192 protein-coding genes, 2 tRNA genes and 3 rRNA genes (2 of these 197 only partly in view) are annotated in these 227,074 nt (G+C 73.3%); 114 read left to right on the top strand and 83 right to left on the bottom strand.

Going from position 1 to position 227,074, the window contains the following annotated elements; translation table 11 throughout:
* On the top strand, window positions 1-484 hold the 3' portion of the coding sequence (locus tag AC0VX4_RS03225; RefSeq protein ID WP_081091294.1) for an alpha/beta fold hydrolase. The gene continues 353 nt to the left of window position 1, outside the view; 484 of the gene's 837 nt are visible here — the last part of the coding sequence; its start codon lies beyond the left edge, outside the window; it ends in the stop codon at window positions 482-484.
* A 33-nt stretch (window positions 485-517) separates the two neighbouring features.
* Here the strand turns inward: AC0VX4_RS03225 and AC0VX4_RS03230 are convergent, their stop codons facing one another.
* Complete coding sequence (locus AC0VX4_RS03230) at window positions 518-1,009, bottom strand: MarR family winged helix-turn-helix transcriptional regulator (protein WP_060775255.1); 492 nt, start codon at window positions 1,007-1,009, stop codon at window positions 518-520.
* A 111-nt stretch (window positions 1,010-1,120) separates the two neighbouring features.
* Between AC0VX4_RS03230 and AC0VX4_RS03235 the strand changes: the two genes are divergently transcribed.
* Together AC0VX4_RS03235 and AC0VX4_RS03240 are read left to right on the top strand one after the other, a co-directional pair.
* Window positions 1,121-1,540 (top strand): organic hydroperoxide resistance protein, encoded by a 420-nt coding sequence (locus AC0VX4_RS03235; RefSeq protein WP_002855232.1) that lies wholly within the window; start codon window positions 1,121-1,123, stop codon window positions 1,538-1,540.
* Window positions 1,540-1,965, top strand: a complete 426-nt coding sequence (locus tag AC0VX4_RS03240; protein WP_002855230.1) for a DoxX family protein — start codon at window positions 1,540-1,542, stop codon at window positions 1,963-1,965. The genes AC0VX4_RS03235 and AC0VX4_RS03240 overlap by 1 nt, the downstream gene beginning before the upstream one ends.
* A 62-nt stretch (window positions 1,966-2,027) precedes the next feature.
* Here AC0VX4_RS03240 and AC0VX4_RS03245 read toward each other — a convergent pair whose 3' ends face one another.
* From AC0VX4_RS03245 to AC0VX4_RS03255, 3 genes are all read right to left on the bottom strand, one after another.
* Window positions 2,028-3,212 carry a M20 metallopeptidase family protein gene (locus AC0VX4_RS03245; RefSeq protein WP_060775256.1) on the bottom strand — a complete coding sequence of 395 codons (1,185 nt, stop codon included), beginning with the start codon at window positions 3,210-3,212 and terminating at the stop codon, window positions 2,028-2,030.
* A gap of 29 nt (window positions 3,213-3,241) precedes the next feature.
* Window positions 3,242-4,813, bottom strand: a complete 1,572-nt coding sequence (locus AC0VX4_RS03250; protein WP_081091295.1) for an AbgT family transporter — start codon at window positions 4,811-4,813, stop codon at window positions 3,242-3,244.
* Between the two features lie 125 nt (window positions 4,814-4,938).
* Window positions 4,939-6,453 (bottom strand): acetyl-CoA hydrolase/transferase family protein, encoded by a 1,515-nt coding sequence (locus AC0VX4_RS03255; RefSeq protein WP_475464581.1) that lies wholly within the window; start codon window positions 6,451-6,453, stop codon window positions 4,939-4,941.
* A gap of 187 nt (window positions 6,454-6,640) precedes the next feature.
* On the opposite strand from AC0VX4_RS03255, the gene AC0VX4_RS03260 reads away from it, so the two are divergent.
* From AC0VX4_RS03260 to AC0VX4_RS03270, 3 genes are read left to right on the top strand one after another with little or no spacing between them, the layout of a single operon-like run.
* Window positions 6,641-7,651 (top strand): NADP-dependent oxidoreductase, encoded by a 1,011-nt coding sequence (locus tag AC0VX4_RS03260; protein ID WP_136940301.1) that lies wholly within the window; start codon window positions 6,641-6,643, stop codon window positions 7,649-7,651.
* 58 nt (window positions 7,652-7,709) lie between these two features.
* Complete coding sequence (locus AC0VX4_RS03265) at window positions 7,710-9,077, top strand: DUF4921 family protein (protein ID WP_227449254.1); 1,368 nt, start codon at window positions 7,710-7,712, stop codon at window positions 9,075-9,077.
* Between the two features lie 10 nt (window positions 9,078-9,087).
* A complete protein-coding gene (locus AC0VX4_RS03270; RefSeq protein ID WP_136940299.1) occupies window positions 9,088-10,740 on the top strand; it encodes an ABC1 kinase family protein in 1,653 nt (550 codons plus the stop codon).
* A 28-nt stretch (window positions 10,741-10,768) separates the two neighbouring features.
* Here the strand turns inward: AC0VX4_RS03270 and AC0VX4_RS03275 are convergent, their stop codons facing one another.
* Window positions 10,769-11,899: a saccharopine dehydrogenase family protein gene (locus AC0VX4_RS03275; protein WP_044659981.1), complete on the bottom strand. Its 1,131-nt coding sequence runs from the start codon at window positions 11,897-11,899 to the stop codon at window positions 10,769-10,771.
* Between the two features lie 143 nt (window positions 11,900-12,042).
* Here AC0VX4_RS03275 and AC0VX4_RS03280 point away from each other — a divergent pair, with 143 nt between their 5' ends.
* Entirely contained in the window at window positions 12,043-13,032 is a 990-nt protein-coding gene (locus tag AC0VX4_RS03280) for a cation diffusion facilitator family transporter (RefSeq protein ID WP_020626298.1), read from the top strand.
* A 27-nt stretch (window positions 13,033-13,059) separates the two neighbouring features.
* On the opposite strand, the gene arfB is transcribed toward AC0VX4_RS03280, so the two are convergent.
* The 3 genes from arfB to AC0VX4_RS03295 all read right to left on the bottom strand — a co-directional run bounded on the left by arfB (window position 13,060) and on the right by AC0VX4_RS03295 (window position 16,833).
* Window positions 13,060-13,515, bottom strand: coding sequence for an alternative ribosome rescue aminoacyl-tRNA hydrolase ArfB (arfB, locus tag AC0VX4_RS03285; protein WP_036316421.1), 456 nt, complete (start codon window positions 13,513-13,515; stop codon window positions 13,060-13,062).
* Window positions 13,508-14,953, bottom strand: a complete 1,446-nt coding sequence (locus AC0VX4_RS03290) for an MFS transporter (protein ID WP_136940298.1) — start codon at window positions 14,951-14,953, stop codon at window positions 13,508-13,510. Before AC0VX4_RS03290 ends, arfB begins: the two co-directional genes overlap by 8 nt.
* Window positions 14,954-15,090: 137 nt before the next feature.
* Window positions 15,091-16,833 carry a bifunctional 3'-5' exonuclease/DNA polymerase gene (locus AC0VX4_RS03295; RefSeq protein ID WP_136940297.1) on the bottom strand — a complete coding sequence of 581 codons (1,743 nt, stop codon included), beginning with the start codon at window positions 16,831-16,833 and terminating at the stop codon, window positions 15,091-15,093.
* 239 nt (window positions 16,834-17,072) lie between these two features.
* Here AC0VX4_RS03295 and AC0VX4_RS03300 point away from each other — a divergent pair, with 239 nt between their 5' ends.
* Complete coding sequence (locus AC0VX4_RS03300; RefSeq protein ID WP_136940296.1) at window positions 17,073-18,554, top strand: sugar porter family MFS transporter; 1,482 nt, start codon at window positions 17,073-17,075, stop codon at window positions 18,552-18,554.
* A 73-nt stretch (window positions 18,555-18,627) separates the two neighbouring features.
* Here the strand turns inward: AC0VX4_RS03300 and AC0VX4_RS03305 are convergent, their stop codons facing one another.
* Window positions 18,628-19,929, bottom strand: coding sequence for a dicarboxylate/amino acid:cation symporter (locus AC0VX4_RS03305; protein ID WP_036334394.1), 1,302 nt, complete (start codon window positions 19,927-19,929; stop codon window positions 18,628-18,630).
* Window positions 19,930-20,157: 228 nt separating this feature from the next.
* Here AC0VX4_RS03305 and AC0VX4_RS03310 point away from each other — a divergent pair, with 228 nt between their 5' ends.
* From AC0VX4_RS03310 to AC0VX4_RS03325, 4 genes are read left to right on the top strand one after another with little or no spacing between them, the layout of a single operon-like run.
* The gene (locus AC0VX4_RS03310; protein ID WP_475464582.1) at window positions 20,158-20,799 is read left to right on the top strand and encodes an ABC transporter permease; all 642 of its coding nucleotides are present in this window, start codon (window positions 20,158-20,160) and stop codon (window positions 20,797-20,799) included.
* Window positions 20,796-21,803 carry an ABC transporter ATP-binding protein gene (locus AC0VX4_RS03315; protein WP_002855195.1) on the top strand — a complete coding sequence of 336 codons (1,008 nt, stop codon included), beginning with the start codon at window positions 20,796-20,798 and terminating at the stop codon, window positions 21,801-21,803. The genes AC0VX4_RS03310 and AC0VX4_RS03315 overlap by 4 nt, the downstream gene beginning before the upstream one ends.
* Window positions 21,800-22,552, top strand: coding sequence for an ABC transporter permease (locus AC0VX4_RS03320; protein WP_002855193.1), 753 nt, complete (start codon window positions 21,800-21,802; stop codon window positions 22,550-22,552). Before AC0VX4_RS03315 ends, AC0VX4_RS03320 begins: the two co-directional genes overlap by 4 nt.
* Window positions 22,549-23,556 (top strand): glycine betaine ABC transporter substrate-binding protein, encoded by a 1,008-nt coding sequence (locus tag AC0VX4_RS03325; protein WP_136940294.1) that lies wholly within the window; start codon window positions 22,549-22,551, stop codon window positions 23,554-23,556. The genes AC0VX4_RS03320 and AC0VX4_RS03325 overlap by 4 nt, the downstream gene beginning before the upstream one ends.
* Before the next feature lie 74 nt (window positions 23,557-23,630).
* Here the strand turns inward: AC0VX4_RS03325 and AC0VX4_RS03330 are convergent, their stop codons facing one another.
* The 5 genes from AC0VX4_RS03330 to AC0VX4_RS03350 form a co-directional block, all read right to left on the bottom strand.
* Window positions 23,631-25,268, bottom strand: coding sequence for an alkaline phosphatase D family protein (locus AC0VX4_RS03330; RefSeq protein WP_002855189.1), 1,638 nt, complete (start codon window positions 25,266-25,268; stop codon window positions 23,631-23,633).
* Window positions 25,269-25,378: 110 nt separating this feature from the next.
* Complete coding sequence (locus AC0VX4_RS03335; protein ID WP_002855188.1) at window positions 25,379-26,551, bottom strand: cysteine desulfurase family protein; 1,173 nt, start codon at window positions 26,549-26,551, stop codon at window positions 25,379-25,381.
* Window positions 26,548-27,468, bottom strand: a complete 921-nt coding sequence (nadC, locus tag AC0VX4_RS03340; RefSeq protein WP_002855186.1) for a carboxylating nicotinate-nucleotide diphosphorylase — start codon at window positions 27,466-27,468, stop codon at window positions 26,548-26,550. Before nadC ends, AC0VX4_RS03335 begins: the two co-directional genes overlap by 4 nt.
* Entirely contained in the window at window positions 27,465-28,793 is a 1,329-nt protein-coding gene (gene nadA, locus AC0VX4_RS03345; protein ID WP_002855184.1) for a quinolinate synthase NadA, read from the bottom strand. Before nadA ends, nadC begins: the two co-directional genes overlap by 4 nt.
* Before the next feature lie 27 nt (window positions 28,794-28,820).
* Window positions 28,821-29,555, bottom strand: a complete 735-nt coding sequence (locus AC0VX4_RS03350; protein ID WP_002855183.1) for an NUDIX hydrolase — start codon at window positions 29,553-29,555, stop codon at window positions 28,821-28,823.
* A gap of 126 nt (window positions 29,556-29,681) precedes the next feature.
* Here AC0VX4_RS03350 and AC0VX4_RS03355 point away from each other — a divergent pair, with 126 nt between their 5' ends.
* The gene (locus AC0VX4_RS03355; protein WP_002855182.1) at window positions 29,682-30,515 is read left to right on the top strand and encodes an alpha/beta fold hydrolase; all 834 of its coding nucleotides are present in this window, start codon (window positions 29,682-29,684) and stop codon (window positions 30,513-30,515) included.
* A 126-nt stretch (window positions 30,516-30,641) separates the two neighbouring features.
* Here the strand turns inward: AC0VX4_RS03355 and AC0VX4_RS03360 are convergent, their stop codons facing one another.
* The gene (locus AC0VX4_RS03360) at window positions 30,642-31,595 is read right to left on the bottom strand and encodes a DUF808 domain-containing protein (RefSeq protein ID WP_002855181.1); all 954 of its coding nucleotides are present in this window, start codon (window positions 31,593-31,595) and stop codon (window positions 30,642-30,644) included.
* 146 nt (window positions 31,596-31,741) lie between these two features.
* The gene (locus AC0VX4_RS03365) at window positions 31,742-32,260 is read right to left on the bottom strand and encodes a ferritin (protein ID WP_002855180.1); all 519 of its coding nucleotides are present in this window, start codon (window positions 32,258-32,260) and stop codon (window positions 31,742-31,744) included.
* Window positions 32,261-32,390: 130 nt separating this feature from the next.
* Between AC0VX4_RS03365 and AC0VX4_RS03370 the strand changes: the two genes are divergently transcribed.
* Window positions 32,391-32,930, top strand: coding sequence for a PACE efflux transporter (locus AC0VX4_RS03370; RefSeq protein WP_002855179.1), 540 nt, complete (start codon window positions 32,391-32,393; stop codon window positions 32,928-32,930).
* Window positions 32,931-32,954: 24 nt separating this feature from the next.
* Here the strand turns inward: AC0VX4_RS03370 and AC0VX4_RS03375 are convergent, their stop codons facing one another.
* Window positions 32,955-33,857: a patatin-like phospholipase family protein gene (locus AC0VX4_RS03375; protein WP_002855178.1), complete on the bottom strand. Its 903-nt coding sequence runs from the start codon at window positions 33,855-33,857 to the stop codon at window positions 32,955-32,957.
* Between the two features lie 81 nt (window positions 33,858-33,938).
* On the opposite strand from AC0VX4_RS03375, the gene tpx reads away from it, so the two are divergent.
* Complete coding sequence (gene tpx / locus AC0VX4_RS03380; protein WP_002855177.1) at window positions 33,939-34,439, top strand: thiol peroxidase; 501 nt, start codon at window positions 33,939-33,941, stop codon at window positions 34,437-34,439.
* Between the two features lie 2 nt (window positions 34,440-34,441).
* Window positions 34,442-35,623 (top strand): S1C family serine protease, encoded by a 1,182-nt coding sequence (locus AC0VX4_RS03385; protein WP_475464583.1) that lies wholly within the window; start codon window positions 34,442-34,444, stop codon window positions 35,621-35,623.
* 15 nt (window positions 35,624-35,638) lie between these two features.
* Here the strand turns inward: AC0VX4_RS03385 and zupT are convergent, their stop codons facing one another.
* Window positions 35,639-36,427: a zinc transporter ZupT gene (gene zupT / locus AC0VX4_RS03390; protein ID WP_475464584.1), complete on the bottom strand. Its 789-nt coding sequence runs from the start codon at window positions 36,425-36,427 to the stop codon at window positions 35,639-35,641.
* Between the two features lie 65 nt (window positions 36,428-36,492).
* Here zupT and AC0VX4_RS03395 point away from each other — a divergent pair, with 65 nt between their 5' ends.
* From AC0VX4_RS03395 to AC0VX4_RS03440, 10 genes are all read left to right on the top strand, one after another.
* Complete coding sequence (locus AC0VX4_RS03395) at window positions 36,493-37,971, top strand: phytoene desaturase family protein (RefSeq protein WP_475464585.1); 1,479 nt, start codon at window positions 36,493-36,495, stop codon at window positions 37,969-37,971.
* 234 nt (window positions 37,972-38,205) lie between these two features.
* On the top strand, window positions 38,206-40,065 hold the full coding sequence (locus tag AC0VX4_RS03400) for an ABC transporter family substrate-binding protein (protein WP_216879825.1): 1,860 nt from the start codon (window positions 38,206-38,208) through the stop codon (window positions 40,063-40,065).
* Between the two features lie 162 nt (window positions 40,066-40,227).
* Window positions 40,228-41,748: an ABC transporter permease gene (locus AC0VX4_RS03405; RefSeq protein WP_002855168.1), complete on the top strand. Its 1,521-nt coding sequence runs from the start codon at window positions 40,228-40,230 to the stop codon at window positions 41,746-41,748.
* A gap of 5 nt (window positions 41,749-41,753) precedes the next feature.
* Complete coding sequence (locus AC0VX4_RS03410) at window positions 41,754-42,902, top strand: ABC transporter permease (RefSeq protein WP_475464586.1); 1,149 nt, start codon at window positions 41,754-41,756, stop codon at window positions 42,900-42,902.
* A complete protein-coding gene (locus AC0VX4_RS03415) occupies window positions 42,902-44,782 on the top strand; it encodes an ABC transporter ATP-binding protein (RefSeq protein ID WP_002855165.1) in 1,881 nt (626 codons plus the stop codon). The genes AC0VX4_RS03410 and AC0VX4_RS03415 overlap by 1 nt, the downstream gene beginning before the upstream one ends.
* A 114-nt stretch (window positions 44,783-44,896) precedes the next feature.
* A complete protein-coding gene (typA, locus tag AC0VX4_RS03420) occupies window positions 44,897-46,807 on the top strand; it encodes a translational GTPase TypA (protein ID WP_002855163.1) in 1,911 nt (636 codons plus the stop codon).
* Window positions 46,800-47,366, top strand: a complete 567-nt coding sequence (locus AC0VX4_RS03425; protein ID WP_475464587.1) for a hypothetical protein — start codon at window positions 46,800-46,802, stop codon at window positions 47,364-47,366. The genes typA and AC0VX4_RS03425 overlap by 8 nt, the downstream gene beginning before the upstream one ends.
* Window positions 47,363-47,689, top strand: a complete 327-nt coding sequence (gene fdxA / locus AC0VX4_RS03430; protein ID WP_002855160.1) for a ferredoxin — start codon at window positions 47,363-47,365, stop codon at window positions 47,687-47,689. Before AC0VX4_RS03425 ends, fdxA begins: the two co-directional genes overlap by 4 nt.
* Before the next feature lie 6 nt (window positions 47,690-47,695).
* Complete coding sequence (gene dapC, locus AC0VX4_RS03435; RefSeq protein WP_475464588.1) at window positions 47,696-48,847, top strand: succinyldiaminopimelate transaminase; 1,152 nt, start codon at window positions 47,696-47,698, stop codon at window positions 48,845-48,847.
* A gap of 148 nt (window positions 48,848-48,995) precedes the next feature.
* Window positions 48,996-50,282 (top strand): citrate synthase, encoded by a 1,287-nt coding sequence (locus AC0VX4_RS03440; RefSeq protein WP_002855158.1) that lies wholly within the window; start codon window positions 48,996-48,998, stop codon window positions 50,280-50,282.
* Window positions 50,283-50,378: 96 nt separating this feature from the next.
* Here AC0VX4_RS03440 and AC0VX4_RS03445 read toward each other — a convergent pair whose 3' ends face one another.
* Together AC0VX4_RS03445 and dapD are read right to left on the bottom strand one after the other, a co-directional pair.
* Window positions 50,379-50,936, bottom strand: coding sequence for an endonuclease domain-containing protein (locus AC0VX4_RS03445; protein ID WP_475464589.1), 558 nt, complete (start codon window positions 50,934-50,936; stop codon window positions 50,379-50,381).
* A 442-nt stretch (window positions 50,937-51,378) separates the two neighbouring features.
* On the bottom strand, window positions 51,379-52,344 hold the full coding sequence (gene dapD, locus AC0VX4_RS03450; protein WP_475464590.1) for a 2,3,4,5-tetrahydropyridine-2,6-dicarboxylate N-succinyltransferase: 966 nt from the start codon (window positions 52,342-52,344) through the stop codon (window positions 51,379-51,381).
* Between the two features lie 69 nt (window positions 52,345-52,413).
* Here dapD and dapE point away from each other — a divergent pair, with 69 nt between their 5' ends.
* Window positions 52,414-53,550 carry a succinyl-diaminopimelate desuccinylase gene (gene dapE, locus AC0VX4_RS03455; protein WP_475464591.1) on the top strand — a complete coding sequence of 379 codons (1,137 nt, stop codon included), beginning with the start codon at window positions 52,414-52,416 and terminating at the stop codon, window positions 53,548-53,550.
* 40 nt (window positions 53,551-53,590) lie between these two features.
* On the opposite strand, the gene AC0VX4_RS03460 is transcribed toward dapE, so the two are convergent.
* From AC0VX4_RS03460 to AC0VX4_RS03475, 4 genes are all read right to left on the bottom strand, one after another.
* The gene (locus AC0VX4_RS03460; RefSeq protein ID WP_475464592.1) at window positions 53,591-54,478 is read right to left on the bottom strand and encodes an amino acid ABC transporter permease; all 888 of its coding nucleotides are present in this window, start codon (window positions 54,476-54,478) and stop codon (window positions 53,591-53,593) included.
* Entirely contained in the window at window positions 54,475-55,155 is a 681-nt protein-coding gene (locus AC0VX4_RS03465; protein WP_036339190.1) for an amino acid ABC transporter permease, read from the bottom strand. Before AC0VX4_RS03465 ends, AC0VX4_RS03460 begins: the two co-directional genes overlap by 4 nt.
* Window positions 55,156-55,260: 105 nt before the next feature.
* Window positions 55,261-56,154: a glutamate ABC transporter substrate-binding protein gene (locus tag AC0VX4_RS03470; RefSeq protein ID WP_475464593.1), complete on the bottom strand. Its 894-nt coding sequence runs from the start codon at window positions 56,152-56,154 to the stop codon at window positions 55,261-55,263.
* A gap of 47 nt (window positions 56,155-56,201) precedes the next feature.
* Window positions 56,202-56,936 carry an amino acid ABC transporter ATP-binding protein gene (locus AC0VX4_RS03475; protein ID WP_098471790.1) on the bottom strand — a complete coding sequence of 245 codons (735 nt, stop codon included), beginning with the start codon at window positions 56,934-56,936 and terminating at the stop codon, window positions 56,202-56,204.
* Window positions 56,937-57,114: 178 nt separating this feature from the next.
* Between AC0VX4_RS03475 and AC0VX4_RS03480 the strand changes: the two genes are divergently transcribed.
* The 3 genes from AC0VX4_RS03480 to AC0VX4_RS03490 all read left to right on the top strand — a co-directional run bounded on the left by AC0VX4_RS03480 (window position 57,115) and on the right by AC0VX4_RS03490 (window position 58,610).
* Window positions 57,115-57,918, top strand: coding sequence for an LOG family protein (locus AC0VX4_RS03480; protein ID WP_475464594.1), 804 nt, complete (start codon window positions 57,115-57,117; stop codon window positions 57,916-57,918).
* The gene (locus AC0VX4_RS03485) at window positions 57,915-58,259 is read left to right on the top strand and encodes a cell division protein DivIVA (protein WP_475464595.1); all 345 of its coding nucleotides are present in this window, start codon (window positions 57,915-57,917) and stop codon (window positions 58,257-58,259) included. The genes AC0VX4_RS03480 and AC0VX4_RS03485 overlap by 4 nt, the downstream gene beginning before the upstream one ends.
* A gap of 180 nt (window positions 58,260-58,439) precedes the next feature.
* Entirely contained in the window at window positions 58,440-58,610 is a 171-nt protein-coding gene (locus AC0VX4_RS03490; protein WP_002855133.1) for a DUF3117 domain-containing protein, read from the top strand.
* A 78-nt stretch (window positions 58,611-58,688) separates the two neighbouring features.
* Here AC0VX4_RS03490 and AC0VX4_RS03495 read toward each other — a convergent pair whose 3' ends face one another.
* Window positions 58,689-59,339 (bottom strand): O-methyltransferase, encoded by a 651-nt coding sequence (locus tag AC0VX4_RS03495; protein WP_036316483.1) that lies wholly within the window; start codon window positions 59,337-59,339, stop codon window positions 58,689-58,691.
* A gap of 196 nt (window positions 59,340-59,535) precedes the next feature.
* Between AC0VX4_RS03495 and AC0VX4_RS03500 the strand changes: the two genes are divergently transcribed.
* The gene (locus tag AC0VX4_RS03500) at window positions 59,536-60,408 is read left to right on the top strand and encodes an anti-sigma factor family protein (protein WP_049158827.1); all 873 of its coding nucleotides are present in this window, start codon (window positions 59,536-59,538) and stop codon (window positions 60,406-60,408) included.
* 60 nt (window positions 60,409-60,468) lie between these two features.
* Window positions 60,469-61,080: a twin-arginine translocase TatA/TatE family subunit gene (locus tag AC0VX4_RS03505; RefSeq protein ID WP_002854736.1), complete on the top strand. Its 612-nt coding sequence runs from the start codon at window positions 60,469-60,471 to the stop codon at window positions 61,078-61,080.
* A gap of 48 nt (window positions 61,081-61,128) precedes the next feature.
* Here AC0VX4_RS03505 and AC0VX4_RS03510 read toward each other — a convergent pair whose 3' ends face one another.
* Genes AC0VX4_RS03510 through AC0VX4_RS03520 form a run of 3 tightly spaced genes read right to left on the bottom strand, consistent with a single transcriptional unit; the run spans window position 61,129 to window position 64,389 of the window.
* Window positions 61,129-62,277 carry an Mrp/NBP35 family ATP-binding protein gene (locus AC0VX4_RS03510; protein ID WP_002854735.1) on the bottom strand — a complete coding sequence of 383 codons (1,149 nt, stop codon included), beginning with the start codon at window positions 62,275-62,277 and terminating at the stop codon, window positions 61,129-61,131.
* Complete coding sequence (locus AC0VX4_RS03515; protein WP_002854733.1) at window positions 62,274-63,080, bottom strand: DUF1003 domain-containing protein; 807 nt, start codon at window positions 63,078-63,080, stop codon at window positions 62,274-62,276. Before AC0VX4_RS03515 ends, AC0VX4_RS03510 begins: the two co-directional genes overlap by 4 nt.
* Window positions 63,081-63,120: 40 nt before the next feature.
* The gene (locus AC0VX4_RS03520; protein ID WP_002854731.1) at window positions 63,121-64,389 is read right to left on the bottom strand and encodes a magnesium transporter MgtE N-terminal domain-containing protein; all 1,269 of its coding nucleotides are present in this window, start codon (window positions 64,387-64,389) and stop codon (window positions 63,121-63,123) included.
* Window positions 64,390-64,481: 92 nt separating this feature from the next.
* Between AC0VX4_RS03520 and AC0VX4_RS03525 the strand changes: the two genes are divergently transcribed.
* Window positions 64,482-65,258, top strand: a complete 777-nt coding sequence (locus AC0VX4_RS03525) for a YflT domain-containing protein (protein ID WP_002854729.1) — start codon at window positions 64,482-64,484, stop codon at window positions 65,256-65,258.
* 6 nt (window positions 65,259-65,264) lie between these two features.
* Here the strand turns inward: AC0VX4_RS03525 and AC0VX4_RS03530 are convergent, their stop codons facing one another.
* Window positions 65,265-67,070: a pyruvate kinase gene (locus AC0VX4_RS03530; protein ID WP_475464596.1), complete on the bottom strand. Its 1,806-nt coding sequence runs from the start codon at window positions 67,068-67,070 to the stop codon at window positions 65,265-65,267.
* A 33-nt stretch (window positions 67,071-67,103) separates the two neighbouring features.
* Window positions 67,104-68,702 (bottom strand): aminopeptidase P family protein, encoded by a 1,599-nt coding sequence (locus AC0VX4_RS03535; protein WP_002854725.1) that lies wholly within the window; start codon window positions 68,700-68,702, stop codon window positions 67,104-67,106.
* A gap of 65 nt (window positions 68,703-68,767) precedes the next feature.
* Here AC0VX4_RS03535 and AC0VX4_RS03540 point away from each other — a divergent pair, with 65 nt between their 5' ends.
* A complete protein-coding gene (locus AC0VX4_RS03540; RefSeq protein ID WP_002854723.1) occupies window positions 68,768-69,628 on the top strand; it encodes a PHP domain-containing protein in 861 nt (286 codons plus the stop codon).
* Between the two features lie 118 nt (window positions 69,629-69,746).
* Here the strand turns inward: AC0VX4_RS03540 and AC0VX4_RS03545 are convergent, their stop codons facing one another.
* From AC0VX4_RS03545 to AC0VX4_RS03565, 5 genes are all read right to left on the bottom strand, one after another.
* Window positions 69,747-71,600, bottom strand: a complete 1,854-nt coding sequence (locus AC0VX4_RS03545; protein WP_144824835.1) for a DEAD/DEAH box helicase — start codon at window positions 71,598-71,600, stop codon at window positions 69,747-69,749.
* Window positions 71,601-71,851: 251 nt separating this feature from the next.
* Window positions 71,852-73,417, bottom strand: a complete 1,566-nt coding sequence (locus AC0VX4_RS03550) for an RNB domain-containing ribonuclease (protein WP_002854969.1) — start codon at window positions 73,415-73,417, stop codon at window positions 71,852-71,854.
* A gap of 69 nt (window positions 73,418-73,486) precedes the next feature.
* Window positions 73,487-73,711: a DUF3107 domain-containing protein gene (locus tag AC0VX4_RS03555; RefSeq protein ID WP_002854967.1), complete on the bottom strand. Its 225-nt coding sequence runs from the start codon at window positions 73,709-73,711 to the stop codon at window positions 73,487-73,489.
* A gap of 120 nt (window positions 73,712-73,831) precedes the next feature.
* Window positions 73,832-74,488, bottom strand: coding sequence for a TetR/AcrR family transcriptional regulator (locus tag AC0VX4_RS03560; protein ID WP_145032898.1), 657 nt, complete (start codon window positions 74,486-74,488; stop codon window positions 73,832-73,834).
* A 25-nt stretch (window positions 74,489-74,513) separates the two neighbouring features.
* Window positions 74,514-75,866 (bottom strand): glutamyl-tRNA reductase, encoded by a 1,353-nt coding sequence (locus tag AC0VX4_RS03565; RefSeq protein WP_002854963.1) that lies wholly within the window; start codon window positions 75,864-75,866, stop codon window positions 74,514-74,516.
* Between the two features lie 137 nt (window positions 75,867-76,003).
* Here AC0VX4_RS03565 and hemE point away from each other — a divergent pair, with 137 nt between their 5' ends.
* From hemE to AC0VX4_RS03595, 6 genes are read left to right on the top strand one after another with little or no spacing between them, the layout of a single operon-like run.
* The gene (gene hemE, locus AC0VX4_RS03570; protein WP_002854961.1) at window positions 76,004-77,227 is read left to right on the top strand and encodes a uroporphyrinogen decarboxylase; all 1,224 of its coding nucleotides are present in this window, start codon (window positions 76,004-76,006) and stop codon (window positions 77,225-77,227) included.
* Window positions 77,224-78,732 (top strand): protoporphyrinogen/coproporphyrinogen oxidase, encoded by a 1,509-nt coding sequence (locus AC0VX4_RS03575; protein WP_002854959.1) that lies wholly within the window; start codon window positions 77,224-77,226, stop codon window positions 78,730-78,732. The genes hemE and AC0VX4_RS03575 overlap by 4 nt, the downstream gene beginning before the upstream one ends.
* A gap of 50 nt (window positions 78,733-78,782) precedes the next feature.
* A complete protein-coding gene (hemQ, locus tag AC0VX4_RS03580) occupies window positions 78,783-79,499 on the top strand; it encodes a hydrogen peroxide-dependent heme synthase (protein ID WP_002854958.1) in 717 nt (238 codons plus the stop codon).
* Window positions 79,499-80,848, top strand: a complete 1,350-nt coding sequence (locus tag AC0VX4_RS03585; protein ID WP_002854955.1) for a ferrochelatase — start codon at window positions 79,499-79,501, stop codon at window positions 80,846-80,848. The genes hemQ and AC0VX4_RS03585 overlap by 1 nt, the downstream gene beginning before the upstream one ends.
* A gap of 4 nt (window positions 80,849-80,852) precedes the next feature.
* A complete protein-coding gene (hemC, locus tag AC0VX4_RS03590; RefSeq protein ID WP_002854953.1) occupies window positions 80,853-81,986 on the top strand; it encodes a hydroxymethylbilane synthase in 1,134 nt (377 codons plus the stop codon).
* A gap of 1 nt (window position 81,987) precedes the next feature.
* Window positions 81,988-82,827: a uroporphyrinogen-III synthase gene (locus AC0VX4_RS03595; RefSeq protein ID WP_002854951.1), complete on the top strand. Its 840-nt coding sequence runs from the start codon at window positions 81,988-81,990 to the stop codon at window positions 82,825-82,827.
* 27 nt (window positions 82,828-82,854) lie between these two features.
* On the opposite strand, the gene AC0VX4_RS03600 is transcribed toward AC0VX4_RS03595, so the two are convergent.
* From AC0VX4_RS03600 to AC0VX4_RS03615, 4 genes are all read right to left on the bottom strand, one after another.
* Window positions 82,855-83,136 carry a hypothetical protein gene (locus AC0VX4_RS03600; protein WP_002854949.1) on the bottom strand — a complete coding sequence of 94 codons (282 nt, stop codon included), beginning with the start codon at window positions 83,134-83,136 and terminating at the stop codon, window positions 82,855-82,857.
* 99 nt (window positions 83,137-83,235) lie between these two features.
* Entirely contained in the window at window positions 83,236-84,318 is a 1,083-nt protein-coding gene (locus AC0VX4_RS03605) for an NYN domain-containing protein (protein WP_145032895.1), read from the bottom strand.
* A gap of 91 nt (window positions 84,319-84,409) precedes the next feature.
* The gene (locus tag AC0VX4_RS03610) at window positions 84,410-85,801 is read right to left on the bottom strand and encodes an aldehyde dehydrogenase family protein (RefSeq protein WP_002854945.1); all 1,392 of its coding nucleotides are present in this window, start codon (window positions 85,799-85,801) and stop codon (window positions 84,410-84,412) included.
* Between the two features lie 57 nt (window positions 85,802-85,858).
* Window positions 85,859-86,287: an organic hydroperoxide resistance protein gene (locus AC0VX4_RS03615; protein WP_002854944.1), complete on the bottom strand. Its 429-nt coding sequence runs from the start codon at window positions 86,285-86,287 to the stop codon at window positions 85,859-85,861.
* Between the two features lie 203 nt (window positions 86,288-86,490).
* On the opposite strand from AC0VX4_RS03615, the gene hemB reads away from it, so the two are divergent.
* Together hemB and hemL are read left to right on the top strand one after the other, a co-directional pair.
* Window positions 86,491-87,477: a porphobilinogen synthase gene (hemB, locus tag AC0VX4_RS03620; protein ID WP_002854942.1), complete on the top strand. Its 987-nt coding sequence runs from the start codon at window positions 86,491-86,493 to the stop codon at window positions 87,475-87,477.
* Entirely contained in the window at window positions 87,474-88,799 is a 1,326-nt protein-coding gene (gene hemL / locus AC0VX4_RS03625; protein WP_002854940.1) for a glutamate-1-semialdehyde 2,1-aminomutase, read from the top strand. The genes hemB and hemL overlap by 4 nt, the downstream gene beginning before the upstream one ends.
* A gap of 28 nt (window positions 88,800-88,827) precedes the next feature.
* Here the strand turns inward: hemL and AC0VX4_RS03630 are convergent, their stop codons facing one another.
* Entirely contained in the window at window positions 88,828-89,514 is a 687-nt protein-coding gene (locus tag AC0VX4_RS03630; protein WP_002854938.1) for a 3'-5' exonuclease, read from the bottom strand.
* Between the two features lie 44 nt (window positions 89,515-89,558).
* Here AC0VX4_RS03630 and AC0VX4_RS03635 point away from each other — a divergent pair, with 44 nt between their 5' ends.
* Genes AC0VX4_RS03635 through AC0VX4_RS03645 form a run of 3 tightly spaced genes read left to right on the top strand, consistent with a single transcriptional unit; the run spans window position 89,559 to window position 96,924 of the window.
* The gene (locus tag AC0VX4_RS03635) at window positions 89,559-89,969 is read left to right on the top strand and encodes an MGMT family protein (protein WP_002854936.1); all 411 of its coding nucleotides are present in this window, start codon (window positions 89,559-89,561) and stop codon (window positions 89,967-89,969) included.
* Window positions 89,966-93,406 carry an ATP-dependent helicase gene (locus AC0VX4_RS03640; protein WP_060774609.1) on the top strand — a complete coding sequence of 1,147 codons (3,441 nt, stop codon included), beginning with the start codon at window positions 89,966-89,968 and terminating at the stop codon, window positions 93,404-93,406. Before AC0VX4_RS03635 ends, AC0VX4_RS03640 begins: the two co-directional genes overlap by 4 nt.
* Window positions 93,394-96,924: an ATP-dependent helicase gene (locus tag AC0VX4_RS03645; RefSeq protein ID WP_475464597.1), complete on the top strand. Its 3,531-nt coding sequence runs from the start codon at window positions 93,394-93,396 to the stop codon at window positions 96,922-96,924. Before AC0VX4_RS03640 ends, AC0VX4_RS03645 begins: the two co-directional genes overlap by 13 nt.
* Here AC0VX4_RS03645 and AC0VX4_RS03650 read toward each other — a convergent pair.
* Window positions 96,899-98,005, bottom strand: coding sequence for a phosphotransferase (locus tag AC0VX4_RS03650; protein WP_002854927.1), 1,107 nt, complete (start codon window positions 98,003-98,005; stop codon window positions 96,899-96,901). The genes AC0VX4_RS03645 and AC0VX4_RS03650 overlap by 26 nt on opposite strands.
* 72 nt (window positions 98,006-98,077) lie before the next feature.
* Between AC0VX4_RS03650 and nudC the strand changes: the two genes are divergently transcribed.
* A complete protein-coding gene (gene nudC, locus AC0VX4_RS03655; protein WP_136940973.1) occupies window positions 98,078-99,067 on the top strand; it encodes an NAD(+) diphosphatase in 990 nt (329 codons plus the stop codon).
* Between the two features lie 15 nt (window positions 99,068-99,082).
* Window positions 99,083-101,212 (top strand): ATP-dependent DNA helicase UvrD2, encoded by a 2,130-nt coding sequence (locus AC0VX4_RS03660; RefSeq protein ID WP_002854920.1) that lies wholly within the window; start codon window positions 99,083-99,085, stop codon window positions 101,210-101,212.
* A gap of 42 nt (window positions 101,213-101,254) precedes the next feature.
* Here the strand turns inward: AC0VX4_RS03660 and AC0VX4_RS03665 are convergent, their stop codons facing one another.
* Entirely contained in the window at window positions 101,255-101,983 is a 729-nt protein-coding gene (locus AC0VX4_RS03665; RefSeq protein WP_002854918.1) for a ThiF family adenylyltransferase, read from the bottom strand.
* A gap of 97 nt (window positions 101,984-102,080) precedes the next feature.
* Between AC0VX4_RS03665 and AC0VX4_RS03670 the strand changes: the two genes are divergently transcribed.
* Window positions 102,081-102,752 carry a M48 metallopeptidase family protein gene (locus AC0VX4_RS03670; protein ID WP_002854916.1) on the top strand — a complete coding sequence of 224 codons (672 nt, stop codon included), beginning with the start codon at window positions 102,081-102,083 and terminating at the stop codon, window positions 102,750-102,752.
* Between the two features lie 64 nt (window positions 102,753-102,816).
* Here the strand turns inward: AC0VX4_RS03670 and AC0VX4_RS03675 are convergent, their stop codons facing one another.
* Window positions 102,817-104,217: a zinc-dependent metalloprotease gene (locus AC0VX4_RS03675; RefSeq protein ID WP_002854914.1), complete on the bottom strand. Its 1,401-nt coding sequence runs from the start codon at window positions 104,215-104,217 to the stop codon at window positions 102,817-102,819.
* A gap of 196 nt (window positions 104,218-104,413) precedes the next feature.
* Here AC0VX4_RS03675 and AC0VX4_RS03680 point away from each other — a divergent pair, with 196 nt between their 5' ends.
* The 3 genes from AC0VX4_RS03680 (at window position 104,414) to AC0VX4_RS03690 (ending at window position 108,904) form a co-directional block, all read left to right on the top strand.
* Window positions 104,414-105,484 carry a YlbL family protein gene (locus AC0VX4_RS03680; RefSeq protein WP_232502377.1) on the top strand — a complete coding sequence of 357 codons (1,071 nt, stop codon included), beginning with the start codon at window positions 104,414-104,416 and terminating at the stop codon, window positions 105,482-105,484.
* Window positions 105,485-105,594: 110 nt separating this feature from the next.
* Complete coding sequence (locus AC0VX4_RS03685) at window positions 105,595-108,654, top strand: UPF0182 family membrane protein (RefSeq protein WP_475464598.1); 3,060 nt, start codon at window positions 105,595-105,597, stop codon at window positions 108,652-108,654.
* Window positions 108,655-108,830: 176 nt separating this feature from the next.
* Window positions 108,831-108,904 (top strand) — tRNA-Met (locus AC0VX4_RS03690).
* A 125-nt stretch (window positions 108,905-109,029) separates the two neighbouring features.
* Here AC0VX4_RS03690 and AC0VX4_RS03695 read toward each other — a convergent pair.
* The 3 genes from AC0VX4_RS03695 to AC0VX4_RS03705 all read right to left on the bottom strand — a co-directional run bounded on the left by AC0VX4_RS03695 (window position 109,030) and on the right by AC0VX4_RS03705 (window position 113,677).
* Window positions 109,030-110,430, bottom strand: a complete 1,401-nt coding sequence (locus AC0VX4_RS03695; RefSeq protein WP_475464599.1) for a sodium/glutamate symporter — start codon at window positions 110,428-110,430, stop codon at window positions 109,030-109,032.
* 179 nt (window positions 110,431-110,609) lie between these two features.
* Entirely contained in the window at window positions 110,610-111,428 is an 819-nt protein-coding gene (locus AC0VX4_RS03700; protein WP_049161342.1) for a PspA/IM30 family protein, read from the bottom strand.
* A 116-nt stretch (window positions 111,429-111,544) separates the two neighbouring features.
* Window positions 111,545-113,677 carry a TPM domain-containing protein gene (locus tag AC0VX4_RS03705; RefSeq protein ID WP_363739228.1) on the bottom strand — a complete coding sequence of 711 codons (2,133 nt, stop codon included), beginning with the start codon at window positions 113,675-113,677 and terminating at the stop codon, window positions 111,545-111,547.
* A 258-nt stretch (window positions 113,678-113,935) separates the two neighbouring features.
* Here AC0VX4_RS03705 and AC0VX4_RS03710 point away from each other — a divergent pair, with 258 nt between their 5' ends.
* A complete protein-coding gene (locus tag AC0VX4_RS03710) occupies window positions 113,936-115,216 on the top strand; it encodes a S1C family serine protease (RefSeq protein WP_475464600.1) in 1,281 nt (426 codons plus the stop codon).
* A complete protein-coding gene (locus tag AC0VX4_RS03715; protein ID WP_206396233.1) occupies window positions 115,213-115,992 on the top strand; it encodes a PIG-L deacetylase family protein in 780 nt (259 codons plus the stop codon). The genes AC0VX4_RS03710 and AC0VX4_RS03715 overlap by 4 nt, the downstream gene beginning before the upstream one ends.
* Window positions 115,993-116,054: 62 nt before the next feature.
* Here the strand turns inward: AC0VX4_RS03715 and AC0VX4_RS03720 are convergent, their stop codons facing one another.
* The 5 genes from AC0VX4_RS03720 to folP are packed head-to-tail and all read right to left on the bottom strand — an operon-like array spanning window position 116,055 to window position 120,829.
* On the bottom strand, window positions 116,055-117,488 hold the full coding sequence (locus AC0VX4_RS03720) for an anti-sigma factor (RefSeq protein ID WP_475464601.1): 1,434 nt from the start codon (window positions 117,486-117,488) through the stop codon (window positions 116,055-116,057).
* A gap of 7 nt (window positions 117,489-117,495) precedes the next feature.
* Window positions 117,496-118,056, bottom strand: coding sequence for a tRNA (cytidine(34)-2'-O)-methyltransferase (locus AC0VX4_RS03725; protein WP_475464602.1), 561 nt, complete (start codon window positions 118,054-118,056; stop codon window positions 117,496-117,498).
* A 39-nt stretch (window positions 118,057-118,095) separates the two neighbouring features.
* Window positions 118,096-119,052, bottom strand: a complete 957-nt coding sequence (locus tag AC0VX4_RS03730; RefSeq protein ID WP_475464603.1) for a J domain-containing protein — start codon at window positions 119,050-119,052, stop codon at window positions 118,096-118,098.
* Window positions 119,049-119,840, bottom strand: a complete 792-nt coding sequence (locus AC0VX4_RS03735) for a pyrimidine reductase family protein (RefSeq protein ID WP_475464604.1) — start codon at window positions 119,838-119,840, stop codon at window positions 119,049-119,051. Before AC0VX4_RS03735 ends, AC0VX4_RS03730 begins: the two co-directional genes overlap by 4 nt.
* Window positions 119,837-120,829, bottom strand: coding sequence for a dihydropteroate synthase (folP, locus tag AC0VX4_RS03740; protein WP_230278117.1), 993 nt, complete (start codon window positions 120,827-120,829; stop codon window positions 119,837-119,839). The genes AC0VX4_RS03735 and folP overlap by 4 nt, the downstream gene beginning before the upstream one ends.
* Before the next feature lie 65 nt (window positions 120,830-120,894).
* Between folP and AC0VX4_RS03745 the strand changes: the two genes are divergently transcribed.
* The 12 genes from AC0VX4_RS03745 to secA all read left to right on the top strand — a co-directional run bounded on the left by AC0VX4_RS03745 (window position 120,895) and on the right by secA (window position 136,005).
* The gene (locus AC0VX4_RS03745) at window positions 120,895-122,253 is read left to right on the top strand and encodes a TrkH family potassium uptake protein (protein ID WP_227449234.1); all 1,359 of its coding nucleotides are present in this window, start codon (window positions 120,895-120,897) and stop codon (window positions 122,251-122,253) included.
* Complete coding sequence (locus tag AC0VX4_RS03750; protein ID WP_475464605.1) at window positions 122,246-122,935, top strand: potassium channel family protein; 690 nt, start codon at window positions 122,246-122,248, stop codon at window positions 122,933-122,935. The genes AC0VX4_RS03745 and AC0VX4_RS03750 overlap by 8 nt, the downstream gene beginning before the upstream one ends.
* A gap of 37 nt (window positions 122,936-122,972) precedes the next feature.
* The gene (locus tag AC0VX4_RS03755) at window positions 122,973-124,175 is read left to right on the top strand and encodes a cysteine desulfurase family protein (RefSeq protein ID WP_475464606.1); all 1,203 of its coding nucleotides are present in this window, start codon (window positions 122,973-122,975) and stop codon (window positions 124,173-124,175) included.
* 39 nt (window positions 124,176-124,214) lie between these two features.
* On the top strand, window positions 124,215-125,351 hold the full coding sequence (gene mnmA / locus AC0VX4_RS03760; RefSeq protein ID WP_041105223.1) for a tRNA 2-thiouridine(34) synthase MnmA: 1,137 nt from the start codon (window positions 124,215-124,217) through the stop codon (window positions 125,349-125,351).
* A gap of 9 nt (window positions 125,352-125,360) precedes the next feature.
* Entirely contained in the window at window positions 125,361-125,750 is a 390-nt protein-coding gene (locus AC0VX4_RS03765) for a chorismate mutase (RefSeq protein ID WP_475464607.1), read from the top strand.
* The gene (locus AC0VX4_RS03770) at window positions 125,743-126,858 is read left to right on the top strand and encodes a hypothetical protein (protein ID WP_475464608.1); all 1,116 of its coding nucleotides are present in this window, start codon (window positions 125,743-125,745) and stop codon (window positions 126,856-126,858) included. The genes AC0VX4_RS03765 and AC0VX4_RS03770 overlap by 8 nt, the downstream gene beginning before the upstream one ends.
* Window positions 126,859-127,009: 151 nt before the next feature.
* Window positions 127,010-127,690, top strand: a complete 681-nt coding sequence (mtrA, locus tag AC0VX4_RS03775) for an MtrAB system response regulator MtrA (RefSeq protein ID WP_049158902.1) — start codon at window positions 127,010-127,012, stop codon at window positions 127,688-127,690.
* Window positions 127,691-127,694: 4 nt separating this feature from the next.
* The gene (mtrB, locus tag AC0VX4_RS03780; RefSeq protein ID WP_002854874.1) at window positions 127,695-129,620 is read left to right on the top strand and encodes an MtrAB system histidine kinase MtrB; all 1,926 of its coding nucleotides are present in this window, start codon (window positions 127,695-127,697) and stop codon (window positions 129,618-129,620) included.
* Window positions 129,617-131,362 carry an LpqB family beta-propeller domain-containing protein gene (locus AC0VX4_RS03785; protein ID WP_475464609.1) on the top strand — a complete coding sequence of 582 codons (1,746 nt, stop codon included), beginning with the start codon at window positions 129,617-129,619 and terminating at the stop codon, window positions 131,360-131,362. Before mtrB ends, AC0VX4_RS03785 begins: the two co-directional genes overlap by 4 nt.
* Before the next feature lie 108 nt (window positions 131,363-131,470).
* A complete protein-coding gene (locus AC0VX4_RS03790) occupies window positions 131,471-132,268 on the top strand; it encodes a ComF family protein (protein ID WP_363739247.1) in 798 nt (265 codons plus the stop codon).
* Window positions 132,269-132,417: 149 nt separating this feature from the next.
* Window positions 132,418-133,095, top strand: coding sequence for a ribosome hibernation-promoting factor, HPF/YfiA family (gene hpf, locus AC0VX4_RS03795; protein ID WP_002854870.1), 678 nt, complete (start codon window positions 132,418-132,420; stop codon window positions 133,093-133,095).
* Between the two features lie 174 nt (window positions 133,096-133,269).
* Window positions 133,270-136,005, top strand: a complete 2,736-nt coding sequence (gene secA / locus AC0VX4_RS03800) for a preprotein translocase subunit SecA (protein WP_145032872.1) — start codon at window positions 133,270-133,272, stop codon at window positions 136,003-136,005.
* An 87-nt stretch (window positions 136,006-136,092) separates the two neighbouring features.
* On the opposite strand, the gene AC0VX4_RS03805 is transcribed toward secA, so the two are convergent.
* Entirely contained in the window at window positions 136,093-136,605 is a 513-nt protein-coding gene (locus AC0VX4_RS03805; protein WP_036334342.1) for an Rv3235 family protein, read from the bottom strand.
* Between the two features lie 50 nt (window positions 136,606-136,655).
* Window positions 136,656-137,408, bottom strand: a complete 753-nt coding sequence (locus AC0VX4_RS03810) for a LysM peptidoglycan-binding domain-containing protein (protein ID WP_002854864.1) — start codon at window positions 137,406-137,408, stop codon at window positions 136,656-136,658.
* Window positions 137,409-137,563: 155 nt separating this feature from the next.
* Between AC0VX4_RS03810 and AC0VX4_RS03815 the strand changes: the two genes are divergently transcribed.
* Window positions 137,564-138,121 carry a hypothetical protein gene (locus tag AC0VX4_RS03815; protein ID WP_049159968.1) on the top strand — a complete coding sequence of 186 codons (558 nt, stop codon included), beginning with the start codon at window positions 137,564-137,566 and terminating at the stop codon, window positions 138,119-138,121.
* Between the two features lie 15 nt (window positions 138,122-138,136).
* Here the strand turns inward: AC0VX4_RS03815 and AC0VX4_RS03820 are convergent, their stop codons facing one another.
* Window positions 138,137-138,361 (bottom strand): helix-turn-helix domain-containing protein, encoded by a 225-nt coding sequence (locus tag AC0VX4_RS03820; protein ID WP_002854861.1) that lies wholly within the window; start codon window positions 138,359-138,361, stop codon window positions 138,137-138,139.
* Window positions 138,362-138,586: 225 nt separating this feature from the next.
* Here AC0VX4_RS03820 and AC0VX4_RS03825 point away from each other — a divergent pair, with 225 nt between their 5' ends.
* Genes AC0VX4_RS03825 through AC0VX4_RS03835 form a run of 3 tightly spaced genes read left to right on the top strand, consistent with a single transcriptional unit; the run spans window position 138,587 to window position 142,298 of the window.
* Window positions 138,587-139,234: an SAF domain-containing protein gene (locus AC0VX4_RS03825; protein WP_002854857.1), complete on the top strand. Its 648-nt coding sequence runs from the start codon at window positions 138,587-138,589 to the stop codon at window positions 139,232-139,234.
* A 2-nt stretch (window positions 139,235-139,236) separates the two neighbouring features.
* On the top strand, window positions 139,237-140,820 hold the full coding sequence (locus tag AC0VX4_RS03830; RefSeq protein WP_475464610.1) for an ATPase: 1,584 nt from the start codon (window positions 139,237-139,239) through the stop codon (window positions 140,818-140,820).
* Window positions 140,790-142,298 carry a sensor histidine kinase gene (locus AC0VX4_RS03835; protein WP_144824859.1) on the top strand — a complete coding sequence of 503 codons (1,509 nt, stop codon included), beginning with the start codon at window positions 140,790-140,792 and terminating at the stop codon, window positions 142,296-142,298. Before AC0VX4_RS03830 ends, AC0VX4_RS03835 begins: the two co-directional genes overlap by 31 nt.
* A gap of 62 nt (window positions 142,299-142,360) precedes the next feature.
* Here AC0VX4_RS03835 and AC0VX4_RS03840 read toward each other — a convergent pair whose 3' ends face one another.
* Window positions 142,361-142,609: a WhiB family transcriptional regulator gene (locus AC0VX4_RS03840; RefSeq protein WP_002854852.1), complete on the bottom strand. Its 249-nt coding sequence runs from the start codon at window positions 142,607-142,609 to the stop codon at window positions 142,361-142,363.
* Window positions 142,610-142,975: 366 nt separating this feature from the next.
* Here AC0VX4_RS03840 and AC0VX4_RS03845 point away from each other — a divergent pair, with 366 nt between their 5' ends.
* Window positions 142,976-143,452: a hypothetical protein gene (locus AC0VX4_RS03845; RefSeq protein WP_065573425.1), complete on the top strand. Its 477-nt coding sequence runs from the start codon at window positions 142,976-142,978 to the stop codon at window positions 143,450-143,452.
* 65 nt (window positions 143,453-143,517) lie between these two features.
* Here the strand turns inward: AC0VX4_RS03845 and AC0VX4_RS03850 are convergent, their stop codons facing one another.
* Window positions 143,518-143,889 (bottom strand): DUF1844 domain-containing protein, encoded by a 372-nt coding sequence (locus tag AC0VX4_RS03850; RefSeq protein ID WP_049158429.1) that lies wholly within the window; start codon window positions 143,887-143,889, stop codon window positions 143,518-143,520.
* Window positions 143,890-144,069: 180 nt separating this feature from the next.
* Here AC0VX4_RS03850 and infC point away from each other — a divergent pair, with 180 nt between their 5' ends.
* From infC to AC0VX4_RS03870, 4 genes are all read left to right on the top strand, one after another.
* Window positions 144,070-145,209: a translation initiation factor IF-3 gene (gene infC / locus AC0VX4_RS03855; RefSeq protein ID WP_239668437.1), complete on the top strand. Its 1,140-nt coding sequence runs from the start codon at window positions 144,070-144,072 to the stop codon at window positions 145,207-145,209.
* A gap of 104 nt (window positions 145,210-145,313) precedes the next feature.
* A complete protein-coding gene (gene rpmI, locus AC0VX4_RS03860) occupies window positions 145,314-145,508 on the top strand; it encodes a 50S ribosomal protein L35 (RefSeq protein ID WP_002853699.1) in 195 nt (64 codons plus the stop codon).
* A gap of 89 nt (window positions 145,509-145,597) precedes the next feature.
* A complete protein-coding gene (gene rplT / locus AC0VX4_RS03865; protein WP_002853696.1) occupies window positions 145,598-145,984 on the top strand; it encodes a 50S ribosomal protein L20 in 387 nt (128 codons plus the stop codon).
* A gap of 136 nt (window positions 145,985-146,120) precedes the next feature.
* Window positions 146,121-147,017, top strand: coding sequence for a TrmH family RNA methyltransferase (locus AC0VX4_RS03870; RefSeq protein ID WP_060775405.1), 897 nt, complete (start codon window positions 146,121-146,123; stop codon window positions 147,015-147,017).
* Between the two features lie 112 nt (window positions 147,018-147,129).
* On the opposite strand, the gene AC0VX4_RS03875 is transcribed toward AC0VX4_RS03870, so the two are convergent.
* Both AC0VX4_RS03875 and AC0VX4_RS03880 read right to left on the bottom strand, forming a co-directional pair.
* A complete protein-coding gene (locus AC0VX4_RS03875) occupies window positions 147,130-147,402 on the bottom strand; it encodes a GlsB/YeaQ/YmgE family stress response membrane protein (RefSeq protein WP_012750963.1) in 273 nt (90 codons plus the stop codon).
* Window positions 147,403-147,544: 142 nt separating this feature from the next.
* Entirely contained in the window at window positions 147,545-148,867 is a 1,323-nt protein-coding gene (locus AC0VX4_RS03880) for an MFS transporter (RefSeq protein ID WP_144824860.1), read from the bottom strand.
* 56 nt (window positions 148,868-148,923) lie between these two features.
* Here AC0VX4_RS03880 and AC0VX4_RS03885 point away from each other — a divergent pair, with 56 nt between their 5' ends.
* Window positions 148,924-149,436, top strand: a complete 513-nt coding sequence (locus AC0VX4_RS03885) for a (deoxy)nucleoside triphosphate pyrophosphohydrolase (RefSeq protein WP_144824861.1) — start codon at window positions 148,924-148,926, stop codon at window positions 149,434-149,436.
* 33 nt (window positions 149,437-149,469) lie between these two features.
* On the opposite strand, the gene AC0VX4_RS03890 is transcribed toward AC0VX4_RS03885, so the two are convergent.
* Window positions 149,470-150,543 (bottom strand): Rv2578c family radical SAM protein, encoded by a 1,074-nt coding sequence (locus AC0VX4_RS03890; protein ID WP_144824862.1) that lies wholly within the window; start codon window positions 150,541-150,543, stop codon window positions 149,470-149,472.
* Window positions 150,544-150,635: 92 nt separating this feature from the next.
* Here AC0VX4_RS03890 and AC0VX4_RS03895 point away from each other — a divergent pair, with 92 nt between their 5' ends.
* Window positions 150,636-151,298, top strand: a complete 663-nt coding sequence (locus tag AC0VX4_RS03895; RefSeq protein WP_475464611.1) for a pyroglutamyl-peptidase I — start codon at window positions 150,636-150,638, stop codon at window positions 151,296-151,298.
* A gap of 42 nt (window positions 151,299-151,340) precedes the next feature.
* Here AC0VX4_RS03895 and AC0VX4_RS03900 read toward each other — a convergent pair whose 3' ends face one another.
* Window positions 151,341-151,790 carry a hypothetical protein gene (locus AC0VX4_RS03900; RefSeq protein ID WP_475464612.1) on the bottom strand — a complete coding sequence of 150 codons (450 nt, stop codon included), beginning with the start codon at window positions 151,788-151,790 and terminating at the stop codon, window positions 151,341-151,343.
* A complete protein-coding gene (locus AC0VX4_RS03905; protein ID WP_049158435.1) occupies window positions 151,787-152,194 on the bottom strand; it encodes a CHY zinc finger protein in 408 nt (135 codons plus the stop codon). The genes AC0VX4_RS03900 and AC0VX4_RS03905 overlap by 4 nt, the downstream gene beginning before the upstream one ends.
* An 86-nt stretch (window positions 152,195-152,280) precedes the next feature.
* Between AC0VX4_RS03905 and pheS the strand changes: the two genes are divergently transcribed.
* Genes pheS through AC0VX4_RS03920 form a run of 3 tightly spaced genes read left to right on the top strand, consistent with a single transcriptional unit; the run spans window position 152,281 to window position 156,569 of the window.
* Entirely contained in the window at window positions 152,281-153,363 is a 1,083-nt protein-coding gene (gene pheS / locus AC0VX4_RS03910; RefSeq protein ID WP_012750956.1) for a phenylalanine--tRNA ligase subunit alpha, read from the top strand.
* A gap of 3 nt (window positions 153,364-153,366) precedes the next feature.
* Complete coding sequence (gene pheT, locus AC0VX4_RS03915) at window positions 153,367-155,946, top strand: phenylalanine--tRNA ligase subunit beta (protein WP_098470564.1); 2,580 nt, start codon at window positions 153,367-153,369, stop codon at window positions 155,944-155,946.
* Window positions 155,947-155,948: 2 nt separating this feature from the next.
* Window positions 155,949-156,569 (top strand): 4'-phosphopantetheinyl transferase family protein, encoded by a 621-nt coding sequence (locus AC0VX4_RS03920; RefSeq protein ID WP_475464613.1) that lies wholly within the window; start codon window positions 155,949-155,951, stop codon window positions 156,567-156,569.
* Between the two features lie 18 nt (window positions 156,570-156,587).
* On the opposite strand, the gene AC0VX4_RS03925 is transcribed toward AC0VX4_RS03920, so the two are convergent.
* From AC0VX4_RS03925 to AC0VX4_RS03935, 3 genes are all read right to left on the bottom strand, one after another.
* Complete coding sequence (locus AC0VX4_RS03925) at window positions 156,588-157,928, bottom strand: M1 family metallopeptidase (protein ID WP_136940995.1); 1,341 nt, start codon at window positions 157,926-157,928, stop codon at window positions 156,588-156,590.
* Window positions 157,925-161,929 (bottom strand): Pls/PosA family non-ribosomal peptide synthetase, encoded by a 4,005-nt coding sequence (locus AC0VX4_RS03930; RefSeq protein ID WP_145033643.1) that lies wholly within the window; start codon window positions 161,927-161,929, stop codon window positions 157,925-157,927. Before AC0VX4_RS03930 ends, AC0VX4_RS03925 begins: the two co-directional genes overlap by 4 nt.
* Window positions 161,930-162,050: 121 nt before the next feature.
* Window positions 162,051-163,052: a quinone oxidoreductase family protein gene (locus AC0VX4_RS03935; RefSeq protein WP_002853672.1), complete on the bottom strand. Its 1,002-nt coding sequence runs from the start codon at window positions 163,050-163,052 to the stop codon at window positions 162,051-162,053.
* A gap of 102 nt (window positions 163,053-163,154) precedes the next feature.
* Between AC0VX4_RS03935 and argC the strand changes: the two genes are divergently transcribed.
* Genes argC through argR form a run of 6 tightly spaced genes read left to right on the top strand, consistent with a single transcriptional unit; the run spans window position 163,155 to window position 169,077 of the window.
* On the top strand, window positions 163,155-164,195 hold the full coding sequence (gene argC / locus AC0VX4_RS03940; RefSeq protein ID WP_475464614.1) for an N-acetyl-gamma-glutamyl-phosphate reductase: 1,041 nt from the start codon (window positions 163,155-163,157) through the stop codon (window positions 164,193-164,195).
* Entirely contained in the window at window positions 164,192-165,352 is a 1,161-nt protein-coding gene (gene argJ / locus AC0VX4_RS03945; RefSeq protein ID WP_002853669.1) for a bifunctional glutamate N-acetyltransferase/amino-acid acetyltransferase ArgJ, read from the top strand. Before argC ends, argJ begins: the two co-directional genes overlap by 4 nt.
* A gap of 11 nt (window positions 165,353-165,363) precedes the next feature.
* Window positions 165,364-166,350, top strand: a complete 987-nt coding sequence (argB, locus tag AC0VX4_RS03950; protein ID WP_169577993.1) for an acetylglutamate kinase — start codon at window positions 165,364-165,366, stop codon at window positions 166,348-166,350.
* Window positions 166,347-167,633 (top strand): acetylornithine transaminase, encoded by a 1,287-nt coding sequence (locus AC0VX4_RS03955; protein ID WP_475464615.1) that lies wholly within the window; start codon window positions 166,347-166,349, stop codon window positions 167,631-167,633. Before argB ends, AC0VX4_RS03955 begins: the two co-directional genes overlap by 4 nt.
* Window positions 167,630-168,589: an ornithine carbamoyltransferase gene (gene argF, locus AC0VX4_RS03960; RefSeq protein WP_206480893.1), complete on the top strand. Its 960-nt coding sequence runs from the start codon at window positions 167,630-167,632 to the stop codon at window positions 168,587-168,589. The genes AC0VX4_RS03955 and argF overlap by 4 nt, the downstream gene beginning before the upstream one ends.
* Window positions 168,589-169,077, top strand: coding sequence for an arginine repressor (argR, locus tag AC0VX4_RS03965; RefSeq protein ID WP_206480894.1), 489 nt, complete (start codon window positions 168,589-168,591; stop codon window positions 169,075-169,077). Before argF ends, argR begins: the two co-directional genes overlap by 1 nt.
* A gap of 115 nt (window positions 169,078-169,192) precedes the next feature.
* Here the strand turns inward: argR and rpf are convergent, their stop codons facing one another.
* Complete coding sequence (gene rpf / locus AC0VX4_RS03970) at window positions 169,193-170,125, bottom strand: resuscitation-promoting factor Rpf (RefSeq protein ID WP_206480895.1); 933 nt, start codon at window positions 170,123-170,125, stop codon at window positions 169,193-169,195.
* Between the two features lie 622 nt (window positions 170,126-170,747).
* Here rpf and AC0VX4_RS03975 point away from each other — a divergent pair.
* The 15 genes from AC0VX4_RS03975 (at window position 170,748) to AC0VX4_RS04045 (ending at window position 193,128) form a co-directional block, all read left to right on the top strand.
* Window positions 170,748-171,989 (top strand): argininosuccinate synthase, encoded by a 1,242-nt coding sequence (locus AC0VX4_RS03975; RefSeq protein ID WP_060775414.1) that lies wholly within the window; start codon window positions 170,748-170,750, stop codon window positions 171,987-171,989.
* An 85-nt stretch (window positions 171,990-172,074) separates the two neighbouring features.
* On the top strand, window positions 172,075-173,535 hold the full coding sequence (gene argH, locus AC0VX4_RS03980) for an argininosuccinate lyase (protein WP_060775415.1): 1,461 nt from the start codon (window positions 172,075-172,077) through the stop codon (window positions 173,533-173,535).
* A gap of 167 nt (window positions 173,536-173,702) precedes the next feature.
* A complete protein-coding gene (locus tag AC0VX4_RS03985; protein WP_126860039.1) occupies window positions 173,703-175,991 on the top strand; it encodes a HelD family protein in 2,289 nt (762 codons plus the stop codon).
* Window positions 175,992-176,060: 69 nt separating this feature from the next.
* The gene (gene tyrS, locus AC0VX4_RS03990) at window positions 176,061-177,404 is read left to right on the top strand and encodes a tyrosine--tRNA ligase (protein WP_060973656.1); all 1,344 of its coding nucleotides are present in this window, start codon (window positions 176,061-176,063) and stop codon (window positions 177,402-177,404) included.
* Window positions 177,405-178,188: 784 nt separating this feature from the next.
* Window positions 178,189-179,711 (top strand): 16S ribosomal RNA (locus AC0VX4_RS03995).
* Between the two features lie 436 nt (window positions 179,712-180,147).
* A 23S ribosomal RNA gene (locus AC0VX4_RS04000) occupies window positions 180,148-183,239 on the top strand.
* Between the two features lie 190 nt (window positions 183,240-183,429).
* Window positions 183,430-183,546, top strand: a 5S ribosomal RNA gene (rrf, locus tag AC0VX4_RS04005).
* Together the 16S, 23S and 5S rRNA genes form the textbook arrangement of a ribosomal RNA operon.
* Before the next feature lie 595 nt (window positions 183,547-184,141).
* A complete protein-coding gene (locus AC0VX4_RS04010; RefSeq protein ID WP_475464616.1) occupies window positions 184,142-185,044 on the top strand; it encodes a hypothetical protein in 903 nt (300 codons plus the stop codon).
* On the top strand, window positions 185,041-185,871 hold the full coding sequence (locus AC0VX4_RS04015; protein ID WP_475464617.1) for an HAD-IIA family hydrolase: 831 nt from the start codon (window positions 185,041-185,043) through the stop codon (window positions 185,869-185,871). Before AC0VX4_RS04010 ends, AC0VX4_RS04015 begins: the two co-directional genes overlap by 4 nt.
* Window positions 185,864-186,706, top strand: coding sequence for a TlyA family RNA methyltransferase (locus tag AC0VX4_RS04020; RefSeq protein ID WP_475464618.1), 843 nt, complete (start codon window positions 185,864-185,866; stop codon window positions 186,704-186,706). Before AC0VX4_RS04015 ends, AC0VX4_RS04020 begins: the two co-directional genes overlap by 8 nt.
* 113 nt (window positions 186,707-186,819) lie before the next feature.
* Complete coding sequence (locus AC0VX4_RS04025; protein ID WP_475464619.1) at window positions 186,820-187,908, top strand: NAD kinase; 1,089 nt, start codon at window positions 186,820-186,822, stop codon at window positions 187,906-187,908.
* Window positions 187,905-189,647 carry a DNA repair protein RecN gene (recN, locus tag AC0VX4_RS04030; RefSeq protein WP_475464620.1) on the top strand — a complete coding sequence of 581 codons (1,743 nt, stop codon included), beginning with the start codon at window positions 187,905-187,907 and terminating at the stop codon, window positions 189,645-189,647. Before AC0VX4_RS04025 ends, recN begins: the two co-directional genes overlap by 4 nt.
* A 41-nt stretch (window positions 189,648-189,688) precedes the next feature.
* Window positions 189,689-190,396 (top strand): NUDIX domain-containing protein, encoded by a 708-nt coding sequence (locus AC0VX4_RS04035; RefSeq protein WP_041102685.1) that lies wholly within the window; start codon window positions 189,689-189,691, stop codon window positions 190,394-190,396.
* Entirely contained in the window at window positions 190,393-191,409 is a 1,017-nt protein-coding gene (gene xerD / locus AC0VX4_RS04040; RefSeq protein WP_475464621.1) for a site-specific tyrosine recombinase XerD, read from the top strand. Before AC0VX4_RS04035 ends, xerD begins: the two co-directional genes overlap by 4 nt.
* 9 nt (window positions 191,410-191,418) lie before the next feature.
* A complete protein-coding gene (locus tag AC0VX4_RS04045; protein ID WP_406906610.1) occupies window positions 191,419-193,128 on the top strand; it encodes a CTP synthase in 1,710 nt (569 codons plus the stop codon).
* Between the two features lie 255 nt (window positions 193,129-193,383).
* On the opposite strand, the gene AC0VX4_RS04050 is transcribed toward AC0VX4_RS04045, so the two are convergent.
* The 4 genes from AC0VX4_RS04050 to AC0VX4_RS04065 are packed head-to-tail and all read right to left on the bottom strand — an operon-like array spanning window position 193,384 to window position 197,736.
* On the bottom strand, window positions 193,384-194,529 hold the full coding sequence (locus AC0VX4_RS04050; protein ID WP_002857407.1) for a bifunctional 2-methylcitrate synthase/citrate synthase: 1,146 nt from the start codon (window positions 194,527-194,529) through the stop codon (window positions 193,384-193,386).
* Window positions 194,530-194,585: 56 nt separating this feature from the next.
* Window positions 194,586-195,524, bottom strand: a complete 939-nt coding sequence (gene prpB / locus AC0VX4_RS04055; protein WP_144823904.1) for a methylisocitrate lyase — start codon at window positions 195,522-195,524, stop codon at window positions 194,586-194,588.
* Window positions 195,524-197,050: an MmgE/PrpD family protein gene (locus AC0VX4_RS04060; protein WP_002857411.1), complete on the bottom strand. Its 1,527-nt coding sequence runs from the start codon at window positions 197,048-197,050 to the stop codon at window positions 195,524-195,526. Before AC0VX4_RS04060 ends, prpB begins: the two co-directional genes overlap by 1 nt.
* Window positions 197,047-197,736 (bottom strand): GntR family transcriptional regulator, encoded by a 690-nt coding sequence (locus AC0VX4_RS04065; protein WP_144823905.1) that lies wholly within the window; start codon window positions 197,734-197,736, stop codon window positions 197,047-197,049. The genes AC0VX4_RS04060 and AC0VX4_RS04065 overlap by 4 nt, the downstream gene beginning before the upstream one ends.
* A gap of 216 nt (window positions 197,737-197,952) precedes the next feature.
* Between AC0VX4_RS04065 and AC0VX4_RS04070 the strand changes: the two genes are divergently transcribed.
* Complete coding sequence (locus AC0VX4_RS04070) at window positions 197,953-199,908, top strand: AMP-binding protein (protein WP_475464622.1); 1,956 nt, start codon at window positions 197,953-197,955, stop codon at window positions 199,906-199,908.
* A 7-nt stretch (window positions 199,909-199,915) separates the two neighbouring features.
* Here AC0VX4_RS04070 and AC0VX4_RS04075 read toward each other — a convergent pair whose 3' ends face one another.
* Window positions 199,916-200,632, bottom strand: coding sequence for a response regulator (locus AC0VX4_RS04075; protein ID WP_065573199.1), 717 nt, complete (start codon window positions 200,630-200,632; stop codon window positions 199,916-199,918).
* On the bottom strand, window positions 200,629-202,251 hold the full coding sequence (locus AC0VX4_RS04080; protein WP_145031512.1) for a sensor histidine kinase: 1,623 nt from the start codon (window positions 202,249-202,251) through the stop codon (window positions 200,629-200,631). The genes AC0VX4_RS04075 and AC0VX4_RS04080 overlap by 4 nt, the downstream gene beginning before the upstream one ends.
* Before the next feature lie 187 nt (window positions 202,252-202,438).
* Between AC0VX4_RS04080 and AC0VX4_RS04085 the strand changes: the two genes are divergently transcribed.
* From AC0VX4_RS04085 to AC0VX4_RS04115, 7 genes are all read left to right on the top strand, one after another.
* Complete coding sequence (locus tag AC0VX4_RS04085) at window positions 202,439-203,854, top strand: cation:dicarboxylate symporter family transporter (RefSeq protein WP_145031514.1); 1,416 nt, start codon at window positions 202,439-202,441, stop codon at window positions 203,852-203,854.
* A 241-nt stretch (window positions 203,855-204,095) separates the two neighbouring features.
* Entirely contained in the window at window positions 204,096-204,956 is an 861-nt protein-coding gene (locus AC0VX4_RS04090) for a ParA family protein (RefSeq protein ID WP_036315755.1), read from the top strand.
* A 222-nt stretch (window positions 204,957-205,178) separates the two neighbouring features.
* On the top strand, window positions 205,179-206,135 hold the full coding sequence (locus AC0VX4_RS04095; protein WP_002857422.1) for a pseudouridine synthase: 957 nt from the start codon (window positions 205,179-205,181) through the stop codon (window positions 206,133-206,135).
* On the top strand, window positions 206,132-207,292 hold the full coding sequence (locus tag AC0VX4_RS04100) for a prephenate dehydrogenase (protein ID WP_020628100.1): 1,161 nt from the start codon (window positions 206,132-206,134) through the stop codon (window positions 207,290-207,292). Before AC0VX4_RS04095 ends, AC0VX4_RS04100 begins: the two co-directional genes overlap by 4 nt.
* 1 nt (window position 207,293) lies before the next feature.
* Window positions 207,294-208,025, top strand: a complete 732-nt coding sequence (gene cmk / locus AC0VX4_RS04105) for a (d)CMP kinase (protein WP_002857424.1) — start codon at window positions 207,294-207,296, stop codon at window positions 208,023-208,025.
* Window positions 208,022-209,560 carry a ribosome biogenesis GTPase Der gene (gene der, locus AC0VX4_RS04110; RefSeq protein ID WP_095347576.1) on the top strand — a complete coding sequence of 513 codons (1,539 nt, stop codon included), beginning with the start codon at window positions 208,022-208,024 and terminating at the stop codon, window positions 209,558-209,560. Before cmk ends, der begins: the two co-directional genes overlap by 4 nt.
* Window positions 209,561-209,664: 104 nt before the next feature.
* The gene (locus AC0VX4_RS04115; protein WP_475464623.1) at window positions 209,665-210,144 is read left to right on the top strand and encodes a hypothetical protein; all 480 of its coding nucleotides are present in this window, start codon (window positions 209,665-209,667) and stop codon (window positions 210,142-210,144) included.
* 291 nt (window positions 210,145-210,435) lie between these two features.
* On the opposite strand, the gene AC0VX4_RS04120 is transcribed toward AC0VX4_RS04115, so the two are convergent.
* A complete protein-coding gene (locus AC0VX4_RS04120; protein ID WP_475464573.1) occupies window positions 210,436-211,446 on the bottom strand; it encodes an IS481 family transposase in 1,011 nt (336 codons plus the stop codon).
* A gap of 202 nt (window positions 211,447-211,648) precedes the next feature.
* On the opposite strand from AC0VX4_RS04120, the gene AC0VX4_RS04125 reads away from it, so the two are divergent.
* Window positions 211,649-211,725 (top strand) — tRNA-Pro (locus AC0VX4_RS04125).
* Between the two features lie 322 nt (window positions 211,726-212,047).
* Here the strand turns inward: AC0VX4_RS04125 and AC0VX4_RS04130 are convergent.
* Entirely contained in the window at window positions 212,048-212,446 is a 399-nt protein-coding gene (locus tag AC0VX4_RS04130) for a tyrosine-type recombinase/integrase (RefSeq protein WP_475464624.1), read from the bottom strand.
* A 55-nt stretch (window positions 212,447-212,501) separates the two neighbouring features.
* Here AC0VX4_RS04130 and AC0VX4_RS04135 point away from each other — a divergent pair, with 55 nt between their 5' ends.
* Window positions 212,502-213,866: a hypothetical protein gene (locus AC0VX4_RS04135; RefSeq protein ID WP_475464625.1), complete on the top strand. Its 1,365-nt coding sequence runs from the start codon at window positions 212,502-212,504 to the stop codon at window positions 213,864-213,866.
* A gap of 78 nt (window positions 213,867-213,944) precedes the next feature.
* Here the strand turns inward: AC0VX4_RS04135 and AC0VX4_RS04140 are convergent, their stop codons facing one another.
* Window positions 213,945-215,090: a DUF4062 domain-containing protein gene (locus tag AC0VX4_RS04140; RefSeq protein WP_475464626.1), complete on the bottom strand. Its 1,146-nt coding sequence runs from the start codon at window positions 215,088-215,090 to the stop codon at window positions 213,945-213,947.
* Between the two features lie 233 nt (window positions 215,091-215,323).
* On the opposite strand from AC0VX4_RS04140, the gene AC0VX4_RS04145 reads away from it, so the two are divergent.
* Window positions 215,324-215,677: a sulfate permease gene (locus tag AC0VX4_RS04145; RefSeq protein WP_475464627.1), complete on the top strand. Its 354-nt coding sequence runs from the start codon at window positions 215,324-215,326 to the stop codon at window positions 215,675-215,677.
* Between the two features lie 16 nt (window positions 215,678-215,693).
* A complete protein-coding gene (locus tag AC0VX4_RS04150; protein WP_475464673.1) occupies window positions 215,694-215,945 on the top strand; it encodes a hypothetical protein in 252 nt (83 codons plus the stop codon).
* On the opposite strand, the gene AC0VX4_RS04155 is transcribed toward AC0VX4_RS04150, so the two are convergent.
* The 8 genes from AC0VX4_RS04155 to AC0VX4_RS04190 all read right to left on the bottom strand — a co-directional run bounded on the left by AC0VX4_RS04155 (window position 215,922) and on the right by AC0VX4_RS04190 (window position 223,909).
* A protein-coding gene (locus tag AC0VX4_RS04155) for an IS3 family transposase (protein ID WP_475464628.1) occupies window positions 215,922-217,072 on the bottom strand; the annotation gives its coding sequence in 2 pieces (ribosomal slippage) (window positions 215,922-216,802 and window positions 216,802-217,072; 1,152 coding nt in all). The genes AC0VX4_RS04150 and AC0VX4_RS04155 overlap by 24 nt on opposite strands.
* 215 nt (window positions 217,073-217,287) lie before the next feature.
* Window positions 217,288-218,256 carry an HNH endonuclease gene (locus AC0VX4_RS04160; protein ID WP_475464629.1) on the bottom strand — a complete coding sequence of 323 codons (969 nt, stop codon included), beginning with the start codon at window positions 218,254-218,256 and terminating at the stop codon, window positions 217,288-217,290.
* A 71-nt stretch (window positions 218,257-218,327) separates the two neighbouring features.
* Entirely contained in the window at window positions 218,328-219,041 is a 714-nt protein-coding gene (locus tag AC0VX4_RS04165) for a hypothetical protein (protein ID WP_475464630.1), read from the bottom strand.
* A gap of 61 nt (window positions 219,042-219,102) precedes the next feature.
* The gene (locus AC0VX4_RS04170) at window positions 219,103-220,113 is read right to left on the bottom strand and encodes a hypothetical protein (protein ID WP_475464631.1); all 1,011 of its coding nucleotides are present in this window, start codon (window positions 220,111-220,113) and stop codon (window positions 219,103-219,105) included.
* Window positions 220,114-220,156: 43 nt separating this feature from the next.
* Window positions 220,157-221,224, bottom strand: a complete 1,068-nt coding sequence (locus AC0VX4_RS04175; RefSeq protein WP_475464632.1) for a hypothetical protein — start codon at window positions 221,222-221,224, stop codon at window positions 220,157-220,159.
* Window positions 221,224-222,144 carry a DNA adenine methylase gene (locus tag AC0VX4_RS04180; RefSeq protein ID WP_475464633.1) on the bottom strand — a complete coding sequence of 307 codons (921 nt, stop codon included), beginning with the start codon at window positions 222,142-222,144 and terminating at the stop codon, window positions 221,224-221,226. The genes AC0VX4_RS04175 and AC0VX4_RS04180 overlap by 1 nt, the downstream gene beginning before the upstream one ends.
* Complete coding sequence (locus AC0VX4_RS04185) at window positions 222,141-223,643, bottom strand: hypothetical protein (protein ID WP_475464634.1); 1,503 nt, start codon at window positions 223,641-223,643, stop codon at window positions 222,141-222,143. The genes AC0VX4_RS04180 and AC0VX4_RS04185 overlap by 4 nt, the downstream gene beginning before the upstream one ends.
* A gap of 68 nt (window positions 223,644-223,711) precedes the next feature.
* On the bottom strand, window positions 223,712-223,909 hold the full coding sequence (locus AC0VX4_RS04190) for a helix-turn-helix domain-containing protein (protein WP_475464635.1): 198 nt from the start codon (window positions 223,907-223,909) through the stop codon (window positions 223,712-223,714).
* Window positions 223,910-224,108: 199 nt separating this feature from the next.
* Between AC0VX4_RS04190 and AC0VX4_RS04195 the strand changes: the two genes are divergently transcribed.
* Window positions 224,109-225,259, top strand: a protein-coding gene (locus AC0VX4_RS04195) for an IS3 family transposase (RefSeq protein ID WP_475464636.1) whose coding sequence is annotated in 2 segments (ribosomal slippage) — window positions 224,109-224,379 and window positions 224,379-225,259 — 1,152 coding nt in all. Because the reading frame shifts where the segments join, the coding sequence is not laid out codon by codon here.
* Window positions 225,260-225,434: 175 nt separating this feature from the next.
* Here AC0VX4_RS04195 and AC0VX4_RS04200 read toward each other — a convergent pair.
* A complete protein-coding gene (locus AC0VX4_RS04200) occupies window positions 225,435-225,956 on the bottom strand; it encodes an adenine phosphoribosyltransferase (protein WP_063189749.1) in 522 nt (173 codons plus the stop codon).
* Window positions 225,957-226,116: 160 nt separating this feature from the next.
* Between AC0VX4_RS04200 and AC0VX4_RS04205 the strand changes: the two genes are divergently transcribed.
* Window positions 226,117-227,074: the 5' portion of a peptide MFS transporter gene (locus tag AC0VX4_RS04205; protein WP_475464674.1), read on the top strand. It continues 518 nt past the right edge of the window; 958 of the gene's 1,476 nt are visible here — the first part of the coding sequence; it begins with the start codon at window positions 226,117-226,119; the stop codon falls past the right edge of the window.

Raw genomic sequence — 227,074 nt, forward strand, 5'->3', positions numbered from 1 at the left:
CACCGCCCACCCCGAGCGCGTCGCGTCCCTGACCGTCCTGTCCACGCCGCACCCGGCCGCCCTGGCCCGCGCCCTGCGCGGCCCTGACCAGCTGCGCCGCAGCTGGTACATCGCCGCCTTCCAGGCACCGTCCCTCCCCGAACGGATCCTCGCGCGACGGCTGGGCTCCCTGCTGCAGCGGGGGCAGGTCCCCGGGGCGGAGCACTACGCCCGCCGGTTCTCCACCCCGCAGAGCCTGCGCGGTCCGGTGAACTGGTATCGGGCGAACCCGGATCTGGTGACCACCACGCGCAGCGCGCCCGTGTCGGTCCCCACCACGTACGTGTGGGGCGCCCGGGACGCGGCCCTGGGGCCGCGGGCCGCCGAGCTCACGGCCGGGCAGGTGGCGGGGGAGTACCGGTTCGTGAAGCTCGACGCGGACCACTGGCTGCCCGAGCATGAGGCGGACGCCGTCGCCCGGGCGATCCTGGGCCGGGTGCGCTGACCCCCGCTCCGCGCGCGGGGTGCTCCCGCCGGCTCAGCGCGGCCCGACGGCCTCGGTGATCCGGTTCAGCAGGCCCATGAGGACCTGGCGCTCGGTGGCGTCGAGGGGGATCCGGGTGAGGGCGTCCGCCGGGACCGTCCGGGCGGACGCCCGCAGCGCCCGTCCCTCGTCCGTCAGCCGCACCAGCACGCGTCGCTCGTCGTGGACGTCGCGCTCCCGCGTGACGAGCCCCATGCCGGCCAGGCGCCGCACCAGGGGTGTGATCGTCCCGTTGTCCATGCCGAGCCGGTCCCGCAGCGCGCCGACCCCCAGCGCGCCAGCGGCGTCCGGCATCGACGCATCCGTCTCGGCCGAGGCGTCACTCTCCACCTGCCACAGGGTGAGCATCACGAGGTACTGCGGGTAGGTGAGGCCGAGGCGGGAGAGCAGGGGGCCGTAGCCGCGCGTGACGGCGCGCGCCGCCCGGTGCAGGGCGAAGCAGAGCTGGTCCTCGAGGGCGAGGCTGGGGGTCGGCGCGGCATCCATGGGAGCGATTCTAGTGGTCGCTGGGGAGCGACTTGGTTGCGCGCGACCTAACAGGGTGGCAGGCTGGAGCCGACTCGTCCCGCACGGGGCGGGCGGATGAAAGGACCTCCCATGGAGACCATCTACACCGCCGAGGCGCTCAGCACCGGCGCCGGCCGCGACGGCCATGTCCGCACCACCGACGGGCGGGTCGACCTCGACCTCGCCGTGCCCACCGAGATGGGCGGCTCCGGCCAGGGCACCAACCCCGAGCAGCTGTTCGCCGCCGGCTACGCCGCGTGTTTCCACTCGGCCCTGCAGATGGTCGCCCGCGCCTCCCGTGCCGACATCACCGACTCCTCCGTCGGCGCGCGCGTGGGCATCGGCCGCCAGGGTGAGGGCTTCGGCCTGGAGGTCACCCTCGAGGTCGTGCTCCCCAATGTCCCCGCGGACCAGGCCCGCGCCCTCATGGAGCAGGCGCATCAGGTGTGCCCCTATTCGAACGCCACCCGGGGCAACATCGACGTCGTCCTCGAGCTCGGGGAGGCGTGATGACGAAGCGCCGGCAGTCCGCCCCCCTCTCCCAGACCGCCGCCCGCCTCGGCCTCGGCGGGTTCATGACCGCCGCGGGGCTGTCCCACCTCACCGTGGCGCGCCGTGAGTTCCGCGCCCAGGTGCCCTCGTGGGTCCCGCTCCCGGCGGACCTCGTGGTGCTCGGATCCGGCGTGGCCGAGATCGGCCTCGGGGCCGCTCTGCTGGCGCTCCCCGGGCAGCGCCGCCTGACCGGCACCGCCCTGGCGGCCTTCTACACCGCGATCTACCCCGGGAACATCGGGCAGTACGCCGAGCGCAAGGACGGCTTCGGGCTGGACACCGACGGCCGCCGCCTGGCGCGGCTGTTCGGCCAGCCCGCCCTCATCGCGGCCGCCCTGTGGGCTGCCGGAATCCCCGAGCGGGAGCAGGGCGGGCGCCGCTGACGCCGTCGCCGGTCCTGCGGTCCCGGGCCGGCTCCGGGCGCGTGCCCGGAGTCGGCGTGATCTCACCCCGCCGCGAGGCGCGGCCCGTTCCGCAGGACCTCCACGACCAGCTGCAGGGCGATCGGGAAGGCGTCCTCATCCAGCCCGAACCGCGGGTTGTGGTGACCCGCATCGAAGCCCTTGGCGGCGTTGCCGGCCCCCACGAACACGTATGTGGCGGGCGCGGTCCGGGAGAAGGCCGCGAAGTCCTCGCCGCCGAGCATCGGCGGGTCGGTGATCACCGAGCCCGGGAACAGGTCCTCGCACAGTTCCTGGACCACCGCAGTGCGGGCCGGGTCGTTCCACACCATGTCGTAGCCGCGCAGGTAGTCCAGCTCGCAGCTCAGACCGGGGTTCGCCGTCTCGAGGCCGCGGACCATGTCCCGCATCGCCGCCTCGACGGTGTCCCGCACGTCGTCGTCGTGTGTGCGGACCACGCCGCCGATGTGCGCCTCCGGTGGGTACACGTTCAGCGCCGACTGACGCCCGGCGTCCATCCAGGTCGTGGACACCACGCACGGGTCCAGGCCGGCCACCCGGCGGGACGGGATGAGCAGGAACTGCTGGATCAGGGAGCTGGCCGCGGTGACCACGTCCACGGCGTCCTCCGGGGTGGACGCGTGGGCGCCCTCGCCCCGCAGGTGCACCTCGAACAGGTCCGAGTTCGCCGAGGCCGGGCCGGGCTTGATGTCCACCGTGCCCGTGGGGAGGGTGCTCCAGTAGTGGAAGCCGAAGAAGTAGTCGACGTCGGCGAACCGGCCCGTCTCCACCATCTCCTTGGCGCCGCCGGGCGGGGTCTCCTCCGCATGCTGGAAGATGCCGAGCACGGTGCCGGTCAGCTCGTCCAGGTGATCGTGCGCCCAGACCAGGGCGGACATGATGGTGGCCGTGTGCCCGTCGTGACCGCAGCCGTGCATGCGACCCGGCGTCGTCGAGGCGAAGTCCAGGTCGGGGCGGTCCTCGGTCATGGCCAGCCCGTCGATGTCCGCGCGCAGCCCCAGGGTGGGGCCGGGGCGGCCGGTGTCCAGGGTCACCACGAGGCTCGTCGGCGTGAGGTTCTCGAACGTGGCCCCCGGCAGGCGCGGCTCGAGCTCGGCACGGATGTAGCGGACGGTCTCGTGCTCCTCGAACGAGGCCTCGGGGTGCTGATGCAGGTGACGGCGCCAGGCGACGAGCTGGTCCTGGTAGGCGTCGATGTCGGCGGACATGGGGGTCTCCTCTCGATCGGGGCGGGGCGTCACGGGGTGGGCAGGTGGATGGGACCGTCCGGCCCCATCGGCCAGCCCAGCAGGTACCAGACGACCATCATGGCGGTCCACACCAGGCCCATCGCGAGCGAGTAGGGCACCAGCGTGGAGATGAACGTGCCGATGCCGAGCTTCTTGTCGTAGCGCTGGGCGTAGGTCAGCACCAGGGCGAAGTACGGGAACATGGGCGTGATCGGGTTCGTGACGGCGTCACCGATGCGGTAGACCATCTGCGTGAACGCCGGGTGGTAGCCCAGCAGCATCATCATCGGGATGAAGATCGGCGCCAGGATCGCCCACTTGGCGGAGGCCGACCCGACGAAGAGGTTCACGACGGCGGAGATCGCGATGATCCCGAGGATCAGCACGATGCCGTCCTGGCCCTCGAGCAGTTCGGCGCCGCGGATGGCCAGGATGGCGCCCATGTTGGACGCGCTCACGTACGACAGCAGCTGCGAGGCGAAGAACACGACGACGATGAAGCTGGCCATCGTGGCCATGGACTCCACCATCATGCGGGCGACGTCCGAGGAGCCCGTGATCGTCTTGGCCCGGACCCCGTAGACCAGCCCCGGGATGAAGAACGCCAGGGCCAGGATCAGCCCGATGCCGTTCATCAGGGGCGCGTCGGTGGTCAGGGAGCCGGTCTCCGCGTTGCGCAGGAACGAGCCCTGGGGGATGCAGGCGGCCACCACGAGCGCGGCGAACAGCGCCAGCGCCACCAGGGCCCACCGGTTGGCCCGGCGCTGGACGTCGGTGACCTCCATGTCCCCGGCCTCGACGTCGTCCGTCGCCTGGTAGGCGCCCAGGCGGGGGATCGCGATCTTGGTGGTGACGAGCCACAGCACCGGCAGGAGGACGACGACGGAGGCGGCGATGAACCACCAGTTCATCGGGACGGTCGTCTCGATGTCGGGGTCGATGATGACCGCGGCCTCCTGCGTGAAGCCCTGGACGAGCGCGTCGGACATGCCGATCATCAGGTTCGCCGCGAAGCCCCCGGTCGCGGCCGCGTAGGCCAGGGCGATGCCGGCGATCGGGTGCCAGCCCAGCTTGAGGAAGATCAGGGCGGCCAGCGGGGGCAGCACGATCGGGGCGGCGTCGCCGGCGATGTTGCCCAGCAGGCCGATGAGCGCGATCGCGGGGATGATCAGGCCCTTGGGGGCGCTGGTCATGGACTGCGTCAGGCCGACCTCGAACCAGCCCGACCGCTCGGCCACGCCGATGCCGAGCATGATGATGAGCACCTGTCCCAGCGGGGCGAAGGCGCCGAAGGTCTTGGCGGCGTCGCCGATGACGACGCGCATGCCCTCCGCGCTGAGCAGATTGGTCGCCACGAGGGTCTCACCCGTGCCCGGATGAACCGCGCTCCACCCGCTCAGCCCGGCCACGGCGGACGCCGTCAGGGTCAGGGCGCAGAGGGCCGCGAAGATGATGATCGGGTCCGGGAGCTTGTTGCCGCTCCATTCGATCACGTTGAGGAACCTGTTGAGCAGGCCCCCCGGAGCGCGATTCCGGGGTGAGGCGTCGGCGGCGGTGGACCCACCGGTGGGCGAGGACATGGGGACTCCTCCGAGGTGCGAGAGACGGTGAGACCTCGGCCACAGGGGCGAGGTACGGCCCACTGTAGGGTGCCCCGTCGCAGGTGACCCGCAGGTGTCCCGCAGGTGTCCGGCCCGGCGGGCCGTCAGCCGTGACGCATCGTCCCGGTCTCGAGGAAGCGCTGGTGCCAGGACAGGGCCTCGCCCAACAGGTGCGGGGTGTGCAGGCCGTCCGACTCGCGCATCGCCCGGTCGAAGTAGTCCCGCAGCTGCTCCCTGTAGTCCGGGTGCGCGCACGTGTCGATGATCGTGCGGGCGCGCTGTTTGGGGGAGAGGCCGCGCAGGTCGGCCAGCCCCTGCTCGGTCACCACCACGTGCACGTCGTGCTCGGTGTGGTCCACGTGCGAGACCATCGGCACGATGCAGGAGATGTCCCCGCCCTTGGCCGTGGAGGGGGTGAGGAAGAACGAGGTGAACGCGTTGCGGGCGAAGTCGCCGGAGCCGCCGAGGCCGTTCATCATCTTCGTGCCCATCAGGTGCGTGGAGTTCACGTTGCCGTACAGGTCGGCCTCGAGCATGCCGTTCATGGCGAGGATGCCGAGGCGGCGCACGAGCTCGGGGTGGTTGGAGATCTCCTGGGTGCGCAGGATCAGCTTGTCCCGATACTTCGCGGCGTTGTCGTTGAACCGTTCGGCGGCCTCGGTGGACAGGGAGAACGCGGTCGCGGACGCGGTCGCCAGCGTGCCGGAGTCCAGGGCGTCGAGCATGCCGTCCTGCACCACCTCGGTGAACGCGGACAGGCCCGTGAACCGGGACTTCACCAGCTCGGACATCACCGCGTTCGCGATGTTGCCCACGCCCGACTGCAGCGGCAGCAGCCGCTCGTCGTACCGGCCCTGGGCCACCTCGTGCTCGAAGAACTCCACGAGGTGCTGGGCGATCGCGATCGAGTCCGCGTCGGCGGGCTTGAAGGCGGAGTTGCGGTCCGGGGCGTGGGTCTCGACGACGGCCACCACCTTGGCCGGATCGCACCGCAGGTACGTCTCACCGATGCGGTCTGCCGGGTGGGTGAGCATGATCGGCGAGCGGTGCGGGGGCAGCGCGGTGCCGTAGTAGACGTCATGCAGACCCTCGAGGTCCTCGCTCTGCCACGAGTTGACCTCGAGGATCACCTGATCCGCCAGGTCGATCCAGGACTTGTTGTTGCCCACGGAGGAGCTGGGGACGAGACGGCCGTCCTCGCGGATCCCGGACACCTCGATCACCGCGGTGGTCATGGGCCCGTAGAAGCCGTTCCACACGGCCTGCGCCAGGTGGGACAGGTGCGTGTCGATGTACTCGATGGCGCCCGCGTTGATCTTGGCGCGCATCGTCGGGTCCGACTGGAACGGGGTGCGCAGCGCGACGGCGTCCGCCTCGGCCAGCGCACCGTCCATCTCCGCGGAGGTGGACGCCCCCGTGTGGAGGTTGATGCGGAACTCCTCGCCGCGCGCGTGCAGCTCCTTGGCCCGCTCGGCCAGCGCCGTCGGCACGGCCTTCGGGTAGCCGGACCCCGTGAACCCGCTCATGCCCACGGTGGTGCCGTGCTGGATGAACGCCGCCGCCTCCGCGGCGGACATCACCTTCGACCGGAGGCCGGGGTGGTGGATGCGGGACGACATGGGTGAGGCCTCCGTGCGGGTGAGACGAGTCGAGCGAGAGCGCTGTGACGTGGAACAGCGATCAGCGTACCCGCGTCACGGGTGGCCGTGGGGATGATCACGCCGGAGGTCGCCGAGCCCGACCTGCGGGATCGACGACGGCGAACAGGGCTCGGCACTCCGGCTCGGCGCGCCTAGGCTCGGCGTCATGCGAGCACTCGTCCTCCAGTCCTACGGCGGCCGTGAGGCCATGGCCCTCACCGACGTCCCCGCCCCCACGGCCGGCGCCGGCGAGGTGCTGATCCGCACCCGCGCGGTCGGCCTCAACCCCGTCGACGCGATGCACCGCGAAGGCGACTTCAAGGCCATCGCCCCCGACGACTTCCCCACGGTCGCCGGCAACGAGCTCAGCGGCATCGTCGAGACCGTGGGCGCCGGGGTGACCGCGTTCGCCCCGGGTGACGCGGTGATCACCCGCGTGGACCCCTCCGGCCACGGGGCGTTCGCCGAGCTGGCCGCGGTGCGCGCGGACTGGGTGGCCGCCGCGCCCGCCCGCGTGCCCCTGACGGACGCGGCCGGCCTGCCGCTCGCCGGCCTGACCGCCCAGCAGGCACTCGGCCCGGAGCACCTGGACCTGCAGCCCGGGGAGCGGTTGCTGATCACCGGGGCCGCCGGCGGCGTCGGGCTGATCGCCACACGCTTGGCACACCTGCGCGGCGCGCACGTGACCGTGACCGCCTCCGCGGCGGGTGAGCCGTACGTCCGCGAGGCCGGCGCCGACGCGGTGATCGACTATCGCGCCCGCACCGTCGCAGAGGGGGGCGAGCGCTTCGACAAGGTGTTCGACCTCATCGGCGGTGATCAGATGGCCGAGCTGCTCGGCTCGATCGAGCCCGGCGGCCGGCTGGTGACCATCGCGGGCCCGCCGAGCCCCGGCAGCCTTCGCGAGACCGCGCGCCCGTCGCGTCGACCCCTGGCCGCCGTCGTCTCCCGGGTGGCCAGTGCGAAGGTGCGCCGGGCCGCGAAGAAGGCCGGGGTGGCCTACGAGTTCTTCCTCATGCATCCGGACGGGGTGGGCCTGGCCGAGCTCGTCCGGCTCGTGGACGCCGGCGAGCTGGCCGTGACCGTGGACAGCCGCTACCCCCTGGCCGACTGGGAGCAGGCGTTCGAGCGTCTCGAGTCCCACCACGCCAAGGGCAAAGTGCTGCTCGAGTTCTGACCGGCGGGCGCGTCGGTGCCGGCCTGCCCGGGCCGGCACCGCCTCGTATCCTGGCCTCGTGCACCCGTCTGTGAGCGAGCCCCTCACCCGACTGCCGGACGGCACCGTCAAGCAGCGCAACCCCTTCACCGGCACCGAGGTCTGGACCGTGCCCGGCCGCGGCCACCGCCCGCTCGGCCTCGTCCGGCCCGCCCCGCAGCCGCTCGACCCCGCCCAGCACGGCCGGCACTGCGCCTTCTGCGAGCACCGCCTGCTGGAGACGCCGCCGGAGAAGTCACGCATCGTCTCCACGAGGGCCGACGACGGCGCCCCGGCCTGGCAGATCCTGCGGCACCCGGCCGCGGAGCGGCTCGGGGAGACGACCCCGGCCTTCCGCCGGGTCCCCAACCTCTTCGAGATCCTCAGCTACGACTACTGGCGTCTCAACCACGGCTACGAACTCCCCCCGGACGCGCGCCGCCGCCGTGACGAATACCTGGCCACCGAGGCCGGCCGCGCCCACGTACGCGCCGTCGTCGCCGCGAAGCTGCGCGCCTCCGGCCGCTCCGCCGAGGAGGCGGCGGCGATGTCCGAGGCGGAGCTGATCGCGGCGTCGGCCGCATTCTTCGGCGGCACGCACGACGTCGTGATCGCCCGGCGGCACTTCGTCGACGACGCCGTGGACGACCACCAGCTGGCCTCCTCGGGCACCCTCACCCCGGACGAGCACCACGCGTTCCTGGCCCTGACCGCCGACGCGATGCGGGACCTCTACGCGACCACGCCCGCCGTGCGGTACGTCTCCGTGTTCCAGAACTGGCTCAAACCCGCCGGCGCCTCCTTCGACCACCTGCACAAGCAGCTCGTGGCCATCGACGAGGTCGGCGCGCAGAACGCCGCCGCCCTGGACCGGCTGCGCGAGGACCCGCAGGTGTTCAACCACGCCGCGCTGGACGTGGCCGTGGCGCACGACCTCGTGATCGCCGCGAACGAGCACGCCGTGATGTTCGCCGGCTTCGGCCACCGGTACCCGACGGTCGAGGTCTACTCCACGAGCCCGGTGGGGCAGCCGTGGCGGCAGTCCGCGGCCGAGCTGCGCGCCGTGTCCGACCTGCTGCACGCCGCCCACGCGGCCACCGGGCCCGACGTCCCCTCCAACGAGGAATGGCACACCCGCCCGCCCGGCGTCGCGTCCCCGATGCCCTGGCGCGTGATGCTCAAGTGGCGCGTCTCCACCCTCGCCGGCTTCGAGGGCGCCACCAAGATCAACGTCAACACGCTCAGCCCGTGGGACGTGCGGGACCGGGTGCTGGCGCGGCTGCGGGAGCTGCGGGCGGCGGGCGCGCTCGCGGACGGGGTGCGGATCGGGGCCGACGCGCGGATCCGGCCGGGCGCCCTGCGGTACGCCGACGGAGCGGCGAGGCTCACCCCTCCGCGCGGTCGGTAGCGTGGGCGTCATGGCCCTCCACCTGCAGCGCTACCGCGAGATCGCCCACGTCATGGCCCGCAACGGCCTCAGGGCCACGGCCGTGCAGGCCGGGCTCTCCCGGTGGCTGCCCCTCGAGGAGGGGGAGCCGCACCTGGGCATCGACGCCGAGGCCCGCCCCGAGCTGTTCGTGCGCACGTTCGAGGAGCTGGGCGTCACCTTCGTGAAGCTCGGGCAGCTGATCTCGGCGCGCCCGGACCTGTTCCCCGAGGCCTACTGCGCGGCGTTCGCCCGCCTCACGGACAGCACGACGGCGGTGCCCTTCGAGGCCGTCGCCCGGACGGTCGAGGAGGACCTCGGCGCCGACGTCGACACCCTGTTCGCCTGGTTCGACCGGGCGCCCCTGGCCACCGCCTCCATCGGTCAGGCCCACCGCGCGCGCCTGCACGACGGGCGCGCCGTCGTCGTGAAGGTCCGCAAGCCCGGTGTGGTGGAGCAGGTCCAGGCGGACCTGGAGATCCTGCGGACGCTGGCGGCCACGTGGTCGCGGGCCTCACGGACCTTCGCCGACCTGGACGTGCCGACCATGGTGGACGAGTTCGACCGCTCCCTGCGCGCCGAGCTCGACTACGTGGTGGAGGCGCGGGCCTGCGAGGAGATCGCCGCCGGCTTCCGGGACACCCCGGGCGTGCGGTTCCCGTGGATCGAGTGGGACCTGACCACCTCGCGCGTGCTGACCATGCAGGAGCTCTCCGGGCTACGCGTGGACGATCTGGCCGGACTCGACGCCGCCGGCATCGACCGGGAGGAGCTGGCGTACCGGGCCGCCGACGTGCTGCTGGCCATGGTGTTCGAGCACGGCGTGTTCCACGCGGACCCGCACGCGGGCAACCTGTTCATCGAGCCGGACGGGACCGTCGGGTTCATCGACTTCGGCTCCGTCGGGCGCATCTCCCCGTCCCTCCGGCGCCGGTTCGCGGGCCTGGCCATGGCGCTGGCCCGGCAGGACACCGACGGGCTGGTGCGGGCCCTGCTGGACATCGCCCCGCCGCGCGGCCCGGTGGACCGCCGTCGGCTCCGGCTGGAGGTGGCCCGGATCATCGGCCGCCTCGAGGGGCGCGAGCTCGAGGACATCCGCGTGGCGCAGCTGGTCTCGGAGATCTTCGCCCTCGTGCGGCGTCACCGGCTGTCCCTGCCGCCCGAGCTCGTGCAGCTGCTGCGGATGCTGATCATCGTGGACGGCATCGGCCGCCGTCTGCACCCCGGCTTCGACTACACCCGCGTGCTCGACCCCTTCGCCCTGCGCCTCGTGGGGGAGCACCTCGACCCCCGGCGGGTGGCGGGCCGGATCGGCCGGGCCACGATCGCGGCGGCCGAGCTCGGCATCGACCTGCCGGAGTACGCCCGCAAGGTGATGGAACGCATCGACGACGGCGGGATCGACGTCACCGTCCGCGCGAGCGAGCTCGAGCCGCTCGTGACGCGCCTCGAGCGGACGGGCGACCGGGTGGTGGCCGCCATGGTGGTGGCCGCGATGATCACCGGCGGCACGAACGTGCTCGTGGCGTACAAGGACCGGCTCGGCCGCTTCGCCGGGCCGGTGGTGGCCGCCGGCGGCGCCGCCCTGACCGGCGGCAGCGCCTATCTGGCCTGGATCAGCCGCCCCCGGCGTCGCCCCCGCTGAGGGCCGTGGGCGGGGTCAGTCGTCGGGATCATGCCCGCACCAGACCGGCCGCGGTGCAGGCCGTCTCGAAGTCGTCGAGGCCGAACGCCTGGATCGGGCTGACGACGCCGGCCTCGCGGGCCCGGCCTGCGGCGAGCTGCCGGGCGCCCCAGGCCATGAGGTCCCCGGTCAACGTGTAGGCGTTGGGGCCGCGCAGGTGCACGTCCGCCACGATGCGGCCGGCCGCGTCGCGCGCGATCGCCCCGACCCGGGAGCCCGTGCGGGCCCGGTCTGCGGCGTCGGGGCCACCCGGGTCGCCGGCCAGGGGCCGCAGCAGGGCCTGCACGCCGCGGGCGACGCCGGGGAGCCACCCCACCGCGCCGAGGGCGGCGGCGCCGATCTGCGTGGGCCGCGCCGGGAACCAGCCGTTGAAGACCTCGACCTCGTCCAGGCCGGGCTGCATCCGCGGCAGGAACAGGGACTCCGTGCCGCCGAACAGCACGCCGCGGCGGTCCTGCCCGTCGACCCGGAAGACGGCCGACCGGCTGGCCGGGCCCGTGGTCGCCAGCCGCCCGCCGCGCCACGTGATCGTCCGCTCGGTGAGGGCGCCCACCATCGTCTGGCGCGTCCCGTGGCTGAGGTCGACGCGCGGGTCCAGCTCGCCGTCGGCGAAGTAGCCGATCTGCAGGGACCGTGCGCGTCCACCGGCCTCCGCCAGCGCGAGCCCGCCCGCGAGCATGCCCGGCGCGTAGTCGAAGCCGAGGGCGGGCAGCAGGGTGGCGCCCGTGCGTCGGGCGGTGGCGTCCAGGTCCGCCTTGAGGTCCTTCACGAAGCCGACCTCACCGGTGGAGTCCACGTAGTGCGCGCCCCGCTCCGCGGCGGCGCGGGCGACCGGTCGGCCGTAGCGTTCGAAGGGGCCGACCGTGGAGACCAGCACATCGCCCTCCGTGACCAGGGCCCTCAGCGAGGCGGGGTCACCGGCGTCGGCGACGGCGACCTTCAGCCCGTCGTGCCGCCTCGCCGCGTGCTGGAGCGAGTCCCGGTTCCGGCCCGCCAGCACGGGCCGTGCGCCCTGGGCCACGAGGGCGTCCACGACGAGGGATCCGGCGTAGCCCGTCGCGCCGAGCACGATGATGCGGGGGGCGTCGGGGTGGTCGAGGTGCAGGGGAGAATCCGTCATGGCCCCACGCTAGGCCGCGCATGCGGAGACCTCACGGGCTCGGCGACGCCGATCCGCGTGGACCCCGTCTCGCGCTCCTGGACCGGCGGACCCGGACACGGCGAGCCTGGTCCGGCATGCGCCTGCAGGGGCAGACTCGGAGGATGACCCGCACCCCGCCCGCCGTCGCCCCGCCCGCCGCCGAGTCCGGCGGCGAGAGCCTGCTGACCGTCCTGATCGCCCTCGGCGTGAACACGGTGATCGCCGTCGTCAAGTCGATCGTGGGCGCGGTCACCGGCTCAGCCGCGATGGTGGCGGAGGCCGCGCACTCCTGGGCCGACGCCGGCAATGAGGTCTTCCTGCTGCTGGCGGAGCGTCGGGCCGGCCGAGCCCCCGACGCGCGGCACCCGCTGGGCTACGGGCGCGCGGCCTACGTGTGGTCGATGGTCGCGGCCTTCGGCCTGTTCGCGGTGGGCTCGGCGGTCTCGGTCTGGCACGGGATCACGGCCTGGTCCGCCCCCGAGGAGGAGGCGGAGTACACGATCGCGTACATCGTGCTCGCCGTCGCGTTCGTGCTCGAGGGCATCTCGTTCCTGAACGCGCACCGGCGCGTCCGCCGCGACGCGGAGCGGCGGCACATCAGCGATGCCACGTTCCTGCGCCAGACCTCGGACCCCACCCTGCGCGCCGTGTGGGTGGAGGACGCCTCGGCCCTGATCGGCCTGGCCATCGCGGCCGCCGCCCTCGCCCTGCACCAGCTCACCGGGGACCCCCGGTGGGACGCCGCCGGCTCGATCCTCGTGGGCGTGCTGCTCGGGGTCGTCGCGATCTTCCTGCTCTCGCGGAACATGGCGTTCCTCGTCGGCGAGGTCGCCGACCCGGTGATCCGGACCCGGGTGCTGCGCTGGCTGCTGGAGCGGCCCGAGGTGCTCTCCGTGAGCTACCTGCACCTCGAGTACGTCGGCCCGGAGAAGCTCTTCGTCGTCGGGGCCGTGGACCTGGCCGGGGACGAGCGGGAGAGCGAGGCCGCGGTCCTGCTCCAGCGCGTGGAGGACGCCCTCCTCGAACACCCGCGCGTGGCCGCCGTCGTGCTCTCCCTGTCCAACCCCGCCCACGCGCCCCTGGCCCCGGAATCGCAGAACACCCGCGTCTGAGCCCGCGCGGCCGGCGGGCGAGCGGCCTCAGTCGAGGCCGGGGCGGCGGCGCGTGCGCTTCACCTCGGAGCGACGGCGTTTGGCCTCCAGGCGGCGCCGCCGGGAGCCGCGCGTCGGCGTCGTGGCCCGCCGCGGCGTCGGCGGGGCCAGGGCCTCGCGCAGCAGCGCCGCGAGCCGCTCGCGGGCGGCCACCCGGTTGCGCCACTGGGCCCGGTGCTCCGCCACGCTGACGGTGAGGACCGTCCCGGCCAGCCGGGGCGCCAGCCGCGCGAGGACGCGGGCGCGCTGGACGTCGTCGAGGGCGGAGGTGGCCGCCAGGTCCAGGCTGAGCTGGACCCGCGAGTCCGCCGTGTTCACGCCCTGACCGCCCGGGCCGGAGGCGTGGGAGAAGCGTTCGACGAGTTCGCCCGCGGGGATGATCAGCCCGCGGGGTGCGCCGGGGCCGGGGGTGACGCGCACGTCGCCGGGGCGGGGCTCAGCCACGGGGGGCCGCCGTCCGTGGTCCGCGCAGGTCCGCGAGTGCGACGAGGAGCGCGAGGGCCATGCACCCGGCCACCAGCGCGAAGGCGGCCATGAACGCCCCGTCCCAGTCGGCACCGGAGGCGACGCCCAGGAACACCCCCACGATCACGGCGGTGCCGACGGCCGTGCCGACGCGCTGGCCGGTCTGCAGGACGCCGCCGGCCGTGCCGGAGTGCCGCGGTGGGACCTCGGCCAGGCTGAGGGTCTGGTTGGGGGAGACCACCATCCCCTGCCCGGCGCCCAGGATGCCCAGGGTGAGCAGCAGCCACCACGGGCTCAGGCCGAACTCCCGGTTGGCCCACGCCACCCCGATGGAGCCCACGACGGCGAGCAGCGCCAGCGCGATGCCGAGGACGACGATCTTCCGGCCCGTGCGCAGCACCACGCGACCGGCCACGGTGGACATCACGCTCGACATGACCGCCGAGGGAAGGCCGATGAGTGCGGCGTGCAGCGCCGGGTAGCCCAGCCCGTTCTGCATGAACATGGCGATCACCACGAACATGCTGGTCGAGCCGGTGAAGTAGATGGCGATCAGCAGGGCGCCGCACGCGAAGCTGCGGGTCTGGAACAGGCGCAGGTCCACCATCGGGGCGCGGCCCCGTCGTGCGTAGCGGGCCTCCCACCGCGTCCAGAGGGCGGCCAGGCCGATGCCGACGGGCACGAGCACGAACCGCCACGGCCCGAGCCCCCGGTCCAGGAACGGGAGCATGACGGCCACGAGGGCGCCGGCCAGCAGGACGACGCCGACCGGGTCCAGGTCCGGACGCCGCGCCCGCTCGGGGACGGTGCGCGGCAGCCACTGGCGGGCCACGATCAGGGCGCCGAGGGCGATGGGCACGTTCACCAGAAAGGTCGCGCGCCAGCCGAGGTCGCCGCCGAGCCACGCGATGAGCCCGCCGCTGAGCAGCGGCCCCACCGCCACGGACACCCCGACGACGGCGCCGAGCGCCCCGAACGCCCGGGCGCGGGAGGCGCCGGAGAACTCGCCCTGGATGAAGCCGGTGACCTGCGGGTTGAGCAGGCCCGCGCCCACGCCCATGACCAAGCGCGCGAGCACGAGCAGGACGCCCGTGGGCGCCAGGCCGGACAGGAGCGCACCGAGCGCGAACACGCCGAGGCCCACCAGGAACAGCCGGCGGCGGCCGAAGAGGTCACCCGCCCGGCCCGCCGGCACGAGCACCATGCCGAACACGAGGGTGTAGCCGGAGATGGCCCACTGCAGCTCCGCGTCGCTGGCGTCCAGGCCCCGCTGCAGGGCGGGCAGGGCCACGTTGATGCTGGACACGGCCAGCAGGGACATGAAGATCGGGATGAGGAGCACCGCGAGGATGCGCTGCTGGTGCGGGGTGAAGACCGAGGACGCGGCGCCGTCGGACGGACGCGGGGCGACGGGCATGCGGTCTCCTTCACAAGGGTGTCTCGGGCGCTCTCCAGGATCGGCCCTCGTCACGCATCGTGCCAGGTCCGAGGGTCCTCGGCCCGGTGCGGCGCACGGAGGCCATGACCGCGACCGTCGCCCTGCCGCCCCGTCGCTCACTTCGCGTCCGCGTACGACCCCACGCTGGAGACGGTGAGCGGGAAGTCCACGGGGGCGGGACCGAACAGCAGGCGGCCGGCGGCGCTCGCGGACTCCGCCACGACCGTCCGCACGGCCTCGGCCTCCGTGGCCGGGCCGTGCAGGACGACCTCGTCGTGGACGAAGAACACGAGTTCCGTGCGCATGCCGGCCGAGCGCAGTCGACGGCGGATCTCGCCCATCCAGCACAGCGCCCACTCGGCTGCGGTGCCCTGCACCACGAAGTTCCGGGTGAAGCGGCCCTGGGAGCGCCGCCGTCGCCGGGCCGCGGACTCGGCGGCCTGGGTGCCGACGTCGGACACGGACTCCTGCCACTTCCGCCCCGGCGCGGGGGACCAGCGGCCCAGCCACGTGGACACCTGGCCGCCGCCCTCGCCGACGGAGGCCGCCCGCTCGAGCAGGCCGATCGCTCGGGGGTAGAGCCGGCGCAGGTGTGGCATGAGGGCCGCGGAGTCGCCCGTCGTCGAGCCGTACATCGCACCCAGCAGGGCGATCTTCGCGCGCCCGCGGTCGGCCAGCGCGGTGCCGGCCGCCCGGCCCTGCTCCGCCACCTCCCGGTACAGGTCGGGCGTGGTCCCGGCACGGGCCAGCGCCTCGTCGGCGGCCATCGCGGCGAGGATGCGCGGCTCCACCTGGGAGGCGTCGGCGACGGTCAGCGTCCACCCGGGGTCTGCGCGGACGGCGTCGCGCACCCCGGCCGGGACCTGCATGGCCCCGCCGCCGTGGGCGGCCCACCGCCCGGTCACCACGCCGCCGACCAGGTAGGCGGCGTGGAACCGGCCGTCGTCGCCGATCCACTGGTCCAGCCAGTGCCAGCCGTTGGCCGTCCACAGCCGGGCCAGGGCCTTGTACTCCAGCAGCGGCGCGAGCAGCGCGGCCCGCGCCTCGCGCTCCGCGCCGCCGGCGTCGATCCAGTGCTTCAGGTCCCACTGCCGCGTGGACTCCACGGCCACGCCCGCCGTCTGCAGCGCCCGCAGCAGGCTCGGCTGCGAGTCGGGGCTCAGCCCGGGGGAGCCCAGGACGTCGGCGATGCGTTCGGCCAGGGCCTGCAGGCGGGCGGGACGCTCGCCCGGTGCAGGCCGGGGGCCGAGCTGCTCGGCGAGGAGCGCCTCGTGCACGCCCCGGTCCCACGGCAGACCCGCCGCCCGGATCTCCGCGGCCACGAGTGCGCCCTGCGACTCCGCCGCCGCGAGCAGCCGCAGCCGGTGGGGGTGGGCCGAGCCCTCGACGGCCGCCCGCTGCGCGGCCAGCTCCGCCGCGAGCACGGTGACGTCCGGAGCGGGGCCGGCCTCGTCCGGCAGGTCGAAGAAGGACTCCTGACCGGCGGGCACCCGCGCCGGGCGCTCGGGTTCCGTCGGGTCGGCGACCTCGAGCTGCGCCACGGGCGTGTAACGCACCCCGCTGCCCGGCGCCGTTGCCGCGTGCCGCAGGATCCGCTGGACGAGGGCCAGGTCCCAGCACCGATCCACCCGCACCCCCGCCACCAGCCAGGCGGCGTACTCCGTCCCGACGTCGGCGAGCACCCAGCGGACCGTGCTCGGGTCCACGCCCAGGCGGGCGGGCAGACCGGCCACGAGCCCGGCCACGGACCCGGCGGCGCAGGATCCCAGGGGAGAGGCGCCGTCGCCTTCCCCGTCCAGGGCCCACCAGGCGCCGGGGCTGCCGACGGAGGCGGGGGCGGGGCCCAGGACGACGAACATGGCCCTCATTCTGCCCCGTGACCCGAGGCGCCGTCTGCCGCAGCCCTGTGCGGCAGACCTCCCGGCACGGCGGCGACCACGGCGGGCGCAGCGGGCACGGTTCCCCCTGATGTCCCGCCGCCTCCTCGGGGGGCGGGGAGAAGGGCTGTGCGACTTGCACGCTCGCTGAGCGGAGAACACACTGTGCGGACGCACCGGCGCGCAGCGGGCCGTCGGGCGCCACCCAGAGAGGACCCACCATGACAGCGACCCGGTCCGGCGGCGCCGCGACGTCTCGCCTCAACGCCAAGGTGGTCGGCATCTCGGTCGCCGCCGCGCTCGGCGGCTTCCTGTTCGGCTTCGACACCTCGGTCATCAACGGTGCCGTGGACGCCCTCGCCGGGGAGTTCGGCCTCGGCGCCGGTCTCACGGGCTTCGCCGTCTCCTCGGCGCTGATCGGCTGCGCACTCGGCGCCTGGTTCGCCGGGCCGATCGCCAACCGCCGCGGCCGCGTGCCCGTGATGGTGATCGCCGCGATCCTGTTCCTGGTCTCCGCCATCGGCTCGGGCCTGGCGTTCGGCGTGGTCGACCTGATCGTCTGGCGCATGGTCGGCGGCCTGGGCGTGGGCGCCGCGTCCGTGATCGCTCCGGCGTACATCGCGGAGGTCAGCCCGGCCCATGTGCGCGGTCGCCTCGGCTCGCTCCAGCAGCTGGCGATCGTCCTCGGCATCTTCGCCGCGCTGCTCACGGACGCGCTCTTCGCGACGATGGCCGGGGGAGCGGCGCAGCCGTTCTGGCTCGGCGTCGACGCCTGGCGCTGGATGTTCCTGGCCGAGGCCGTCCCGGCGGTGCTGTACGGCCTGTTCGCCCTGAAGCTGCCGGAGTCCCCGCGCTACCTGGTCGCCCGCGGTCGTACGGACGAGGCGGCCGAGGTCCTGCACGAGTTCACCGGCGTGGACCGGGTGAACCTGATGATCGAGGACATCCGGCGCTCGCTGGACTCGGAGCGCCGCGAGTCGCTGGCGGACCTGCGCGGACCGTCGGCGGGCCTGCAGCCGATCGTGTGGATCGGCATCCTGCTCTCCGTCTTCCAGCAGGCCGTGGGCATCAACGTGATCTTCTACTACTCCACCACCCTGTGGCGTTCGGTGGGCTTCGGGGAGTCGGACGCCCTCACGGTCACCGTGATCACCTCGGTCACGAACATCGCCGTCACCTTCATCGCGATCGCCCTGGTGGACCGCGTCGGCCGTCGCCCCATGCTGATCGCCGGCTCCGCGGGCATGACGGTCAGCCTCGGCCTGATGGCACTGGCCTTCTCCTTCGCGCAGACCGGCGGCGCCGAGTCCGTGTCTCTGCCTCAGCCGTGGTCCACGGTGGCGCTGGTGGCCGCGAACGCCTTCGTGGTGTTCTTCGGCGCCACCTGGGGTCCGCTGGTCTGGGTGCTGCTGGGCGAGATGTTCCCGAACCGCATCCGCGCCGGCGCGCTCGCCGTGGCCGCCGCCGCGCAGTGGGCGGCGAACTTCACCGTCTCCACCACGTTCCCGTGGTTGGCGGACATCGGCCTGACCCTCGCCTACGGTCTGTACGCGGTCATGGCGGCGCTGTCCCTGGCCTTCGTGGCGGCCTTCGTCCCCGAGACCAAGGGCAAGACGCTCGAGGAGATGAGCGACGTCGTCGTGCGCTCCCCGGGGCAGCGGCGCGCGGTGCGCGCCGAGGCGGAGCGGGGCCTGCGCGGCTGACACCGCCCGTCCCGACGACGGCCCCCTCCCGGAGCTGCAGACAGGGAGGGGGCCGTGGTGTGTGCGGGGCGGGTCAGCCGGCGTCGGCGCCGGTGGCGGCCTCCTCGTCGTCGCGGCGTTCCAGGCCCTCGTCCGCGGAGTCCTCGATGAGACGGTCTCCGGCGATCTTGTCGACGATCATCGCGATGGCGGCGTCGCCGGTCACGTTGGTGGCGGTGCCGAAGGAGTCGATGGCGATGTACGTGGCGACCATGAGCGCGACCTGCGGCTCGGTGAAGCCGAGCATCGAGGACAGCAGGCCCGAGGCCGCCACGATCGCGCCGCCGGGCACGCCGGGCGCCGCGACCATGGTGACGCCCAGCATGAAGATGAAGCCCACGAACACCGGGATGTCGATCGACTGGCCCGAGAGGAACAGCACGGCGATGGAGAACGAGACGATCTTCACCGTGGAGCCGGCCAGGTGGATCGTCGCGCACAGCGGCACGACGAACGAGGCGATCGGCCGGCGCACGCCGAGCAGCAGGGTCTGGCGCAGGGTCACCGGGATGGTCGCCGCCGAGGACGAGGTGCCCAGGGCCGTCGCGTAGGCCGGCAGCATCGTCTTCAGGGCCGTGAACGGGTTGCGGCCCGCGATCGCGCCGGCGACGACGTACTGGACGAGCAGCAGCACCACGGTGAGGCCGAAGACCAGCAGGATCACGCCGAGGAACGTGGTGATGACCTTGAAGACCTCGCCGGCGGCGGTCATGTTCAGGAACACGCCGAAGATGTAGACGGGCAGCAGCGGCACGATCAGGCCCATGACGACCCGCTCGATGATCGATCGCAGCTGGTCGAAGCCTTCGTGCAGGGCACCGCGCGGCAGCGTCGTCAGGCCGATGCCGAGCACGAACGCGAGCAGCAGGGCCGTCATCACGCCGAAGGGCGGGTCCATCTGCACCTCGAACAGCGGGCCGAGCAGCGCGTCCTCGGGGTTGGCCATCGCCTCGAAGGACCCGGGCGTGAGGATCAGCGGGAAGACGAGCAGGCAGACCAGCAGGGCGCCGAAGCCGCCGAACAGGGTGGAGCCGTAGGCGATGCCGCCGGTCAGGGCCAGCAGCTTCCCCGCGCCCCGGCCGATGTCGCCGATCGCGGGGGCGACGAGCGCCAGGATCAGCACCGGGACGATGAAGCCCAGGAAGTTCGAGAACAGCCCGTTGAAGGTGGCGAAGGCCTGCACGAGCCAGGTCGGCGCTACCAGGCCGACGAGGACGCCGGCCACGATCGCGACGAGGATGCGGGGCAGCAGGCCGAAGCGGCGGCGGGGCGCGGCGACGGCGCCCCCGGAGTCGGGGCCGGACGCGTCGAGGGCGTCGGAGTGGGAGCGAGACATGGCCGACACGCTAGCGCAGGCCGTCCTGCCCGTCGCCCGGTCGGCAGGCCATCCGTGGCGGTGCCGGTGACCCCCGTCGTGATGCAGAACACAGGGAGCGCCACCCTCTCGGGTAACGTGCAAGAGCACGCCCGCCCCACCCGGACCGAAGGAGACGACGATGACGGTCCTGCCCCGCCCCGCAGACGCCCGGGCCGCCCAGGGGCGCGCTGCCGGCGTGGAGGCCGCATGAGCGAGTTCCTCGCCTCACGCTGGCCGGACATCCTCTTCCGGGCGTGGCAGCACGGGTGGCTCGTGCTGCAGGCGCTGGCCATCGCCACCGTGCTCGCCATCGCGCTGGCCGTGATCGCCACGCGGATCAAGGCCCTGACCCCGATCGCGAACGCCTTCACGGCCGTCGGGCTGACCCTGCCCTCCTTCGCGCTCATCGGCGTCCTGATCCCCCTGGTGGGCATCGGGACCGTCCCCGCCGTCGTGGTGGTGGTCTTCTATGCCCTGCTGCCCATCCTCCGCAACGCGCTCGTGGGTCTGCGCGGCGTGGACCCGGAGGTGCTGGAGGCCGCCCGGGGGATGGGCATGGGGCCGGTGGCGCTGTTCACCCGGGTGCGTCTCCCGCTGGCCTGGCCCGTGATCCTCACCGGCATCCGGGTCGCGGGTCAGCTCGGCATGGGCGTGGCCGCGGTCGCGGCCTACGTTCTGGGGCCCGGACTGGGCTCGTACATCTTCACGGGGCTGGTCTCCCTGGGCGGCGCCAACGCGTTGAACTACGCCCTCGTGGGCACCCTCGGCATCGTCGTCGTCGCCCTCGTCCTGGACGGGCTGCTCGTGCTGCTCGGCCGGCTCACCGTCTCGAAGGGACTGCGCGCATGAGCACCGACCGTGACGCCGGGGCCGAGATCCGTCTCGAGTCCCTGACGAAGCTCTATCCGGGGCAGGACCGTCCCGCCGTGGACGCCCTGGATCTCATCATCCCCGCGGGGGAGACCGTGGTGTTCGTCGGCCCGTCCGGCTGCGGCAAGACCACCTCGCTGAAGATGATCAACCGCCTCATCGAGCCCACCTCCGGGCGGATCCTGATCGGTGGGGAGGACATCACACGCCGCGACCCCACCCGGCTGCGCCGTCAGATCGGCTACGTCGTGCAGGGTGGCGGGATGATGCCCCACCTGTCCGTCGCCGAGAACGTCGGCCTGGTGCCGCGCCTGCTCAAGTGGGACCGCCGACGCATCGCCGACCGCGTGGACGAGCTGCTCGACCTCGTCGGCCTGGACCCGGCGATCTATCGAGACCGTTTCCCGCGCGAGCTGTCCGGTGGACAGCAGCAGCGCGTCGGCGTGGCCCGGGGCCTCGCGGCGGATCCACCCGTGCTGCTCATGGACGAGCCCTTCGGCGCCGTGGACCCCCTCACCCGCCAGCGCCTGCAGCAGGAGATGCTCGACATCCAGGCCAGGGTGGGCAAGACCATCGTGATGGTCACCCACGACGTGGACGAGGCCGTGCTCCTGGGCGACCGGATCCTGGTGCTCGAACCCGGCGCGCACGTGGCCCAGTACGCCACCCCCGAAGAGGTCCTGGCGCGGCCGGCCACCGAGTTCGTGGCCGACTTCGTGGGGTCGGGGGCGGGGCTCAAGCGGCTGGGGCTGCGGTCGGTCGACTCGCTGCCGCTGCGCCCGATCGCACAGCACCCGACGGGCACGCCGCCGGGCGGGCCCGTGCTCGACGCGGCCACCCCGATCAGCGAGGCCCTCGCCGCGCTGGTCACGGCCCCGACGGAGGAGATCGCCGTGGTCCGTGATGGCACGGTCATCGGTCTGCTCGACTATCCGACACTGCGCGCGCACGCCCGCGCCGGCGACGAGCAGGCTCGGCCATGATCGCCCGGCTGCGTGCGGCCTCCGCCGAGGACCGCCTGCTCCTGATCGGCCTGCCGCTGCTGGTGGCCGCCCTGCTGATCGGGTGGACCGTGTGGGTGCGCGGGGCCGCCCTCGACGACGTCGAGGCCCGGCTGCTGACCTGGCCCACCGTCCTGCGCCTCACCGGCGAGCACCTGGCCCTCGTCGGCGTGTCCACCGTTCTGGTCGTGGCGACGGCCGTCCCGCTCGGCGTGCTGCTGAGCCGCCCCGCCGCCCGGCGGTTCACCCCCGTCGCCATGGGGCTGGCCAACGCCGGCCAGGCCGCTCCCGTGATCGGTGTGATCGTCCTGCTCGCCATGGCGTGGGGGTTCGGCTTCCGGGTCGCCGTCCTGGCCCTGTCCCTCTACGCGTTCCTGCCCGTGCTGGCCAACACCCTGGCCGGGCTGCGGGGCGTCGACCCCACCGTCGTCGAGGCGGCCCGCGGCATGGGCATGTCCCCGCTGCAGACCCTGCTCCGGGTGGAGCTCCCCCTGGCCCTGCCCGTGATCATGGCAGGTCTGCGGACCGCCCTGGTGCTGCTGGTGGGCACCGGGGCGTTCGCGACGTTCATCGACGCCGGCGGCCTCGGCCTGCTCATCCAGACCGGGATCGTCCTGTTCCGTTTCCCGCTGCTCGTCTCGGGGGCGATCCTCGTGGCCGCCCTCGCCCTCATGATCGAGTGGATCGGCCGCCTCGTCGAGACGCTGGCCACCCCGAGGGGGCTCGCATGACCACCCCGCGCGCGACCCTCCCGTCCCGCCGTCGCGGCCGGACCCCCGCGCGTGCCGCGCTCGCCACGCTCGGCCTGGCGGCCTCCCTGGTCCTGTCCGGGTGCGGGCTGAGCACCGCCGGCGGCTACCTGCCCTCGGGCACGCCGGCCGGCGACGTCGCCGGGATCGACCTCGAGGGCGCCCACGTGGCGGTGGGGTCCAAGAACTTCAACGAGGGCGTCGTGCTCGGCAAGATCACCGCGATCCTGCTGCGCTCCGCGGGGGCCGACGTCGAGGATCTGACCAACATGCCGGGTTCGCTCAGTGCGCGCCAGGCCCAGGTGGCCGGCGTCGTGGACGTCGAGTGGGACTACACGGGGACGGCCTGGATCACGTACCTGGGCCACACCGATCCGATCCCGGACGCCCAGGCGCAGTGGGCCGCGGTCCGGGACGAGGACGCGCAGCAGGGCCTGGTGTGGCTGCCGCCGGCCGAACTCGACAACACCTACACCTTCTCCGTGCGCCAGGACCGGGCGGAGGCGCTCGGCGTGGAGACGCTCGCGGACATCAAGGACCTCCCCACCCAGGACCAGTCCTTCTGCGTGAGCGCCGAGTTCGCCGCCCGCAACGACGGGTTCCTGCCCATGCTCGAGGCCTACGGGATCGAACGGCCCACCGGATCCCGGCTGCGCCAGATGGACATCGGGGCGGTGTTCGCCGCGGTGGCGGACGGGTCGTGCACCTTCGGGGAGGCGTACTCCACGGACGGGCGGATCGCCGCACTGGACCTGACGACCCTGCAGGACCCGCTGGGCTTCTTCCCGAAGTACAACGCGGCCCCCATCGTGCGCGAGGAGGTCCTGGCCCAGCACCCCGAGATCGCCGACCTGCTGGCGCCCGTGACCGCACGCCTGGACAACGCGACGGCCGCGCGCCTGAACGCCCGGGTGGACGTCGACGGCGAGGAGCCCACCCAGGTCGCGTGGGACTGGCTCCGCGAGGAGGGCCTGATCACCGACTGACGGTCCGCAGGCGCCGCCGACGCCGCGGGGGAGGCCCCGTTGGGGGGGCGTCACCCGCCGCGCGGCGCGGCGGATCAGGCCGCCGTCAGCGTGCGCGAGTACACCGTCCGGCCGACGGCGTTGATCAGACGCACCCGGAACTCGCGGCCGTCCTCGGGGATCTCGACGTGGCCGAAGTACTGGTGCTCGCCGGAGCGCGGCGAGCCCATGACCGGCCCGTGCGCCTCGAAGTCCAGGCGCGGGCCGAAGGTGCCGTCCAGCGTGTTCGGGCCGAACGATCCGGCGTTGATGGGGCCGGCCACGAACTCCCAGAACGGCTCGAAGTCGGTGAACGCCGCGCGGTCGGGGGAGTAGTGGTGCGCCGCGCAGTAGTGGACGTCGCCGGTGAGGAACACGACGTTCTTCACGCCGTGGTCCTTGATCGCCTTCAGGAGGCGGGCGATCTCCAGCTCGCGGCCCAGCGGGGCGCCGTCGTCGCCGTTGGACAGGGACTCCTGCCCCGTGCCGTCGGGGACGATCAGGCCCAGCGGCAGGTCGTTGGCGATGACCTTCCACGTGGCGGTCGACGCGCGCAGCCCGCGGATGAGCCACTGCAGCTGCTCCTCGCCCAGGATCGGGGTCTCGTGGGTCTCGAGCCCCGGGGTGTTCTCGCCCTTGTGGGTGCGCATGTCCAGGGCGAACACGTCGAGCGTCGCGCCGCGGGGGATCCTGCGGTAGATGCGGGCCGGCTCGAAGCCCGAGCCGCGGCGCAGGGCCGTGGAGTCGGCGATCGGCATGTACTCCTGCCACGCGCGGCGGGCGCGGGCGGCCAGCGTGTCCACGTCACGGACCTGGGTGTAGCGCGGGTCTTCGAGGACCTCGCCCGGCCACCAGTTGTTGGTCGTCTCGTGGTCGTCCCACTGGGCGATGACGGGGACGTCCGCGTACAGGGCGCGGAGGTTGTCGTCCATCATGTTGTAGCGGTGGCGGCCGCGGAACTCGTTCAGCGTCTCGGCGACCTTGGACGTCTCCTCCGTGACGAGGTTGCGCCAGGTGGGCTCGCCGGCCACCTCGAGGGTCTCCGGGATGGGGTTGTCCGCGTAGATCGTGTCGCCGGAGTGCAGGAAGAAGTCGGGCTTCGTGGCATGCATCGCCGCGTAGCCGCGCATGCCGCCGATCTCCGGGTTGATGCCGTAGCCCTGCCCCGCGGTGTCCGCGGTCCACACGAAGGACTGGGCGGCGGAGGTCTTCCGGCCGAACCGCGCGCCGGGCGCCGTCGTGAAGCGGGCCACGGCCGACTCGCCCAGGCGGCCGGCCTCGTCCTCGAACGCGTACGTCACCTCGAAGCGGGTGTCGGAGGGCAGCGTGTCGGCGAGGATCTTCGCGGTGTGGTCGGTGGCCCCGTCGACCCAGCCGGAGCGCAGGGTCAGCCCGCGAGCGAAGCGGCCGCGCAGCACCTTCCCGTCCTCGTCGACCGCGCGCAGCGTGGCGTGCAGACGCGAACGGCCGGACGAGCGCGCCCACAGCACGGCCGAGTTCGAGGTGACATCGCCGGTGGCGACGCCGGACGGCAGCGTCAGGCGGGACGCGACCAGGCCACCGGGGGTGTGGCGGGCCGGACGGGCGGCGGCGGGGCCGGCGAGGGCGGCGGGGGCGAGCACGGCGGCGGACGCCGCGGCGAGCACCGAACGGCGGGAGGTGGGGTGGGTCAGGGGTGCGGTGGTCTGCTTCACGGGGCCAGGGTGGGGCACGCAGGCGAGGCACATGTGGCGTCGGGCTGACCCTCGGGTGAACTTTCGACGCCGGCCCCCGGCGGCATCGGGGTCGACCGGCCCGGGGCCGCTCAGCGCAGGGCGGTGACCGTCCGGACGGCGGCGACGATCGCGTCCGCGGCGGCGTCGAGCAGCGGGGCGTCGGCGTCCGGGCCGAACGTGCAGCGCAGGGCCGTGCGGGCCTCGTCGTCGCTGAGGCCCAGCGCGAGCAGGGCCGGGGACGGCTCGGCGTCGTGGGCCGAGCACGCGGACCCCGCTGAGGCCAGCACGCCCCGGCGGGCCGCCTCCTCCAGCACCGACTCGCCGTTCACGCCGGGCAGCACGAACGAGGCGTGACGCGGCAGTCGCCGCGCGGGATGGCCGGTCAGCCGCGCGTCGGGCACGAGCTCCCGGACGCCGTCGAGCACGCGCGCCGCGAACCGGTCCCGCAGCTCGGCCCACGCGTCCGCGGCCGCGGCGCGCTCCGCCTCGGCCTCCTCGAAGGCGGCCGCGAACCCGGCCGCGCCGGCCACGTTCTGCGTCCCGGACCGCCGGCCCCGCTCCTGGCCGCCACCGGGCACGAGCGGTTCCAGGGCGTGACCCGGGCGCACCCACAGCGCGCCGACCCCCTTGGGCCCGCCGACCTTGTGCCCGGACAGCGCCACGAGATCCGCCCCGAGGGCGCGCACGTCCACCGGGATCTGCCCCGCGGCCTGCACCGCGTCCACGTGCAGCGGCACGCCCGCCTCCCGGGCGACGGCGGCCAGCTCGGCCACCGGCTGCACCGTGCCCACCTCGTTGTGGGCCAGGTGCACGCTGACCAGCGCGGTGTCCGGGCGCAGGCGGGCGGCGAGGTCGTCCGCACAGGTCAGGCCGTCACGGTCCAGCGCGAGGTGCTCGACCTCGACGCCGTGCAGCCGGGCCAGCTGGTCACAGGACTGCCGCACCGCGCTGTGCTCGATCCACGTGGTCAGCACGTGGCCCGCCGGGCGGCCGGCGAGGATCCGGGCGCGCACCGTGCCGAGCACGGCGAGCGCGTCGGCCTCCGTGCCGCCCGAGGTGAACACGACCTGCCCGGCCCGGGCGCCGATCGCGCGGGCCACCCGCGCGCGGGCGTCCTCGAGCAGGGCCGCCGCCGCCCGGCCGGCCTCGTGCGCCGAGGACGGGTTGCCGTAGACGCCCGTGAGCGCGGGCCACATCGCCTCCAGCGCGCTGCGCCGGACGGGCGCGGTGGCCGCGTGGTCCAGGTCGAGGGTGGTGCTCATCGGCGCGGCGAGACCTCCTCGACCACGGCGTCCAGGCCCAGGTCCAGGGACCGGACGGTATGGGTCAGTGCCCCCACCGAGATCACGTCCACGCCCGTGGCTGCGATCGCCCCGATCGTCTCGAGGCTCACCCCGCCGGAGGCCTCGACGACGGCCCGGCCCGCCACGAGCTCGACGCCGGCCCGCAGCTCGGCCGGCGAGAAGTTGTCCAGCATGATCGTGTCGACCCCGGCGGCGAGCACCGCCGGGATCTGCTCGAGCCGGTCGACCTCCACCTCCACGTGGGTGGTGTGCGGCAGGCGTGCCATCCCGGTGCGCAGGGCCACGGTGAGGTCCTCGCCCGGGTCGCCGGGGCCGCCGAACCCCAGCGCGGCCAGGTGGTTGTCCTTCAGCATCACGGCATCCGAGAGGCTGGAGCGGTGGTTGTGCCCGCCGCCGTCCCGCACCGCCTGCCGCTCGAGCACGCGCAGACCCGGGGTGGTCTTGCGGGTGTCCACCACCCGCGCGTGCCCGCCGCCGGCGCGCACGGCGGCCACGTGGGCGGCCGTCGTCGTGGCGATCCCGGACAGGCGCTGGACGAGGTTCAGCGCCACGCGTTCGGCCCGCAGCACCGAGCGGGCGGGACCCGCGACCTCGGCGACGACGGCGCCGGGGGACAGGTCGGCGCCGTCGGCCAGGTGCAGGGTGACGGACACGGCCGGGTCGACGAGCCGGAAGGCGGCCTCGAGGGCGTTCGTGCCGGAGAGCACCCCGGCCTCGCGGGCCACCACACGCGCGGTGATCCGGGCCTGCTCCGGGACGAAGGCCTCCGAGGAGACGTCACCCCAGGGCGCGTCCTCGGCGAGCGCTGCGGCCACGATCCGCTCCACGTCCGGCTGCGGGGCCGGCGTCGCCGGCGCGCGGTCGGCCGGGCTCACGCCCCGGCCCCGGCGGACTGCGCGGCCGACTGCTTCGGCGCGACGGCCAGCATCCGCTCGAGAGCGGTGCGGGCCGGCTCGGCCACGGACGCCGGCACGGTGATCCGGTTGACCACGCGGCCGGCCACGAGCTCCTCGAGGACCCACGCGAGGTAGCCGGGGTGGATGCGGTACATCGTGGAGCACGGGCAGATCACGGGATCGAGGCAGAAGATCGTGTGCTCGGGGTGCTGGGCGGCCAGGCGCTGCACGAGGTTGATCTCGGTGCCGATCGCGAAGGCCGAGCCGGCCGGCGCCGCCTGGATGGCCTTGACGATGAAGTCCGTGGACCCGGAGGAGTCCGCGGCCTCCACCACGGGCAGGGGGCACTCGGGATGCACGATCACCTGGACGTCCGGGTGCTCGGCGCGGGCCTGCTCGATCTGCGCCACGGTGAAGCGGCGGTGCACCGAGCAGAAGCCGTGCCACAGCAGCACCTTCGCGTCCCGCAGGGCGTCCTCGGAGTTCCCGCCCAGGGGCAGGCGGGGGTTCCACGTCGGCATCTGCTCGAGCGGGATCCCCCTGGCGTGGCCCGTGTTCCGACCCAGGTGCTGGTCCGGGAAGAACAGGACGCGCTGGGCACGCTCGAACGCCCAGTCCAGCACGGCCGAGGCGTTGGAGGACGTGCACACGATGCCGCCGCGCTCGCCGACGAATCCCTTGAGGGCCGCGGAGGAGTTCATGTAGGTCACGGGCAGCAGGGGCACGCGCCCGTCGTCGTCCGGCTCGGTGCCGTAGACCGCCTCGAGCTGCTCCCACGCGTCCTCGACCGAGTCCAGGTCGGCCATGTCCGCCATGGAGCAGCCGGCGGCGAGGTTGGGCAGGATGACGGCCTGGTCCGGGGTGGAGAGCAGATCTGCGGTCTCCGCCATGAAGTGCACGCCGCAGAACACGATCGCCTCCGCCTCGGGCCGGCCCTGGGAGGCCCGCGCGAGCTGGAAGGAGTCGCCCACGAAGTCGGCGTGCTGGACGACCTCGTCGCGCTGGTAGAAGTGGCCCAGCACGACGACGCGTTCGCCGAGCGTCTGCCGCGCCGCGCTGATCCGGGCGTGGAGCTCCTCGTCCGAGGCCCGCTGGTACTCCTCGGGGATGCGGCCCTGCACGGGGGCGTCGGCCGGGACGGCGTCGTCCTGCGATGCGCCGGGGCCGTACGCGGGCAGGCCGGCGTCGAACGCCCAGGGGCCGCGGGTCAGGTCGGGGGAGCACGAGGAGCCGCGCGCGGCGTCCTTGTCGATCAGGGTCAGGGTGCGGGCCACCGAGGCGGTGGTCCCGGTCGGGGTGGTCATGGGTGACTCCTGGGTCGGGGCTGATGGTCAGCGGCGGGCGTCCGGCCCGGCGGGATCGGGGTCGGTCCCGGGCCCGGCGGGCCGGTAGCGGTAGAGCTTGGGCGGGCGGTGCGGAGTGCCGCCGCGGACCTCACCGGTCTCCTCGAGGGTCCCGGCGGCGAGGGTGGCGCGGCGGAAGTTGGCGGCGTCGAGGCCGCGGCCGAGGACAGCCTCGTGCACGGCGCGCAGCTCGGCGAGGGTGAAGGAGGGCCCCAGCAGCGCGTGCCCGACGCCGGCTCGCGGCAGGTCCGCGCGCAGGCGCGCCACGGCCGCCGCCAGGATCTGGGCGTGGTCGAACGCCAGCGCGGGCGGGGCGTCGGCCCGGTGCCAGCGCACATGGACCCCGATGGGCAGCCCGGTCACGTCCGGGTCCGGGCGGGACGCCGGGGTGGCGCCGTCGTCGTCCAGGGCGGGGCTGAGCGCCCAGTGGGCCACCGTGAGGACGCGTCCGGTGGGGGAGCGGTCCACGGCGCCGAACGCCGCCAGCTGCTCGAGGCGACGGACGGGTCCGGGCACGCACTCGGCGGCCACGCGTGCGGCGACGTCGGCCAACTCCTCGTCTGCGCCGAGCCACGCGCCCGGCAGCGCCCACCGGTCCAGGAACGGCTCGCGCATCCGCGGGACGAGGGCGACGCAGAGGCGGGACACGCCGTGCGCATCCGGGCGCACGCCGAAGACGGCCGTGGACACGGCGACGCTGACGCGGGCCTCAGCGACCGGCATGGGACCTCCCGGGCGGACGGGCGGGGCTGTTCTGGTCAGTATGACACTGTTCCCGCCCATCTCAGAAGGTCAATATGACTGTAAGCGGGGGAGGCACCGGCGCGGTCCCGCGCTAGCCTGAGTCGGGTGAACACGACCGCCGCCTCCGCCCCGTCCGACGCCCCCCTGGCCTCCACCCGCATCGGGGAGGGCTCGCGCCGCGTCGCGTTCCTGCACGGCCTCATGGGCCGCGGCCGGAACTTCACCGGCCCAGCCAAGGAGCTGGGCGACGACTTCACGGTGGAGCTGATCGATCTGCCGGACCACGGCGCCTCGCCCTGGACGGACCGGGTGGACTACCGCGAGATCGCGGACCGGGTGGCCGCCCACCTGCGGGGCGGTCTCGCCGCCGACGGGCCGGTCCATCTGCTGGGCCACTCGATGGGCGGCAAGGTCGCCATGGTGCTCGCCCTGCGGCACCCGGACCTCGTGGACCGGCTGATCGTGGAGGACATCGCCCCGCGGGTCTCGCCGCAGGCCACGGACGAGTTCGTCCACCTGCTGGGCACCATGCTGCGCATGGACCTGGACGCGTACGACACGCGGGCCGAGGCCGACGCCGCCATGGCCGAGCACGTCCATGACGCGCGGGTGCGCGGCTTCCTGCTGCAGAACCTGCGGCGCACGGGCGGCCACTTCGCGTGGCAGCCCAATGTGGCCATGCTCTTCGAGCACCTGCGGGAGATCGGCTCGTTCCCGGACCCGGTGGTCCCCGAAGACCCGGAGCGCGTGTTCGACAATCCTGTGCTGTGGCTGACCGGCGCCGAGTCGGACTACGTCCAGGACGAGGACGTGCCGCGGATGAAGGAGCTGTTCCCGCGCGTCGTGCGCGTGACCGTCCGCGACGCCGGCCACTGGCTGCACGCCGACCAGCCCGAGGCCTTCGTCTCGGCGGTGCGCACCTTCCTCACCGCCGACTGACGAGGCCCGCCGGGAGACGGATCCAGCGCCGAGGCCCGCAGACGCGCCGCTACCTTCCGTGCGTAGCGGCGCGTCTGCGGGCCTCGGCGTCGGGCGCGGGTGGGAGTGGACCCGTCGGCCACCGCATCAGTGGGCGGGCGCGGCCTTCTTTCCGCGCAGCCGTCCCACGAGCAGGACCACCCCGAGCGCGACCGAGCCCCAGAGCAGGCCCCACACGGCCGACGTCGCGGTCTCCGTGAGCCAGCCGAGGAACGCGCCGGCAGCGTGCGTGACGGGCTCGACGATCCCGTGCTGCACGGCGTAGGGCCACGGCACGCCCAGCGCGTCCAGCTCCACGAGGACGATGTGGCCGCCCACCCAGAGCATCGCCACGGTGCCGATGACGGTCACCACGCGCAGCACGTGCGGCATGGCCTTGACCAGCCCGGCGCCGAACGAGCGGCCGCCGGAGGTCGACGCGTTCTGGTGCAGGTGCAGGCCGACGTCGTCCATCTTCACGATCAGCCCCACCACCCCGTACACGCCCGCGGTGATGACGACGGCCACCACCGCCAGGATCGCCGCCTTCATCCAGAAGCCCAGGTCGGCCACCTCGTTCATGGAGATGACCATGATCTCCAGGGACAGGATGAAGTCCGTGGTGATGGCCCCGCGCACCACGGTGTCCTCGGCCTCCGGGCCTCGCTCGACGGCGGGCTCCTCGCCGTCGGCATCGGCATGCCCGTGGCCGGTGAGCTTGCCCCACACCTTGTGCGCGCCCTCGTAGGACAGATAGGTGCCGCCGGCCAGCAGCAGCCACGGCAGGATCCAGGGTGCGAGCCAGTCGAGCAGCAGCAGGGCGGGCAGGATGATCACGAGCTTGTTGCGCAGGGAGCCCTTGGTGATCCGCCAGATCATCGGCAGCTCCCGGGCGGCGGCCGCCCCGGCCATGTACTGCGGGGTCACCGCGGCGTCGTCGACCACCACGCCCGCCGCCTTGGCCGCGGCGCGTCCCGCTCCGGCGGCCACGTCGTCCACGCTCGCAGCGGCGAGGCGGGCGAGGGCGGCGACGTCGTCGAGCAGGGCTACGAGTCCGACCATGGTTCCTCCTGGGGTGGGGCCGACGGGCGCGTCGGGGCGCGGGCAGGGCGCAGGTTGAGCATAGCGGCGAGGACGGACACGGCACCGGCCCGGTCCCGTGGGGGACCGGGCCGGTGCGTGCGCGGCCGACGAGGCCGCCGGTGGGCTCAGGCGTCGTTCTCGGTGGTCTCCACGGGGCGGGAGCCCAGGCGGCCGTCGATGCGGAGCAGGCCCGAGCCGTCGTCGCCCACGAGCTCGAGCTGGCCCACGATCTCGGAGACGGTGGACTCCTCCTCGATCTGCTCGTCCAGGAACCAGTTCAGCAGCGGGCGCGAGTTGAGGTCGCCCGCGGACTCGGTGGCCCGGTACAGCTCGCGGATCGCCTCGGAGACCTTCTGCTCGTGCGCGAGCGCGGCCCGGAAGATCTCCAGGGCCGACAGGCCGGCCTGCACGGGCGGGGCCGGGATGGCGCCGATCGTCGGGACGCTGTCCCGGTCGGCGACGTGGTCGATGAACTTGTTCGCGTGGACGATCTCCTCGTCCGCCTGGTGCCGCAGCCACGCGGCCATCCCGGACAGGTCCAGGTAGTCGGCGGCGATCGCGAGCTGGCGGTAGACCATGGACGCCTCGAACTCGAGGGTGATCTGGTCGTTGAACTTCTGCAGCAGGTCATCGGTGAGCTTCATGCCTCGAACTCTAGGCAGGCGGCCGGGGCGTGGTGAAGGCGCGCCCGCCCCGTCATCGAGGCGCGACGACGGCGGGCGGCCGGTTCCGCCGGATTCGGCGCCCCGCGGCCCCGGCCCTAGGCTGGGCGCCGTGTCCGAGACCCACCACGCCCGCCCGGGCGTCGACCCCGTGTCGACGCCGCCCTCCGACGTGCCGCGTGGTCCGGGAGGTCGGGACGCGCTCGTGCGCCGCCGCGTGTTCCGGACGCCCCTGCTGCGCCGCGTGGTCTACGCGGTGGTCTTCGAGCTGCTCGCCATCCTCTTCACCACCGTGATCCTGGCGGCGCTCGGCAACGGCGGCGGGCCCTCGCTCGCCGTGGCGGTGGTGTCCTCGACCGTGGCCCTGCTGTGGAACATCGTGTTCAACTCGGTGTTCGAGACCCTCGAACGCCGCCTCGGGATCACGGGCCGGCCCTGGTGGGTCCGCGTGGCCCACGCCGTCGGCTTCGAGGGCGGGCTGATCGTGTTCCTCGTGCCCGCGGTGGCGCTGATCCTCGGCGTCGGGCTGGGGGAGGCGTTCCTCATCGAGGCCGGCCTGCTCGTGTTCTTCCTCGTCTACGCCGCGGTGTACGCCTATGCGTTCGACTCGGTGTTCGGCCTGCCGGACTCGGCCGCCCGCGCCGAGGCCTGACCCGCCGATCGGAGCAGGCGCGGCTCAGCGGGAGGCCGGCAGCCCCAGGAACGCGCGGATCGCGGGCATCTCGCGGCGCACCTGGTCCAGGCCGAGCTCGTGGGCGGCGGCCAGCTTGGCCACGGACCGCTCGCCGTTGGAGATGGGCATGCTCTCGGGCACGAACAGATAGGCCCGGCCCTGCCGCTCCATCTCGAACAGGCGCTCGCGGGTCGCGTTGTACCGGCGCCAGCGCGTGAGCAGGGCGTCCGCGACGGCGGGGTAGCGCCGGAAGGTGCGCTGGTAGAACGAGGGGAACCGCTCGGGCCGCTTCACGTACCCGCGCTCCCGGGTCAGGACCACGAGGACCTTCTCGAACCCCGCGTCCTCCGCCGCGGTCAGCGGGATCCCGCCGTCCACGCCGAGGGCACCGTCCACGAACACGGTGCCCTCGGCGTGCACCGGGGGCATGAGGACCGGCATCGTGGACGACGCGCGGACGCGGACCATCAGATCGGTCAGGGTGGTCATGTCGGAGCGGTCCCACCAGCGGGTCTCGCCGCTCGCGGCGTCGAAACCGCCCAGCACGAGCCGGGCGGGGTTCGCGCGGAACGCGGCGAAGTCGTAGGGCAGGTCCGCCTCGGGCAGGCCGGCATGCTCGTAGATGTACTCGGCGTTGAACAGGCCCTTGCCGCGCAGGAAGCTCAGCCAGTTGCCGAACCGAGGATCGTCGGCGAAGTCCACGAACGAGCGCCGCGCACGGGCCGGGTCGCGGGACAGGTAGTTCACGGCGTTGGACGAGCCCGCCGAGATGCCGGCCACGAAGTCCACGTGGATCCGCTCGCGCAGCAGCTCCGCCACCACGGCCGAGGTGAGCGCGGCGCGCATGCCCCCGCCCTCGAAAAGCAGGGCCGTGTCGGTGACGTTGGACGTCATGGGCTCGGTCATGGTCGGTCCCTCCGTGTTCGCCGTCCGCCGAGCCGGGCGCGGAGTGCTCCCGTCCGGCCGCGCCCATCCTAGGCTGTCCCCATGGCGACGACCCACATGAAGAGCACCCCCGTCCACACCGTCGGCGAGCTGCCCCCGGTGGGTGCCCCCGCCCCCGACTTCACCCTCACCGGGGCGGACCTGTCCCCGGTGACCCTGCAGGAGCTGCGCGGCCGCCGCGTGATCCTGAACATCTTCCCGTCCCTGGACACCGGCGTGTGCGCCGCCTCCGTCCGCGAGTTCAACTCCCGCGTCGCGGACCTCGAGGACACCACCGTCGTGGCCGTGTCCGCGGACCTGCCGTTCGCCGCCGCGCGCTTCTGCTCGGTCGAGGGCATCGACCACGTCCGCAGCGGCTCCGTGTTCCGCTCCTCCTTCGGGGACGACTACGGCGTGCGCATGACCGACGGTCCGCTCGAGGGCCTGCTGGCCCGCGCCGTCGTCGTGGTCGATGCCGACGGCGTGGTCCGTCATGCCCAGCTCGTCCCCGAGATCTCCGAGGAGCCGGACTACGAGGCCGCCCTGGCGGCCGCCCGGGGCTGAGCGTGACGCCGCCGGGCTGGCCGCCGCGCGCACGACGCTCGCCCCTGGCGTTCGTCATCGCGCTGTTCGGCGTGCTCGGGGCGCTGGTCCTGGCCGGGGGCCTCACCGCGCTCCTCGCCGGCCGGATGGTCGACGTCGCCGCGGACTCCGCCCCGACCGTGTCCGCCGCCGAGGCCCCGGCCCGGGAGGCGGGCGAGCTCGCGGCAGGCCTGACCCATGTCCACGACGGCGTGGCGGTGGACTGGTCCGCATCGGCCCACGACGGATCGTCCCTGGACCCCGGCCAGCCGGTCGCGGACGCCCCGGGCATCCTCCTCGTGGAGACCGCCCTCGGCGCCCGCACCGGCACGGGGACGGGCATGGTGCTCTCCCCGGACGGGCTGGCGGTGACCAACTACCACGTGGTCGAGGACTCCTCGGAGTTGCACGTGGTGGTCGCGGACACCGGCGCGCGGCACACGGCCACGGTGCTCGGGCGCGATGCCGAGCACGACATCGCGGTGCTCGACGTCGAGGGCGTCTCAGACCTGCCGGTGGCCAGCGTCTCGCTGGACCCGGTGCGGCGCGGGGACCAGGTGGCCGCCGTCGGCAACGGCGGGGGCCAGGGCTATCTGACGGCCGTGCGCGGCACCGTGCTCGGCACGGACCGCTCGATCATGGCCGCGGCCGAGGGCACCGATCAGTACGCGCGCCTGTCCGGCCTGATCCAGACGGACGCGGACGTCGTGCCCGGCTACTCCGGCGGCCCGGTGGTGGACGACGCCGGCCAGGTGGTCGGCGTGACCGTGGCGGCCAGCGACGGGACCACCGCAGACGAGGTGGACGGCTTCGCGATCCCGCTGGAGGTGGCCTTCGACGTGGTGGACCAGGTCCTCTCGGGCGAGGAGACGGACACCGTGAGCATCGGCGCGGACGGCGCCCTGGGCATCATGGTCGGCGCGGATCCCGACGTCGGCGTCGTGGTCATGCAGGTGGACGCGGGCTCGGCGGCCGAGCAGATCGGCCTGGTCGAGGGCGATGTGATCCTCGAGATCGAGGGGCGGGCCGTCGGCGACGACGCCTCCCGGATGTCCCGCCTGGTCAACGACCACAACGTGGGGGACCGGATCACCGTCCAGTGGCGCACCGCCGACGGCGAGGTGCGCGAGGCGGAGGCGGTCCTGCAGCCGGCCCTCGTGAACTGACCGGCCCCCCGGCGTTCAGGAGAGCAGGTCCAGCGAGAGGGCCATCGCGGCCACGCCCAGCAGCACGCCGCCCAGCGCCGCGGCGCGGCCCCCGGCCGCCCGGGCGGCGGGCAGCAGCGCGTCGAGGCTCACGGTCACCATCACGCCCGCCACGGCCGCGAAGACGGCGGCCACGAGCGCGGGTGTGAGGAACGGGGCCAGCAGCAGCCAGCCGATCAGCGCGCCCAGCGGCTCCGCGATCCCCGTGAACGCGGCCCACGCGAAGGCCTTGCGCCGCGATCCGGTGGCCTGCCGCACGGGCACGGCCACGGCCACGCCCTCGGGAACGTTGTGCACGGCCATCGCGACGGCCAGCGCGAGGCCCACCGACGGATCCTGCAGGGTGCCGGCGAAGGTGACGAAGCCCTCCGGCAGATTGTGCAGGCCGATCGCCAGGGCCGTCACCGTGCCCAGGCGCAGCATCCGCCGCCGGTCCAGGCCGGCCGGGTCGTCGACGTCGCCCGGCATCTCCGAGACGGGGTCGGGGACGGCGCGCTCGAGCAGCACGTAGGCGCCTGCGCCGAGGGCCAGGGCGGCCACCGCGACGGCGGTCGCCGCGGGGCCGACCGCCCCGCCCAGCCCCTCGACGGAGGCCGGCAGCATCTCCAGGAAGGAGACCGCGAGCATGACGCCCGCGGCGAGGCCGAGGGCGGCCCCCAGCCCGCGGCCCGAGGGCTCGCGTCCGACGATCGCCAGGACGCCGCCCAGCACCGTGGCCAGCCCGGCGAACGTCGTGAGAGCGAGCGCGGTCCAGAACGGGTCCACGGGGGAGTGCCTCCTGACGGGCGGCGGGCGGGGTGCGACCATCCTAGGGACCACAGGAGGAGACCATGACCGAAATCGCCGCCGGCCCCGGATTCGCCCTGCCCCGGGGCGTCGAGCCGGGCCGCGCCGTCGTCGTGGGCGCCGGACCCAACGGCCTGACCGCCGCCGCCCTGCTGGCCCGCGAGGGCTGGGAGGTGGACGTGTTCGAGCGGGCCCCGGTGCCCGGCGGCGCGTGCGCGTCCGCGCCGGTGCTGGGGGAGGGGACCGTGGTGGACCTCGGGGCGGCGGGCCATCCGTTCGGCGTCGCCAGCCCCGTGTTCCGGGAGCTGGGGCTGACGGACCACGGGCTCGCCTGGCTGCACCCGGCCGTGCCGATGGGACATCCGCTGCCGGACGGGCCGGCCGCCCTCCTGCACCGGGACCTCGAGGCCACCGCCGCGGGCCTCGGCGTCGACGCGCGGGCCTGGCGGGCCGTGCACGGGGCCCTGGTCGAACACGTCGAGGAGATCCTGGCGGGCGCGCTCGGCCCGGTGCTGCGCCCCCCGCCCCATCCGGTGGCGATGGCCCGCTTCGGCCTGCGCGCCCCGTGGCCGGCCGATCTGCTGGGCCGGGCGATGTTCCGCACGGAGGCCGCCCGCGCCCTGTTCACGGGCTCTGCGGCCCACGCGATCCTGCCCTCGAGCCGGCCCCTGACGGCGGCGTTCGGTGCGCTTTTCGGCGCGCTCGGGATGAGCTCGGGCTGGCCGGTGGCGCGCGGCGGGTCGGGGGCGATCGTCGACGCGCTCGTGGCGGTGCTGCGGGCGCACGGCGGGCGGCTGCACCTGGGCCACGAGGTCACGGACCTGCGCGCGCTGCCCGCCGCGGACGCCGTCGTGCTGGACCTGACCCCGCGCCAGGTGCTGCGCGTCGCCGGCACGGGCCTGCCGCCGCGCTACGCCGCGGCCCTGCACCGGTGGCGCCCCGGGCCGTCCGTGTCCAAGGTCGACTTCCTGCTCGACGGGCCGATCCCGTGGCGCGACGCCCGGCTCGCGGGCACGGGGACGGTGCACCTGGGCGGGACCGCCGCCGAGATCCGGCGGGCCGAGGACGACGTCGCGGCCGGCCGGATGCCGGCGCGGCCCTTCGTCATGCTCTGTCAGCAGCAGGCGGCGGACCCCTTACGGGCCACCGGGCCCGCCCGGGGGCACACGGTCGTCTGGTCCTACGCCCATGTGCCCCACGGTCACCCCGGCGACGTCCGTCCGTTGATCGAGGCGGAGGTGGAGCGGCACGCACCCGGCTTCCGGGACCGGATCGAGGCCGCGATCGCGATGCGCCCGGCCGATCTGGAGGCGTGGAACCCGAACCTCGTGGGCGGCGACATCGCGGGAGGATCGCTCGCGGGAGCGCGCGCGCTCCTGCGCCCCACTGCGTCGCCCCGGCCGCATCGGGCGGGTCGGACCGGGCTGTATCTGGCCTCCGCCTCCACCCCGCCGGGCGCCGGCGTCCATGGCATGGGCGGGGCGTGGGCCGTGCGGACGCTGCTGGCGGACCGTCGTCGCTGACCGTGCCGGCGCCGGGCCGAGGTATGCCGGGGTGTCGGCGACCGCTGTGCGACACGGCTGCGACTGATCCGGATTCGGACTTTCGCGAATCGGAATGTGCCCGCTACAGTGTGCTCCATCTCACGGAACGTCCCGTCTCGACGGAACGGCCCGGGGTAGTCTCACATCAACGGATCCCCACAGGGATGCGGATGAGGGACGTCCTTGCACCTCTCATGAACGGAAGCACCTTCCATGAAGTACACGAAGCTCTCCGCTGCCGCGGCCCTGGCCGCCGGCTCGGCCCTCATCCTCTCCGCCTGCGCCCCCGGCGGCGGCAACGCGGGCGACTCCAGCAACAGCGGCTCGGCCGCCAGCCAGGGCGGCGACTCGGGCGCCGGCAATGTCATCGAAGGGGACAAGGGCCAGAAGCTCACCGCCGAGGCCTCCGGGCCGGGGCTGGCCGACCTGGGCGACGTCGAGACCCAGGACGGCTCCATCGCCTACTCGGTGGGCGCCGACGACTTCCTGTCCTACAACGGCCTGCAGTCGAACACGTACACCACGTACAACTCGGCCGTCGTGGACCGCATGTTCTCGTCCTTCTGGTACTTCGGCACCGACGGCTCGATCATCCCGAACGAGGACTTCGGCACGTACGAGAAGACCTCGGACGACCCGCTGACCGTGAAGTACACCATCAGCGACGACGCCAAGTGGTCCGACGGCACCCCCGTCACCGCGGGCGACTTCATCTTCCACTGGGCCGCGAACAACGACACGGTCAAGGCGGAGGGTTCCGAGACCCCGCTGTTCGACTCGATCTCCTTCGAGCAGGGCAAGTACATCCCGGAGGCGCCCGAGGGCGAGGCCGACGGCAAGGAGTTCACCGTCACCTACCCGGAGCCCTACGCGGACTGGGAGATCCTCATCAGCACCGCGCTGCCGGCGCACATCGTCGCCAAGGAGGCGGGCATGAGCTTCGAGGAGCTCGTCACCGCCGCGAAGGAGAAGGACGTCGAGGCGCTCACCCCGGCGGCCGAGTTCTGGAACGACGGCTGGGACTTCAGCCCCGGCGAGCTGCCGGACGCCTCGCTGGTGCCCTCCATGGGCCCCTACAAGTTCAAGGACGGCGGCTGGCAGGCCGGCCAGTCCATCACCCTCGAGGCCAACCCCGAGTACTGGGGCACCCCGCCGGCCACCAAGGAGCTCGTCCTCCGCTTCGCCGACCCCAAGACCCACGTGCAGGCCCTGCAGAACGGCGACCTCGACGTCATCGAGCCGCAGGCCACCGTGGACACCCTTCAGCAGCTCGAGGGCCTCGGCGAGGACGTCAACGTCCAGACCGGTGACCAGCTGACCTGGGAGCACGTGGACTACAACCGCGGCGAGGGCTCGGTCTTCGCGGACTCCCCGGAGCTGCGCGAGGCCTTCGCCCTCTGCCTGCCCCGCCAGCAGATCGTGGACAACCTGATCAAGCCGATCTACGCGGACGCCCAGGTCATGAACCTGCGCGAGGTCTTCCCCTTCCAGGACAAGTACCAGGAGGTCGTGGACGCGGCCTACCCGAAGGAGATGGACCAGCCGAACATCGACAAGGCCAAGGAGCTCGTCGAGCAGTCGGGCGTCTCCAAGCCCACGGTCCGCCTCGGCTACCAGGCCGGCAACCAGCGTCGCACCGAGACCGTCGCACTCATCAAGAGCTCCTGCGACCAGGCCGGCTTCGACGTGCAGGACGCCAACTCGCCGGTGTTCTTCAAGGAGGTCATGCCGGCCGGTGACTACGACGCCGCCCTCTACGCCTGGGCCGGCTCGGGCCAGAAGGCCTCCGGCGCGAACATCTACCAGTCGGACGGCGCCCAGAACCAGCAGAGCTACAACAACCCCGAGGTGGACGCTGCCTGGGACAAGCTCGCCACCTCGCTGGACGAGAACGAGCAGCTGGAGCAGACCAAGACCATCGAGAAGCTGCTGTGGGAGGACTTCCAGGCCATCCCGCTGTACGCTCACCCGGGTCTGGTCGGCCACAAGGCCGACGTCGCCAACGTGCGCGACACCGCCGCCCAGTCGGGTGCGCTGTGGAACGTGGAGCAGTGGGTCCGCGTCCAGGAGTGACACCCCGCTGACCTCTGACCCGGCGGTCCGCCTCCCGCGGACCGCCGGTGTCGGGATCGAGGACAGAGCCCGGCCGGGCACCGGCCGGGCTCTGGCCGTGAACCGCGGCGAACCCGCACCCCTCCCTTTCCCTTGCACTCGCACGGAAGGTCACCCCCTGTTGTGCTGAAATTCATCCTCAAGCGCCTCGGCAGCTCCCTCCTGGTGCTGTTCGGCGCGTCGATCCTGCTCTTCTTCCTCGTGGCCCACTCGGGTGACCCCCTCCAGGACCTGCGAGAGTCACAGAACCCCAACCGCGAGACCCTCATCGCCGCCCGCACCGCGTTCATGGGGCTGGACCAGCCCTGGTACGCCCGGTACTGGGATTGGCTCCAGGGCATCGGCGGCTGCGTCACCGGTCAGTGCGACCTCGGCCTCAGCCGGAACGGTCAGTCCGTCGCAGACCTGCTGAGCAACGCCGCGGCCTCCACGCTGCGCCTCGTGGTGCTCGCGACCGTCCTGGCGATCATCATCGGCATCGCGATCGGCATCGTCACCGCGATCCGCCAGTACTCCGGCCTCGACTACGTGGTCACGTTCCTGATCTTCCTCTTCTTCTCGCTGCCCGTGTTCTGGGCGGCTGTGCTCCTGAAGGAGTACATGGGAATCCGGTTCAACGACTGGATCCGCAGCCCCGAGCTGAATTGGCCCCTCCTCATCGGGTTCGCGGTGATCGCCGGCCTCGTCCTCCAGGCCGTGATGGCCGGGGACCTCAGGCGGCGAGCGTTCACGTTCGGCGCCACCGCCGCGTTCATCCTGCTCGCCGGCTGGGTGCTGTTCGCGGTCGACTTCTGGCGGAACCCGCAGATGGGCCCGGTCGTACAGCTGGTCATCGGCCTGGCCGCCGCCGTCGGCGCCACCGCGGTGATCTCCGGTCTGCGCAACCGATCGGTCCTCAAGGCCGCCCTGGTCACGGCCGCGATCGGCCTCGTCGCCTACTACGCCACCTACGGCCTGCTGTGGCGGACGCCGTCCGCGCTGCTGCTGGCCGGCCTCGGCGTCATCCTCGTGCTGGTGGCCATCCTGGTGGGCCGCCTGCTCGGCGGCTTCTCCAAGGGCTCGGCCGTGTCCGCCTCGCTGGTGACCGCCCTGATCATGGGCGTGGCGATCGTGGCGGAACACCTGATGAACTACTGGCCGACCTTCCTGAAGGTCAAGCCGCGCCCGATCTCCACGATCGGCTCGGGCACCCCGAACCTGGACGCCCACTTCTGGGTGGTGTTCCTGGACCGCGGTGCGCAGCTGCTGCTGCCCACCATCCTGCTGACCATCATCTCGGTGGCCACGTATTCGCGGTACACGCGCTCCTCCATGCTCGAGGTCTCGCGCCAGGACTACATCCGCACCGCGCGCGCCAAGGGCCTGCCGGAGCGCCAGGTGATCCTGAAGCACGCGTTCCGCAACTCCCTGATCCCCATCACCACGATCATGGCCTTCGACTTCGCCGGCCTGATCGGCGGTGCCGTGATCACGGAGCAGGTGTTCGGCTGGAAGGGGATGGGCGAGCTGTTCGCCACCGGCCTGCGCGACGTGGACCCCATGCCCGTGATGGCGTTCTTCCTCGTGACGGGCACCGCCGCCGTGCTGATGAACCTCGTGGCGGACGTGCTCTACGCCGTCCTCGACCCCCGGATTCGAGTGTGAGCCAGATGACCACCAACAACTCCTCGACGACGGGCGCACAGCTCGACGAGAAGCAGATCTTCGACCTCGCGGAGGCGGAGGACGCCAAGCTCCGCGCCAAGGCCGGGAAGTCCTACTCCCAGGGCGCCCTGGTCCGCAAGCGGTTCTTCCGCCACAAGGCGGCGATGATCTCCCTGATCGTGCTGGTCTTCATCACGCTGATGGCGTTCTCCTCCATCGGCTTCGCCGGCATCCCCGGCTGGTGGGACAAGTCCTACACGGCCGCGGCCTCCGTGGTGAACGGTGGCCGCCCGACGCTGTCGGTCGTGCCCCAGTTCCTCGGCGGCGACGGCATCCGCTGGGGCGAGCACCCCTTCGGCCAGGACACCACGGGCAAGGACTACTTCGCCCTCGTGATGCGCGGGACCCAGCAGTCCATGATCATCGCGGCCATCGTGGGCCTGCTCTCCACCGTGATCGGCGCGGTCGTCGGCGCCGTGTCCGGCTACTTCGGCGGCTGGGTCGACTCCGTGCTGATGCGCCTGACCGACCTGATCATCGTCATCCCCCTGCTCGTGCTCGCCGCGGTGCTTGGCCAGATGGCCAGCGGCATGAAGATGGGCATCCTCCCGCTCGCGGTGGTGCTCGGCCTCGTGTCCTGGACGTCCCTGGCCCGCCTCGTGCGCGGCGAGGTCCTGTCCCTGCGCGAGAAGGAGTTCGTGGCGGCCGCCGTCGCCATGGGCGCCAAGCCGGGCCGCCTGATCTTCAAGCACCTGCTGCCCAACACGATCGGCGTGATCGTCGTGAACGCGACGTTCGCCATCGCGGGCGCGGTGCTGCTGGAGACCTCGCTGTCCTTCCTCGGCTTCGGCGTGAAGGCACCGGACTCGTCTCTGGGCCTGCTCATCTCCGACTACCAGAACGCGTTCACCACCCGTCCGTGGCTGTTCTGGTGGCCCGGCATGATCATCCTGGCGATCGCCCTGTCCGTGAACTTCCTCGGCGACGGTCTGCGCGACGCCTTCGACCCGCGCCAGGGTGCGGGCGCCCGTCGCAGGCCCCGCTTCTTCGGCCGACGTGCCGCCGTCACCGAGGCCGGCGCGACGACGGCGGGCGGCCTGGAGGCCGCCCCGACGGCAGGCCGGATCATCGACGCGGACGAGGACGGTCAGTGATGAGCGCGAACGACAAGAAAGGCCGATCCATGTTCGGCAAGAAGAACGAGAACGACGTGACCGCCGGCGGGCAGGGCTCGCACGCGGCGTCGTCGGCGGACCTCGAGGCGCGCGGCGCCGCCGTGCCCGGCTCCTCCGGCGCCGGCAGCGTGCCTCCGGGCCCCGCGACGAGCGCGATGGGCGTCGTGGCCCGCCACGACGACCTGGGCGGCGAGCCAGTGCTCGCCTTCCGCGACGTGGACGTGAAGTTCGCGACCGAGTTCGGCGAGGTGCACGCGGTCAAGGGCGTGACGTTCGACGTCAAGCCCGGCGAGGTCGTCGCCCTCGTGGGCGAGTCCGGCTCCGGCAAGTCCGTCACGAGCGCCACCGCCATGGGCCTGCTCCCGGGCAACGCGGACATCACCGGCTCGGTGCAGCTGGCCGGCCGCGACGTGCTCACGATGACCCCGGGGCAGCTGCGCGACATCCGCGGCGACGAGGTGGCGATGGTGTTCCAGGAGCCCATGACGGCCCTGAACCCCGTCCTCACCGTGGGCGACCAGCTCACGGAGGCCCTCGAGCTGCACGGCATCGCCTACGGCACCGAGGCGGACAAGCGCGCCGTCGAGCTGCTCACCATGGTGGGCATCCCCGACGCCGCCACCCGCCTCAAGCAGTACCCCCACCAGTTCTCGGGCGGCCAGCGCCAGCGCATCGTCATCGCGATGGCGATCAGCTGCTCGCCGAAGGTGATCATCGCGGACGAGCCCACCACGGCGCTCGACGTGACGGTCCAGGCCGAGATCCTGGAGCTGCTGCGCTCCCTGAAGAACAAGATGAACACCGGCATCCTGCTCATCACGCACAACATGGGCGTGGTCGCGGACATGGCGGACCGCGTGTGCGTGATGCTCCACGGGGAGCTCGTGGAGCAGGGCTCGGTGCACCAGGTGCTCCAGCACGCCCGGCACCCCTACACCCAGAAGCTGCTCTCGGCGGTGCCGCGCCTCGGCGAGCCCCTCGAGGTGGCGGAGCCGGAGCCGGTCACGGCCACGCAGACGCAGGCCCGGTACGCGATCGAGGCGGAGAACCTCCACCTCGAGTACGACCACCGCGGCAAGAAGAACCGCGTGGTCCACGACGTCAGCTTCCAGGTGGCCCCGGGCGAGATCCTGGGCCTGGTGGGCGAGTCCGGCTCGGGCAAGTCCACCATCGCCAAGTCGGTGCTCGGTCTGCTCACCATCGCGGAGGGCTCTCTGCGCATCCAGGGCCACGACCTGGCGACGATGCCCAAGGCTGAACAGCGCGCCCTGCGCAAGAACATCGGCGTGGTCTTCCAGGACCCGGCGGCCTCGCTGGACCCGCGGTTCCCGATCGGCGACATCATCACCGAGCCGATGGTCGTGCACAAGGTGGGGGACCGGCGCTCGCGCCTGGCCCGCGCCGAGGAGCTGCTGGACGCGGTGCGTCTGCCGCGCTCCGTGGTGAACCGGTACCCGCACGAGCTCTCTGGCGGTCAGCGCCAGCGCATCTCGATCGCCCGCGCCCTGACCCTGGACCCCCAGGTGCTCATCGCGGACGAGCCGACCTCGGCCCTGGACGTGTCCGTCCAGGCCGCCGTGCTGGACATGTTCGCGGAGCTGCAGCAGCGCTACGAGTTCGCGTGCCTGTTCGTGTCCCACGACCTCGCGGTGGTGGACATGCTGGCCCACAAGGTGCTCGTCCTCAAGGACGGCCGCCAGGTGGAGCAGGGCCCCACGGAGGAGGTGCTCCACCGTCCGAAGGAGGAGTACACCCGTCGCCTCCTGGCGGCGGCGCCCGTGCCGGATCCGGACCAGCAGGCGGAGCGTCGCCAGGAACGCCGCGAATTCCTCGCCTCCCTCGGCGAGGGCGTCTACTGACCGTTCGGGCCTACCGGCCCGCCCGTCCACGGCGGCCCCTGCGCGTACAATCGCACGGGGGCCGCCGTCGTCGTGTGCCTCCACCCCTTTGATGTCGAACCGGACAGGACGCCCATGACCTCGACCGAAACCCGCCGCTCCGATCTGCGCAACGTGGCCATCGTGGCCCACGTGGACCATGGCAAGACCACGATGGTGGATGCCATGCTGCGCCAGACCGGTGCCTTCAACACGCACGGCGACGTCGCCGAGCGGGTCATGGACTCCGGGGACCTGGAGAAGGAGAAGGGGATCACGATCCTCGCGAAGAACACCACGGTGTTCTACTCCGGCCCGTCCGCCCCCGAGGGTGAGACCGTCACCATCAACGTGATCGACACCCCCGGCCACGCCGACTTCGGCGGCGAGGTGGAGCGCGGCCTGTCCATGGTGGACGGCGTCGTGCTGCTCGTGGACTCCTCCGAGGGCCCGCTGCCCCAGACCCGCTTCGTGCTCCGCAAGGCCCTCGCCGCCAAGCTGCCCGTGATCCTCGTGGTCAACAAGACGGACCGCCCGGACGCGCGCATCGACGGGGTCGTCTCCGACTCCATGGACCTGCTGCTCGGCCTGGCCTCGGACCTGGCCGAGGAGGATCCGGACCTGGACCTCGACTCGGTGCTGGACGTCCCGGTCGTCTACGCCTCAGGCAAGGCCGGCCGCGCCTCCCTGACCCAGCCCGCCGACGGCGCCCTGCCGGAGGCCGAGGACCTCGAGGCCCTCTTCAACGTGATCATGGAGCACATCCCGGCCCCGTCCTACACCGAGGGCGAGGTCCTCCAGGCGCACGTCACCAACCTGGACGCCTCCCCGTTCCTCGGCCGCCTCGCGCTGCTGCGCATCTTCAACGGCACCCTCCGCAAGGGCCAGCAGGTCGCGTGGGCCCGCCAGGACGGCGCCCTGAAGACCGTGAAGATCACCGAGCTGCTGGCCACCAAGGGCCTCGAGCGCGTGCCCGCGGAGGAGGCCGGCCCGGGCGAGATCGTCGCCGTCGCCGGCATCGAGGACATCATGATCGGCGAGACCCTCACCGACGCGGAGAACCCGAAGCCGCTGCCGCTGATCACGGTGGACGACCCGGCCATCTCCATGACCGTGGGCATTAACACCTCCCCGCTGGCCGGCCGCGTCAAGGGCGCCAAGGTCACGGCCCGCCAGGTGAAGGACCGCCTGGACAAGGAGCTGATCGGCAACGTCTCGCTCAAGGTGCTCCCCACCGAGCGCCCGGATGCGTGGGAGGTGCAGGGCCGCGGCGAGCTCGCCCTGGCCATCCTCGTGGAGCAGATGCGCCGCGAGGGCTTCGAGCTCACCGTGGGCAAGCCGCAGGTGGTCACCCGGACCGTGGACGGCAAGGTCCACGAGCCGATGGAGCGCATGACCATCGACATCCCCGAGGAGTTCATGGGCGCGGTCACGCAGCTCATGGCCGCCCGCAAGGGCCGCATGCAGGAGATGTCCAACCACGGCACGGGCTGGATCCGCATGGAGTTCCTGGTCCCGGCCCGCGGCCTGATCGGCTTCCGCACCCGCTTCCTCACCGAGACCCGCGGCGCAGGCATCGCCTCCTCCTACGCGGCCGGCTACGAGCCGTGGACCGGTGAGATCGAGTACCGCACCAACGGCTCCCTCGTGGCCGACCGGGCGGGCTCCGCCACGCCGTTCGCCATGATCAACCTGCAGGAGCGCGGCACCTTCTTCGTGCAGCCGGGCGCCGAGGTGTACGAGGGCATGATCGTGGGCGAGAACTCGCGCGCCGACGACATGGACGTGAACATCACCAAGGAGAAGAAGCTCACCAACATGCGTGCGGCCTCCTCCGAGTCGTTCGAGGGCCTGACGCCCCCGCGCCGGCTCACCCTCGAGGAGTCCCTCGAGTTCGCCCGCGAGGACGAGTGCGTGGAGATCACCCCCGAGGACATCCGCATCCGCAAGGTCGTCCTGGACGCCAACGAGCGCCTGAAGGCCGCGCGCGCCCGCGCCCGTGCCTGACCGTCCCCGCCGCCGCGCCCGGCCCGCCGACGTGGTGGGCGGGGCGCTGCTCGGCGTCGGCGCCGGCGCGCTCGGCACCGCCGTCCATCTGAACCTGGCCTCCCTGCCGGGCGGCTGGACCCTGCCCTGGGGTGCGGTGCTGGCGCTCGTGCTCGTCGGCTCGACACAGCGCTGGTGGATGGTCCGACGCGCGGTCCGCGGCGGGCGCGCCCTGCCGGCGGGGGCCGCGGTCGTCGCCGGTGCGTTCACCGCCGTCCTGGCCCTGCAGCGCCTGCCGCTGGACGACGCCCTGGGGGTGTCCTGGACGGCCGGCCTGTGGGCGGCGGCGCCGGGCGCCGTCGTCGCTTCCGTGGCCTGGAACGTCGGCCAGCCGGTGCTCGGCCTGGTCCTGTTGGCCGCGGGCCGGCGGCTGGACCGCCGACCCGCGGAGGCCGCCGACGGCGCCACGCGCCCCCGCCGGGCTTCTGTGACCGCCCGCGAAACGCGTCCGGGGGAGCGAGTACCCTGGACCGCAGCCCCGCAACCCCGTGCCCAGAGAGAGGTGGACGGTCAGCCATGACCTACGTGATCGCGTTGCCGTGTGTGGACGTCAAGGACAAGGCGTGCATCGACGAATGCCCCGTGGACTGCATCTATGAGGGTGAGCGCATGCTCTACATCCACCCGGACGAATGCGTCGACTGCGGTGCGTGCGAGCCGGTGTGCCCCGTCGAGGCCATCTACTACGAGGACGACACCCCCGACGAGTGGGCCGAGTACTACAAGGCCAACGTCGAGTTCTTCGACGACCTGGGCTCCCCGGGCGGCGCCGCCAAGCTGGGCATGATCGCCAAGGACCACCCGATCATCTCCGCCCTGCCCCTGCAGAACGCGGACGCCTGAGCCCCCATGCTGACGCTGCCGGACTACCCGTGGGACACGCTCACCCCCTACCGTGAGCGTGCCGCCGCCCACCCGGACGGCGTCGCGGACCTGTCCATCGGCACGCCCGTGGATCCAACGCCGGCGCTGATCCGCCGGGCCCTGACCGAGGCCGCCGACGCGCACGGCTACCCGACGACGCACGGCACGGACGCCCTGCGCCGCGCCGTCGTCGACTGGTACGCCCGGCGCCGCGGGGTGTCCGGGCTGGACCCGGCGGCCGTGGTGCCCACGGTCGGGTCCAAGGAGTTCATCGCGTGGCTGCCCACGCTGCTCGGGCTGGGCGCAGGCGACGTCGTCGTCCACCCTGAGGCCGCCTACCCCACCTATGCGGTGGGCGCGCTGCTGGCCGGGGCGGAGGCCGTGGCCGCGGACGACCTCGACGCGCTGGCGCCCGAGGTGCGGGAGCGGGTGCGCCTCGTGTGGACCAACTCGCCGGCCAACCCCACCGGTGCCGTGCTGGACGCGGCGGCGCTGCGCCGCACGGTCGACGCCGCCCGTGCCGTGGGCGCCGTGGTGTGCGGGGACGAGTGCTACGCCGAGCTCGGCTGGGACGCGTGGGACGGGGCCGTCGTGCCCTGCATCCTGTCCGACGAGGTCTCCGGCGGCGACCTGACGGGACTGCTGAGCGTCTACTCGCTGTCCAAGCAGTCCAACCTCGCCGGCTACCGCGCCGCGTTCGCCGCGGGGGATCCGCAGCTCGTGGCGACCCTGGTCAACACCCGCAAGCACGCGGGCATGATCGTGCCCGCCCCGGTGCAGCACGCGATGGCCGTGGCCCTGGCCGACGACGCGCACGTCGCGGAGCAGAAGGACCGCTACCGCCGCCGTCGGGACGCTCTGCGCACCGCGCTGGAGGCCTCCGGCCACACGGTGGACCACTCCGAGGCGGGGCTGTACCTGTGGACCCGGCGGGCGGACCTGGACCCGGCCCACGCCACGGCGCAGGACTCCTGGGACCTGCTGGGCGACCTGGCGGACCTGGGCATCATCGCCGGGCCCGGCGTGTTCTACGGTGCCGGCGGCGACGGCTACGTCCGCGTCGCGGTCACCGCCACGGACGAGGCGGTCGCCCGGGCCGCGGCGAGACTCACCGCCCGCGGGCCGCGGACCGGCTGAGCCGGGGCCGAGGGCCGTCGTCGGGGGAAGCGACCGCGCGCCCCGGGCCGGTCCTTGATAGTTTGGAGCAGAGTCGTCCCCGTGTGGGCGCGCCCACGCCGGCGCGCGAACCCGGGCCATCGAGAAGAGAAGACGAGGGAGCACACCCGTGACCCATCACGAGTCCGTCCGGCTGACCGTCGGCGAGCAGAGCCTGGACCTGGGCGTCGAGCACGCCACAGAGGGCAACAACGGCATCAACATCGCCCCGCTCCTGAAGGAGACCGGCGACGTCACCTACGACCCGGGCTTCATGAACACGGCGAACGCCAAGTCGGCCGTCACGTTCATCGACGGCGACCAGGGCATCCTGCGCTACCGCGGCTACGCCATCGAGGACCTCGCCGAGCACTCCTCCTTCATGGAGGTGGCCTACCTGCTGATCTACGGCGAGCTGCCCGAGTCCAAGGAGACCCTGGAGGCCTGGGAGACCAACATCCTGCGCCACAACATGGTGCACGAGGACCTCAAGCTGTTCTTCAACGGCTTCCCGCGGGACGCGCACCCCATGCCGGTGCTGTCCTCCTCCGTGTCCGGGCTGTCCACGTTCTACCCGGACTCCCTGGACCCGCACGATCCGGAGCAGGTCCACATCTCCACCGTGCGTCTGCTGGGCAAGCTGCCGGTGCTGGCCTCCTACGCGTTCAAGAAGTCGCTGGGCCAGCCGTTCATGTACCCGCACAACTCGCTGAACTACGTGGAGAACTTCCTCCGCCTGTGCTTCGGCGTGCCGGCCGAGGAATACGACATCGACCCGGACGTGGTCAAGGCACTCGACCTGCTGCTCATGCTGCATGCCGACCACGAGCAGAACGCCTCCACCTCCACGGTGCGCCTGGTCGGCTCCACCCAGGCCAACCTGTTCGCCTCGGTGTCCGCCGGCATCAACGCCCTCTACGGCCCGCTGCACGGCGGCGCCAACGAGGCCGTGCTGAACATGCTCCGGAGGATCAAGTCGGAGGGCATCACGCCCGAGGACTTCATGGAGAAGGTGAAGAACAAGGAGGACGGCGTCCGCCTGATGGGCTTCGGCCACCGCGTGTACAAGAACTACGACCCGCGGGCCAAGATCATCAAGAAGACCGCCGAGGACATCCTGGGCAAGATGGGCGGCAACGACGAGCTGCTCGAGATCGCCCAGCGCCTCGAGGAGAAGGCCCTCGCCGACGACTACTTCGTGGAGCGCAAGCTCTACCCGAACGTCGACTTCTACACCGGCGTGATCTACAAGGCCATGGGCTTCCCGGAGAAGATGTTCACCGTCCTCTTCGCCCTGGGCCGCCTGCCCGGCTGGATCGCCCAGTGGCGCGAGCTCATGGAGGACCCGGCCACCAAGATCGGCCGCCCGCGCCAGATCTACGTGGGCGAGACGTTGCGCCAGTACCCGCAGCGCTGACCCGGGGGCGCCGACCCTGAGTTCGGGGGCGGTTTCGGGTGGTATTCCGACGGAATACCACCCGAAACCGCCCCCCATGCGTTCGCCGGAGCGTGGTCATGTGGAGGCGGAGGGGCCGAGGCGGCATCGGACCACCGCGACGACGCCACGGAAGTCCTCGCGCCCATCCGCCCAGGTGACGCGGAGCGTCGTCCAGCCGCGCGCCTGGCCGTAGCGGTCCCGGCGGGCGTCGCGCGCCTGCTGCTCCCGCGTGCGGTGCCCCGCACCGTCGTACTGCAGGGCCAGGCGCACGTGACGGTAGGCCAGGTCGGCCACGGGGGAGAAGGGGTCCCCGGGCTCGAGCGCGGCCTGCAGCTCCGGCTCCGGCAGCCCGCTGGCCACGAGGGCGAGGCGCAGGCGGGTCTCGGGCGGTGAGTCCGCCCCGACGCGCACGGAATCCAGCGCCTCCCGGGCGGCCGGGCGGCCATGGAAGCGCCCGGACGCGCGCAGGCCGTGCACGTGCGTGACGAACTCGGGCGCCAGCGGCCGGCGGTGGTCCAACAGTCCGGCCCGCCGGACGCGCCGCGTCCCCCGGGCCACGGTGAGGTGCACCGGCGGGTCGGCCTCGAGTTCGCCCGTCGCCGGGTCGCGCCGCCGCCAGGCTCGCGCGGGCATCGGCAGGCCGTGCAGGTGGGCCGCGGTCTCGTGGGAGAGGACGGCATCCGGGCGTCGGCGCAGGAGCGCGGCGAGGTGATCGAGGGAGAAGCGGTGGCCGGGCAGGCCCAGGTCGGCCCAGACCGTGCCAGGGTGCGCCCGCTGCCGGTGGATGCACTGCCCGACCCGCTCCAGGTCCGACCGGCGGGCGCGGTCGGGTGGCAGCCCCAGCCGGGCTAGGTCCGGGGCGCGCTGGCCGCGGCCGGGGGACGACGTGCGGGGCGGACGCTGCTGTGCAGGAGCCGACGGCCCGCGCCGCGTGCCGTCGTCGTCGCCCCGCCCCGGGCTGCCGGGGAGTTCTGGGGGCGATAGTGGGCGTTATCCCGGCGGGATACCACCGGAAATCGCCCCCAAGACGCGGCGGGGAGCGGGGAGGGACGGGGCGCGGGCCGGGTGCGCCGGGTCAGTTCGCGTGCAGCGCCGCGTTCAGTTCGACGGTCCGGCCGGCGCGGGGGAGGGCCTCGACCCCGCCCGTGGTGGAGTTGCGGCGGAACAGCAGGTTCGGCACGCCGGAGAGGTCCACGGCCTTCACGGTCCGCGCCGCCTCGCCGTCCTGCAGCACGCTCACGCGCGTGCCCGCGGTGACGTACAGACCGGCCTCGACCACGCAGTCGTCGCCGACGGAGATGCCCACGCCGGAGTTCGCACCGAGCAGCACGTGCTCGCCGATCACGATCCGCTGGGTGCCGCCGCCGGAGAGCGTGCCCATGATGGACGCGCCGCCTCCAACGTCGGACCCGTTGCCCACCACGACGCCGGCCGAGATCCGGCCCTCCACCATCGAGTGCCCCAGGGTGCCCGCGTTGAAGTTCACGAAGCCCTCGTGCATCACGGTCGTCCCCTCGGCCAGGTGGGCGCCCAGGCGCACCCGGTCCGCGTCGCCGATGCGCACCCCGGAGGGCACGACGTAGTCCGTCATGCGCGGGAACTTGTCCACGCCGTACACCTGCACGGCGCCGCGGGCACGCAGCCTCGCCCGCGTCAGCTCGAAGTCCGCGACCGCGCAGGGTCCGTGGTTCGTCCACACCACGTTGGTGAGCAGCCCGAAGACGCCGTCGAGGTTGAGCTCGTTCGGCCGCGCCAGGCGGTGCGAGAGGGCGTGCAGGCGCAGCCACGCGTCCGCGGTGGAGGCCGGGGCGGCGTCCAGGTCGACCTCCAGCTCGACGACGGCCTGCGTGGTCCCGCGGTCCGCGTCGTCCGCGGCGAGGGCGCGCAGGGTGTCGCGCAGCGAGGTGTCCGCGGCGGAGAGCGGGCCGGCCACGGGGGCGGGGAACCACACGTCCAGGATGGCGCCGTCGGCGGCCGTGGTGGCCAGGCCGTGGCCGGAGACGAGACGGGAGGAGGGCTGCTGTGCGGCGGTCTGGGTCATGTGCCTCAGCCTACTGAGCGGCCGGGGCACGCTGCAGGGCGGCGAGAGGCGCGTCCGTAGACTGGACACATGAGTCTCACCCCCGTGCCCCTGCCCGACCTCGCCGATCCGGACCTCGACGTCGCGGCGCTCACCGCCACCCTGCTGGACGTGCGCTCCGTCTCGGGGGAGGAGGGGCCGCTGGCCGACGCCGTCGAGCAGGCCCTGCTCGCCCTCGGCGGCCTCGAGGTGCGGAGGTTCGGGGACGCCGTCGTCGCCCGCACCGCTCTGGGGCGGCCGACCCGCGTGATCCTGGCCGGGCACCTGGACACGGTGCCCCTGCCCACCGTGCCGGGCTCGCGCGGGACCGTGCCCTCGGCGTGGGACGGGGACGTGCTGTACGGCCGCGGGGCCGTGGACATGAAGTCCGGCGTCGCCGTGCAGCTGGCCCTGGCCGGCCGCTTCGGCCGCGCGGACGGCCCCACGCCCGTGCACGACGTCACGTGGGTGTTCTACGACCACGAAGAGGTCTCCTCGGACCTCTCGGGCCTCGCCCGCGTGGCCCGCCAGGCCCCCGAGCTGCTGGAGGGCGACTTCGCGGTGCTGCTCGAGCCGACCGACGGCGTCGTGGAGGGCGGCTGCAACGGCACGTGCCGGTATCGCGTCACCTTTCCCGGTGTCGCGGCGCACTCGGGCCGCGCCTGGCGCGGTGACAACGCGATCCACAAGCTGGCCCCCGTGCTCACCGCCCTGGCGGCGTACGAACCGGCCACGGTCACGGTGGAGGGCCTGGAGTACCGCGAGGGGCTGCACGCGATCCGCGTGGCCGGCGGCGTCGCGGGCAACGTCATCCCGGACGAGGCGTCCGTGGACCTGAACTACCGGTTCGCTCCGGACAAGACCCTCGAGCAGGCCCACGCGCACGTGCGCGCGGTGCTGGAGGGGGCCGGCGTGGACTGGGACGCCCAGGTGCGGATCGACGACGCCTCGCCCGCCGCCCGCCCCGGTCTGGACCGGCCGGCCGCCGCCGCGTTCGTCGCCGCCGTCGGGGGCGAGCCCCAGCCCAAGTACGGGTGGACGGACGTGGCGCGGTTCTCCCAGCTGGGCGTGCCCGCGGTCAACTTCGGCCCCGGCGACGCCCTCCTGGCCCACACGGACGACGAGCACGTGTCCCGCGAGGCGGTCCACGCGTGCCTCGCGGCGCTCGCGGCCTGGCTGGCCGGCTGACCCACGACGTCGGCCGACCCCGTCGGCCACCGCCGCCCGGTCAGGCCGCCTTGTCCGTGGGCGCCCCGACGAGCGGGGTCGCGGGGGTGCTGGCGTCGCCGGCCGTCCGCGATGACAGCCGCCTCGAGAGCCGGGTGGCCGCCCAGGTGAGGAGGAAGTTGATCACGATGAAGATCACCGCGGCCACCACGAGGGACTGCAGGATGTTGCCGTTGCCGGAGCCGAGCTGGCGGGCGTACTGCAGGAGTTCGAAGAAGCCGATGAGGTAGCCCAGCGCCGAGTCCTTGAGGATCACCACGAACTGGCTCAGCAGCGAGGGCAGCATGGCGATGAGGGCCTGGGGCACCTCCACGAGCCGCAGGGACTGGGTGCTCGTCATGCCCACCGCCGCGGCCGCCTCGCGCTGGCCGCGCGGCAGCGAGCGCACCCCGGAGCGCACCAGCTCCGCGATCACGGACCCGTTGTACAGGGTCAGCGCCGCGATCACCGCGTAGTACGGGCCGTCCTGGGGCTGGATCGCCCCGGTGCGCGCGACCTGCGCGAACAGCTGGTAGAAGAACACCATCATCACGAGCACCGGCACGGCCCGGAAGAACTCCACGACGACGGCGGCCAGCCAGCGCACCGGGCCGAACGGGGCCAGCCGCAGGAAGCCGAACACCAGGCCGAACACCACGGAGGTGACCACGGCGATGCCGGCGGACTGCAGGGTGAACTGCAGGCCCGGCAGGTAGTAGTTCCGCCACGCGTCGCCGTCGACGGCGGCCAGCCAGCGGCGGCCGGAGAGCTGGCCGGTGGCGTTCATCTGGATCAGGACGATGACCGCCACGGCCAGGACCGCGGCGAGGGCGACGAGGTTGGCGAGGAGGATCCGGCGGCGGGCGATCGGGCCCGGGGCGTCGAAGAGGACGGAGGCCTGGGCGCTCATCGGGCCACCGCCCATTTCTCCGAGGCCCACGTGGTCAGCAGGCCGATGGGGATGACGATCAGGCAGAAGCCGATCGCGAAGGTCAGGAAGATCGCCACCATCACGTCCGGGCTGAACTCGATCATGCGCTTCATCAGGCCGGAGGCCTCCGCCACCGACGCCGCGGCGGCGACGGTGGTGTTCTTGGTCAGCGCGATCACGGTGTTGCCGAGCGGGGTGATGGCCCCGCGCAGCGCCTGGGGCAGGATCACGTGGCGGGCCGCGGGCAGGAAGCCCAGGCCGATGGAGCGGGCGGCCTCGGCCTGCCCGAGCGGGACGGTGTTGACGCCGGAGCGGATCGCCTCGCACATGAACGCCGCGTGGTAGAGCGAGAGCGCGATCACGGCGTAGATGAAGAAGTTCAGCGTGAAGTCGGACGAGAAGCTGATCTTCAGCTGCCCCCAGACGGCGAGCACGCCGAGCAGCATGATGATCGTCAGCGGGGTGTTGCGGACCACGTTGACGTAGCCGGTGCCGAGGGCGCGCAGCGAGGGGACGGGCGAGATGCGGAACAGGGCGAGCACCACGCCGAGGGCGAACGAGCCGAGGGTCGCGAGGAACGCGAGCCTGATGTTCGTCCAGAACGCGAGCGGGATGTCCGCGCCGTAGTCCGCGAGGAGCGAGGAGATCGATTCCATGTCTTCTCCGAGGGTCGGGACGGGGCTGACGGGCAGGGGAGCCGCCGGGCGGGCCGAGGGTGACTGTTCAGGTCACGTCCTCGGCCCGCCCGGCGCAGGAGGCCGTCAGGCGCAGGGCTCGAACTCGGCGTCCTCGCCGGAGTTCAGCGTCTCGTCGTAGGTGTAGCCCGTGCCCTCGGTGTTGGACTCGAGGGCCTTCTTCCACTCGCCGGAGTCCTCCATCTCCTTGATGGCCTCGTTGATGTCCTCGCAGCGCTCCGAGTCCTTCGGCAGGCCGACGCCGTAGCGCTCCGTGGTGAAGGTGTTGCCGACGACCTTGAACTTGCCCTTGTTGGCGTCGGCGGCGGCCAGGCCCGCGAGGATGATGTCGTCCGTGGTCACGGCGTCCACCTGGCCGGACTCGAGGTAGGTCACGCATTCGGCGTAGCCGCCCTGCTCCACCAGGTTCACGCCGGAGGCGAACTGGTCCTTGATCTTCTGGGCCGAGGTGGAGCCGGTGACGGAGCAGAGGTTCTTCCCGTCGAGGGACTCGGGGCCGGTGATCGCGGTGTCGTCCGCGCGGACCAGCAGGTCCTGGCCGGCCACGAAGTACGGGCCCGCGAAGTCGACGCGCTCCTTGCGGGCGTCCGTGATGGAGTACGTCGCGAAGATCATGTCGACCTCGCCGTTCTCCAGGGCGTTCTCCCGGTTCGCGGACGGGGTCTGGACCCACTCGATGTCCTTCTCGGCCACGCCGAGCTTGTCCGCCACGTAGCGGGCCACGTCCGTGTCGAAGCCGGTGGGCTGGGCCGAGCCCTCGCGGTAGCCCAGGCCCGGCTGGTCGAACTTGATGCCGATGCGCAGGCTCTCGCCGGAGCCGGACGACGTCGCCTCGCCGGCCGAGGACGAGCCGGCGGCGTCGCCACCACCGCCCTGCGACGAGGAGGGGGCGCAGGCGGTGAGGGACAGGGCGGCCGCGGCGGTGACGGCGGACAGGGTCAGGAGCTTCGTGCGGAGCATGGTGCTCTCCTCTGGTTCGGTGCGGTGGGGTGCGACGGGGGACGGGGTCAGTGCGCGAGGATCTTGCCCAGGAAGTCCTGGGCGCGCTCGTGTCGGGGGTTCGTGAAGAAGGTGTCGGGGTCGGTGTCCTCGAGGATGGCGCCGTCGGCCATGAAGACCACGCGGTCCCCGGCCTTGCGGGCGAAGCCCATCTCGTGGGTGACCACGACCATGGTCATGCCGCCCTCGGCGAGCTGGACCATGACGTCGAGGACCTCCTGCACCATCTCGGGATCGAGGGCGGAGGTCGGCTCGTCGAAGAGCAGGGCCTTCGGCTCCATCGCCAGGGCGCGGGCGATGGCCACGCGCTGCTGCTGCCCGCCGGAGAGCTGGGCCGGCATCTTCTTGGCCTGCTGGGCCACGCCCACGCGCTCGAGCAGCTCCATGGCGTGCCGCTCGGCGTCCGCTCGGCGCTTGCCCTTCACCTTGATGGGCCCGAGGGTCACGTTCTCCAGGATCGACTTGTGCGCGAAGAGGTTGAACGACTGGAAGACCATGCCGATCTCGGCGCGCAGCTGGGCGAGCTGCCTGCCCTCGGTGGGGAGCGGCCGCCCGTCGATCAGGATGCGGCCGCCGTCGTCGTCGATGGTCTCGAGCCGGTTGATCGTGCGGCACAGCGTCGACTTGCCGGAGCCCGACGGGCCGAGGACGATCGCCACCTGGCCGCGCGGGATCCGCAGGTCGATCTGGCGGAGGGCGTGGAAGTCGCCGAAGTGCTTGTTGACGCCCTCGAGGACGATCAGGTCATCGCCCGCGGCACCGCGACGGCGCCGCGTGCCGGCCTCGTCGGGGAGGTGGGCGCCGTGGGGCTGCTCAGGCGTGATCTGCGTCATGCCAGTGGAATATAGCGCACGCCACACCCGGCGCGGTGCGCCGTGCGACGCCGGCCCTTGCGGCCCGCCGGCTCGTTAGGCTGACGCCATGGCCTCACATGAGCACCCCTCGGGCGGCGACGTCGCCGCCAAGCCCCCGCGCGTCCGCCGCGGCGGGCAGGTCCTGCGCGGGGAGGCGGCGCGCACCCCCACGTTCGACCAGCTCCTCCTCGACGGCCGGCGGCCCGGCGATGCCGCACGCCCCGCCGCCGACGTCGCCTCGACGACGTCCGAGGCCTGGCGTGTCCTGCGCATCCAGGCGGAGTTCGTCGAGGGCTTCGGCACCCTGGCGGGGCTGGGTCCCGCGGTCTCCGTGTTCGGCTCGGCGCGCACGCCCGAGGGCAGCGCCGAGTACGTCCTGGCCCACGAGGTCGGGACCCGCTTGGCCCGGGCCGGGTACACGGTCATCACCGGCGGGGGGCCCGGCGCCATGGCGGCCGCCAACCGGGGCGCCCACGAGGCCGGTGGAGAGTCCGTGGGCCTGGGCATCGAGCTGCCGTTCGAGACCGGTCTGAACCCCTGGGTGCACGTGGGCGTGGACTTCCGCTACTTCTTCGTCCGCAAGGTCATGTTCCTCAAGTACGCGCAGGGCTTCGTCGTGCTGCCCGGCGGCCTCGGCACCCTGGACGAGCTCTTCGAGGCCCTCACCCTCGTGCAGACCGGCACCGTCACCCGCTTCCCCGTGGTCCTCGTGGACCGCGGCTTCTGGGGCCCGCTCGTGGACTGGATCCGCGGCACGCTCGTGGAGCGCGGCATGATCTCGCCCGAGGACCCGGACCTGTTCCACCTCGTGGACACGGCGGAGGAGGCCGTCGCGTGCGTGCTCCGCTCGGCGGGGAGGGCCGACGCGTGAGCGGGCCGCAGTGGATCGTCCTGGTGGCCGTGCTCGTCGTCGTGCTGGCGGCGCTGGCCGCCGCCCTCGCGGGCCGGCTCACGCTCCGGGCCGACGACCCGGCCGGACAGACGTCCGGGCACCCCGTGCTGCTGCCGGAGTGGCCGCGCGCGGCGGACGTCGGCCTGCTGCGGCTGGCCGTCGCGGTGCCCGGCTACCAGCGGGACCAGGTGGACGCCGTCCTGCTGCGGCTGCGGGACGCTCTGGCACAGCGCGAGGACGAGGTGACCGCACTGCGGGCCCGGGTGGCTGAGCTCGAGGCCGCCGACCCCTCCCGGAGCGATCCGGCGGGGCGTACCTGAGTCGCGGGCCGGGCACGGTGCAGGCCATCGTTTGGCGCGAGCACGCGGAATCCGCGATAATGGTGATGTGACCGGCCTCGCGCACGCTGGCGTGCGGGGGCGCCGGAGGCGTCCGGACAGTGCCCGCTCCCGCGGTCGCCGGACGCCGTGACGGGAACATCATCCAGAAGGGAAGTCGCAATGGCCGCCATGAAGCCCCGCACCGGGGACGGTCCCATGGAAGTGACCAAGGAGGGGCGCAGCCTGATCATGCGCGTGCCGATCGACGGCGGCGGCCGTCTCGTGCTGGAGATCAACGCGGACGAGGCCCGCGAGCTCAAGGAGTGCCTCGAGGGCGTCATCCAGGCCTGAGGCCGGACCCCTTCGACGCGGACGCCCCGCGCACCGTCACGGTGCGCGGGGCGTCCGCGTCCCCGGCGACGCCGCGGATCAGCGGCGCACCGCGATCAGCACGCCCGTGCCGGAGGGGACGACGGCGGACAGCCAGTGCTCGTCCTCCCGGATGAGGCGGTCCACCGCCCGGGCGGACACGGTGGACTCGTCGCGCACAGCGGGCCGGGGAACGCGGTCGCCGTCGAGGGCGTCCACCACGACGAGCACGCCGCCGGGGGCGAGCATGCGCGCGGCCTGCTCGACGTCGAACTGACGCGCGGCCGGGTCCCCGTCCACCAGGACCATTTCATAGGCGCCGCTCGTGAGCCGGGGCAGGACGAGCCGGGAGCGCCCCGTGATCATGCGGGTGCGGCTCGTGGGCAGGCGGGCCTCCGAGAACGCCTCGCGGGCCGCACGCTGTGCCTCCGCGTCCGGGTCGACGGTGGTGAGGACCGTGCGCTCGGGCAGACCGCGCATCAGGGCGAGACCCGAGACGCCGGCGCCCGTGCCCACCTCCACGACCGCCGCGGGGGCACGCGTGGCCGCCAGCACCGTCAACAGGGCCGCCGTCCCCTCGCTTACCGGCGGCACGTCCAGCTCGGCGGCGCGCTCGCGGGCGCGCAGGACGACGTCGTCCTCGGTGGCTCGGCTCTCCGACCAGGCCCAGGACGCGTGCTTGTCGGTGGGCTGGGGCTGCAGGGCGCTCATGGCTGACTCCGGGACGACGACGGCGGGACCTCGCCCGCGGCACGGGCGACGCGGGCCAGTGTACGGGCCGGCACGCGACCGCGACCCAGAGTTCTCCCAGGAGGCGGGCCGATGATGGGAGCTGGCACGAACCGGCTCCCGCCGTGCGGGAGGCCGTTCGCCGGGCCGAGGACGCGAGGACCGAGGAGGTGGCCGCATGGGACGTCGACACACCCAGCGCCACATGGACGCCTACCTCGAGGGCGCCCTCCCCGCCGCGTCCCGGGCGCGCATCGCCCGCCATCTGGACCGTTGCCCCGAGTGCCGCGCCACGGTTCAGGCCCGGGCCCGCGTGCTCGACGCCGCCCGCACGGTGCACCAGCGTCCGGCCGGCGCCGTCGTCGCCCCGGTGCTGCGCGCCCGCGGCGTCTCCGGCCGCCTCGTGGTGGGACTGCTCACCTTCGCCGTCCTGCTCGGCGGGCTGTTCACCGCGGTCTGGGTGGCCGGCGCGCCCCGCACCACGGCCGTGCGCACGACCCCGACCCCGACGGACGCCGTCGCCCTGCCGGCCGCCGGGACCGCGTCGACGGACCGGCGCGGAACCGTCGCGGAGCTGCGGGGTCAGGGCTGGACGGTGCCCTCCCTCGTGGGGGCCGGCCTGGAGCCGCTCACCGTGGACACCGCCCAGACGGCCGAGGACGTGGAGGTCGTCGTCGGCTGGGGTCGGGACGAGCCGACCGTGACCGTCCGCGAGTGCCGACCCCGGATCGTGGGAGCCGCCCCGGAGGGCTGTGCCTCGACCGCGCCCCTGAGCACGGGAGCGCAGGAGCGTCGGCTGGCCGGCGGCGGCGTCTACCGGATCGTCCCGGCGGGGGAGCAGGACGGCTGGACGGCCGAGCTGACCACGCCGCAGGCCGCCTACCGCGTGGAGGCCACCCTGCCGGACGAACGCGCCGACGCGGTCCTCACCCACCTGCTGGTCTCCGAGCGGGCACGCGTGCTCGAGCTGGGCGGCGGAGACGCCGTCGAGGAGCGCCTGGAGCGAGGCCTCGAACGCATCGCGGACGCCGTGCCGCGCCTCCGCGGCTGAGCCGCCCCGCCCCCGCGGCTCCGGGCTGGGCGGCGGTGCCCCTCTAGTAGAGTTCGGAGGGTGATTGGTATCAACGGCAGCGAGTTCATCATCTTGGTGGTGCTCGCGATCGTCATCCTCGGGCCGGAGAAGCTCCCCGAGTACACGCGTGCCTTCACCGACTGGCTCCGCGTCATGCGCGACAAGGCCGAGGGTGCCAAGGCGCAGTTCAAGGAGGAGACCGGCACGGACTTCGACGAGGTGGACTGGCGCAAGTACGACCCCCGCCAGTACGACCCGCGCCGCATCATCCGCGATGCGCTCCGCGAGCCCGCCGGCGGCTCGTCCACGCCCGCGTCCCGGGCGGCGCAGGCGACGGGCATCAGCGCCGAGGACGTGCACGGCGGCCTCACCCGCCAGGACCTGACGGACATGGATCCGCGCACGCTCTTCCGCCGCCCCGCCGGGGCCGGCAGCACCGCCTCCGCGGACTCCGGCGCCGCCGCCGCACAGACCCGGTCGACCACACCCGGCGCGGGGGCGGCCGCCGTGGGCGGCGCCGCCGCAGCCCTGATGGCCTCCGGCCGGGCCGATGCCCTCGTCGAGGAGCGTCCTGCCGCCGTCGAGACCGAACCGGACCCGCTCGAGCTGCTCGGGCTGGCGCCCGCCCCCTTCGACGTCGACGCGACCTGACGCCGTCGCGCGCGTCGGGTGCCCCGACCGGGGCGCCGGCACCCGAGGTCAGCGAGGGGTGACCGGCAGGCGCCGCCCGGCCAGCCCGCGCGGCCGCACGGCCACCCGCTGCGCGATCTGCGTCAGCGCCCGGCCCGCGGGGCTCTCCGGCGCAGACACCACCACGGGTTCGCCGGCGTCGCCGCCCGCGCGCAGCGCCGGGTCCAGGGGAACCGTGCCCAGCAGCGGCACCTGAGTGTCCAGCACCCCGGACAGCCGCTCCGCCACCTCGGCGCCGCCGCCGGTCCCGAACACATCCAGGACGGTGCCGTCCGGCAGGGTCATCGGCCCCATGTTCTCCACGACGCCGGCCACGGTCTGCCCCGTCTGCTCCGCCAGCTGACCGGCGCGCGCGGCCACCTGCGCGGCGGCGTGCTGCGGCGTGGTCACCACGAGCAGCTCCGAGGCGGGCAGCAGCTGCGCCGTCGAGATCGCGATGTCACCGGTGCCCGGGGGCAGGTCCACGAGCAGGACGTCCAGGTCGCCCCAGTGCACATCCGTGACGAACTGTTCGAGCGCGCGGTGCAGCATCGGCCCGCGCCAGGCCACCGGCCGGTCCGCGTCGAGGAACATGCCGATCGAGATGACCTTCACGTCCCGCACCACGGGGGGCAGGATCATCCGGTCCAGCTTCGTCGGGGTGGCGCTCACGCCCAGGAGCCCGGGGATGGAGTAGCCGTGCACGTCCGCGTCGATCAGGCCGACGGCGAGCCCGCGCGCGGCGAGCGCGACCGCGAGGTTGGCCGTGACCGAGGACTTGCCCACGCCGCCCTTGCCCGAGGCCACCGCGAGGACGCGCGTGAGCGTGTCCTTCCCGAACGGGTTCGTCGGCCGAGTCGCGCGCAGGGCGTCCTGCAGCGCCAGGCGGCGCTCGGGCTCCATCACCCCGACGCGGACGTCCACGGACCCGCAGCCGGGCACGTCGGCGACGGCGGCGGCCACGTCCGTCTGGATCGTCCCGCGCAGGGGGCACGCGGCGATCGTGAGCAGCACCGCGACCTCGACGACGCCCGGGGCGGTCTCCACGACCGACTCCACCATGCCGAGGTCGGTGATCGGGCGGCGGATCTCGGGGTCCTGGACCGTGGCGAGCCGTTCCAGCACCCGGCGCTCGAGGTCGGTGCGGACCTCGGGCACGGGCAGGCCCAGGGCGCTCATCGGCCGCCCCCGTCCACCGGGCCCGCACCGTCGGCGGGACCGGCCGCCGGGCCGGACCCCCCGGCCTCGCGGGCCTCGCGGGCCTCCTGGGCCTCCCGGGCCTCCTGCGCCGCGAGGGTGGCGAGCGTGGTGGTCGTGGGCTCGGCGCCGGCGTCACCGCGACGCGCGTCCCGGCCCCGGCCCTTGGTCTTCTTGTTCTTGCGGGGCTGGGCCTCGGCGCCCGGGAGGCCGGCGCGCAGCTCGGCGCGGATCTCCTCCCGGATCTCCTCCCGCAGCTCGGCGCGCAGCGCCTCGCGGAGGTCGTCCTTGAGGTCGTCCTGGACGCCGCGCAGCTCGCCGCGCACGAAGTCGCGCGTGGCGACCTCCTGGACGGCCAGCCGCAGACCGGCGATCTCGCGGGTGAGGAACTCGGTGTCGGCGAGGTTGCGCTCGGCGCGGTCGCGGTCCTCGCGCAGCGCGACCTTGTCCCGGTCGTCCTGGCGGTTCTGCGCGAGCAGGAGCAGGGGTGCGGCGTAGGAGGCCTGGAGGGAGAGCATGAGCGTGAGCGCGGTGAAGCCGAGCTCGGCGGAGTCGAACCGCCACTCCATCGGACCGAACGTGTTCCAGCCCAGCCAGGCGGCGCAGAACAGCGTCATCCAGACGAGGAACTGCGGGGTGCCCATGAAGCGGGCGATGCCCTCGGTGGCCTCGCCGAAGGCGTCCGGGTTCGGGGCCAGCCGGGGCACGCGGCGCCCGCTGGCGCTCAGCGGGGTGTCCAGGCCGGTGCCGCGGCCCGGGCGCAGGTCTCGCGCGGTCTGGGTCATGCTCACACCTCCGGTGTCGTGCGGCGGCGGGCCGCGGGGGTCAGGTTGCGGGGCGGGTCTCGGCGTCGTCGAGGTCCATGGCCCGCCAGTCGTCGGGCAGGATGTGGTCGAGCAGGTCGTCCACGCTCACGGCCCCGACGACGCGGTCCTGCTCGTTCACCACGGGGATGCACGTGAGGTTGTAGGTCGCGAGCTCGCGGGTCACATGGGCGATGGGGGCGAGGTCCGAGACGGGCTCGAGATCCTTGTCCATGATGTTGCCGATCGCCTCCGGCGGCGGGTACCGCAGCAGGCGCTGGAAGTGGACGACGCCGAGGAACCGGCCCGTCGGCGTCTCCAGCGGCGGCCGGGCCACGATCACGAGCGAGGCCAACGCGGGGGAGATCTCCTGCTGTCGGATGGTCGCCATGGCCTCGGCCACGGTCGCCTCCGGGGGGAGGATGACCGGCACGGGGGTCATGAGCGAGCCTGCCGTGCCCTCCTCGTACTCGAGCAGGCGCCGGACGTCCTCGGCGTCCTCCGGCTCCATGCGTTCGAGCAGCAGCTCCTGCTGGGAGTCGGGCAGCTCGTGGAGCAGGTCCGCCGCGTCGTCCGGGTCCATCTCCTCCAGGACGTCGGCGGCGCGGTCGATGTCCAGCTGGGACAGGATCTGCACCTGGTCGTCGTCGGGCAGCTCCTGGAGCACGTCCGCGAGGCGTTCGTCCTGCAGCTCGCGGGCGACCTCGACGCGGCGCTTCTCCGACATGTCGTGGAGCATGTCCGCCAGGTCTGCGGGCTTGAGGTCCTCGTGCGCGGCGAGAAAGCTCGTGGCCCCCTGCGGGTCGGCCTGCGCCGTCCACCGAGCCTCGTCCCAGTTCAGCAGGAGGTGCTCTCCCCGCTGGGCGCGGCCGAAGGGGCCGCGGCCGACGATGCGGCGCACGTACAGGTCCGAGACCAGCCAGTCGCCGTTGCGCTGCTGCTCCAGCCCGATGTCCTCCAGGAAGGCCTCGCCCGACCCGTCGGAGAGGCGCACCTTCCGGTCGAAGAGGTCGGCGGCCACCGTCTGCTCGGCGCCACGGCGGGAGAACCGGCGCAGGTTGATCAGCCCGGTCGTGATGATCTGGCCCGAGTCCATGGACGTCACTCGCGTCATCGGGACGAAGACGCGCTTCTTGCCGGGGACCTCGATCACGAGGCCGGTGGCGAACGGGGCCGCGGCGGGGCCGCGGTCCAGCACGACGACGTCGCGCAGGCGTCCCAGGCGGTCGCCGAGGGGGTCGAAGACGTCCAGGCCCAGCAGGCGGGCCACGAAGATCTTGGGGGAGCTCACCGACCCAGCCTACGGCGTACCCGGGAGCGGCTCCGTGTCCGCGCACGGCGGACCCCCGCCCGCCCGGGCGCCGGGCCGGGCACAATGGGTCCATGTCGTTCATGATGTCCAGCCCTCAGCCCGGCGCCGAGCAGGGCCTGCCCCGCGGCGAACTCCTGGCCACCTACGCCACCTACGCGCAGGCGCGCGAGCAGGTGGACCGCCTCGCCGCCACGGACTTCCCCGTGAGCGCCGTGTCGATCGTGGGCAAGGACCTGCGGGTCGTGGAGCGGGTGCGCGGCCGGCTGAACTACGCCCAGGTGGCGTTGTCCGCGGGTGTGCGCGGCGTGTTCTTCGGCGGACTGATCGGCGTGTTCCTCTACCTGCTGGCCCCCGAGGCTGGCCCGGGTCAGATCCTCACCTCCATGCTCCTGGGCCTGGCGGTGTGGCTGATCTTCGGCGTGATCGGCTTCGCGATGCGTCGGGGCCAGCACGGCTTCGCGTCCTCGCAGGCCGTCGTGCCCACGGCCTTCGACCTCGTGGTCGCGTTCGACCACGCCGCCCGCGCCCGCCAGGAGCTGGGCCTGGGCGGTGCCGCGGCCCCGATGCCGCCCGCGGCCCCGCAGCCGGCGCCCGCGCCCGCCGCGGAGGAGGCCGGGGACGGGTCCGTGCAGGCCACCCCGGCCGCCGCGCCGTCGTCGGGCGGGTCCCACGCGGCGCCCGCCCCCGGCGGAGCCGAGGCGCCGGCCCGGCCCGGCCCGGAGGCGGACCCCGCGCCCACCGGCCTGGACCGCTCCTACGGCGTGACCCTGCCCCCGGAGGAGGTCGCCAAGCTCATCGAGGCGCGCGGCGGCCACCCGCCCCGGCCCCAGGACGAGCCGCGCGGCTGAGCCCCGTCACAGGGACCAGGACTCGAGTCGCCGGAGCATGTCGCGCTTCTTGCTCGCATGACCGTGCATCCGGCCCAGGATGTCGCCGAGGACGGTGACGGCGCGGTCGATGTACGGGCCCTTGTTCAGCATCGCGGCCTCGGCCCGCTGCGCCATCGCGGCGTCCGTGATCTCCGCCCGTGAGGGCAGGCCGGTCTTGGCGAGGGACTCGAGGACCTGGGTGGCCCAGATCGCGGGCACGTGCGCGGCCTCGCACAGCCACAGGATCTCCTCCTGCAGCTCGGCCATCCGTGCGAAGCCGGCCTCCACCGCCAGGTCGCCACGGGCGATCATCACCCCGACCTCCCGCCAGCGCATCGCCTCGAGCAGCATCCTCGGCAGCTGCCGGAAGGCCCCCACCGTCTCGATCTTCAGCGTGATGTCCACGTCCGGCGCGGCCTCGGCCTCGAGCGCGTCGATCAGCTGGGCCACGTCCTCGGCCGAGCGGACGAAGGACATGTTCACCATGTCCGCGTGGCGGGCCGCGAACGGGATGTGGGCGAGGTCCTCGTCCGTGAGGGCCGGGATGTCCAGGTGCGTGTCCGGGAAGTTCACGCCCTTTTCCGCCTTGAGCTTCGCTCCGCGCGGACCGGCCTGGGTCACCTCGAGGGTGATCTCGTCGTCGGACACCGCCGTGATCCGCGCGCCGATCCGTCCGTCGTCGAGGGAGACCCGGTCGCCGACCTCCGCGTCGGCGAACGCCTGCGCCAGGGTGAGGCCGATCCGGTAGGGCGGCGTGTCGACCGCGGGGACCGGCTCGAGCGAGCGGGTCAGCACGATCTGCTCGCCCTCGTGCACGCGCATGGACTGCTCGAGCGGGGGCAGCGGCCCGACCTCGAGCGGACCGTGCGGCGTCGTCAGTGCCGTGCCCGTCGCCCAGTAGACCGTCTTGTCCGCCCGCACGAGCACGCCCTCGCCGTCCACCCGCTCGACCTCCAGCCTGCGGTGTGCACCCCGCGCGTCGGTCAGCTCGATCTCGTCGCCGCGCTGCAGGGCCGCCAGGGTCTTCCCCTCCGGGGCCGCCAGCGGCACGACGACGGCGCCGTCCGGCCCGTCCGCCGCGGCCACGGCGTCGTGGGTCCCGGCGGTGAGCCACACACGGGAGGGCTCGGTGACGGTCCCGGAGGGGTCCCGGGCGGGCTTCACCTTCACGACGCGCGGGCCCGGCTCGATGGGGCCCGTGCGCACCTTCGGCCCGGCCAGGTCCATCGCGACCAGGGGCGCGGGCCGGCCCGCACCGGCACACCGACGGACCGCCGCGATCATGGCGGCCCACGCCTGCTCGTCGTCGTGGGCGCAGTTCACGCGCGCCAGGTCCATGCCGGCCTCGGCGATCCGGGCCACGAGCTCCGGGTCCGTGGCGGCCTCGGAGGGCATCGTCACCATGATGCGCGCGTCCCGGTCGCCGCGGGCCGGACCGAGCAGGCTCGCCGCGTTGCGGGCGAGGATGGCGCGGCCCTCGGCGGAGGTCAGGGCGTCGTCCTCGGGCGCGGGGGCGGGGTCGCCGTCGAGCGCGCGGGCGGCGGCCAGCACCGCGTCCACGTGCCCCAGCACGCCGGCCTCCATGCGGCCCAGAGAGGACAGGCCGGCGTCGCTCAGCGCCTCCTGCAGGGGCCGCAGATCGGTGCCGCGCAGGGCGACGTAGTGCACGAGGTTCCGGGCCGAGGCCCGGTGGCGGTCTCGGACGCGGGAGATGAGGTCGGCGTGCTCCGCCTCGGCGGAGAGGAGGCGGTCGCGGAGGGCGGTGAGCTCGGTGGTCAGGTCGATACCCATGGTCCGAACCCTAGGAGCGCCCTCCGCGCCGGATCACGCCTGGAGCCGCGCCATCCAGGCCTCGATCTCGTCCGGGGTGCGGGGGAGGGCCGCGGAGAGGTTCTCGGCCCCGTCCTCGGTCACGAGGATGTCGTCCTCGAGGCGCACGCCGATGCCGCGGTACTCCTCCGGCACGGCCAGGTCCTCCTCCTTGAAGTACAGACCCGGCTCGATCGTGAAGACCATGCCCGGCTCGAGCACTCCGTCCAGGTAGAGCTCGCGCTTGGCCTGCGCGCAGTCGTGCACGTCGAGGCCGAGGTGGTGCGAGGTGCCGTGGGGCATCCAGCGCCGGTGGTGCTGGCCCTCGTCCGAGAGCGCGACCTCGGCCGAGACCGGCAGCAGGCCCCAGCCGTCGAGGCGGTCGACGAGCACCCGCATGGCCTCGGCGTGGAGCTCACGGAACCGGATGCCGGGGCGCACGATCGCGAAGGCGGCGTCCGCGGCGTCGAGGACCGCCTGGTAGATGCGGCGCTGCACGTCCGTGAACGTGCCGGACACGGGCAGGGTGCGGGTGATGTCCGCGGTGTAGAGGGAGTCGTCCTCGACGCCGGCGTCGAGCAGCAGCAGCTCACCCGGGCGCACGGCGCCCGTGTTGCGGATCCAGTGCAGGATCGTGGCGTTGTTGCCGGAGGCCGCGATGGTGTCGTAGCCCAGGTCGTTGCCCTCGAGGCGGGCGCGGGCGAAGAAGGCGCCCTCGACCACGCGCTCGCCGCGGTCGTGGCCCACGGCGCGCGGCAGGGCCCGCACGACGTCCTCGAAGCCCGCGATCGTGGCGGCCACCGAGGCGCGCATCCGCTCGACCTCCCACGCGTCCTTGACCAGGCGCAGCTCGGAGAGGAACTCGGCGGTCTGGGCGTCGGCCTCGGCCGCGGCGGCCAGGTCCACGCCGGCCTCGGTCCGGACGGCGGCCAGCAGGGCGTCCACGTCCTGGTCGGTCTCGGCCAGCAGCCGGACCGTGGTGCCGTCGGCGGCCACGTTCTTGGTGACGGCGGACTCGAGCTCCTCGAGCCCCGCCGTGCGCAGGCCGGTGCGGGCGGCCAGGCCGGCCAGGGTCGGACGGGGGCCGATCCAGAACTCACCCGAGCGCGAGTCCGCGTAGAACTGCTCGGTGTCTCGGCCGGCCAGGGGACGGAAGTACAGGGTGGCGGTGTGGTCCGTGCCGTCGTCGCCGGCGCCCGGGTCCGTGGGCTCGAGCACGAGCACGGCGTCCGGCTCGTGGTCCACGCCGAGGCCCGTCAGGTGGGCGAACGCGGAGTGCGCGCGGAAGCGGTAGTCGGTGTCGTTCGAACGGACCTTGAGGCGGCCGGCCGGCACCACGATCCGCTCGCCCGGGAAGCGCGCGGAGACGGCGGCCCGTCGCCGGGCGGCGTACGGGGCCGAGGCGTCGGGGTCGGGCAGGGCCTGCGACGACGGCGCCCAGTCGGAGGCCATGAAGTCGCGGAAGGCGTTCGAGGCGGGGCGCTGCGAGCGGTTGTCGACGCGCTCGGCCAGCGGCTGGGGGTTCACCGCGCCGGTGCCGTCGGCGCCCGCCTCGGTGGTGGCGGCGGGCTGGTCGGGGGTGGTCTGGGCGGGGTGCTGTGCGGCATCGGTCATGCCCTCCATCATGGCACCGGTGGGCGCGGGCAGGTCGGGGGCCGCCGCGCGCGGGTCTCGGTACCATGGCCGCCATGGCCCGCTACGACCTGCACACGCACTCGACCGAGTCCGACGGCACCGAGCCGCCGGCCGACGTGGTGCGTGCGGCGGCGCGGGCCGGGCTGGACGGCCTCGCGCTCACCGACCACGACACGACCGCCGGCTGGGCCGAGGCCGCCCAGGCCGCGCGGGAGACCGGACTGACGCTCGTGCCCGGCATGGAGATGTCCTGCACCTCCGCCGACGGCGTGAGCGTGCACGTGCTCAGCTACCTGCACGACCCCGAGGACCCCGCCCTGCTGCGGGAGGTCGGCCTGGCCCGCGACGCGCGGCTGATCCGGGCGCAGGAGATGGTGCGGCGCCTGGGAGCGGACTTCCCGATCACGTGGGAGCTGGTCCAGGAGCACGCGGCGGAGAACGCGACGATCGGCCGGCCCCACCTGGCCGACGCCCTCGTGACGATCGGAGCCGTCCCGGACCGCTCCGCGGCGTTCACGGAGATCCTCGCCGGCCGGTCCAAGTACTACGTGCCGCACTTCGCCCCGGACCCGGCCGAGGCGGTCGCGCTCATCCGGGCCGCCGGCGGGGTGCCGGTGTTCGCGCATCCCCGGGCGCGCATGCGCGGCCGCGTGGTGGGCGACGAGGTGTTCGAGCAGATGGCCGAGGCCGGACTGGCGGGGGTCGAGGTCGAGCACCGGGACAATCCGGCGGAGGAGCGCACCTGGCTGCGCGCGTTCGCGGACCGGCACGGGCTGTTCGTCACCGGCTCGTCCGACTACCACGGCACCGGCAAGCCCAATCCGATCGGCGAGCACACCACGGGCGCGGAGGTGCTCGCCGAGATCGAGCGGCAGGGCACCGGCACGGCGATCATCCGCGGCTGAGCCCGGACGGCCCGGGCGACGGCGGAGAATCCGTTGCGCGAATGACCCTTCCAGCCACCGTGCAGGCGGTCAGAAGGGTCATTCGCGCAGAAGACTCCCGGGGGCCCGGGAGGGACGGTCAGCCGTCCACGACCTCGCCGTTGCGGCGGCGCGTGCGGGTGCGGCCGCCCCGGCGACGACGGGCCTCGGCCCGGGCCTCGGCGCGCTCGGCCCGGCGGGCCTCGGTGAGCTCGACGCCGGCCACCGGCGCCGGCGTGCGGGCCGCGGGGGCCTCGGAGCGCGAGGCGGTGCGCTCGCGGCCCTCGCCGCGACCACGGCCCCGGCCCTCGGCGCGCTGCTCGGCGGGTGTCTCACCACGGCCGCGGCCCGACCGCTCGGAGCGCTCGCCGCGGCCCCCGCCGCGCGCCGCGTCACGGCCCTCGCCGGAGCGGCCACCCTGGCCCCGGCCGCCGCGCTCGCCGTCGCGAGACCGGCCGCCCTCACGGCCGCCCCGGCCCCGGCCGCCCTCACGGCCGCCGCGCTCGCCGTCGCGGGACCGGCCGCCCGCGCGACCCCGTCCGCGACCGCCGTCGCGCTGCTTCGCCTCGGGGCCGCCGAGGTCCTCGAGCACCTCGCCCTCGAGGCCCTCGAGCACGCGCTTGGCCTGGGGCAGGCGGCCCTTCGTGCCCTTCGGGATGCCGAGGTCGGAGAACAGGTGCGGGGAGGAGGAGTAGGTCTCCACCGGCTCGGGCTGGCCGAGGCCGAGCGCCTTGTCGATCAGGGACCAGCGCGGCATGTCCTCCCAGTCCACGAGGGTCACCGCCACGCCCTTGTTGCCGGCGCGGCCCGTGCGACCCACGCGGTGCACGTAGGTCTTCTCGTCCTCCGGCGCCTGGAAGTTGAACACGTGGGTGACGTCGTCGACGTCGATGCCGCGCGCCGCGACGTCGGTGGCCACGAGGATGTCCACCTTGCCGTTGCGGAACGCGCGCAGCGCCTGCTCGCGGGCGCCCTGGCCGAGGTCGCCGTGCAGCGCGCCGGCCGCGAAGCCGCGCGCCGTCAGCTCGTCCGCCACGCGGGCGGCCGTGCGCTTGGTGCGCGTGAAGATGATGGTCCGGCCGCGGCCCTCGGCCTGCAGGGCGCGGGCCACGAGCTCGTCCTTGTCCATGTGGTGGGCGCGGTAGACGAGCTGACGGATGTCCTTCTTCGTCAGGCCCTCGTCCTCCGGGTCCGCCGCGCGGATGTGGGTGGGCTGCGTCATGTAGCGGCGCGCCATCGCGACCACGGGACCTGGCATGGTGGCCGAGAACAGCATGGTCTGGCGCACGGCCGGGACGGCGGCGAGCAGGGTCTCGACGTCGGGGAGGAAGCCGAGGTCCAGCATCTCGTCGGCCTCGTCCAGCACCACGGTGTTCACCAGGTCCAGGCGCAGGTGGCGCTGGCGCATCAGGTCGATGAGGCGGCCGGGGGTGCCGACGACGATCTCGATGCCGCGCTGCAGCTCCTCGATCTGCGGCTCGTAGGCGCGGCCGCCGTAGATGGTGGCGATGCGCAGGGGGCGCCGGGCCGCGGCGGCCGTGAGGTCGCCGGCCACCTGGACGGCGAGCTCGCGCGTCGGGGCGACGATCAGGGCCTGCGGGGCGCCCGCGGTGCCCTTGGCCTCGAGGGCGTCCCAACCGGGCTCACCCGGGCCGATGGCGCGCTGCAGCGCGGGGATGCCGAAGCCGAGGGTCTTGCCGGTGCCGGTCTTGGCCTGGCCGATGATGTCGTGGCCGCCGAGGGCGACCGGCAGGGTCATGGCCTGGATGGGGAAGGGGTGGACGATGCCCTTGGCCTCCAGGGCCTCGACGATCTTGGGGTGCACCCCGAAGTCGGCGAAGGTCTGCTCGGGGGCCACGGGCGCGGCGTCCTCGGTGACGATGTCCTCCGCGATCTCCGCGACCGTCGGGTCGACGTCGGCGGGGGCGGGGGTGTGCTCGGAGTTCTGGGTCATGGCGACTCGCGTTCCTGGTCGGGCGTCGTCACGGCGGGCGGAAGGCCCGGCTCCGCCGTGCGCGCGGTTCAAGCGGAAGCCGATCGCGAGGCAAGCACGCGGAGCGGCCGACGGGCGGCGCCCCGTGGAACCGGGCCGGGCGCGCCGTGCGAGGCGGGCCGTGCCGGATCCGGCAGGTCATGGTGCCGTCCCGGGCGTCAGGGGCGCGGGCGGCGGGTCAGGGTGATCAGAGAGCGACCGGTCATCCTGGGTCAGCGTGAGCTGTGCGGCCAGTCTACCCCCGCGGCCGTGATCGCACCCGAGGCGCGGTCCACGCCCTCGATCCGCACGCGCACCCGGGTGCCCGCCGGAACGCTGCCCGGCACCCGCAGACTCACGGCCGGGTCGAGCAGCCACACCTCCGTGCCGTCCTTCGCCTCGCGCACCGCGATCCCCTCGAGTTCCGCGCCGACGCGGGACTCGAGCGCCGCCGCCTCCACGAGGTCCGCCGCTGTCCGGCTCGCGGCCGAGGCCCGGCGCGACGAGTCCGCCATGAGGGCGGGCAGCTCGGGCAGGGCGCTGCGGACCCACGCGGGGGCGGGGGCGCCGGTGACGTGGGCGTGGCACAGCGCCAGGACGAAGCGGTCCACGAGCCGGCGCAGGGGAGCGGTGGCGTGGGCGTAGGGGGCGGCGAGCGCGGCCTGGGCCGGTTCGGCGGGCGGCGTGCGCAGGGCCGGGTCCTCGGCCTGCGCGTCGAAGACCGTGTACCCGGCGCCGCGGAACAGCCCGGTCGCCGCATGCAGCACCGCCAGGTGCCGCGCGTCGGCCGGGTCGAGGGAACGCAGGTAGGCGCCGTAGTCCTGGCCCTCGTCCCACGGGACGCCCAGGGCGCGCGTGCGCTCTCGGAAGGCGGCGACGGCGTCGGCGTCCGGCGCCGGCATCGTGCGCAGGATCCCGACCCCGGCGGCCAGCATCAGCTCGGCCGCGGCCATGCCGGTCAGCAGGGAGAGCTGGGCGTTGTGCTCCTCCGCCGGCAGCGGCGCCCGGTGCACGAGCTCGTGCGCCCCGTCCTCGGTGACACGGACCTCCTGGTCCGGCATGTTCAGGGAGGCGCCGCCGCGGGCGGCCTCCTGCGCGGCTCGCCGTCGGCCCACCTTTGGCAGCAGCGCCAGCGAGTCGCGCACCTCGGCCGGCCACCCCTCGGCGGCGGCCCGGTCCGCGTCGGTGACCCCAGGACGCGGCGTCGCCGGCGCCTGCGCCCCCGGCTGTGCGTCGAGGAAGGCCTGCACCTGCCCGTACGTCAGCTGCGCCCGGGAGCGGACGCGGGCGCGTTCGAGGCCGGTCTCGACGACGGCGCCCGCGGCGTCCAGCAGGAACGTCCACACGAACGCCGGGCGCTCGCGGCTCGGCAGCAGGGAGGCGGCGTCCTCGCTCAGCACCTCCGGGTGCAGGGGGACCCGGCCGTCGGGCAGGTAGACGGTCTGGCCGCGGCGGCGGGCCTCGGCGTCCACGGCGCCGCCCGGGGCCACGAAGGCGGGCACGTCCGCGATCGCGTAGCGGACCAGGATGCCGTCGTCGTCGACGGGGGTCAGGAGCAGGGCCTGGTCCAGGTCCGTGGCGCCGGCGGGGTCCACGGTGACGAACGGCAGGGCCGTGCGGTCCGCGTGGTCCGGGCTCCCGGTCAGGCCCGCCTGCACCTCGCGCGCGGCCGCCTCCGCCTCGGCCAGGACGGGGGCGGGGAAGGCCGGCGGCAGCTCGAGCTCCGTCCGCAGGGCGGCGAGGCGCTCGAGCAGGGCCGGGTCGGCGGGGCCGCGGAGGCCGAGGGCGTGAGGGGACATGGCGATGCTCCTGGGCAAGGGGGCCGAGACGACGCACGCCCCGGCGGATCACCGGGGCGTGCGGGCGGGTCAGGAGGCGGCGAACCCGAGCGGGCCCGACTTCTTCGCGCCGATCTCCACGAAGCCGATGCGGTCGCCGGGGACGACCACCTGGCGGCCCTTGGCGTCCGCCAGGACCAGCGGGGTGCCGTCGGCGACGGCGGCGTCCACGAGGGAGCGGACCTCGTCCGCCGACTGCTCGCTGTCGATGACGACCTCGCGGCCGACGTGCTGCACACCGATGCGGATCTCCATGGGGAACCTCTTCTCTTCGTCGCGTCCTGTGCGGTCCGCCGTCAGCCTACGGGACCGCTCGGCGGGGTGGACGGGCGCCCCCGAGGTTCACCCGCGGGCGAAACGGGCCGGACGGCCGGGTCAGCGTGGGGCGTCGTCCGCGGAGGGCAGCGAGGCGAGGCCGCGCCAGACGAGCGCGTCCACCGTGCGGGCCATCTCGGCCACGGCGGGGCGGGCGTCGACGTCGAGCCGGTCCGCCCAGTGGCGGGCGGCGCCCAGGAGGTAGCCGACGAGTCCGCGGGAGAGCACCTCGGCCTCGGCCTCAGCCACGGTGGTGTCCGCGCGGATGGTGCGCGCGACCTCGGAGGAGAGCAGCCGGTGGACGGCCTCGCTGCGCATGCGCACCTCCGGGTCCCCGTCGATGCCGGAGTCGAAGATGAGGCGGTGGGTCCGCTCGGGGGAGGCCATGTACTCGAACACGGCGGCGACGGTGGCCCGCACCCGTTCGCGGTTGTCCCGGCGGGTGTCCATCGCCGCCTCGAGGAGCGCGCGCAGGCTCGCGACCTCGGCGTCCAGCAGCTCGAGGAAGAGCTCGTGCTTGCTGGGGAAGTGCTGGTAGAGGACCGGCTTGGAGACCTCGGCCCGCTCGGCGATCTGCTCCATGGAGGCCCTCGCGTACCGCTCGGCGGCGAAGACGGCGCGGGCGCAGTCCAGCAGCTGACGACGGCGCTCGTGCCGGGGCAGACGACGGCCTCGCCCGGGCTCCTCGGGCGCGGTGGCGGCGGGGTGGTCGGTCACGGGGTCCTCCTGGCGCGGGGCGGTCTCACGCGACGCGCGCGGCGCCGCCCTCGTCCTCATGCGCGGGGCAGACCGCCTCGACCGTGCCCACGGCGGGGGCGGGGCGGCCGGGGGCCTCGATCCCGAAGACCGCCTCGAGGGCGTCCTCATAGCGGTCGAGCCGGCCCTCGGCGGCGAGCCGCTTGGCGCGCACGCTGGGCTCGTGCAGGAGCTGGTTCACCATGCGGCGCAGGGCGAACTCCACCTCCTCGGCGGCCGCCGTGCAGCCGTGGCGGGCGCGCACCCGCTCGAGCTCCCGGTCGAGCACGCCGAGGGTGTGGCGGCGCAGGGCCTTGATCGCCGCGTCGGCACTGCGGCCGCGCTGCGCGGCGCGGTACTCCTCGACGGCGTCGTCCACGAGCGCGCGGGCCTCGGCGACGGCGACCTCGGCCTGCTCGGGGGCGGCCAGCCGCACCGACTCGAGGGTGATGAGGTCGACGTCCGGCAGGTCCGCGACTGCGGGGTCGAAGTCGCGCGAGAGGGCCAGGTCGACCACCGTGAGCGGGCGCCGTGCGCCCTCGCGCAGTTCCTGCAGGCGCTCGGGGCTGATCTGGCGCTCGCCACCGGAGGAGCCGATGATCACGTCCGCCTCGGCGACGGCGCCGGCCACGGCCTCGCCGCCGAGCGCGAGGGCCCAGCCGCCGCGGTCTGCGACGAACTGCTCCGCGCGGCCCGAGGCCGAGTGCACGCCGACGGTGGTCGCACCCCGGTCTGCCAGCTGCGCGAGCGTGGTGCCGGCGTAGGCGCCCGTGCCGATCAGCAGGATGGTGGCCCCGGCCCAGAAGTCGCGCTGGGCCGCGGCGTCGGTGAGACCGCGCAGCTCCTCCGCGAGGTCCAGGGCGACGGAGACGACCGAGCGGCCGGCCGCGCCGAGCGCCGTGCGGGAGCCGACGTCTTTGGCCGTGCGCGTGGCGGACTCGAAGAGGCGGACGAGCGGGCCCGAGGCGGTGCCCGCCTCCTGGGCCGCCGTCAGGGCGCGCCGGACCTGACCGGCGATCTCGCGCTCGCCCACCACGGCGGAGTCCAGCCCGGCGCCGACCTCGAAGAGGTGACGGGCCGTGGCGTCGGCGTCGAGCGTGCGGAACGCGGTGTGCACGTCCTCGTCCGGCAGGGAGGTGGAGGCGGCGACGGCGGACAGCAGCCCCGCGCGGGCGACCTCGACGCCGACCCCGTCGGCCTCGGCGTAGATCTCCACGCGGTTGCACGTGGCCAGCACGACGGCGCCCGCCGCACCGCTGCCGGGCAGGGCGGGCCCGACCCCGGTCGCGCCGGCGCTGAGGCGGGCGACCGTGTCCAGGTCCAGATCATGGTGGGAGGCGACGAGAGAGAAGACAGTCACAGCGGGCCAAGTCTAGCCCCGACCGCCCCGCCCGTCCGGGAAGGCGGACCTGACCCGGGCGCCGCCGGCCAGTGTGACGACGCTCACGGAGGACGCGGATGTGCCACCGCGACACGACCGGTGGGACACTGGGGGGCATGTCCGCCCTGTCCCAGACCCCCGAGACCCCCGCGGCCGTCCCGGCGCTGCCCGCCGAGCACCCGCTGCGCACCGAGGATCCGTCACGCTCGACCGCGGCCAGCCCGCTCCTTCGCGCGCTGCGCGGCCAGCGCCCCGACCGCCACCCCGTGTGGTTCATGCGACAGGCCGGCCGTTCGCTGCCCGAGTACCGCCAGGTGCGCGAGGGGATCGGGATGCTCGACTCCTGCCTCATGCCGGACCTGGTCCGGGAGATCACGATGCAGCCGGTGCGCCGCCATGACGTCGACGCGGCGATCTTCTTCTCGGACATCGTGGTCCCCCTGCGCCTGGCGGGCGTGGACGTGGAGATCCAGCCCGGCGTGGGCCCCGTGCTCGGCCGGGCCGTCCGCACCGCCGACGACGTCGCCGCGCTGCCCGTCCTCGAGGACGCCGCCCTGGACGTCATCCGCGAGGCCGTCGCGGCCACCGTCGCCGAGCTGGGCCCGCGCCCCCTGATCGGCTTCGCCGGCGCTCCCTTCACGCTGGCGGCGTACATGGTGGAGGGCCGTCCCTCCCGCGACCACTTCGGCCCGCGACGCATGATGCACGCCGACCCCGAGACCTGGGCCGCCCTGGCCGACTGGGCCGCCACCGTGTCCGGCCAGTTCCTGCGCGCCCAGCTCGAGTCCGGCGCCTCCGCCGCGCAGCTGTTCGACTCGTGGGCCGGTTCGCTCTCGGCGGACGACTACCTCGAGCACGTGCAGCCGCACTCGAGGGCGGCCCTCGCCCATGTCGCCGACCTCGCCGGGCCCGGCGTCCCCGACGGCGCCCCGCTCCTGCACTTCGGCACGGGCACGGGAGAGTTCCTGCACCACATGCGTGACGCGGGCGCGACCGCCGTCGGCGTGGACCACCGCCTCACGCTCGCCGAGGCGCACCGTCGTCTCAGCGCGAACCCCGGCCCCGACGGACGCGGCGCCGTGCCCCTGCAGGGCAACATCGATCCGGCCCTGCTCGCCGCCCCGTGGGAGGTCCTCGAGGCCCACGTGCGCGACGTCGTCGCCTCCGGCGCCGTCGCGCCCGGCCACGTCGTCAACCTCGCCCACGGCGTGCCGCCGGAGACGGACGCGGCCGTGCTGACCCGCGTGGTCGAGCTGATCCACTCCCTGCCCGTGGCGGAGCGGGAGGGCCAGGACCCGGCACCGGGGGTCGAGACCGCCGAGCGGGAGGAGCGCGCATGAGCGGCACGGCGCTCGTGGTCGGCGGCGGCATCGCCGGCCTCGTCGCGGCCCACCGACTGTCCACGGCGGGCTGGGACGTGACCCTCGCCGAGGCCACCTCCGTGCTCGGGGGCGCGGTCTCCCCGCGCTTCCTCGACGTCCCCTCGCACGGCGAGACCGGGGCCCCCGAGACCCAGACCCTCGAACTCGACGGTGGGGCCGAGTCGTTCGCCGTCCGCGGCGCCGCCGTGCGCGCGCTCGTGGAGGAGCTCGGGCTGGGCGAGAAGATCGTCGCGCCCGAGCCCCTCGGCTCGTGGCTGCACGGTCCCGCCGGCCCCGTGCCCGCCCCGCGTCTCGGCATCGTCGGCATCCCCGGCGACCTCGACGCCGAGGGCCTCGCCGCCGCCCTCACGCCGGCCGGCCTGGAGCGCGCCCGGCAGGACGCCGAGGCCCCCATGGATCGCTGGGCCGCTGCGCTCGCGGCCGGCGAGCCGGTGACCGTCGCGCAGGTCGTGGCCGACCGCCTCGGCGACGAGGTGCTCGAACGCCTCGTGGCCCCCGTCGTCGCCGGAGTCCACTCGGCCGACCCCGCGGTCGTCGAGCTGGAGCGCGTGGCCCCCGGCCTGCTCGCCGCCGCCGTGGAGCACGGCGGGCTGGCCGCGGGCGTCGCCGCGCTGCGGTCCGCCGGGACCCCCGGCTCGCTCGTGGCCGGTCTGGACGGCGGCATGGTCCGCCTCACCGGCCGGCTCGTCGAGGCGCTGCGCGAGGACGGGGCCACCGTCCTGCGCGGCGTCCGAGTGGCCGCCCTGTCCCGCGTGCCCGCCACCGGCGGCTGGTGGGCCCAGATCTCGGACCGGGACGACGAGGTCGTCCGCGGGCTCGACGTGGACCGGGTCGTGCTGGCCGTGGACGGCGTCACCGCCTGGGACCTGCTGGCCCCGCTCTCGGCCGACGCCCTGGACCCTGACGCCGGCCCCGCCCTCGGCGAGGGCATCGCGCTGGCCACGCTCGTCGTCGAGGCCGCGGGCCTGGACGACGCGCCACGCGGCACCGGAGTGCTGGTCGGCGCCGGGACGGACGTGGCCGCCAAGGCCCTGACCCACGCCACCGCCAAGTGGGCGTGGCTGCGCGAGGTCGTCGCGCGGCCGCAGGAGGACGGCGTCGCCCGTCACCCCCACCGCCATGTGCTGCGCCTGTCCTACGGCCGCCAGGGCGGTGGGCCCGAGGCCCTGGGCCACCGCAGCGCGGACGAGGAGCTGCTCGCGCAGGCGCTCGTGGACACGGCGACCCTCACCGGGGTGCCGCTGGCGGAGGAGGACGTCGTCGCCCGCACCGTCACCCGCTGGCGCCGCTCCATCCCGCCGCAGGCCGGCCCCGACCGCGCGAAGGCGGACACGCTGATCGACTGGGCACGGGACGTGCCCGGCCTCGACCTCGTGGGCAGCTGGGTGCACGGCACCGGGCTGGCCGCCGTCGTCGCCGGCGTGGACCGCACCCTCGGCGCCGACGCACCGCCCGCCGGCTGACCTCGCCCCCAGACCACCCCTGACGCAATCGGATCCCAAGGAAGAGGACCATGACCAAGGACAGCACCACCACCCCTGCCGAGGCAGGCAAGGACTGGTTCACCACCTACACCGCGTTCGCCCGCCCGCAGGGCGAGCCCGGCTGGCTGGGACTGGAGGGCCGCGACGCGAAGAAGGCCGCCAAGGAGTTCGACGAGGCCGTCGCGCGGGTGGCCCAGACCGGCGTGACCGTGCGCGGCGTCTACGACGTCTCGGGCATGCGCGAGGCCGGCGACGTCATGGTGTGGATGTACGGCCAGGTGCCCGAGGACCTGCAGGCCGCCATCCGCGAGCTGCGCCGCACCCGTCTGCTCGAGGGCACCACGATGGTGCTCTCGGCCATGGGCGCAGATCGCATGGCCGAGTTCAACAAGGACCACGTCCCCGCCTTCGCCATGGGCCGCAAGGCCCTGAAGTGGCTGTGCTTCTACCCGTTCGTGCGCTCGTACGACTGGTACCTGCTGGACCCGAAGGAGCGGGCCCGCATGCTCCGCGAGCACGGCCAGCTCGGCCAGGACTTCCCGCAGGTGTGGGCGAACACCACCAGCGCGTTCGGCCTGAACGACTGGGAGTGGCTGCTGGGCCTCGAGGCGGACGAGCTGACGGACCTGGTGGACATGATGCGCCACCTGCGCAACAACGAGACCCGCCTGCACGTGCGCAGCGAGGTGCCGTTCTACACCGGACGCCGTCTGGAGACCGCCGAGATCGCGGAGGTGCTGGCCTGATGACTGCCGCCCCCGAGCCCCGCGCCGACGCGCCCGACCACACCGGCCCGGACGCCGGCGTCGCCCCGGCCCTCCGGACGCCCGAGAAGGCCGCCGCCGGCGTCGACTACGACGCGTGCGGCGTGATGGCCCCCAAGGACTACGACGCCCTGCTGCTCGCCTCCTTCGGCGGGCCCGAGGGCCAGGACGACGTGATCCCGTTCCTGCGCAACGTCACGCGCGGGCGCGGCATCCCGGACGAGCGCCTCGAGGAGGTCGCCACCCACTACCGCGCCAACGGCGGCGTCAGCCCCATCAACGCGCAGAACCGCGCGCTGAAGGCGGCCATCGAGGCCGAGCTGGCCGCCCGCGGTCTGGACCTGCCCGTGTACTGGGGCAACCGCAACTGGGAGCCCTACTTCCCGGACACCCTCGAGCGGATGCACGCCGACGGGCACCGCCGCATCCTGACGGTCACCACCTCCGCGTACTCCTGCTACTCCTCGTGCCGCCAGTACCGGGAGGACATGGGCATGGCCATGGAGCAGACCGGCCTGACCGGGAAGGTGGACCTGGACAAGACGCGCCAGTACTTCAACCATCCCGGCTTCATCGAGCCGTTCCGGGACGGCCTGCGCGCGGACCTGGCCTCGCTGCGCGCGGAGCTGGGGGACGACGCGCGGATCCACGTGCTCTTCGCGACCCACTCCATCCCCACCTCCGACGCCGCCGCCGCCGGCCCGCGCGGCCTCGCCGCAGACCTGCGCGCGCAGGCGGGGGCGGAGCCGGGCGACGAGGGTGCGGACGTGTACTCGGCGCAGCACCTCGACGTGGCCCGCGAGATCCTCGCCGGCGTGCCCGAGGCCGCGGACGTGCCGTGGTCGCTCGTGTACCAGTCGCGCTCCGGCCCGCCCTCGGTGCCGTGGCTCGAGCCGGACATCAACGACGCGATGGAGCACCTCGCGGGCGAGGGTGCCGAGACGGACGCGCAGGGTCGTGCCGTGGCGGGCTTCGTCGTCGTGCCGCTGGGCTTCGTCTCGGACCACATGGAGGTGGTCTGGGACCTCGACACCGAGGCCAAGGAGACCGCCGAGGGGCTGGGTGTGGGGTTCCGTCGCAGCCCCACCCCGGGCACCGACCCGCGGTTCGTGGCCGGGCTCGTGGACATCGTGGAGGAGCGGCTGGGCCGGCGCGAGGGCCGCGCCGCGGCCGGCTGCTTCCCGGCCTGGTACGACGTGTGCCGGCCGGACTGCTGCGCCAAGGTGATGCGGGACGGCTCGACGCGGCCGACGACGTCCGCGGTCGACGCCGCCGTGCGCGGGCTGGCCGAGCACGAGGCGGGCGCCGCGGCCCCCGCCGAGGAGGCCTGAGACCGTGACCCCCCTGCGCATCGGCACCCGGGGCTCCGCCCTGGCGACCACGCAGACCACCCACGTGGCCGAGGCGCTCACGGAGCGATCCGGCCTGGCCCACGAGCTGGTGGTGATCCGCACCGAGGGCGACGTCACCACCGGCTCGCTGGCCTCGCTGGGCGGCACCGGCGTGTTCGCCTCGGCGCTGCGGGCCGCCGTGCTCGACGGCGCCGTGGACGCGGCCGTGCACTCGCTCAAGGACCTGCCGGCCGCCCAGCCGGAGACCCTCGAGATCGCCGCGGTGCCGGCCCGTGCCGACCTGCGGGACGCCCTGTGCGCCCGCGACGGCCTCACCCTGGCGACCCTGCCCGAGGGCGCCCGGGTGGGCACGGGCTCGCCGCGCCGCGTGGCCCAGCTCAAGGCCCTGCGCCCGGATCTGGAGCTCGTGGACATCCGCGGCAACGTGCAGACCCGCCTGGCCCGGGTGCCCGGGCTGGAGCAGCACGACGACCACGCCCCGGCCGCCGCGGGCTCGCCCCGCGGTGACCTCGACGCCGTGATCCTGGCCTGTGCCGGGCTCGACCGGCTCGGCCTGGACCACGTGATCACCGAGCGGATCGACCCGGAGGTCATGGTGCCCGCCCCCGGGCAGGGCGCCCTGGCCGTGGAGATCCGGGCCGAGGACGAGTCCTTCCTCGGCCGCGCGCTCCTGGACCCCCAGGCGCCGGTCGGGAGGCTGCACGCCGCCCTCGAGCTGGTCGACGATCGGGACACCCACGTGGCGGTCACCGCCGAGCGGGCCCTGCTGCGTCGCCTCGAGGCCGGCTGCGCCGCGCCGATCGGGGCCGTGGCCCGCGTGAGCGACGGCGAGGCCGGCGCGCCGCGCATCGAGATGACCGCGATGGTGGCCGCCCTCGACGGCTCGCGCGTGCTGCGCCGGACCTCGTCCGTGCAGCTCGACCCGGTGCCGGCCGACGTGGCCGGTGACCCGGCGGCCGCCGACGAGTGGCTCGAGGACACCCTGTTCGTGGCCGCGGAGGCACTCGGCGTGCACGTGGCCGAGCAGTTCGTGGCCGAGGGCGCCGACCTGCTGCCCGGCACGGTGCGCGGGGTGGACCGGGGCGACGGCGCCCCGCGGCCCGACGACCCGGCCTGAGATGCGCGTCCTGCTCACCCGCCAGCCGGCCCAGGCCGGCGACCTCGAGGCCGGTCTCGCCGGCGCCGAGGTGGCGGGGCGGCGGCTGCGGGTCGGCTTCCTGCCGCTGACCGACTTCGCGCTGCCCGACGACGACGGCCCCCTGCGCGCGCTGCTGGCGGACTGGGCGGGGACCGACGGTGATGCGGCCGGGCCGGTGCGCTCGGACGGGTCCCGCTGGCTCGTGCTGACGAGCCCCAACACCGTGCGCGCGCTCAGGGCCGTCGGCTGGGACGGCCATGTCCCGGCGAGCGCGCGGATCGCGGCCACCGGACCGGGAACGGCACGGGTGCTGACCGAGGCGGGCTGCGACGCGGCGCCGTGGCTGCCGCCGGAGGACCGCTCCGCCGAGGGCCTGATCGCCGGACTCGCCGCCCTGCATCCCCGCGGCGCCCGCGCGTGGCTGCCCCAGTCCGACCGGGCCCGGCCCCGCCTCGCCGACGGCCTGCGCGCGGCGGGCTGGGACGTGCGGACCGGGCTCGCCTACCGGACGGTGCCGTATCCGGCGCAGGCTGGCAGGCGGCTGCTCGACGGGGCGGCGGACGAGGACCGGGGGGACGTCGTGACGCCCGCGCGGCTGGCCGTGGTCGCGGCGGGGACCGCCGTGGTGCTCACCAGCTCCTCCGCGGCGGAGGAGTTCGTGGCCGCGGGTCTGAGGCCGCTGGTGGGGGAGCGGGTGCGGCTCGTGGCGATCGGCGCGCCGACCCGAGACACGTGCGCGCGGCGGGGTCTGCCCCTGCTCGGGACGGCCCCCACGCCGGATGCGGCCGGAGTGCTGGCCGTGCTGCGCGCTGCGGCCTGAGCCGCCCGTCCGCACTCGGGGCGAGGCTCAGTCGGGGCGGTCGCCGTCCGGGTCGGTCGCGTCGTCCTCCGTCGGCGCCGGGCCGGCGTCGTGCTTCTCGTCCTGCGGCACGCCGGTGGCGGCGGCCATGATGTCCACCCGCGGGCCGCGCAGGATGGCGACCGAGACGTTGGTGAAGCCCGTGTTGGCGAGCAGCTCCGAGGCCTCCTCGTCCGTCAGGTCGTACGCGTGCGCGAGCATGCGCACGTTCTCCGTGTAGAAGGCGTGCAGGCGGTCGACGCCGCGCAGGAAGCCCAGAGTGTTCCCCATGGCGGGGAGCCTACCGGGCGGGCGTGGTGGGCGGGTGGCCGGCGGGTGAACGGCCGGTGGACCGGCCCGCCGGCCGCGGGGGACGACCGGCCGTGCCGCTCAGCCCTCGGCGCGGCGGCTGCGGCGGCGGACCAGCGAGACCTCCATGGTCCGGCCCTCGGTGCGGGTGCGCAGGTACGGCTGGTCCTCCACGAGGGTGGAGAGCTTGGAGTGCCCGAAGTCGCGCGGGTCGAAGTCCACGTGGGTGCGGCTCAGGTGCTGGCCGATCAGGGACAGCGTGGCCCAGCCGTCGTCGGTGCTCGTGGCGTTGACGGCCTTGGTGAGCGCGGCCTGCAGGTCGATGCGCGGGGCGGCGTCGGCCTCGTCGTGCTCGGGCTCGGCCTCGACCGGCACCTCGGGCGGGGTCGGGTCCTCGGTGACGTCCGACGACGACGCACGGCGGCCCCGCCGACCGGCTCCGGACTTCGCCTGCGGGCCCTTCCCGTCCTTGCCGGCGGCGGCGTCCCCGGCGGGCGCCTCGTCCCTGGCAGGCGCCTCCTCGGCGGCGGGGGCCTCGGCGTCCGCGTCCGTGGCCTCGGGGGTGTCGGCGGCGTCGGTGGTCTTGGACCCGCGGCCGCGGCCTCGACCGCCGCGGCGGGATCCCGAGCGGCCGGAGCCCTCGGACGCCTTGGCGTTCTCCTCCTTGGCGGGGGCGTCCTCGCCGGTCTCGTCGTCGTCGACGTCGTGGTCCGTGGCCGTGCCGAGCAGCTCGAGGTAGATGAACTGGTCCACGGCGTTGCGCAGCGAGGCGGGGGTCTTGCGGGCGCCCAGGCCGATCACCCGCTTGCCGCCCTCGCGCAGGCGGGTGGCCAGGCGCGTGAAGTCGGAGTCGGAGGAGACGAGGGCGAACGCGTCCACGTTGCCCATCCAGAGCAGGTCCATCGCGTCGATGATGAGCGCGGAGTCCGAGGAGTTCTTGCCCACGGTGTAGGCGAACTGCTGGACCGGCTGGATCGCGTGGTGGTTCAGCGCCTTCTTCCAGCCGTTCAGGTTGGTCGTGGTCCAGTCGCCGTACGCGCGCTTGATCGTGGGGGTGCCGTAGGTGGCGAGCTCCTCGAGGATCAGGGGGGCGAACTTGGGGGAGACGTTGTCGCTGTCCATCAGGACGGCGATGCGCAGGGATGCGGGGGTGGGATCGGGCATGGGACCCACACTAGTCGGGAACGCCCCGGGGAGGGGCCGCGGCGGTGCGCGGCCCCTCCCCGGGGCGAAGGCCCTCCGACGAGGGCGGGTGTCAGGCGGAGGCGCTGGTGACGGGGTCCGCGACGCGGACCAGGCGCTTGTTCACGAACTCGTCCACGCCGTAGGGGCCCAGCTCGCGGCCGAAGCCCGAGCGGCCGACACCGCCGAAGGGCAGCCCGGCCTGGGTGGTGCCGTGCTCGTTCACGAAGGCCATGCCCACGTCGAGGCGGCGGGCCGTGGCCTCGGCGAGCTCGAGGTCGTCGGACCACACCGAGCCGCTGAGGCCGAAGTCGGACTCGTTGGCCAGGGCGACGGCCTCGTCGACGTCCGCGGCCCGGTGCACGACGGCGACCGGGCCGAAGAGCTCCTCGGACCAGGCGCGCATCTCGCGGGTCACCCCGGTGAGCACGGTCGGCTCCATGAAGGCGCCGGCGCCGGCACGGGCGTGACCGCCGGTGCGCACCTGCGCCCCGTGGGAGACGGCGTCGTCCACCAGCTCCATCAGGTCCTCCCGAGCGGAGGTGCTGGACATGGGGCCGACCTGGGTGCCCTCCTCGCGGGGGTCGCCGACGGTCGCGTCCTTGAACGCGGCGGTGAGCTTCTCCACGAACTCGTCGTAGTGCTCGTCGAGGACGATCATCCGCTTGGGCGAGTTGCAGGCCTGCCCGGCGTTGCTCAGCCGCGCCTTTGCCGCCGTCGCGGCCACGGCGTCGAGGTCGCCGCCGAGGACGATGAACGGATCGGAGCCGCCCAGCTCCAGCACGGCCTTCTTCAGGTGCTGACCGGCCGCGGCGGCCACGGAGGCGCCCGCGCCCTCGCTGCCGGTGAGGGAGACGCCCTGGACCCGCGGGTCGGCGATGATGCCGTCGATCCGGTCCGAGCCCACGAGCAGCGTCTGGTAGACGCCCTCCGGGAGGCCGGCCTCGGTGAGCAGCTCCTCGAGCCGCAGGGCGGAGGCCGCGCAGATGGAGGCGGGCTTGAGCAGCAGGGTGTTGCCCAGCAGCAGGTTGGGGGCGATGAACCGGGCCAGCTGGTAGTAGGGGTAGTTCCACGGCATCACGCCGAGGAGGACGCCGAGCGGCTCCTTCTCCACGCGCGTCGAGTTGGCGCCGTGGGCGGGGAGGGCGTCGTCCGCCAGCAGCTGCTGGGCGTTGTCCGCGTAGTAGCGGAAGATCTGGGAGCACAGCTGCGCCTCCCCGACGCCCTGGGCGAGCGGCTTGCCCATCTCCTCGGCGGCGATGTCGGCGAGCTCGTCGGCGTGCTGCGCGAGCAGGTCCGCCGTGCGCCGCAGGACCTCGGCGCGCCGGACGGGGTCGGTGCTCCGCCAGGTGGTGAAGGCGTCCTGGGCGGCGGCGAGGGCGTCCTCCACCTGCTCCTCGCTCATCGCGTCCCAGGTGCGGACGATCTCTCCGGTGGTGGGATCTTCGGTGCGGAAACCGGCCATGGGTGGTTCTCCTTCGATACTGGGTGGCCCGGCCCCGGTCGGGGCCGGGGTGGGGGGTCAGTCGTCGACGACCTGCACGTCCACGCGGATGTTGCCGCGCGTGGCGTTGGAGTAGGGGCAGACCCGGTGAGCCGCGTCGGCGAGCTGCTGGGCCTCGTCATGGGGCAGGTCGGGGATCACGACCTCGAGCACGACGGCCAGGCCGAAGCCCTCGCCGGCCCTGCCGATGGCGACGCGTGCGCCCACGGAGGAGTCGCCGAGCTTCTTCTTGGCCTGACGGGCCACGTTCTGCAGCGCGGAGTGGAAGCACGCGGCGTAGCCGGCCGCGAACAGCTGCTCGGGGTTCGCGCCGTCGCCGCTGCCGCCCATCTCCGCGGGGACCGCGAGGTCCAGTGCGATGCGGCCGTCCGCGGTCTGGACGTGGCCGTCGCGGCCGGCGCCGGTGGCGACGGCCTCGGCGGTGTAGAGGGGGCCGATCTCGATCATGCGGTGCCTTCCTTGCCGGTGACGGGTCCGGGTGGCGGGCCCGAGGCGCGGGTGGCGCGTCTCCGCGCTCACGAGCGAGCGTAGTCCGCGGTCAGGTTGTGCGCAACCGAATTGCCGCGGGGAGTCGGACGGCCGTGCCCCGATCCCCCCGCCGCCCCGCGCCGACCGGCGCGTCCCGCCGCACCGCGCCTAGACTCGAGGCCATGTCCTTCCCCCATCAGCGTCCCCGTCGGCTCCGCCAGTCCGCCGCCCTGCGCCGGCTGGTCGCCGAGACCCGCATCCACCCGAACCAGCTGATCCTGCCGGCCTTCATCAAGGAGGGCGCCGCCGAGCCCGTGCCGATCGCCTCGATGCCGGGCGTCGTGCAGCACACCACGGACTCGCTCAAGGCCGCCGCGGCCGAGGCCGCCGAGCTGGGTCTAGGCGGCATCATGCTGTTCGGCGTGCCGGCCACGCGCGACGCCGTCGGCAGCGCCGCCCTGGACCCGGACGGCGTCCTGAACCGGGCCATCCGGGACGTGAAGGCGGAGGTGGGGGACGGGCTCGTCGTGATGTCCGACCTGTGCCTGGACGAGTTCACCGACCACGGCCACTGCGGCGTGCTCACCGCCGAGGGCGCCGTGGACAACGACGCGACGCTGGAGATCTACGCCCGGATGGGCGTCGCGCAGGCCGAGGCCGGTGCGGACGTGCTCGGCCCCTCCGGGATGATGGACGGCCAGGTCCGCGTGATCCGGGAGGCCCTGGAGGGCGCCGGCCATCACGAGACCGCGATCCTCGCCTACGCCGCGAAGTACTCCTCGGCGTTCTACGGGCCGTTCCGCGACGCCGTCGACTCCCAGCTCACGGGCGACCGCAAGACCTACCAGATGGACGCCGCCAACCGGAGCGAGGCCCTGCTCGAGGTCGCCCTCGACCTCGAGGAGGGCGCAGACATGGTGATGGTCAAGCCCGCGATGAGCTACCTGGACATCGTGCGCGACGTGGCGGACATGGCGGACGTGCCCGTCTCCGCGTACCAGATCTCGGGGGAGTACGCGATGATCGAGGCCGCCGCCGCACGCGGCTGGATCGACCGGAAGGCCTCGATCGTCGAGTCCGTGCTCTCCATCCGGCGCGCCGGCGCCGACTCCGTGCTCACCTACTGGGCGGCCGAGCTCGGCCGCTGGATGAAGGAGGGGTCCCTGTGACCGCGTCCCAGCCGACCACCAACGCCGCCGCCTTCGCCGCGGCCCAGGCCGTCATCCCCGGCGGCGTCGACTCGCCCGTGCGCGCCTTCGGCTCGGTCGGCGGCACGCCCCGGTTCATGGCCGGCGCACGCGGCCCGTACCTGACCGACGTCGAGGGCAACGAGTACGTGGACCTCGTCTGCTCGTGGGGCCCCATGCTGCTGGGCCACCAGCACCCCGAGGTCGTCGAGGCCGTCCACGCCGCCGTGGACCGCGGCCTCGGCTTCGGCACCTCCACGCTGGAGGAGACCGCGCTGGCCGAGCTGATCGCCTCCAAGGTCCCGGTCGAGCGCGTGCGCTTCGTGTCCACCGGCACCGAGGCCACCATGACGGCCCTGCGCCTGGCCCGCGGCGTGACCGGCCGCAACCTGATCGTGAAGTTCGCCGGCTGCTACCACGGCCACTCGGACGGCCTGCTGGCCGCGGCCGGCTCGGGCGTGGCGACCGCCGCCCTGCCCGGCTCCGCGGGCGTCACCGAGGCCGCCGCCTCCGAGACCCTCGTGGTGGACTACAACGACCGCGCCGCCGTCGAGGCCGTGTTCGCCGAGCACGGCGAGCGCATCGCCGCGCTCATCACGGAGGCCGTGCCCTGCAACATGGGCGTCGTGGAGCCCGCCGAGGGCTTCAACGCGTTCCTGCGCGAGATCACCCGCCGCCACGGCGCGCTGCTGATCTGGGACGAGGTGCTCACCGGCTTCCGCGCCACCGCCACGGGCGGCTGGGGCCTGTCCGGACAGTCCGAGGGCTGGACCCCGGACATCTGGTGCTTCGGCAAGGTGATCGGCGGCGGCATGCCCGCGGCCGCCCTGGGCGGCTCCGCCGAGATCATGGACCACCTGGCCCCGCTCGGTCCGGTGTACCAGGCCGGCACCCTCTCCGGGAATCCGGTGGCCATGGCCGCCGGCCACGCCACGCTCTCCCGCGCCGACGAGGCCGTCTACGCCGCCGTGACGCGCGCCTCGGACGCCGTGCGCGAGGGCCTCGTGGCCGCCCTGGACGCCGAGGGCGTGGACCACTCGATCCAGCGGGCCGGCACCCTGTTCTCCCTGGCGTTCGGCACCTCCGGCACCGGCGTGCGGGACTACCGGGACGCCCAGGGCCAGGAGGTCTTCCGCTACGCCCCGTTCTTCCAGTCGATGCTGGCCTCCGGCGTGTACCTGCCGCCGTCCGTGTTCGAGGCCTGGTTCGTCTCCGCCGCCCACGACGACGCGGCGGTCACCCGGGTGCTCGACGCGCTGCCGGCCGCGGCGAAGGCGGCCGCGGCGGCGACGCCCCAGGGCTGAGACCCGGGTGCGGGTCGGGGCCGGGTGCTCAGCGCTCGGCCTCGACCGGCCAGTGGCGCGAGACGGTGGCCTGCGGGTCCTTGCGTCGCAGGTACTGCTCGAAGCTCTCCGCCTGCTCGGCCTTCCAGCGCACCTGCCGCTCGTGCAGGTCCGCCGGCGCCATGCGCAGCTGCTCGTACTGGGCGGCCAGGGCGTCGGCCACCTGGACGGCGGCGAGGGCGTCCGCCGCGGAGGTGTGCGCGTTCTCCAGGGTCACCCCGTAGTGCTCGGACACCGCGGAGAGCGTGCGCTTGCCCTTGCGGAACCGGTCCACCTGCTTGTCCAGCACGAACGGGTCGATCACGGGGCGGGCCTCGAGCGGCGTCAGCCCGTGGCGGCGCGCCTCCCGGTCCATCACCGTGAAGTCGTACACGCCGTTGAACGCCACCACGGGGATGCCCGCGGCGAACAGGTCCCGCAGGGTCTCGGTGATCTCCGCGACGCCCTGCGCGGCGGGCATGCCCTCCGCCTGCGCCCGCTCCGTGGTGACGCCGTGGACCTCGGCCGCCTCGGCGGGGATGGGCACGCCCGGGTCCACGAGCCACTCGGCCGACGACGCGGCGCGGCCGTGCTCGTCCACCATCACCAGGGTGGCGGTCACGATCAGCGCGGTGCGCGGATCACGTCCGGTGGTCTCGAGGTCGAAGCCGGCGCGGATGCTCTCATGCCAAGTCACGCGCCTCACGCTACCCGGAGCGGCGGACACGACAGGATGGGGTCGTGACCGATCACCCTGTGCTCCCCGCCGCTCGCCACCGCGACGACGGACCGCTCACCCTCGGCGAGGGGCTCGAGGCGCTCGCCCGTCTGGTCCCGCCCGGACGCGCCGTCAGCTACGGGGGGCTGGCCGGCCTGCTGGGGGTCGGCGGTCCGCGGCAGGCCGGCCGGGCGATGGCCGAGTCGAGCCCCGGCACGCCGTGGTGGCGCGTGGTCCGGGCCGACGGCTCGCTGCCCCTGGAGCTGGCCGCGCGGGCCGCCGTCGAGCACGAGCGGGAGGCCACGCCCCGCACCCCGGCCGGGCGCGTGGACCTGCACCGGGCCCGCTGGGAGCCCGACGACGGCGCCGCGCGGGCGATCCGTGCGATCGCCGACCGTATCGTGTCCGGGCCCGGTGCGAGGATGAGGCCATGACCAGGGAACACGGGGTGGACCCCGTCGACGACGACGCGGCGGCGCCGGAACGGGCCGCTCGGCTGGTGCGCACGGCCGCCGCACCCGAGGACCGGATCACGCTGACGGACGAGCAGGAGGCGATCGCCTCGCTCGCCCCCGGGCACGGCGCCGTGCTCGTGCTGGGCGCCCCCGGCACGGGGCGCACCACCGTGGCGGTCGAGTACGCGGCCCGCCGGATCGAGGCGGGGCTGGACCCCGAGTCCCTCCTGCTGCTGGCCCCGAGCCGGGACGCGGCGGCGCGGCTGCGCGACGCCCTGACCCGCCGGCTCGCCGCCGCCGGGCGGGGCACCCGCGCCGTCACCCCCGTGCGGACCTGGTCCTCCTACGCGTTCGACCTGCTGCGCCGCGCCCGCGTCACGGGACCGCTGAGGCATCTGGAGGTCGCCCCCCGGCTGCTCACCGGCGCCGAGCAGGACACGGTCATCGCCGAGCTGCTCGAGGGCTACGCCGCCGGCCTCGCCGCCGCGCCGGACTGGCCGGCCGACGTCGCCCCCGCCGTGGAGGCGAGGGGATTCCGCCGTGAGGTCCGCGAGCTCGTGGACCGCATGAGCGAGCTCGGCCTCGAGCCGGGCCGCCTGCAGGAGCTCGGCACCGCCCACGGGCGCCCCGAGTGGGAGGCCGCGGCCGTGCTGCTGCAGGACTACCGGGACCGGATCGACCTGGGCATGGCCGAGGCGTTCGACGCCGCCGGGCTGCTGTCCGCCGCCGTCCGCGTGCTCACCGAGCGGCATCCGGAGGACCCGGAGCGCGACGCCGCGGCGCAGGCGTTCGTGGCGGAGGAGCGGGACCGCCTGGCCGTGCTCGTGGTCGAGGACCTCCACGAGGCCACCCCCGCCGTGCACGACCTGCTCAGCGTGCTCGGCCGCGGGCGGGACGTGCTGCTCACCGCGTCGCCGGACACCACCGTGGAGGGCTTCCGCGGCGCCCGGCCCGACCTCCTCGCCCGGTACCCCGGGGTCCTCGACCCCGATCCCGTGCCGGGGGCCGCCCCGCTCGCGTCCCCGGACGGACGCGTCCGGGTGCTGACGCGCGGGCACCGCATGCGCGCCGAGGTCCAGGACGCCTACCTGCGCGTGGCCCGCCGGGTCCGCCAGCGCACCGCCGGCGTCGAACGGACCCGCACCGAGACCGTCCCGGCGGACGGCGACGGCGCCGTCCGGGCGCACGTCGTGCCCACCCGCGCCCACGAGGACCAGCTCGTCCTCGAACGGGTGCTGCGGGTCCACCACGAGGACGGGGTGCCCCTGGACCGGATCCTCGTGGTCGCCCGCTCGGGCTCCCGGGTGGCCGCGCTCGCCCGTCACCTGGAGGCCGAGGGCGTCCCCGTGCTGCGGGACGCCGCCGGGCTCGTGCTGAAGGAGGAGCCCGCCGTCGCGCCCCTGCTCACCCTGCTGGACGCGGCGGGGGCGCTCGCGGAGGATCCGGAGGCCGGGGTCGAGGACGTGCTCGATCCGGACGAGGTCGTGGGACTGCTCACCGGCCGGTACGGGATGGCCAGCGCGCTGCACGTGCGGCGGCTGCGCCAGGACCTGCTGGCCGCCGAGCGGGGCCGGGGCGGCCGGCGCACCTCGGACGCGCTGCTCGCCGCGGCCCTGCTGGACCCGAGCCTGGCCGGCCCCGAGCACGAGCGGCACCGCGCCCTGCGCCGGGTCCACTGGATGCTCCGGGACGGCCTGGAGGCCGCCCGCGCCCCCTCGGCCTCGCCCGAGACCGTGCTGTGGGCGCTGTGGTCCGCCTCCGGTCGGGCCGAGCGATGGCGTTCGCTCGCGCTGCGGCCCGCCGAGCACGCGAACGAGCGCCGCGAGTCCCGCCGGGCGGACGCGGACCTCGACGCCGTCGTCGCCCTGTTCAAGGTGGCCGAGCGCTTCGTGGACCAGTTCCCGGGCGCGTCGCCCGAGTCGTTCGCCGTCTACATGGAGTCCCAGGACCTGCCCGTGGACACCCTGGCCCGCCGGGCCGAGTCCGGTGACGCCGTGCACGTGCGCACCCCCGCCGCGGCGGCCGGCCAGGAGTGGGACACGGTGATCGTCGTGGGCCTGCAGGAGGGCGTGTGGCCGAACACCCGGCTGCGCGGCCAGCTGCTCGGCGCCACCGACCTCGTGGACCTCGTGACGCTGCCCGCGGACGCCCCGTGGCCCACGGACCACCGCACCCGGCTGCGCGAGGTCCGCCAGGACGAGCTGCGCATGCTCGCGGCCGCGGTCTCCCGGGCACGGCGTCAGGTGGTCGTCACGGCCGTGCGCGCGCCGGATGAGGGCCCCTCCGACTTCCTCGACCTGGTGGACCCGCCCGAACGGCTGCCCGCCGAGGCGCGCGACGCCGCCGGCGCCCGGCGGCTCACCGCGGTCCCCGACCCGATCACGGCGCCCGCGCTCGTCGGCCGGCTGCGCCGCGTCCTGGAGGCCGGGGACGAGGCGGACGCGGCCGACGGGGTGACACCCCGGGCGGCGGCGGCCGCCGGCCTGGCGGTCCTCGCCGAGGACGGCGTGACCGTCGCGGACCCCCGACGCTGGTGGGGCCTGCTGCCGCTGTCCACCGAGGCCGCGCTCGTCGACCCGGAGCGCGAGGTCGTCGCGCTCTCGCCCTCCCGCGTGGAGACGGCCCTGCGCAATCCGCTGGACTGGGTGCTGTACCACGTCGGCGCGAACGCGGGCGGGACCCTCGCCCAGTCCGTGGGCACGCTCGTGCACTCGGTGGCCGAACACCATCCCGAGGGCGTGCCCGAGGACGTGCGTGCCGAACTGGAACGCCGCCTGCCCGAACTCGGTCTGCCGGAGGGCTGGATCACGGAGATCGAGCACGACCGGGCCCGCGGCCTGGTGGACGCCTACATCGGCTACTGGAGCATCGCCCGGGCGGCCGGGCGTCGGCCCGTGGCTCAGGAGGTGCGGCTCCTCGCGGACCTGACCTGGGGCGGGACCACCGTCCGGATCACCGGCGTCGTGGACCGGCTCGAGGCGGACGCGCAGGGCCGACCCTTCATCGCCGACCTCAAGACCGGCCGCAGCGCGCCCACCGGTGCGGAGATGGCGCGCCAGCCACAGCTGGCCGCCTATCAGGTGGCCGTCCGCGCCGGCGGTCTGGAGCAGGTCCGGGACGACCCCGCCACGGACCCCGCCCGGCGCGCCGCGCTCGCCGGCCTGGAGCGGCCCGCGACGCCGGCCGGCGCGGCCCTCGTCCAGCTCGGCGCGGGCACCCTGAAGACCAAGGTGCAGGACCAGCCGGCCCTCGAGGACGGGGACACCTGGGCGCTCGAGCAGGTGTTCACGGCGGCCCGTCGCACCACGGGGCCGCGCTTCCTCGCCCTCCACGAGGCCGGCGCCCGTCGGTGCGCGCTGCCCTCCGTCTGTCCGCTCTGCTCCGAAGGAAGGCAGGTCACCGAATGGCCCCGCTGACCGGCGATCCCGCCGCCCCGACCGATCGTCCGCGCGTCGAGGACGCGGTCCACTCCCCGGAGGACATCGCGGCGCGGCTGCGGCTGCCCCCGCCCACGCAGGAGCAGGCCGAGGTGGTCACCGCCCCGCTCACTCCGCGCCTGGTGCTGGCCGGCGCCGGCTCCGGCAAGACCGCCACCATGGCCGACCGCGTGGTCTGGCTCGTGGCCAACGGTCTCGTGCGCCCGGACGAGGTCCTCGGCGTCACGTTCACCCGGAAGGCGGCCGGTGAGCTCGCCGAGCGGATCAACGGGCGCGTGGACGCCCTGCTGCGCTCCGGCCTCGAGATCCCCGGCTTCGACGGGGAGCCCGAGGACCTGGGCCGCGCCTCGGTGTCCACGTACCACTCCTACGCGGGCGCGCTCGTGCGGGACCACGGCCTGCGGATCGGCGTGGAACCGGAGGCGCGGCTGCTGGGGGACGCGGACGCCCACCGGCTCATGGGCGCCGTCGTGCGTTCGCATCCGGTGGTCGCGGACGCCCTCGGCGTGGCCCCGTCCCGGCTCATCACGCAGGCGCTACGGCTGGCCGGGGACATGGCCGAGCACCTGGTGACCGCGGACGAGGTGCGCGGGTTCCTCGCCCGGCTGGCCGAGCAGGGGAGCGCCCTGCCGCTGCCCCCGCGCGCCAAGACCCCCTCGAAGGAGATCCAGGAGTTCCTGACCGGCCTGGCGGACCGCGCCCTCATGGCGGACCTCGTGGCCCGCTACGACGAGGTCAAGCGCGAGCAGGACGTCATGGACTTCGGCGACCTGCTGCGCCACGCGGCGCGCATCGCCGTCGAGGTGCCGGCGGCCGGCGAGCAGGAGCGCGCACGGTTCCCCGTGGTGCTGCTGGACGAGTTCCAGGACACCTCCCACGCCCAGATGCGGATCTTCGCCGGGCTGTTCGGCCCGCGCGGCCCCGAGGACGACGCGCCCGGGCTGGGGCACTGCGTCACCGCGGTGGGCGACCCCCACCAGTCGATCTACGGCTTCCGCGGCGCCTCCGCCGGACAGCTCTTCGCCTTCCCGCACGCCTTCCCCCGGCTGGAGACCGGCCCCGGCGGCGCCCCGCGGCGCGTGAACGCGGACGTCTCGCACCTGACGATCGCGTGGCGCAACGAGGAGGCGATCCTGGCGGTCGCCAACGCCGTCGCCGCGCCGCTGAACGCCCACGCCGCCGCGGCGGGCGGCGCGCCGGTGGAGGTGCGCACCCTGCGGCCCCGGCCGGGCGCGGGGGAGGGCGTCGTCCGGGTGGACCGGTTCGTCACCGCGGAGGAGGAGGCCGCCGACGTCGTCGCCCGCCTCGGCGCCCTCACCGGGGCCGGGCCCGGGGGGACCACCCCGAGCCGCGCCGTCCTGTGCCGCACCCGCGCCCAGTTCGGCCCCGTGCTGGACGCGCTCGACGCCGCCGGCCTGCCCTACGAGGTGCTCGGGCTCTCCGGGCTGCTGGCGCTGCCGGAGGTCGCCGAGGTGCTGGCCGTCCTCCACGTGCTGGCCGACCCCACTCGCAGCGACCAGCTCGTCCGCCTGCTCACCGGCCCGCGCTGGCGCATCGGCGTGGCCGACCTCGAGGTGCTCCAGGAGCGCGCCCGGTTCGTCTCGCGGCTGCGGGCCAGGCGGGCCGCCGGTGGGCGGGAGGACCCCGCCGGGGACGCCCCGGACGTGGCCCCGGTCCGGGACGTGAGCCCCGAGGAGGACGCCGACGCCGCCGCCCTGCTGGAGGCCCTCGACTCCCTGCCCGGGGAGGGGACGGACTGGGTCGGCTCCCGCGGCCGCGGCTTCTCACCCGAGGGCCTGGCCCGACTGAGGGCCGTCAACGCCGAGCTGCGCCGGCTCTCCACGCGCACCGGGGAGGACCCGGCCGACCTCATCGCGGAGGTGATCCGTGAGACGGGGCTGGACGTGGAGGTGGCCCTGCGGCCCGGCGTCTCCGCGGCCGCGGCCCGGCGGCACCTGAACGCGTTCCAGGACGCGGCCCGCGACTTCGTCGCCGGCACCACGGCGACGGACCTGACGGCGTTCCTGGCCTGGACGGAGTCCGTCCTCGAACACGAGGACGGCCTCGGCGTCGAGAACGCCGAACCCACCCCCGGCCTGGTCCAGGTGCTCACCGCGCACGCCTCGAAGGGGCTCGAGTGGGACGTCGTCGCGGTCCCCGGCCTGCAGGAGGGCACGTTCCCGTCCACGCGGGCGGACCGCTGGACCAGCCCCCGGGCCGGCGCGCTGCCATGGCCCCTGCGCGGGGACCGCGCGTCGCTGCCGCAGTGGGACGGCTCGTGGGCACAGGACCAGCGGGACTGGGTCCAGTCGGCCGGCACCGGATACAGCTCCAAGGCGGCCCAGGAGGGCAACCCGGACCCCTATGCCGTGGCAGTGGCCGCCCACGCCGAGCGCGAGGAGCGGCGCCTGGCCTACGTCGCGTACACGCGCGCGCGATCCGCCCTGTGGCTGAGCACCTCCCTGTTCAAGGGCGTCAACAAGGAGCCCCTGCCGGCCTCGGCCTTCCTCGAGGAGGTGGCCGGTCTGGCGGGGGAGGTGCCCGGCGTCGCGCTCGGCCCCGTCCCGGCCGAGGACGACCTGCCCGAGGCCAACCCCGTCGCGGGCCGGACGCTGGTCGCCCGCTGGCCCTTCGACCCCCTCGACGGCCCGGAGGCCTTCGTCGCCGACCCGGAGGATCCCGAGGACGAGGAACGCTGGCAGCCGCTGCCGCGCCGCTCCCGGGCCCGCCGGCACGGGGTGGAGGCGGCCGCCGCGGCCGTGCACGCCGCGGACCCGGCGGCGCTCGGAGACGACCCGGAGCTGGCCCGCCAGGTGGACTGGGTGCTGCTGCGCCGTCGGGACGTCGCCGGGACGGGCGGGGAGACCGCCCTGCCCGAGCACGTCTCCGTGTCCCTCTACGGCGAGCTCGCCGCCGACCCGCAGGCCGTGGCCGAGCAGCTGCGCCGGCCCCTGCCCCGGCCGCCCGCGCACGCGGCGCGGCGCGGCACGGCGTTCCACGCGTGGCTCGAGGAGCGCTTCGGGGCCACCGGCATGCTGGACATCGACTCGGCCGAGGACGCCGCGGACCTGTGGGTCGACGAGGCCCTCGACCTCGGCCCCATGCAGGAGTGGTTCCGCTCCTCGCACTGGGCGGAGCGCACCCCGGCCTTCGTCGAGGCCCCGGTCGAGACGACGGTCGGCGGGATCACGCTGCGCGGCCGGGTCGACGCGATCTACCGCTCCGGCGGCGACCCCCGCCTGCCCTTCGACCCCGAGGCCGACTGGGAGCTCGTCGACTGGAAGACCGGCGCCGTGCCGCGGGGCCGCGACCTCGAGCTCAAGTCGCTGCAGCTGGCCGTCTACCGGCTCGCCTGGTCACGGCTGCACGGGATCCCGCTGGAACGGATCGGGGCCAGCTTCGTGTACGTGGCCCACGGGCAGGAGCGCTCCTTCCCGGACCTGCCGGGGGAGGAGGAGCTCGAGCGTCACATCACGGACGCCCTGGCCCGTCGTTGATCGGCCGCACCACCTCGACGGCGGGCACCGGCCCCGTCTCCGGGTCCGCGGTTCTCGCGTCCGCGGCCTCACGGGCGTCCTCCGCCGCATCCCGGGCGTCCTCGGCGGCGTCGGCGGCCGCGTCGGCCTCCGCCTGGCGCGCGGCCGCCTCCTGCGCGGCGCGCACGTCGCTCGCGAGCTCGGCCAGCATGGCCTCCGCCTCGGCGACCATCGCCGCGTCGTGCCGGTCCAGGCCCCGCGTGAGCCACTGGGCGAGGGCGAACTCGGCGAGCAGCGCCGCACGGCGCATCAGGTGCGCGTCGCCGTCGTCGGCGGCCCCCGCGTCGGCCCGCCGGGCCGCGTAGGCGTCGAGGACGCGGTCGGCCAGGTCCGGGTCCGTGGCGGCGGCCAGCCAGGCGACGTCGTCGGCCGGGTCGCCCACGTGCAGGTCCGTCCAGCCCGTCACGCCCACCACGCGGCCGCGCTCGAGGAGCAGGTTGTCCTCGTGCAGGTCACCGTGCACCGGCACCGGGGTGAACCGCCACAGGGCCTCCTCCTCCATGGCCTCCTCCCAGCGGCGCAGCAGCAGGGGCGGCACGCGGCCGGAGGTGGCCGCCTGGTCGAGGGCGTGGAGGTGACGCTGCCGGATCTGCTCCGCCGTGTAGGAGGGCAGGTCCGCGTGGTCCACGACGTCCGAGGGCAGCGTGTGGATCGCGGCCAGCACGCGGCCCACGTCCTGCACCGCGGGCTCGCCGAGCCGGGCCAGCTCGTCCAGGGTGACGGGACGCCCGGGCATGTCCTGGTAGACGAAGGTGCGCAGCCCCTCGAGCCGCACCGCGCCCGCCACGGAGGGCGTGCGGAACGGCAGGCCGGCGCGCACCGCCGGGGTCAGGCCCGCCAGCACCTGCAGCTCCGTCTCGAGACGGATGCCCGCCTCCGGGGTGCGGGGCGAGCGGACACGCCACCGCTGGCCCTCACCGTCCACGACGACGGCGGTCGAGAAGTCCGCGGGGTCGTCCGGGCTCGCCTCCACGGAGACGGGGGCGAGGCCGGGGACGGCCGCGGCGGCCAGGGCTGCGAGACGAAGGGGCTGACGATCCACCCCTCCAGCCTAGGCGCGGAACGCCCTCCCCCGTCGTCGGGCGCACCGGAGACGGGTCGCTAGCCTGGACGCATGGCTTCCTGCCCCCCGTCGTCGTCCGACCGCACCGCCGCACCGCCGCTGGCCCTGCCGCTGGCCCGCGAGGAGCTGGACCGCGGTGCCGTGGCCCGCCTCGACCCGGGCCACCTGGCGGCCGTCTGGGCGCGCGAGGGGACGGAGGTCCTGTGGCTGCAGGGCGGCCGCGCGCCGGTCGCGGACGGCCGGCTCGTCTTCACCGCGCCCTCCGGCCCCGTGCCGGCCGAGGCCGCGTATCTGGGCCGCGGCACCGCGGCGGACCGGGGCCCGCACGGGCGGGAGCGCGAGGTGGTCTCCGTCGCCGTCGAGCCGCCGGCGGCCCTGCCCGAGGACGCGGCCACCGCGCTCGCGGACGCCGTGTGGGTCGGCCTCCGCGACGCGGCCGCCGCCCTCAGCGACGCGGACACCGGGCTGTTCGTGGCCGCCGTCGCGAACGCCAACTGGCACGCCACCCACCGCTTCTGCGCGTTCTGCGGCGGCGTCACGGACGTCGAGGCGGCCGGCTGGGTGCGTCGTTGCCGCGACTGCTCCCGGGAGCAGTTCCCGCGCACGGACCCGGCGGTGATCGTGGCCGTCATCGACCCGGCCGGGCGGATCCTGCTGGGCCGCAACGCGGCATGGCCCGAGGGGCTGTACTCCTGCCTGGCCGGGTTCGTGGAGCCGGGGGAGTCCCTGGAGCACGCGGTGGTCCGGGAGATCGCGGAGGAGTCCGGGATCACGGTGACGCAGCCGCGCTACCGCGGCTCCCAGCCGTGGCCCTTCCCACGCTCGCTCATGCTCGGCTTCACCGCGCTGGCCCCGGCCGGCGCCGAGCCGGTTCCGGACGGCGAGGAGATCCTCTCCGTGCGCTGGTTCGAGCGGGAGGAGCTCGCGCGTCTGGCCCGCGAGGGCGACGTCACCCTGCCCGGGGCCGTGTCCATCGCGCGGGCGCTCATCGAGGATTGGTACGGTGGGACGCTGCCCGATGCGCAGACCCTGATCACCTAGGAGGACTCGTCCCGCATGAGCACTCCCGACGAGATCCTCCGCGGCCTCGACCCGGAGCAGCGCCGGGCCGCCACGGCCCTGCACGGGCCCGTCTGCATCCTGGCCGGCGCCGGCACCGGCAAGACCCGCGCCATCACGCACCGCATCGCCTACGGCGTTGCCTCCGGCGTCTTCGACCCGCACCGCACCCTCGCCCTGACCTTCACGGCGCGCGCGGCCGCGGAGATGCGCACCCGCCTGCGCGATCTCGGCGTGGCCGGCGTCCAGGCCCGCACCTTCCACTCCGCTGCCCTGCGCCAGCTGCAGTACTTCTGGCCCCAGGCCGTGGGCGGCCCCATGCCCTCGCTGATCGAGAACAAGGTGCGCCTGCTCACCGAGGTCGCCCAGCGCATGCGGATGACCGTGGACCGGGCCGGACTGCGCGACCTCGCCGGCGAGATCGAGTGGGCCAAGGTCTCCCTGCACGCCCCCGAGGGCTACGCGGAGGCCGCCAAGGAGCGGGAGATGCCCGCCGGCTGGACCGCCACCACCGTCGCCCGTCTCTACACGGGCTACGAGGAGGCCAAGACGGCCCGGAACATGATCGACTTCGAGGACGTGCTGCTGATCCTCGTGGGGATCCTGTCCACCGAGCCGCAGATCGCGGCCACGATCCGGGACCAGTACCGGGTGTTCGTGGTGGACGAGTACCAGGACGTCTCGCCGCTGCAGCACCGCCTGCTCGACCTCTGGCTCGGCGACCGCGGCGACCTGTGCGTCGTCGGCGACGCCTCCCAGACGATCTACTCGTTCACGGGCGCGACCTCCCGCTTCCTCACCGACTTCCGTGAGCGGTACCCCGCGGCCACGGTGGTCCGGCTCGTGCGCGACTACCGGTCCAGCCCGCAGATCGTGGAGGCGGCCAACCGCCTGCTGGCTGACCGCACCAAGGCGGGGGAGCGGGACCGCACGATGCCGCGCTGGCCCGACCCTCTCGAGCTCGTCTCCCAGCGGCCGGCCGGCCCCGACCTCGTGTTCGCGGAGTGCACCGACGACGAGGCCGAAGCCGGCTGGGTCGCGGACCGGATCGCGGCGCTGATCGACGACGGCGTGCCCGCCTCCGAGATCGCTGTCCTGTTCCGCACCAACGGCCAGTCCCAGGCCTTCGAGACGGCGCTGTCCTCGGCGGGCATCGGCTACCAGCTGCGCGGCGGCGAGCGGTTCTTCTCCCGGCGCGAGGTGCGCGACGGCATCCTGCAGCTGCGGGCCGCCGCCCGCGCCGCCCAGGACCTGACGGGCGACGACGTCACGGACCGGGTGCGGGACGTGCTCTCCTCGCTCGGCTACTCCGCCGAACCGCCGTCGGCCTCCGGCGCGGCCCGTGAACGGTGGGAGTCCCTGCACGCCCTCGTCAACCTCGCCGACCAGCTCGCCACGACGCGCGGGGCCGAGTTCACGCTGACCGAGCTCGTGGCCGAGCTCGACGAGCGCGCCCAGCACCAGCACGCGCCGACGGTGCAGGGCATCACCTTGGCCTCGCTGCACTCCGCCAAGGGGCTCGAGTGGGACGCGGTGTTCCTCGTGGGCCTGTCCGAGGGGCTCATGCCGATCTCCTTCGCGGAGACCCAGGCCGAGGTGGACGAGGAACGGCGCCTGCTCTACGTGGGGATCACGCGTGCCCGCCAGCACCTGTCGCTGACGTGGACGCTCTCGCGGGGCACGGGCGGGCGCTCCACCCGGCGGCCCTCCCGGTTCCTGTGGGCCATCGACCCGACCCTCGGCGGCACCCGCGAGCACGCCCCGGCCCGTGGTTCCGCGGCCGGCCCGACGGCGCCGCGGCGCCGGGGTGCGAAGGTCGCCGTGTGTCGCACGTGTGGCAAGCCCCTCGAGACGGGAGCCGAGCGCAAGGTCGGCCGCTGCCTGGACTGCCCCGCCACCTACGACGAGGCGGTGCTCGAGGAGCTGCGCGACTGGCGCACCCGCACGGCCGCCGAGATGCGGATGCCTGCGTTCGTGGTGTTCACGGACGCCACCCTCGTGGCCATCGCCGAGGCCATGCCGAAGACCCCGGCAGAGCTCCTGAAGGTGCCCGGCCTCGGCAAGGCCAAGCTGGAGAAGCACGGACCGGAGCTGCTCGAGCTGCTGCACGGCACCCCGACGGCCTGAGCCGCGGGCCCGCACCCCGTTCCGCCGGCGGCGCCGCTCCCGTCAGAACGCCCAGCCGAGCGCGTCCGGGTCGCAGGCGCAGCCGGGCCGGGGGCGGACCTTCACCCGGCGCGTGCGTCCCGTCACGCGATCGGCCCGCAGCACGCCGGGGGCCGGTCCGGTCCGCAGGGCGTCCACCGTCAGCACGGCGGCCCGCAGCGCCGCGAGCCCGTCCACCTGTCCCCGGTGCGCCGACGGGCCGGGCGCCGTCGGGGCACCGGGGACGCCCGCCGGGTCCGCAGGCCATCGGCACAGCGGGCACCCGCGCACCCCGGGGGCGCACCACGGTCCGACCGTGACCGCTCTCGGCCCCACCGTGACCGGCAGCAGCGGGTGGTCGGCGGCGAGGGCCTGCGCGGCCAGGTCCGCGTCGAGCACGGACCCCACCGCCACCGTCGCCTGCCCCACGAGCACCGGCACCGGGCCGTGGTGCGCGAAGACGCGCAGCCCGGGGGCCACATCGCCCAGCCGGCGCTCGAGCGCACCCGCCCGGGGCCGACCGAGGTCCCCGGGCAGCAGGCCGGTCCCCAGGTCCGCGGCGTCGACGGGCCGCGGATCCCACAGGGCCAGGCGCAGCGCCCCGGCCCCCGCCAGCGCGTGGGCGATCGCCGCGCCCACCGCGTCGAGGCCCGCCACATGGACGTCGGTCGGCGGGGCCCACGCCCCCGGCTCCAGCGCTGACGCGGCGGCGTCATGAGGGACGGTGGTGACGGTCTCGGCGACGGTGCGCACGGCTCTCCTCTCAGCTCGGTGCCTCCCACCCTGCCAGGGCACTCCCGGACCGCGCCGGATTGTCCACAGCCTGCGGCCCATGCCGGACAATGGCCGGATGCGCCCTGTCCCGCCCACCCCCGGCCGCCCTCCCCGTGCCGTCCCGGCCGCCCACCGCGGTCCCGCCCGCGAGAGCATCGATCTGGACTGGGAGGGCACGCCCGTGCGGCTCGTGCGCTCCACGGCCCGCACCCGCACCGTCTCGGCGGCGTGGCGCGACGGCCGCCTGCAGGTCAATGTCCCGGCCCGGCTCTCGGCCGCGCAGGAGCGCGAGTGGATCGGCCGGATGGTCGCGAAGGTGGGCGCACGCGGCGGGACGGGGCAGCCCGCGGCCGACCCGGACGGCCGCCCCGCCGACACCCGCTCCGACGACGCGCTCCTGGCCTGGGCGGGACGTCTCTCGGCGGCGCACCTGGGCGGGCGGGCCCGTCCGGTCTCGGTCACGTGGTCGGCCCGGCAGCGCCGCCGCTGGGGCTCGTGCACGCCGGCCCGCGGCACCATCCGGCTCTCGACGCAGCTGCGCGGCATGCCGGACTGGGTGGTGGCGGCGGTGCTCGTCCACGAGCTGGCCCACCTGCTGGAGTCCGGTCACGGCCCGGCCTTCCGGCGCCTCGTGGACCGGTACCCGCGCTATGCCGAGGCGATGGCCTTCCTCGACGGGGTCACCTTCGCCGAGGGCCGCGGTCGCACGGCGCCGGACCGGTGGGCGGAGGACGAGGACGCGGGCTGACACGACGGCGGGCGGCCCGCACCCGAGGTGCCGGACCGCCCGCCGCCGTCGTGCCGAAAGGGGCTCAGCCCTCGCGCGGCGCGTCGCCGAAGCCGCCCTCGAGGAGCTTGCGCAGCTCGTCGTCGAGGGACTCGGTGCTGGCGTCCGCGGCGGAGCGGCGCCCGGCGTACCCGGCGGGGTCCTCGAGGTCCTCCGCCGTGGGCTGACGCTCGGGATGCCGCCAGATCTCCTCGCGGTACTCCGTGCCGTGTTCGGCCGTGACGTGCTCCCAGAACGCGGCGGCCTCGCGCAGGCGGCGCGGGCGCAGCTCGAGGCCCACGAGGGCGGCGAAGGCCTGTTCGGCCGGGCCACCCGAGGCGCGGCGGCGGTTCATGGTCTCGCGCAGGGCGGCCGCCGACTCGAGCGGGCGCGCGGCCTCGGCGACCACCACGTCCACCCAGCCCTCCACGAGGGCGACGAGCAGCTCCAGCTGGTCCAGCGCGGCCTGCTGGGTGGCGTCCGGGGCGGCGATGAAGGACGCCCCGTCGAACACGGCCTGCAGGGAGCCGGGGTCCATCGGGTCCACCGACTGCGCGGCCCGCTCGATGCCCTCGGTGTCCAGGCGGATGCCCGCGGCGTACTGCTCGACGGCGGCGTACAGGTCCCGCTCGAGCCACGGCGAGTGCAGGAACAGGCGCATGCGTGCGGTCTCGCGCAGGGCCAGGTAGATGCGGATCTGGTCGTCCGGCACCGAGAGCCCGTCGCCGAACTCCTCGATGTTCACGGGGACGAGGGCGAGGCGGTGGCCGGCGACGGGCAGGCCGATGTCCGTGCCCGAGAGCACCTCCTTGCCCAGGGCGCCCACGGCGCCGCCGAGCTGCAGGCCGAACATCGTGCCGCCCATGTTCTTCAGCATGGGCTGCAGCCCGCCGAGCAGGGAGGCGTCCATGCCCTCGGGGAGCTGGCCCGGCAGCTGCTGTTCGATGGCCGCGGACATCGCGCGGGACATCGAGACGGCCACGGGCTCGGTGAGCCGGCGCCACTGGTCCATGGTCGCCTCGACCCACTCGGCACGGGACCAGGCCACGCCGACGCTGCCGACGGGCTCGGTCTGCGTGACGCCGTCGAGCCACAGCTCGGCCAGCCGCAGCGCCTCGTCCACCTCGCGTCGCGCGAACGAGCCGACGGCCGGGTCCTCGCCGGCCACGGCCTGGCGGGCGGCCTGCTTCGCCAGAGTCCAGTTCACGGGGCCGTCCGAGCCGGAGCCGGAGCTCATCATCGCCTGGAACTGGGCCATGGCCTGCTGCATCATGGCCGGATTCAGCTGGGACGGGTCGAAGGGCACCCCGCCGGGGCCGCCCAGGCCCTCCATGGCGCGTCGGACTTCGTCCGGGTCGGGGCCCTGGCCGCCGAAGAGCTGCCGCAGCATCTCCTCCAGGGGGTCGCGGCCGTCGTCGGATCCGGGCGTGCGCGCGTCGTTGCTCATGTCTCCAGCGTATCCGCGTCGGCGCGGCGCGCCCGCCCTCCCGACGTCGCGGCGGCGCGGTTCGCCCATGGCGCACGGCATCGCGCGGGGCAGGCGGGGGTCGCGGCCCCGCGTAGACTGGTGTGACCGTCGCCGCGCGGCACGTGCCCGGCGGCGAGGACGGCCCGATCAGGACCCCCAGGAAAGACGGTGTCGCGTGCGCGCAGTGCCCCCGAGGACCACCCGCGTCGCCCGCGTGCCCTTCTCCGGGTGGCTCGCCCTGGGCAGCGCCGGGCTGGCACTGCTGGCCCCCACCCCCTACATCCTCGAGGGCCCCGGCCCCGCCGTGGACCTGCTGGGCGAACGCGAGGGTCGACCCGTGCTGCGCGTCGAGGGCGGCGAGGCGGACCCGGGTGAGGGGACCCTGGACATGACCACCGTGATGGTCGGGGGCCCGCCCATCAGCACCACCTCCCTGCTCGACCTCGGCCGCGGCCTGACGGACCCCGCCGTGGACGTGGTCCCGCGCGAGCTGATGTACCCCACCGGCGTCACCTCCGACGAGGTCGGCGAGGCCAATTCGGCGGCCATGTCGGACTCCCAGCAGACCGCGACCGCCGCGGCCCTGCACGAGCTCGGCCGCGAGGTGCCCCAGCGGCTCGTCGTGCAGCAGCTCGTGCCCGGCGGGCCCGCCGAGGGCGTCCTGCGGGCCGGGGACGAGGTGATCGCCGCCGAGGGACGGCCCGTGGCCGACCTGGAGGCCGTGCGCGCCGCCGTCGGGGCCGCGGGGCCCGACCCGATCACGCTGACGGTCCGCCGCGACGGCGTGGAGCAGGACCTCGAGGTGCCGGTGGCGGCCGCCCCCGAGGGCGCACCCCAGCCGTGGCAGATGGGGGCCCTGATCGAGACCGCCTACGACGTCCCGGTGGACGTCGAGCTGACCGTGCCGGACATCGGCGGACCCTCGGCGGGTCTGATGTTCGCGCTCACCGTGATCGAGCGGCTGACCCCGGGGGCGATGACGGGGGGCGCCCCGATCGCCGGAACGGGCACGATCACGGGGGACGGCGTCGTGGGTCCCATCGGCGGGATCCCGCAGAAGGTGCGCGGCGCCGCGGAGGCGGGGGCCACGACGTTCCTCGCCCCCACGGCGAACTGCGAGGAGCTGGCCGGCCGTGTTCCCGAGGGTCTCACGGTGTACCCCGTGGACACGCTGGGCCAGGCCCGCGACATCGTCGAGGCGGTGGCCCGGGGGGAGACCCCGGCCGCCGCCCGGACGTGCGGCTGAGCCGACGCACACCAGGACCACCAGACCACCAGACCGGACGACATGGCCGGGGCGCAGCGCCCCGGACCGGAGCAGAGCCCCGCGGACGCGGGAGGGAAGAGGACAGAGCAGTGAGCTTCGGACAGGGAGGCGGCGGACCGTTCGGCGGCCCGCCCCGTGACGGCGGCGGGACCGCCGGGGGTCCGTTCGGCGGGGGCGGGTCCTCCGCCGCGCGGGGCAGGGGCCGGCCGGGCCGGCCGAGCGCGCTCGTGCTGACCATCATCGCGGTGGCCGTGCTCGTGGGGCTGTTCGTGGTGTTCACGAACGTCTACACGGACGTGCTGTGGTTCTCGCAGCTGGGCTTCACCGAGGTCTTCTGGACCGAGGTCGTCACCAAGGCCGCGCTGTTCCTGATCGCCGGGCTCGGGATGGCCCTCGCCGTGTGGCTGGCGATCCGCACGGCCTGGCGCCACCGCCCCGCGGACGCGTCCGCGGCCGCGCGGGACTCGCTCAGCCAGGCCCAGCGCCAGCTGGAGCCCATCCGGCGCCTGGTGTTCCTGGGTGTCCCGCTCGTGCTCGGCGTGTTCGCCGGCTCCACCGCGATGAACGGGTGGAACACAGTCCTGCTGTTCCTGAACCAGGTGCCCTACGGCCAGGCGGACCCGGAGTTCGGCCTGGACCTCATGTTCTTCATGGCCACCCTGCCGTTCCTGACGCTCGTGGTCGGGTACCTGATCTCGGTGGTCCTGGTCTCCGGCATCACCGGTCTGCTCGTGCACTACCTGTACGGCGCGGTGCGCGTGGAGGAGGGCGGCGGCGTGCGGATCACCCCGGCGGCGCGCGCCCACATCGGCATCACCCTGGCCGTGTTCCTGCTGCTGCAGGGCGTCAACTTCTGGCTCAACCGCTACCGCACCACGCAGTCGCAGACCGGCAACTGGGCCGGCGCGCTCTACACCGACGTGAACGCGGTCATCCCGACGTCGGCGATCCTGGCGGTCACCGCCGCGATCGTGGCCGGCCTGTTCGTGTGGACGGTGGTCTCGGGCCGGTGGCGGCTGTCGCTGATCGGCACCGCGGTCCTGGTCATCACGGCGCTCGTGGTGGGCACGGCGTACCCCTTCATCGTGCAGGAGTACCAGGTGAAGCCGTCCGAGCGCACGCTCGAATCCCAGTACATCGAGCGGAACATCGCCATGACGCGCGAGGCGTACGGCCTGGACGACGTCGAGGTGACGAACTACGAGGGCGCCACGGACACCGAGGCCGGGGCCCTGGCGGGCGAGGAGGCCAACACGGCCAACGTCCGTCTCATGGACCCGAACCTGATCTCCCAGACCTTCGGGCAGCTCCAGCAGTTCCGTCCGTACTACTCGTTCCCCACCACCCTGCACGTGGACCGCTACGAGGTGGACGGCCAGACGCGGGACACCATCCTGGCGGCCCGTGACGTCAACGTGGACGACTCCCAGTCGTGGGTGAACCGCCACACCATCTACACGCACGGCTACGGCATGGTCGTGGCCGACGCCTCCGAGGTCGCGGCCGGCGGCCGGCCCCAGTGGCTGCTCTCCGAGATCCCGACGCGCGGGCCGCTGGCCTCCGACCAGGACTACGAGCCGCGCATCTACTTCGGGCACAACTCGCCCTCGTACTCGGTGGTGGGTGCGCCCGAGGGCGCGCCGGCCGTCGAACGCGACCGGCCGCAGACGGCCGACTCCCAGGAGGACACGGCGTACACCTTCTCCGGCGACGGCGGCCCCTCGGTGGGCAACCTGTTCAACCGGCTCGCATACGCGGTGAAGTTCGGCTCGCCCGAGCTGGTGCTGTCCTCGGACGTGAACGAGGCCTCGCAGATCCTCTACGACCGCGACCCGGCCGAGCGCGTCCGCAAGGTCGCGCCCTACCTGACGGTGGACACCGCCCCCTACCCGGCGATCGTCGATGGCCGCGTGCAGTGGATCGTGGACGCCTACACGACCTCGGACCAGTTCCCGTACTCCACCGCCCAGCAGCTGGGCGAGGTCACGGTGGACTCCCTGAGCCAGGGCCAGAACCCGGCGCTGCAGGGCCGGGTGAACTACATCCGCAACTCGGTGAAGGCGACGGTGGACGCGTACGACGGCTCGGTGTCCCTCTACGCGTGGGACGACCAGGATCCGCTGCTGCGGGCCTGGCAGAACGTGTACCCGTCCTCGCTGCGCCCGTACTCGGAGATGAGCGCCGGACTCATGGACCACGTCCGCTACCCGGAGGACATGTTCAAGGTCCAGCGCGAGCTGCTCGGCCGCTACCACGTGACCGATGCGGACGACTTCTACGAGAACAACGACGCGTGGTCCGTGCCCTCGGACCCCACGCGCGAGGAGGACGTCAAGCAGCCGCCGTACTACATGACGCTGCAGATGCCCGGCCAGGACGAGCCGGCGTTCTCCCTCACCAGCAGCTACATCCCGCAGATCACGGACGGTGCCCAGCAGCGCAACGTGCTCTACGGCTTCCTCTCCGCCACCGGCGACGCCGGCTCGGGGGAGGACGGCGTGAAGGCCGAGGGCTACGGGAAGCTCCGACTGCTCGAGCTGCCGCGGTCCACCACGGTGCCCGGCCCTGGCCAGGCGCAGGCGAACTTCGACTCGAACGCGGACGTCTCGCGGGAGCTGAACCTGCTGCGCCAGGGCGCGTCCGAGGTGCTCAACGGCAACATGATCACCCTGCCGGTGGCCGGCGGCATCCTCTACGTCCAGCCGGTGTACGTCCGCTCCTCGGGCGGCACCACCTACCCGACGCTGCGCAAGGTGCTCGTCTCCTTCGGCGACAAGGTCGGCTTCGCGGACACCCTCCAGGAGGCCCTGGACCAGGTGTTCGACGGCGACTCGGGCGCGGTCACCCCGGAGGAGAACCAGGCGGAGGCGCCCTCACCGGGCGAGAAGCCGACGGCTCCGGGCACGGTCGAGGAGGAGCTCTCGGCGGCCCTCGAGGAGGCTCAGGACGCCCTGGTCCAGGGCCAGGAGCGTCTGGCCGAGGGCGACTGGGCCGGCTACGGCGAGCAGCAGAAGCGTCTCAACGAGGCCCTGAAGCGTGCCACCGCCGCCGACGACGCCCTGGGCGGCGACGCGCCCGCCCAGGAGCAGGCCCCGGCCGAGGCGAGCCCCGCGCCGTCGTCGAGCCCCAGCCCGACGCCGAGCGGCTGAGCCGGCGCCGGCGGGCCGGGCCCGCCGGACCGTCGACGGCAGCCCCGGCCACGCACCGCGCGTGGTCGGGGCCGCTGTCGTCTCGGGGCAGGTGGCCGCCGCATGGCCGCCGGATGGCGGGGTGCTGACGCCGATTTGAACTCATCGGAACAGGTATGTATAGTTCTAGGAGTCGCCGCGGGGTGGAGCAGTTCGGTAGCTCGCCGGGCTCATAACCCGGAGGTCGCAGGTTCAAATCCTGCCCCCGCAACGAGAAGGAGAAGGCCCCCAGCATCTGCTGGGGGCCTTCTCGCATGTCCGGGCCCGGTCGCCCCGGCCCGCCGGCACGGTGCCGGCGGGCGAGCCGACCGCCCTCGGACGATCGGCGGGGGAGCGTCAGCGGCTCGAGGCCCGGACCGCCTGCTGGGCCGGCGTGCGGCGGCCCGGATCGGTGCGGCGCAGCCAGACGGCCGCGATGATCGCGGCGACCGCGATGGCGCCCCAGATGCCGACGACGGCCCAGGACAGGCCCGCGATGAGCAGCAGCGGCACGAAGGACACCGCCGCGATCTCCACGGGCACCACCGGGATGTACGCCACCCCGAACTGCTCCATGGTCCCGGACTTCAGCTTCGGGTCCACGATGCGCAGCATGGCCACGCCCGTGGCGACGGCGCCGGTGGCCCAGCCCCACGTGAACAGCTGCTTCTCGAACCACGCGTCGGTCATGACGCGCGGCGCCACGGCGATCCCCAGGAACAGGGCCAGCGCGAGGCCGATCACGAACAGGAGCAGCAGCGGCTGCCAGTAGTCCACGACCACGGTCGGGGCGATCGCGGCGATGCCGCAGACGATGAGGATGTCCGTGGCGGTGCCGGACACCGAGTTCAGCGAGCCCGGGTCGAGGAACTTCGCCGTCTTCGTGGCCTGGAACAGGACGCGGGCGATCAGGCCGAGGAGGAACGCGATCGCGAACGCGGGGATGATCAGCTGGGGTCCGTCCTCACCCACGACGCTCGGCCACGCGGCCGTGATCCAGGAGACGACGCCGTGCGCGGCCGCCGCGATCATCGCGACGACGCCGATCTGGAAGGCCAGGGACTCCACCGAGGCCGCCGAGAAGGTGTGCCGGCCGATGACCGGGCGTTCCTCCACCTGGTTCAGCACCCCGGTGCGCAGCTCTTCCGGGATGGAGGTCAGGCCCGCGAACTCCTGCGCGTGGCCGCGCTGCGCGCCGATCTTGGCCTGGATGATGCCGCCCACCACGCCGACGATCATGCCGACCGTGGCCGAGGTGTAGGCCAGCGAGGTGACGGTCGCATCGCCGTTGGCCGCGTACGCCTGGCCCACGGCGGCCGCGGAGCCGAAGCCGCCCGCCCAGCCGGCGAACAGCAGGGCGGCGAACGAGTCGGGCGCGTCGAACAGCGGCTGCAGGAGGACCAACGTGACGAGGGCGCCGATAGCCACCTGGGAGGCGTAGATCAGCACGCCGTAGGACGCGAACGCACCCACGGGGCGGCCGATCTTGCGGACGTCGAAGTCGTCGGTGAGCGCGATGCACACGAACACGATGACGATCAGGATCGAGCCGTACGTGCCCAGCTGGGAGCTGAACGGCAGCCATCCCAGGCCGTTCGGGCCGAGGGCCAGGCCCAGGATGCCGGCGATGACGGAGGCCGGGATCATGAGGGTCTGGAGGGGCGTGATGACGGCACGGGCCAGCGTGCCCACGGCCAGGAGCGCGCCGATGAGGCCGGCGTCGACCAGCACGGACCAGGCCGTGAACTGCTCTTGCATGGGGATCTTCCTCTGTGCGGGGACGGGGGAGCCCCACGGAGCGTGCCGAGGGACCCCGGGACACTACCAAAGGCGCGCGGGGGCCGGGGCGCAACCGGGAGGAGCACCGGGCCGGGGCACATGAGGACGGCCCGCCGCACCGGCGTGGGCCGGGCGACGGGCCGTGGGGCGGGGCGGGGTCAGCCGCGGGCGGTGCCGGTCTCCTCGGCGGTCCCCTCGGCCGCGTAGTCGAGGGTGAGGGTCTCATCGGCGTCGCCGTCGCCCGAGGTCAGGGCGGCCTGGCCGGCGCCGCCGGCCTTGAGGGCGGCGAGGCGGGCCTCCACCTCGGTCTTCTCGCCGAGGTCCTCGAGGGACTCGAACTGGGCGTCGAGGGAGGAGGCGGCGATCTCCTGCTGGCCGCGCACGCGGGCCTCCTCGCGACGGACCTTCTCCTCGAAGCGGGAGACCTCGGAGGTCGGGTCCAGCAGGTCGATCGACTTCACGGCGTCGGCCACCGCGGACTGGGCGTGGGCGGACTTGGCGCGGGCGGTCAGCTCGTCGCGCTTGGCGACCAGCTGCTGTCGCTTGACCTTCATCTGGTCCAGACCGGTCTTCAGGCGCTCCACGATCTCGCGCTGCGAGGCGATGGTCGGCTCCGCGGACTTCGCCTGGCGCTCGAAGTCCATCTGGCGCTCGATGGCCACCTTGGCGAGGTTGTCGAACTTGTCCGCCGAGGCGGTGTCGCCCTTGGTGCGGAAGTCGTCGGCCTTCTGGGAGGCGGCCAGCGCCTTCTGGCCCCAGCTGCGGGACGCGTCCTGGTCCTCGCGGTAGTCGTCCTCGATCATCCGCAGGTTGCCGATGGTCTGGGCGACGGCGGCCTCGGCCTCCGCGATGTTGTTCGTGTAGTCGCGGACCATCTGGTCCAGCATCTTCTGGGGGTCCTCGGCCTTGTCCAGCATCGCGTTGATGTTGGCCTTCGCCAGCGTGCTGATGCGGCCGAAGATGGACTGCTTGACCATGGTGTCTGCCTTTCGTCGGTCTTTCACGTCAGCGCAGACCGTCGGCCTGCGTCCACCCCGTCCCGCGCGTGCGGGCCGGGCCGGCGCCCGGGGCGCCGGAGTTCATGGGGCGGCGGTCAGAAGCCGCCGCCGGAGATGTCGCCGAAGTCGCCGCCGCCGAGGCCGCCGCCGTCGAACCCGCCGAAGCCGCCGCCGCCCCAGCTGTCGCCGTGGCCGCTGTTCAGGATCGAGTTCATCAGGATGCCGCCGAGCAGTGCCCCGCCGAGGCCGCCGCCGAAGCTGCCGCCCACTCCGGCGCGCGGGCGTGCGCCGTACATGCCGCCCATGCCGGGGCCGTAGCCGAAGCCCTCGACGTCCGCGCGGGCCAGCTCGCTCGCGCGCTCGGCCAGCTGGGAGGCGCGCTGCGCCTGCTGGAGGGCGGCCACGGGGTCGGTGCGGCCGAGGCTGATCGCCGAACGCAGCGTGTGGTCGGCCTCCGCGAGACGGGTCCGGGCCTCCGAGCCCACCGCACCGCGCCGGGCGCCGATGAAGTCGGCCGTGCCGTCGATCTGCGCCTGTGCCTGGGCGGTCGTGGAGGTGAGCACCTGGGAGGCCTGGCGGGCCTGCTCGCGAGCGTCGCGGACGCCGGCCAGCGGGGTGTTGAGCTGGCGGTGCGCGGCCTCGAGCTGGTGGAGCAGCTCCAGGGGGTCCGGGCGGCCGGCCGCGAGGGCCTGGCGCACCGCGTTCACGGCGGTCTTCATCCCCGCCACCGGGCCGGCCAGCTCGGGGTGCGACCCGTTGGCCACCAGCGCCTCGGCCTCGGCCACGTCCTGCTCGGACTGGGCGAGGCCCGTCTGCAGGTTGCTCAACATGGCCCGCAGGGATCCCTCGGCCTTGCCCACCGCCTCCGTGAGCGTGTCCACCTGGCTGAGCGCCTCCTCGGCGGCACGCACGGCCAGCGCCGCCGTGGAGCGGTCCTGGGCGTCCCACGCGCTCCGCGCCTTCGCGACGGCGGTCTCCACGAACTCGAGCCGCTCTCGGGCCTGCGCCGCGTTGTCCGCGACCTCGGCGAGGGCGGACTCCGCGTACTGGCTCTGCAGCGCGGCGATCGCCGACTCGGCGTCCTGCACCCGGGACCGGGCTTCGGGCAGGCGGGCGTCGACGCGCTCGACGGCCTCGGGCACCTGGTTCTCGAGGTCGCGCAGGGAGTCGAACTCCTTCTTGTGCGCCGCCAGGGACGCACCCACGGCCTCGCTGCGCTGGATGATCTCCTTGAGCCAGGCACGCTGCTCGGCCTCGGTGTCCGGGATCTCGTCGTCGAGCTGGTGCTGGAGCTGGAACGAGGCCCGCATGTGCTCCTTGGCCTGGTCGATGTCCTCGCGGAACGTCGCCACGGACTTCTCCCCGTAGGACGCCTCGGCGAAGCCCAGCTCCTGCTCCGAGGAGCGGATGGCGTCGTCCGCGGCCACGAGCTTCGAGCCGGCCTGGGTGCGCAGCTGCTCCACGCTGAGCTCGTCGAGGGGATCGCGGCGGGCCTCCTCGGTGCGGCTCCGTTCGACCCCGCCGCCCTGTGTGCGCCTCCGACTGCGGGCCACGAGCACGCCGCCGCCCACGGCCGCGGCCACCGCGCCCGCGCCGAGGACCGCCGTCAGGGCCCCACCGCCGTCGGAGTCGGTCTGGGCCGTGCTCCCGCCGCCCGTGGTGCCGGCCGGCAGGGCGCCGGCCGGGTCGTACTCGGCCCCGCTGGCCCCCGTGCCGTCGAGCGTGCCGTCGGCGGCGTCGTCGAGCCCCTGCACCGCGGCGGTGCCCGCCGCGAGCCAGTCGGCCGAGCCGGGGTCCGTGCCGATCTTGGACAGCTCCGGACCCACGTAGGTCCGCGTCACCTGGTTCTGCAGGTCCGCGTCCCCGCCGCTGTCCAGCCCATAGGCACGCTCCTCGACCGCGATCGCCAGGACCGAGTCGTTCGTCCCGAGCCCGCGCTGGCGCGCCACGTCCTGGGCCAGCGTCTGGGCGTCCGTGCTGAACTCATCCACGTAGACGACGTACAGTCCCTGCCCGGTGTCCCGACGCAGGTCCTGGATCTCCTGGGTCAGCCGCTGCTCATCCGAGGTCGAGAGCACGCCGGCCTCGTCCACCACGTACACGCCCGGCGGCACCGCCACGGCGTGCGCGGCGGGCGCCGCCACCAGGAGGCCCACGCCTCCCAGGCCCGCGGCGGTCACGGCACGCGCCAGACGGCCGACATCGGCGGGGCGGGCGGACACGGTCATGCGGGGTCTCCTTCGACGGCTGAGGCGAGCCGCCGCACCGGGCGGACCCGCCGGATCCTGGGGTTGAGTGTAGGGCGGCGTGGGAATCGGGCACCAGGGATCCCGAGCGGCCGGGACCGTCGGAGGAGAGGATGTTCGGCCGACGTCCAGGCGGCGTTCAGCCATGCACGTCAGCATGGACGCGCCCCGGGGCGCGCGTCCGCAAGACGACGGGCGGCCGTGTCGACCGCCCGGGGCCCGACCCGAAGCGAGGACCCCGTGGACCAGACCGCAGCCCCCACCCAGCCCCCCGTGCCGACGGCCCGCCCCGTCGCGCGTCCCCGCCCCCAGGCCCGCGCCCGTGCCGGGGCGGGCCTGCTCGCCGCGGCCGTGCTCGTGGTGGGGCTCTCCGGCTGCGCGGTCGCCGAGGACGGCGGCGCGGCCGCGTCCGAGGCCGCGAGCTCCGCGTCCTCGTCGGCGACGGGCACCTCGGCCGAGGCCGGGGGACAGCCCGTGGCGGACACCGCCGTCGGGAACGCCGCGAAGACGGCGCTGCCCTCCGTGGTGACCATCTCCGCGACGTCGGCCTCCGCCTCCGGCTCCGGCTCCGGGTCGATCCTGGACACGGAGGGGCACATCCTCACGAACACCCACGTGGTCACCCTCGGCGGCCAGGCCAACGACGCCGAGCTGACGGTGCGCACCTCGGACGGGGAGGTCTACGCGGCCACCGTCGTGGGCACCGACCCGCTGTCCGACCTGGCCGTCATCAAGATCGACGCCCCGGACCTCACCCCCATCCAGATCGGCCGGTCCGGGGACTTGAAGGTCGGGGACGAGGCCGTGGCCCTCGGCGCCCCCCTGGGCCTGCCGAACACCGTGACCGACGGGATCATCTCCACCCTGGACCGGACCATCGCGGTGGCGTCCTCCGAGGCGCCCCCGTCGCAGGGCGAGAGCTCCGGCTCGTCCTCCGGCACCGATCAGTACCGTTTCCAGCTGCCCGGCACCCCGCAGGGCACCCAGGGCGAGGTGTACATCAACGTGCTGCAGACCGACGCCGCCATCAACCCCGGCAACTCCGGGGGAGCGCTCGTCGATGCCGAGGGCCGCCTCGTGGGCGTGAACGTCGCGATCGCCTCGGCCGGCCAGGACCAGAGCGAGGCGGGCAACATCGGGGTCGGCTTCGCCATCCCCGTGGACTACGCCCAGCGGATCGCGCAGGACCTGATCGACCACGGCGAGGCCACGCACGCCATGCTCGGCGTCAGCGTCACCCCGGAGCCCGCCGAGGTGCAGGGCGGCGGCGAGAACGCTCAGACCGTGTTCAGCGACGGCGCCCGCGTCCAGCAGGTCGTGGGAGGGTCGGCGGCCGACGCGGCCGGGCTGAAGGAGGGCGACGTGATCACCGCCGTCGGCGACCGCGCGGTGATCGACTCCGAGTCCCTCACCGCCGTCGTCCGCGAGCACCGCGTGGGAGACTCGGTGGACGTCACCTACCTCCGCGACGGCGCGGAGCAGAAGACCGAGGTGACGTTCACGGAGGACACCCGCTCGTGACCACCACGCTCACCACCCCCGCCGCGCTCGCCGCCCACCACGGCTGGCGCCGGGTGCTGGCCGTCGGCGCCCACCCGGACGACCTCGACTTCGGGGCCGCCGCCACCCTGGCCGGCTTCCGCGCGGCCGGGCTGCACATCGAGCTGTGCATCGTGACGGACGGGGACGCCGGCGGCTTCGACTCGGAGGGCCCCGAGGCGATGACCGCCCGCCGGCACGCCGAACAGCGCGCGGCCGCCGCCGTCGTCGGGGCCGCCGAGGTCCACTTCCTCGGCGAGCGTGACGGACACCTCGAGCCGGACCACGGCGTGCGCCGCAAGCTCGTGGCGCTGATGCGCCGCGTCCGCCCGGACGTCGTCCTCAGCACCCACCCGGAGCGGGACTGGGAGCGGATGCAGGCCGCCCACCCGGACCACCTCGCCTGCGGCGAGGCCGTGGTGCGCGCCGCGTACCCGGCGGTCGAGAACCCGTACGCGTACCCGGAGCTCGCGGCGGAGGGGCTGGAGGCGTTCAAGATCCGGAACCTGCTGCTGTACGCCGCCCCCGCCGCACGCCGGAACACGGTCGTGGACGTCACGGGGCTGGCGGAGCAGAAGCTGCGCGCCCTCGACGCCCACCTCTCCCAGCACCCGGACGTCGACGCGATGCGGCGGCACGTGCTCGCCCAGATGGCCGAACATCACCGGCACGCCGCCGGCCCGGCCGCCGGGCCGGGCCACGCCGAGGCGTTCCACCTGGTCACGGTCAACGGTCCGAGCACCATCGCCGGGTTCTGAACCGCCCCCACAGGGGAAGGGCCGACGACGCGATGCGTCGTCGGCCCCTCCGCTCCGGGGACTCAGTTGTTGCTCGGCCGCCCGCCGTAGCGCGGGCCGGTCTGCGCGGTGGGGTCGAGGTCCACGCCGACGACGGGCTCCGACGTCGGCACCTCGGAGCCCGAGCTGGGCTCCACGGAGATGCCCATCGCCGCGAAGCGGTCCAGCCCCCGGAAGGTCACGGGCTCGCCGAAGCCGTTGGCGTCGAACGTGCCGAGCGAGGCCGGGGCCGTGCCGTCCGAGGGGTAGAGCCACAGCTGGTAGGACTGACCCTCCGACAGCTGCGGCATCCCGCTGATCATCAGGTAGCCGCTGTTCTGCTCCCGGGACAGGAACGCCTGGACGGTCCCGCCGTCCTGGGCCGGGTACTCCGAGGTCGTGAACAGGTCCTTCGACTGGTCGATGCGGTGCACGATGCCCGGCCGCGTGAACTGACTCCACACCGTCCACCCGCCGACGCCGAGCACGAGGGCCGCGAGCAGCACGAGCGCCGTCACCTTGAGCCAGCGCAGGCGGTCCCGCGGCGGGCCGGCGGGGGCCGACTCGTCGCCGATCAGGTCCATGCCCACGTCCTGGGCGGGCAGGCGGCGAAGGACCTCCTCCAGCAGGGCCGACGGCGGCTCGGCCGTCACGGAGCGGAACGCCCAGGCCACCGCCCGGCGCGCCCCGTCCACCCGGGAGCGCCACCGGGCCAGCTCGCCGCCCCGCCGCTGCACGGCGGAGAACGCCGCGGTGTGCCCGGCCGTGTCGAGGGCGTGCACGGCCGCGAGGTCGGCCAGCTCGAGTGTGCGGCCGGCGTCCACGTCCTCGCGCACGCCCGCGCCGAGTGCCGGGTCGGTCGTCGGGGCCGGCGCGGACGGCCGGGCGGCGTCCTGCGTGAGGTCGCGGCGGGCCGCGACGACCTGCCGCACGCCGTCACGCAGGAGGGTGCGGGCCCGGTCGGCCGGCAGACCCAGCCGATCGGCGACCTCCCGGTCGGTGCAGCCGCCCAGCCACGCCAGTCGCACGGCCTCGAACGCGTCCGGGTCCACCCGGTCCACGAGGTCCTCCGGCAGCGCGGCGGGGCCGGCCGGGCCAGACCGGTCCACACCCGGGGCGGTCGCGGAGCCGCCCGCGCGCCGCAGCGAGGTCATCACGCGGTGGGCGAGGACCTCGAGCCACGTGAACACCTGGCGTTCGCGGTGGGTCGCGTCGTCCTGCTCGCTCAGGTCGAGGCCGGCCTCAGACGCCTCCTCCCACGCGGTCAGGTAGGTGCGGACGGTGGCCGCGGCGGCGTCGTCGCCGGGGCCGAACATCGCCTCGGCCAGGCCGTGCACCCACGGGACCGTGGCGTCGTAGAACGCGGAGAAGGCCGCCCGGTCGCCCTCGGCGCTGCGGCGCAGGAGGGTGTCCAGGGCGGGCTGGCCGGCGTCGTCGGGGCGGTCGGCGTGGGGCTCGGACGCGTCAGGAGTCTGCATGGTGGCCTCAGTCTAGGGAATCGGGGTGGGCAGCGGACCCGGCGAAGTCGTGCTGGCGCCAGGCCTCGTACACGGCGATGGAGATGGCGTTCGCCAGGTTCAGGGACCGACGGGCCGGCTGCATGGGCAGGCAGACGGTCTCGGTGACCCGCGGGTCGGCCAGCACCTCCTCCGGCAGGCCGGTGGACTCGCGGCCGAAGAGCAGCACGTCTCCGGACCGGTAGGCGACCCGGTCGTGCCGCACGGACCCCCGCGCGGTGAAGGCCAGCACGCGGGCGGGGGCGAGGGCTGCGAGCGCCGCGTCGAGGTCCGGGTGCACCGTCACCACCGCGAGGTCGTGGTAGTCCAGGCCGGCGCGGCGCAGGTGGGCGTCCTCGAACCCGAAGCCCAGCGGCTCCACGAGGTGCAGCTCGGCCCCCGTGAGGGCGGCGAGCCGGATCGCGTTGCCGGTGTTGCCGGGGATCTCGGGGGTGAGCAGCAGGATCCGGAAGCCGGGGGTGCCGGGCGCCGGGGCGCGGTCGGCGCCCTCGTGCGGGTTCGGGCGGGGTGGGGTGGGGGAGTCGGGCACCCGCTCAGCCTAGTGGGGCGCCGCTGGGCGGGGGGTGCCTCAGTGGAGCCGGTCGACCAGCGCGCCGAGCGCGCGTCGGTCCACGAGGTCCGGGTCCGTGCCGGTGCCCAGGAAGAGCGCGACCTCGCGCGCGAACGCGATCCCGGGCGCGGGCGGGGCGGTGAGCAGGTCGGCCTGCGCCTCCGGCGCCTCGGCGCCGCGGGTGCGGCGGATCACGGGTGCGTGCCGCGCGTCGCGGTCCGTCATCACGTGCACGAAGCCGCCGACGGTGACCTGGGGCAGGGCCTGCTGCCACGCCATCATCGCGGGGCCGAGCAGCGGCGGGGCCACGGGACGGCCCCGGGAGCGCAGGTCCGACCCGTCCCAGGTGTAGGTCCCCTCCGGGACCATGACGGAGCCGATCAGCGCCAGGCGGTGGCCGCACAGCACCGCGTGGTCCACGTCGAGGTGCCGTCCCCAGCGCCCGTCCAGCCGCAGCCCGGTCAGGACCCGGGCGGCCGGGAGCGCGTCCGCCACGTGGCGCAGCAGCACGTCGAGGGTGCGGGCCTGCCGTAGGACCCGGTGCTCGTCCGGCAGGATCCCGCGCGGCCGCGGTGCCCCGTGGACGCGTTGGCTCGATCGCGGCAGGTCCAGCACGGTCGGGTCGGCCTCCGCCTCGCCGGGCGGGGGCTCGTAGCGCACGGGGCGGGCGGCACGTTCGCCGCGTCCGGACGGTCCCGACGGTCTCGGCCGCCCTGATCCGGCCCGCGCGCGGGGGTCGCGGGCTCGGGCGACGTCGGGTCCGGGCAGCGAGAGGTCGTACCGGCGCCGGGCCTCGGCGTCGCCGAGCAGGTCCCACGCCCGCGTCACGGCCCGGAAGGCGGCGGGGTCGCCGCCGACGTCGGGGTGCGCGGCCCGGGCCGCGCGGCGGTAGGCCCGCCGGACCTCCTCGGCCGTCGCGTCGCGGGGCACGCCCAGGACCTCGTAGGCGGTGCGGTGCTCCTCGGCCGCGCTCACGGCGTGGGGTCCGGGCCGGGGGAGGCGTGCCGCTCGTGGTGCAGGCGCAGGAACAGCATGCCGTCGTCGTGGAGCACCTGGACCAGCTGCAGCCGGGCCGGGAGGCCGGGGCCGTCCTCCCCGGTCAGGACGCGGCTGGGGGCGGGTCCGGCCAGCAGCGGCGCCACGGTGAGGTGCAGCTCGTCCACGAGGCCGGCCGCCGCGAGGCTGCCGAACAGGCGCGGTCCGCCCTCGCAGTGGACGACGCGGGCGCCGCGCGCGTGCAGGGTCCCCACCACGGTCTGGGGGTCCACGTGCTCCTGGCCGACCGCCAGCACGTCCGCGCGCGCGGCCAGCGCCGTCGCCCGCTCCGGCTCGGCCGCGAGGGCGGCCCGGGACGTGAGGATCCAGGGGCGCACCGGGGCGGCCGTGAAGAACGCGGACTCCGGGTCCAGGTCCAGGCTGCCGCTGACCACGGCCACGGGCGGGTCCGCGGGCCCGCCGGCCTGCGCGCGTCGACGCCGGTCCTCCTCGGACAGCAGCGCTCCCTCGTAGCCCTCGGCCCGGATGGTCCCGGCCCCCACGAGCACGACGTCGGCGTCGTGCCGGGACAGCGAGAGCAGCCGTTGGTCCGCGGGGGAGCCGAGCCCGCCGGCACGGCCGTCCAGGGTGGCCGCGCCGTCGGCGGAGGCGATGAACACGACGCGGACCCAGGCTCCGGGGCCGGTGTCTTCGGCCGTCGGGGCCGCGAGGGCGGCGCGGAGGGCGTCGTCGTCCAGGCCGGGGCCGGTCTCGGTCAGCCGTCTCATGCCCGCACCCCGCGGCGGGCGCGGTGTTCGGTCAGGGTGCTGCGGTCCGGCGGCGGGTTCTCCTGACCCATGTTGTGGACCAGGCGCGCCGGCTGACGCCACCCGAACACGCACTCGAGCATGCGGGCCGCCGAGACGGAGGCGTCGGCGTCGTGCATGCGCAGGATCCGGGCGCCGCCGTACACGCAGGCCGCGGCCGCGGCCAGCGAGCCGGGCAGGCGCTCGTGCCGGTGCCGGTCCAGGCTCTCGCCGACGAAGTCCTTGTTGGAGACCGCAGCCAGCACGGGCAGCCCCAGGGCGGCGATCTCGTCCAGCCGCCGCGTGATCTCGAGGGTGTGCCGGGTGTTCTTGTTCAGATCGTGGCCGGGGTCCACGATGATCCTCTCCTCCGGGACGCCGAGCGCCACGGCCCGGTCGACGGTGCGCCGCAGGTGGTCGCGGACCTCCGTGACGACGTCGCCGTAGGTCGGCCGGGGGACCACGGCCCGGGGTCCGCGCACGTGGGCGAGGGAGTGGGTGACCACGAGGTGCGCGCCCGCGGCGGCCACCACCCGGCCCAGGTCCGCGTGGAACAGTCCCGTGGTGTCGTTGACGACGTCCGCCCCCGCGGCCAGGGCCGCCTCGGCCACGGCCGGCTGGAACGTGTCCGCCGAGAGGATCAGCCGGCGCGACGCCTCGGAGGACCCGGCTCCGTCCCCGCTCCGCAGGGCCGCGATCAGGGGGACCACCCGCGCCGCCTCCTCGGCCGGGTCGAGCTCCGCCCCGGGCGCGAACGGCACGCCGCCGACGTCGACCCACTCAGCTCCGGCGTCCGCCGCGGCGTGGGCCTGGGCGAGGGCGTCCTCCAGGACGGCGCCGGCGCCGTCGTCGTAGAAGGAGTCCGGGGTGCGGTTGACCACGGCCATCGTGACGATCCGGCGGCGGAAGTCGATCTCGTGGTGGGCGAACCGGTGCACCGGGTGGACGAGGGGGACGGAGGGGGTCGGCACCCGCCCATTCAACCACCGGCGCCGCACGGTGACAGTGCGCCCCGGGAGGACTATGTTTCCCTCCCGTGGCATCCACCTCGTCGCCGCGGGTCGGCCCGCGCCGGCCCCGCATCCGTCCGACCCAGCTCGTGGTCGGGTCCTTCCTCGTCGTCATCGTGACGGGCACCGGCGCACTGCTGCTGCCCGCCTCGTATCAGGGCCGCGCGCCCACCCCGCTGGAGGCCGCGTTCACGGCGACCAGCGCCACCACGGTGACGGGCCTCGGCGTCGTGGACACCCAGACGTTCTGGACACCCCTGGGCCAGGTCGTGATCCTCGCGCTCATCAAGCTCGGGGGCCTGGGCGTCATGACGTTCACGTCGCTGCTGGGGCTGGTGATCCTCCGGCGGCTCGGCCTCACCCAGCGCCTCGACGCCGCGGCCTCCACCCGGGCCGAGGGGATCGGGGACGTGCCGCGGGTGCTGCGGGCCCTGGTCCTGTACTCCACGGCCGTCGAGGCCTCGGTGGCGCTGCTGCTGAGCCTGCGCTTCTGGCTGGGCGTGGGGATGTCCCCGGGCCAGGCGCTGTGGCAGGGGGTCTTCCACGCGGTCTCCGCGTTCAACAACGCCGGGTTCGCGCTGTTCAGCGACAACCTCATGGGCTTCGTCTCGGACCCGTTCATCTGCCTGCCGATCGCGGCGGCGATCATCTTGGGCGGCCTGGGCCTGCCGGTCGTGCTGACCCTGCGGCGAGACCTGCGCCGACCCGAGCGGTGGAACCTCACGGTCCGGCTCGTGCTCGCGGGCACCGCGGTGCTGCTGGTGGGCGGCACGCTCCTGTACCTCGTCCTCGAGTGGTCCAACCCGCGGACCCTGGGCGGTCTGGACCCGGCCTCGCGCGTGCTCGCGGCGTTCTTCCAGTCCGTCACGACCCGCACCGCCGGCTTCAACACCCTGGACTACGGGCAGATGCATCCCGTGACGCTCTTCGGCACCGACGTGCTCATGTTCATCGGCGGCGGCCCCGCCGGCACCGCCTCTGGCGTGAAGATCACGACGGCCAGCGTCCTGCTGTTCATCGTGCTCGCGGAGATCCGGGGGGAGGGCGCCGTCCATGCGTTCGGCCGCCGACTCTCCCGGACCACGCACCGCGAGGCGATCACCGTGATCATGCTCTCCGCGACCGCGATCGCCGTCGCCACGATGGCGATCATGGGCCTGTCCTCGTTCACGACCGACCAGATCCTGTTCGAGTGCGTGTCCGCGTTCGGCACGGTGGGGCTGTCCACCGGCATCACCGCCCAGCTGCCGCCGGCCGCGCAGGGCATCCTCATGCTCCTCATGTTCGTCGGCCGCATCGGCCCCGCCACCGTCGCCGGCAGCCTGGCCCTGACCGACCGCACCCGCCACTTCGAGTACCCGAAGGAGAGGCCCCTCATTGGCTGATCTCACCCGTTCCCTGTTCGCCCCCCGCCGGGGCGACCGCCCCACCGTGGCCGTCCTCGGGCTCGGCCGGTTCGGCTCCGGGGTCGCCCTCGAGCTCATGGAGTCCGACTGCCACGTGCTGGGGGTCGACGCCGATCCCGGGGCCGTCCAGGCGCTCAACGGCCGGCTGACCCACGTCGTCCGCGCGGACAGCACGGACGAGGAGGCGATGCGCCAGCTCTCGGTCCACGAGATGGACCACGTCGTCGTCGCCATCGGCGGCGACCTCGCCGACTCGATCCTCACCGCCTCCCTGATGCGGCGGTTCGGGACGCACCAGCTCTGGGCCAAGGCCAACGACGACCGCCACGGCGAGATCCTGCGTCAGCTCGGCGTGGAGCACGTGGTCCACCCGGAGCGGGACATGGGCCGCCGCGTGGCGCACCTGGTCAGCACGTCCTTCCAGGACTTCGTCGAGGTCGAGCCGGGCCTGGCCATGGTCCGGGCCACGCCGCCGTCGCGCCTGCTGGGCAGGGACCTGCGAGCCACCGGGCTCGCGGGGGAGCAGGGCATGCGCGTGGTCGCCGTCCGCAGCCGCGGCACGTGGCTCTACCCGCCGAGTCACTACGTCCTCGAGCCCGAGGACACGATCCTCCTGGTGGGCCCGACCCGCGACGTCGAGCGGTTCCTCGCCCGGGACTGAGCCGGGGCACATCCGGCGCGGCTCCTAGACTGGCCGGGTGACCACCCCGGACCGCGTGCACCTGGACCACGCCGCCACCACGACCGTGCGCCCCACCGCACTCGCGGCCCTGGCCGAGGCGGCCGCGCTGCCGGGCAACCCGGCCTCCCTCCACGCCTCGGGCCGCCGGGCCAAGCTGCGCCTCGAGGAGGCGCGGGAGCGCATCGCCGCGGCGCTCGGGGCGCACCCCACCGAGGTGATCCTCACGTCCGGGGGCACCGAGGCGGACAACCTCGCCGTCCAGGGGCTGTACCGGGCCCGCCGCGCGGCCGCGCCGGAGCGCACCCGGATCGTGCTGACCGGCATCGAGCACCACGCGGTCCTCGACGTGGTGGACTGGCTCGCCGCGCACGAGGGCGCCGAGCCGGTGCTCGTCCCGGTCGACGACGACGGGCGGGTCGACCTCGCCGCATGGGGGGCCGCGCTGGCGACCGCGCCCGAGCGGACCGCCCTGGCCACGCTGATGTGGGCCAACAACGAGATCGGCACGGTCCAGCCCGTGGCCGAGGCCGCCCGGCTCGCGGCCGACCACGGGGTCCCGATGCACACCGACGCCGTCCAGGCCCTCGGGGCGGTTCCCGTGGACTTCGCCGCGTCCGGGGCCGCGACCCTGGCCGTCTCGGGGCACAAGGTCGGCGCCCCCGTGGGTGTCGGCGCCCTGCTCGTACGCCGGGACGTCACGCTGGAGGCCGTGGTGCACGGCGGCGGCCAGGAACGCCGCCTGCGCTCGGGCACGGTCTCGGTGGCCCTGGCCGCCGCGCTCGCGGCCGCCGTGGCGGAGGCCGTCGCGGAGCAGCCCGCCGAGGCCGCCCGCCTGGGCGGGCTGCGGGACGAGGTGATCGCCGCCGTCGACGCCCTGGACGGGGTGCGCCTGACCGGGCCGCGGGACCTCGACCCGGCGACGGGGCAGCCGCTGCCGCCGGGGACGCGCCGACTGCCCGGCAACGTCCACATCACCGTGCCGGGCCGGACGGCGGACGCGCTGCTGTTCTCCTTCGACATGGCCGGGCTGGACACCTCGTCCGGGTCGGCGTGCACCGCCGGGGTGGCCGAGCCGTCGCACGTGGTCGCGGCCCTGCCGGGGCGGACGGAGGCCGACGCGCGGGCCACCCAGCGGTTCACCCTCGGCCGGACGACGACGCAGGCCGAGGCGGCCGCGCTCATCGACGCGCTGCGGACGCTGCTGGGGCCGGGCGTCTAGACTGGACCGCCCGTCCGCCGTCGAGAGAGGAGTCCGCCCGTGAAGGTCCTGGCCGCCATGTCCGGGGGAGTCGACTCCGCCGTCGCCGCGGCGCGTGCCGTGGACGCCGGGCACGACGTCGTCGGCGTCCACCTGGCCCTGTCTCGCATGCCCGGCACCCTGCGCACCGGCTCGCGCGGCTGCTGCACCATCGAGGACGCCTCGGACGCGTGGCGCGCGTGTGAGCGGCTCGGCATCCCCTTCTACACGTGGGACTTCTCCGAGCGGTTCGCGGAGGACGTCGTGGACGACTTCGTGGCCGAGTACGAGGCCGGCCGCACGCCCAACCCGTGCATGCGCTGCAACGAGCGCATCAAGTTCGCGGCGCTGCTCGAGCGTGCCCTCGAGCTGGGCTTCGACGCCGTCTGCACCGGCCACTACGCCGCCGTGCGGCCCGGTCCGGACGGCTCGCTGGAGCTGCACCGCGCCGCGGACGACGCGAAGGACCAGTCCTACGTGCTCGGCGTGCTGACCGCGGATCAGCTCGCCCACTGCCTCTTCCCGCTCGCGGACACGCCGTCCAAGGAGCTCGTGCGCGCCGAGGCGGCCGAGCGCGGCCTGTCCGTGGCGGCGAAGCCGGACTCCCACGACATCTGCTTCATCCCCGACGGCGACACCCGCGGCTGGCTGGCCGAGCGCATCGACCTGGCCCCCGGCCCCATCGTGGACGCGGAGGGACAGGAGCTCGGCACCCACGCGGGCGCCCAGGCGTTCACGGTCGGCCAGCGCAAGGGCCTGGCCATCGGCCGTCCCGCGCCCGACGGCAAGCCCCGGTTCGTGCTCGAGGTGCGGCCCAAGGAGAACACCGTGGTCGTCGGCGGGCGTGAGCTGCTCGACGTCGACCGCATCACCGGCATCCGACCGTCGTGGGCCGGCGCCCCGGTGCCCGAAGCCCGCACGGGTGCCTGGTTCGACTGTGCGCTGCAGTTCCGGGCCCACGGCGAGATCGTCGAGGCCCGCGCCCGCCAGCGCGCGGACGCGGCGGGGCATCCGGGGTGGGAGATCGAGCCTGTGCGCCCCCTGCGCGGCGTGGCTCCCGGTCAGACGGCCGTCCTGTACCGGGGCACCCGCGTGCTCGGCCAGGCCACCATCGACACCGCCCGCAATGCCCGGCTGTCCGCCCCCGCGGATGCGTAGGCTTCGGCCATGAGCCCGGACTACGACCCCCACGCCAGCTCACTGCCCGGCACCGCGGACCCGGCGGTCCTCGACGAGCTCTTCGCGATCCGCGGCAGCATCGACAACATCGACGCCTCGCTCGTCTACCTGCTGGCCGAGCGGTTCAAGTTCACGCAGCGGGTCGGTGCGCTGAAGGCCCGGCACGACCTGCCGCCCTCGGACCCCGGGCGTGAGGCCGCCCAGATCGCGCGGCTGCGCCGGCTCGCGCTCGAGGCCGACCTCGAGCCCGCGTTCGCCGAGAAGTTCCTGAACTTCATCATCGCCGAGGTCATCCGCCACCACCGCGCGCTGGCGGCCGAGGGCCGGCCGGACGCCGAGGCGGAGCCGGGGGCGCGCTCCGGGGACGCGGATGACTGAGGCCGCCCACGACGACGGCGCCACCGGCCCCGTCGCCCTCGGCGGCACGCCGTGGCGCGGCACCGACGTCGCCGAGGCGCAGCGCGTCACGCTCGGCGAGCTCGGCGCGGACCACTGGCCGGTGCTCCCCGAGCTGCCCGATCGCGGACCCGGCGCCGACGCCACCGGCCGCTCGGCCGCCCTTCTGCAGGAGCTGGCCGTCGACCTGCAGCCGCACGGCTGGCGGGTCAGCCCGCCCGGGGCCGCCGGCTCCGGCCGTGACCGACGCCGCGCCGTCTCCCTCTGGCGCGAGGACGCACACCGCTGGGCGGACACCGCGGGGGCCGAGGGTGCCGTCGTCGAACGTCTGGCCGTGCGGGTGCGCGGCCCGCTCAGCCTGCTCGCCGGCCTCTGGCTGCCCGGGGGAGAGCGCGTCCTCGGCGACCACGGCGCCCGTCGCGACGTCGCCGTGTCCTATCTCGAGGGACTGCAGGACGCCCTGCCCCGCCTCCGAAGGGCCACCGGGGCGGCCCGCCTCGGTGTCGTCGTCGACGAGCCGTGGGCGGCGGCCGTCCTCGCCGGGACCCTGCCCACCGCGAGCGGGTACCGCACCGTCCGGTCGCTGCCGCGCGAGGAGGCCAGCGGGCTGTGGCGCGCCGCCCTCGACGGGCTCACCGCCCTGCCCGACGTCGCCCGGGTGTGGCTCGCGCCGGGCCGCCGCGCCGGCTCCCCGGGGGCCGAGCTGCCCGGGCCCGCCGCGCTGGCGGCGTTGACGGGCGAGTCCCTGCCCAGGCCCGACGCAGCTGCGTACGCGCCCGCCCCGGCCCCGGTCTCGCTCGTGGTGGGCGTGGGCGCCCTCGACGACGGCGCGGACGGTTCGCCCGGCACCCGCGAGGCGTGGGAGACGGCGGCCGGCTGGGCCGACGTCGGGCGCGGGCTGACCCTGGCCCCCGAACCGGGCGTCGGCCCGGTCGAGGTCGTCCGCACGTGGGAACGGCTGGGGGTGGACCCCGGACGGGTGGGCGACGTCGGCCTCACGGCGGCGGGGCCGCACGACCCCACCGTGCTCCGCACTCTGCGGCGGGACGCGGAGGAGCTGGCCGCACGGCTCGCCGAGCTGCGCGGCTGAGCCGGCGCCCCGACGGACGCCGGCGACCTCCGGCGTCGTCGGCCGTGGACGGGCCCGTCCGGCGGGTATCATCGGGCTGATCCTGAAAATTTCCTGTGCCCGGGCCGGTCCCGCTCGCGGCGCCGGGGGGAGCGCTGACGAGGAGGTCAGGATGGGCAAGGCCAAGATCCTGGTGGTGGACGACGACGAGGCGCTGGCCGAGATGATCGGCATCGTCCTGCGCAATGACGGCTTCGAGCCGGCGTTCGCCGCGGACGGCACCTCCGCACTGCCCGCGTTCCACCGCGAGCGCCCCGATCTCGTGCTGCTGGACCTCATGCTCCCCGGCATCGACGGCATCGAGGTCTGCAGGCTCATCCGAGCCGAGTCGGACGTGCCGATCGTGATGCTCACGGCCAAGTCGGACACGGCGGACGTGGTGCGCGGCCTCGAGTCGGGTGCCGACGACTACGTGCCCAAGCCGTTCAAGCCGGCCGAGCTCGTGGCCCGCGTCCGGGCCCGCCTGCGTGAGGGGGAGGCCAAGCCGGCGGAGGTGCTGCACATCGGGGACCTCGAGATCGACGTGGCGGGTCACCAGGTCACCCGCGCCGGCGTCGGCATCGCCCTCACCCCGCTGGAGTTCGACCTCCTCGTGGCCCTCGCCCGTCGGCCGCGCCACGTCTTCACCCGCGAGATGCTGCTGGAGGAGGTCTGGGGCTACCGGCACCAGGCCGACACCCGGCTCGTGAACGTCCACGTCCAGCGCCTGCGCTCCAAGGTCGAGCCGGATCCCGAGAACCCGTGCGTCGTGCTGACCGTCCGCGGTGTCGGGTACAAGGCCGGCCAGGGCTGACCGCATGACCGTGTCCGGCCCGGGTGTGAGCGCGGCCCCGGCGGCCGAGGCCGGCGCCGAGCCGGTCGAGCCCGCCGCCGGCCGCCCACGGTCGTGGGTCCCCGGCCCCGCGTGGCGTGCGCTGCGCCGCCGGTGGCGCCGGTCCCTGCGGCTGCGCACGGCGGTGCTCGCGGCCCTGCTCTCGATCCTCGCGGGCCTCGTGGTCGCCGCGTTCCTGACGCAGCAGATCACCCAGGCCCTCTTCGAGGCCCGCTACGAGCAGGTCCAGGCCGAGGCCCGCCGTGGCCTGAGCCAGGTGCGCGAGACGTTCGCGCAGACCACCGCCACGGACGCGCAGAGCACGGACGTGCTGGTGACCCAGACCCTGCGTGCCCTCGAGGGGGACTCGGGCACCACGATCCGTCGCCGCTACCACCTCGCCCCGCTGCCGGACTCCGAGTCCGCGTACGTGGGGACGATCTCCTCCGCCGGGCTCGATCCCGCGGTGATCCCCCAGGAGCTGCAGGACGCGGTCGCCTCCGGGCCGGGCGTGTATGACGCGAGCGTGGCGCTGCCGGACCCCGGCGGTGGCACCCGACCCGGCCTCGTGTTCGGCGCCCAGGTGGTGCTGCCCCCGGGTGCCACCTACGGGCTCTACCTCGTCTACGACCTCTCGGACGTCCAGAGCTCGCTCGACTCGGTGCTGGGGGTGCTGCTGGTGTTCGGCGTCGGCTTCCTGGTGATCAACGTGCTGGTCTCGTGGTGGGTCTCGCGGCGGGTGACCCGGCCCGTGCAGCAGGCGGCCCGGGCGGCCGAGTCCCTCTCGAGCGGTAACCTGGCCGTGCGGATGCCGGTCGACGGTGAGGACGAGATGGCCCGCCTGAGCATGTCCTTCAACCGGATGGCGGACAGCATCCAGGACCAGATCGGCCAGCTCGCCCAGCTGTCCCAGATGCAGCAGCGGTTCGTCTCGGACGTCTCCCATGAGCTGCGCACGCCGCTGACGACCGTGCGGATGGCGGCCGACGTGCTGTACGGCTCGCGCGAGGACTTCGACCCGGTCAACCGACGCTCGACCGAGCTGCTCTACCACCAGGTGGACCGCTTCCAGGCCATGCTCGCGGACCTGCTGGAGATCACCCGGTTCGACGCCGGCGCCGCCACCCCGGCCCTCGAGGCCACGGACATGCTCGAGCTGGCCCGCGACGTCGTGCTCACCTCTCAGCCGCTGGCCGACCAGATCGGCGTGCCCGTGTACGTGGTGCCCATGGACCGGGACCGCGCCGACGGCCACGTCGCCTGGGTCGACCCGCGGCGGATCGAACGGATCCTGCGCAACCTGGTGAACAACGCGATCGAGCACGCCGAGGGCCGGCCGGTGGACGTGCTCGTGGCGGCCGACGAGGAGGCCGTCACGTTCGCCGTCGTGGATCACGGCATCGGCATGAGCCCCGAGCAGGTGCAGCGCGTGTTCGACCGGTTCTGGCGCGCCGACCCCGCACGCAAGCGCACCACCGGCGGGTCCGGACTGGGTCTGGCGATCGCCACCGAGGACACCCGGCTGCACGGCGGCCGGCTCGAGGCGTGGGGCGAGCTGGGGGAGGGATCCACCTTCATGGTGACCCTGCCGCGGGCGCCGCGCCCGGCCGTGCAGGGCGCGGAGGCCCCGGAACCGATCGGCCGCTCCGTGCTGCCCATTCCGCCCCGCTACAGCACGGCGGACCGCCGGTACGCCGATGACCTGTCCCGGCCCGTCCCGCAGGAGGCGGACGCCGACGCCGCCGGCGCGATCACGGACGTCGCCGCGGCGGCCGCGGCCGCCCCGCCGTCCGCGCGCCAGGCCGAGCAGGCCCTGACCGCGCCGACCCGGCCGGTGCGCGTGGTCCCTCCCGCCGACGGGTCGGCTGCCGGGGACCGGACCGGCGATAACGGGGCAGAGGAGGCCCGATGACCACCGTGGATCCGCAGCCGCCCCGCCCGCCGCGGGTCGCCGTCGTCGGCGTGATCGTCGCCCTGGTGCTCGCCCTCAGCGGCTGCACCCAGATCCCCCAGAGCTCCGAGGTGCGCAGCGCCGACCCGGTCGACGGGGCCACCGCGGCCGCCGACGCGCCGCAGTTCCATCCGCCGGGACCGGCCGAGTCGGACACAGCGGAGGAGGCCATCCGGGGCTTCCTGCTCGCGGGCACGAGCCCGCAGGACGACTACGCGGTGGCGCGCGAGTTCCTCGACGGGCCAGCGGCCACCCAGTGGACGCCCGGACAGCGCACTCTCGTGTACTCGGCGGAGCCGCGCATCACCCGGGGCGACGGCGCCGGGGACTACCAGATCCAGGTCGAGGTCGACTCGGAGATCGACGAGTACGGCCTGCGGACCATCGCGCCGCCGGGGACCACGCGGGCTTGGGCGGTCACGGTGCAGGAACGGCCGCAGGGCATGCGGATCACGTCCACGGAGAACGGCACGCTGCTCTCCCAGGCGCAGTTCGGACAGCTGTTCGCCCCGCACGAGCTCGCCTTCTACGACACCGCGAAGCGCTACGTCGTGCCGGACGTGCGGTGGTTCGTCAATCGGGGCACCACCGTGACCGCGGTGACGCGAGCGCTGCTGCGCGGGCCGGCACCGTATCTGGCCGGGGCGGTGGACACGGCCTTCCCGCTGCGCACCGGCACCGACCTGGCCGCGCCCACGGTGCCCGTCGACGACGACGGGGTGGCCCACGTCGACCTCACCCAGGCGGCTGCCGAGGGGGCCGACGCCGACCGGCGGCACCGCATGCGGGAGCAGCTGGAGCTGACCCTGACGGGCCTCCAGTCGGTCAAGGAGGTCGAGGTGACCGTCGCCGGCGCCCAGCTGTCCACGTCGGGAGACGACGGCCCCGCCCCGGTCCAGACCGACGCCGCCGTCGGCTCGGTCCAGGTGGGCATCGACACGGCGACGGGCGGACTCGTCTACGTGCAGGGGACCAGCGTCACGCCGGTGGGCGGCGCCCCGGACGTCACCGCGCTCGATCCGGTCCGCCCGACGATGTCCGGCGACCGCAGCCGCTTCGCGTTCGTCACCCGTGACCGGACGGCGGTCCACGTCGCCGGCACGGACGGCTCCCTGCGGGAGGTGCTGCGCGGCACCGGGCTCACCGTCCCGTCGCTGGACCTCCTGGGCTGGGTGTGGGCGGCCGACCGGGGGACGACCTCGCGGATCCGCGCCGTCTCGGCCCAGCCCGGCGGGCAGGAGCGCATCGTGACGGCCACGTGGCTGCGGCCCGGCGAGCGGATCGTCGACCTGCGGTTGTCCCGGAGCGGGGCCCGGGCCGCGATGCTCGTCGACGACGGCCAGCGGACCACTCTGCGCGTGTCCGGCGTCGTGCGCGGTTCGGACGGGGTGCCGAACGCCCTGACCGAGCCGATCCTGCTGCCCTCCTCCGGGTCGGAGGACTCGGTGGAGTGGGCCGGCGACACGAACCTGCTCGTCTCGGCGTACGCCGAGAAGCCGGACGAGCGCGTGGTGCCGCGGATCGTCTCGATCGACGGCACCGTCCGGGAGCTCAACCCGCTGGGCGGTCTGCGGGGGATCTCCGCCGGCGACGACGGCGCCTATTACGCGGAGACGGAGGAGTTCGTGTTCCTGCTGGTGGGCTCCTCGTGGCGGGCGCAGGAGCTCGACCGCGGGGTGCGCAACCTCTCGTTCCCGGACTGAGCCGGGCCCGCGCCGGGCGCCCGTCGTCCATTCCTGCACAGCCGCCCCGTCCCGCACAGCGGCCCGCCCCGGCGCCCGGACGGCGGTGGCGTGCGGTGGACTCATCGCATGCCTTCCCCGCCGTCCTCCCCGTCCCCGGCGTCGGCGTTCAGCGCCCTCGGTCGGGCCCTGGCCGACCTGGTCCTGCCCGCCGAGTGCGCGGTGTGCGCGGCGCCGGGCCACCGGCTCTGCCCGGCCTGCGCGGAGGGACTGACCGCCGCCCTGTCCCTGCCCTTCCGGGCGGAGCAGGACGCCCCGGCCCTGCCCTTGGGCCCCGGCGGCGCTCCCCTGCCGGTGATGGCGGCCGGTCGCTACGCAGAACCGCTGGCGGCCGCCGTGCTCGCGTTCAAGGACCATCACGCGCTGCACCTGCGCGGCGTGCTGGGCGAGGCCCTCTGCCGGACCGTCGCCGCGGCGCGCCTCGAGCCGGACCTGCCCGGGGCACCGCACGCCCTGCTCGTCCCGGTCCCGGGCGGCGCGGTCGGATTCCGACGGCGCGGCTACGACCCGCTCGTCGAGCTCACCCGGGCGCTGCCGGCGCCGTGGCTGGTCTCCGACGCCGTCCGCGCTCGGCTGCTGCCCCGCGCGAGCACGCTCCGGGGTGGCGGCCCGTCCCATGCGGGCGCCGGGGCGGGCCAGCGCCGCCGGCGGGCCCGGGACTGGCGCGTCGTCGCCGGACGGCTGCCGGCCGGCGCGCCCGTCCTGCTCGTGGACGACGTCCTCACCACCGGCGCCACCCTCGCCGCGCTCGCGGAGGCGGTGCGCCGCGCCGGCGGGCACCCTGTCGGGGCCGTCGTGCTCGCGGCCGTGGCCCCGCCGCGGGATCCCGCCGAGCCTGGCCCCCGGCCAGGCCCCCGGGTAGGGTGAACGGCACGGAATCGCCCCTACGGTTCCCGTTCTGCCGACGGCTGGAAGGAGGTCGCCCCCTCGGACCCGCCGCCGCCCTGCGGACGCGACACCGAGGCGCACCTCCCCTCCCGAGGCCGGACCCGTGAGAGTCGGACCAGGAGGACGCCATGACCATGGATGTCAGCTACATCGCCCGCAACCTCAGGCTCCCGGAGAGCTTCCGCGACCACGTCGTCGAGCGCACCGAGCGCCTCCAGCCGCTCGCCGAGGGCGCCGACACGCTCGAGGTCCGCGTGACGAAGGCCTCCCACCACAAGCACTCGGACGAGACGGTCCGCGTGGAACTGACGGTCCGCGGCCCGCGGGACGTCGTGCGGGCTGAGGCCGACGCGGACGACAAGCTGGCAGCCTTCGACCAGGCCGCCACCCGACTGACCGAGCGCTTGCGGCGCATGCGCGACCGCCGCAAGGACCGCCGCCACGGCAAGCTCGGCGCCTCCCGCGGTGCGGGCGAGGTCGGATTCGTGCCGCCGCTGCCGCCGTCGGGTGCCGCGCTGGCCGCGGAGGAGGCCGCCGAGCAGGACGCCCCCGAGGTGGGCACCCCGGTGCGCATCCGCCAGAAGGCGTTCCCCGCGACCCCCATGAGCGTGGACGAGGCCGTGGACGCGATGGAGCTGGTGGGTCATGACTTCTTCCTCTTCCAGAACGCCGAGACCGGCGTGCCCTCCGTGGTCTACCGCCGCCGGGGCTGGAGCTACGGAGTGATCCGCCTGGACGAGTCCCTCCCGCAGGATCACGTCTCCGCCTCCGAGGGGGAGCGGGCCTACCAGGCGCGGGAGGACTGACCGCCCCGCCGACGTCGACCACGACCTGCTGACGCCGCGGCGCCCTTCCCCTCCGGGACGGGCGCCGCGGCCCGTCCGGACTCGGCCCGTACACTGTCCCGGAGACCGCGCCACGGCCGAGCGCGAGGGGCACCCCGTCCCGCCCCGGCCACACCGCAAGGGAGCAGAGAACCAGTGCCTTCGATCATCGACCGCGTCCTGAAGATCTCGGACAATCGCGTCCTCAAGCGCATGCAGGCCACGGTGGACGCCGTGAACCTCCTCGAGGACGACTTCCGGGCGCTCAGCGACGCGGAGCTGCGCGCCGAGACGGACGCGCTCCGAGCCCGGCATGCGGACGGCGAGTCGTTGGACCTGCTCCTGCCGGAGGCGTTCGCCGCGGTCCGGGAGGCCGCGGGACGCACGCTCGGCCAGCGGCACTACGACGTCCAGCTGCTCGGCGGCATCGCGCTGCACCAGGGCAACATCGCGGAGATGAAGACCGGCGAGGGCAAGACCCTCGTGGCCACCGCTCCGGCCTACCTCAACGCGCTGTCCGGCAGGGGCGTGCACGTGGTGACGGTCAACGACTTCCTCGCCTCGTACCAGGCCGACCTCATGGGCCGCGTGTTCCGCTTCCTCGGCATGCAGACGGGCGTCATCGTGGCGGGCCAGACCCCGGCCGTACGGCGCGAGCAGTACGCCGCGGACATCACCTACGGCACGAACAACGAGTTCGGCTTCGACTTCCTCCGGGACAACATGGCCTGGTCCCTCGACGAGCTCGTGCAGCGTGAACACCACTACGCGATCGTCGACGAGGTGGACTCGATCCTCATCGACGAGGCCCGCACCCCGCTGATCATCTCCGGCCCCGCCCAGGGCGAGGCCAACCGGTGGTACGGCGAGTTCGCCCGGCTGGTGCGCCGACTCGAGGCGGACACGGACTACGAGGTGGACCACAAGAAGCGCACCGTCGGCATCCTCGGTCCCGGCATCGAGAAGGTCGAGGACCACCTCGGCATCACGAACCTGTACGAGACGCAGAACACCACGCTCATCCAGTTCCTGAACAACGCGGTCAAGGCCAAGGAGCTGTTCAAGCGGGACAAGGACTACGTGGTCCTCGACGGCGAGGTGCAGATCGTCGACGAGCACACGGGCCGCGTGCTCAAGGGACGCCGCTACAACGAGGGGCTCCACCAGGCCATCGAGGCCAAGGAGGGCGTCGAGGTCAAGCCCGAGAACCAGACGCTGGCCACGGTGACCCTGCAGAACTACTTCCGCGGCTACGAGAAGCTCGCCGGCATGACGGGCACCGCCGAGACGGAGGCCGCCGAGTTCACGTCCACCTACGGCCTCGGCGTCGTCGTGATCCCGCCGAACCGGGAGCGGCAGCGCGTGGACCGCAACGACGTGGTGTACAAGAACGAGAAGGTCAAGTTCGACGCCGTCGTCGACGACATCGCCGAGCGGCACGCGAAGGGCCAGCCGGTCCTGGTGGGCACCACCTCGGTGGAGAAGTCCGAGTACCTCTCCACGCTGCTGGCCAAGCGCGGCGTCCGCCATGAGGTCCTGAACGCGAAGAACCACGCGCGCGAGGCCGCCATCGTGGCGCAGGCCGGCCGCCCGGGCGCCGTCACCGTGGCCACCAACATGGCCGGCCGCGGCACCGACATCATGCTCGGCGGCAACGCCGAGTTCACGGCGGTGGCCCGCATGCAGGAGCTGGGCCTCGACGCCGCCGAGGACCCGGAGGCGTACGAGGCCCGCTGGCCCGAGGTGCTGGCGCAGGCCGAGGCCGCCGTGGAGGACGCGCACCGCGCGGTCATCGAGGCCGGCGGCCTGTACGTGGTGGGCACCGAGCGCCACGACTCGCGCCGTATCGACAACCAGCTGCGCGGTCGTTCCGGCCGTCAGGGCGACCCGGGCGAGTCCCGGTTCTACCTCTCCCTCACGGACGAGCTCATGCGCAACTTCAACCCGGGTGTGGCCCAGCGGATCATGAACAGCCCGTCGATCCCGGACGACATGGCGCTCGAGTTCGGCTTCGTCTCGAAGGCGATCCAGAACGCGCAGGCGCAGGTCGAGGGGCGCAACGCCGAGCAGCGCAAGAACGTGCTCAAGTACGACGACGTGATGAACCGCCAGCGCGAGGCCATCTACACGGACCGCCGTTCGATCCTCGAGGGGGAGGACCTGCAGGACCGGGTGCGCCGCTTCGTGGAGGACGCCGTCGGGAACATCGTGGACGCGGCCACCGAGGAGGGCCAGGCCACCGACTGGGACCTCGACCAGCTGTGGCGGGACCTGGCAGAGCTCTACCCCGTGGGCATCTCGCAAGAGGACGTCCTCGACGAGGTCGGCGGCCGGGGCCGGCTCAAGGCCGAGGTCCTCAAGCGCGAACTCGTTTCCGATGCGCTCCTGGCGTACGAGGACCGGGAGGCGCAGGTGGGATCTGAGGCGCTGCGGGAGGCGGAGCGTCGCGTGGTGCTCGCCACCATCGGGCGCCGCTGGCAGGAGCATCTCTACGAGATGGACTACCTCAAGGAGGGCATCGGGCTGCGCGCGATGGCCCAGCGCGAGCCCCTCGTGGAGTACCAGCGCGAGGGCTACACGATGTTCCAGAACATGCTCGCCGCCATCCGCGAGGACGCCGTGCGCACGCTGTTCCAGGCGCAGATCAGTGCGGCCCCCGCGCCGACGTCGCTGCCCGGCGTCCAGGACGCCCGCGCCGTGACGATGGCCCCGCAGATCTCGGTGGAGGGCATCGACGCCCCGCAGCGCCCGGCGCAGCTGCGTTTCACCGGTCCGTCCGAGGACGGGCAGAGTGCGGTCACCCGCAGTGGCACGGACTCCGGCGCCACGGTCGCGGCGGGCACGAACCGCCGCTCCCGCCGTCAGGCGGAGCGCCGCGGCCGCCGCGGCTGACCGGCATCCCGCGACGACGCAGGACGAGGGCCCGCAGACCTCCTGGTCTCCGGGCCCTCGATCGTCAGTCCGACGGGACGATCCGGCTCAGCCGATCTCGACCGACGTCACCTTCCACCGGCTGAGCCGCCGCTCGAGTCGGAGTGCGAAGGCCCGGGCCCGGCCCTCCCACAGCACCGTCGCACTGGCCTCCACCCGGCCGGGTGCGACCTCGCACACGCGGGCGCCCACCGGGCGGGGTGCGGACGCGGACGCCCGGGGCGGGACGGCCGCGGCGGGTCGTCGACCGGGCCCGGTCGGCGCGACGGCGCCCAGCAGCTCCATGCGACGGGTCAACTTGTCCAGGACCTCGGGCGAGAGCCAGGCGGAGAGGTCCCGCAGGGCACGGCGGCCCGTCTCGACCTCGACGCAGGCGACGGCGATCACGGCGGCGAGCGAGCGGACGCGGCGCAGCTCCTCGCGCCCCTGTTCGGTGCGGGCGCGCCGGGCGATCTCCTCCCCGCGGGGCAGGACCGCGGGGCTGTGGGCGGGCCCGTGGAGGAGGGTGTCGGCGGTGCGCCGGGCGGAAGCGGTGCGGGGGCGGGTGGCGAGGGCGGTCATGGCGGTCTCCTGAGGACGAGGCGAAGCGGGGGAGTGCAGGGTCGTGGATGTCATGGCCGTGGTCCGTCCACGCCGGCGTGCGGGGCGAACACGGGAGAGGTCAGCACGGTGCCGGGCAGCAGCAGGTGCGGGTCGTCGCCGATCACTCGCCGGTTGGCCTCGTACCAGCGGCGCCACCGGGCGTCGATCTCTCGGGGGGTCGCGTCCGGGCCGAGCTCGGCGGCGGCGAGGTGCCACAGGCAGTCGCCGCGCCGGACGGTGACGGTGGGGTGGTCCGGATCTGCGCGGCCGGTGCCGGCACCCGGCGGGGCCGGCGCCGGGGGCCGGGGCGTCCACGCGGCGTCCGGCGCCGGGGCCTCGACGCCGGTGGCGTGCGCGGGGGACGCGGCCACGGTCCAGGAGGCGTCCGGCACGGGACGAGCCGTGTCCGCCCACGCGGCCGGCGCCGCGAGCAGCTGGGCACCGACGACGGCGCCGGCCACGCGTCCGAGCAGGGCGGGAGTGAGGCTCCGGCCCAGGCGGGCCCAGGCCGGCCGACCCGCACGGCGCCCCAGCGCGAGAAGCGCCAGCCCGAGCAGGCCCACCGCCCACCACGCGAGCAGTCCGAGCCCCGCGAGACCGGCACCGAGGCCCAGCACGCGGGTCAGTTCCGCCGCCGGCGCGCTGGGGTCCGTCTGCAGCAGCGCCGCGGCACAGGCGAGCAGGCCGGGTCCGGCCAGAAGCAGGACGGTGAGGCCGACGGCGTCCGCCGCGTCGACCGGCCGGGTCGGGGCCGGGCCGGCCGGTGATGTCGTGCGCTCCATGGATTCCCCTCCTGTGCGTTCGTCCGGCCGGGATCCCGCGATCAGGCCGGTGATGATGACCACAGTGAACTGCACGGCCCGATGGGTGTCAAGAGTGATGTTTGATGATGTTTGACGATGCCCGGCACGGCTGCTGAGCCTCCTATGCTGAGCGCATGCGGTGGAACGGACTCTTCGACGACCTGGAGGCGCACTGGGTCGACCTCGGATGGCAGGAGACGGTGGCCGAGGCCGCGGAGCTGACCCGAGCGGAGTGGATGGCGCTGTCCCTGGCGGACCGCCTGCGCGGAGCCCGCGGGCGGCAGGTCCGGCTCCACCTGGCCTGGGGCGAGGCCGTGGACGGAGTGGTGCACACGGTGGGCCAGGGCTGGGTCGGCGTGCACGTCGACGGCTCGGGATCGGCGATCGTCGCGGTGGACTGCGTGGCGGCCGTGGAGGCCGACCTGACCCGGGCCGCTCTCGCGCCCGAGCTCGCTGCGGCCGGCTGGGGGACGGTGCTGCGCGGCATCGCGCGGACGCGCCAGCCGGTGGCAGTGACGGGGCGCCTCGGCGCGGCACTGGCGGAGGGCACCGTGGACCGGGTCGGCGGCGATCACCTCGACATCGCCCGCCACCCGCGGGATGAGGCCCGGCGGGCCGCGGCCGTCCGCGGGCGGCTCGTCATCCCGTTCGGGGCGCTGGGGACGGTCCGGACCGCGCTGCGTCCTGCCTGAGCAGATCGTGTGGGCTCAGCGGGCCTTCGCGTCCGCCTCGGTCCATTCCCGGACGCGGGCGCGAGTCACTTCCTTCTGACGCTCCACGTAGTCCTCGAGCCAGGACACCTCGATGCGCCACTGGCCGCGGCCCCCGACCTGGATGGCCTGCAGCTCACCCGAGCGGACCAGGGCGCGGGCGGCCTGACCGGAGATGTTCAGGGTCTCCGCGACATCGGTCAGGGTGAGAAAGCGCTGCACGGTGCTCCTTCGGTCGAGGCGTCCAGGACGGTCGCGGTCGGCCCACGACGTCGACCCATTCAACCCCGGGATCACCCCGAGGCGACACTTTTCCACAGCGTACGCGGCGGATCCGGCGATCCACGGCAGCGGCGGTTACCCTGGGCGCAGCGCGGAGGGGCCGACACCGACGGGGTGCCGGGGCCGCGGCGGCCCGAGAGGCCGGTCCGAAGGGAAGAACATCCGGTGTCCACGACCATGTCCGCGTCCGCCGAGGGCGGCCGTCTGCGCCGGCCCCGCTGGCGGGATCCCCGGCTCCTCGTCGGTCTCGTGCTCGTCCTCGCCTCGATCGCCGGCGTCGTGGCGCTGGTCGCCTCCTCGCAGCGGACCGCCGCGTACTGGACGGCCGCGGAGGACCTGCCCCCGGGAACGCCCATCGCGGCCGGGGACCTGCGGCCCGTGGAGGTGAACCTCAGCGAGGCCGGCGAGCGGTACCTCAGCGCCGATGCTCCGGCGCCCGAGGGGCGGATGGTCTCCGGGACGGTCCGGGCCGGCGAGCTGCTGCCGGCGGCGGCACTGGTGGACGCGGACCCGGACGGCCGTCGTCCCGTCGGGGTGGCCCTGGACGAGCCGCTGCCGTCCGGCGTGGGCGTGGGGGACCGCGTGGACGTCTGGGTGGCCATGCCCGCCGAGGGAGGCCGCGGCCATGCGGACCCGGCCCGGCTGGCCGAGGCGCTCGAGATCTCCGAGGTCACGGCGGAGCAGAGTGGCTTCGGCGGCTCGGGCACCACCCGGGTGCAGCTGCTGGCACCGGAGGAGACCCTGCCGCGCATCGTGGACGCGAAGGTCAAGGACGCGCGGGTCACCCTCGTGCCGGCCCACGGGGTGCGCTGACCGTGCGCATCGCCCTGGCCACCACCGTCCAGCCGGGCCTGGACCACATCGGCCCGCTCGAGCGGCACCAGACGGACATCACGGTCCTCCGCCGGGCCGAGGACCTCGCCGAGCTGCTCGCGATCGCCCGCTCCGGTCTCGTGGACGCGGTCCTCGTGGCCGGGGACACCGAGTCCCTCACCGCCGCCTTCCTCGAGGAGACGGCCCGGCTGCCCCGACCCGTGGGCGTGGCGGCCCTCAGCGAGGTCCGTGCCGAGCGGCGTCGCCTCCGCGGCATGGGGGTGCCCTGCGTGCGCGCCGACGCCGACGCCGAGCAGATCGCGGCCGTCGTCGTGGAGTCCGCGAGCGCGGCCGCGGAGGGCCGCCGGCCCGCGACCTCGCACGGGGAGGACGCCGACCACGCCCTGGATCAGGCCGAGGACCTCGACGACCTGCCGATCACCCTGGAGACGCTCGGCGCGGACGAGGTGCCCGGCCTCACGGACCCCTGGCGCGACGCCGACGAGCCCGACGACGCCGGGCCGGGTGCCGCCCCCGCCGCGGCCACGCCCGGCGGCGGCCCCGCCACCGCGGACGAGGGAGCCGACCCCGCACCCTCTCCGGAGGAGGGCGAACCGGCCGGACCCGCGCGGGAGTCCCTGGTGACCGTGGTGTGGGGCCCCACCGGCGCTCCGGGACGCACCACCGTCGCCGTGAACCTCGCCGCCGAGCACGCCGTGGCCGGCCGGAACACGCTGCTGATCGACCTGGACACGTACGGCCCCGCCGTCGGTGTGCACCTGGGGCTGACGGAGGAGTCGGCCGGCGTGGCGCGGGCCGTGCGGCGGGCCGACCACGGCCGGCTGGGCGCCGCCGACCTGGCGGCCGCGGGCGTCCGCGTCCGCGTCGCCGGCGCGGACCTGACGGTTCTGACGGGACTCACCCGTGTGGACCGGTGGCCGGAGCTGCGCCCCGCCGCCGTCACCGCGCTGATCGCGGCCGCCAGGGAACGGTGGGACCGCGTGGTCGTCGACGTCGGGTTCGGTCTCGAACAGGACGAGGAACTGTCCTTCGACGTGCCCGCCCCACAGCGCAACGGTGCGACCCGGGCGGCGCTCGCCGCGGCCGACGAGGTCATCGCGGTCGGAGGGCCGGACGCCGTCGCGCTGCCCCGCCTGGTCCGCGGGGTCGAGGAACTGGCGGAGGTGGCCCCGGCGGCACGGCTGCGCGTCGTTGTCAACCGGCTCCGGCCCGCGGCCGCCGGCGTCGCCCCGCGCGCGCAGGTCGAGGCCGTCTGGAACCGCTACGCCTCGCCCGCCACGCCGCTGGAGGCGTTCCTGCCGTGGGACCCGGCCGCCGCGGACCCCGCGCTGCTCGCCGGCCAGGTGCTCGCCGAGGCCGCTCCGAACAGCCCGCTGCGTCGCGCCCTCGCCACGCTGGCCGGTGTCCCCGCCCGCCCCGCCCGCCGCGGACGGCACCGCGCCCGGCCCCCGCAGGCCATCGCCGCCGCGTCCTCCGACACCGTCCGCGACGCCACGGACACGAGCCGCCCGGCACGTCGCCGTACCCTGATCCCATGGTCAGTTCGCTCGCGCAGGACCCCCTGACGTCGCACCCGGACATCCGGGACGAGGACCGCGCCTGGCTGCAGCGGCTCGTGGGGGACTGGCAGCTTGTGGCAGACCTGGCGCTCGCGGACCTCGTGCTCTGGTGCCCCGTGCCCCGCCGCGACGAGGCCGGAGGATTCGTCGCGCTCGCCCAGGTCCGGCCCTTCACCGCTCCCACCCTCTTCCACCGCGACATCGTGGGCTCGCGCGCCCGCGCGGACCTGCGGGCCGTCGTCGGACAGACGTGGCACGGCGGGGAGCGGGCCGAGGGGGCCGGCCCCGTCGAGGCCCCGGGAGGCACGCTGCAGGTGCGTCTGTGGCCGGTGGTCCGCGCCGGGAGGGTCATCGCGGTCGTCTCCGCGCACGCGGACCCGAACGGCCGGCCGGCGCGCTCGGTGATCGAGGAGAACTACAGCCGGACGGCCGGCACCCTGCTGGACATGATGCAGCACGGCCGCTGGCCGGCGCCCGAGGAGCCCCCCGGCCTCTGGGCAGGCGGCACGCCGCGGGTGGGGGACGGCCTCGTCGTGCTCGGGCCGGACTCGGTCGCCGAGTTCACCAGTCCCAACGCGGTCTCCGCCCTGCGCCGGCTGGGCATCGCCTCAACCCTCGAGGGGCACCGGCTCACCGACGTCCTGGCCAGCACCGACGCCGCTCGCGTGCCCACCGACGAGGGGACGTGGGCCGTGCTCACCGGGCTGCGTGCCGGACGTCGGGAGGTGCAGTCCGGCGGGGTGTCGCTGACGGTGCGCTCCGTCCCCCTCCTCGGTCCGGACGGCTGGCAGGGGGCGCTGCTGCTGCTGCGCGACGTGACCGAGCTGCGCCGCCAGGAGCAGCGTCTGCTCACCAAGGACGCGACCATCCGCGAGATCCACCACCGCGTCAAGAACAACCTGCAGACCGTGGGATCGCTGCTGCGCATGCAGGCGCGGCGCACATCCTCGCCCGAGGCGGAGCGTGCGCTGCGTCAGGCGATGCAGCGCGTGGACACGATCGCCCTCGTCCACCAGACGCTGAGCGAGGAGATCGAGGACCAGGTCCCCGTGGACGGTCTGCTGCAGCGGCAGTTCCGCCTGGCCGTCGAGGTGGCCGGGGACGGGAGGCCGCTGCAGGTCGCGGTCACGGGTGAGTTCGGTGAACTGCCCTCCCACGTGACCACGCCGCTGGCGCTGGTGCTCAATGAGCTGGCGGCCAACGCCGTCGAGCACGGCACGGCGCCGGGCGGTGGCTGCGTGGGCCTGCACGCCGACCGCGAGTCGACCCCCGCAGGAACGGTGCTGGTCGTGTCCGTGACGGACAGCGGCCCTGCCGCCCCCGACGGATGGGTGCCGGGGGAGTCCCCCCGCGCGGGCGAGGGATCGGGGCTCGGTCTGCGCATCGTGCACTCGCTCGTGGAGGGGGACCTGCGCGGCACCCTGCGCTGGGAGCGGTCCGACGACGGCGGCACGCGCGTCGTGCTGCGACTGCCCCTGACGTGAACCCGGCCGGGCTTGAGGACGGCCCCGTCGACGAGGTCGACGGGGCCGGTGGTCCGGGTGGGTCAGGAGGCGCGGCGGGCGCGCGCGGCGCGGCGCTTCATGGCGCGCCGCTCGTCCTCGCTCATGCCGCCCCAGACGCCCGAGTCCTGGCCGGACTCCATGGCCCACTTCAGGCACGTGTCCACGACCTCACACGAGCGGCACACCGCCTTCGCCTCCTCGATCTGCAGGAGGGCGGGGCCGGTGTTGCCCACGGGGAAGAACAGCTCCGGGTCCTTGTCCAGGCACGCTGCTTTACTGCGCCAATCCATCGGTCCGCTCACTTTCTGTCGGAAGAGCCGGAGCCCGCGGGCGCCGGTGGTCACGGCCTCCGCCGGCGGCGGGCGCGGGGGCCTGCGCGGACGACGCGCGGCACGACCGATACGGAGGGCGACCCTGGTCATTGCAACGGGGACCGCCTTCGTACGAACGCGGCCCCCGGAAATCTTTCGCGTGCCATCCTCGCACGGCCCTCACGAGTGAACAAGAGGTGAATGAGGTGCATCACCGCGCTGCACTGCGAGTCCTTCGTCACACCATGCCCTGACCGAGGCGCCGTCGCGGACGTGGTCCGCGCGCCGCCCGGCGTACCGTGGGGGACACGTCCGTCCCCGCAGCCGTCCCGCAGGAGAGGCCCCATGGCACAGTCCCGCCGCCCCGACCCCGTCGCCCCGTCCGAGTCGGCGGGCGCCGACGCGACGACGCTCCCGCCCCGCCGCGGACGGGGCCTGCCGGTGGCCGTCCTCGTGGTCGCCGCGGCGCTCGTGCTCGAGGGGGGCGCGCTCCTCTGGCTCGCCGTGGACGCGGTGGTGCATGCGGCGGACGGGGTGCTCCCGGCCGGGGCCCGCGTGATGCTGATCGTCATCTACGCGCTGCTCGCCCTGTGGATCCTCGCGACCGCCGTCGCCCTGCTGCGCGGTCGGGCGTGGAGCCGCGGCGCCGCCGTCGCGATCCAGCTCTTCGGTGTGCTCCTGTCCTCGTGGCTCTTCAGCGTGGACGCCGCTGCTCTGGGTGGGCCGCTGCTCGCGGTCTCCGGTGTCGCGCTGCTCACCCTCTTCACGACGCCGGTCACCCGGCATCTCGCCCCCGCCCCGGAGACGTCGACGGACGCCTGAGCCCGGCTCCGACGACGACGGCGCGTCCCCGGTCGGGGGCGCGCCGTCGTCGTCGGGGGCGTGGTTCAGTTCACCGGGCCGGTGAACTTCTCGCCGGGGCCCTTGCCCGGGGCGTCCGGGAACGGGGAGGCCTCGCGGAACGCCAGCTGCAGCGAGCGCAGGCCGTCGCGCAGCGGGCCGGCGTGCTGGCTGCCGATCTCGGGCGCCGCGGCCGTGACCAGCCCGGCGAGGGCGGTGATGAGCTTGCGGGCCTCGTCGAGATCCATGAGCTCGCGGGCGTCGGGGGAGTCGGCCAGGCCGCATTTGACGGCGGCGGCGGTCATCACATGCACGGCGGTGGTCGTGATGACCTCGACGGCGGGGACCTCGTGGATGTCGCGGATCTCGGCGGGGGCGTCCATGGGGGTGGCGTCCTGGGCCTGACGTTCGTCTGTCATGGTGGTAAGCTTCCCACAGACCACTCGTGGTCCGCGCACGTCCTCGTCATCCGGTGACCCCGGGGCGGGCATGCACGGGCCAGGAGCAGCAAAGTGGAGGCCTCTCTCCCACCCGCGTCAGCAGGATGTCCGGTTCGCCCCGGACCGAGTTGCCGGGTCGCCGGTCGGGACCGCCGCTTCGTGGCGCGCAGCCCGCACCGCGGGTCCCGTCTGCGGGACCGTGTCGAGGCCTCCGTCTGCGTCCGCGCAGGGGAGGCCTTCCTCGTTTCCGAGGGCCCCTCCGGTGGGCGCGGGATCACCCGTCGTCTCGCACAGAGGAGCAGCACCATCAGCGATCCCCGCATCAACGAGCGTATCCGCGTTCCGGAAGTCCGCCTGGTCGGCCCGAACGGCGAACAGGTCGGCATCGTCCGCGTCGAGGACGCCCTCCGGCTCGCCGCCGAGGCGGACCTGGATCTCGTGGAGGTGGCCCCCACGGCCAAGCCTCCGGTGTGCAAGCTGATGGATTTCGGCAAGTACAAGTACGAGGCTGCGGTGAAGGCCCGTGAGTCGCGCAAGAACCAGGTGAACACGGTCCTCAAGGAGGTCCGCTTCCGCCTGAAGATCGACAAGCACGACTATGAGACCAAGACCGGCCACGCCAAGAAGTTCCTGAGCCAGGGCGACAAGGTCAAGGCCATCATCCAGTTCCGCGGCCGTGAGCAGCAGCGTCCCGAACTCGGCATCAAGCTGCTGCAGCAGTTCGCCGAGGACGTCGCCGAGCTGGGCACCGTCGAGTCGCAGCCGCGCCAGGACGGCCGCAACATGGTGATGGTGGTCGCCCCGCTGCGCACCAAGGCCGATGCGCGCGCGGACCAGCGCAAGAACTCGACCGAGAGCCATCGCGAGCGTCAGGGCGGCGGTTCGCGTCGCGACCAGGCCGCCCGAGAGGCCAAGGAGCGCGCCGCGCAGAAGGCGGCGTCCGATTCCGCCCCGGTGCGGAATTCGATCGGGGACGCGTTCCCCGAGCAGCTGAAGGCCATGGCCGCCCGGACGCAGGAGAACGCCTCCGCGGCCCCGGCCGAGACGAAGCAGGCGCCGAAGACCCCGGCCCCGGCTGCGAAGCCGGCCACCAGGGCCACGCCCGCATCGGCCCCGAAGCCGGCCGCGACGCCGAAGCCGCGGTCCTCGGCTGCGCCGGCCGCGACACCGAAGCCGCGGTCCGCCGCCACGCCGGCCGCGCCGTCGTCGGCTCCGAAGCCGGCGGCCAAGCCGATGCCGGCCCCGCCCAAGCCCGCCGCCCCCCGCGGCGGTGCCCCCAAGCCCGGTCCTCGGGCCTGACCCCCCGGGGTCGCCACAGACCAGCCCGGTCCGCACGGACCGGGGTGACCAGCACTGCCGTGCGCGCCGCGCACGGCAGCGATGAGTGAAGGAGAACGGCAGCCATGCCGAAGATGAAGACCCACAGCGGTGCCAAGAAGCGCTTCCGCGTGACCGGCTCCGGCAAGATCATGCGCCAGCAGGCGAACCGCCGCCACTACCTGGAGCACAAGTCCTCGCGCCTGACCCGCCGTCTCAAGGGCGACCAGCTCGTCTCCAAGGGCAGCATCAAGCAGATCAAGCGGATGCTCGGCATCTGACACCCCCTCCGGCCTCGCCGGAACCCCTTCCTCCTCGGCCGTGACGCGCCAGTGCGCGCCCCGGGGACCACACAGATTGGAGTACGCACGTGGCACGTGTGAAGCGGGCAGTGAACGCCCACAAGAAGCGTCGGACCATGCTGGAGCGCGCCTCCGGCTACCGCGGCCAGCGGTCTCGCCTGTACCGCAAGGCGAAGGAGCAGATGCTCCACTCGTTCACCTACAACTACCAGCACCGCCACAAGCGCAAGGGTGACTTCCGTCGCCTGTGGATCACCCGCATCAACGCGGCCGCCCGCGCCAACGGCATGACCTACAACCGCTTCATGCAGGGTCTCAAGCTGGCCGGTGTCGAGGTGGACCGCCGCATGCTGGCCGAGATCGCCGTCTCCGACGCCGCGACCTTCGCCGTGCTGGTGAAGACCGCCCGCGAGGCGCTGCCCGCGGACGTGAACGCCCCCGCCGCCTCCCGCTGAGCCGGCTCCGGGGCCCTGAGGGCCCCACCACCACGCCCCAGGCGTGAGCACCACCGCCGACGGGGCGGGTCCTCCACCGAGGCCCGCCCCGTCGGCGTCTGCGCACCCGCAGCCGAGCCCCGACCAGAAAGACCCCATGACCCCGCACGCCGAGCCGATGACCCATCCCCGCGCCGAGCGCGTGCGCGCGGTGGCAGCCCTGGCGGGCCGTTCCGCCCGACGCCGGACGGGCACGTTCCTCGTCGAGGGGCCGCAGGCCTGCCGCGAGGCGTTGCGCGCCCACCTGGGGGAGGGGCCGGCGGCCGCCGCGGGGCAGTGGCGTGCGGGGCAGGTGCTGGCCCAGGTGTACGTGTCCGTCGGTCTCGTGGACCGGGACCCCGCGCTGGCCGAGCTCGTGGCGCGCGTCCGAGACCGCCCGACGCCGGGTGGTGAGCGGGTCCTGGTGCGCGAGGCCAGCGACGAGGTGCTCACCGCCATGGCCGACGCCGTGACGGGGCAGGACATCGTCGCCGTGGCGCGGATGCCGCAGCCGCAGACCGTCGAAGCGGTCCTCGAGGAGGCGCGCCTGGCCGCCGTGCTGTGCCGCGTGCAGGACCCGGGGAACGCCGGCACGGTCATCCGGGCCGCGGACGCGGCCGGGGCGGACGCGGTGGTCCTCACGCCGGGCTCCGTCGACCCGTTCAACCCCAAGGTGGTCCGGTCTACCGCAGGGTCGCTGTTCCACCTGCCCGTGGTCACCGCGGTCCCCGCAGAGGCGGCCGCGGCCGCAGCCCGGGCCGCAGGCCTGCAGGTGTGGGCCGCCGACGGCTACGGCGCGGACCGGCTCGACGCCCTCGCCCCCGGCCTGGTCGCCGCGCCGACCGCGTGGCTGTTCGGCAACGAGGCCCAGGGCCTGGACGACGGCGAGCTCGCGTTGGCGGACCGCCGGGTGGCGGTGCCGCTGTACGGGGCCGCGGAGTCCCTGAATGTGGGGACCGCCGCCACGGTGTGCCTGTACTCGTCCGCGATGGCGGGGGCACGGCGCGCCGGCTGATGGGGCGTGCGAGGCGTCGCCAGCCGTCCGGACACGCAGAAGGGGCGGGGATCCGAGTGGATCCCCGCCCCTTCTGCGTGTTCCCGGGTGGAACCCGGGCCGCTCAGCTCACTCAGGCGCGGGTGCCGGTGCGGCGAGTGATGGCCTGCCACACGGCGGCGACGATAACGCCGCCGATGATCGCGAAGATCCAGGTGCCCAGATCGAAGAACTTCTCGTTCACGTCGAAGTTGAACAGCAGGGAGGCGATCCAGCCGCCGAGGAGAGCACCGACGATGCCGGTGAGGAGGGCGCCGAGCCACCCGCCGCCCTGACGTCCGGGGAGGATGGCGCGAGCGATGGCGCCGGCGATGAGACCAAGCACGATCCAGCCAATGATGCCCATGATGATGGTTCCTTTCGGGTTGCGAATCTGACGTACGAGAAGGAACGTAGCAAGGGATTTTCGCCGGGGGCCACCTCTGGCGCCCCGGCTTTTTCGGGATTCTCCGACGTCACGAGGTTCGCCCCGGCCTGGTGCGGGATGTTCAGCGGGGCGAGCCGCCGTCGTCAGCCCGGACGCTGGGCGGGGCCGCGACGTCGCGGCGCACGAGGAGGAACGCCAGCACCAGGCCCGCCAGGGCGATGCCCGCACCGACCAGCGGCGGGGTCCGCAGCGACGCACCGGCCCCGATCGCGGCCGCCCCGACCCAGGCGCCCATCGCGTTGGCCATGTTCAGCGCGGAGTGGTTGAGCGAACCGGCCAGCTGGGGTGCGGTGGGCGCGGAGTCCACGAGCAGCACCTGCAGGGACGGGGCGATGCCGGAGCCGCTGACGGCCACGCAGAAGAGGAACACGATCATCACCGGCGCCCACGTGGCCGTCAGCCCGACGCCGACCAGCGAGACCGCGCTGAGCCCGAAGCTCAGGCGCAGGGTGCCCACCGGGTCGCGGTCCGTGAGGGCACCGCTGACGAGCGTGCCGATCACCATGCCGACGCCGTAGAGGGCCAGCACGGCGGGGACCCACCGTTCCTCGAGGCCCGCGACCTCCGTGAGCAGCGGCGCGATGTAGGTGTAGAGCGCGAACATGCCGGCGAAGCCGATCACGCCCACGGCCACCGTCGCCCACAGGCGGCCGGAGGCCAGACCGCGCAGCTCGCGGCCGACCGAGGCGCCCGCGGGGGCCGGCACGGACGGGACGAGCCACGCGGTCGCCCCGACGCACAGGGCCGCGCAGACCGCCACGATGACGAACATCCAGCGCCAGCCGACGGCCTGCCCGAGCGCCGTCGCGCCCGGCACGCCCAGCACGTTGGCCACGGACAGCCCAGCCATCACCCACGCCACGGCCTGGCCGCGGCGGGCGGGCCCGGCGAGGTCCGCCGCGGCCAGGGCGGCCGCGGAGAAGTAGGCGCCGTGGGGCAGGCCCGACACGAACCGGGCCGCCATCATGCTCCCCATGTCCGGGGCGAGGAACGCGGCCACGTGCCCCACGACGAACAGCAGCATCAGCACGATGCTCGTGACCCGCCGGTCGACGCGGGCGAAGGACGCGGCCAGCAGGGGAGCGCCGATCACGACGCCCAGCGCGTACATGGAGATGAGCACGCCGCCGGCCTCGAGACCGATGCCGAGGTCGGCCACCGCCTGCGGCAGCAGGCCCATCATCGCGAACTCCGTGGTGCCGATCGCGAAGCTGCCCAGGGCCAGCGCGAGGATGGCCGGCAGCAGACGCACGCGCCGGCCGCCCAGCAGCGCGCCGGGGCCCGTCGGCACGGTCGGCGGGATGGACGGGTCCGGGCGCGTCGGACGCGGGGCACGGGGGGAACGGTCGTGGGCGCCGTCGGCGGCGGGAGTGGGGGTGGGCACCGACCCAGCCTACGGACTCCGGTCTGCGGGGGCGGGGGCCTCGCTAGCCTGGGCTCATGACCTCCGCCACACCTGTGCGCCCCGCGCCCGCCGCCAGCCCGACGACGTCGCCCCGGGACGGTGCGCGACCGCGGCTGGTCGTGGGGCTCGCGCTGCTCGACGATGCGGCCGCGCCGACCCGCCTGCTGGCGGCCCGCCGCAGCGCGCCCGCCGCGCTGCGGGGACTCTGGGAGTTCCCCGGGGGCAAGGTCGAACCGGGGGAGGGTGCCCAGGAGGCGCTGCTGCGGGAGTGTCGGGAGGAGCTCGGGGTCGCCGTGCGGCTCGGCCCCGAGGTGGCGGCGCCGGAGCCGGACGGGTGGGAGCTGGCCAACGGCGCCCGGATGCGGGTGTTCTGGGGCGTCCTGGCGGAGGAGGGGGCGACGCCCCGAGCCCTCCAGGACCACGACCTGCTGGTGTGGCTGCCACTCGCCGGGCCGGGCGTGCAGCACCTGGACTGGATCCCGGCGGACCGGCCGATCGTGGCCGAGGTGCTCCGCGGCGCCGCCACGGCGTTCTCGGCGGGGCGGTGAGCCGACGTGGGGCCGGCCGTGCCCGCGGACGGGTCAGAACAGCGCGGGCTGCGCCGCCGGAGCGGAGGGCGGGGACGTCGGCCGGTGCCGGGCCTGGGGACCGTCCTCGCGCCGGATGCCGTGCGCGCCGCCGCGTGCCAGGCCGTGTCGCGCGGCGGCCTCCCCGGCCACCCGGGTGAGCATGCGGCGGTACGACTCGGGCGCGTAGGCGGACCGGGCGTACATCTGCTCGTAGCCGGCCAGCAGATCCGGGTGCTCGCGGCGGATCCAGTCCAGGTACCACTCCTTCGCGCCCGGCCGCAGGTGCAGGGCGCCCGGCATGACACGCGCCGCCCCGGCGTCCGCCAGCGCGCGCATGAGGGCGTCGATCTCGCGGTCCCCGTCCGTGAGCCACGGCAGCAGAGGCATGGCCATGACGGTGACGTCCGCACCCGCGGCAGCGAGCCGCTCGATCAGGCGCAGGCGTGCGGTCGGCGAGGGCGTGCCCGGCTCGACCGCGGAGGCGATGGCGGGATCGAGCATCGCCAGGGACAGTGAGACCTGCACGGGCACCTGGCGCGAGGCCGCCTGCAGCAGGGGCACATCCCGCGCGAGCAGGGTCCCCTTGGTCAGCACGGAGAACGGGGTGCCGGAATCCGCCAGGGCCCGGATGATCCCGGGCATCAGCGCGTAGCGGCCCTCGGCCCGCTGGTACGGGTCCGTGTTGGTCCCCAATGCCACCGCCTCGCGGCCCCATGTGGGGCGGGCGAGCTCGGCCCGCAGCACCTCGGCGACGTTGACCTTCACGACGATCTGCCGGTCGAAGTCGGCCCCGGCATCGAGCTCGAGGAAGGTGTGGGTGCTGCGGGCGTAGCAGTACCGGCAGGCGTGGGTGCAGCCGCGGTACGGGTTCACGGTCCAGCGGAACGGCATGGCCGAGGCGGACGGCACCGAGTTCAGTGCGGTCTTGGCGAGCACCTCGTGGAAGGTGACGCCCGCGAACTCCGGGGTGGTGACACTCCGCTGCAGGTCCGAGAGCGGCAGCAGGGCGGCGGAGCCGGCCGGTGTGCCGGCCGTCGCCCGCTGGGCTCCGCCCTCGGACCGCAGGGTCTGCGCTTCCCATCGCATGGCCAGAAGTAGAACACATGTTCGAACGGACCCGCAAGCGTGTTCGAGTCCGGGCGTGGCGTGGGCGTTGAGACGCGCCTACCGTGGTCGCCATGAGCTCCCGTGCACCCGCCCCGGCCGCCCGCGTCCTGCTCACGGGCTTCGAGCCCTTCGGCGGCGACGTCCACAACCCGTCGATCGCCGCCGCACGGGACGCCGTGGGCGTCCTGGCGGACCGGGGTGTGACGGCCGAGGCGGTCGAGCTGCCGTGCGCGTTCGGCGCGGCCGGGCCGGCCCTGACCGCGGCCCTCGATCGGGTCCGGCCGGAGGTGGCGATCGCCGTCGGGCTGGCCGGCGGGACGGTGGCCGTCCGGGTCGAGCGGGTGGCCGTGAACCTGCAGGACGCCCGGATCCCGGACAACGCGGGGGAGCAGCCCGTGGACCGGCCCGTGCGCGCCGACGGGCCCGCGGCCCTGTTCGCCACCCTGCCCGCCAAGCGTGCCGTCGCCGCGATCCGGGCGGCCGGCGTCGCCGCGGAGCCGTCCCTGTCCGCGGGCGCGTTCGTGTGCAACCACGTCATGTACTCGCTCCTCGACGCCCCCGGCACCGCCCGGGCCGCCGGCTTCATCCACGTGCCCTGGGACGCCGAGCACCGCCCGACGCCGGACACCCCGGCCCTGCCCGCGGCCGACCTGGCGCGCGCGGTGGCCGAGGCCGCCCTGACGGCGCTGGCCGGCGGCCCCGACCTCGACGTCCCCGGCGGCACCCTGCACTGACCCCGGACCCCGGGTCCGCGTCGGCGCGACCACCCGTGCCCGTCAGCGGAGGCGCCGCAGGCCGCGGACCACGGGCCGCTCGATGTAGCCGCCCAGGGCCAGGCCCGCGCGTCGTTCGAAGACGTTGCGCGACGCCGGATCCCCGGTCCGCCACGTCGACCACGCCGCCGCCAGCGCGTACGCCGGCAGGAAGGGCAGGCCCAGCAGGAGGGCGTACTGGTCCGCATGGCCGGCCTCGTGCCGCCACAGCGCGGGCGTCATGCGCAGGCCGGGGCGGGTGAACACGACGTCGCCGACCGTGAACGCGGCCCCGCCCGGGAACCGGTGCGTCCAGCCGCGGGCCTCGATCAGCCCGTGCGGTCCGGGCCGCAGCGCGCAGCCGGCGACGACGGCGCCCACCAGCCCCAGCGGCGTCGCCAGGTTCAGCAGGTTCCACAGCCCGCGCGCCCGCACGTGCACCGGAGGCGTCGGCCGGGAGGGGGCCGCGGTCATGGCTGTGCCGCGGGAGCGGCGTCACCGGCGGGGGACCCGGACGCGGAGACGTCGAAGTAGAGCGGGGCATGGGCGGCGCAGCCCGGGTTGAACGGCGCCCCGCAGGCCGGGCACGCGGGATCGGCGGTGGCCTCGAGGGCGAGGTAGGCGGTCACGCTCAGCTCGGTGCGGCACACCCCGCACAGCACGTGCGGCCGGTCGAAGTCGCCGGCCGGCACCGGCACGGCCGGGTGGTCGGCGAGCTCCGCGTGGCAGCGGTGGCAGGACCAGTACGCGGGGCAGCAGGCGAAGCGCAGGGCGACGACGTCCCGCGCCGTGGCGTAATGGGCGCAGCGGGTCTGCGCGTCCAGGCCCACGCCCCGCAGCAGCGGGTCGGTGCCGTCGAGGGAGTCCGGGGCGGTCATGCGCCTCAGCCTAGGCCGACCAGACCCGGGGCGGACACTAGACTGACGGGCGTCCCACCGTCCCCCATGCGAAGGTCGTTGCCCTGATGACACCCAGCCCCGAGACCGGCGCGGAGCCCACCGCGCCCGTGGCGGAGATCTCCCCCGTGGACGCGGAGGCGGTGGAGGCCGCCGTGCAGGCCGCACTCGCCGCGTACGAGGCCGCGGCCGACCTCGATGAGCTCAAGGCCGCCCGCCTGGCCCACACCGGCGACCGGGCCCCCCTGACTCTCGCGAACAAGGCGATCGGCGCTCTGCCCAAGGAGCGCAAGGCGGAGGCCGGCAAGCTCATGGGCGCCGCTCGCGGCCGCCTGGGCAAGGCCCTGGCCGCCCGCACCGAGGTGCTCGAGGCGGAGCAGGCCGCGCGGATCCTGCGCGAGGAGACGGTGGACGTGACCACCGCGGTCCGTCGCCGCCGCGTCGGCGCCCGTCACCCGCTCTCGCTGACGATGGACCGCGTCTCGGAGATCTTCGTCGGCATGGGCTGGGAGATCGCGGAGGGCCCCGAACTCGAGTCCGAGTGGTTCAACTTCGACTCCCTCAACTTCGCGCCGGACCATCCGGCCCGCGAGATGCAGGACACCTTCTTCGTGGCCCCGGCCGAGGCCCACCTGCTGCTGCGCACCCACACCTCCCCGGTGCAGATGCGCTCCCTGCTCGAGCGGGGCGCCCCCACCTACGTGCTGTGCCCGGGCCGCACGTTCCGCACGGACGAGCTGGACGCCACGCACACCCCGGTGTTCCACCAGTTCGAGGGCCTGGCCGTGGACAAGGGCCTGACCATGGCCCACCTGCGCGGCACCCTCGAGTACTTCGCCCGCCAGATGTTCGGGGCCGAGGCGGCCATCCGCCTGCGCCCGAACTTCTTCCCGTTCACCGAGCCCAGCGCCGAGCTGGACATCTGGCACCCCGGCGCCAAGGGCGGGCCCCGCTGGATCGAGTGGGGCGGCTGCGGCATGGTGCACCCGAACGTGCTGCGCGCCGCGGGCCTGGACCCGGAGGAGTACTCCGGGTTCGCGTTCGGCATGGGCGTGGAGCGCACGCTCATGTTCCGCAACGAGGTCCCGGACATGCACGACATGATCGAGGGCGACGTCCGCTTCTCCCAGCACTTCGGAATGGAGGTCTGATCCATGCGCATCCCCCTAGACTGGCTGCGGGAGTTCGTCCCCGTGCCCGCGGAGCACCGTGCCGAGGACGTGATGGCCGACCTCGTCCGCGTCGGCCTCGAGGAGGAGGACGTCCACCGTCCGGCCGCCGAGCTGCAGGGCCCGATCGTCGTCGGGCAGGTGCTCTCCAAGGAGCCCGAGCCGCAGAAGAACGGCAAGACCATCAACTGGTGCTCCGTGCGCGTGGTGCCCGAGGGCGCCGCCCAGCCGCTCACCGGCGAGGGGATCGAGCCCTCCGGCGTGCAGGGCATCGTGTGCGGCGCCCACAACTTCGAGGTCGGGGACAAGGTCGTCGTGGCCCTGCCCGGCGCGGTGCTGCCCGGCGACTTCCGCATCAGCCCCCGCAAGACCTACGGGCACGTCTCGGCCGGCATGATCGCCTCCAGCACGGAGCTGGGCATGGGCGACGACGGCACGGACGGGATCATCGTGCTCGGCGACCTCGGGCTCGACCCCGAGCCGGGCACCGACGCCCGGGACGTCCTGGACCTGCACGGCGAGGCCGCCGAGATCAACGTGACGCCCGACCGCGGCTACGCGTTCTCGATGCGCGGCGTCGCGCGCGAGTACGCGCACGCCACCGGCGTGCCCTTCACGGACCCGGCCGCGGCCATCCACCCGCCCGCGGCCGACGACGCCGGCCCGGCCGTCCGCATCGACGACGACGCGCCGATTCACGGCGAGCCCGGCGCCACCCGCTTCGTGGCCCGCACGGTCTCCGGCGTGGACGCGACCCGTCCGACCCCACCGTGGCTCGCCGCGCGCCTGCGCCTGGCCGGCATCCGCACCATCTCCCTGCCGGTGGACATCTCCAACTACGTGATGTGGGAGCTGGGCCAGCCCCTGCACTTCTACGACGCGGACACGCTCTCCGGCGAGATCGTGGTGCGCCGCGCGCGGGCCGGAGAGACCCTGACCACCCTCGACGGCAAGGAGCGCGAGCTCGACGCGGAGGACCTGCTCATCACGGACGACTCCGGCCCCATCGGCCTGGCGGGCGTCATGGGCGGGGCCGCCACCGAGGTCACCGACGCCACCACCACGATCGTGGTCGAGTCCGCGAACTTCGACCCGGTGTCGATCGCGCGGACGCGGCGCCGGCACCGCCTGCCCTCGGAGGCGTCGAAGCGCAACGAGCGCGGCGTCGACTGGGAGATCGCCGACGAGGCGGCCGAGCGGGCCGTCCAGCTGCTCGTCGAGCTCGCCGGCGGCACCGCCGAGCCCGGGGTCACCGACGTCGGGACGCGGCCGCAGCCGGCCGTCGTCGAGATGGCCGCCGACTTCCCCTCCGCCCTGGTGGGCGTGGCGTACACGACCGACGAGGTCGTGGAGACGCTGCGCGCCCTGGGTGCCGAGGTGACCGTCGCCGAGGCCGCCGACGACGCCGCCCCGCGGCTGACCGTGACCGCCCCGTCGTGGCGCACGGACCTGCGCATCCCCGAGGACCTCGCCGAGGAGGTCGCGCGCCTGCGCGGCTACGACGAGATCCCCTCCGTGGTGCCCGTGGCCCCGCCGGGCCGCGGCTTCACCCGCCGCCAGGCCCAGCGTCGCCGCGTGTCGGCCGCGCTCGCGGCCGCGGGTCTCACCGAGGTGCTGGCCTACCCGTTCGTCTCCGAGGAGCAGAACCGGCGTTTCGGGGCGGACTCGGACGCGCAGGGCCAGGCCCTGGCGATGGTGGCCCTGGCCAATCCGATCGCCTCCCAGTACCGGCACCTGCGCCTGTCGCTGCTGCCGGGCCTCGTCGAGACCGCGCGCCGCAACCTCAGCCGCGGCTTCCGCGATCTGGCGCTGTACGAGATGGGGCTGGTCTTCCTGCCCGGCGCGCAGCTGGGCTCGGCGACGATCCCCCCGCGCGCGGTCCACCCCTCCGCCGAGGTCCTCGCCGACCTCGAGGCCGGCATCCCCGCCCAGCCGTGGCATGTGGCCGGTCTGTACGCCGGGCACGACTCGGCGCCCGGACCGGACCACGACCCCCGCCCGGTGGACTGGCAGGACGCGGTCGCCGGGGCCCTCGACGTGGCCGACGTCCTCGGCGTCGAGCTGGCCGTCCGGCAGGGCCGGCACCACGCGTTCCACCCGGGCCGGGTGGCCGAGCTCGTCGTCGTGACCGAGCACGGGGACCGGGTGGTGGGCGTCGCCGGCGAGTTGCACCCGCAGTGGCTCGAGGCCGAGGACCTGCCCGCCCGCACGAGCGTGTGGGAGCTGGACCTGGACGCGCTGTGCGCCGCGGCCCCCGAGATCGTGGTGGCCGCACCGCTGTCCACGTTCCCCGTGAGCACGCAGGATGTGGCGCTCGTGGTGGACGAGGCCGTCGTGGCCGGGGACGTGCGCGCGACCCTCGCCGAGGGCGCCGGGGAGCTGCTCGAGGCCGTCGAGCTGTTCGACGTCTACCGGGGCGCGGGCGTGCCGGAGGGGCGGAAGTCCCTCGCGTTCTCCCTGCGCTTCCGCGCCCCTGACCGCACGCTCACCGCGGAGGAGGTCTCCGAGGCCCGCGCCGCGGCCACCGCGCTCGCGGCGCAGCGGCACGGGGCGGTCCAGCGCTGACCGTGTCCGTCGCGACCGGCCCGTGGGGCCTGACATCGGCCGTCCCCGCCTCGGCGGGGGCGGCCGACGCCGTCTCCGCGCTGCTCGGTCAGGTGCGCACCGCCCTGACGGCGGCTTGGGGCGTGCCGGTGGGGCCGCTCGGGCTCCGGCACGCCTGCCCGCGCTGCGGCTCGGCCGCGCACGGCGTCCCCGCGCTGACCGGCCTGCCCCCCGGCCGGGTCGCCCTCGTCTCGTTCACGCGCGTCCGGATGCCCGGCACTGAGGACCGGGCTCGGATCGGGGCGTGGTGGGCGCCGGCACGGCCCGCCGACGGGCTCGGCCTCGGGGTGGACGTCGAGCGGGCGGACGCCGCGGCCTTCGCGGACGAGGACGGCCTGGGCGGGGTGGGCTTCTCGACGGCGGAGCGCGCCCGGGTGCGGGAGCTTCCCGCCCCCGAGAGGCCCGCCGCGCGGGCCCGGCTGTGGACGCGCAAGGAGGCGCTCGTGAAGGCCGCCGGCACCGGCTTCACGGGCGACCCCGCCGCCGTCCACGCGCTGACCGTGCCGGCCGACGTCGTGCTGGTGGACCTCACCGACCGGCTGCCGGGCGGTCTCGTCGGGACGCTGGCGCTGCGGGGCCGCTGAGTCGACCGCGCGGCCGCCTCAGCCCGGGAACGGCGGCAGCTCGGGCCGCAGCGTCCACGCGTCGAAGAGCTCGTCCACCTGCGCTCGGCTCACCCCGGCGTGCGGGGCCCACGCGTGCACGTGCGTGCGCAGCCCCAGGGAGTCGACGGTGCCGAACCGGTGCTCCCGCACCCAGGCGCGCAGCATGGAGCCGAAGAGGTCCGTGCCCAGCAGGTGCCGCAGCGCCTCCACGGTGAGCGCGCCGCGCTTGTACACCCAGTCCTCGAACATCTCCTCCGGCCCGGGCTCGGCCAGCGCCTGCTCCACCGGGTGCGCGGCCAGCTTCTGCCAGGCCCGCCGCGCCATCGAGGTGATGCTCGACCGCCCCGAGGCCTCGGCCCACAGCCACTCGGACCAGCAGGCGAAGCCCTCGTGCAGCCACAGGTCGGACCAGCGGCCCAGGGTCACGGCGTTGCCGAACCACTGGTGGGACATCTCGTGGGCGATCAGCCGCTCGGACTCCCACGAGCCGTCCAGGTGGTTGGTGCCGAACAGCGACATGCCCGCGGCCTCGAGGGGGATCTCGAGCTCCTCGTCGGCCACGACCGCGGTGTAGTCCTCGAACGGGTACGGCCCGTAGGCGTCGATGAACGTGGCCATCATGGCCGGCTGGGGGGCGAGGGCCCGGCGGGCCCGCTGCTCGGTCCGCGGGGAGACCACGAGGCGCAGCGGCGGCAGCCCCTCGGCGGGAGGGGCGGCGTCCACGAGCCGGTAGCGGCCGATCTGCACGCTGAGCAGGTAGGCGGGCACGGGCTGGTCGAGCCGCCACCGCCACGTGACCCGCGAGCCGCGTGTGCGCACGGGTGCGCCCACGCCGTTGGCGACGGGCAGGTAGCCCGCGTCGCAGGTGAGGGTGATCTCCGCCGTCGAGCGTGAGGTGGGCGAGTCCACGCACGGCAGCCACGTGGAGGCGCCGTGGGGCTGCCCGGCCACGAGCACGCCGTCCGTGAGCTCCTCCCAGCCGATGGTGCCCCACGGGCTGCGCCGCAGCGTGGGCGTGCCCGCGTAGACCACCGTCAGCTCCACGAGCGTGCCCTCCGGCCGGCTCTCGCCCAGGTCGACGACGAGGCGGCTCGGGGCGCGGCCCGGCTGGGTGAACGAGGAGGCGATGGCGCGGCCGTCGACGACGGCGTCCACCCGGGACACGCGCAGCCGGTGCAGGTCCAGCTCGATGCGGCGGCTCTGCTTCGTCAGGCGCACGCGCAGGACGGCGGTGCCGGAGACCCGGTTCGCGGCCAGGCGCACGTCGAGGTCCAGCGCGATGTGCTCGACGGTGGCGGCGTCGGTGCCGACGCCCGGGACGTAGGGATCGGTGCTCATGCTTCCTCTCGGGAGGGGGTGGCTGCGGCGGGGTCGCCGTCGGGACGACGCCACGGGGAGACCGGGTTGCCGAGCCACCACGTGCCGGCGGGCAGCTCCTCGCCGCGCATCACGAGGGACCCGGCGCCGACGGTGGTGCCGCGGCCCAGGCGAGCGGCGGGCAGCACCACGGAGTGGGGGCCGAGGGTGGCGCCGTCCTCCAGCACGACGGCGTCCAGGGACATCACGCGGTCGTGGAACAGGTGGGTCTGGACGACGCAGCCGCGGTTCACGGTGGCGCCGTCGCCGAGCTCCACGAGGTCGGCCTCGGGCAGCCAGTAGGACTCGACCCAGGCGCCGTGGCCGATGCGGGCGCCCATCGCGCGCAGGAACCAGACCAGGGCGGGGGTGCCGGCCGCGGCCCGGCTGAACCACGGGGCGGCGAGGAACTCGGTGAAGGTGTCCGCGACCTCGTTGCGCCAGATGAACGAGGACCACAGCGGGTGCTCGCCCGCGCGGATCCGGCCGACGAAGACCCGCTTGGCGAGCACGGTCAGGCCCGCCGCGACCGCGCCGGCCGCGAGCAGGACGACGCCGCCCAGGATGAAGGCCAGCGCCCACGTGCCGACCGCGATGAGGGCGGCCAGCGTCGCGCCGACGGCGATGGACAGGGCCACGTGCAGCCACACCGGGATCGCGCGCAGCAGCTCCCAGGCGGTGCGGGCGGCCTTGAGCCGGGCCGGCGGGTCGTAGGTGAGGGAGGCGTCCGCGGTGACCTCGTTGCGGCGCAGGCGCACGGGCGGGGAGCCCATCCAGGACGTGCCCGCCTTGGTCTTGGCCGGGGTGGTGGACAGCACCGCCACGAGCGAGTCGCGGCGCAGGGTGCGGCCGCCGGGCACCATGCCGGAGTTGCCCACGAACGAGCGCTTGCCGACCTTCGCGGGGGCCACGTGCATCCACCCGCCGTCGAGGGAGTAGGAGGAGACCATCGTGTCGTCGGCGAGGAACGCGCCGTCGCCCACGCGGGTCATGCACGGCACGAGCACCACGGTGGAGGCCTCGACGCCGCGGCCCACCTCGGCGCCCAGCAGGCGCAGCCACGTCGGCGTGAAGCGGGAGGCGTAGATCGGGAAGAGCTGGTCGCGGGCGGCATCGAGGACGCGCTCGGTGGCCCACACCTGCCAGCCGACCCGGGAGCGCACGGGGTGGTGCCCCTCCGTGATGCCGAGCGCGAGCAGGCGCACCGTGACGAGCACGAGCAGCATCTGGGTCAGGAACCACACGCCGGCCACCAGGGGGCTCGCGGCCAGCAGCCGCGCCGCGGTGGTCCCGACGGCGGCCAGCGGCCCCGCCTCCGGGGCCGGCGGCCACCAGGTCAGCGACCACGCGGCCACCGCGGCCGCCGCGGCGGCGGAGACGAGCGGGAGGAGGGAGATGAGGGTCGAGAGGACGGTCGCCATCAGGCGCCAGCCCCGGGTCTCCCGCGGCGCCTCGGCGGGGCCGCGGGACTTCACCTTGCCCACCTTGACGGCGGGGGAGCCGGCGTGGCGCTGGCCGCCGCGCACCCGCCCGGCGACGGTGGACCCGGCCTCGACGTGCGCCCCGGAGCCGACCTGGGCGCCCGGCAGGAGCGTGGAGCGGGCGCCCACGACGGCGTCCGCGCCGATGCGCACCTCGCCGAGCCGGACGACGTCGCCGTCGACCCAGTAGCCGGACAGGTCCACCTCGGGCTCGATCGCGGCGCCCTCCTCGACCGTGAGCATGCCGGTGACCGGTGGCACGGTGTGCATGTCCACGTCCTTGCCGATCCGGTTGCCCAGCAGTCGCGCGTAGGCGGGCACCCACGTGGCGCCGGCCAGCGAGTAGGGGTCCACGAGGTCGCTGATCTGCTGGGCGAGCCACAGGCGCAGGTGGACGCGGCCGCCGCGCGGGTAGGACCCGGGGCTCACGCCGCGCAGCAGCAGCCGGGCGATCGCGGCGGTGAGCAGCATGCGGCCGGGCACGGTGACCACCAGCAGACCGGCCGCGATCAGCACCCACCACGGCACGGTGGGCAGCCCGGGCGCCAGCCCGGAGAGCGTCAGCAGGTTCAGGGCCAGGCCGGTCCACACGCCCAGGCGCAGGGCGGGCAGGACGAACACCGGCAGCCCCACGAGGGTCTGGACCCACTGGGTGCGGTGGCGGGTGCGGTCGACGTGCCGGTCGTGCACCTCGATGCCGCGGGGGCCGTCCTCGCCCACGACGGCGGCCACGAGGGCCCCGGCGGTGGGGTTGCGGTAGACGTCCTGGACGGTCACGGCCGGGTGGCGCAGGCGCAGGCGGGCCACGAGCTGGGCCGCGGCGAGCGAGCCGCCGCCGGCCTCGAAGAAGTCGGTGTCGGCGTCCTGGGGGGGTGCGCCGAGCACGTCCGCCCACTGGCGCAGCACCCAGCCGTCGGCGGTGTCCTCGTCCGGCTGGGGCGCGTCCTCGTCCACCTCGGCGCCGGGCAGAGGCCACGGCAGCGCATGGCGGTCCACCTTGCCGGAGGTCTTCGTGGGCAGGGAGTCCACGACGGCCAGTCGGGGCACGAGGGCGGCCGGCAGCTCCGCCGCGAGGTGCTCGCGGGCCATGTGCAGGTCGAGCTCGGCCTCGGGGTCCGCGGGCACGAGGTAGCCGACGAGGATCTGGTGGCCCGCCGGGGTGGTCTGCACGGCCGCGGCGCCGCCGTGGACGCCGGGCAGGGCCTGGAGGGCCGCGTCCACCTCGCCGAGCTCGATGCGGCGGCCGCCGAGCTTGACCTGGTCGTCGGCGCGGCCGACGAACAGCAGGCCCTCCGGCTCGAAGACCACGAGGTCGCCGGAGCGGTAGGCGCGCTCCCAGCCGAGGGAGGGCATGGGGGCGTACTTCTCGGCGTCCTTGGCCGGGTCGAGGTAGCGGGCCAGGCCGACGCCGCCGATGATCAGCTCGCCCGTCTCGCCCTCGGCCACGGGCAGCGTGGTCTGCGGGTCGACGACGGCCAGGTCCCAGCCGTCCAGGGGCAGGCCGATGCGGACCGGGCCGAGACCGGTGAGCGGGGCCGCGCACGCGACGACGGTGGCCTCCGTGGGGCCGTAGGTGTTCCAGACCTCGCGGCCGTCCTCCGCCAGGCGCGCGGCGAGCTCGGGCGGGCAGGCCTCGCCGCCGAAGATCAGCAGCCGGACGTTGTCCATGGCCTCGGTGGGCCACATCGCGGCGAGGGTCGGCACGGTGGACACGGCGGTGATGCGCCGCTCGGCGAGCCACGGGCCGAGGTCCATGCCGGAGCGCACGAGCGAGCGGGGGGCCGGGACCAGGCACGCGCCGTGACGCCAGGCGAGCCACATCTCCTCGCACGAGGCGTCGAACGCGACGGACAGTCCCGCCAGCACGCGGTCCCCCGGGGCGAGCGGATCGTCCGCCAGGAAGATCCGTGCCTCGGCGTCCACGAAGGCCGCGGCCGAGCGGTGGCTCACCGCCACGCCCTTGGGGGTGCCCGTCGAGCCCGAGGTGAAGATGATCCACGCGTCGTCCTCGAGCCCGGGGGTGCGGGCCTCGGCGGCCGGGTCCACAGTGTGCTCGGGGTGCGGGGCGTAGACCCGCTCGTCGGTGAGGACGCCGGCCACCTTCGCCTCGCCGAACACGAGACGGGCGCGCTCCTCTGGATCGTCCGCATCCACGGGGACGTAGGCCGCGCCGGCGGCGAGCACGCCGAGGATCGAGACGTACAGCGCGGCCGTGCCCGAGGCGATCCGGACGCCGACCCGGTCTCCCGCCCGCACGCCGGCGGTCCACAGGTGGCGGGCGGTCTCGTCGACGCGCTCCCGCAGCTCCGCGTACGTCAGCGGCTCGACGCCGTCGTCCAGGGCGGTCGCGTCCGGGTGCTCGCGCGCCGTGGCGTCGAAGATCTCGACGAGCGTCCGGGCGGGCGGGGTGCGCTCGGAGCCGGGCAGCTGCGCCCGATGCGGCGCGGCCGTGGGGTCGAGGGGGACGGGGGGCGGGGTGGGCGCGGCGGACGAAAGGGACACGGGGCCTCCGGAGGATCTGAGCGGCGAACCGAGGGTCGGACGCGGACCAGGCCGCAGCGGGACATTCTATGCCTCACCCGTGGTCGCGTGGGGCGCCTGGACGGCACCGGGCGGGTCCGGCTCAGGACAGGGTGAGCACCACCTTGCCCGTCGTCGACCGGGACTCGAGGGCGGCGTGCGCGGCGGCCGCGTCCGCCAGGGGGAAGCGCTCGCCGATCCGGACGTCGAGCTCGCCGGAGGCCCACGCCCCGAACACCTCTCCACCACGCCAGCGGGTCTCCTCGCCCGTGCGCGTGTAGTGCACCAGCGAGGGCCGGGTGACGTACAGCGCGCCGGCCGCGTTGAGCCGCTGCAGGTCGAAGGGGGGCACCTGCCCGGAGGCCCCGCCGAAGAGCACGAGCGTGCCGCGCACGCGCAGCACCTCGAGCGAGGTGTCGAAGGTGTCCTTCCCCACGCCGTCGTACACGGCGTGCGCGCCCTCGCCGTCGGTCAGCTCCGCCACCGTGGCGGCGAGGTCCGGATAGTCCACCGCGGCGACGGCGCCCGCGCCCCGGGACAGCTCCCGCTTCTCCTCCGTGGACGCCGTGGTGACCACGCGGGCGCCGCGGGCCGTCGCGAGCTGGGTGAGCAGGAGCCCCACTCCGCCGGCACCGGCCGTCACGACCACCGTGTGGCCCTCCTCCACCGGGAAGGTGGACCGGCAGAGGTAGTGGGCCGTCATGCCCTGCAGCGGAAGGGCGGCGGCCTCGGCCAGGTCGATGCCCTCCGGGACGGTGAGGAGACGATCCGCGGGGGCGGTGAAGTGCTCGGCGTACGCACCGGTGGCCGTCGCGGTGGCGACACGGGCCCCCAGGAGCGCGGCGTCCACGCCCTCGCCGAGCGCGACGACCTCGCCGGAGCCCTCGGTGCCGGGGGTGAAGGGCAGGTCCATCGTGTAGACCCCGGAGCGCTGGTACGTCTCGATGAAGTTCAGGCCCGCCGCAGCGGTGCGCACCAGCACGTGTCCCGGCGCGGGGGAGGGCACCTCCGTCTCGGTCCACTGCAGGACCTCGGGGCCGCCCGTGGCGGACACGACGACGGCGTGGTGGGTGCGGGGGACGGCGGGGGTGTTCGCAGTGGTCATGGCCCCACTCTAGGAGCGGGCCGGACCATCCGGCCCGGCCCGGGGGACCCGAGGTTCCGCATAGATATTCGGTGCAGCGCATATCTGCGCTAGCATGAAGCCATGACCCACACCGTCGCCGTCTCCGGAGCCAGCGGCTACGCCGGGGGAGAGGCCCTGCGCCTGCTCGCCGGCCACCCGTCCGTCACCGTCGGAGCCATCACGGCCCACTCGAACGCGGGGGAGCGCCTCGGCGCTCTCCAGCCGCACCTGCACGCCCTGGCGGACCGCGTCCTCGCCGAGACCACCGCGGAGGTCCTCGCCGGCCACGACGTCGTGATCCTCGCGCTGCCCCACGGGGCCTCCGGGGCGCTCGCGGCCGAGATCGCCGAGCGATCCCCGGACACCCTGGTGATCGACGCGGGCGCCGACCACCGCCTCGAGTCCGCCGCAGACTGGGAGGCCTTCTACGGCACCGCGCACGCCGGGACCTGGCCCTACGGCCTGCCCGAGCTGCCCGGTCAGCGCGAGCGACTCGCCGGCACCCGCCGCATCGCCGTCCCCGGGTGCTACCCGACCACCTCGATCCTCGCCCTCGCGCCCGGCTTCGCCGCGGGGCTGCTCGAGCCGCAGGACGTGGTGATCGTCGCCGCCTCGGGCACCTCCGGGGCGGGCAAGGCGCTCAAGCCGCACCTGCTCGGCGCCGAGGTCCTGGGCGGGATGAGCCCGTACGGCGTCGGTGGCGGGCACCGGCACACCCCGGAGATCGAGCAGGGCCTGGCCCAGGCGGCCGGCGAGCCGGTCCGCGTCTCCTTCACGCCCACGCTCGCGCCGATGTCGCGCGGCATCCTCGCGACGGCCACGGCGCGGCTGCGCCCCGGCGTCGCCGCCGCGGACGTGCGCGCCGCATGGGACGCGGCCTACGGCGGCGAACGCTTCGTGCACCTGCTGCCCGAGGGGCAGTGGCCCACGACGAAGGCGGTCCTCGGCTCCAACCATGTGCAGCTGCAGCTCGCCGTGGATGAGCGGGCCGGCCGCGTGATCGTCTGCGCGGTGCTCGACAACCTCACCAAGGGCACGGCCGGCGGCGCCGTGCAGTCCATGAACATCGCCCTGGGCCTGCCGGAGCAGGCGGGGCTCGAGCAGCAGGGGGTCGCGCCGTGAGCGTCACCGCAGCACAGGGGTTCCGGGCGGCCGGTGTCACCGCGGGGCTGAAGGCCTCGGGCACGCCCGACGTCGCCGTCGTCGTCAACCAGGGCCCGCGTGACGCGGCGGCCGCCGTCCTCACCGAGAACCGGGTGGCGGCCGCCCCTGTGGTCTGGACCCGCCGCGCCGTGCGGGACGGCCGCGCGACCGCGGTCGTCCTGAACTCCGGCGGGGCCAACGCGGCCACCGGCGCCGAGGGCCTCGAGGACGCCCGTCGCACCGCCGAGCACGCGGCCGCCGCCCTCGGGACCGCCGCCGACGACGTGCTCGTCTGCTCGACCGGCCTCATCGGCGAGCGCCTGCCGATGGACACGCTCACCGCGGGCGTGTCCGAGGCGGTCGCCGCCCTCAGTGCGGACGGCGGTGAGGACGCCGCCGTCGCGATCAAGACCACGGACACCGTGGCCAAGACCGCCGTCGCCCGCGGCGAGGGCTTCACCGTGGGCGGCATGGCCAAGGGGGCGGGCATGCTGGCACCCGGCATGGCCACCATGCTCAGCGTCATCACCACGGACGCCGACGTCCCCGCCCCCGCCCTCGACGCGGCCCTGCGCGAGGCCGTGCGCGCCACCTTCAACCGGGTCGACTCGGACGGGTGCATGTCCACCAATGACACCGTGATCCTGCTGGCCTCGGGCGCGTCCGGGACGGCGCCCGAGCCCGCGGCGTTCGCCGCGGCCCTCCACGAGGTCTGCGCGGACCTGTCCCGCCAGCTCGTCGCCGACGCCGAGGGCGCCCGGCACGACATCGCCGTGCGCGTGGTCCACGCCGAGACCGAGGAGGCGGCCGAGGCCGTCGCGCGCGCCGTCGGCCGCTCCAACCTGTTCAAGACCGCGATCTTCGGCCAGGACCCGAACTGGGGACGCGTGATCGCCGCCGTCGGCACGGTCCCGGAGTCGGTCGCCGCCTTCGACCCGTACGCCCTCGACGTGCGCTTCAACGGCGTCCAGGTGTGCCGCGCCTCCGGTGTGGGGGAGGACCGCTCCCGCGTGGACCTCTCGGCCCGCGAGGTGCTCGTCGAGGTCGACCTGCACGCCGGCGACGCCGAGGCCACGGTCTGGACCAACGACCTGACGCACGACTACGTCCACGAGAACTCCGCCTATTCCACGTGAGGACCCCCAGCATGAGCCCGCACACCGACCCGGCCACGGCGGCCGCACCCGTCCTGTCCACCGCGGACCGGCTCGACCGCGCCGAGTCCAAGGCGGAGGTCCTCGTCGAGGCCCTGCCCTGGATCCGGCGGTTCGCCGGAACCGTCATGGTCGTCAAGTACGGCGGCAACGCCATGGTGTCGGAGGAGCTGCGCCGGGCGTTCGCCGAGGACATCGTGTTCCTGCACCACGTGGGGGTCCACCCCGTGGTGGTGCACGGCGGCGGCCCGCAGATCAACGCGATGCTCGACCGCCTCGGCATCGCGTCCGAGTTCCGCGGCGGCCTGCGCGTGACCACCGAGGAGGCCATGGACGTGGTCCGCATGGTGCTCACAGGACAGGTGGGCCGCGAGCTGGTCGGCCTCGTGAACTCCCACGGCCCGTACGCCGTCGGCTTCTCCGGCGAGGACGCGGGGCTGCTGCGCGCCCGCCGCACGGGCGCCGTCGTCGACGGGCAGGAGGTGGACCTCGGCCTCGTGGGCGAGGTCACCGGCGTCGACCCGACCGCGATCCTCGACGTGATCGAGGCCGGGCGGATCCCCGTGGTCTCGTCGGTCGCCCCCGAGATCGACGACGCCGGCGAGCCCACCGGGCAGGTCCTCAACGTCAATGCGGACACCGCCGCCGCGGCCCTGGCCGCCGCCCTCGGCGCCGCGAAGCTCGTGCTGCTCACCGACGTCGAGGGCCTCTACGCCGACTGGCCGGACCGGGACTCCCTCATCAGCTCGCTCACCGCCGCCCAGCTGCGTGCGCTGCTGCCCTCCCTGGCCTCCGGGATGATCCCGAAGATGGCCGCGTGCCTGGCGGCCGTGGACGCCGGCGTGCAGCGCGCCCACGTCGTGGACGGCCGTCGCCCCCACTCGATGCTGCTGGAGGTCTTCACCTCCGCGGGCGTCGGCACCCAGGTGGTGCCCGACGCCGAGCCCACCGCCCCGACCACCCCCGAGGAGGACGCATGAGCACCGACCAGTCCGCGCTGCTGGAGCGCTACCACGCCGCCCTGACCGGAGTCTTCGGCCGCCCCACCCGCGTCCTCGTGCGCGGCGAGGGGGTCCACGTGTGGGACGCCGACGGCCGGCGCTACACGGACCTGCTGGCCGGCATCGCCGTCAACGCGCTCGGCCACGGCCACCCGGCGCTGGTGCGGGCCGTGTCCGAGCAGATCGCCACACTCGGCCACGTGTCCAACCTCTTCACCTCCGAGCCGCAGATCCGCCTGGCCGAGCGCCTGCTGGAGCTGGCCGGCGCGCCCGCGGGCTCCACCGTGTTCTTCGCGAACTCCGGCACGGAGGCCAACGAGGCCGCGTTCAAGCTCGCCCGCCGCCACGGTGCGGAGGACCCGTCCGGCCGCCGGACGCGGGTGATCGCTCTCGAGCGGGCCTTCCACGGCCGCACGATGGGCGCCCTCGCGCTCACGCACAAGGAGGCCTACCGGGCGCCCTTCGAGCCGCTGCCCGGCGGCGCGGAGCACGTGCCGGGCGGGGACGCCGCGGCCCTGCGGGCGGTCCTGGCCCCGGACGACGACGGCGCCACCGTCGCCGCCGTCATCCTCGAGCCGGTCCAGGGCGAGGCCGGCGTGCACGGCTGGCCGGCCGGCTACCTGGCCGAGGTGCGGGCCGCGACCCGCGAGGCCGGCGCTCTGATGATCCTCGACGAGGTGCAGTCCGGCGTGGGCCGCACCGGCACGTGGTTCGGCTTCCAGAATCCGGCGGTCACCGGTGCGGCCGAGCCGGTGGTGCCCGACGCCTTCACCCTGGCGAAGGGACTGGGAGGCGGCGTGCCGATCGGGGCGCTCGTGTGCGTCGGCCCCGCCGTCTCGGGGCTGCTCACCGCCGGCCAGCACGGCACCACGTTCGGCGGCAACCCCCTGGCCACCGCCGCGGGCCTGGCCGTGCTCCGGACCGTCGAGGACGAGGGCCTGCTCGGCCACGTCCGCGCCGCGGGTGAGGCCGTGGTCGCCCTGCTGGAGGACCTGCCCGAGGTGGCCGCGGTGCGCGGCCACGGCCTGTGGATCGGCGTCGATCTGGCCGACCCCGCGGGACCGGCCCCGGCCGGCGGGCTGGCCCCCGCCGTCGTCGCCGCCGGCCTCGAGGCGGGCTGGATCCTCAATGCCACCGGCCCCTCCACCCTGCGCCTGGCCCCGCCGCTGACCGTGCCCGTGGCCGAGCTCGAGCGCTTCGCCGCGGCCCTGCCCGGGCTCGTGGCCGCCGCCCTGACCCCCGCCGAAGGAGACCGCCCATGACCCCCACTGCCGCCGTCCGCCACTTCCTGGTGGACACGGACCTCACCCCGGCCGAGCAGGCCGAGGTGCTCGACCTCGCCGCCCAGATGAAGGCCGACCGGTTCCGGCACCGCCCGCTGGCCGGGCCCCGGACCGGCATCGTGTTCTTCGACAAGACCTCCACGCGCACCCGCGTCTCGTTCGCCGCGGGCATCGCCGAGCTCGGCGGGACGCCGTTGATCGTGAACCCGGGGGAGTCGCAGCTGGGCCACAAGGAGTCCGTGGCCGACACGGCCCGCGTGCTGGAGCGGATGGTCGGCGTCATCGTCTGGCGCACGTTCGCCCAGGCCGGCCTCGAGGAGATGGCCGCCCATTCCTCGGTGCCCGTGGTCAATGCGCTCAGCGACGACTACCACCCCTGTCAGATCCTCGCCGACCTGCTGACGGTGCGCGAGCACCTCGGCGGCACGGCGGGCCGCACTCTGGCGTATCTGGGGGACGCGGCGAACAACATGGCCCACTCGTACCTGCTCGGCTGCGCGACGGCTGGCATGCACGTGCGGGTCGCCGGACCCGAGGGGCATCTGCCTGCCGAGGACGTCGTGGCCGCCGCCCGACAGCGGGCGGCGGAGACGGGCGCTTCCATCCTCGTCACGACGGACGCGGCCGAGGCCCTGGCGGACGCGGACGTCGTCGTGACCGACACGTGGGTGTCCATGGGCCAGGAGGAGGAGAAGGAGGCACGCCTGGCGCTGTTCCGCGACTACCAGGTGAACGCCGCCGCGATGGCGCGGGCGGCCGACGAAGCGATCTTCCTGCACTGCCTGCCCGCGTACCGGGGCTACGAGGTCACGGCCGAGGTGATCGACGGGCCGCGTTCCGTGGTGTTCGACGAGGCCGAGAACCGCCTGCACGCGCAGAAGGCGCTCATCGCCTGGCTGCTGTACCGCTCCGGTCTGGCCGAGGAGCCGCGCTGATGGCCGCCCCCACGACGAAGATCGCCCGTCAGGCCGCGATCCGGGAGATCCTGGCCACCCGGGGCATCCGCTCCCAGGCCGAACTCTCGGACGCCCTGGGCGATCGCGGGCTGTCCGTCACCCAGGGGACGCTCTCGCGGGACCTCGTGGACCTCGGCGCGGTGCGGACGCGCGGGCCGGCCGGCATGGTCTACGCCCTGCCGGCGGAGGGTGACGACGGCGCCGCGCCGGGCCGCGGCTCGGACGCGCAGCTGAACCGGCTGGCGAGCATGGCCCGCGAGCTGCTCATCTCCGCCGAGCCCACCGCCAATCTCGTGGTCCTGCGCACGCCCCCGGGCGCGGCGCAGTTCCTGGCCAGCGTGATCGACCAGGCGCGCGTGGAGCACGTGATGGGCACGATCGCCGGCGACGACACCATCCTCGTCATCACCCCGGGGAGCACGTCCGCCCCGGCCGTCGCGGCCCACCTGCTGGGTCTGGCGGGCTAGCCGGACCCATCCGGCCCCGCCCGCGCGGGTGACGGGCACCAGACACGAGGAAGGCCCCCGCCGATGGCGGGGGCCTTCCTCGTGTCGTACCGGTCCGGGGGACCGGTCAGGCGTCTCAGGCCTGCGGCAGGACGAGCTCCTGGCCGACGTAGATCACGGCGGCGTCGGAGACGATGCCCTTGTTGGCCTCGTAGAGGGCGGTCCAGCCACCCTCGACCTCGTACTCGTTGGCGAGCTTCCAGAGGGAGTCACCGGACTTGACGACGATGGTCTCGGCCTCGGCGACGACGGCCTGCTCAGCGGCAGCGGCCTGCTCAGCGGCAGCGGCCTTCTGAGCGGCAGCCTTCTCCGCGGCGGCGGCGCGCTGGGCGGCAGCCTTGTCGGCGGCGGCCTGCTCGGCAGCAGCCTGCTTGGCGGCCCAGCGCTCGGCGGCGGCCTGGTCGGCCGCGGCCTGCTCGGCAGCAACCTGCTCAGCCGCGGCCTGCTCGGCAGCAGCCTGCTCAGCCGCGGCCTGCTCGGCAGCAGCCTGCTCAGCCGCGGCCTGCTCGGCAGCAGCCTGCTCAGCCGCGGCCTGCTCGGCAGCAGCCTCGTCTGCGGCGGACTGACGCTGCACGGTGGCGGTGCGCTCCACGGCGACCGGGGCGGCCTCGGTGGCGTCCACGTCACCGGCCTCCGCGTCAGCCTGGGTCAGGCCCAGCTTCTGCGAGCACAGCGGCCAGGCGCCCCAGCCCTGCAGGTCCTGGAGGATCTCGGCACGCTTGATCTGCTCGGCCTTCGAGGCCTGGTGCGGGTAGCCCTCGCCGCCGACGGCCTGCCAGGAGGACAGGGTGAACTGCACGCCGCCGTAGAAGCCGTTGCCGGTGTTGATGTCCCAGGTGCCGTTGGACTCGCACTCGGCGAGGCGATCCCAGGTGTCCACGGTGGCAGCCTGGGCCGGGGCGGAGAAGCCCACGGCGGCGGCGCCGGCGAGGGTCATGCCCGCGACGATCGAGGCAGTGGCACGGCGGGAGCGGGTGGCGGAAGTGGTGAAGAGAGTCATGGTGTCCATGGCGAGTCCTCGCTGATCGGCGGCCGAGGCGCACCGGGGTCGTCCTTCTCCTTGGTCGGGTCATGCCCTCCGTCGGTTCGAGACGACCCAGCAGCGGGCGACCGTCGGAGGGGGTTCGATATCGTGGCCTCCCCGTGCCCGACCTCTCGGTCAGATCACGGTTCGATCACGAATCGGCTACGGAAGAGTCAACGACGGGAGCCCCCCTCGCGTCAAATCATGGGTCGACGAATTCTTGCCCGTCTGTCTCAAATTTGAGATCGGGTGACGAATCGATCCCTAGAGTCGTGGGCGCGTGGATGAAATGCACGCTACTGGCCGGAGTTGCTGTCATGGTGTCTGATCCACCGGTGTGGACAACCTCCGTCACAGGAGCATGGGCAAAGGTCACGATCGACGGCCGAGGCCGTGACCTGAGTCGCGTTCGACCCGGGATTCGAGGGCGGGGCGATGGTTGCCCGTGGCCGTCGCTGTCGGCGCAGAGGGGCTGCACAGGGGCCATTGAGAGCTGATATTCCGTTAGTTGCATATTTATTCAAGACCCGGGTAGGATCGCCACCGAGCACGCCTCCGACGGCCACGCGCCGCGCTCGGAGACCCCCCTATATAAAGAGGAGAAAACGTGAAGGAACGCATCATCCTTGCCTACTCGGGCGGCCTGGACACCTCGGTGGCCATCGGCTGGATCGCCGAGGCCACGGGCGCCGAGGTCGTCGCCGTCGCGGTCGACGTGGGCCAGGGGGGCGAGTCCCTCGAGACGATCCGCCAGCGCGCCCTGGACTGCGGCGCCGTCGAGGCCTACGTCGCCGACGCGCGTGACGAGTTCGCCGAGCAGTACTGCATGCCCACGCTCAAGGCCAACGCCCTCTACATGGACGCCTACCCGCTGGTCTCCGCGATCTCGCGCCCCGTGATCTCCCGCCACCTGGTCGCGGCGGCCCGCCAGTTCGGCGCCTCGACGGTGGCGCACGGCTGCACCGGCAAGGGCAACGACCAGGTCCGCTTCGAGGTCTCCATCCAGACCCTCGGGCCCGACCTGAAGTGCATCGCCCCGGTGCGCGACCTCGCCCTGACCCGTGAGAAGGCCATCGAGTACGCCGAGCGCAACGACCTGCCGATCGTCACCACCAAGAAGAACCCGTTCTCGATCGACCAGAACGTGTGGGGCCGCGCCGTCGAGACCGGCTTCCTCGAGGACATCTGGAACGGCCCCACGAAGGACGTCTACGACTACACGGACGACCCCGCCTTCCCGCCGGCGCCGGACGTGGTCACGATCGCCTTCGAGCGCGGCGTCCCCACGGCCCTCGACGGCCGCGCGCTGAGCCCGCTGGAGATCATCGAGGAGCTCAACCGCCGGGCCGGTGCCCAGGGCGTGGGCCGGATCGACATCGTCGAGGACCGCCTCGTGGGCATCAAGTCCCGCGAGATCTACGAGGCACCGGGCGCCATGGCGCTGATCGCGGCCCACCGTGAGCTCGAGAACGTCACCCTGGAGCGTGAACAGGCGCGCTTCAAGAAGCATGTGGACCAGCGGTGGACCGAGCTGGTCTACGACGGCCAGTGGTACTCCCCGCTGAAGCGGAACCTGGACACGTTCATCGACGCGACCCAGGAACACGTCAACGGTGAGATCCGCCTGGAGCTCCACGGTGGCCGCGCCACGGTGCAGGGTCGCCGGTCCGAGACCGGCCTGTACGACTTCAACCTCGCCACATACGACGAGGGCGACTCGTTCGACCAGTCCTCGGCCCGCGGGTTCATCGACATCTTCGGCCTGTCCGCGAAGACGGCCTCCGAGCGCGAGCAGCGCCTGCGCGGCAGCGACGACCTCCAGGACGTCGCCCGCCTGTCCAACGACTGACCCCGCACGCCCCGTGCACGACGGCGGCCCGCCCGCGACCGGGCCGGTCGCCGTCGGCCTGTCACCGACCTCGAGGAGACCTTCGATGACCGAGAACACCGACGCCCGCCACGGGACCAACGAGGGCGCCCTGTGGGGCGGCCGCTTCGCCGGCGGCCCTTCCGAGGCGCTCGCCGCGCTCAGCAAGTCCACGCACTTCGACTGGCGCCTGGCGCCCTATGACATCGCGGGTTCCCGTGCCCACGCCCGGGTGCTGCACACCGCCGGTCTGCTCAGTGCGGACGACCTGGACGGGATGATCGCGGCCCTCGACCGTCTCGAGGCGGACGTGCGTTCCGGTGCCTACGCCCCGGCGGCGTCCGATGAGGACGTGCACGGCTCGCTCGAGCGCGGCCTCATCGAGCGGGCCGGTCCCGAGCTCGGCGGCCGCCTGCGGGCCGGCCGATCCCGCAACGACCAGGTCGCCACCCTCGGCCGGATGTTCCTGCGCGACCACGCCCGCATCATCGCGCGGGGCGTGATCGCCACCGTGGACGCGCTGCTCGATCAGGCGCGGGCGCACCCGTACGCGCCGATGCCGGGCCGCACCCACCTGCAGCACGCGCAGCCCGTCCTGCTCTCGCATCACCTGCTCGCGCACGCCTGGGCATTCGCGCGGGACCTGCAGCGGCTCGTGGACTGGGACGCACGCGCGGCCGTCTCGCCGTACGGCTCCGGGGCCCTGGCCGGCTCCTCCCTGGGTCTGGACCCGAACGCCGTGGCCGCCGAGCTCGGCTTCGAGTCGGCCGTGTGGAACTCGATCGACGGCACCGCCGCACGCGACGTGTACGCGGAGTTCGCGTGGGTCGCCGCGATGGTCGGCGTCGACCTGTCCCGCATCTCGGAGGAGGTCATCTTCTGGGCCACCAAGGAGGCGGGCTTCGTGAGGCTCCACGACGCGTACTCCACGGGGTCCTCGATCATGCCGCAGAAGAAGAACCCGGACGTCGCCGAGTTGGCCCGCGGCAAGTCCGGCCGCCTCATCGGCGACCTCACGGGGCTGCTGGCCACGCTCAAGGGCATGCCGCTGGCCTACAACCGCGACCTGCAGGAGGACAAGGAGCCCGTCTTCGACGCCGCGGACACCCTCGAGCTGCTGCTGCCCGCCGTCTCCGGGATGATCGCCACCCTCGAGTTCCAGACGGGGCGCATGGCGGAGCTGGCCCCCCAGGGCTTCGCGCTGGCCACCGACGTCGCCGAGTGGCTCGTCCGCCAGGGGGTCCCGTTCCGCGAGGCCCACGAGCTGTCGGGCGAGGCCGTGAAGGCGGCCGAGGCCCGGGGCGTGGAGCTGTGGGACCTCACGGACGAGGAGTACGCCGCCATCTCGCCGGCGCTGACCCCGCAGGTCCGCGAGGTGCTCAGCACGGAGGGCTCGCTCGCCTCTCGCGACGCCCAGGGCGGGACCGCACCGACGGCCGTCGCGGCGCAGATCGGGGCGCTCGAGGACGCCCTGGAACCGCTGCGCCGCTGGGCCGACACGCCGGGCTCCGTCGTCGACGCTCGCTGACGCGGTCGCCCGGCCGAGACGGCGTCGGCCGGGCCGGACGCGGCGGTGCCCCCAGGGCGCCGCCGCGTCACCCGCCGTTCACCGTGGTCGGCGTAGCATGGGTGGTCACTTTTCCGCCGGGCGGGCCGCAGCATGGTCCGCCCCTCACCGCACCGCGAGGGCCCCCGATGACCGATACCGTGTCCGTCCGCCAGTCCGAGCTCGACCTCGAGCGGGGTCGGGTCGCCGAGCGGTACGCCCGCCTCGACGCCCTGCGTGAGGAGAAGGAGCGCCAGCTCGCGGCCGTGCGCCGGACCGGCCCGCAGGGGTCGCTGCAGAACCACTCCGAGCGCGACGCCTTCGCCAGCCTCTACGAGGACCGGCTCGCCCAGCTCTACGCCGTGGACGACCGCCTCGTCTTCGGCCGGCTCGACCTCGACGCCGAGCAGGAGGGTGGGGCCGACGAGCAGCGGTACATCGGGCGCATCGGCCTCACCACCGAGGACCACGAGCGCCTCCTCGTCGACTGGCGCGCGGCCGAGGCCGGCGCCTTCTACCAGGCGACGGCGGCCCACCGGGGCCGTGTGCGCCGTCGTCGTCACCTGATGCTGCGGGGGCGCGAGGTGCGCGACCTCGAGGACGACATCCTGGACCCGACGCTGCTGGGCGAGGACGGGGTGCGCGCCGATGGCCAGGGTGCGCTGCTGGCCGCCGTCACCGCCCGACGCACGGGACAGATGGGGGACATCGTCGCCACGATCCAGTCGGAGCAGGACGAGGTGATCCGCGCGCCCCTGCCCGGGGCGGTCGTGGTCCAGGGCGGGCCCGGCACGGGGAAGACCGCCGTCGCCCTGCACCGCGCCGCCTACCTGCTGTACACCCACCGGGAGCGCCTCGCGCGCTCGGGCGTGCTGATCGTCGGTCCGTCGACCGCGTTCATGCGGTACATCGAGCGGGTGCTGCCCTCGCTGGGTGAGACCGGTGTCGTGATGTCCTCGCTGGGGACGCTGATGCCGGGCGTGCGGGCCGTCCCGGAGCGGGACCTCGACGCGGCGGCGGTGAAGGGCCGGCTGGACATGGTGGACGCCGTCGCCCGCGCGGTCGCGCAGCGCCAGCGCCTGCTCGTCGAGCCGCGTCGCCTGCTGATCGACGGCACGACCGTCAAGCTCAAGCCGGCCATGGTCCGGCGCGCCCGGGACAAGGCGCGGGCCACCCGCAAGCCCCACAACGAGGCCCGGGTGACGTTCGTGAAGATCCTCGTCCGCGAGCTCGCGGAGAAGCTGCGCAAGAAGCTGGAGAAGTCCTCGGGCACCCCGGTGCAGCGTGACCTCCTGCTGGAGGACGTGCGCACCTCGCGCGACGTGCGCATCGCGCTCAACCTCTGCTGGATGCCGTTGACGCCGGAGAGGCTGATCGGCGACCTCCTCACCCGGGAGGACCTGCTCCGGGCGGCCGCCCCGTGGCTGTCCGACGCCGAGGTCGGCGCGCTCCTGCGGCCGGCCGACGCCCCCTGGACCGAGGCCGACGTGCCCCTGCTGGACGAGGCGGCCGAGCTGCTCGGACGGCTCGAGACCCCGGGCCGGGGCGGTGAGTCCACGGCTCAGCACGAGCGCAACCTCGAGAACGCCCGGGCGTCCCTGGAGAACATGCACCAGACGCTCGCGGACCTGGGCGTCGACGGCGTCGTGGACGCCGAGCAGCTGGCCGCGGCCAATGAGGCACGCGGGGTGCGACGGACCACCGCCGAGACCGCGGCCCACGACCGCACCTGGACGTACGGGCACGTGGTGGTCGACGAGGCCCAGGAGCTCTCTCCGATGCAGTGGCGCCTGCTGGCGCGCCGCTGCCCGATGAAGTCGTTCACCATCGTGGGCGACATCGCGCAGTCCTCCCGTCGCGACGCGGCCGGCTCGTGGGCGTCCGTCCTCGCCCCGGAGTTCGGGGACCGCTGGCGCCTGGAAGAGCTGACCGTGAACTACCGTTCGCCGGCACGCGTGATGCGCTGGGCCGCGCAGGTCGCGCGGGCGGCCGGGCTCGAGGTCTCCCATCCGCGCGCCGTGCGTGAGGGCGATCACCGCCCGCGCCTGGTGACGGAGCCGGGCGGTGACGTCGCAGCCCTGGCCCTCGAGGCGGTCGAGGTCGAGCGGAACCGCGTGCCCGAGGCCCTGACCGCCGTGATCGCCCCCGCCGGGCAGACGGGGGAGCTGCTCACGGCCCTCCGCGAGCGGTGGGGGGAGGCGGCCGTGGACACCGCGCCGCTGCCCGGCGTCGCGATCGTCGTCGCCACCCCGTGGGAGACCAAGGGACTGGAGTTCGACACCGTCGTCCTCGTCTCGCCCGAGCGGATCGTGGACGACGCGCGCGGCGTGGTGGGCGATCTGTACGTGGCGATGACCCGCGCCACCCAGTCGCTGTCCGTCGTCGCCGGGACGGACGCGGCCGCGCTGCCGGCCGGGCTGGCGGACGTCCCGGAGTGAGCCCCGCGGGCGACGTCGCACGTGCGCGGCGTCGCGGAGGCGCGCGGGCGCGTCGCTAGGCTGGGGGCCATGGCACCCCAGAACGAGGAGCGCGCGGCCCGACTGCGCGCACAGGCGAACGACCCGAGCTTCGAGAACGTCTGGCAGGAGCTGCGCTGGCGCGGGCTCGTGCACGTCTCGACGGACGAGGCCGCGCTGGAGCATGCGCTGGCCGGGGAGCCCGTCTCGTATTACTGCGGCTTCGACCCGACCGCACCGTCCCTCCACCTGGGACACCTGGTCCAGCTGCTCACCCTGCGCCGCCTGCAGCTCGCCGGCCACCACCCGTACGCCCTCGTGGGCGGCGCCACCGGCCTCATCGGCGACCCGCGGCAGACCTCGGAGCGCGTCCTGAACTCGCAGGAGACCGTGGCGGCGTGGGTGGAGTCGCTGCGCGCGCAGATCGAGCCGTACCTCTCCTTCGAGGGGGAGAACGCGGCGACCATGGTCAACAACCTGGACTGGACCGCGGGCATGAGCGCGCTGGACTTCCTGCGGGACGTCGGCAAGAACTTCCGCGTCGGCACGATGGTGAAGAAGGAGATCGTGGCCAAGCGCCTGAACTCTGATGAGGGCATCTCCTACACGGAGTTCTCCTACCAGGTGCTGCAGGGCAACGACTTCCTCGAGCTGCACCGCCGGCACGGCGTGACCCTCCAGACCGGCGGCTCCGACCAGTGGGGCAACCTCACCGCCGGCACCGAGCTGATCCGCAAGGTGGAGGGGACCCACGCCCATGCGCTGGGCACGCCGCTGATCACGAACGCGGACGGCACCAAGTTCGGCAAGTCCGAGGGCAACGCCGTCTGGCTCGACGCGGAGATGTGCTCCCCGTACGCCTTCTACCAGTTCTGGCTCAACACGGCGGACGCCGACGTCGTGGACCGGCTCAAGGTCTTCACGTTCCTGACCCGCGCGGAGATCGAGGAGTACGCGCAGAAGGTGGCCGACGAGCCGTTCCGCCGAGAGGCCCAGAAGCGCTTGGCGTGGGAGGTCACGGCGCTGGCCCATGGCGAGGAGACGACGACGAAGGTCATCGAGGCCTCCCAGGCGGTGTTCGGAGGGGGCGACCTCACCACGGTGGACCCGGACACGCTGACCGCCGTGCTGGCCGAGCTGCCGCAGGCCGACCGGACCCAGTGGGAGGGGGAGCCGGGCACCGTGACCGCGGTCGAGCTGCTGGTCTCCACCGGGCTGGTGGCCTCGCGCTCCGAGGCGCGTCGGACGGTGCGCGACGGCGGCGCCTCGGTGAACAACGTGCGGGTGACGGATGCCGACCAGGTGTTCACCCGAGACGACGCCTTCGCCGGCCGACACCTGCTGGTGCGCCGGGGCAAGAAGAACATGGCGGGTGCGGACCTGGGGGAGGGCTGACCGCAGCTGCAGACCACCGGTGTCCACCGTGAGTCGCGAAAAGTGACCGAGGACACGACGGGCGGCGACGGCGAAGCAACCGCCCACGGGAGGAGCACAGGGCCCCGTTCCCCGCAGAATCCTGCGGAGAACGGGGCCCTCCTTCGTGCCGGGACGCCGGGTGTCACCCCTGATTTTGTGTTCGGTGGGGTTCGTGTGTAGAGTTCCATCTCGTGCTCAAGACGCCGACCGGGTGACCGGGAGGCGGGGTGAAGAACACAGAATCCGCGGATTCATGCCGAGAATGGCAGGTCCAGGGCGGGTGGTGCTCACCGGGTGCGCGGCTGGCAGTGATGCTGGTCGGGATTCCTGAAGAAGATGATCTGGTTTGACAGCCGGGAATCATGTGGTAAGCTTTTCGAGGCCTTCCACGTGGATGGTCCGGTGAGTGTCTGGCCCCGCAGAGAGCGGAGTTGACATGGTCGGATCGCGTGGTAAGGTTTTCTAGCCCGGCCATGTGAACAGACGGTGAATGCTTCGGACACGGAGTTGACACGTTCGAAACGGATGGTCTAGGATGGAGAAGTTGCTCCAGAGCGAAACGGCCCGCGGAGCGGGTCGCTGAAGCTGGAAGCGCCTGTTGTTTGAGAACTCAATAGTGTGCCAAGTTTGTTGATGCCAATTGTTTTAACACATATTGGTTGATCATCGCCTGCCACCCCCGTGGTGTGGTGATGGTCTGCTAGGTATTGAATGGATGTCGTGGTGGTTATTTCCGGCTGCCACGGTGTTGTTCTGTAATTTTTTTACGGAGAGTTTGATCCTGGCTCAGGATGAACGCTGGCGGCGTGCTTAACACATGCAAGTCGAACGATGAAGCCCAGCTTGCTGGGTGGATTAGTGGCGAACGGGTGAGTAACACGTGAGTAACCTGCCCTTAACTCTGGGATAAGCCTGGGAAACTGGGTCTAATACCGGATAGGAGCGCCTACCGCATGGTGGGTGTTGGAAAGATTTATCGGTTTTGGATGGACTCGCGGCCTATCAGCTTGTTGGTGAGGTAATGGCTCACCAAGGCGACGACGGGTAGCCGGCCTGAGAGGGTGACCGGCCACACTGGGACTGAGACACGGCCCAGACTCCTACGGGAGGCAGCAGTGGGGAATATTGCACAATGGGCGCAAGCCTGATGCAGCGACGCCGCGTGAGGGATGACGGCCTTCGGGTTGTAAACCTCTTTCAGTAGGGAAGAAGCGAAAGTGACGGTACCTGCAGAAGAAGCACCGGCTAACTACGTGCCAGCAGCCGCGGTAATACGTAGGGTGCGAGCGTTATCCGGAATTATTGGGCGTAAAGAGCTCGTAGGCGGTTTGTCGCGTCTGTCGTGAAAGTCCGGGGCTTAACCCCGGATCTGCGGTGGGTACGGGCAGACTAGAGTGCAGTAGGGGAGACTGGAATTCCTGGTGTAGCGGTGGAATGCGCAGATATCAGGAGGAACACCGATGGCGAAGGCAGGTCTCTGGGCTGTAACTGACGCTGAGGAGCGAAAGCATGGGGAGCGAACAGGATTAGATACCCTGGTAGTCCATGCCGTAAACGTTGGGCACTAGGTGTGGGGACCATTCCACGGTTTCCGCGCCGCAGCTAACGCATTAAGTGCCCCGCCTGGGGAGTACGGCCGCAAGGCTAAAACTCAAAGGAATTGACGGGGGCCCGCACAAGCGGCGGAGCATGCGGATTAATTCGATGCAACGCGAAGAACCTTACCAAGGCTTGACATGTTCTCGATCGCCGTAGAGATACGGTTTCCCCTTTGGGGCGGGTTCACAGGTGGTGCATGGTTGTCGTCAGCTCGTGTCGTGAGATGTTGGGTTAAGTCCCGCAACGAGCGCAACCCTCGTTCCATGTTGCCAGCACGTAGTGGTGGGGACTCATGGGAGACTGCCGGGGTCAACTCGGAGGAAGGTGAGGACGACGTCAAATCATCATGCCCCTTATGTCTTGGGCTTCACGCATGCTACAATGGCCGGTACAATGGGTTGCGATACTGTGAGGTGGAGCTAATCCCAAAAAGCCGGTCTCAGTTCGGATTGGGGTCTGCAACTCGACCCCATGAAGTCGGAGTCGCTAGTAATCGCAGATCAGCAACGCTGCGGTGAATACGTTCCCGGGCCTTGTACACACCGCCCGTCAAGTCACGAAAGTCGGTAACACCCGAAGCCGGTGGCCTAACCCTTGTGGGGGGAGCCGTCGAAGGTGGGACCAGCGATTGGGACTAAGTCGTAACAAGGTAGCCGTACCGGAAGGTGCGGCTGGATCACCTCCTTTCTAAGGAGCATCAGTGCCCGTTGCATCACCGCGTGTGTGATGGCGGGTTGCTCATGGGTGGAACATCAATGAATGGTGCCAGTGGTGGTGCCGGCAGTGCTCGAGTACGTCATGCCTTTGCGGGTGTGGTTGGAATGGGTGGTGTTGGTGGCTGCGAGCTGGTGTTGGCACACTGTTGGGTCCTGGAACAGCAGGCACCCTGACCTTGGGGTTGGGGTTGTTGTTTCTGGTCTCCGTGCCTTGTGAAGCTGGCCTGGTGGGTTGGTGGATGGGGTGTGGGTTGTTGTTTGAGAACTGCATAGTGGACGCGAGCATCTTATTTTTTGTTGCTGCATCGTTGATCGCACTGTTCCCCCCTGGGGTGGTGTGTGAGGTGTGGTGATGCCGAGAATGACATCTTAGTTAGATATTGCTCATTTGAGGACTTTCATTGTGTGTGAAAGTTTCCAAGGGCGCATGGTGGATGCCTTGGCAACAGGAGCCGAAGAAGGACGTGGGAATCTGCGATAAGCCTGGTGGAGTCGATAACCGGACGTTGAGACCAGGATTTCCGAATGGGGAAACCCCGCACGACGTGTCGTGTGACCCCCGGTTGAACACATAGACCGGGTGGAGGGAACGTGGGGAAGTGAAACATCTCAGTACCCACAGGAAGAGAAAACAAAAGTGATTCCGTTAGTAGTGGCGAGCGAACGCGGATGGGGCTAAACCGTATGTGTGTGATACCCGGCAGGGGTTGCATGTGCGGTGTTGTGGGCCCCTCCTTGTCATGTCTGCCGGCATGGCGCAGTGAGGTGCGGGCATATAGACGAACCAGTGTGGATGCTGGACCGTAGAGGGTGAGAGTCCCGTAGTCGAAATGTGTTCCGCCGCTGTTGGAGGGTCGCCCGAGTAGCACGGGGCCCGAGGAATCCCGTGTGAATCTGCCAGGACCACCTGGTAAGCCTGAATACTACCTGTTGACCGATAGCGGATCAGTACCGTGAGGGAATGGTGAAAAGTACCCCGGGAGGGGAGTGAAATAGTACCTGAAACCATGTGCCTACAAACCGTTGGAGCCTCCTTGTGGGGTGACAGCGTGCCTTTTGAAGAATGAGCCTGCGAGTTAGTGATACGTGGCGAGGTTAACCCGTGTGGGGAAGCCGTAGCGAAAGCGAGTCTGAATAGGGCGTTTGAGTCGCGTGTCCTAGACCCGAAGCGGAGTGATCTACCCATGGCCAGGTTGAAGCGCGTGTAAGAGCGCGTGGAGGACCGAACCCACTTCAGTTGAAAATGGAGGGGATGAGCTGTGGGTAGGGGTGAAAGGCCAATCAAACTCCGTGATAGCTGGTTCTCCCCGAAATGCATTTAGGTGCAGCGTCACGTGTTTCTTCCCGGAGGTAGAGCTACTGGATGGACGATGGGCCCTACAAGGTTACTGACTTCAGCCAAACTCCGAATGCCGGGAAGTGAGAGCGTGGCAGTGAGACTGTGGGGGATAAGCTTCATAGTCGAGAGGGAAACAGCCCAGACCACCGGTTAAGGCCCCTAAGCGTGTGCTAAGTGGGAAAGGATGTGGAGTTGCTGAGACAACCAGGAGGTTGGCTTAGAAGCAGCCACCCTTGAAAGAGTGCGTAATAGCTCACTGGTCAAGTGATTCCGCGCCGACAATGTAGCGGGGCTCAAGTACACCGCCGAAACCGTGGCATTCAGTTTTGCTGGATGGGTAGGGGAGCGTCGTTCACGAGGTGAAGCCAGCGGGTAACTTCTGGTGGATTGTGGACGAGTGAGAATGCAGGCATGAGTAGCGAAAGACGGGTGAGAAACCCGTCCGCCGGATGACTAAGGGTTCCAGGGTCAAGCTAATCTGCCCTGGGTAAGTCGGGACCTAAGGCGAGGCCGACAGGCGTAGTCGATGGACAACGGGTTGATATTCCCGTACCAGTGAAGAACCGCCCATGCTGAGCCGGTGATACTAACCGCCCGAACCATCCCGATCCTCGTCTTTGACGGGGACGGTGATGGGGAGCGCGGGACCTGAACCGGGGAGGCAAGCGCATTAACAGGTGTGACGCAGGAAGGTAGCCGGGCCGGGCAATGGAAATGACCTGGTCTAAGGGTGTAGGGCTGCCGGTAGGTAAATCCGCCGGCTGTATGCCTGAGACCTGATGGGCGCCCACGTGGTGGGTGATCCGGTGATCCTATGCTGCCAAGAAAAGCATCGGCGCGAGGTTCAAACTGCCCGTACCCTAAACCGACACAGGTGGTCAGGTAGAGAATACTAAGGCGATCGAGAGAATCATGGTTAAGGAACTCGGCAAAATGCCCCCGTAACTTCGGGAGAAGGGGGGCCCCAACCTTGAGCACCACGTGCTGGTGTGAGGGGATCGGGGCCGCAGAGACCAGGGGGAAGCGACTGTTTATCAAAAACACAGGTCCATGCGAAGTCGTAAGACGATGTATATGGACTGACTCCTGCCCGGTGCTGGAAGGTTAAGGGGACCTGTTAGCTTCGGCGAAGCGGAGAACTTAAGCCCCAGTAAACGGCGGTGGTAACTATAACCATCCTAAGGTAGCGAAATTCCTTGTCGGGTAAGTTCCGACCTGCACGAATGGAGTAACGACTTCCCCGCTGTCTCAACCATGAACTCGGCGAAATTGCATTACGAGTAAAGATGCTCGTTACGCGCAGAAGGACGGAAAGACCCCGTGACCTTTACTATAGTTTGGTATTGGTGTTCGGTGTGGCTTGTGTAGGATAGGTGGGAGACTGTGAAGCGGGCACGCCAGTGTTCGTGGAGTCATCGTTGAAATACCACTCTGGTCACTCTGGATATCTAACTTCGGCCCGTGATCCGGGTCAGGGACAGTGCCTGATGGGTAGTTTAACTGGGGCGGTTGCCTCCCAAAATGTAACGGAGGCGCCCAAAGGTTCCCTCAGCCTGGTTGGCAATCAGGTGTCGAGTGCAAGTGCACAAGGGAGCTTGACTGTGAGAGTGGCAGCTCGAGCAGGGACGAAAGTCGGGACTAGTGATCCGGCGGCTCGTTGTGGAACGGCCGTCGCTCAACGGATAAAAGGTACCTCGGGGATAACAGGCTGATCTTGCCCAAGAGTCCATATCGACGGCATGGTTTGGCACCTCGATGTCGGCTCGTCGCATCCTGGGGCTGGAGTAGGTCCCAAGGGTTGGGCTGTTCGCCCATTAAAGCGGTACGCGAGCTGGGTTCAGAACGTCGTGAGACAGTTCGGTCCCTATCCTCTGCGCGCGTTGGAAATTTGAGAAGGTCTGTCCTTAGTACGAGAGGACCGGGACGGACGAACCTCTGGTATGTCAGTTGTACCGCCAGGTGCATGGCTGATTAGCTACGTTCGGGATGGATAACCGCTGAAAGCATCTAAGCGGGAAGCCGGCTTCGAGATGAGATTTCCTTGCCCCTTTGAGGGTGTGAGGCCCCCAGCTAGAACACTGGGTTGATAGGCTGGATGTGGAAGCGAGGACTGAAGACTCGTGAAGCTGACCAGTACTAATAGGCCGATGACTTACACACACTCTTATCCCATTGCTTGCTTCAAGGTGATGGGTTGGTGTTCGCGTCCACTGTGCGGTTGTCTGATTGCAACCGGCTGTCCACTGTTGGTGGGTGGTTGGGGTGTTTCAGTTGAATAGTGTCACTGTTGTGTGACCCGTAGGTTTCCCTGCTGTTGCCCGTGTTGAGGGTGGTGGTGTGGGGTTAGGGTTACGGCGGTCATAGCGTGGGGGAAACGCCCGGTTCCATTCCGAACCCGGAAGCTAAGGCCCACAGCGCCGATGGTACTGCAGCCGGGAGGTTGTGGGAGAGTAGGTCGCCGCCGGACATTCTTTGAGGGAGGGCCTCGCACTGTTGGTGCGAGGCCCTTCCCGCATTTCTGGACTGTTTCCCCGAGAGGACGGTCCGCCACAGGCTCCGGGCACTAGCCTGGTCCCCTGAGGACCCGGCCTCGAGGCCGGCGCATGAGGAACAGAGACTGCGTTCCCGCGGATCATCGCGGCGTGACGCCCAGGAAGGACACCATGGCTGAGGACACCCCCCGAGAGCGCCGCGAGGACCGTGGATCCGAGGGCCGCGGGCCCCGTGGTGGCGGTGACGGCCGGCGTCGTGGTGCTGACCGCGACGGACGTCCTCGCAGCGGTGCCGGTGACCGGCGCCGCTCCGGCGGGCCTCACGAGGACCGTCGTCGTGGCTCCGCAGACGGCCCGCGTCGTCAGGACGGGGCCGGTGACCGTGGCCCGCGTCGCGAGGAGTTCGGCCGCGACGGCGCGCGGCGTCGCTTCCGCCCGACCTCCGAGCGCCGCGGTGCGCCGACGGGCCCTCGTCGCGAGGACCGCGCCGAACGACCCGCCCACAATCCCGGTGATCTCCGAGCGGCGAATCGTGCGGACCAGGAGCGCTCTCCGGACATCGACCCGGACGTGACGGGCCAGGAGCTCGACCGGGGCACGCTCAAGGAGATCAACGGCCTCGACGAGCGTCCTGCCAGCTGGGTCGCCAAGCACCTCGTGATGGCCGGTCGCTACCTGGACGTCGACCCGGCGCTGGCGTTCCAGCACGCCCTCGCCGCGTCCCGCAAGGGCGGCCGCCTGTCACGCGTGCGCGAGGCCGTCGCGCTCACCGCCTACGCGGCGGGGGAGTACGCCGACGCGCTGCGCGAGTTCCGCACCTACCGGCGCATGACGGGCGACGACACCCACATCGCCGCGCAGGTGGACAGCGAGCGTGCCCTCGGCCGCACGGAGAAGGCCCTGCAGCTGGCCGCCGAGGTGGATGCCACGCGTCTGGACCGGGCGGCGCGCGCCGAGCTGGCCATGGTCGTCTCCGGCATCCGCGAGGACGCCGGCGACCTCCAGGGCGCCCATGAGGCCCTGCAGATCCCGGAACTGGACCGGCGGCGCGGCTACCCCTTCTCTCCCCGGCTGTTCCAGCGCCAGGCCGACGTGCTGCTCGCCCTGGGGCGCCGCGAGGAGGCTCGGCTCTGGGCGCGTGCCGTGCGCGTCGCGGAGAAGGCCCTCGGCGTGGGCGGGTTCGCGGACCCGGAGATCATCGACGTGGACACCGAGCCGGTTGAGGACCCCCGGGACCGCCGCCCGTCCCCCCGCGAACGGCGCCACGAGCGGTATGCGGCCGAGGCCGGTGCGGAGCCGACGGCGGACGGCTCCCCGGCCGAGGAGCCGGAGACCGCCACGAAGCCGACCGAGGCGCCCCGGCCGGAGACCGCGACGGAGCCGCCGGCCGCCGTCGACGCGCCGGACGAGGTCGACCCGAACCAGCTGTCGCTGTTCGACGCCCTCGAGGCCCCGGAGGCAGACGAGCGGTGAGCACCACGTTCTTCGACGGCCATGACGGGCTGCTCTGCGACCTGGACGGCGTCGTCTACGCCGGAGGCGGCGCGATCGCCGGGGCGGTCCAGACGCTGTCGACGTTGCAGGAACGGGGCGTGCCGGTCGGGTTCGTGACGAACAACGCCTCCCGCGCGCCAGAGTCCGTGGCCGAGCATCTCCGCACGCTCGGGGTGCCCGCGCAGGCGGGGCAGGTCTTCGGCTCCGCACCGGCGGGCGTCGATCTGCTCGAGGAGACGCTCGGCCGCCGCACCGGTCGGGTGCTCGTGGTCGGCTCGGCGTATCTGCGCGCCGTGGTCGAGGAGCGGGGCTACGAGGTGGTCGCGTCCGCGGCGCAACGTCCCGACGCGGTGATCCAGGGCTTCGACCCCGGTCTCGGCTGGGCCGATCTGGCGGAGGCGGCGTACGCCGTGCGCGCCGGGGCCACCTGGGTCGCCACCAACCTGGACGCCTCGATCCCGCGCGCGGAGGGGATCGCCCCCGGCAACGGGGCCCTCGTCGAGGCGGTGGGCCGGGCTACCGGCACCGCGCCCGTCGCGGCGGGCAAGCCCGAGCCACGACTGTTCCGGACGGCGGCCGAGGCCCTCGGCCTGGCCCGTCCCCTCGTGGTCGGCGACCGCCTGGACACGGACATCCGCGGCGGCAACGCGGCGGGGTTCGACACGGTGCTCGTCCTGACCGGCATCGACACGCGCGAGACCGCGGCCGCCGCCCCCGGGCCGGACCGGCCCACGTGGGTCCGTGCGCACCTGCCCGCTCTGCTCGCCGGCGGGGCCGAGGCCTCTGCGGACCCACGGCGTGGCTGAGACCGCACGCGCCGACGTCGCCCTGGCCGCCCGGGGCCTGGCCCGCTCCCGCACGGAGGGCGCGGCGCTCATCCGCGCGGGACAGGTCCTCCTCGACGGCCGCCCGGTGCGCCGGCCCTCCGACCGCGTGGCCGCCGACGCCACGCTGCGCCTGCGCGACCCGGGCCCGCGGTACGTCTCCCGTGCGGCCCACAAGCTCGTCAGCGCGCTGGAGGCGTTCCCGGACGTGGGCGTGGCCGGCCGCCGGGCGCTCGACGCCGGGGCCTCCACCGGCGGCTTCACCCAGGTCCTCCTCGAGCGGGGCGCCGAACGGGTGGCCGCCGTCGACGTGGGCCACGACCAGCTGGCCCCGGCCGTCCGGGCCGACCCCCGCGTCCTCGTGCGCGAGGGGCTCAACGTCCGCGACCTCACGGCCGAGGACATCGACGGTCCGGTGGACCTGGTGGTCTCCGACCTGTCCTTCATCTCGCTGCGCCTCGTCCTCGCCCCGCTCGCGGGCGTGTGCCGACCCGGCGCCGAGCTGCTGCTCATGGTCAAGCCCCAGTTCGAAGTCGGGCGGCGCGCCCTGCCGCGCTCCGGCGTCGTCACCGATCCCGACGCTCGCCGCGACGCCGTCGTGGGGGTGGCCGCGGCCGCGCTGGGGGCCGGCCTCGCCCCGCGCGGCCTCGCCCGATCCGGCCTGGCCGGGCAGGACGGGAACGCCGAGTTCTTCCTGCGGCTCCGCCGTCCCGACGCCACCACGGCCGACGATCCGGCCGGCGGGACGAGCCCGGCCCCGGACGCCGGCGAGCGCGCCGCCGGGTGGGTCCGGGGCGCCCACATCGACTGGTCCTGACCCGCGTCCGGGGGGCGCCGCCCGTCCACGGGCGCGGGGCCACCGGTTCGCGCGTCCGGTCTCGTGGCTATCCTGGATCGCAGTGCCCGGCACCCCGGCTCGCGGAAGGAACCATGCCCTACACCCCCGGACGTCGCGTCCTCGTCCTGACCCACACGGGCCGCGAGGACGCCATCAGCGCGGCGCTGCAGGCCACCCGCATGTTCGCGGAGGAGGGCCTGGTCAGCGTCATGCTCGAACAGGACGTGGCCGCCATCCGCGCGGCCGCGGGGGACCCCCCGGAGTTCGCGCCGGAGGCCCTCGGGGTCGACTGCGAGCTCGAGGACATCACCCTCGGCCTCGTCCTCGGCGGCGACGGCTCGGTGCTGCGGGCGGCCGACTTCGTCCGCGGCCACAACGTGCCGCTGCTGGCGGTGAACCTGGGCCACGTCGGCTTCCTCGCCGAGTCCGAGCGCACCGACCTGCACCGCACCGTCCAGGCGATCGCCTCGGAGTCCTACGTGGTGATCGAGCGCATGGCCCTGGACGTCGTCGTGCACGTGGAGGGCCGCGAGGTGGCCCGCACGTGGGCCCTCAACGAGGCCTCCGTGGAGAAGTCCCACCGGGAGCGGATGCTCGAGGTGGTCGTCTCCGTGGACAACTCGCCGCTGACGGCCTTCGGCTGCGACGGCGTCGTCCTGGCCACCCCCACCGGCTCCACGGCCTACGCCTTCTCCGGCGGGGGCCCCGTGGTGTGGCCCTCGGTGGAGGCCCTGCTGTGCGTGCCCATCAGCGCCCACGCCTTGTTCACCCGCCCCTTCGTGGTGGGTCCGCGCTCCACGATCGGCGTGGACGTGCTCACCCGGACCCGCGAGACCGGTGTGCTGTGGTGTGACGGCCGGCGGACCGTGGAACTGCCGCCGCAGGCCCGGATCGAGGTGTCCCGTTCGGCGGAGCCGGTGCGTCTGGCCCGTCTCAACCCGACGCCCTTCGCGGAGCGGCTCGTGCGCAAGTTCCGGCTGCCCACGGACGGCTGGCGCGGCCCCGTCACCGCCCAGGAGCGGGCGGGCGTGCTCCGTGCGGTGGAGACCGTCGAGCCGCGGCACGCGGGGCCGCGTCCCGACGTCGTCGAACCGGCCACCATGCCGCTGTCGGTGCTCTCGCCCGCGGACATCCAGCGCCACCGCGACCGCGGGTCGCGTCACCCCGGGGAGGACGCATGATCGACCATCTGAGGATCTCGGGGCTCGGGGTGATCGGCGAGGCCACCGTGGACCTGGACCCCGGCTTCACCGTCGTCACCGGTGAGACCGGCGCCGGCAAGACCATGGTGGTCACCGCCCTGGGCCTGCTGCTCGGTGCTCGCGCCGACGCGGGCGCGGTCCGCCGGGGCTCGTCCCGTGCGGTCGTGGACGCCGGCGTGCGCGTGGCCGCGGACCACGCGGCGCTCCGCCTGGCTCAGGATGCCGGCGCGGTCGTGGACGAGGGCGACGACGGCACCCGCGACCTGGTCCTCAGCCGCAGCGTCACGGCATCGGGGGAGGGCACACGCTCCCGCGCCGCGGCCGGCGGCCGTTCCGTGCCCGTGGGCCTGCTCGCCGAGATCGGGGCCACGCTCGTGGCCGTGCACGGGCAGAACGACCAGGTCCGCCTCCAGGGCGCCGACGCCCAGCGGCACGCCCTCGATGCGTTCGGCGGCGCCGAGCTCGCCGCGGCCCTGCGGGCCTACCGCGCCGACCACGCCGCCTGGGCCGCCGCGCGTCGGGAGCGCGAGGAGCTCACCACCCACCGCCAGGAGCGGGCCCGCGAGGCCGAGGCGCTCCAGCGCTCGCTCGAGGAGATCGACCTCGCCGACCCGCAGGAGGGGGAGGACGAGGAGCTGCGGGCTCTCATCCGCCGGCTCGAGGACGTCGAGGAGCTGCGTGCCGCCTCGGGGGAGGCGCACGCCCGGCTGGCCGGCCCCGACGTGGACGCGATGGACGAGACCCCCGGCGCCGTCAGCCTCGTGGAGGGGGCGCGGCAGGCCGTGCTCGCCGCCCCCGGCGACGACCCCGAGCTCGCCGCCGCGGCCGCGCGCCTGGCCGAGGCCGCCGTCGTGCTCACGGACATCGCCGGCGACCTGGCCCGCTACACCGCTGACCTGGACGCCGACGCGGCCTCCGACCTCGACGCGGCCCAGTCGCGGCTGGCCGAGCTCACACGACTGCAGCGGCTCTACGGGCCGGAGCTCGCCGACGTGATCGACTGGGCCCGGACCCAGCGTCCGCGCCTGGACGAGCTGCAGGGCGACTCCGGCCGCCTCGAGGAGCTCGAAGCGGAGGTCGACCGGCTGGACGCCGCGCTGCGCGAGCGTGCCGCGGCCCTGACCGCCCTGCGCACCGCGGCCGCCGAGCGGCTCGAGACCGCGGTGACCGAGGAGCTGCACGCCCTGTTCATGCCGGACGCCTCGTTCCACGTGGGGCTGACGCCGGTCGCCGGGGACGGTCTCGGCCCGTACGGCGCTGAGGACGTCACGCTCGCCCTGCGCCCCCACGCGGGCGTCGAGCCCCGGCCCCTGGGCCGCGGCGCCTCCGGCGGCGAGCTCTCCCGCGTGATGCTCGCCCTCGAGGTGGTCCTGGCGGCCACGGACCCGGTGCCCACCTTCGTGTTCGACGAGGTCGACGCCGGCGTGGGCGGTGAGGCCGCCGTGCGGATCGGGGCACGCCTGGCCCGGCTCGCCCGCCACGTGCAGGTCATCGCCGTGACGCACCTGCCCCAGGTCGCCGCCTACGCGGACCGGCACGTGCGGGTGGAGAAGAACTCGGACCCGACCGCGGGTGTGACCACCTCCGACGTCGTGACCCTGACGGCTGACGAACGGGTCGAGGAGCTCGCCCGCATGCTCGCCGGGCACGGGGACTCCGCGGCGGCCCGCGAGCACGCCCGGGAGCTGCTCGAGTCCTCCGCCCGCGAACGCGGCTGACCCGGTCCGCGGACGCCGCCCCGACATGAAAGGATCGCCCCATGCCTGAGATCCCCGCGTCCGCGGGACGCTCGCCCCTGCGCGACCTGCACGTCCCCCGCCCGGTGAAGAAGTCGAAGACCGTCTACGAGGGCCGAGTGTGGGACATCGCCCGGGAGTCGTTCCGCCTGGACCCGGCGGACAAGTCCCGGGATCCGCTGACCCGGGAGCTGATGGTGCACCCGGGCGCCGTGGCGATCCTCGCGGTCCGCACCAAGCTCACCACCACCGGCCCCCGCGAGCAGGTGGCCCTCGTCCGCCAGTACCGCCACCCCGTGGGCATGGAGCTGTGGGAGATCCCGGCGGGCCTGCGGGACGTGGACGGGGAGGACCTCCACCAGGTCGCCGTCCGTGAGCTGGCCGAGGAGGCCGACCTGCGCGCCCGCGAGTGGCACACCCTCGTCGACTACTACACGACCCCGGGCGGCTCCAGCGAGGCGATCCGCGTGTTCCTGGCCCGTCAGATCGAAGAGATCCCCGACGGCGAGCGGCACACCCGGCAGGACGAGGAGGCGGCCATGCCGCTCGTGTGGGTCGGCCTCGACGAGGTGACCGACGCCGTCCTGGACGGCCGGGTGCACAACCCGTCCACCGTCGTCGCCGTGCTGGCCCTGGGCGCCCACCGGGCCCAGGGCTGGCGACGCCTGCGTCCCGTGGACGCGCCGTTCGTCCCCGACCGCCACGGCCCCGGGGCGGACTGGCCCGCGTGAGCACCGACCCGGCCGCCCGGGGGAGCGGCGAGGCCGAGGCCCGTGGGAGCCGTGGGGGCCGGGGCGCGGAGTCCGCGCTCGCGGCCCCGTTCCGCCGCCACCTGGAGCACCTGGCCGTCGAGCGGGGCCTCGCCGCGAACACGCTGGCCGCCTACCGCCGCGACCTCGAGCGCTACCGCCGCTGGCTCGAAGCCCACGGGGTGCGCGCCCCCGCCGACGTCGACCCCGGCCACGTCTCCGGCTTCCTGCGGGCGCTGGGCACCGGCGAGGACGGCGGGCGGCCCCTCGCGGTCCGCTCGGCGGCCCGCGTGCTCGCGGCCGTGCGCGGCCTGCACCGGTTCTGGGCCCTCGAGGGACTCACGCCCGCCGACCCCGCCCGCGACGTCCACCCGCCGAAGCCGGGCGACCGCCTGCCGAAGGCGCTCCCCGTGGAGCAGGTGGCGGCGCTGCTGGAGGCCGTGCCCGTCGACACCCCCGCCGGACTGCGGGACCGCGCGCTGCTCGAGTTCCTCTACGGCACCGGCGCCCGCATCTCCGAGGTGGTCGGCCTCGACGTCGACGACGTGGTGGGGCTCGCGCAGACCGGGGACGACGGCGGCCAGCCCGTGGTCCGCCTGTTCGGCAAGGGGTCCAAGGAGCGCGTGGTGCCGATCGGCTCCTACGCGGCCGCCGCGCTCGACGCATGGCTGGTGCGGGGACGGCCCACGATCATGACGGGAGTCACACGCTCCACGCCCGCCCTGTTCGTCAACGCCCGCGGGGGCCGGCTCTCCCGGCAGTCCGCATGGGCCGTGCTGAAGCGGGCGGCCGAGCGCGCCGGCCTCGAGGCGGACGTCTCGCCCCACACCCTGCGCCACTGCTTCGCCACGCACCTGCTGGCCGGCGGCGCGGACGTCCGCGTGGTCCAGGAGCTGCTCGGGCACGCGTCCGTGACCACCACGCAGGTGTACACCCTCGTCACCGTGGACTCCCTGCGCGAGGTCTACGCCGCCGCGCATCCGCGCGCGCGCTGAGCCCCGCACCTGATACGCTCGAGATCCGTGGTGAAACGAACTTCTCGTACTCAGACGTCCACGCGCGTCACCCGTCACGTGTTCGTGACCGGCGGTGTCGCCTCCTCCCTCGGCAAGGGGCTCACGGCCTCCTCGCTCGGCCACCTGCTCAAGGCGCGCGGGCTCAGGGTGGTGATGCAGAAGCTCGACCCCTACCTCAACGTGGACCCGGGCACCATGAACCCGTTCCAGCACGGCGAGGTGTTCGTTACCGAGGACGGCGCCGAGACGGACCTGGACATCGGCCACTACGAGCGCTTCCTCGACGAGGACCTCGACGGCCTGGACAACGTGACCACCGGCCAGGTGTACTCCACCGTGATCGCCCGCGAGCGCCGCGGCGAGTACCTCGGGGACACCGTCCAGGTCATCCCTCACATCACCGACGAGATCTGCCGCCGGATGCGCCTGCCCGCGGAGCCCCGCGGCGACCGCCCCGCCCCGGACGTGATCATCACGGAGATCGGCGGCACCGTCGGCGACATCGAGTCGCAGCCCTTCCTCGAGGCCGCCCGCCAGGTCCGCCAGGACGTCGGCCGCGACGACGTCTTCTTCCTGCACGTCTCCCTCGTGCCGTACATCGGCCCCTCGCAGGAGCTCAAGACCAAGCCCACCCAGCACTCCGTGGCCGCCCTGCGCTCGATCGGCATCCAGCCGGACGCGATCGTGCTGCGCTCGGACCGGGCCGTCCCCGACGACGTCCGCGGCAAGATTGCCCGCATGTGCGACGTCCCGCAGGACGCCGTCGTCAACTGCGCCGACGCTCCCTCCATCTACGACATCCCCCGCGTCATCCACGACCAGGGCCTCGACGCCCATGTGGTGCAGTCCCTGGACCTGAAGTTCAAGGACGTGGACTGGACCGCCTGGGACGCGCTCATGGACGCCGTGCACCACCCGGAGCATGAGCTCACCGTGGGGCTCGTGGGCAAGTACGTGGACCTGCCGGACGCCTACCTGTCCGTCACCGAGGCGCTGCGCGCCGGTGGCTTCGCCCACCGGGCCAAGGTGGGCATCCGCTGGGTGGCCGCGGACGAGTGCGCCACCCCTGAGGGCGCGGCGGCGGCGCTCGCGGACGTCGACGCCGTGTGTGTGCCCGGCGGCTTCGGCGTGCGCGGGCTCGAGGGCAAGCTCGGCGCGCTGCGGCACGCCCGCGAGCAGCGGATCCCGACGCTGGGTCTGTGCCTGGGCCTGCAGTCCATGGTCATCGAGTACGCCCGCAACGTCCTCGGCCTGGAGGACGCGGACTCCACCGAGTTCGACCCGGAGACCGCCTCGCCCGTGATCGCCACCATGGCCGAGCAGGAGCAGATCGTGGCCGGCGAGGGGGACCTCGGCGGCACCATGCGCCTGGGCGCCTTCCCCGCGACCCTGCGCCCGGGCTCCGTGGTGGCCGAGGCGTACGGCACCACCGAGGTGACCGAGCGCCACCGCCACCGCTACGAGGTGAACAACGCCTACCGCGACCGCCTCGAGGAGGCCGGCCTCGCGATCTGCGGCACCTCCCCGGACGGCGCCCTTGTGGAGTTCGTGGAGCTGCCCCGGGACGTGCACCCGTACTACGTGTCCACGCAGGCCCACCCGGAGTTCTCCTCCCGGCCGACCCGCCCGCACCCGCTGTTCGCCGGCCTCGTCGCCGCCGGCCTGGCCCGCCGCGCCGACGCGGCGGCCCGACGCTGAGGGGCTGCCGACCGGCCCGACACAGAGTGGTCACGACACGCCGTCGCCGCACCCGGCACGCGGCGTGTCGTGACCACTCTGCGAGGGCATCGCACGGATGACGACACGACGACGGCGGGCCGCCCCACCCGGGGCGACCCGCCGTCGTCGTGCGCGCGGGGTGCGGGCACCGCACCGCGAGCGAATGGGGCGACTTGCCGGAGGTGATCTGCGTCTACACCTCCGACAAGTCGCCCCGACCGCCGCTCACGAGGCTCAGCCCGCCGGCAGCTCCCGCTGCTCCGGGCCGTCGTAGGCCGAGAGCGGGCGGATCAGCGCGTTCGCGGCGCGCTGCTCCATGATGTGGGCGGTCCAGCCGGTGATGCGCGAGGCGATGAAGATCGGCGTGAACAGCTCGGTGTCGAAGCCCATGAGGTGATACGTCGGGCCGGCGGGGTAGTCGAGGTTCGGCTTGATCTGCTTGGCCTCGTCCATGGCCTGCTGCAGACCGTCGTACAGGCCGAGCAACTCCTCGCGGCCGTAGTGCTCGATCATCCGGTCCAGCGCGGCCTTCATGGTGGGCACGCGGGAGTCGCCGTTCTTGTAGACGCGGTGGCCGAAGCCCATGACCTTCTTCTTCTGGGCCAGGGCGTCCTCCATCCACGCCTTCGCTCGGGCGGCGGCGTCCTCACGGGACTCCTCCTTCCGGATGCCGATCTCGTCGAAGGTGTGCATCACGGCCTCGTTGGCGCCGCCGTGCAGGGGGCCCTTGAGCGCGCCGATCGCACCGGTCACGGCCGAGTGCAGGTCGGAGAGCGTCGAGGTGATCACGCGCGCGGTGAAGGTCGAGGCGTTGAACGAGTGCTCGGCGTACAGCACCATCGAGACGCGGAACGCGTCCACGACCTCCGGGGCGGCCTCCTCGCCGAACGTCATCCAGAGGAAGTTCTGCGAGTAGTCCAGGTTCTCGCGCGGCTCCACCACGTCCTGGCCGCGGCGACGGCGCTGGTCGTAGGCGACGACGGCCGGGAACGCCGCGAACAGCGCCTGGGCCTTCTCCAGCTCGGCCTCGGGGGAGGAGTCCTCCGCCTTCGGGTGGTTCGCGCCGAGCACGGACACGGCGGTGCGGCCGACGTCCATGGGGTGGCAGTCGGTGGGCAGCAGGTCGATGGCCTGCTTCACCTTCGGGTCGAGGGCACGGTGGGCGCGCTCGAAGCGCTCGAACGCGGCCAGCTCCTCGTCCGTGGGCAGCTCGCCCGTCCAGAGCAGCAGCGCGACGGCCTCGAACGGCAGCTGCGCGGCCAGGTCCTGCACGGGATAGCCGCGATACAGCAGGGAGTTCGTCTCCGGGTTGACCTTGGAGATCGCCGTGGTGTCCACGACGACGCCGGCCAGGCCCTTCTTGATCTCGGTCTCGGTCATGGTGTCCCTCCTCGGGGAGTGGGGCCCGCCCGCGCACGAGCGGGCCCGGTGACGGGTCAGAGGTCGGCGTGGTTGGCGCCGATGTCGAGCGTGGGCACGTCGAAGTTGAAGATGCCCGTGTCGAAGGCGTTGTAGCCCTCGTAGTCCACCAGCTCGTAGAGGCGGGCGCGAGTGAGCATCTGCTCCACCTGCGACTGCTGGGTGCCCTCCTCCTTGATGGCGTCGAGCACGCGCTCGGCGGCGCCCATCGCGGAGCGCAGCAGGGTGACCGGGTAGATCACCATCGCGACGCCGGCGTCGGCCAGCTGCCGGCGGGTGAACAGCTCGGACTTGCCGAACTCGGTCATGTTCGCCAGGACCGGGACCCCGAGGGGCTCCAGCTCGCGACACACGGTCTCGAACTCGCCGATGTCCTTCAGGGCCTCCGGGAAGATCGCGTCCGCCCCGGCCTCCACGAGCGCCTTCATGCGGGCGATCGCGGCGTCCAGGCCCTCCACGGCGCGCAGGTCGGTGCGCGCCATGATGAGGAAGTTCGGGTCCCGGCGGGCGTCGACGGCGGCGGCGATGCGCTTGACCGCGGTGTCGAGGTCCACCATGTTCTTGCCGTCGAGGTGGCCACACCGCTTGGGGTTGAACTGGTCCTCGATGTGGCAGCCGGCCAGGCCGGCGTTCTCGAACTCCTGCACCGTGCGGGCCACGTTCATCGGCTCGCCGAAGCCCGTGTCCGCGTCGATGAGGCACGGCAGGTCCGTGAGGCGGGCGATCTGCCCGCCGCGCACGGCCACCTCGGTGAGCGTGGTCAGCCCGACGTCGGGCAGGCCCAGCTCGTTCGCGAGCACGCCGCCGGAGATGTACACACCGGGGAAGCCCTTCTCCTGGATCAGCTTCGCTGACAGCGGTGTGAACGCGCCCGGGAACTGCTGGGCGCCGCCCTGCTTCAGGGTCTGCCGCAGGTCGATCCGCTTCTGTTCGGCCGTCTTCGTCGAGTACAGCATCAGAACAGGCCCTTCGGGGCGGCGACGAGGTCGGCCTCGGACAGGAACGCCGGGTCCGCCAGGATGTTCAGCTGGTCCAGCTCGCCGGGCTGCAGCTCGGCCACGCGCTCGGCGGCGGCCAGGAAGCGGTCCTGCTCCTCCTTCGAGACGATGCCCTCGGCCAGGGTGCGGAACTTCTGGATGTACTGCTCGCGGGCGAACGGCCGGGCGCCGAGCGGGTGGGCGTCGGCCACGGCGATCTCGTCGGTGATGACGGTGCCGTCCTTGAGGGTGATCTCCACCGCTCCGCCGAACGCCTTCTCCGCGAGGTCCAGCGAGTGGTAGCGGCGGGTCCACTCCGGGTCCTCCACGGTGGTCACCCTGTGCCAGAGGGCCACGGTGTCCTCGCGCTGGGCGCGCTCGGGGGCGTAGGAGTCCACGTGGTGCCAGGAGCCGTCCTGCAGGGCCACGGTGAAGATGTAGGGGATCGAGTGGTCGAGGGTCTCGCGTGAGGCCGTCGGATCGTACTTCTGCGGGTCGTTGGCGCCCGAGCCGATCACGTAGTGGGTGTGGTGCGAGGTCTTGATCAGCACCGACTCGACGTTCGCCGGGTCGGTGGCTTCCGGGTGCTCCTTGTGGAGCTTGCGGGCCAGGTCGATCCAGGCCTGGGCCTGGTACTCGGCCGAGTGCTCCTTGGTGTAGGTGTCCAGGATGCCGCGCTTGGGCTCGCCCTGCTCGGGCAGCGGCACCTCGTAGGAGGCGTCCGGGCCGTCCAGCAGCCAGGCGATCACGCCGTCCTCGCCTTCGTAGATCGGGACGGGCGAGGTCTGGCCGCGCATGGCGCGGTCCACGGCCTCGACGGCCATCTTGCCTGCGAACGCCGGGGCGTGGGCCTTCCACGTGGAGATCTCGCCCTTGCGGGACTGGCGGGTGGCGGTGGTGGTGTGCAGGCCCTGGCCGATGGCCTGGAAGATGGTCTCGGTGTCCAGGCCGAGCAGGGTGCCGATGCCGGCGGAGGCGGAGGGGCCGATGTGGGCCACGTGGTCGATCTTGTGGCCGTACAGGTTGATGGACTTCACGAGGTCCACCTGGATCTCGTAGCCGGTGGCGATGCCGCGGATCAGGTCCTTGCCGGAGCGGCCGGCGTGCTGGGCGACGGCGAGGATCGGCGGGATGTTGTCGCCCGGGTGGGAGTACTCGGCGGCCAGGAACGTGTCGTGGTAGTCCAGCTCGCGGACGGCCACGCCGTTGGCCCACGCGGCCCACTCGGGGGAGACCTTCTGCTCCACACCGAACACGGAGGCGCCCGCACCGCCGGTGGAGACCGGGTGGGAGAGGGCCTGGGCGCGGGCGGCGACGATCGGGCCGCGCCGGAGCGAGGCGACGGCCACGGAGGCGTTGTCGATGATCCGGTTGATGATCATCTCCTCGACCTCGGGCAGCACCTCGACGTCGTCGACGGCCACCTCGGCCAGCTTCCAGGCCAGCTGGTCCTTGCGCTCGAGGTTCTCCTCGGAGCGGTGGACGCGTACGTGATGGTTCTTCATGGTCGGTCTCCTTCGGTGGGGGTCAGCAGGGTCGGGGTCTCCTCGGCGCGGCCGCGCCGGGTCAGATGGTGGAAGGCGTGGTGAAGGTGGACCCGCGTGGTCGCCTCCGCGAGGTCCGCGGCGCCCGAGCCGACGGCGTCGGCGATGTCCGCGTGCTCCGCGGCGGAGGCCGCGAGGCGGGCCGGGTCGTCGGCGGCCAGTCGGCGCAGGCGCGCCAGGTGCAGGCGCAGGGTGCGCAGGGTGGAGACGAGGTAGGGGTTCGCGGCGGCCTCGTCCAGCCGGCTGTCCAGCTCGGCCGTCATCGCGTAGTAGTCCGCGGGGTCGGTCCCGCCGCGCAGGGCCGTCTCGGCTTCCTGGAAACGGCCCGCGAGGACCGAGAACCGCTCGGCCGCCTCCGGGGTGGCCCGCTGCGCGGCCCGGCGCGCCAGGAGGGACTCGAGGGCGATGCGCAGGTCGAACAGCTGGTCCGCCTGCTCGAGGGACAGGTCGGCGACGATGATGCCCCGGCCCGGTGCCTGCTCGGCCAGGCCGTCGGCCACCAGGCGGGAGAGCGCCTCGCGCAGAGGGGTGCGCGAGATGCCGAGGCGTTCGGCCTGCTCCACCTCGCCCAGGCCCGCGCCCGGAGGGAGGGACCAGTCGAGGATCTCCGCCCTCAGGGCCTGGTACGCCCGCTCACTCGCTCGCATGCGTCCAGTGTATACACAACAGTCCCGCCGAGGGCAGGGGGCGTGTCCGGTGCGCGCGTCGGACGACGCCGTCGGAGGGGAGTGTCGTCCGGCGTGAGGGGGCCGGGTGCCGCGCCCCTGGCGGGGGACGCCCGTGCGCCGCCATGCCCCACGCGCAGCGCGAGAAATGTATACAGATCTCTTGCCCCGTGTGATCCACAGCACTACCCTGGGCGCATGGCGACCCACGATGCCCCCACCGAAGACCGCCCCTCCGGCGCGTACGCCGACGCCCACGCCCGCTCCCTCCGCGACCCCGAGGGGTTCTGGCTCGACGCGGCGCGCGCCATCGACTGGACCGTCGCGCCCACGCGCGCCCTCGACGACTCCGCCGCGCCCCTGTACCGCTGGTTCCCGGACGGCGAGCTGAACACCGCCTTCAACTGCCTGGACCGGCACGTCGAGGCGGGCCGCGGGGACGCCGTCGCGCTGATCCATGACTCCGCGATGACCGGCGAGGTCACCCGCTACACGTACGCCGAGCTCACGGACGCGGTGGCCCGCCTGGCCGGCGCCCTGGCCGCGCGCGGCGTCGGCAGGGGCGACCGCGTCCTCGTGTACCTGCCGATGATCCCGCAGGCCCACATCGCGATGCTGGCGTGCGCGCGGCTCGGCGCGGTGCACTCCGTGGTCTTCGGCGGCTTCGCCCCGCGCGAGCTCGCCTCCCGCATCGACGACGCCGCCCCCGACGTCGTGCTCACCTGCTCCGGCGGCATCGAGCCCAAGCGCCGGGTCGAATACCTGCCCGCCGTGGCCGAGGCGCTCGAGACCGCCGCGCACCCCGTGCGCACGGTGCTGGTCCACCACCGCGAGGGCTTCGAGACCGCGCTCGCGGACGCCGACGGGCGCGGGGGCGCGAGCTGGGAGGACTGGGGCGAGGCCGTCGCGGCCGCAGAGCCGGCCGACTGCGTCTCGGTGCGGGCCACCGACCCGCTGTACGTGCTGTACACCTCGGGCACCACGGGCAAGCCGAAGGGCGTCGTCCGGGACAACGGGGGCCACGCCGTCGCCCTGCGCTGGACCATGGAGCACATCTACGACGTCGGCCCGGGGCAGGTGATGTGCACGGCCTCGGACGTGGGCTGGGTCGTGGGGCACTCCTACATCGTCTACGGCCCGCTGCTGGCCGGGGCCACCACGGTCATGTACGAGGGCAAGCCCGTGGGCACCCCCGACGCCGGCGCGTTCTGGCGGCTCATCGAGGACCACGGCGTGCGCTCCTTCTTCACGGCCCCCACGGCGCTGCGCGCGATCCGCCGCGCCGACCCCGAGGGCGAGCTGCTCCAGGCCCACGACCTGTCCTCCCTGCGGCACTTCTTCGCCGCGGGCGAGCGCCTGGACCCGGAGACGCAGCGGTGGATCGAGGGCCTGCTGGGCATGCCGGTGATCGACCACTGGTGGCAGACCGAGACCGGCTGGGCCATCGCGGCGAACCCGGTGGGCCTGGAGCAGCTGCCGGTGAAGATCGGGTCGTCCTCGGTGCCCTCGCCGGGCGCCGATCTCGTGGTCCTGGACGGCCTGGGCGAGCCCGTGCCGGCCGGGACCGAGGGCAACATCGCCCTGCGGCTGCCACTGCCCCCGGGCACCCTGCCCACCCTGTGGCGCGACGACCAGCGCTACATCGACTCCTACCTCAGCGCGTTCCCCGGCCATTACGCGACCGGTGACTCCGGCGTCGTGGACGAGGACGGCTACGTGTTCGTGCTCGGCCGCACCGACGACGTCATCAACGTCTCCGGGCACCGGCTGTCCACGGGCGTCCTCGAGGCCGCCCTGGCCTCCCACCCGGCGGTGGCCGAGTGCGCCGTGATCGGCGTCGCGGACCCGCTCAAGGGTCAGCGGCCCTCGGGCTACGTGGTCCTCAAGTCCGGTGTCGAGACGCCCGAGCTCGGCTCCGAGGCCGAGGCCACGCTCCTGGACGAGCTGCGTCAGGCGGTGCGCCGCGAGGTGGGCCCGGTGGCGGACTTCCGCGACGTCGTCGTGGTGGACGCGCTGCCCAAGACCCGCTCGGGCAAGATCCTGCGCAAGACCATGCGGCAGATGGCCGACGGCGAGGAGTACGCGGTGCCCTCGACCATCGAGGACCCCGCCGTGCTCGAGGCCCTGGCCGGGGTGCTGCGCCCGGCCCGCTGAGCCCCGCTCACGTGCGGCCGGCCCAGCGGTACTCCTGTTCGGGCCGGCCGCGGCCGCCGTGCCGGGCCGAACGCCGCACCCGCCGGATCCGCTCGAGGTGTTCGAGGTAGCGCCGGGCCGTCACGCGGGAGATGCCCAGGCGCTCGCCCACCTCGGCCGCGCTCAGGGCGGTCTCCGGGTCTGCCCCCAGCAGGTCCATCACCTCGCGCAGGGTGCCCTCGGTCAGCCCCTTGGGCAGGGCCTCGGCGCGCCGCTCGCGGGAGACGCGGAAGACGGCGTCCACCTGCTCCTGGCCGTCGAGGGCGCCGTCGCCGGCCAGCATGGCCGAGGCGGCACGGAACCCGCCCAGCCGGTCCGCGAACTCGTCGAACCCGAACGGCTTCACGAGGTACTGCGTCACGCCGTACGCGACGGCGCGGCGCACCACCGGCAGGTCGGTGGCCGCGGTGAGCGCCAGCACCCCGCCGTGGAAGCCGGCCGCGCGCAGTTGGTGCAGGAAGTCCAGCCCGTGCCCGTCGGGCAGGTTCATGTCCAGCAGCACGACGTCGAACGGGAAGCGCCCGTCCGCGTGCAGGCCCGCCGCGGCGACCTGCCGCGCGGCCAGCAGGGAACCGGCCACCGCGGCCACCTCGAAGCCCGGCAGCCGGTCCAGGTGCGCCACGTAGGTCTCGGCCGTCAGCTGCTCGTCCTCGACGACGAGCACCCGGTACGGGCGGGCGGTCATGTCTCCTCCTGGAGTCGGGGGTCGCGGGGCACCTCGACGGTGAACACGGTGCCCGAGTCGGTCGCGACGTCCGCGACCCCGCCGGCCTCCTCCGCGATCCGCCGCGTCAGCCACAGCCCCATGCCGCGTCCGGCGGCGCCGACGGGCTTCGTCGACCAGCCCCGGTCGAAGAGTCGGCCGCGGTACGCCTCGGAGGGCCCGGGGCCGCCGTCGGCCACCTGCACGAGCAGGCCCGCGGCGTCCGAGACCACCTCGACGTCGACCCACCGGTCTGCCGCGGACAGGGCCGGTGCGGCGGCGGCGTCGAGGGCGTTGTCCACCAGGTTGCCCAGCACGGTCAGCAGGTCGAGCGGGCGCAGCGGGGCGGGCGCGGTCAGCTCGGCCGACCACGTCAGCGCCACGCCCCGCTCGCGCGCCTGGGCGGCCTTCGCGTCGAGCAGGGCGGCGAGGACGTCGTCGGAGGCCTCCTCGTCCGCGGCGCGGCGGGACAGCACGGCGCGGGCCGCTTCCAGCCGGCCCGACTCGACGAGGGCGAGGGCGGTGTGCAGCTGGTTGGCCTGCTCATGCGTCTGCGCGCGCAGCGCCGTGGTCAGGGTGTGGGCCACGGTGAGCTCGTCGCCGAGCCGCTGCAGGTCGGTGCGGTCGTGCAGGACGAGCACGCGCGATCCTGAAGGGGCGGTGGTCACGCCCTCGCGGGCGGCCGCGGCGAGGGCCGTCGGCGGGACCGACCCGCCGGGGTCGGAACGGCCGGGCGCCCTCACGACCCGCTGCTGCACCACGAGGACCCGCCCGCCGACGGCGAGGCTCACCTCGCCGCTGACCGCGCCCGGCAGGGCTGCGGAGAGCTCGGTGGGCGGCCGAGGCTCGCCCGCGCCCTCCCAGCCGAGCAGGCGCGCGGCCGCGTCGTTGTGCAGGCGGACCCGGCCGTCCGGGGCGAGGACGACGACGCCGGCCTCGAGCGAGGCCATGGCCGTCTCCGCCAGCAGGAACTGCTCGGCGATCTGCTCGGGGCCGCGCCCGAGCGTCACGCGGTTCAGATACCGGCCCACGAGCCAGGCGACGAGCAGGCCGACGGCGGCCACGGCGGCCGAGCCCAGCAGGATGCCGGGGATCTGCGCTTCGGCCATGATGGTGACGTCGGAGATCTGCACGCCCATCGTGACCACGCCCAGGACGGTGCCGTCCTCCGGGTCCACGACCGGCGCGAGCGCGCGCACCGAACGGCCCGCGGCACCGGTGCTCGAGAGCTCCACGACGGCGTCCCCGGCGACGACGGCGTCCACCGGCCTCGGGTAGCGGACGCCGACCTGCTCGGGGCGCCAGCTCGCCAACCGCATCCCGTCCGGATCCATCACGGTCAGCCACGAGACCTGCGCCTCGGCGATCCAGCCGTCGATCCCGGCCTGCAGGGCGGGGGCGTCGCCGACCCGCAGGGCCGAGACGAGCGCGGGGTCGCGCGCCACCAGGGTGGTGACGCCCTGGACGTGGCGCTCCTCGACGCGCAGGGCCACCTCGCGGGCCTGGAGGTAGGCGCTCCACACGCTGAACAGGGCGATGGCCGCCACGAGCGCCACGTGGACCACGGCGATCCGCCGGGCGATCGACCACGGGTGGCGCATGCCTCTCCTCCCTCGGGCCGGCGACGCGCCGGTCCACCCCCACGATCCTGCAGCCCGAGGGCCGCCGTGACCACTATGACCGCAATCGTGACCGACACCACCCCGGCCCGCGAGAGTGGACACAACCCTCCCGCGCCGCTGCGGACCGTTCTGCGGCGCGCCACCACCGCACAGAACGGAACGCCCGATGGCGCACACCCCACCGGCCGAGACCTCGGCCCCGCCGGCCCCGGCGACGAAGAAGGACCGCACCCACTGGCTGTACATCGCCGTGATCGCCTCGGTGGTGCTGGGCGCCGCCGTCGGCCTGCTCTTCCCCGAGTTCGGCAAGTCCCTCAAGCCCCTGGGCGACGGCTTCGTCTCCCTCATCAAGATGATGATCGGCCCGGTCATCTTCTGCACGATCGCCCTCGGCGTCGGCTCGATCGCCAAGGCCGCGACCGTCGGCCGCGTGGGTGGCATCGCCCTGGTCTACTTCATGGCGATGTCCACGTTCGCGCTGGCCGTCGGCCTCGTCGTCGGCAACCTCATCCATCCCGGTGAGGGCCTCAAGCTGACGCCCTACGACCCGAACAAGCCCCAGGCCGCGGTGGACGGCACCGTCCAGTTCCTGCTGGACATCATCCCCGGCTCCCTGCCGGTGCTGCCCACCCTGTTCATCGCCCTGCTCGTGGGCTTCGCCCTGCAGCAGATGGGCCCGGCCGGCGCCCCGCTGCTGCGTGGTCTCACGCTGATCCAGGGCGTCGTGTTCCGCATCCTCATGATGGTGATGTGGGTCGCCCCGATCGGCGCCTTCGGTGCGATCGCCGCCGTCGTCGGCTCCACGGGCTGGTCCGCGATCGGCGCCATGGCGCTGCTCATGGGCGCCTTCTACCTGACCTGCATCGCCTTCATCGTGGTGGTGCTCGGCACCATCCTGAAGGTCGTGACCGGCCTGAGCATCCTGTCCCTCATGAAGTACCTGGGCCGGGAGTACCTGCTCATCTTCGCCACCAGCTCCTCCGAGACCGCCCTGCCCCGTCTGATCGCCAAGATGGAGCACGCCGGCGTGGACAAGTCCGTCGTGGGCGTGACCGTGCCCACCGGCTACTCCTTCAACCTGGACGGCACCGCCATCTACCTGACCATGGCCGCGCTCTTCGTCTCCAACGCGATGGGCGCGGAGATGAACCTCGGCGAGCAGATCGGCCTGCTGGTCTTCATGATCATCGCCTCGAAGGGCGCGGCCGGCGTCACCGGCGCGGGCATGGCCACGCTCGCCGCCGGCCTGCAGGCGCACCGACCCGAGCTGCTCGGAGGCATGGGCGTGATCGTGGGCATCGACAAGTTCATGTCCGAGGCCCGCGCCCTGACCAACTTCACCGGCAACGCCGTGGCCACGCTCCTCGTCGGCCGCTGGGTGGGCGAACTCGACGGCGAGCGCGCCCGGCGCGTCCTGAGCGGCGAGCTGAAGTTCGACGAGGCGACCGTGGTCGGCCACGACGGCGCCACGCATGACCCGCAGCAGTCCCCGACGGTCGCCGAGCAGGCCTACGAGGGTCACCCCGACTCCAGCCTGAACTTCACCATGGCGGCCGACGGCGACCGGAACCCCGCCCGCTGACGGAGACGGCGGGCCCGCGCGGCACGCCGCATCGTCGACCACCGGCGACGCCGGGGAGGAGCCTGGACACCGGCCCATCCCCGGCGTCGCCGTCGTCCCGGGAACGCCAGGCACTAGGGTGGGGGAAGATCCGGACACGCCGACGACGGCGGCCGCGGCGCGCCGCGGCCCGCGGCCGGGCGTGCAGACCACCGTGGAAGGAGCCGGCGCCGCCGTGACCTCGAGAGAACCGATCCCCGTGATGACCATCCACGGCGAGCCCGTGCTCGGGCCCACCGGCCGGCCCAAGCACGACTTCCCCGAGCCCGCGCCCCTGACCTCGCACGGCCCGGCGCGGATCATCTCGATGGTGAACCAGAAGGGCGGCGTCGGGAAGACGACCTCCACCATCAACCTGGGCGCCGCGCTCGCGGGCTACGGCCGCAGGGTGCTCATGGTGGACTTCGACCCGCAGGGCGCCCTCTCGGCCGGCCTGGGCGCGAACCCGCACGAGCTCGACACCACGGTGTACAACGTGCTCATGGAGCGCTCGGTGACCGCGAAGGACGCGATCCTGTCCACGGACTTCGAGAACATGGACCTGCTGCCGGCCAACATCGACCTGTCCGCGGCCGAGGTGCAGCTCGTCAACGAGGTGGCCCGCGAGCAGGTCCTCGAGCGCGCGCTGCGCCAGGTCCGCGACGACTACGACGTGGTCCTCATCGACTGCCAGCCCTCGCTGGGCCTGCTGACCGTCAACGCGCTGACCGCCTCGCACGGCGTGATCATCCCGCTGACCGCCGAGTTCTTCGCGCTGCGCGCGGTCGCCCTGCTCGTCGAGACGATCGAGAAGGTGCAGGACCGGCTCAACCCGGACCTGGAGATCGACGGCGTGCTGGCCACGATGTTCGACCAGCGGACCCTGCACTCCAAGGAGGTCGTGGGCTCGCTGGTGGCCGGCTTCGGGGACCGCGTGTTCGAGACCGTCATCAAGCGGTCCATCAAGTTCGCCGACGCCACGGTGGCAGCCACGCCCATCACCCTGTTCGCCGAGAACCACGACGGCGCCAAGGCCTACCGGCAGCTCGCCCGCGAGCTGATCTGCCGCGGCGGCGCGCCGTGACCGTCCGCTGAGTGCCGACGACGCCGGCCCGGTCCCGTCGCGGGACCGGGCCGGTTCTCTGCGCGCTCGCGGCCGGGGGAGCGGTGGTCGGGAGACGCGACGCCGCCGATCTGCGAGAATGGAGCCGGGCGTGTCCGTCTCCGGGCCGTCCCTCACCCCCTGACCCGTCCGCCGCCGGCCCGACCGGCGCCGTTGACGCGCACCCGAAAGGACGCCCTCCGCATGAACTCCCGCAAGCCGCGAGGCTCCGGACGCACCCCCGCCGTCGGTCGACGGGGCGGCCCGTTCCAGGAGCGCGACTACCAGCGACAGATCGGTGCCCGCCGAGGCGCCGCCGGCCCCCGCGAGGAGGCCCCCTTCGACGAGGACGCCGTGCCGCGCACCCGCGGTCGCCGCGGCCGCGGCGCCGGCGCCGCCCGGGCCAAGGCCGCCCACCTCGACCGCATCCACGACGAGTCGGGCGAGCGCCTGCAGAAGGTGCTGGCCGCGGCGGGTGTGGCGTCCCGGCGCGTGAGCGAGGACCTCATCGCCGAGGGCCGCGTGGAGGTGGACGGCGTCGTCGTCACCGAGCCCGGCGTGCGCGTGGACCCGGCCACGGCCGTGATCCGGGTGGACGGCATCTCCGTGCAGACGGACGTGACCAAGCAGTACTTCGTCTTCAACAAGCCCCGCGGCGTGATCTCCACGATGGTGGACCCGGAGGGCCGGCCCTCGATCGCCACCTACCTCAAGCCCGGGCAGGAGCACCTGTTCCACGTGGGCCGTCTGGACAACGAGACCGAGGGCCTGCTCATCCTCACCAACGACGGCGAGCTGGCCAACCGCCTCACCCACCCCAGCTACGAGGTCCCCAAGACCTACGTGGTGCAGACCCGCGGCCCGCTGGCCAAGGGCGTCTCGAACCGGCTGCGCGAGGGCGTGGAACTGGAGGACGGCGTGGCGCAGGTCGACTCGTTCAAGCTCGTCGACTCGACGCCGGGCCACGTGCTCGTCGAGGTCGTGCTGCACTCGGGCAAGAACCGCATCGTGCGTCGCATGTTCCAGGAGATCGGCCACCCGGTCGAGCGGCTCGTCCGCGTCAAGGTGGGCCCCATCCTGCTGGGCGACCAGAAGCAGGGCACCGTCCGCGCACTCAACGCGCAGGAGCTGGGCCACCTCAAGGCCCTGGTCGGCCTGTGAGCGCGCCCGCCGAGTCCGCCGCCAAGCTCGGTGACGGCCCGGCCGGGATCCCGCAGCCCGTGCTCGTCCGGGGGACCGGTCTGCTGGGCGCCTCGATCGGCATCGGGCTGAGCGCGGCCGGTGTGGACGTGCGCCTGCACGACCCCTCGCCCGCCGCCCTGGCCGTGGCCGCGGACATCCGCGCCGGACGCCCCGCCCGCCTGGACGCCGAGGGCGACGACCTCGACGTCGCCCCGGGACTCGTCGTCGTGGCCGCGCCGCCGGACGTGACCGCCGACGTCGTGGTCGACTCGCTGCGCCGCTGGCCCGCGGCCGTGGTGGTGGACATCGCCTCGGTGAAGGAGGCGGTCGCCGCGGGCGTGCGCGCTGCCGTCGACGACGGCCGCCTGGCCCCGCAGGACGCCGACCGGTACCTCGGGACGCACCCGATGGCCGGCTCCGAGCGGTCCGGTCCCGTGGCGGCCCGCGGCACCCTGTTCACGCAGGCGCCGTGGGTGCTGTGCCCGACGGACACGACGCACCCGGGCGCCCTCGCGGCCGGTCGGGCGCTCGCGCGGACGCTGCAGGCCACCCCGTACCGGATGGCGGCCCGCGCCCACGACGAATCGGTCGCGCTGATCTCGCACCTGCCGCAGATCGCCGCCTCGCTCGTGGCCTCCCGCCTGCAGGACACCCCGGACCAGGCGCTCGCCCTGGCCGGCAACGGGCTGCGGGACACCACCCGGATCGCAGCGTCGGACCCGCAGCTGTGGGTGCAGATCCTCTCCGGCAACGCCGGGCGGATCGTGCCGGCGCTGCACGGGCTGCGGGCGGACCTGGACCGGCTGATCCGCACCCTGGAGGACCCCTCCGCCCCCGGGGCGCGGCTGGACATGGCGCAGCTGATCGCCGAGGGCAACGCCGGTCGGGCACGGGTGCCCGGCAAGCACGGGGCGCCGCCGCAGGCGTTCGCGGTGGTCACGGTGATCGTGGACGACGCCCCCGGGCAGATCGCGGCCCTCCTCGACGAGGTCGGCCGCACGGACGTGAACGTGGAGGACCTGCGGCTCGAGCACGCCTCGGGCCACCGGGTCGGCATGGTGGAGATCTCCGTGCTGCCCGGCCGCAGGGACGAACTCGTGGCGGCGCTGACCGCCGCCGGATGGAAGGTGGTCTGAGATGACCGAGCACACCCGCGACGACGTCGCACCCGCGCCGCTCGTGGTGGCGGTGGACGGCCCCTCGGGCTCGGGCAAGTCGTCCGTGTCCAAGGCCGTGGCCCGGCGTCTCGGCGCCGCGTACCTGGACACCGGCGCCATGTACCGCGCCGTGGCGTGGCACTGCCTGCACGAGGGCGTCGACCTGGCCGATGCGGAGGCGGTGGCGGCGGCCGCCGTCGCCATGGACCTGGACCAGTCCACCGACCCGGACGTCGAGGCCGTGCGGGTCGGCGGCACGGACGTCACCGAGGCGATCCGCGGCCCCGAGGTCACGGACACGGTCTCCACCGTCGCCGTGGTCATCCCGGTGCGTGAGGAGCTGCACCGTCGCCAGCGGGCGGCGATCGCCGCTGCGGGCCGGATGGTCGCCGAGGGCCGTGACATCACCACGGTGGTGGCCCCGGATGCCCACGCGCGCGTGCTGCTCACAGCCTCCGAGGCCGTGCGCACCGCCCGCCGCTCGGGCCAGCTGGCCGCGGCGGGGGAGACCGGCGTCGACGCCGGCACGCTGCACCGCCAGGTGGCCGGGCGCGACGCCCGCGACGCCACCGTGTCCACGTTCGACCGCCCCGCCGACGGGGTGGCGCTCGTGGACTCCACCGAGCTCGACTTCGAGCAGACCGTGGCGGCCGTCCTGGCCGCCGTCGAGGACCAGGCCGGCATCCCGGCCGTGAAGGGAGGCCGACGATGACCGAGAACCCCCAGCACCGCTCCGGTGAGGACGAGTTCGTCCCCGCCGGCGACGACCAGGTGGCCGAGCGGCTCGCCGCCATGACCGAGGAGGAGGCCGAGGCGCGTGCCGCATCGTTGCGCGCCGGCCTGGCCGACTACGAGCTCGAGGAGGACGACGCCGCCCTCCTCGACGCGTGGCAGCTCGGGCCCGACGAGGACGTCGACGCGCCCGTGCCGCCCGTGCTGGCCATCGTGGGCCGGCCGAACGTCGGCAAGTCCACGCTCGTCAACCGCATCATCGGCCGCCGTGAGGCCGTCGTGGAGGACGTGCCCGGCGTGACGCGCGACCGCGTCTCCTACGACGCCGAGTGGAACGGCCGCGAGTTCACCGTGGTGGACACCGGCGGCTGGGAGCACGACGCTAAGGGCATCCACCGCCGCGTGGCCGAGCAGGCCGAGCTGGCCGTGGACGTGGCGGACGCCGTCGTGTTCGTGGTGGACGCCACCGTCGGCATGACGGCCACGGACGAGGCCGTGGTCTCGATGCTGCGCCGCAAGGACCGCCCGGTGATCGTGGCCGCCAACAAGGTGGACGACATGGTCCAGGAGGCCGACGCCGCCACCCTGTGGTCGCTCGGCTTCGGCTACCCGTACCCGGTGTCCGCGGTGCACGGCCGCGGCGTCGCGGACCTGTTGGACGCCGCCCTCGAGGCGCTGCCGGAGGAGTCCGCCCACGGCGGTCTCGTGCCGCGCGGCGGCCCGCGCCGGATCGCCCTCGTGGGCCGGCCGAACGTGGGCAAGTCCTCGCTGCTGAACAAGCTGGCCGGCTCGGACCGCGTGGTGGTGGACGACCTGGCCGGCACCACGCGCGACCCCGTGGACGAGCTCGTGGAGCTCGGCGGACGCCTGTGGCGCTTCGTGGACACCGCCGGCATCCGTCGACGGCAGCACATGGCCCACGGCGCCGACTACTACGCGTCGCTGCGCACGGCCTCCGCCCTGGACCGCGCCGAGGTGGCCGTGGTGCTGCTCGAGGCGCCGCAGGTGATCTCGGAGCAGGACGTGCGCATCCTCCAGATGGTGCTGGACTCCGGGCGTGCGCTCGTGATCGCGTTCAACAAGTGGGACCAGGTGGATGAGGACCGCCGGCTCCAGCTGGCCAAGGAGATCGAGCGGGACCTGGCGCACGTCGCCTGGGCGCCGCGCGTGAACATCTCCGCGAAGACCGGCTGGCACAAGGACCGTCTCGTCCCCGCGCTGGACCTCGCCCTGGACTCGTGGGACACCCGTATCCCCACGGGCAAGCTCAACGCGTTCCTCGGCGAGCTCGTGGCGGCCCACCCGCACCCGCTGCGTGGCGGCAAGCAGCCCCGCATCCTGTTCGCGACCCAGGTCTCGAGCCGGCCGCCCAAGTTCGTGCTGTTCACCACCGGGTTCCTGGACCCCGGGTACCGCCGGTTCATCGTGCGCCGCCTGCGCGAGACCTTCGGGTTCGAGGGCACGCCCCTCGAGATCGGGATGCGCGTGCGCGAGAAGCGCGGTCGCCGCCGCTGATCCGGCCCCGCCCCGACGACGTCCCTCGGCCTCCCGCGCCGGGGGACGTCGTCGTCCCGGCACGCTCCCACCGTTCGTCCACCTTCGTCTCGTAGCCTGAGGGCATGAGCCTCATCCGACGTCGCCCCGCCGCCCTGTCTCTTGCCACCCTGGCCGCGCTCGCGCTGGCCGCATCCGGCTGCGCGGTCGACGACGGCGAGACCCGGGCCGCGCTGCAGAGCGCGGAGGACCGGCTCGCCCAGGCCGAGGACCGGATCAGCGAGCTGGAGGCGGACGCCTCGGACCGCGTGGACCTGGGGCAGCTGCGCCAGGAGGCCGAGGGCGCCCTCGAGGAGGCGGACCAGCGCGCCGCCGAGGTCGTCGAGGACCTGACGCGATCCCTGCCCTCCGGTTCGGACATCGTCGACATCGAGGCCCTCCGGGAGGACGGGAAGGTGGTCATCGAGTACGGCCAGTCCCTGCTCGAGGCCGATCCCCAGGTTCTCGAGGACACGATGCGGGAGGCGGCGGACCGGGCGCGCGACGCCATCCCGGACCTGGAAGACGTCGAATTCCGCGTGGGAGACCGGACCTTCACGTACTGATCCTGCGACGGGGCTCCGTGCGGCCCCCGACACGCCCCTGCGACGCGCCCGGAACGGCGGATCGGAGCGGCTCAAGGTGTTACACTTCTCACGTGCGCGACTGCACCCTCAGTCATGAGAGGGTTCGTGCAGACCGCCAGGCCCACCGGTACGCCGGGGCCGCGGTCGCTGGGGGACTCTCGGTCGGGTGGCCCTCGGTCAAGGGATGAGGGGTTCACGTCTGTGAAGAGGACGTGGGCCCCTTGTTCACGTTTCGGGGGTGTCGCGCGGTTTGCCCCTGACGACGACGACCTAGTTGTAGGAGGGCATGACGTTGTTGACACGCACCGGGGCCAACGAGGCCGGTGGAGCATCTCCGCAGGAGGTATGAGGCCGATGGTAGTTGTAGTGATTCACCCACACCTGAAGGGCCTCACGCCGAGCCCGCTCTGAGGTGTAGGGGCGGGCGTAGATGACCTCATCGACCATCAGCCGGTTGTACCTCTCCACCTTCCCGTTATGGCGCGGGGTGTAGGGCCGGATCCGGTGATGCCGGCCCCCGAGAGAGACCACCTTCGCGGTGAAGTCCACGGCCCGGTAGTTGTTCCCGTTGTCCGTGACCACCCGGTCCGCGGTGATGCCGTGAGCGGCGAAGAACGCGCGGGCCCGGCAGTAGAACCCGATCGTGGTCACCGCCCGCTCATCCTCCAGCGCCTCCGTGTACGCCAGGCGGGTGAACCCGTCGATCGCCGAGTGCAGGTAGGTGTAGCCGACCCGCTGGCCAGACCCCCGCTTGGAAGCACGCCCTGCCTCACTGTCTCTTCCGTGGGCGCGCCAGCCTCCCCCTTCAGGGATGCGTCCGATCTTCTTCACGTCCAGGTGCACCATGTGCCCTGGCCCCCTCGCGGTGATCCTCCGGGCCGGCTGCCGGCGGAGGTCTTCTCCGGCTGGGGTCAGGTCCCGTAGGCGGGAGATCCCGGCCCGGTGCAGCCACCGCCCCACGGTGCGAAGACACACCTGGTGGCCCTCGCCGACCAGATGGTGATGGATGCGCCGGGCGGACCACTTCTCGGCCCGGCGCAGGGCCTCCAGCTCGGCCACGATCGCGGGGTCGAGCCGGGCAGGTGAGCGATGGGGCCGGCTCGACCGGTCTTGCAGTCCTGCCTCGCCTTCGGCACGGTAGCGGGCGACCCAGGTGGCCACCGTGGGCCGACTGACGCGGAACTCCGCGGCCACGTGGGACTGCGGGATCCCGTCGTTCAGGTGGCGGTGGACCATGCGCAGCCGGCCGGTGGGGGTCAGAGGTGCGTTAGCGTGAGTCACGAGCGGGCTTCCTTCCGCGGATGAGTGGATGTCGCAATTCCCATCCTGCGGGGCGGAGCCCGCTCGTCTCATCTCAGCCCGTGCCTCGTGTCAAGAACCTCATGACCCACAACACCTAGCAGGCCCGCTCCCGATTCGCGTCCGGCGGTGCGGGTGGGGTATGCTCGTCGGGTGCTGAAGCGCGAATGACCGCGATTCGCCACGGGCTATGGCGCAGCTTGGTAGCGCGCTTGACTGGGGGTCAAGAGGTCGTGGGTTCAAATCCCGCTAGCCCGACCACATCGACGAAGCCGGAGTCCTGCAGTGCGGGGCTCCGGCTTCGTCGTACCCGGGCCGTGGCGCAGCTTGGTAGCGCGTCTGGCCGGAGGTCAGGGGGTCGCAGATTCAAATCCTGTCAGCCCGACAGAAAAGCCCTGATGAGACGCAAGTTTCATCAGGGCTTCATCGTTTCTGCTGGCGGGTTTTTTGTTGGTCCTTCTCTGGTCCCCCTGGCCGATCTCGAGCTGGCGCTTGGGCGCCGGGGATCGGGTCGAAATGGGCTGGCCTGTGAATAAGGGGACCGAAAGGGGACCAGAATCGTTCCGAGGATCGTTTCCGCCTCTCACAGCCGTCGCGTCGACGACCCTGTGCGGCCGTTCTGGCGCCTCCGCCCCGACGGTGAGAGGAACGCATTCGCCTGCTCCGCAGCGGACGCAAGATGTCGGTCGTCGGGGTGGAAATACCCGCGGGTGGTCTCCATCGAGGCGTGCCCGAGAATCTCTTGGAGCACGTGCAGTGGGACGCCGGCGTCGGCCATCCACGTTGCACCCGTGTGGCGGAGCCCGTGACGGGCGAGATCGGGCAGGCCGAGGTTCGCGACGATCTTGTCCCAGTTCGTCGCATCCCGCACCGTCGCTGTCGTCAGCACCCCGCCGCGTGGGCCACGCAGGAGCGGATCGTCGGGCTTCTGGCCGGTGGTGAGGCGTTCGAGGATGGGTTCGAGAGCGTCGAGGATCGGCACGAAGCGCGCGGCGTCCCTTGGTCTGCTTGATGACCCGGCCACCCTTGTCGGGATAGTGCTGGCGTTCGATCTTCACGACCCGGTTGCGCCAGTCGACGTCCCCGACGCGCAGGTCGGCGACCTCGGAGCCTCGGGCCGCCAGGAGCGCGGAGAGCATGACGTGGTCGGAGTAGGACTGGTGCACCTGCCCGCAGGCGTCGGCGAGCGTCCGCAGGGTGGCGAGGTCGGGGATCGCGTGGGCGCGCAGCGCGCCGGCGGTCTGAGTGACGTGTTTTCCGAGGTTGCGGCGGGCACGGTGCTTGGCGGTGTTGGCGGTGATGATGTCGTCGCGGACCGCCTCGTCCAGGACACGCACGAGCGGGGCGATGGAGTTCTTGATCGTGGAGGCCGAGTGCTCGGTCTCCCACTGGTCGTTGGTGCGGTCGATCATCCCGGCGGTGATCTTGACGACCTGGATGTGCCCGAGTGCGGGCAGCACCCGCAGCCGCAGACCGATGTCGTAGTTCTCGGCCGTGGAGGTCGGGTCCAGGCCACGCTTCCACCGGTCGCCGATCGAGGCAGCGTAGGCGGCGAGGGTGACGGCGGTGTTGGTGCCGGTCTCGGTGGCCTTGCGCATCTGGTCGAAGAACTCCTCGACCTCCTCAGCGGTGCGTACGTGGCTGACCCGTCCGACGCGCTTCTTGGTCAACGGGTCGGTCCACCGCACGCGTGCGCGGAACCCGTCGACGCGGCGTTCGACATCGGTGGTCAGCCGCACCCCGACCGGTGGGCCACTCTTGTCCGCGCCGCCGGCCTCACGTCGGAGAAGGCCGAAGCAGTCGTGGAGTCGGAGACCTTCGGTGCGCTCACCGCCGAGTTGCGCAGGGCGGAGGCCAACCTCCACGACCTGGACCGGTTGTTCCCGCGCCTGGTCGCCGCGCGCGACCTCGCAGACGCTGACGACCTCGCCTCGGTCCTGCACCACCGGCTCGCCCGCGCCACCGCCCGCCCGGTCGGGTCCGGGCGCACCCGCAAGAGCCCCAGCCTGATCGCGGGGCTCATCCCGCCTGCCCAGGGCGAGATGGGCGACAACATGCGCCACGCCCTCGATGAGCAGCGTGAGCTGATCGAGCAGCGAGCCGATGCCGTACTCGACACCGCTCTCGACCAGGGCGCCGCCTGGACCATACCCCTTGGGACACCGCCGCGGACGGCGGCACAGCGGCGGGCATGGCGCCAGCAGGCCAGGACGGTCGCAGCCTACCGCGACCGATACGGCATCACCGACGACACACCCCTGGGTGCCCTGCCCGCATCGACCGCGCAGAAGATCGATGCCGCCCGCGCGAAGACCGCCCTCGACCAGGCCAGCCGAATCATCAACAGCGCGGAGGAGCCCACGACGCGTCGCACGCAGGAGCGGGACCCGCTCAGTCTGTAATCACATGAACCTGAAGCAGGCTTGGCCGATCCACAAGACCCGCACCACGCAGGTCCAGCCTCTGAGCGACCGTCTCGATCACAGGCCCGTCACGGCGCCGTCGATCGAGACGGGGGCTGGGTCGGGTTCGTTCACATAGACCTGCGGCGGGGTCCAGGTGGCCCGTAGCCGTCGCGCGCCCTGATGGGAGGGGCCGAGCGCGAACGAGTCGATCCTGGACGCGGCCTGGTCAGTGATCAGCTTCTCGGCGAACAGCAGTCGCGCCACCGGCCGTAGGACGCTGTCGTCCAGGCCCAGTCCCCGCAGCGGTGCCAGTGGATCGATCGGCCGCGCCATCCACCCCATCTGCTGACCCAGCAGCGAGGCGCCGAACAGTCCGTCGGACAATGCCTGCTGCCCGACCTCGTCGGCCGAAACTCCGTTGATGGATGCGCGCATGTTCGAGCCCCGCTGCTCCTGGGTGACCAACGTCAGCCGCTCCTCATGACCGATCGTCGAGACGGTCCTGGTCGACAGCTCCACGATCTGCACCGGCAGCGCCGTGTGAGGGGAGGCGAACGGGACACCGCCGGCCCGGTTGTCCCGCAGCCGCACCAGCTCGGCATGGACTGCGTCGCTGCGCACTGCCGCGGTGAGCGAGATCGTCTTGCCGTCGTTGGTGATCTCGCGCGCACGAAACAGCGTCCGGCCCACCCGCACCCACGGGGCCAGCTCCTCGGCCGCCAACTCCTCCAGACGACGCCGCACCCGCCGACCGAGGTCTTCCGGGGCACTCCACGGGCTCGTCGTGTACAGGTTGCGGGCACCCTGGATCAAATCGCGCTGCGCACCGTCCATCTCCCCGCCGGTTTCGCCGTGCACGAACAGGCACAGCCGCAGACCGTTACGCTCGGCCTCCAAGAACTCCGCATGCGTGGCCGAGTACCCGTCGGGCATTCGCACGCCGTAACGCGAACCCCACATGCCCACGTAGACCTCGGAGCTGCGAACCCCGGAGAGGTAGGCCTGCTCGGCCGAGATGTCCTGCGCTCCGAGATCCTCGAACATCACCGCCGTCGCCCCGACCGACTCGATCGCTGCCCGCACCGCGGCCCGTTCGTCGGGCATGTCGGTGATCAGGCTGGACACGAACACTCGCCGCCCGCTCGCCCACGCCCGCACATCCTCGCCGGTGGCAGCCAGGGAGGCCGAGCGCTGGTCGATCAGCAATGACGCATCATCCATGCCTCAAGTCCACCACGGACACGCCCAGACGCGAAGCGCACACGCGAGCCGCACTCCCAGCGAGGGCGGGCGCCAGGTCACCTTCGACTCTTCCCGGTGTCTGCGCGGCGTCGTAAAGTAGTTTCTGAGGCGGCCTCTTATGCGGCGCTGTTGCTCCTTGCGACGGTATGACCTTCCCGGGAATGGGCGGTCCTTTCAGGTTCTTGTCGCCGAACCCTTGAAGAGGTCTGTCCATGTTCCGACGTATCTGGGCTCTCAGCGTCCACGCCCGCTACTTCCTGCGCCGCTTCATGCCCACCAACATCCTGCTCGACGCCATCCGCACCCGCCGCGGACTGCACTGGGGCCTGCCGGCGATGCTGCTGGCCATCCCGTACCTGTACGCCGCGAACCTCTGCGTGCAGCTCATCGAGGGCGGCGGTCCTGGTTGGCTGCACCTGCTCGTGCTGCTGTTCATCTACAGCGCGATGAAGTTTGCCATCATGGGGCCGGTCAGCCTCGTCCTCCTGCTCCGTGCCCGCCTTCGCGAGCACGCCGCATGCCGCCGCGAGCAGCGTGCCGACCACCGGCCCATGGTCGCCGCGTAGAAGGGTGAGGTGCGTGATGGGCGCGTACGTGAAGAAGACCGCCCGGCGCCGCTACGACGAACGACAGTTCACCGTCCGCGCGGTGCACCGTGACCCGCCCGACCTGCACAAGCTTTGCGAAGCCCTGATCCGCCTCACCCTGCAAGAGGTCAGCCAGGCACGGGGACACCGCGGCGACCAGGAGGCTCTCGATGCCTATCGGGCTTCCTCGCTCCCTGACGCGAGGAGCAGTGAGCCGCCCCCTTCATTCGGTCCGGACGTTCTGTGAGTCGTCGGTTTCCATTTGATGGGTGCACTGCCGAGCGTACTCGGCTGGGGTTAGGTAGCCGAGCGAGGAGTGCCGGCGGTGGTGGTTGTACTCGTCCTTCCAGTCGCCGATGATGACCTGTGCGTGCAGCAGCGAGTAGAAGCTGTTGATGTTGAGGCACTCGTCGCGGATCCGGCTGTTGAACGACTCGACGTACCCGTTGCGCCACGGCGAGCCCGGAGGGATGTAGGACAGGCCGGTGCGGGTGCCGGCCCAGTCGGCCATCGCCTCGCTGATGAACTCCGGCCCGTTGTCCGACCTGAGCACCGCCGGGGCGCCCCGGGAGGCGACGAGGTCCTCGAGGTGGGCGGTGAGTCGGTCGGCGGCAATCGAGCGCTCCACGAGCCCGCCGATGCACTCCCGGGTGTGTTCGTCGACGATCGAGCAGATCTTGATCGGTCGTCCGTGCTCGTCGGCGTCGAACTGGAAGTCCACCGCCCACACCACGTTCGGCGCGTCCGCCGTCGGCGCGTCGACGGTCGAGGACCCGACGCGCGTGCGTCGACGCCGCTGCGGGACCCGGAGCCCTTCGTCACGCCACAGGCGTTGGATCTTCTTGTGGTTCACCACCCACCCCTCGGCGCGGGCGTCGTGATACGCCCGCCGATACCCGTAGCGGGGATGGTCCTTCGCCCAGGCGCGCAGCCACTCCCTGAGCGCCCGATCCGGGTCCGCGACCGTGTCGCCCTTGAGCGGTCGCCGGTACGCGGAGCGGCTCAGCCCGACCAGACGGCACGCCATCCGTTCGCTCACCCGCAACTTGCCCTTGAGGTGATCGACGGCGGCGCGGCGCCTGTCCGGGCTTAGAAGTTTCCCTCAGCCAGCTCCTTGAGCGCGGCCTTCTCCAGCTCCGCTTCCGCGAGCAGACGCTTCAGGGTCGCGTTCTGCTTCTCCAGCTCCTTCAGGCGCTTTGCGTCGTCGGCCTTGAGGCCGCCGTACTGGTTCCGCCACCGGTAGTACGTCTGCTCGGACACCCCGAGCTCCCGGCACACCGCCGCGACGTCCTGACCATCGGCGAGCATCCTGTCGGCCTGCCCGAGCTTACGGACGACCTGCTCGGGGGTGTGACGCTTCCTGCTGTTCGTCATGATCTGACCAGTCTCCCTGCCCGCGACCGCGGGCAACAGGACGACTCTCATAACGACTGGACCTACGAAACGGGGTCAGCCCACTACCGCCCCTGACCTGGGTTTTTCTGTTTCAGCCGCTTGCTATGGGCATCACGTTTTGCAGCGTTTGCAGGCTGTTGGTCACTTGATTGGTCCACTTCGGTTGTCCGCGTCACGGCGACGTCGGCGCACTCTCAACCTGCGGCCTTTCGGATGTTGCAGATCAGGTGCGCGAGGACCGAGTTGCTGCGCGTGTGGTCCCCACCCTTCGACAGAGGAACGACGTGGTCCAGGCTCGCGCTCATGGCATCGGGGTATAGCACTTGTGGATCGACCTTCCCTCCACAGATGCCGCAAGTCCAAGCGTCTCGTTCGTACACCTCCGCTGGATCAAACCGCTCGATGGTAGCTTCTGAACGGGCTCGGCGCTCGTGCTTTGCCGCATTGCTGCTTATTCGGCGGCGACGATCCATCTCCGCTCGGTAGCGCGGAGAGTGCATCGGCTTGGGGTAGGCCGGTGCGTCGACGGGGACGGCGGCGTAGCACTCCCAGAAGAAGTAGTCCACGCCGTCGGGTTGTAGATCCGTGATCCGCTCGCGGCGCCATTGGCACAGGACGCCTTTGATGTCGAAGGAGTGGCCGAATAGCTGACCCTCAAGGCGTTCGCCTCCTGGACCGTGCGGTCCGATCACGAGGGAGGAGTAGTAGCCATCATCAGTCGCCCCTGCTACGAACATGTCACCGCTCTCGGCAACGGCTACGACGATGCGCGAGGTGAAGTAGCCGTCGGGCATGTCCTGGACGAGGTACTGGGTCAAGATGCCGTAGCGCTCGACCACATCGCCTGGATGCGGCCCGTACCCCTCCCACTCGATAGGCAGTTCGGGCGAGTTCGCATCCGGGAGGGTGCGGAAGAGACGAGGGCCGCTGGTTCGTGGATTCGGTCGCGGCCCGGTGGTTTCGACCGCCGCCGCCGCTCGTTCGGCGTTGATGCTCGCGCTTCCGCGACCGTAGCGGCGACGCAGGAGGTTGTTGCATCGTCCGGAGCACACGTGTCGGTCTCGTTGCACCCAGTGGGCGCTCGCCAGCACTGGCTTGCCACAAATCACGCAGGGCTCTCCGCCCTTGGCTCGGCCATCTGGATGTTTCAGTGCCTCATCCATGACGCGGAAGTGAGCGTCTCGATCTGCCATGAGAGTCTGTCTCTGCGTCGGTGATGACGGTCGAGTCGCGTCTACTGCGCGAATCTGAAGTCTCGATAGGTACTTCTCACGTTGAAGCGGCGTCCTTGCTTCCGGCGTTCCAGGAAGCCCGTGATCGTCTCGATGTCGTTGGGCCGCATCTTCAGCTCACGGCACCTGGCTCGAACTTGCTCAACGGTGATGGGGGCCCATCGTTCCGGGCAGTTCATCATGTCCGCCTTGAGCTTGTCTTGTTCGTTCCACTTTAGACCCGAGTCGTATCCAGCTGCCCAAGCGGCAATGTGCTCCAGGATCTCCCCGACGCCGTTCGGCAACGGCTCGGCCGATTCCACGAGTGCCGGCTGAGGTGCGGGCTGCACAGTCTCACCGGGCAGAAGTCGCACTGGGTTCGCATCCTCGATCCACGTCGCAGTCTCGGCCCGCCCCCACTCGATGACGACAAGCGCATCTGCGTCGGCGCCCCAAAGATCGTTGAGGTGCTTCCGATTCGGCCAGGCATAGAGCACACGGTGATTCGCGAGCGAGCCCGTGAACAAACCGCGCCAGGTGAGTTGTATGACTCCTGGACGGGCAGCAAGGCGCCTGAGGATGTCGCTGTCGAACTGCTTCTGCGGCGTTACGACAACGATAGAACCGCCACGCTGTTCCAGAAGCCACTGGACGGCGCGGGCGTTCTGAGACTCACGCGAGTCTTGCTCGCCCAGTTGCGACACTGCAACCGGAAAGAGGTACTCCGTCGATGACATGCCGCCACTCCTTGCTTTAGAGCCTTGTCACTCACCATGGCGTGATATGAGGACCCGCTGGTCAGGCTGCCGCGTCCGTCCCCTCGGCGTAGGACAGTGCTCCTGCCGCCCAGGTACGAATGTAGTCTTCGTGCAGCTCGTACTCCTGCTTGTCGTACCTTCCGCTGACCTTCGAGAGTGCCATCAGCTCGGTCAGTCGAAGTCGGTCGATCACGACTCCGTAGTCGTTCTCACGAAGTCGGGCCTTTTCCGAAGCGACGGTACGAAAGTCCAGCTTCTTCTCCTCGGACTGCTCATGGTGCTGCGGGAACGGTACGAAGAGCATCTCGATGTGCTTGTGCGACGGCGCCTTGTCGAACCAGGGAAGAAAATGGCCATCGATAAAGGACTTGATGGGCTTAGCGGTCCAGTTCCGGCCGGAAGCCACTTGCCCGTACGCGACGATCGAGGCTGCCTGTCCATCGAGGAATGCACGCCACGCGACGATGTCTACGGTGCCGTCGGCAGCATTGGCAGAGAGACCCAAGGGCCGCTCTTCCGGCGCCACTGCGGTGCCCATTGAGGACGCGAGGTCCTGGATCGCTTTGAGCATCCCCGAGCCATCGGGCCGTGGGGAACCGAACCAGTACGCGCGGCCGCCCAGCACCTCGGCTGCTGTCAGATACGACTCGACCTGTAGCGCTCTCGCGCTTGACTTGAACACCTCGTGGTCGCTCTTCGTCGGCAGCAGCTCGGAGTGGATCGCAGAGATTAGGAGGCAGCAGATGTAACAGTCGTGTGCTGCGACCTCGGCGTCGCTCTCCGCTGCCCGACGCCGGAGGGCCCACTTGCCGTACTCCGACACAAGCTCGAATGGATACCGAGCGCCGAGGACTCGCTCGCGGTAGGCGAGTTCCTCATAGACACGCTCGGAAAGCTCGTCGTTCTCTGGCTCCAGAATCTCCTCGTCGACCAGCTCAGCGTCGATGTCAGTCAGGAGGCTGCCATGGTCGGGTTCCCGTTGAACGGTCTGGCTTCGGATCAGGCTCTGTTCATTCGCGACGGATGCATCCAGCAGGGCATGCAGTTCCACCCAGTCGGCCGCGACGCTCCTCGTTGAGCGTTCCAAAGGCGCATTAACTCTCATCGGAAGAGCGGCCTCCGTGGTGTGCCTCTTTCATCGCGTTGACCACGATGGTCACCACGCGAAGGGTTGCTTCCGCGTCGTCTACCAGATCGGACTTCGGGTCGTAGCGAGCGATGATCCGGGAGACGTCTTCGGCGGAGGTGGCGAGCTGGTAGAACGCCTTCTCGAACGCCTTTGCCTTGTCTTCTACGACGTCGAAGGCGCGGTCGAGGTCACGGTTGGATTCGAGCACTCGGATTGCCCGCTCGCTGCCGAGTACGTTGATGAGTCTTCCGAGATCGGGGTTCTGGCTCCTGATCAGCGATGGTTCGTCTTCCTGACCATAGAGCCACGACAGGAGGTCACGTAGACGCGCTCGGTGCGATGCTGGCACTGGTGTGGGTGGAAGCACTGAGTTATCGCTCTCAGGTAGTCCTAGGAACTGGCGGACGTTAGCTGTCGAGAGCGCGGTGTAGAGGTGGGAGAAGTAGAACGACTTCTTAGAACGGAGTTCGCGGTCAAAGAGCTTGGTGTTCTCCGCTTGCTCTAGCACGACGACGCCGTTGACGAGTCTGCTGACGGTGTTGTGTCCGTCGCCCAGCCTGCGGCTGACTTCGTCGATGTCGTCTCCGTCTTGGAGCCATGAATGCGCGAATCGCGCCTTCGCGTAGGAGTCCCATTTGAAGGCGCCGTTGACGTGCTTGAAGCCGATGAAGTCGCGTGCTTCTTTGCGGCTATCGACGTAATTGACCTGGATCTCGGTCGGTACGGCGTTGGCGTGTAGGGGCTGCGGCAGCGTTACTTTGAACTGCTGCTGGAGGCGGGGGCTCGCGATGATGCGCAAGGCCGCGAGGCGCCGGTTGCCCTCGACGACGGTCCGTGTTGATTCCTCGACGATGAGAGGCTCGAAGTCGAGCCACCCTGAGTTGCCGATGGACTGGATCAGCTCGCCCAGGTCGGCCTGTGCGTAGAGGTAGGCGATTGCCGCTTCCTCGTTGGTGAACCTCGCGTCAGGGATGCGCGGGTTCGCGAGGTCGAGAGAGAGCGTGTCGGGTGATGCCTTGTCCAGCCGCGCCATCAGCGTGCTCCTTCTGTAGCGGCGTCTGCCAGCTGGACGAGGCCGACATGGGCAGACTCGATCTCCTCGGGAATAGAGAGTTCCGCCGAGAACACCATGATTTCGCTGGCTTTCATCACGCGGTGAGCCGAGTAGTTCAGCGCGAAGAGTCTCCTGCGCAGATCTGAGTAGAGTTCTGCGACCTGCGGCACGTTATCGTAGGTGAGAATCCATTTTGCCCGCTGAACACCTTTGAGGCAGTTGGCGAGAGCGCGGTGGTCGGAGTCTTGGAAGGCGTTTAGATAGAGCGATCCTGCCTTCTCGAAGTAGGGCGGATCGGCGTAGATGAAGGCGTCATCGCGGTCCGAGTACCGCTCGATGACACGCAGACCATCCTCGTTGGTCACGGCTATGCGGTCCGCGTGCAGCGCGATCAGGCGGATGCGCTCGGCCAGGCCTTCGCGGTTGAAGCGAGCGTCGATCTTGTAGTTGCCCGTCTGGTCCTTCCCGCCGATGGGTCCGCCGTTGAGGACGCCTGAGCGGTTGGTTCGATTGAGATAGAACGTTGCGAACCCGAGCGGGAGGTGGTTGTCGCGGGCGGAGGTCAGATAGACCTCGCGCTGTCTTTCCCACTCATCGACGGAGAGTTCGACGCTATTGACTAGCGCGGTGAACTCGTCGGGCTGGGTGACGACTGCGTTCCAGAACGCGAACACGGCAGGATCAAGGTCGTTGATCGCAATCCGCTCGACCTGACCGGAGACGAGCAGGGCGAGGGCCGCGCCTGCACCCCCTGCGTAGGGTTCGACGTACACGCTTGAGGTGAGGTTGTTCTCTCGGATGATGGTCCGCAGGCGTGAGTAGAGCAGGCCTTTGCCGCCGGGGTAACGCAGCGGTGAGATGGTCACTCGTTTACGTGCAGATGTTGCTGTTTGGGTCATGGTTTGAGGACCGCCTTCATGACTCCTTCGATGGTCGCCCAGCATTCACGAACGTCGTCGGGTGTAGCAAAACTATGATGGTTGTGGTTGGTGGCATCGAGCTGTGCTTTGGAGCCCACGAATCCGTAACGTCCACCTCTGATCTTCTGAACGGGCTGGATGAATGCGGTCTGTCCGGTGGACTTGAAGTACTGTTCGAGCCAGACGAGGCAGTTCGAGAGGTACACGAAGCCTTGTTCGTTAGAGCTCGTCTTGATCTCCTCGCCGAGCACCTCGGCGTGGGCCTTGATCGTCTTTTCCAAGAAGGTCCGGAGCAAGTCAAGTGTCGCGTTTGGGAAGCGCTGGATGTTGATCGCCGACAGTTCCTTCACGATCTCGTGTATCGAAGCGGGGAACGACGTCGGGACGGTCAGGTTGTCGGTGTTGAGGTAGTTCCTCTTACGCGGAAGCGGCTTCGGCTTGTACCGTCCAGCGTCATTTGATCCGGGAGAGTCGCCATCTGCGCCGTCACGAGCCTGCGATCGCTGGCCTCGACCGTCGGAGGCCGAGTGCTGGCTGCCGTTCACCGGGGGGTTCGACGCGTCGGAGTGTGTGCTGGCCGCCTCGCCGTTGGCTGGCTCGTCGTCTCTATGCTCGTCGAGCAGATCGCGCAGGTCGTCCATGTACTCGACGTATCGGCCGCTTGAGGTCTTGTTGAGGGTACGCGTGTTGATCACGCCGTCGCGGATGTCGCTCACGATCTTTGTCGCGACTCGCTTGAACAGGCCGGCGCTTGAGACGAGGGTGACCTCTCCTGTGCCGTTCTGGATGTGGATTCCGACGAGGTCGAGGAACCTCTCGTTTTCGTAGAGGCGCGCGAGGGTCGACACCGGGAAGCGGCGTTTGCGTGCGTAGTCGCCCAATGACGGGTCGTCGTAGGTGACGTTGCGGAACAGTTCGAGAATCTTGCTCCGCGTGATGAACTTGCGGACGTCGATCGTTGGGAACTGGGCGATCAGTTCCTCCGGCGATTTGCCGGCGTCGAGCTGCGCCTGGAAGAACGCGGCCTGCCTGGCGGGACCCCACGCCACGCGTTGATTGCCGGTGTGAAGTGCTGCGACGAGTTGGTCGGCATCGTCCTGCGAAGGCGCTTTCTTGACGGTGATACGGCGGATCGCGGCGCGATCGGGCACCGACTGCGCGAGCTTTCCGATGCGTGCTTGGTGATCGGGCGCGAGATACGGGTTCTGGATAGCCTTCAGCGCGGCCACACGTCGATTTCCCTCGACCACGATCAGTTGACCGTCACGCTCCAGGACGATGGGAACTTCGTGTGTCAGCAGACCGACCTTGGCGATACCTTCGACGAGGCTCAGTGCCTTCTCGTTGGTGAACAAGTCCTGGACGATGTCGGATTCCGGGACCCCTTCGGGGATGTCGAGTCGGACGTTGCGGGGATCGAGTCGGACGTCGTTGACAACGTCGACGACCAACTCCTCCCACGTAGACATGTCGATCATGACGCCCTCCGCTCAGCGAGAGCGTCTCGATTGGTAAGGGACGTGCGGACGGTCTCGCGTGCTGTCACTCAGTTCCCCACACTCTTCGCGGTGTCCTTGCTGCCTCGGACCACTGCGAGAACGTCGCTGCGGAGGAAGCGCCAGGCCCGTCCGACTTTCTCGCCGGGCAGGGAGCCTTCGCGGGCGAGCGCGAGCACGGTCTTGGTGCTCACGCGCAACAGCGCGGCAGCCTCCTCCGTCGTGAGAACTTCGTGTTCTTCCGCCATCGTCTCGCACACTCCTCTTGCGGGCTCTAACGTCAGGCTATCAGCGACAGCCGTCAGTGACGTCGGTCCACGCGGAGTGGCGGTGCCGCCCGCGCTGCCCGTGACGGAAGGCCTGCTGGGCTGACCCCGTTTCGTAGGTCCAGTCGTTATGAGAGTCGTCCTGTTGCCCGCGGTCGCGGGCAGGGAGACTGGTCAGATCATGACGAACAGCAGGAAGCGTCACACCCCCGAGCAGGTCGTCCGTAAGCTCGGGCAGGCCGACAGGATGCTCGCCGATGGTCAGGACGTCGCGGCGGTGTGCCGGGAGCTCGGGGTGTCCGAGCAGACGTACTACCGGTGGCGGAACCAGTACGGCGGCCTCAAGGCCGACGACGCAAAGCGCCTGAAGGAGCTGGAGAAGCAGAACGCGACCCTGAAGCGTCTGCTCGCGGAAGCGGAGCTGGAGAAGGCCGCGCTCAAGGAGCTGGCTGAGGGAAACTTCTAAGCCCGGACAGGCGCCGCGCCGCCGTCGATCACCTCAAGGGCAAGTTGCGGGTGAGCGAACGGATGGCGTGCCGTCTGGTCGGGCTGAGCCGCTCCGCGTACCGGCGACCGCTCAAGGGCGACACGGTCGCGGACCCGGATCGGGCGCTCAGGGAGTGGCTGCGCGCCTGGGCGAAGGACCATCCCCGCTACGGGTATCGGCGGGCGTATCACGACGCCCGCGCCGAGGGGTGGGTGGTGAACCACAAGAAGATCCAACGCCTGTGGCGTGACGAAGGGCTCCGGGTCCCGCAGCGGCGTCGACGCAAGCGCGTCGGGTCCTCGACCGTCGACGCGCCGACGGCGGACGCGCCGAACGTGGTGTGGGCGGTGGACTTCCAGTTCGACGCCGACGAGCACGGGCGACCGATCAAGATCTACTCGATCGTCGACGAACACACCCGGGAGTGCATCGGCGGCCTCGTGGAGCGCTCGATTACCGCCGACCGACTCACCGCCCACCTCGAGGACCTCGTCGCCGCCCGGGGCGCCCCGGCGGTGCTCAGGTCGGACAACGGGCCGGAGTTCATCAGCGAGGCGATGGCCGACTGGGCCGGCACCCGCACCGGCCTGTCCTACATCCCTCCGGGCTCGCCGTGGCGCAACGGGTACGTCGAGTCGTTCAACAGCCGGATCCGCGACGAGTGCCTCAACATCAACAGCTTCTACTCGCTGCTGCACGCACAGGTCATCATCGGCGACTGGAAGGACGAGTACAACCACCACCGCCGGCACTCCTCGCTCGGCTACCTAACCCCAGCCGAGTACGCTCGGCAGTGCACCCATCAAATGGAAACCGACGACTCACAGAACGTCCGGACCGAATGAAGGGGGCGGCTCAGTAGAGCCGTCGATTCCGGCACCTGGGGGTCAAGAGGCCGTGGGTTCAAATCCCGCTAGCCCGACCACGTCGACCAAGCCGGAGTCCTGCAGTGCAAGGCTCTGCTTTCGTCGTACCCGGGGCCGCCTCTGACGCCGCTCCCCACGGGTGAGACGGGGCGGTTCAGGCCGCGAACAGCACGTGCGTGTCCGGCACGACGGCCCGGCCGCCGAGGGCCGTGAGCTCCAGCAGGCAGGCCGCGCCCACCACCTCCGCACTCCGCGCCTCGATGAGCCGCCGGCCGGCGGCGAGGGTGCCGCCCGTGGCGAGGACGTCGTCGAGCAGGAGCACCCGTGACCCGGCCCGCAGGTCCTCGGAGACCTCGATGCTCGCGGTCCCGTACTCCAGCGTGTAGTCCGCACGGGCCGCGGGAGCCGGGAGGCGCCCGGCCTTGCGCAGCGGCACGAGGCCGGTGCCGGTCAGGACGGCGGCCGCCCCGGCGAGCAGGAACCCGCGGGCCTCGAGGCCGGCCACGAGGTCGAAGCGCCCCTCGAACGGCGCCACCAGGGCCTCGACGCACGCCCTCAGGGCGCGGGCGTCGGCGAGCAGGGGCGTGATGTCCTGGAAGGCCACGCCCGGGCTGGGATGGTCGGGGACCACGCGGATGAGGGAGCGGGCACGGGCGATCTCGGAGGTGACGGACACGGCCTCCACTCTAGGACGGACGCCGCCTGGGCCGCGGATGTGATCGGCGTCATCGGGCGGGGAGTTTGCTCTGACTCCCTTGGAGGAGGACAGTGGATCGGTGGAAAATCCCCAGAATCCTCTCGCGGGCCGCGTGCCCGACGTCGAGCCGCCCGCCCGCGTGGCGGCGTCGACGGCCACCCGTCCCGACGACGCCACCCCCGACTGGCGCGGCCGCCCGTTCCTCGGCCAGCCCGGCCCGCTGGCGAACCTGTTCTCCGTGGAGCTGTGGGAGCGCTTCTCCTTCTACGGCATGCAGGCCATGCTCGTGTACTACATGTCCTGGACCGCCGCGGAGGGCGGCCTCGGGATCGACCCGGCCGTGGCCACGGGCATCGTCGGCGCCTACGGCGGCATGGTCTACGTGTTCTGCATCCTCGGCGGCTGGGTCGCCGACCGCCTGCTGGGCTCCGAGCGCACCATGTTCTTCAGCGCCGTCGGGATCATGTTGGGCCACATCGCGCTGGCCCTCGTCCCGGGGGTCCCGGGCCTGACCCTCGGCCTCGTGCTCGTCGCCGTCGGCTCGGGCGGCCTCAAGGCCAACGCCACGAACCTCGTCGGCTCCCTGTACTCCCGCGAGGACCCCAAGCGCGACGCCGGCTTCTCCATCTTCTACATGGGCGTGAACATCGGCGCCCTCTTCGGCCCGCTGCTCACCGGCCTGGCGCGCGACACGATGGGCTTCCACGTCGGCTTCGGCCTCGCCGCCGCCGGCATGGCCATCGGCCTGGCGCAGTACGCCCTGACCCGCAAGAACCTGCCCACGGACGTGCACCGGGTCCCGGATCCACTGCCGCGGTCGCAGTACGGCCGCTGGGGCCTGATCGGCCTGGGGATGGTCGCCGTCGTCGTGGTCCTGTTCCTCACGGGCGTCATCACCCTGGACAACCTCTCCGACGCCGTCGTCGTGCTCGCCGCCGTCGCGGCCATCGCGATCTTCGCCGTCCTGCTGACCTCGACGAAGGTCTCGGAGGAGGAGCGCTCGCGCGTGAAGGCGTTCATCCCGCTGTTCATCGGCACGTCCGTGTTCTTCGCCCTCTTCCAGCAGCAGTTCACCGTGATCGCGCTGTACTCCGAGC

Source organism: Micrococcus sp. 63XJN7_8_ISO-PGPR-S23-253 (assembly GCF_056173425.1).

What these genes read in the sequence shown, in the direction of transcription:
- AC0VX4_RS03230 (WP_060775255.1), bottom strand. Translation starts at nt 1,009, where the DNA reads ATGGATGCCGCGCCGACCCCCAGCCTCGCCCTCGAGGACCAGCTCTGC.
- AC0VX4_RS03235 (WP_002855232.1), top strand. Translation starts at nt 1,121, where the DNA reads ATGGAGACCATCTACACCGCCGAGGCGCTCAGCACCGGCGCCGGCCGC.
- AC0VX4_RS03240 (WP_002855230.1), top strand. Translation starts at nt 1,540, where the DNA reads ATGACGAAGCGCCGGCAGTCCGCCCCCCTCTCCCAGACCGCCGCCCGC.
- AC0VX4_RS03245 (WP_060775256.1), bottom strand. Translation starts at nt 3,212, where the DNA reads ATGTCCGCCGACATCGACGCCTACCAGGACCAGCTCGTCGCCTGGCGC.
- AC0VX4_RS03250 (WP_081091295.1), bottom strand. Translation starts at nt 4,813, where the DNA reads ATGTCCTCGCCCACCGGTGGGTCCACCGCCGCCGACGCCTCACCCCGG.
- AC0VX4_RS03255 (WP_475464581.1), bottom strand. Translation starts at nt 6,453, where the DNA reads ATGTCGTCCCGCATCCACCACCCCGGCCTCCGGTCGAAGGTGATGTCC.
- AC0VX4_RS03260 (WP_136940301.1), top strand. Translation starts at nt 6,641, where the DNA reads ATGCGAGCACTCGTCCTCCAGTCCTACGGCGGCCGTGAGGCCATGGCC.
- AC0VX4_RS03270 (WP_136940299.1), top strand. Translation starts at nt 9,088, where the DNA reads ATGGCCCTCCACCTGCAGCGCTACCGCGAGATCGCCCACGTCATGGCC.
- AC0VX4_RS03275 (WP_044659981.1), bottom strand. Translation starts at nt 11,899, where the DNA reads ATGACGGATTCTCCCCTGCACCTCGACCACCCCGACGCCCCCCGCATC.
- AC0VX4_RS03280 (WP_020626298.1), top strand. Translation starts at nt 12,043, where the DNA reads ATGACCCGCACCCCGCCCGCCGTCGCCCCGCCCGCCGCCGAGTCCGGC.
- AC0VX4_RS03290 (WP_136940298.1), bottom strand. Translation starts at nt 14,953, where the DNA reads ATGCCCGTCGCCCCGCGTCCGTCCGACGGCGCCGCGTCCTCGGTCTTC.
- AC0VX4_RS03295 (WP_136940297.1), bottom strand. Translation starts at nt 16,833, where the DNA reads ATGTTCGTCGTCCTGGGCCCCGCCCCCGCCTCCGTCGGCAGCCCCGGC.
- AC0VX4_RS03300 (WP_136940296.1), top strand. Translation starts at nt 17,073, where the DNA reads ATGACAGCGACCCGGTCCGGCGGCGCCGCGACGTCTCGCCTCAACGCC.
- AC0VX4_RS03305 (WP_036334394.1), bottom strand. Translation starts at nt 19,929, where the DNA reads ATGTCTCGCTCCCACTCCGACGCCCTCGACGCGTCCGGCCCCGACTCC.
- AC0VX4_RS03310 (WP_475464582.1), top strand. Translation starts at nt 20,158, where the DNA reads ATGAGCGAGTTCCTCGCCTCACGCTGGCCGGACATCCTCTTCCGGGCG.
- AC0VX4_RS03315 (WP_002855195.1), top strand. Translation starts at nt 20,796, where the DNA reads ATGAGCACCGACCGTGACGCCGGGGCCGAGATCCGTCTCGAGTCCCTG.
- AC0VX4_RS03320 (WP_002855193.1), top strand. Translation starts at nt 21,800, where the DNA reads ATGATCGCCCGGCTGCGTGCGGCCTCCGCCGAGGACCGCCTGCTCCTG.
- AC0VX4_RS03325 (WP_136940294.1), top strand. Translation starts at nt 22,549, where the DNA reads ATGACCACCCCGCGCGCGACCCTCCCGTCCCGCCGTCGCGGCCGGACC.
- AC0VX4_RS03335 (WP_002855188.1), bottom strand. Translation starts at nt 26,551, where the DNA reads ATGAGCACCACCCTCGACCTGGACCACGCGGCCACCGCGCCCGTCCGG.
- nadA (WP_002855184.1), bottom strand. Translation starts at nt 28,793, where the DNA reads ATGACCACCCCGACCGGGACCACCGCCTCGGTGGCCCGCACCCTGACC.
- AC0VX4_RS03350 (WP_002855183.1), bottom strand. Translation starts at nt 29,555, where the DNA reads ATGCCGGTCGCTGAGGCCCGCGTCAGCGTCGCCGTGTCCACGGCCGTC.
- AC0VX4_RS03360 (WP_002855181.1), bottom strand. Translation starts at nt 31,595, where the DNA reads ATGGTCGGACTCGTAGCCCTGCTCGACGACGTCGCCGCCCTCGCCCGC.
- AC0VX4_RS03365 (WP_002855180.1), bottom strand. Translation starts at nt 32,260, where the DNA reads ATGAAGCTCACCGATGACCTGCTGCAGAAGTTCAACGACCAGATCACC.
- AC0VX4_RS03375 (WP_002855178.1), bottom strand. Translation starts at nt 33,857, where the DNA reads ATGACCGAGCCCATGACGTCCAACGTCACCGACACGGCCCTGCTTTTC.
- tpx (WP_002855177.1), top strand. Translation starts at nt 33,939, where the DNA reads ATGGCGACGACCCACATGAAGAGCACCCCCGTCCACACCGTCGGCGAG.
- AC0VX4_RS03395 (WP_475464585.1), top strand. Translation starts at nt 36,493, where the DNA reads ATGACCGAAATCGCCGCCGGCCCCGGATTCGCCCTGCCCCGGGGCGTC.
- AC0VX4_RS03400 (WP_216879825.1), top strand. Translation starts at nt 38,206, where the DNA reads ATGAAGTACACGAAGCTCTCCGCTGCCGCGGCCCTGGCCGCCGGCTCG.
- AC0VX4_RS03410 (WP_475464586.1), top strand. Translation starts at nt 41,754, where the DNA reads ATGACCACCAACAACTCCTCGACGACGGGCGCACAGCTCGACGAGAAG.
- AC0VX4_RS03415 (WP_002855165.1), top strand. Translation starts at nt 42,902, where the DNA reads ATGAGCGCGAACGACAAGAAAGGCCGATCCATGTTCGGCAAGAAGAAC.
- typA (WP_002855163.1), top strand. Translation starts at nt 44,897, where the DNA reads ATGACCTCGACCGAAACCCGCCGCTCCGATCTGCGCAACGTGGCCATC.
- fdxA (WP_002855160.1), top strand. Translation starts at nt 47,363, where the DNA reads ATGACCTACGTGATCGCGTTGCCGTGTGTGGACGTCAAGGACAAGGCG.
- dapC (WP_475464588.1), top strand. Translation starts at nt 47,696, where the DNA reads ATGCTGACGCTGCCGGACTACCCGTGGGACACGCTCACCCCCTACCGT.
- AC0VX4_RS03445 (WP_475464589.1), bottom strand. Translation starts at nt 50,936, where the DNA reads ATGCCCGCGCGAGCCTGGCGGCGGCGCGACCCGGCGACGGGCGAACTC.
- dapD (WP_475464590.1), bottom strand. Translation starts at nt 52,344, where the DNA reads ATGACCCAGACCGCCGCACAGCAGCCCTCCTCCCGTCTCGTCTCCGGC.
- dapE (WP_475464591.1), top strand. Translation starts at nt 52,414, where the DNA reads ATGAGTCTCACCCCCGTGCCCCTGCCCGACCTCGCCGATCCGGACCTC.
- AC0VX4_RS03460 (WP_475464592.1), bottom strand. Translation starts at nt 54,478, where the DNA reads ATGAGCGCCCAGGCCTCCGTCCTCTTCGACGCCCCGGGCCCGATCGCC.
- AC0VX4_RS03465 (WP_036339190.1), bottom strand. Translation starts at nt 55,155, where the DNA reads ATGGAATCGATCTCCTCGCTCCTCGCGGACTACGGCGCGGACATCCCG.
- AC0VX4_RS03470 (WP_475464593.1), bottom strand. Translation starts at nt 56,154, where the DNA reads ATGCTCCGCACGAAGCTCCTGACCCTGTCCGCCGTCACCGCCGCGGCC.
- AC0VX4_RS03480 (WP_475464594.1), top strand. Translation starts at nt 57,115, where the DNA reads ATGGCCTCACATGAGCACCCCTCGGGCGGCGACGTCGCCGCCAAGCCC.
- AC0VX4_RS03490 (WP_002855133.1), top strand. Translation starts at nt 58,440, where the DNA reads ATGGCCGCCATGAAGCCCCGCACCGGGGACGGTCCCATGGAAGTGACC.
- AC0VX4_RS03495 (WP_036316483.1), bottom strand. Translation starts at nt 59,339, where the DNA reads ATGAGCGCCCTGCAGCCCCAGCCCACCGACAAGCACGCGTCCTGGGCC.
- AC0VX4_RS03500 (WP_049158827.1), top strand. Translation starts at nt 59,536, where the DNA reads ATGGGACGTCGACACACCCAGCGCCACATGGACGCCTACCTCGAGGGC.
- AC0VX4_RS03510 (WP_002854735.1), bottom strand. Translation starts at nt 62,277, where the DNA reads ATGAGCGCCCTGGGCCTGCCCGTGCCCGAGGTCCGCACCGACCTCGAG.
- AC0VX4_RS03515 (WP_002854733.1), bottom strand. Translation starts at nt 63,080, where the DNA reads ATGACCCAGACCGCGCGAGACCTGCGCCCGGGCCGCGGCACCGGCCTG.
- AC0VX4_RS03525 (WP_002854729.1), top strand. Translation starts at nt 64,482, where the DNA reads ATGTCGTTCATGATGTCCAGCCCTCAGCCCGGCGCCGAGCAGGGCCTG.
- AC0VX4_RS03530 (WP_475464596.1), bottom strand. Translation starts at nt 67,070, where the DNA reads ATGGGTATCGACCTGACCACCGAGCTCACCGCCCTCCGCGACCGCCTC.
- AC0VX4_RS03535 (WP_002854725.1), bottom strand. Translation starts at nt 68,702, where the DNA reads ATGACCGATGCCGCACAGCACCCCGCCCAGACCACCCCCGACCAGCCC.
- AC0VX4_RS03540 (WP_002854723.1), top strand. Translation starts at nt 68,768, where the DNA reads ATGGCCGCCATGGCCCGCTACGACCTGCACACGCACTCGACCGAGTCC.
- AC0VX4_RS03545 (WP_144824835.1), bottom strand. Translation starts at nt 71,600, where the DNA reads ATGACCCAGAACTCCGAGCACACCCCCGCCCCCGCCGACGTCGACCCG.
- AC0VX4_RS03550 (WP_002854969.1), bottom strand. Translation starts at nt 73,417, where the DNA reads ATGTCCCCTCACGCCCTCGGCCTCCGCGGCCCCGCCGACCCGGCCCTG.
- AC0VX4_RS03555 (WP_002854967.1), bottom strand. Translation starts at nt 73,711, where the DNA reads ATGGAGATCCGCATCGGTGTGCAGCACGTCGGCCGCGAGGTCGTCATC.
- hemE (WP_002854961.1), top strand. Translation starts at nt 76,004, where the DNA reads ATGTCCGCCCTGTCCCAGACCCCCGAGACCCCCGCGGCCGTCCCGGCG.
- AC0VX4_RS03575 (WP_002854959.1), top strand. Translation starts at nt 77,224, where the DNA reads ATGAGCGGCACGGCGCTCGTGGTCGGCGGCGGCATCGCCGGCCTCGTC.
- hemQ (WP_002854958.1), top strand. Translation starts at nt 78,783, where the DNA reads ATGACCAAGGACAGCACCACCACCCCTGCCGAGGCAGGCAAGGACTGG.
- AC0VX4_RS03585 (WP_002854955.1), top strand. Translation starts at nt 79,499, where the DNA reads ATGACTGCCGCCCCCGAGCCCCGCGCCGACGCGCCCGACCACACCGGC.
- AC0VX4_RS03595 (WP_002854951.1), top strand. Translation starts at nt 81,988, where the DNA reads ATGCGCGTCCTGCTCACCCGCCAGCCGGCCCAGGCCGGCGACCTCGAG.
- AC0VX4_RS03600 (WP_002854949.1), bottom strand. Translation starts at nt 83,136, where the DNA reads ATGGGGAACACTCTGGGCTTCCTGCGCGGCGTCGACCGCCTGCACGCC.
- AC0VX4_RS03605 (WP_145032895.1), bottom strand. Translation starts at nt 84,318, where the DNA reads ATGCCCGATCCCACCCCCGCATCCCTGCGCATCGCCGTCCTGATGGAC.
- AC0VX4_RS03610 (WP_002854945.1), bottom strand. Translation starts at nt 85,801, where the DNA reads ATGGCCGGTTTCCGCACCGAAGATCCCACCACCGGAGAGATCGTCCGC.
- AC0VX4_RS03615 (WP_002854944.1), bottom strand. Translation starts at nt 86,287, where the DNA reads ATGATCGAGATCGGCCCCCTCTACACCGCCGAGGCCGTCGCCACCGGC.
- hemB (WP_002854942.1), top strand. Translation starts at nt 86,491, where the DNA reads ATGTCCTTCCCCCATCAGCGTCCCCGTCGGCTCCGCCAGTCCGCCGCC.
- AC0VX4_RS03640 (WP_060774609.1), top strand. Translation starts at nt 89,966, where the DNA reads ATGACCAGGGAACACGGGGTGGACCCCGTCGACGACGACGCGGCGGCG.
- AC0VX4_RS03645 (WP_475464597.1), top strand. Translation starts at nt 93,394, where the DNA reads ATGGCCCCGCTGACCGGCGATCCCGCCGCCCCGACCGATCGTCCGCGC.
- nudC (WP_136940973.1), top strand. Translation starts at nt 98,078, where the DNA reads ATGGCTTCCTGCCCCCCGTCGTCGTCCGACCGCACCGCCGCACCGCCG.
- AC0VX4_RS03660 (WP_002854920.1), top strand. Translation starts at nt 99,083, where the DNA reads ATGAGCACTCCCGACGAGATCCTCCGCGGCCTCGACCCGGAGCAGCGC.
- AC0VX4_RS03670 (WP_002854916.1), top strand. Translation starts at nt 102,081, where the DNA reads ATGCGCCCTGTCCCGCCCACCCCCGGCCGCCCTCCCCGTGCCGTCCCG.
- AC0VX4_RS03675 (WP_002854914.1), bottom strand. Translation starts at nt 104,217, where the DNA reads ATGAGCAACGACGCGCGCACGCCCGGATCCGACGACGGCCGCGACCCC.
- AC0VX4_RS03695 (WP_475464599.1), bottom strand. Translation starts at nt 110,430, where the DNA reads ATGCAAGAGCAGTTCACGGCCTGGTCCGTGCTGGTCGACGCCGGCCTC.
- AC0VX4_RS03700 (WP_049161342.1), bottom strand. Translation starts at nt 111,428, where the DNA reads ATGGTCAAGCAGTCCATCTTCGGCCGCATCAGCACGCTGGCGAAGGCC.
- AC0VX4_RS03705 (WP_363739228.1), bottom strand. Translation starts at nt 113,677, where the DNA reads ATGACCGTGTCCGCCCGCCCCGCCGATGTCGGCCGTCTGGCGCGTGCC.
- AC0VX4_RS03720 (WP_475464601.1), bottom strand. Translation starts at nt 117,488, where the DNA reads ATGCAGACTCCTGACGCGTCCGAGCCCCACGCCGACCGCCCCGACGAC.
- AC0VX4_RS03735 (WP_475464604.1), bottom strand. Translation starts at nt 119,840, where the DNA reads ATGAGACGGCTGACCGAGACCGGCCCCGGCCTGGACGACGACGCCCTC.
- AC0VX4_RS03765 (WP_475464607.1), top strand. Translation starts at nt 125,361, where the DNA reads ATGAGCCCGGACTACGACCCCCACGCCAGCTCACTGCCCGGCACCGCG.
- AC0VX4_RS03770 (WP_475464608.1), top strand. Translation starts at nt 125,743, where the DNA reads ATGACTGAGGCCGCCCACGACGACGGCGCCACCGGCCCCGTCGCCCTC.
- mtrA (WP_049158902.1), top strand. Translation starts at nt 127,010, where the DNA reads ATGGGCAAGGCCAAGATCCTGGTGGTGGACGACGACGAGGCGCTGGCC.
- mtrB (WP_002854874.1), top strand. Translation starts at nt 127,695, where the DNA reads ATGACCGTGTCCGGCCCGGGTGTGAGCGCGGCCCCGGCGGCCGAGGCC.
- AC0VX4_RS03785 (WP_475464609.1), top strand. Translation starts at nt 129,617, where the DNA reads ATGACCACCGTGGATCCGCAGCCGCCCCGCCCGCCGCGGGTCGCCGTC.
- AC0VX4_RS03790 (WP_363739247.1), top strand. Translation starts at nt 131,471, where the DNA reads ATGCCTTCCCCGCCGTCCTCCCCGTCCCCGGCGTCGGCGTTCAGCGCC.
- hpf (WP_002854870.1), top strand. Translation starts at nt 132,418, where the DNA reads ATGACCATGGATGTCAGCTACATCGCCCGCAACCTCAGGCTCCCGGAG.
- AC0VX4_RS03805 (WP_036334342.1), bottom strand. Translation starts at nt 136,605, where the DNA reads ATGACCGCCCTCGCCACCCGCCCCCGCACCGCTTCCGCCCGGCGCACC.
- AC0VX4_RS03810 (WP_002854864.1), bottom strand. Translation starts at nt 137,408, where the DNA reads ATGGAGCGCACGACATCACCGGCCGGCCCGGCCCCGACCCGGCCGGTC.
- AC0VX4_RS03815 (WP_049159968.1), top strand. Translation starts at nt 137,564, where the DNA reads ATGCGGTGGAACGGACTCTTCGACGACCTGGAGGCGCACTGGGTCGAC.
- AC0VX4_RS03835 (WP_144824859.1), top strand. Translation starts at nt 140,790, where the DNA reads ATGGTCAGTTCGCTCGCGCAGGACCCCCTGACGTCGCACCCGGACATC.
- AC0VX4_RS03840 (WP_002854852.1), bottom strand. Translation starts at nt 142,609, where the DNA reads ATGGATTGGCGCAGTAAAGCAGCGTGCCTGGACAAGGACCCGGAGCTG.
- AC0VX4_RS03845 (WP_065573425.1), top strand. Translation starts at nt 142,976, where the DNA reads ATGGCACAGTCCCGCCGCCCCGACCCCGTCGCCCCGTCCGAGTCGGCG.
- AC0VX4_RS03850 (WP_049158429.1), bottom strand. Translation starts at nt 143,889, where the DNA reads ATGACAGACGAACGTCAGGCCCAGGACGCCACCCCCATGGACGCCCCC.
- rpmI (WP_002853699.1), top strand. Translation starts at nt 145,314, where the DNA reads ATGCCGAAGATGAAGACCCACAGCGGTGCCAAGAAGCGCTTCCGCGTG.
- AC0VX4_RS03870 (WP_060775405.1), top strand. Translation starts at nt 146,121, where the DNA reads ATGACCCCGCACGCCGAGCCGATGACCCATCCCCGCGCCGAGCGCGTG.
- AC0VX4_RS03875 (WP_012750963.1), bottom strand. Translation starts at nt 147,402, where the DNA reads ATGGGCATCATTGGCTGGATCGTGCTTGGTCTCATCGCCGGCGCCATC.
- AC0VX4_RS03885 (WP_144824861.1), top strand. Translation starts at nt 148,924, where the DNA reads ATGACCTCCGCCACACCTGTGCGCCCCGCGCCCGCCGCCAGCCCGACG.
- AC0VX4_RS03890 (WP_144824862.1), bottom strand. Translation starts at nt 150,543, where the DNA reads ATGCGATGGGAAGCGCAGACCCTGCGGTCCGAGGGCGGAGCCCAGCGG.
- AC0VX4_RS03895 (WP_475464611.1), top strand. Translation starts at nt 150,636, where the DNA reads ATGAGCTCCCGTGCACCCGCCCCGGCCGCCCGCGTCCTGCTCACGGGC.
- AC0VX4_RS03900 (WP_475464612.1), bottom strand. Translation starts at nt 151,790, where the DNA reads ATGACCGCGGCCCCCTCCCGGCCGACGCCTCCGGTGCACGTGCGGGCG.
- AC0VX4_RS03905 (WP_049158435.1), bottom strand. Translation starts at nt 152,194, where the DNA reads ATGACCGCCCCGGACTCCCTCGACGGCACCGACCCGCTGCTGCGGGGC.
- pheS (WP_012750956.1), top strand. Translation starts at nt 152,281, where the DNA reads ATGACACCCAGCCCCGAGACCGGCGCGGAGCCCACCGCGCCCGTGGCG.
- pheT (WP_098470564.1), top strand. Translation starts at nt 153,367, where the DNA reads ATGCGCATCCCCCTAGACTGGCTGCGGGAGTTCGTCCCCGTGCCCGCG.
- AC0VX4_RS03925 (WP_136940995.1), bottom strand. Translation starts at nt 157,928, where the DNA reads ATGAGCACCGATCCCTACGTCCCGGGCGTCGGCACCGACGCCGCCACC.
- AC0VX4_RS03935 (WP_002853672.1), bottom strand. Translation starts at nt 163,052, where the DNA reads ATGACCACTGCGAACACCCCCGCCGTCCCCCGCACCCACCACGCCGTC.
- argC (WP_475464614.1), top strand. Translation starts at nt 163,155, where the DNA reads ATGACCCACACCGTCGCCGTCTCCGGAGCCAGCGGCTACGCCGGGGGA.
- argB (WP_169577993.1), top strand. Translation starts at nt 165,364, where the DNA reads ATGAGCCCGCACACCGACCCGGCCACGGCGGCCGCACCCGTCCTGTCC.
- AC0VX4_RS03955 (WP_475464615.1), top strand. Translation starts at nt 166,347, where the DNA reads ATGAGCACCGACCAGTCCGCGCTGCTGGAGCGCTACCACGCCGCCCTG.
- argF (WP_206480893.1), top strand. Translation starts at nt 167,630, where the DNA reads ATGACCCCCACTGCCGCCGTCCGCCACTTCCTGGTGGACACGGACCTC.
- argR (WP_206480894.1), top strand. Translation starts at nt 168,589, where the DNA reads ATGGCCGCCCCCACGACGAAGATCGCCCGTCAGGCCGCGATCCGGGAG.
- rpf (WP_206480895.1), bottom strand. Translation starts at nt 170,125, where the DNA reads ATGGACACCATGACTCTCTTCACCACTTCCGCCACCCGCTCCCGCCGT.
- argH (WP_060775415.1), top strand. Translation starts at nt 172,075, where the DNA reads ATGACCGAGAACACCGACGCCCGCCACGGGACCAACGAGGGCGCCCTG.
- AC0VX4_RS03985 (WP_126860039.1), top strand. Translation starts at nt 173,703, where the DNA reads ATGACCGATACCGTGTCCGTCCGCCAGTCCGAGCTCGACCTCGAGCGG.
- tyrS (WP_060973656.1), top strand. Translation starts at nt 176,061, where the DNA reads ATGGCACCCCAGAACGAGGAGCGCGCGGCCCGACTGCGCGCACAGGCG.
- AC0VX4_RS04025 (WP_475464619.1), top strand. Translation starts at nt 186,820, where the DNA reads ATGCCCTACACCCCCGGACGTCGCGTCCTCGTCCTGACCCACACGGGC.
- recN (WP_475464620.1), top strand. Translation starts at nt 187,905, where the DNA reads ATGATCGACCATCTGAGGATCTCGGGGCTCGGGGTGATCGGCGAGGCC.
- AC0VX4_RS04035 (WP_041102685.1), top strand. Translation starts at nt 189,689, where the DNA reads ATGCCTGAGATCCCCGCGTCCGCGGGACGCTCGCCCCTGCGCGACCTG.
- AC0VX4_RS04050 (WP_002857407.1), bottom strand. Translation starts at nt 194,529, where the DNA reads ATGACCGAGACCGAGATCAAGAAGGGCCTGGCCGGCGTCGTCGTGGAC.
- prpB (WP_144823904.1), bottom strand. Translation starts at nt 195,524, where the DNA reads ATGCTGTACTCGACGAAGACGGCCGAACAGAAGCGGATCGACCTGCGG.
- AC0VX4_RS04060 (WP_002857411.1), bottom strand. Translation starts at nt 197,050, where the DNA reads ATGAAGAACCATCACGTACGCGTCCACCGCTCCGAGGAGAACCTCGAG.
- AC0VX4_RS04065 (WP_144823905.1), bottom strand. Translation starts at nt 197,736, where the DNA reads ATGCGAGCGAGTGAGCGGGCGTACCAGGCCCTGAGGGCGGAGATCCTC.
- AC0VX4_RS04070 (WP_475464622.1), top strand. Translation starts at nt 197,953, where the DNA reads ATGGCGACCCACGATGCCCCCACCGAAGACCGCCCCTCCGGCGCGTAC.
- AC0VX4_RS04075 (WP_065573199.1), bottom strand. Translation starts at nt 200,632, where the DNA reads ATGACCGCCCGCCCGTACCGGGTGCTCGTCGTCGAGGACGAGCAGCTG.
- AC0VX4_RS04080 (WP_145031512.1), bottom strand. Translation starts at nt 202,251, where the DNA reads ATGCGCCACCCGTGGTCGATCGCCCGGCGGATCGCCGTGGTCCACGTG.
- AC0VX4_RS04085 (WP_145031514.1), top strand. Translation starts at nt 202,439, where the DNA reads ATGGCGCACACCCCACCGGCCGAGACCTCGGCCCCGCCGGCCCCGGCG.
- AC0VX4_RS04090 (WP_036315755.1), top strand. Translation starts at nt 204,096, where the DNA reads ATGACCATCCACGGCGAGCCCGTGCTCGGGCCCACCGGCCGGCCCAAG.
- AC0VX4_RS04095 (WP_002857422.1), top strand. Translation starts at nt 205,179, where the DNA reads ATGAACTCCCGCAAGCCGCGAGGCTCCGGACGCACCCCCGCCGTCGGT.
- cmk (WP_002857424.1), top strand. Translation starts at nt 207,294, where the DNA reads ATGACCGAGCACACCCGCGACGACGTCGCACCCGCGCCGCTCGTGGTG.
- der (WP_095347576.1), top strand. Translation starts at nt 208,022, where the DNA reads ATGACCGAGAACCCCCAGCACCGCTCCGGTGAGGACGAGTTCGTCCCC.
- AC0VX4_RS04115 (WP_475464623.1), top strand. Translation starts at nt 209,665, where the DNA reads ATGAGCCTCATCCGACGTCGCCCCGCCGCCCTGTCTCTTGCCACCCTG.
- AC0VX4_RS04140 (WP_475464626.1), bottom strand. Translation starts at nt 215,090, where the DNA reads ATGGATGATGCGTCATTGCTGATCGACCAGCGCTCGGCCTCCCTGGCT.
- AC0VX4_RS04145 (WP_475464627.1), top strand. Translation starts at nt 215,324, where the DNA reads ATGTTCCGACGTATCTGGGCTCTCAGCGTCCACGCCCGCTACTTCCTG.
- AC0VX4_RS04150 (WP_475464673.1), top strand. Translation starts at nt 215,694, where the DNA reads ATGGGCGCGTACGTGAAGAAGACCGCCCGGCGCCGCTACGACGAACGA.
- AC0VX4_RS04160 (WP_475464629.1), bottom strand. Translation starts at nt 218,256, where the DNA reads ATGGATGAGGCACTGAAACATCCAGATGGCCGAGCCAAGGGCGGAGAG.
- AC0VX4_RS04165 (WP_475464630.1), bottom strand. Translation starts at nt 219,041, where the DNA reads ATGTCATCGACGGAGTACCTCTTTCCGGTTGCAGTGTCGCAACTGGGC.
- AC0VX4_RS04175 (WP_475464632.1), bottom strand. Translation starts at nt 221,224, where the DNA reads ATGGCGCGGCTGGACAAGGCATCACCCGACACGCTCTCTCTCGACCTC.
- AC0VX4_RS04180 (WP_475464633.1), bottom strand. Translation starts at nt 222,144, where the DNA reads ATGACCCAAACAGCAACATCTGCACGTAAACGAGTGACCATCTCACCG.
- AC0VX4_RS04185 (WP_475464634.1), bottom strand. Translation starts at nt 223,643, where the DNA reads ATGATCGACATGTCTACGTGGGAGGAGTTGGTCGTCGACGTTGTCAAC.
- AC0VX4_RS04190 (WP_475464635.1), bottom strand. Translation starts at nt 223,909, where the DNA reads ATGGCGGAAGAACACGAAGTTCTCACGACGGAGGAGGCTGCCGCGCTG.